General features: G+C 47.6%; 213 protein-coding genes, 2 tRNA genes and 21 pseudogenes (2 of these 236 running past the window's edge). 111 read left to right on the top strand and 125 right to left on the bottom strand.

Annotation, left to right across the window (positions count from 1 at the left end):
- Window positions 1-1061, top strand: a pseudogene (locus tag JCM23214_RS19130) (3-hydroxyacyl-CoA dehydrogenase NAD-binding domain-containing protein); it begins 1074 nt to the left of the window's first position.
- Between the two features lie 54 nt (window positions 1062-1115).
- On the opposite strand, the gene JCM23214_RS04860 reads toward JCM23214_RS19130, so the two are convergent.
- The 4 genes from JCM23214_RS04860 to JCM23214_RS04875 are packed head-to-tail and all read right to left on the bottom strand — an operon-like array spanning window position 1116 to window position 3955.
- The gene (locus JCM23214_RS04860) at window positions 1116-2030 is read right to left on the bottom strand and encodes an acyl-CoA thioesterase (protein ID WP_025897879.1); all 915 of its coding nucleotides are present in this window, start codon (window positions 2028-2030) and stop codon (window positions 1116-1118) included.
- Complete coding sequence (locus JCM23214_RS04865) at window positions 2027-2461, bottom strand: thioesterase family protein (protein WP_084264577.1); 435 nt, start codon at window positions 2459-2461, stop codon at window positions 2027-2029. The genes JCM23214_RS04860 and JCM23214_RS04865 overlap by 4 nt, the downstream gene beginning before the upstream one ends.
- 31 nt (window positions 2462-2492) lie before the next feature.
- On the bottom strand, window positions 2493-3122 hold the full coding sequence (locus JCM23214_RS19135; RefSeq protein ID WP_025897881.1) for a TetR/AcrR family transcriptional regulator: 630 nt from the start codon (window positions 3120-3122) through the stop codon (window positions 2493-2495).
- The gene (locus tag JCM23214_RS04875) at window positions 3122-3955 is read right to left on the bottom strand and encodes a crotonase/enoyl-CoA hydratase family protein (RefSeq protein WP_025897882.1); all 834 of its coding nucleotides are present in this window, start codon (window positions 3953-3955) and stop codon (window positions 3122-3124) included. Before JCM23214_RS04875 ends, JCM23214_RS19135 begins: the two co-directional genes overlap by 1 nt.
- A gap of 133 nt (window positions 3956-4088) precedes the next feature.
- Between JCM23214_RS04875 and JCM23214_RS04880 the strand changes: the two genes are divergently transcribed.
- On the top strand, window positions 4089-4550 hold the full coding sequence (locus tag JCM23214_RS04880; protein ID WP_159104300.1) for an EF-hand domain-containing protein: 462 nt from the start codon (window positions 4089-4091) through the stop codon (window positions 4548-4550).
- 34 nt (window positions 4551-4584) lie between these two features.
- Here JCM23214_RS04880 and JCM23214_RS19140 read toward each other — a convergent pair.
- From JCM23214_RS19140 to JCM23214_RS04905, 5 genes and pseudogenes are all read right to left on the bottom strand, one after another.
- Window positions 4585-5738: pseudogene (locus JCM23214_RS19140) on the bottom strand (acyl-CoA dehydrogenase family protein).
- Entirely contained in the window at window positions 5738-7717 is a 1980-nt protein-coding gene (locus JCM23214_RS04890) for an acetyl/propionyl/methylcrotonyl-CoA carboxylase subunit alpha (protein ID WP_025897884.1), read from the bottom strand. Before JCM23214_RS04890 ends, JCM23214_RS19140 begins: the two are co-directional and overlap by 1 nt.
- Window positions 7718-8882, bottom strand: a pseudogene (locus JCM23214_RS19145) (acyl-CoA dehydrogenase family protein).
- 14 nt (window positions 8883-8896) lie between these two features.
- A complete protein-coding gene (locus tag JCM23214_RS04900) occupies window positions 8897-10519 on the bottom strand; it encodes an acyl-CoA carboxylase subunit beta (protein ID WP_025897885.1) in 1623 nt (540 codons plus the stop codon).
- A gap of 9 nt (window positions 10520-10528) precedes the next feature.
- Window positions 10529-11419 (bottom strand): SDR family oxidoreductase, encoded by an 891-nt coding sequence (locus JCM23214_RS04905; RefSeq protein WP_025897886.1) that lies wholly within the window; start codon window positions 11417-11419, stop codon window positions 10529-10531.
- Between the two features lie 161 nt (window positions 11420-11580).
- Here JCM23214_RS04905 and JCM23214_RS04910 point away from each other — a divergent pair, with 161 nt between their 5' ends.
- Window positions 11581-11913: an SCP2 sterol-binding domain-containing protein gene (locus JCM23214_RS04910; RefSeq protein WP_199899307.1), complete on the top strand. Its 333-nt coding sequence runs from the start codon at window positions 11581-11583 to the stop codon at window positions 11911-11913.
- A gap of 219 nt (window positions 11914-12132) precedes the next feature.
- Complete coding sequence (locus JCM23214_RS04915; RefSeq protein WP_025897889.1) at window positions 12133-12342, top strand: hypothetical protein; 210 nt, start codon at window positions 12133-12135, stop codon at window positions 12340-12342.
- A 51-nt stretch (window positions 12343-12393) separates the two neighbouring features.
- Here JCM23214_RS04915 and JCM23214_RS04920 read toward each other — a convergent pair whose 3' ends face one another.
- From JCM23214_RS04920 to JCM23214_RS04930, 3 genes are all read right to left on the bottom strand, one after another.
- Window positions 12394-12948, bottom strand: coding sequence for a 3'-5' exonuclease (locus JCM23214_RS04920; RefSeq protein ID WP_025897891.1), 555 nt, complete (start codon window positions 12946-12948; stop codon window positions 12394-12396).
- A gap of 75 nt (window positions 12949-13023) precedes the next feature.
- Window positions 13024-14736 carry a long-chain-fatty-acid--CoA ligase gene (locus JCM23214_RS04925; RefSeq protein ID WP_025897893.1) on the bottom strand — a complete coding sequence of 571 codons (1713 nt, stop codon included), beginning with the start codon at window positions 14734-14736 and terminating at the stop codon, window positions 13024-13026.
- A 181-nt stretch (window positions 14737-14917) separates the two neighbouring features.
- On the bottom strand, window positions 14918-15853 hold the full coding sequence (locus JCM23214_RS04930) for a threonine ammonia-lyase (RefSeq protein ID WP_025897895.1): 936 nt from the start codon (window positions 15851-15853) through the stop codon (window positions 14918-14920).
- Window positions 15854-15952: 99 nt separating this feature from the next.
- Between JCM23214_RS04930 and JCM23214_RS04935 the strand changes: the two genes are divergently transcribed.
- On the top strand, window positions 15953-16801 hold the full coding sequence (locus JCM23214_RS04935; protein ID WP_037492592.1) for a crotonase/enoyl-CoA hydratase family protein: 849 nt from the start codon (window positions 15953-15955) through the stop codon (window positions 16799-16801).
- Window positions 16802-16803: 2 nt separating this feature from the next.
- On the opposite strand, the gene JCM23214_RS04940 is transcribed toward JCM23214_RS04935, so the two are convergent.
- Together JCM23214_RS04940 and JCM23214_RS04945 are read right to left on the bottom strand one after the other, a co-directional pair.
- Window positions 16804-17214, bottom strand: coding sequence for a PaaI family thioesterase (locus JCM23214_RS04940; protein ID WP_025897897.1), 411 nt, complete (start codon window positions 17212-17214; stop codon window positions 16804-16806).
- A 116-nt stretch (window positions 17215-17330) separates the two neighbouring features.
- Window positions 17331-17513 (bottom strand): DUF1508 domain-containing protein, encoded by a 183-nt coding sequence (locus JCM23214_RS04945; protein ID WP_025897898.1) that lies wholly within the window; start codon window positions 17511-17513, stop codon window positions 17331-17333.
- Between the two features lie 89 nt (window positions 17514-17602).
- On the opposite strand from JCM23214_RS04945, the gene JCM23214_RS19150 reads away from it, so the two are divergent.
- Entirely contained in the window at window positions 17603-18004 is a 402-nt protein-coding gene (locus JCM23214_RS19150) for a secondary thiamine-phosphate synthase enzyme YjbQ (protein ID WP_199899308.1), read from the top strand.
- A gap of 35 nt (window positions 18005-18039) precedes the next feature.
- Here the strand turns inward: JCM23214_RS19150 and JCM23214_RS04955 are convergent, their stop codons facing one another.
- Window positions 18040-19500, bottom strand: a complete 1461-nt coding sequence (locus tag JCM23214_RS04955; RefSeq protein ID WP_025897899.1) for a M20 family peptidase — start codon at window positions 19498-19500, stop codon at window positions 18040-18042.
- 33 nt (window positions 19501-19533) lie between these two features.
- Complete coding sequence (locus JCM23214_RS04960) at window positions 19534-20961, bottom strand: NAD-dependent succinate-semialdehyde dehydrogenase (protein ID WP_025897900.1); 1428 nt, start codon at window positions 20959-20961, stop codon at window positions 19534-19536.
- A gap of 136 nt (window positions 20962-21097) precedes the next feature.
- Between JCM23214_RS04960 and JCM23214_RS19155 the strand changes: the two genes are divergently transcribed.
- The 5 genes from JCM23214_RS19155 to JCM23214_RS04985 all read left to right on the top strand — a co-directional run bounded on the left by JCM23214_RS19155 (window position 21098) and on the right by JCM23214_RS04985 (window position 26169).
- Complete coding sequence (locus JCM23214_RS19155; RefSeq protein ID WP_148301769.1) at window positions 21098-21676, top strand: cysteine dioxygenase family protein; 579 nt, start codon at window positions 21098-21100, stop codon at window positions 21674-21676.
- Window positions 21676-23280, top strand: a complete 1605-nt coding sequence (locus JCM23214_RS04970) for a rhodanese-like domain-containing protein (protein WP_025897904.1) — start codon at window positions 21676-21678, stop codon at window positions 23278-23280. Before JCM23214_RS19155 ends, JCM23214_RS04970 begins: the two co-directional genes overlap by 1 nt.
- A gap of 103 nt (window positions 23281-23383) precedes the next feature.
- Complete coding sequence (locus tag JCM23214_RS04975; protein WP_025897906.1) at window positions 23384-24580, top strand: acyl-CoA dehydrogenase family protein; 1197 nt, start codon at window positions 23384-23386, stop codon at window positions 24578-24580.
- Window positions 24581-24592: 12 nt separating this feature from the next.
- The gene (locus JCM23214_RS04980) at window positions 24593-25726 is read left to right on the top strand and encodes an acyl-CoA dehydrogenase family protein (protein WP_025897907.1); all 1134 of its coding nucleotides are present in this window, start codon (window positions 24593-24595) and stop codon (window positions 25724-25726) included.
- A 65-nt stretch (window positions 25727-25791) separates the two neighbouring features.
- Entirely contained in the window at window positions 25792-26169 is a 378-nt protein-coding gene (locus tag JCM23214_RS04985) for a DUF423 domain-containing protein (protein WP_025897910.1), read from the top strand.
- Between the two features lie 11 nt (window positions 26170-26180).
- Here JCM23214_RS04985 and JCM23214_RS04990 read toward each other — a convergent pair whose 3' ends face one another.
- Genes JCM23214_RS04990 through JCM23214_RS05005 form a run of 4 tightly spaced genes read right to left on the bottom strand, consistent with a single transcriptional unit; the run spans window position 26181 to window position 28989 of the window.
- Complete coding sequence (locus JCM23214_RS04990) at window positions 26181-26774, bottom strand: thymidine kinase (RefSeq protein WP_025897912.1); 594 nt, start codon at window positions 26772-26774, stop codon at window positions 26181-26183.
- Between the two features lie 6 nt (window positions 26775-26780).
- Window positions 26781-27278: a DUF1643 domain-containing protein gene (locus JCM23214_RS04995; protein WP_025897914.1), complete on the bottom strand. Its 498-nt coding sequence runs from the start codon at window positions 27276-27278 to the stop codon at window positions 26781-26783.
- Complete coding sequence (locus JCM23214_RS05000) at window positions 27278-27991, bottom strand: glutathione S-transferase (protein ID WP_025897915.1); 714 nt, start codon at window positions 27989-27991, stop codon at window positions 27278-27280. The genes JCM23214_RS04995 and JCM23214_RS05000 overlap by 1 nt, the downstream gene beginning before the upstream one ends.
- A gap of 50 nt (window positions 27992-28041) precedes the next feature.
- Window positions 28042-28989, bottom strand: a complete 948-nt coding sequence (locus JCM23214_RS05005) for a hypothetical protein (protein ID WP_025897917.1) — start codon at window positions 28987-28989, stop codon at window positions 28042-28044.
- Window positions 28990-29435: 446 nt separating this feature from the next.
- Here JCM23214_RS05005 and urtA point away from each other — a divergent pair, with 446 nt between their 5' ends.
- From urtA to ureG, 12 genes are all read left to right on the top strand, one after another.
- Window positions 29436-30683: an urea ABC transporter substrate-binding protein gene (urtA, locus tag JCM23214_RS05015; RefSeq protein ID WP_199899413.1), complete on the top strand. Its 1248-nt coding sequence runs from the start codon at window positions 29436-29438 to the stop codon at window positions 30681-30683.
- A gap of 60 nt (window positions 30684-30743) precedes the next feature.
- Window positions 30744-32387 (top strand): urea ABC transporter permease subunit UrtB, encoded by a 1644-nt coding sequence (gene urtB / locus JCM23214_RS05020; protein ID WP_025897920.1) that lies wholly within the window; start codon window positions 30744-30746, stop codon window positions 32385-32387.
- A gap of 88 nt (window positions 32388-32475) precedes the next feature.
- Window positions 32476-33564 (top strand): urea ABC transporter permease subunit UrtC, encoded by a 1089-nt coding sequence (gene urtC, locus JCM23214_RS05025; protein ID WP_051548082.1) that lies wholly within the window; start codon window positions 32476-32478, stop codon window positions 33562-33564.
- On the top strand, window positions 33564-34337 hold the full coding sequence (gene urtD, locus JCM23214_RS05030) for an urea ABC transporter ATP-binding protein UrtD (RefSeq protein WP_234397636.1): 774 nt from the start codon (window positions 33564-33566) through the stop codon (window positions 34335-34337). Before urtC ends, urtD begins: the two co-directional genes overlap by 1 nt.
- A gap of 2 nt (window positions 34338-34339) precedes the next feature.
- Complete coding sequence (gene urtE, locus JCM23214_RS05035; protein ID WP_025897924.1) at window positions 34340-35035, top strand: urea ABC transporter ATP-binding subunit UrtE; 696 nt, start codon at window positions 34340-34342, stop codon at window positions 35033-35035.
- Window positions 35007-35876 carry an urease accessory protein UreD gene (locus JCM23214_RS05040; protein WP_148301770.1) on the top strand — a complete coding sequence of 290 codons (870 nt, stop codon included), beginning with the start codon at window positions 35007-35009 and terminating at the stop codon, window positions 35874-35876. The genes urtE and JCM23214_RS05040 overlap by 29 nt, the downstream gene beginning before the upstream one ends.
- A gap of 12 nt (window positions 35877-35888) precedes the next feature.
- On the top strand, window positions 35889-36191 hold the full coding sequence (locus JCM23214_RS05045) for an urease subunit gamma (protein WP_025897927.1): 303 nt from the start codon (window positions 35889-35891) through the stop codon (window positions 36189-36191).
- Window positions 36192-36199: 8 nt separating this feature from the next.
- Complete coding sequence (locus JCM23214_RS05050; protein WP_025897928.1) at window positions 36200-36514, top strand: urease subunit beta; 315 nt, start codon at window positions 36200-36202, stop codon at window positions 36512-36514.
- 1 nt (window position 36515) lies between these two features.
- Window positions 36516-38228 carry an urease subunit alpha gene (gene ureC / locus JCM23214_RS05055; RefSeq protein ID WP_025897929.1) on the top strand — a complete coding sequence of 571 codons (1713 nt, stop codon included), beginning with the start codon at window positions 36516-36518 and terminating at the stop codon, window positions 38226-38228.
- Between the two features lie 4 nt (window positions 38229-38232).
- Window positions 38233-38751 carry an urease accessory protein UreE gene (gene ureE / locus JCM23214_RS05060; RefSeq protein WP_025897931.1) on the top strand — a complete coding sequence of 173 codons (519 nt, stop codon included), beginning with the start codon at window positions 38233-38235 and terminating at the stop codon, window positions 38749-38751.
- A gap of 1 nt (window position 38752) precedes the next feature.
- On the top strand, window positions 38753-39433 hold the full coding sequence (locus JCM23214_RS05065; protein WP_025897932.1) for an urease accessory protein UreF: 681 nt from the start codon (window positions 38753-38755) through the stop codon (window positions 39431-39433).
- The gene (ureG, locus tag JCM23214_RS05070; RefSeq protein WP_025897933.1) at window positions 39430-40056 is read left to right on the top strand and encodes an urease accessory protein UreG; all 627 of its coding nucleotides are present in this window, start codon (window positions 39430-39432) and stop codon (window positions 40054-40056) included. The genes JCM23214_RS05065 and ureG overlap by 4 nt, the downstream gene beginning before the upstream one ends.
- Here the strand turns inward: ureG and JCM23214_RS23295 are convergent.
- The gene (locus JCM23214_RS23295) at window positions 40025-40402 is read right to left on the bottom strand and encodes a hypothetical protein (protein WP_148301771.1); all 378 of its coding nucleotides are present in this window, start codon (window positions 40400-40402) and stop codon (window positions 40025-40027) included. The two genes, ureG and JCM23214_RS23295, sit on opposite strands and share 32 nt — an antisense overlap.
- Window positions 40403-40412: 10 nt before the next feature.
- On the bottom strand, window positions 40413-41099 hold the full coding sequence (locus JCM23214_RS05075; protein WP_025897935.1) for a fumarylacetoacetate hydrolase family protein: 687 nt from the start codon (window positions 41097-41099) through the stop codon (window positions 40413-40415).
- 141 nt (window positions 41100-41240) lie between these two features.
- Here JCM23214_RS05075 and JCM23214_RS05080 point away from each other — a divergent pair, with 141 nt between their 5' ends.
- Window positions 41241-42125, top strand: coding sequence for an MBL fold metallo-hydrolase (locus JCM23214_RS05080; protein WP_025897936.1), 885 nt, complete (start codon window positions 41241-41243; stop codon window positions 42123-42125).
- Window positions 42126-42190: 65 nt separating this feature from the next.
- Window positions 42191-42820, top strand: a complete 630-nt coding sequence (locus tag JCM23214_RS05085; RefSeq protein ID WP_025897937.1) for a glutathione S-transferase family protein — start codon at window positions 42191-42193, stop codon at window positions 42818-42820.
- Here the strand turns inward: JCM23214_RS05085 and JCM23214_RS05090 are convergent.
- The 4 genes from JCM23214_RS05090 to JCM23214_RS23965 all read right to left on the bottom strand — a co-directional run bounded on the left by JCM23214_RS05090 (window position 42817) and on the right by JCM23214_RS23965 (window position 45806).
- Window positions 42817-43320: a DinB family protein gene (locus JCM23214_RS05090; protein WP_025897939.1), complete on the bottom strand. Its 504-nt coding sequence runs from the start codon at window positions 43318-43320 to the stop codon at window positions 42817-42819. The two genes, JCM23214_RS05085 and JCM23214_RS05090, sit on opposite strands and share 4 nt — an antisense overlap.
- A 9-nt stretch (window positions 43321-43329) precedes the next feature.
- The gene (locus JCM23214_RS05095) at window positions 43330-44517 is read right to left on the bottom strand and encodes a pyridoxal-phosphate-dependent aminotransferase family protein (protein ID WP_025897941.1); all 1188 of its coding nucleotides are present in this window, start codon (window positions 44515-44517) and stop codon (window positions 43330-43332) included.
- A gap of 72 nt (window positions 44518-44589) precedes the next feature.
- A complete protein-coding gene (locus JCM23214_RS23960) occupies window positions 44590-45261 on the bottom strand; it encodes an MFS transporter (protein WP_199899310.1) in 672 nt (223 codons plus the stop codon).
- Entirely contained in the window at window positions 45258-45806 is a 549-nt protein-coding gene (locus JCM23214_RS23965; RefSeq protein ID WP_199899311.1) for an MFS transporter, read from the bottom strand. Before JCM23214_RS23965 ends, JCM23214_RS23960 begins: the two co-directional genes overlap by 4 nt.
- Before the next feature lie 230 nt (window positions 45807-46036).
- Here JCM23214_RS23965 and JCM23214_RS05105 point away from each other — a divergent pair, with 230 nt between their 5' ends.
- From JCM23214_RS05105 to JCM23214_RS05115, 3 genes are all read left to right on the top strand, one after another.
- On the top strand, window positions 46037-46678 hold the full coding sequence (locus JCM23214_RS05105) for a hypothetical protein (protein ID WP_025897943.1): 642 nt from the start codon (window positions 46037-46039) through the stop codon (window positions 46676-46678).
- A gap of 84 nt (window positions 46679-46762) precedes the next feature.
- Window positions 46763-48118, top strand: coding sequence for an MFS transporter (locus tag JCM23214_RS05110; RefSeq protein WP_025897945.1), 1356 nt, complete (start codon window positions 46763-46765; stop codon window positions 48116-48118).
- Window positions 48119-48129: 11 nt separating this feature from the next.
- A complete protein-coding gene (locus tag JCM23214_RS05115; RefSeq protein WP_037492594.1) occupies window positions 48130-48879 on the top strand; it encodes an SDR family oxidoreductase in 750 nt (249 codons plus the stop codon).
- Window positions 48880-48881: 2 nt separating this feature from the next.
- Here JCM23214_RS05115 and JCM23214_RS05120 read toward each other — a convergent pair whose 3' ends face one another.
- On the bottom strand, window positions 48882-49493 hold the full coding sequence (locus tag JCM23214_RS05120) for a TetR/AcrR family transcriptional regulator (protein ID WP_025897948.1): 612 nt from the start codon (window positions 49491-49493) through the stop codon (window positions 48882-48884).
- Window positions 49494-49627: 134 nt separating this feature from the next.
- Between JCM23214_RS05120 and JCM23214_RS19165 the strand changes: the two genes are divergently transcribed.
- Both JCM23214_RS19165 and JCM23214_RS05130 read left to right on the top strand, forming a co-directional pair.
- Complete coding sequence (locus tag JCM23214_RS19165; RefSeq protein ID WP_025897949.1) at window positions 49628-50947, top strand: parallel beta-helix domain-containing protein; 1320 nt, start codon at window positions 49628-49630, stop codon at window positions 50945-50947.
- Window positions 50944-52008: an SO2930 family diheme c-type cytochrome gene (locus JCM23214_RS05130; RefSeq protein ID WP_025897952.1), complete on the top strand. Its 1065-nt coding sequence runs from the start codon at window positions 50944-50946 to the stop codon at window positions 52006-52008. The genes JCM23214_RS19165 and JCM23214_RS05130 overlap by 4 nt, the downstream gene beginning before the upstream one ends.
- Here the strand turns inward: JCM23214_RS05130 and JCM23214_RS05135 are convergent.
- The 3 genes from JCM23214_RS05135 to JCM23214_RS05145 all read right to left on the bottom strand — a co-directional run bounded on the left by JCM23214_RS05135 (window position 52005) and on the right by JCM23214_RS05145 (window position 54993).
- Window positions 52005-52913 carry a TauD/TfdA dioxygenase family protein gene (locus tag JCM23214_RS05135; protein ID WP_025897954.1) on the bottom strand — a complete coding sequence of 303 codons (909 nt, stop codon included), beginning with the start codon at window positions 52911-52913 and terminating at the stop codon, window positions 52005-52007. The two genes, JCM23214_RS05130 and JCM23214_RS05135, sit on opposite strands and share 4 nt — an antisense overlap.
- Window positions 52900-53814 carry a DMT family transporter gene (locus JCM23214_RS05140; protein ID WP_051548029.1) on the bottom strand — a complete coding sequence of 305 codons (915 nt, stop codon included), beginning with the start codon at window positions 53812-53814 and terminating at the stop codon, window positions 52900-52902. The genes JCM23214_RS05135 and JCM23214_RS05140 overlap by 14 nt, the downstream gene beginning before the upstream one ends.
- 159 nt (window positions 53815-53973) lie before the next feature.
- Window positions 53974-54993, bottom strand: a complete 1020-nt coding sequence (locus tag JCM23214_RS05145) for a DUF2804 domain-containing protein (protein ID WP_025897956.1) — start codon at window positions 54991-54993, stop codon at window positions 53974-53976.
- Window positions 54994-55306: 313 nt separating this feature from the next.
- Between JCM23214_RS05145 and phnD the strand changes: the two genes are divergently transcribed.
- From phnD to def, 7 genes are all read left to right on the top strand, one after another.
- The gene (phnD, locus tag JCM23214_RS05150) at window positions 55307-56284 is read left to right on the top strand and encodes a phosphate/phosphite/phosphonate ABC transporter substrate-binding protein (protein WP_025897958.1); all 978 of its coding nucleotides are present in this window, start codon (window positions 55307-55309) and stop codon (window positions 56282-56284) included.
- Between the two features lie 66 nt (window positions 56285-56350).
- A complete protein-coding gene (gene phnC, locus JCM23214_RS05155; protein WP_025897960.1) occupies window positions 56351-57145 on the top strand; it encodes a phosphonate ABC transporter ATP-binding protein in 795 nt (264 codons plus the stop codon).
- Entirely contained in the window at window positions 57142-57957 is an 816-nt protein-coding gene (phnE, locus tag JCM23214_RS05160) for a phosphonate ABC transporter, permease protein PhnE (RefSeq protein ID WP_025897962.1), read from the top strand. The genes phnC and phnE (JCM23214_RS05160) overlap by 4 nt, the downstream gene beginning before the upstream one ends.
- Entirely contained in the window at window positions 57957-58775 is an 819-nt protein-coding gene (phnE, locus tag JCM23214_RS05165) for a phosphonate ABC transporter, permease protein PhnE (protein ID WP_025897964.1), read from the top strand. The genes phnE (JCM23214_RS05160) and phnE (JCM23214_RS05165) overlap by 1 nt, the downstream gene beginning before the upstream one ends.
- The gene (locus JCM23214_RS05170; protein WP_051548030.1) at window positions 58762-59700 is read left to right on the top strand and encodes an HAD-IIA family hydrolase; all 939 of its coding nucleotides are present in this window, start codon (window positions 58762-58764) and stop codon (window positions 59698-59700) included. The genes phnE (JCM23214_RS05165) and JCM23214_RS05170 overlap by 14 nt, the downstream gene beginning before the upstream one ends.
- Window positions 59701-59737: 37 nt before the next feature.
- Window positions 59738-60388 (top strand): MarC family protein, encoded by a 651-nt coding sequence (locus JCM23214_RS05175; protein WP_051548031.1) that lies wholly within the window; start codon window positions 59738-59740, stop codon window positions 60386-60388.
- Window positions 60388-60903, top strand: a complete 516-nt coding sequence (def, locus tag JCM23214_RS23045; RefSeq protein WP_025897967.1) for a peptide deformylase — start codon at window positions 60388-60390, stop codon at window positions 60901-60903. Before JCM23214_RS05175 ends, def begins: the two co-directional genes overlap by 1 nt.
- Here def and JCM23214_RS19170 read toward each other — a convergent pair.
- Together JCM23214_RS19170 and JCM23214_RS19175 are read right to left on the bottom strand one after the other, a co-directional pair.
- A pseudogene (locus JCM23214_RS19170) lies at window positions 60788-62631 on the bottom strand (tryptophan halogenase family protein). The gene def and the pseudogene JCM23214_RS19170 overlap by 116 nt on opposite strands.
- Window positions 62632-62728: 97 nt before the next feature.
- The gene (locus JCM23214_RS19175; protein WP_025897968.1) at window positions 62729-63661 is read right to left on the bottom strand and encodes an alpha/beta hydrolase; all 933 of its coding nucleotides are present in this window, start codon (window positions 63659-63661) and stop codon (window positions 62729-62731) included.
- A 90-nt stretch (window positions 63662-63751) separates the two neighbouring features.
- Between JCM23214_RS19175 and JCM23214_RS05195 the strand changes: the two genes are divergently transcribed.
- Window positions 63752-64192 (top strand): winged helix-turn-helix transcriptional regulator, encoded by a 441-nt coding sequence (locus tag JCM23214_RS05195; RefSeq protein WP_025897971.1) that lies wholly within the window; start codon window positions 63752-63754, stop codon window positions 64190-64192.
- Window positions 64193-64200: 8 nt separating this feature from the next.
- Here the strand turns inward: JCM23214_RS05195 and JCM23214_RS05200 are convergent, their stop codons facing one another.
- The 14 genes and pseudogenes from JCM23214_RS05200 to JCM23214_RS22130 form a co-directional block, all read right to left on the bottom strand.
- Entirely contained in the window at window positions 64201-64938 is a 738-nt protein-coding gene (locus JCM23214_RS05200; RefSeq protein ID WP_025897973.1) for a heme ABC transporter ATP-binding protein, read from the bottom strand.
- The gene (locus JCM23214_RS05205; RefSeq protein WP_199899313.1) at window positions 64938-65981 is read right to left on the bottom strand and encodes a FecCD family ABC transporter permease; all 1044 of its coding nucleotides are present in this window, start codon (window positions 65979-65981) and stop codon (window positions 64938-64940) included. The genes JCM23214_RS05200 and JCM23214_RS05205 overlap by 1 nt, the downstream gene beginning before the upstream one ends.
- The gene (locus tag JCM23214_RS05210) at window positions 65978-66814 is read right to left on the bottom strand and encodes a heme/hemin ABC transporter substrate-binding protein (protein ID WP_025897975.1); all 837 of its coding nucleotides are present in this window, start codon (window positions 66812-66814) and stop codon (window positions 65978-65980) included. Before JCM23214_RS05210 ends, JCM23214_RS05205 begins: the two co-directional genes overlap by 4 nt.
- Complete coding sequence (locus JCM23214_RS05215; RefSeq protein WP_025897976.1) at window positions 66811-67239, bottom strand: ExbD/TolR family protein; 429 nt, start codon at window positions 67237-67239, stop codon at window positions 66811-66813. Before JCM23214_RS05215 ends, JCM23214_RS05210 begins: the two co-directional genes overlap by 4 nt.
- Complete coding sequence (locus JCM23214_RS05220) at window positions 67236-67841, bottom strand: MotA/TolQ/ExbB proton channel family protein (protein ID WP_025897978.1); 606 nt, start codon at window positions 67839-67841, stop codon at window positions 67236-67238. Before JCM23214_RS05220 ends, JCM23214_RS05215 begins: the two co-directional genes overlap by 4 nt.
- Entirely contained in the window at window positions 67831-68901 is a 1071-nt protein-coding gene (locus JCM23214_RS05225; protein ID WP_025897980.1) for a hemin-degrading factor, read from the bottom strand. The genes JCM23214_RS05220 and JCM23214_RS05225 overlap by 11 nt, the downstream gene beginning before the upstream one ends.
- Window positions 68902-68916: 15 nt before the next feature.
- Entirely contained in the window at window positions 68917-69840 is a 924-nt protein-coding gene (locus JCM23214_RS22125; RefSeq protein ID WP_025897981.1) for an energy transducer TonB, read from the bottom strand.
- Window positions 69834-71642 (bottom strand): TonB-dependent hemoglobin/transferrin/lactoferrin family receptor, encoded by a 1809-nt coding sequence (locus tag JCM23214_RS05235; RefSeq protein ID WP_148301772.1) that lies wholly within the window; start codon window positions 71640-71642, stop codon window positions 69834-69836. The genes JCM23214_RS22125 and JCM23214_RS05235 overlap by 7 nt, the downstream gene beginning before the upstream one ends.
- A gap of 2 nt (window positions 71643-71644) precedes the next feature.
- The gene (locus JCM23214_RS05240; RefSeq protein WP_025897984.1) at window positions 71645-71863 is read right to left on the bottom strand and encodes a hypothetical protein; all 219 of its coding nucleotides are present in this window, start codon (window positions 71861-71863) and stop codon (window positions 71645-71647) included.
- Window positions 71864-71947: 84 nt separating this feature from the next.
- A complete protein-coding gene (hemP, locus tag JCM23214_RS26490) occupies window positions 71948-72121 on the bottom strand; it encodes a hemin uptake protein HemP (RefSeq protein ID WP_084264581.1) in 174 nt (57 codons plus the stop codon).
- Between the two features lie 91 nt (window positions 72122-72212).
- On the bottom strand, window positions 72213-72818 hold the full coding sequence (locus tag JCM23214_RS23970; protein ID WP_199899314.1) for a cryptochrome/photolyase family protein: 606 nt from the start codon (window positions 72816-72818) through the stop codon (window positions 72213-72215).
- Entirely contained in the window at window positions 72815-73636 is an 822-nt protein-coding gene (locus JCM23214_RS23975; protein ID WP_199899315.1) for a deoxyribodipyrimidine photo-lyase, read from the bottom strand. Before JCM23214_RS23975 ends, JCM23214_RS23970 begins: the two co-directional genes overlap by 4 nt.
- A 125-nt stretch (window positions 73637-73761) precedes the next feature.
- A pseudogene (gene yghU / locus JCM23214_RS19190) lies at window positions 73762-74639 on the bottom strand (glutathione-dependent disulfide-bond oxidoreductase).
- A 122-nt stretch (window positions 74640-74761) separates the two neighbouring features.
- Window positions 74762-76612: a class I SAM-dependent methyltransferase gene (locus JCM23214_RS22130; protein ID WP_025897985.1), complete on the bottom strand. Its 1851-nt coding sequence runs from the start codon at window positions 76610-76612 to the stop codon at window positions 74762-74764.
- A gap of 248 nt (window positions 76613-76860) precedes the next feature.
- Between JCM23214_RS22130 and JCM23214_RS05260 the strand changes: the two genes are divergently transcribed.
- Window positions 76861-77874, top strand: coding sequence for a TAXI family TRAP transporter solute-binding subunit (locus JCM23214_RS05260; protein WP_199899317.1), 1014 nt, complete (start codon window positions 76861-76863; stop codon window positions 77872-77874).
- 70 nt (window positions 77875-77944) lie between these two features.
- Window positions 77945-79981, top strand: a complete 2037-nt coding sequence (locus tag JCM23214_RS05265; RefSeq protein ID WP_025897987.1) for a TRAP transporter permease — start codon at window positions 77945-77947, stop codon at window positions 79979-79981.
- 40 nt (window positions 79982-80021) lie between these two features.
- Here the strand turns inward: JCM23214_RS05265 and JCM23214_RS25860 are convergent, their stop codons facing one another.
- Both JCM23214_RS25860 and JCM23214_RS25865 read right to left on the bottom strand, forming a co-directional pair.
- Window positions 80022-80348 carry a DUF2189 domain-containing protein gene (locus JCM23214_RS25860; RefSeq protein WP_025897988.1) on the bottom strand — a complete coding sequence of 109 codons (327 nt, stop codon included), beginning with the start codon at window positions 80346-80348 and terminating at the stop codon, window positions 80022-80024.
- A gap of 20 nt (window positions 80349-80368) precedes the next feature.
- Entirely contained in the window at window positions 80369-80878 is a 510-nt protein-coding gene (locus JCM23214_RS25865) for a DUF2189 domain-containing protein (protein WP_025897990.1), read from the bottom strand.
- Window positions 80879-80951: 73 nt separating this feature from the next.
- Here JCM23214_RS25865 and JCM23214_RS05280 point away from each other — a divergent pair, with 73 nt between their 5' ends.
- From JCM23214_RS05280 to JCM23214_RS05295, 4 genes are all read left to right on the top strand, one after another.
- Entirely contained in the window at window positions 80952-81914 is a 963-nt protein-coding gene (locus tag JCM23214_RS05280) for a bile acid:sodium symporter family protein (protein ID WP_267879380.1), read from the top strand.
- Between the two features lie 142 nt (window positions 81915-82056).
- Window positions 82057-82785, top strand: coding sequence for a substrate-binding periplasmic protein (locus JCM23214_RS05285; RefSeq protein ID WP_148301773.1), 729 nt, complete (start codon window positions 82057-82059; stop codon window positions 82783-82785).
- Between the two features lie 127 nt (window positions 82786-82912).
- A complete protein-coding gene (locus JCM23214_RS05290) occupies window positions 82913-83740 on the top strand; it encodes a substrate-binding periplasmic protein (RefSeq protein ID WP_025897994.1) in 828 nt (275 codons plus the stop codon).
- A gap of 229 nt (window positions 83741-83969) precedes the next feature.
- A complete protein-coding gene (locus JCM23214_RS05295) occupies window positions 83970-84185 on the top strand; it encodes a DUF1127 domain-containing protein (RefSeq protein WP_025897995.1) in 216 nt (71 codons plus the stop codon).
- On the opposite strand, the gene JCM23214_RS19205 is transcribed toward JCM23214_RS05295, so the two are convergent.
- Together JCM23214_RS19205 and JCM23214_RS05305 are read right to left on the bottom strand one after the other, a co-directional pair.
- Window positions 84182-85306: a metal-dependent hydrolase gene (locus JCM23214_RS19205; protein ID WP_025897996.1), complete on the bottom strand. Its 1125-nt coding sequence runs from the start codon at window positions 85304-85306 to the stop codon at window positions 84182-84184. The genes JCM23214_RS05295 and JCM23214_RS19205 overlap by 4 nt on opposite strands.
- Before the next feature lie 89 nt (window positions 85307-85395).
- Window positions 85396-86274: a LysR family transcriptional regulator gene (locus JCM23214_RS05305; RefSeq protein ID WP_025897997.1), complete on the bottom strand. Its 879-nt coding sequence runs from the start codon at window positions 86272-86274 to the stop codon at window positions 85396-85398.
- Window positions 86275-86408: 134 nt separating this feature from the next.
- Here JCM23214_RS05305 and JCM23214_RS23055 point away from each other — a divergent pair, with 134 nt between their 5' ends.
- Together JCM23214_RS23055 and JCM23214_RS05315 are read left to right on the top strand one after the other, a co-directional pair.
- On the top strand, window positions 86409-86582 hold the full coding sequence (locus tag JCM23214_RS23055) for a DUF1059 domain-containing protein (RefSeq protein ID WP_084264588.1): 174 nt from the start codon (window positions 86409-86411) through the stop codon (window positions 86580-86582).
- 246 nt (window positions 86583-86828) lie between these two features.
- A complete protein-coding gene (locus JCM23214_RS05315; RefSeq protein ID WP_025897999.1) occupies window positions 86829-87476 on the top strand; it encodes a DUF1826 domain-containing protein in 648 nt (215 codons plus the stop codon).
- A 59-nt stretch (window positions 87477-87535) separates the two neighbouring features.
- Here the strand turns inward: JCM23214_RS05315 and JCM23214_RS05320 are convergent.
- The 16 genes and pseudogenes from JCM23214_RS05320 to JCM23214_RS05405 form a co-directional block, all read right to left on the bottom strand.
- Window positions 87536-87611 (bottom strand) — tRNA-Phe (locus JCM23214_RS05320).
- Between the two features lie 143 nt (window positions 87612-87754).
- Window positions 87755-87934, bottom strand: coding sequence for a DNA gyrase inhibitor YacG (locus JCM23214_RS05325; protein ID WP_025898000.1), 180 nt, complete (start codon window positions 87932-87934; stop codon window positions 87755-87757).
- 12 nt (window positions 87935-87946) lie between these two features.
- The gene (locus tag JCM23214_RS05330; protein WP_025898001.1) at window positions 87947-89344 is read right to left on the bottom strand and encodes a ribonuclease E/G; all 1398 of its coding nucleotides are present in this window, start codon (window positions 89342-89344) and stop codon (window positions 87947-87949) included.
- Window positions 89341-89966 (bottom strand): annotated as a pseudogene (locus JCM23214_RS26495) (Maf family protein). Before JCM23214_RS26495 ends, JCM23214_RS05330 begins: the two are co-directional and overlap by 4 nt.
- A 69-nt stretch (window positions 89967-90035) precedes the next feature.
- Entirely contained in the window at window positions 90036-90254 is a 219-nt protein-coding gene (infA, locus tag JCM23214_RS05340) for a translation initiation factor IF-1 (protein WP_025898002.1), read from the bottom strand.
- Between the two features lie 143 nt (window positions 90255-90397).
- A complete protein-coding gene (locus JCM23214_RS05345) occupies window positions 90398-90847 on the bottom strand; it encodes an arsenate reductase ArsC (RefSeq protein WP_025898004.1) in 450 nt (149 codons plus the stop codon).
- Window positions 90848-90900: 53 nt separating this feature from the next.
- Window positions 90901-91383: a UPF0262 family protein gene (locus JCM23214_RS05350; RefSeq protein WP_025898006.1), complete on the bottom strand. Its 483-nt coding sequence runs from the start codon at window positions 91381-91383 to the stop codon at window positions 90901-90903.
- A 14-nt stretch (window positions 91384-91397) separates the two neighbouring features.
- Window positions 91398-92698: pseudogene (gene hisD, locus JCM23214_RS19215) on the bottom strand (histidinol dehydrogenase).
- A complete protein-coding gene (hisG, locus tag JCM23214_RS05360; protein ID WP_025898007.1) occupies window positions 92688-93350 on the bottom strand; it encodes an ATP phosphoribosyltransferase in 663 nt (220 codons plus the stop codon). The pseudogene hisD and the gene hisG overlap by 11 nt, the downstream one beginning before the upstream one ends.
- Window positions 93351-93421: 71 nt before the next feature.
- Entirely contained in the window at window positions 93422-93865 is a 444-nt protein-coding gene (locus JCM23214_RS05365) for a DUF2948 family protein (RefSeq protein ID WP_025898008.1), read from the bottom strand.
- A gap of 24 nt (window positions 93866-93889) precedes the next feature.
- Window positions 93890-95185, bottom strand: a complete 1296-nt coding sequence (gene murA / locus JCM23214_RS05370) for a UDP-N-acetylglucosamine 1-carboxyvinyltransferase (RefSeq protein WP_025898010.1) — start codon at window positions 95183-95185, stop codon at window positions 93890-93892.
- 122 nt (window positions 95186-95307) lie between these two features.
- The gene (dcd, locus tag JCM23214_RS05375) at window positions 95308-95868 is read right to left on the bottom strand and encodes a dCTP deaminase (RefSeq protein WP_025898012.1); all 561 of its coding nucleotides are present in this window, start codon (window positions 95866-95868) and stop codon (window positions 95308-95310) included.
- A gap of 788 nt (window positions 95869-96656) precedes the next feature.
- Window positions 96657-97136, bottom strand: coding sequence for a PIN domain-containing protein (locus JCM23214_RS05390; RefSeq protein ID WP_025898016.1), 480 nt, complete (start codon window positions 97134-97136; stop codon window positions 96657-96659).
- Window positions 97133-98254 (bottom strand): ImmA/IrrE family metallo-endopeptidase, encoded by a 1122-nt coding sequence (locus JCM23214_RS05395; protein ID WP_025898018.1) that lies wholly within the window; start codon window positions 98252-98254, stop codon window positions 97133-97135. The genes JCM23214_RS05390 and JCM23214_RS05395 overlap by 4 nt, the downstream gene beginning before the upstream one ends.
- Window positions 98251-98841, bottom strand: coding sequence for an HAD family hydrolase (locus tag JCM23214_RS05400; RefSeq protein ID WP_025898019.1), 591 nt, complete (start codon window positions 98839-98841; stop codon window positions 98251-98253). The genes JCM23214_RS05395 and JCM23214_RS05400 overlap by 4 nt, the downstream gene beginning before the upstream one ends.
- Window positions 98838-99902 carry a hypothetical protein gene (locus JCM23214_RS05405; RefSeq protein WP_025898021.1) on the bottom strand — a complete coding sequence of 355 codons (1065 nt, stop codon included), beginning with the start codon at window positions 99900-99902 and terminating at the stop codon, window positions 98838-98840. The genes JCM23214_RS05400 and JCM23214_RS05405 overlap by 4 nt, the downstream gene beginning before the upstream one ends.
- A 531-nt stretch (window positions 99903-100433) precedes the next feature.
- Between JCM23214_RS05405 and JCM23214_RS05410 the strand changes: the two genes are divergently transcribed.
- Window positions 100434-100508, top strand: a tRNA-Thr gene (locus tag JCM23214_RS05410).
- 96 nt (window positions 100509-100604) lie between these two features.
- Entirely contained in the window at window positions 100605-101633 is a 1029-nt protein-coding gene (locus tag JCM23214_RS22145) for a site-specific integrase (protein ID WP_051548035.1), read from the top strand.
- Between the two features lie 442 nt (window positions 101634-102075).
- Here the strand turns inward: JCM23214_RS22145 and JCM23214_RS05420 are convergent, their stop codons facing one another.
- The 4 genes from JCM23214_RS05420 to JCM23214_RS05435 all read right to left on the bottom strand — a co-directional run bounded on the left by JCM23214_RS05420 (window position 102076) and on the right by JCM23214_RS05435 (window position 105580).
- Window positions 102076-102951, bottom strand: a complete 876-nt coding sequence (locus JCM23214_RS05420) for a hypothetical protein (protein ID WP_025898023.1) — start codon at window positions 102949-102951, stop codon at window positions 102076-102078.
- 180 nt (window positions 102952-103131) lie between these two features.
- Complete coding sequence (locus tag JCM23214_RS05425) at window positions 103132-103677, bottom strand: recombinase family protein (protein ID WP_025898025.1); 546 nt, start codon at window positions 103675-103677, stop codon at window positions 103132-103134.
- Window positions 103678-103809: 132 nt separating this feature from the next.
- A complete protein-coding gene (locus JCM23214_RS05430; protein WP_025898026.1) occupies window positions 103810-104274 on the bottom strand; it encodes a hypothetical protein in 465 nt (154 codons plus the stop codon).
- Window positions 104275-104587: 313 nt separating this feature from the next.
- Window positions 104588-105580: an AAA family ATPase gene (locus JCM23214_RS05435; RefSeq protein ID WP_025898027.1), complete on the bottom strand. Its 993-nt coding sequence runs from the start codon at window positions 105578-105580 to the stop codon at window positions 104588-104590.
- Between the two features lie 579 nt (window positions 105581-106159).
- On the opposite strand from JCM23214_RS05435, the gene JCM23214_RS05440 reads away from it, so the two are divergent.
- The gene (locus tag JCM23214_RS05440) at window positions 106160-108454 is read left to right on the top strand and encodes a methyl-accepting chemotaxis protein (protein ID WP_084264590.1); all 2295 of its coding nucleotides are present in this window, start codon (window positions 106160-106162) and stop codon (window positions 108452-108454) included.
- Between the two features lie 23 nt (window positions 108455-108477).
- Here the strand turns inward: JCM23214_RS05440 and JCM23214_RS05445 are convergent, their stop codons facing one another.
- From JCM23214_RS05445 to JCM23214_RS05480, 8 genes and pseudogenes are all read right to left on the bottom strand, one after another.
- Window positions 108478-109248, bottom strand: a complete 771-nt coding sequence (locus JCM23214_RS05445; protein WP_025898029.1) for a hypothetical protein — start codon at window positions 109246-109248, stop codon at window positions 108478-108480.
- Between the two features lie 165 nt (window positions 109249-109413).
- The gene (locus JCM23214_RS05450) at window positions 109414-111174 is read right to left on the bottom strand and encodes an amidohydrolase (RefSeq protein WP_025898030.1); all 1761 of its coding nucleotides are present in this window, start codon (window positions 111172-111174) and stop codon (window positions 109414-109416) included.
- 119 nt (window positions 111175-111293) lie between these two features.
- Window positions 111294-112283, bottom strand: a complete 990-nt coding sequence (locus tag JCM23214_RS05455) for an ABC transporter ATP-binding protein (RefSeq protein ID WP_025898031.1) — start codon at window positions 112281-112283, stop codon at window positions 111294-111296.
- Window positions 112280-113272: an ABC transporter ATP-binding protein gene (locus JCM23214_RS05460; protein ID WP_025898032.1), complete on the bottom strand. Its 993-nt coding sequence runs from the start codon at window positions 113270-113272 to the stop codon at window positions 112280-112282. The genes JCM23214_RS05455 and JCM23214_RS05460 overlap by 4 nt, the downstream gene beginning before the upstream one ends.
- A gap of 2 nt (window positions 113273-113274) precedes the next feature.
- Window positions 113275-114195 (bottom strand): ABC transporter permease, encoded by a 921-nt coding sequence (locus tag JCM23214_RS05465; protein ID WP_025898033.1) that lies wholly within the window; start codon window positions 114193-114195, stop codon window positions 113275-113277.
- A pseudogene (locus JCM23214_RS26500) lies at window positions 114192-115123 on the bottom strand (ABC transporter permease). The gene JCM23214_RS05465 and the pseudogene JCM23214_RS26500 overlap by 4 nt, the downstream one beginning before the upstream one ends.
- Before the next feature lie 114 nt (window positions 115124-115237).
- Window positions 115238-116791 (bottom strand): ABC transporter substrate-binding protein, encoded by a 1554-nt coding sequence (locus tag JCM23214_RS05475; protein ID WP_025898034.1) that lies wholly within the window; start codon window positions 116789-116791, stop codon window positions 115238-115240.
- A 424-nt stretch (window positions 116792-117215) separates the two neighbouring features.
- Entirely contained in the window at window positions 117216-118943 is a 1728-nt protein-coding gene (locus tag JCM23214_RS05480; RefSeq protein WP_025898035.1) for an alkyl sulfatase dimerization domain-containing protein, read from the bottom strand.
- Window positions 118944-119142: 199 nt separating this feature from the next.
- On the opposite strand from JCM23214_RS05480, the gene JCM23214_RS05485 reads away from it, so the two are divergent.
- From JCM23214_RS05485 to JCM23214_RS19255, 9 genes and pseudogenes are all read left to right on the top strand, one after another.
- On the top strand, window positions 119143-119697 hold the full coding sequence (locus tag JCM23214_RS05485) for a hypothetical protein (RefSeq protein WP_025898037.1): 555 nt from the start codon (window positions 119143-119145) through the stop codon (window positions 119695-119697).
- 262 nt (window positions 119698-119959) lie between these two features.
- Window positions 119960-120406, top strand: a complete 447-nt coding sequence (locus tag JCM23214_RS19230; RefSeq protein WP_051548036.1) for a glutathione S-transferase C-terminal domain-containing protein — start codon at window positions 119960-119962, stop codon at window positions 120404-120406.
- A gap of 278 nt (window positions 120407-120684) precedes the next feature.
- Window positions 120685-121671 (top strand): BMP family protein, encoded by a 987-nt coding sequence (locus JCM23214_RS05495; RefSeq protein WP_025898038.1) that lies wholly within the window; start codon window positions 120685-120687, stop codon window positions 121669-121671.
- A 56-nt stretch (window positions 121672-121727) separates the two neighbouring features.
- Complete coding sequence (locus JCM23214_RS05500; protein WP_025898039.1) at window positions 121728-123272, top strand: ABC transporter ATP-binding protein; 1545 nt, start codon at window positions 121728-121730, stop codon at window positions 123270-123272.
- Window positions 123262-124310: pseudogene (locus JCM23214_RS19235) on the top strand (ABC transporter permease). The gene JCM23214_RS05500 and the pseudogene JCM23214_RS19235 overlap by 11 nt, the downstream one beginning before the upstream one ends.
- Window positions 124311-124320: 10 nt before the next feature.
- A pseudogene (locus tag JCM23214_RS26505) lies at window positions 124321-125260 on the top strand (ABC transporter permease).
- A gap of 13 nt (window positions 125261-125273) precedes the next feature.
- Window positions 125274-126546 (top strand): annotated as a pseudogene (locus JCM23214_RS19245) (amidohydrolase family protein).
- 95 nt (window positions 126547-126641) lie between these two features.
- Window positions 126642-128251, top strand: a pseudogene (locus JCM23214_RS25280) (FAD-binding dehydrogenase).
- Window positions 128248-129983, top strand: a pseudogene (locus JCM23214_RS19255) (thiamine pyrophosphate-binding protein). The pseudogenes JCM23214_RS25280 and JCM23214_RS19255 overlap by 4 nt, the downstream one beginning before the upstream one ends.
- Here the strand turns inward: JCM23214_RS19255 and JCM23214_RS19260 are convergent.
- The 4 genes and pseudogenes from JCM23214_RS19260 to JCM23214_RS05545 form a co-directional block, all read right to left on the bottom strand.
- Window positions 129980-130605: pseudogene (locus tag JCM23214_RS19260) on the bottom strand (YbhB/YbcL family Raf kinase inhibitor-like protein). The pseudogenes JCM23214_RS19255 and JCM23214_RS19260 sit on opposite strands and share 4 nt — an antisense overlap.
- Before the next feature lie 31 nt (window positions 130606-130636).
- A complete protein-coding gene (locus tag JCM23214_RS05535; RefSeq protein ID WP_025898040.1) occupies window positions 130637-132187 on the bottom strand; it encodes an acyl-CoA carboxylase subunit beta in 1551 nt (516 codons plus the stop codon).
- Between the two features lie 124 nt (window positions 132188-132311).
- Entirely contained in the window at window positions 132312-132698 is a 387-nt protein-coding gene (flaF, locus tag JCM23214_RS05540; RefSeq protein ID WP_025898041.1) for a flagellar biosynthesis regulator FlaF, read from the bottom strand.
- Between the two features lie 67 nt (window positions 132699-132765).
- Window positions 132766-133923 carry a flagellin N-terminal helical domain-containing protein gene (locus JCM23214_RS05545; RefSeq protein WP_159104301.1) on the bottom strand — a complete coding sequence of 386 codons (1158 nt, stop codon included), beginning with the start codon at window positions 133921-133923 and terminating at the stop codon, window positions 132766-132768.
- Window positions 133924-134341: 418 nt separating this feature from the next.
- On the opposite strand from JCM23214_RS05545, the gene JCM23214_RS05550 reads away from it, so the two are divergent.
- From JCM23214_RS05550 to JCM23214_RS05560, 3 genes are all read left to right on the top strand, one after another.
- On the top strand, window positions 134342-135151 hold the full coding sequence (locus tag JCM23214_RS05550) for a tetratricopeptide repeat protein (RefSeq protein WP_025898043.1): 810 nt from the start codon (window positions 134342-134344) through the stop codon (window positions 135149-135151).
- Complete coding sequence (locus JCM23214_RS05555) at window positions 135112-135660, top strand: sulfotransferase family protein (protein WP_234397674.1); 549 nt, start codon at window positions 135112-135114, stop codon at window positions 135658-135660. The genes JCM23214_RS05550 and JCM23214_RS05555 overlap by 40 nt, the downstream gene beginning before the upstream one ends.
- A gap of 223 nt (window positions 135661-135883) precedes the next feature.
- Window positions 135884-137455: a tetratricopeptide repeat-containing sulfotransferase family protein gene (locus JCM23214_RS05560; protein ID WP_148301774.1), complete on the top strand. Its 1572-nt coding sequence runs from the start codon at window positions 135884-135886 to the stop codon at window positions 137453-137455.
- 7 nt (window positions 137456-137462) lie between these two features.
- Here JCM23214_RS05560 and JCM23214_RS05565 read toward each other — a convergent pair whose 3' ends face one another.
- The 5 genes from JCM23214_RS05565 to JCM23214_RS22150 form a co-directional block, all read right to left on the bottom strand.
- Window positions 137463-139028: a tetratricopeptide repeat-containing sulfotransferase family protein gene (locus tag JCM23214_RS05565; protein WP_025898049.1), complete on the bottom strand. Its 1566-nt coding sequence runs from the start codon at window positions 139026-139028 to the stop codon at window positions 137463-137465.
- 79 nt (window positions 139029-139107) lie between these two features.
- Window positions 139108-139824: a DUF1217 domain-containing protein gene (locus tag JCM23214_RS05570; RefSeq protein WP_159104302.1), complete on the bottom strand. Its 717-nt coding sequence runs from the start codon at window positions 139822-139824 to the stop codon at window positions 139108-139110.
- A 74-nt stretch (window positions 139825-139898) separates the two neighbouring features.
- Window positions 139899-140309, bottom strand: a complete 411-nt coding sequence (locus tag JCM23214_RS05575; protein ID WP_025898053.1) for a flagellar biosynthesis regulator FlaF — start codon at window positions 140307-140309, stop codon at window positions 139899-139901.
- A gap of 93 nt (window positions 140310-140402) precedes the next feature.
- Window positions 140403-141551 (bottom strand): flagellin N-terminal helical domain-containing protein, encoded by a 1149-nt coding sequence (locus JCM23214_RS05580; protein WP_025898054.1) that lies wholly within the window; start codon window positions 141549-141551, stop codon window positions 140403-140405.
- A 314-nt stretch (window positions 141552-141865) separates the two neighbouring features.
- Window positions 141866-142237 carry a flagellar biosynthesis repressor FlbT gene (locus JCM23214_RS22150; protein ID WP_025898055.1) on the bottom strand — a complete coding sequence of 124 codons (372 nt, stop codon included), beginning with the start codon at window positions 142235-142237 and terminating at the stop codon, window positions 141866-141868.
- Between the two features lie 354 nt (window positions 142238-142591).
- Between JCM23214_RS22150 and JCM23214_RS23430 the strand changes: the two genes are divergently transcribed.
- From JCM23214_RS23430 to JCM23214_RS05620, 7 genes are all read left to right on the top strand, one after another.
- Window positions 142592-142729 carry a hypothetical protein gene (locus JCM23214_RS23430; RefSeq protein ID WP_159104303.1) on the top strand — a complete coding sequence of 46 codons (138 nt, stop codon included), beginning with the start codon at window positions 142592-142594 and terminating at the stop codon, window positions 142727-142729.
- Window positions 142730-142827: 98 nt separating this feature from the next.
- Complete coding sequence (locus JCM23214_RS05595; protein WP_025898056.1) at window positions 142828-143070, top strand: hypothetical protein; 243 nt, start codon at window positions 142828-142830, stop codon at window positions 143068-143070.
- A gap of 11 nt (window positions 143071-143081) precedes the next feature.
- Window positions 143082-147365, top strand: a complete 4284-nt coding sequence (locus JCM23214_RS22155) for a calcium-binding protein (RefSeq protein ID WP_025898059.1) — start codon at window positions 143082-143084, stop codon at window positions 147363-147365.
- Window positions 147281-149158, top strand: a complete 1878-nt coding sequence (locus tag JCM23214_RS05605; protein ID WP_148301775.1) for a calcium-binding protein — start codon at window positions 147281-147283, stop codon at window positions 149156-149158. The genes JCM23214_RS22155 and JCM23214_RS05605 overlap by 85 nt, the downstream gene beginning before the upstream one ends.
- Before the next feature lie 32 nt (window positions 149159-149190).
- Window positions 149191-149865 (top strand): Ig-like domain-containing protein, encoded by a 675-nt coding sequence (locus JCM23214_RS05610; RefSeq protein WP_025898061.1) that lies wholly within the window; start codon window positions 149191-149193, stop codon window positions 149863-149865.
- Window positions 149862-150833 carry a M10 family metallopeptidase C-terminal domain-containing protein gene (locus tag JCM23214_RS22160; RefSeq protein WP_025898063.1) on the top strand — a complete coding sequence of 324 codons (972 nt, stop codon included), beginning with the start codon at window positions 149862-149864 and terminating at the stop codon, window positions 150831-150833. Before JCM23214_RS05610 ends, JCM23214_RS22160 begins: the two co-directional genes overlap by 4 nt.
- 131 nt (window positions 150834-150964) lie before the next feature.
- Entirely contained in the window at window positions 150965-151255 is a 291-nt protein-coding gene (locus JCM23214_RS05620; protein ID WP_025898064.1) for a DUF6460 domain-containing protein, read from the top strand.
- A gap of 78 nt (window positions 151256-151333) precedes the next feature.
- Here the strand turns inward: JCM23214_RS05620 and JCM23214_RS19280 are convergent, their stop codons facing one another.
- From JCM23214_RS19280 to JCM23214_RS05645, 5 genes are all read right to left on the bottom strand, one after another.
- Window positions 151334-152353: a 2-oxoacid:ferredoxin oxidoreductase subunit beta gene (locus JCM23214_RS19280; RefSeq protein WP_037492599.1), complete on the bottom strand. Its 1020-nt coding sequence runs from the start codon at window positions 152351-152353 to the stop codon at window positions 151334-151336.
- A gap of 1 nt (window position 152354) precedes the next feature.
- Window positions 152355-154205: a 2-oxoacid:acceptor oxidoreductase subunit alpha gene (locus tag JCM23214_RS05630; RefSeq protein WP_199899333.1), complete on the bottom strand. Its 1851-nt coding sequence runs from the start codon at window positions 154203-154205 to the stop codon at window positions 152355-152357.
- Window positions 154206-154511: 306 nt separating this feature from the next.
- A complete protein-coding gene (locus tag JCM23214_RS05635; RefSeq protein ID WP_025898067.1) occupies window positions 154512-155105 on the bottom strand; it encodes a TetR/AcrR family transcriptional regulator in 594 nt (197 codons plus the stop codon).
- 115 nt (window positions 155106-155220) lie between these two features.
- A complete protein-coding gene (locus JCM23214_RS05640; protein WP_025898069.1) occupies window positions 155221-155952 on the bottom strand; it encodes an AsmA family protein in 732 nt (243 codons plus the stop codon).
- Between the two features lie 79 nt (window positions 155953-156031).
- On the bottom strand, window positions 156032-157108 hold the full coding sequence (locus JCM23214_RS05645) for a TAXI family TRAP transporter solute-binding subunit (protein WP_159104304.1): 1077 nt from the start codon (window positions 157106-157108) through the stop codon (window positions 156032-156034).
- 271 nt (window positions 157109-157379) lie between these two features.
- Here JCM23214_RS05645 and JCM23214_RS05650 point away from each other — a divergent pair, with 271 nt between their 5' ends.
- The 4 genes from JCM23214_RS05650 (at window position 157380) to JCM23214_RS22165 (ending at window position 161400) form a co-directional block, all read left to right on the top strand.
- Window positions 157380-158534 (top strand): acyl-CoA dehydrogenase family protein, encoded by a 1155-nt coding sequence (locus JCM23214_RS05650; RefSeq protein ID WP_025898072.1) that lies wholly within the window; start codon window positions 157380-157382, stop codon window positions 158532-158534.
- Between the two features lie 27 nt (window positions 158535-158561).
- Entirely contained in the window at window positions 158562-159335 is a 774-nt protein-coding gene (locus JCM23214_RS05655; RefSeq protein ID WP_084264594.1) for a class II aldolase/adducin family protein, read from the top strand.
- Between the two features lie 47 nt (window positions 159336-159382).
- Entirely contained in the window at window positions 159383-160393 is a 1011-nt protein-coding gene (locus JCM23214_RS05660; RefSeq protein WP_037492602.1) for a cyclase family protein, read from the top strand.
- Window positions 160394-160509: 116 nt separating this feature from the next.
- A complete protein-coding gene (locus JCM23214_RS22165) occupies window positions 160510-161400 on the top strand; it encodes a NifU family protein (protein ID WP_025898076.1) in 891 nt (296 codons plus the stop codon).
- A gap of 5 nt (window positions 161401-161405) precedes the next feature.
- Here JCM23214_RS22165 and JCM23214_RS05670 read toward each other — a convergent pair whose 3' ends face one another.
- Window positions 161406-161624: a hypothetical protein gene (locus tag JCM23214_RS05670; RefSeq protein WP_025898077.1), complete on the bottom strand. Its 219-nt coding sequence runs from the start codon at window positions 161622-161624 to the stop codon at window positions 161406-161408.
- A gap of 206 nt (window positions 161625-161830) precedes the next feature.
- Here JCM23214_RS05670 and JCM23214_RS05675 point away from each other — a divergent pair, with 206 nt between their 5' ends.
- Window positions 161831-162439: a CDP-alcohol phosphatidyltransferase family protein gene (locus JCM23214_RS05675; RefSeq protein ID WP_025898078.1), complete on the top strand. Its 609-nt coding sequence runs from the start codon at window positions 161831-161833 to the stop codon at window positions 162437-162439.
- 4 nt (window positions 162440-162443) lie between these two features.
- Here the strand turns inward: JCM23214_RS05675 and JCM23214_RS05680 are convergent, their stop codons facing one another.
- The 5 genes from JCM23214_RS05680 to JCM23214_RS22180 are packed head-to-tail and all read right to left on the bottom strand — an operon-like array spanning window position 162444 to window position 166200.
- Entirely contained in the window at window positions 162444-162929 is a 486-nt protein-coding gene (locus JCM23214_RS05680) for a hypothetical protein (RefSeq protein WP_025898079.1), read from the bottom strand.
- Between the two features lie 33 nt (window positions 162930-162962).
- The gene (locus JCM23214_RS05685; RefSeq protein WP_037492603.1) at window positions 162963-163373 is read right to left on the bottom strand and encodes an RNA-binding S4 domain-containing protein; all 411 of its coding nucleotides are present in this window, start codon (window positions 163371-163373) and stop codon (window positions 162963-162965) included.
- Between the two features lie 3 nt (window positions 163374-163376).
- On the bottom strand, window positions 163377-164357 hold the full coding sequence (locus JCM23214_RS22170) for a hypothetical protein (protein ID WP_051548039.1): 981 nt from the start codon (window positions 164355-164357) through the stop codon (window positions 163377-163379).
- Entirely contained in the window at window positions 164339-165514 is a 1176-nt protein-coding gene (locus JCM23214_RS22175; protein WP_148301776.1) for a hypothetical protein, read from the bottom strand. Before JCM23214_RS22175 ends, JCM23214_RS22170 begins: the two co-directional genes overlap by 19 nt.
- Entirely contained in the window at window positions 165478-166200 is a 723-nt protein-coding gene (locus tag JCM23214_RS22180; protein ID WP_084264596.1) for a helicase-related protein, read from the bottom strand. The genes JCM23214_RS22175 and JCM23214_RS22180 overlap by 37 nt, the downstream gene beginning before the upstream one ends.
- Window positions 166201-166580: 380 nt before the next feature.
- On the opposite strand from JCM23214_RS22180, the pseudogene scpA reads away from it, so the two are divergent.
- A pseudogene (gene scpA, locus JCM23214_RS19300) lies at window positions 166581-168727 on the top strand (methylmalonyl-CoA mutase).
- A gap of 61 nt (window positions 168728-168788) precedes the next feature.
- Window positions 168789-169829, top strand: coding sequence for a histone deacetylase family protein (locus tag JCM23214_RS05700; RefSeq protein ID WP_025898081.1), 1041 nt, complete (start codon window positions 168789-168791; stop codon window positions 169827-169829).
- On the opposite strand, the gene cdd is transcribed toward JCM23214_RS05700, so the two are convergent.
- On the bottom strand, window positions 169826-170236 hold the full coding sequence (cdd, locus tag JCM23214_RS05705; RefSeq protein WP_025898082.1) for a cytidine deaminase: 411 nt from the start codon (window positions 170234-170236) through the stop codon (window positions 169826-169828). The genes JCM23214_RS05700 and cdd overlap by 4 nt on opposite strands.
- 32 nt (window positions 170237-170268) lie before the next feature.
- Window positions 170269-171270: a proline racemase family protein gene (locus JCM23214_RS19305; RefSeq protein WP_199899334.1), complete on the bottom strand. Its 1002-nt coding sequence runs from the start codon at window positions 171268-171270 to the stop codon at window positions 170269-170271.
- 100 nt (window positions 171271-171370) lie between these two features.
- Between JCM23214_RS19305 and meaB the strand changes: the two genes are divergently transcribed.
- A complete protein-coding gene (gene meaB / locus JCM23214_RS05715) occupies window positions 171371-172348 on the top strand; it encodes a methylmalonyl Co-A mutase-associated GTPase MeaB (protein ID WP_199899335.1) in 978 nt (325 codons plus the stop codon).
- 141 nt (window positions 172349-172489) lie between these two features.
- The gene (gene rpmB, locus JCM23214_RS05720; protein WP_025898084.1) at window positions 172490-172774 is read left to right on the top strand and encodes a 50S ribosomal protein L28; all 285 of its coding nucleotides are present in this window, start codon (window positions 172490-172492) and stop codon (window positions 172772-172774) included.
- 101 nt (window positions 172775-172875) lie between these two features.
- Here the strand turns inward: rpmB and cobT are convergent, their stop codons facing one another.
- The 4 genes and pseudogenes from cobT to JCM23214_RS26510 all read right to left on the bottom strand — a co-directional run bounded on the left by cobT (window position 172876) and on the right by JCM23214_RS26510 (window position 176789).
- Window positions 172876-174741: a cobaltochelatase subunit CobT gene (cobT, locus tag JCM23214_RS05725; protein WP_037492604.1), complete on the bottom strand. Its 1866-nt coding sequence runs from the start codon at window positions 174739-174741 to the stop codon at window positions 172876-172878.
- Window positions 174742-174745: 4 nt separating this feature from the next.
- A pseudogene (gene cobS, locus JCM23214_RS19310) lies at window positions 174746-175739 on the bottom strand (cobaltochelatase subunit CobS).
- Between the two features lie 42 nt (window positions 175740-175781).
- A complete protein-coding gene (locus JCM23214_RS05735; protein ID WP_025898088.1) occupies window positions 175782-176381 on the bottom strand; it encodes a J domain-containing protein in 600 nt (199 codons plus the stop codon).
- A gap of 106 nt (window positions 176382-176487) precedes the next feature.
- Window positions 176488-176789: pseudogene (locus JCM23214_RS26510) on the bottom strand (helix-turn-helix domain-containing protein).
- A gap of 339 nt (window positions 176790-177128) precedes the next feature.
- On the opposite strand from JCM23214_RS26510, the gene JCM23214_RS25295 reads away from it, so the two are divergent.
- Together JCM23214_RS25295 and JCM23214_RS26515 are read left to right on the top strand one after the other, a co-directional pair.
- On the top strand, window positions 177129-177263 hold the full coding sequence (locus tag JCM23214_RS25295; RefSeq protein WP_234397644.1) for a BolA family protein: 135 nt from the start codon (window positions 177129-177131) through the stop codon (window positions 177261-177263).
- Between the two features lie 2 nt (window positions 177264-177265).
- Window positions 177266-177388: a BolA/IbaG family iron-sulfur metabolism protein gene (locus JCM23214_RS26515; protein WP_199899337.1), complete on the top strand. Its 123-nt coding sequence runs from the start codon at window positions 177266-177268 to the stop codon at window positions 177386-177388.
- Window positions 177389-177408: 20 nt separating this feature from the next.
- Here JCM23214_RS26515 and JCM23214_RS05750 read toward each other — a convergent pair whose 3' ends face one another.
- From JCM23214_RS05750 to JCM23214_RS05765, 5 genes and pseudogenes are all read right to left on the bottom strand, one after another.
- A complete protein-coding gene (locus tag JCM23214_RS05750; protein WP_025898089.1) occupies window positions 177409-178287 on the bottom strand; it encodes an AEC family transporter in 879 nt (292 codons plus the stop codon).
- Window positions 178288-178315: 28 nt separating this feature from the next.
- Window positions 178316-178822 (bottom strand): transporter associated domain-containing protein, encoded by a 507-nt coding sequence (locus tag JCM23214_RS24060; RefSeq protein ID WP_199899338.1) that lies wholly within the window; start codon window positions 178820-178822, stop codon window positions 178316-178318.
- Window positions 178714-179604, bottom strand: a complete 891-nt coding sequence (locus JCM23214_RS24065; RefSeq protein WP_234397675.1) for a CNNM domain-containing protein — start codon at window positions 179602-179604, stop codon at window positions 178714-178716. The genes JCM23214_RS24060 and JCM23214_RS24065 overlap by 109 nt, the downstream gene beginning before the upstream one ends.
- A 24-nt stretch (window positions 179605-179628) precedes the next feature.
- Window positions 179629-180760, bottom strand: a pseudogene (gene aroB / locus JCM23214_RS19330) (3-dehydroquinate synthase).
- 27 nt (window positions 180761-180787) lie between these two features.
- Complete coding sequence (locus tag JCM23214_RS05765; RefSeq protein ID WP_037492607.1) at window positions 180788-181372, bottom strand: shikimate kinase; 585 nt, start codon at window positions 181370-181372, stop codon at window positions 180788-180790.
- A gap of 193 nt (window positions 181373-181565) precedes the next feature.
- On the opposite strand from JCM23214_RS05765, the gene JCM23214_RS24075 reads away from it, so the two are divergent.
- The 5 genes and pseudogenes from JCM23214_RS24075 (at window position 181566) to JCM23214_RS05790 (ending at window position 186572) form a co-directional block, all read left to right on the top strand.
- Entirely contained in the window at window positions 181566-181706 is a 141-nt protein-coding gene (locus tag JCM23214_RS24075) for a hypothetical protein (protein WP_199899342.1), read from the top strand.
- Window positions 181687-183522 carry a hypothetical protein gene (locus JCM23214_RS05775; protein ID WP_025898091.1) on the top strand — a complete coding sequence of 612 codons (1836 nt, stop codon included), beginning with the start codon at window positions 181687-181689 and terminating at the stop codon, window positions 183520-183522. Before JCM23214_RS24075 ends, JCM23214_RS05775 begins: the two co-directional genes overlap by 20 nt.
- Window position 183523: 1 nt before the next feature.
- Window positions 183524-184426 (top strand): site-specific tyrosine recombinase XerD, encoded by a 903-nt coding sequence (xerD, locus tag JCM23214_RS05780; RefSeq protein WP_025898093.1) that lies wholly within the window; start codon window positions 183524-183526, stop codon window positions 184424-184426.
- 93 nt (window positions 184427-184519) lie between these two features.
- Window positions 184520-185505, top strand: a pseudogene (locus tag JCM23214_RS26520) (HpcH/HpaI aldolase/citrate lyase family protein).
- A 107-nt stretch (window positions 185506-185612) separates the two neighbouring features.
- Window positions 185613-186572 (top strand): acetyl-CoA carboxylase carboxyltransferase subunit alpha, encoded by a 960-nt coding sequence (locus tag JCM23214_RS05790; protein ID WP_025898094.1) that lies wholly within the window; start codon window positions 185613-185615, stop codon window positions 186570-186572.
- Between the two features lie 43 nt (window positions 186573-186615).
- On the opposite strand, the gene JCM23214_RS05795 is transcribed toward JCM23214_RS05790, so the two are convergent.
- Entirely contained in the window at window positions 186616-187461 is an 846-nt protein-coding gene (locus JCM23214_RS05795; protein ID WP_025898095.1) for an SDR family NAD(P)-dependent oxidoreductase, read from the bottom strand.
- A 180-nt stretch (window positions 187462-187641) separates the two neighbouring features.
- Between JCM23214_RS05795 and JCM23214_RS22185 the strand changes: the two genes are divergently transcribed.
- Both JCM23214_RS22185 and JCM23214_RS19345 read left to right on the top strand, forming a co-directional pair.
- The gene (locus tag JCM23214_RS22185) at window positions 187642-188862 is read left to right on the top strand and encodes an EAL domain-containing protein (RefSeq protein WP_025898097.1); all 1221 of its coding nucleotides are present in this window, start codon (window positions 187642-187644) and stop codon (window positions 188860-188862) included.
- A gap of 188 nt (window positions 188863-189050) precedes the next feature.
- Window positions 189051-189821, top strand: coding sequence for a TIGR01459 family HAD-type hydrolase (locus tag JCM23214_RS19345; RefSeq protein WP_267879381.1), 771 nt, complete (start codon window positions 189051-189053; stop codon window positions 189819-189821).
- Between the two features lie 55 nt (window positions 189822-189876).
- Here the strand turns inward: JCM23214_RS19345 and JCM23214_RS19350 are convergent, their stop codons facing one another.
- Window positions 189877-190458, bottom strand: a complete 582-nt coding sequence (locus JCM23214_RS19350) for a protein phosphatase CheZ (protein WP_025898098.1) — start codon at window positions 190456-190458, stop codon at window positions 189877-189879.
- Window positions 190459-190525: 67 nt separating this feature from the next.
- Entirely contained in the window at window positions 190526-190912 is a 387-nt protein-coding gene (locus tag JCM23214_RS05815) for a response regulator (protein WP_025898099.1), read from the bottom strand.
- A 270-nt stretch (window positions 190913-191182) separates the two neighbouring features.
- Here JCM23214_RS05815 and JCM23214_RS05820 point away from each other — a divergent pair, with 270 nt between their 5' ends.
- From JCM23214_RS05820 to JCM23214_RS19355, 11 genes are all read left to right on the top strand, one after another.
- On the top strand, window positions 191183-191617 hold the full coding sequence (locus tag JCM23214_RS05820; protein WP_025898101.1) for a MaoC family dehydratase: 435 nt from the start codon (window positions 191183-191185) through the stop codon (window positions 191615-191617).
- Window positions 191618-191634: 17 nt separating this feature from the next.
- Window positions 191635-192627: a bifunctional riboflavin kinase/FAD synthetase gene (locus tag JCM23214_RS05825; RefSeq protein WP_025898102.1), complete on the top strand. Its 993-nt coding sequence runs from the start codon at window positions 191635-191637 to the stop codon at window positions 192625-192627.
- 267 nt (window positions 192628-192894) lie between these two features.
- Complete coding sequence (ileS, locus tag JCM23214_RS05830) at window positions 192895-195717, top strand: isoleucine--tRNA ligase (protein ID WP_025898103.1); 2823 nt, start codon at window positions 192895-192897, stop codon at window positions 195715-195717.
- Between the two features lie 19 nt (window positions 195718-195736).
- Window positions 195737-196198, top strand: a complete 462-nt coding sequence (gene lspA, locus JCM23214_RS05835) for a signal peptidase II (RefSeq protein WP_025898105.1) — start codon at window positions 195737-195739, stop codon at window positions 196196-196198.
- Window positions 196199-196215: 17 nt separating this feature from the next.
- Complete coding sequence (locus tag JCM23214_RS05840; RefSeq protein ID WP_025898107.1) at window positions 196216-196803, top strand: DUF3035 domain-containing protein; 588 nt, start codon at window positions 196216-196218, stop codon at window positions 196801-196803.
- Between the two features lie 125 nt (window positions 196804-196928).
- Window positions 196929-198287, top strand: coding sequence for a M16 family metallopeptidase (locus tag JCM23214_RS05845; RefSeq protein ID WP_037492960.1), 1359 nt, complete (start codon window positions 196929-196931; stop codon window positions 198285-198287).
- Between the two features lie 67 nt (window positions 198288-198354).
- Window positions 198355-199647 (top strand): M16 family metallopeptidase, encoded by a 1293-nt coding sequence (locus tag JCM23214_RS05850; protein WP_199899343.1) that lies wholly within the window; start codon window positions 198355-198357, stop codon window positions 199645-199647.
- Window positions 199648-199724: 77 nt separating this feature from the next.
- Window positions 199725-201008: a phosphoglucose isomerase-related protein gene (locus JCM23214_RS05855; protein ID WP_025898113.1), complete on the top strand. Its 1284-nt coding sequence runs from the start codon at window positions 199725-199727 to the stop codon at window positions 201006-201008.
- Window positions 201005-202870, top strand: a complete 1866-nt coding sequence (gene mutL, locus JCM23214_RS05860) for a DNA mismatch repair endonuclease MutL (RefSeq protein WP_025898114.1) — start codon at window positions 201005-201007, stop codon at window positions 202868-202870. Before JCM23214_RS05855 ends, mutL begins: the two co-directional genes overlap by 4 nt.
- Window positions 202871-204067, top strand: a complete 1197-nt coding sequence (locus tag JCM23214_RS05865) for a BaiN/RdsA family NAD(P)/FAD-dependent oxidoreductase (RefSeq protein ID WP_025898116.1) — start codon at window positions 202871-202873, stop codon at window positions 204065-204067.
- Window positions 204060-204860 (top strand): phytanoyl-CoA dioxygenase family protein, encoded by an 801-nt coding sequence (locus JCM23214_RS19355; RefSeq protein WP_025898118.1) that lies wholly within the window; start codon window positions 204060-204062, stop codon window positions 204858-204860. Before JCM23214_RS05865 ends, JCM23214_RS19355 begins: the two co-directional genes overlap by 8 nt.
- Before the next feature lie 114 nt (window positions 204861-204974).
- On the opposite strand, the gene JCM23214_RS19360 is transcribed toward JCM23214_RS19355, so the two are convergent.
- From JCM23214_RS19360 to JCM23214_RS05885, 3 genes are read right to left on the bottom strand one after another with little or no spacing between them, the layout of a single operon-like run.
- A complete protein-coding gene (locus JCM23214_RS19360) occupies window positions 204975-205433 on the bottom strand; it encodes an RsmD family RNA methyltransferase (RefSeq protein WP_051548044.1) in 459 nt (152 codons plus the stop codon).
- Entirely contained in the window at window positions 205433-206389 is a 957-nt protein-coding gene (locus JCM23214_RS05880; RefSeq protein WP_025898120.1) for a pseudouridine synthase, read from the bottom strand. The genes JCM23214_RS19360 and JCM23214_RS05880 overlap by 1 nt, the downstream gene beginning before the upstream one ends.
- Window positions 206390-207103: a gamma-glutamyl-gamma-aminobutyrate hydrolase family protein gene (locus tag JCM23214_RS05885; RefSeq protein WP_025898121.1), complete on the bottom strand. Its 714-nt coding sequence runs from the start codon at window positions 207101-207103 to the stop codon at window positions 206390-206392.
- Window positions 207104-207215: 112 nt separating this feature from the next.
- Between JCM23214_RS05885 and JCM23214_RS05890 the strand changes: the two genes are divergently transcribed.
- From JCM23214_RS05890 to JCM23214_RS05900, 3 genes are all read left to right on the top strand, one after another.
- Window positions 207216-207674, top strand: a complete 459-nt coding sequence (locus tag JCM23214_RS05890; RefSeq protein ID WP_037492609.1) for a nucleoside deaminase — start codon at window positions 207216-207218, stop codon at window positions 207672-207674.
- 39 nt (window positions 207675-207713) lie between these two features.
- Complete coding sequence (locus tag JCM23214_RS05895) at window positions 207714-208916, top strand: acyl-CoA dehydrogenase family protein (protein WP_025898124.1); 1203 nt, start codon at window positions 207714-207716, stop codon at window positions 208914-208916.
- A 130-nt stretch (window positions 208917-209046) separates the two neighbouring features.
- Window positions 209047-209277: a hypothetical protein gene (locus tag JCM23214_RS05900; RefSeq protein ID WP_025898125.1), complete on the top strand. Its 231-nt coding sequence runs from the start codon at window positions 209047-209049 to the stop codon at window positions 209275-209277.
- A 25-nt stretch (window positions 209278-209302) separates the two neighbouring features.
- On the opposite strand, the pseudogene JCM23214_RS19365 reads toward JCM23214_RS05900, so the two are convergent.
- The 3 genes and pseudogenes from JCM23214_RS19365 to purD all read right to left on the bottom strand — a co-directional run bounded on the left by JCM23214_RS19365 (window position 209303) and on the right by purD (window position 212756).
- A pseudogene (locus tag JCM23214_RS19365) lies at window positions 209303-210359 on the bottom strand (phosphotransferase).
- Between the two features lie 34 nt (window positions 210360-210393).
- The gene (locus JCM23214_RS05910; protein WP_025898126.1) at window positions 210394-211461 is read right to left on the bottom strand and encodes a phosphotransferase family protein; all 1068 of its coding nucleotides are present in this window, start codon (window positions 211459-211461) and stop codon (window positions 210394-210396) included.
- Window positions 211462-211475: 14 nt separating this feature from the next.
- Window positions 211476-212756 carry a phosphoribosylamine--glycine ligase gene (purD, locus tag JCM23214_RS05915; RefSeq protein ID WP_025898127.1) on the bottom strand — a complete coding sequence of 427 codons (1281 nt, stop codon included), beginning with the start codon at window positions 212754-212756 and terminating at the stop codon, window positions 211476-211478.
- A 97-nt stretch (window positions 212757-212853) separates the two neighbouring features.
- Here purD and xseA point away from each other — a divergent pair, with 97 nt between their 5' ends.
- On the top strand, window positions 212854-214284 hold the full coding sequence (gene xseA, locus JCM23214_RS05920; protein WP_025898128.1) for an exodeoxyribonuclease VII large subunit: 1431 nt from the start codon (window positions 212854-212856) through the stop codon (window positions 214282-214284).
- Window positions 214281-215096 (top strand): M23 family metallopeptidase, encoded by an 816-nt coding sequence (locus JCM23214_RS19370; protein WP_037492611.1) that lies wholly within the window; start codon window positions 214281-214283, stop codon window positions 215094-215096. The genes xseA and JCM23214_RS19370 overlap by 4 nt, the downstream gene beginning before the upstream one ends.
- Window positions 215097-215102: 6 nt before the next feature.
- Here the strand turns inward: JCM23214_RS19370 and JCM23214_RS05930 are convergent, their stop codons facing one another.
- The 5 genes and pseudogenes from JCM23214_RS05930 to ubiA all read right to left on the bottom strand — a co-directional run bounded on the left by JCM23214_RS05930 (window position 215103) and on the right by ubiA (window position 220554).
- Window positions 215103-215909: a 3'(2'),5'-bisphosphate nucleotidase CysQ gene (locus tag JCM23214_RS05930; protein WP_025898129.1), complete on the bottom strand. Its 807-nt coding sequence runs from the start codon at window positions 215907-215909 to the stop codon at window positions 215103-215105.
- Complete coding sequence (locus tag JCM23214_RS05935) at window positions 215906-217261, bottom strand: TldD/PmbA family protein (protein ID WP_025898130.1); 1356 nt, start codon at window positions 217259-217261, stop codon at window positions 215906-215908. Before JCM23214_RS05935 ends, JCM23214_RS05930 begins: the two co-directional genes overlap by 4 nt.
- Before the next feature lie 65 nt (window positions 217262-217326).
- A complete protein-coding gene (locus JCM23214_RS05940) occupies window positions 217327-218103 on the bottom strand; it encodes a sulfite exporter TauE/SafE family protein (RefSeq protein ID WP_199899346.1) in 777 nt (258 codons plus the stop codon).
- Window positions 218094-219600 (bottom strand): annotated as a pseudogene (locus tag JCM23214_RS19375) (UbiD family decarboxylase). The gene JCM23214_RS05940 and the pseudogene JCM23214_RS19375 overlap by 10 nt, the downstream one beginning before the upstream one ends.
- A gap of 9 nt (window positions 219601-219609) precedes the next feature.
- On the bottom strand, window positions 219610-220554 hold the full coding sequence (gene ubiA / locus JCM23214_RS05950; protein ID WP_025898132.1) for a 4-hydroxybenzoate octaprenyltransferase: 945 nt from the start codon (window positions 220552-220554) through the stop codon (window positions 219610-219612).
- 91 nt (window positions 220555-220645) lie between these two features.
- Here ubiA and JCM23214_RS05955 point away from each other — a divergent pair, with 91 nt between their 5' ends.
- Both JCM23214_RS05955 and JCM23214_RS05960 read left to right on the top strand, forming a co-directional pair.
- Entirely contained in the window at window positions 220646-221401 is a 756-nt protein-coding gene (locus JCM23214_RS05955) for a 16S rRNA (uracil(1498)-N(3))-methyltransferase (RefSeq protein ID WP_025898134.1), read from the top strand.
- A 138-nt stretch (window positions 221402-221539) separates the two neighbouring features.
- Window positions 221540-222907 (top strand): glutamate--cysteine ligase, encoded by a 1368-nt coding sequence (locus JCM23214_RS05960; RefSeq protein WP_025898136.1) that lies wholly within the window; start codon window positions 221540-221542, stop codon window positions 222905-222907.
- Here JCM23214_RS05960 and JCM23214_RS05965 read toward each other — a convergent pair.
- Window positions 222901-223728: a hypothetical protein gene (locus JCM23214_RS05965; RefSeq protein WP_148301777.1), complete on the bottom strand. Its 828-nt coding sequence runs from the start codon at window positions 223726-223728 to the stop codon at window positions 222901-222903. The two genes, JCM23214_RS05960 and JCM23214_RS05965, sit on opposite strands and share 7 nt — an antisense overlap.
- Window positions 223712-225145 (bottom strand): metalloprotease TldD, encoded by a 1434-nt coding sequence (gene tldD, locus JCM23214_RS05970; RefSeq protein ID WP_025898140.1) that lies wholly within the window; start codon window positions 225143-225145, stop codon window positions 223712-223714. Before tldD ends, JCM23214_RS05965 begins: the two co-directional genes overlap by 17 nt.
- Before the next feature lie 481 nt (window positions 225146-225626).
- Between tldD and coxB the strand changes: the two genes are divergently transcribed.
- The 7 genes from coxB to JCM23214_RS26525 form a co-directional block, all read left to right on the top strand.
- A complete protein-coding gene (coxB, locus tag JCM23214_RS05980; RefSeq protein WP_025898141.1) occupies window positions 225627-226472 on the top strand; it encodes a cytochrome c oxidase subunit II in 846 nt (281 codons plus the stop codon).
- Window positions 226473-226494: 22 nt separating this feature from the next.
- On the top strand, window positions 226495-228099 hold the full coding sequence (gene ctaD, locus JCM23214_RS05985) for a cytochrome c oxidase subunit I (RefSeq protein WP_025898142.1): 1605 nt from the start codon (window positions 226495-226497) through the stop codon (window positions 228097-228099).
- 15 nt (window positions 228100-228114) lie between these two features.
- Window positions 228115-229032, top strand: coding sequence for a heme o synthase (cyoE, locus tag JCM23214_RS05990; RefSeq protein ID WP_025898143.1), 918 nt, complete (start codon window positions 228115-228117; stop codon window positions 229030-229032).
- A complete protein-coding gene (locus JCM23214_RS25875) occupies window positions 229029-229157 on the top strand; it encodes a cytochrome c oxidase system small membrane protein (protein ID WP_267879382.1) in 129 nt (42 codons plus the stop codon). Before cyoE ends, JCM23214_RS25875 begins: the two co-directional genes overlap by 4 nt.
- The gene (locus JCM23214_RS06000) at window positions 229154-229750 is read left to right on the top strand and encodes a cytochrome c oxidase assembly protein (protein ID WP_025898146.1); all 597 of its coding nucleotides are present in this window, start codon (window positions 229154-229156) and stop codon (window positions 229748-229750) included. The genes JCM23214_RS25875 and JCM23214_RS06000 overlap by 4 nt, the downstream gene beginning before the upstream one ends.
- A gap of 61 nt (window positions 229751-229811) precedes the next feature.
- Complete coding sequence (locus tag JCM23214_RS06005) at window positions 229812-230609, top strand: cytochrome c oxidase subunit 3 (protein ID WP_025898147.1); 798 nt, start codon at window positions 229812-229814, stop codon at window positions 230607-230609.
- A gap of 57 nt (window positions 230610-230666) precedes the next feature.
- On the top strand, window positions 230667-230686 hold the 5' end (the start) of the coding sequence (locus tag JCM23214_RS26525) for a DUF983 domain-containing protein (protein ID WP_369405888.1). 322 nt of this gene lie beyond the right edge of the window; the window shows 20 of its 342 coding nt (coding positions 1-20); the start codon lies at window positions 230667-230669; its stop codon lies beyond the right edge, outside the window.

The following is a 230686-nucleotide window of genomic DNA, read 5'->3' on the forward strand; positions in this document are numbered from 1 at the left end:
GAAAAAGCAGTTAAACGGAAACGGATGAGCGCAGAAAAAGCGGCGGATATTTTAGGCTTGATTACGCCAACGACCGATTATGCAAAGCTTGAGGGTGCTGATCTTGTAATTGAAGCGGTTTTTGAAAATCGTGACATAAAGGCTCAGGTGACTGAGAAGTCAGAGGCTGTTATTTCTGACACTGCGATTTTCGCGTCAAATACATCAACATTGCCAATAACAGGCCTTGCTAAAGCAAGTAGTCGGCCAGCCAACTTTATTGGTCTACATTTTTTCTCACCCGTAGACAAAATGCCGTTGGTTGAAATTATATGTGGTAAAGAGACAAGTCAGGAAACATTGGCGCGTTCAATGGATTATGTGAAAGCGATCCGAAAAACTCCGATTGTTGTAAATGATAGTCGTGGTTTCTACACAAGCCGCGTTTTTGGCACCTATGTTAGCGAGGGCATTGCCATGTTGGGTGAAGGGGTCAATCCTGCCCTGATCGATAATGCCGGAAAAATGGCTGGGATGCCGGTAGGGCCACTCGCGTTGGCAGACGAGGTTGCCCTTGACCTCATCCATAAAATTTCAACGCAAACCAGAAAAGACTTAGGTGACAAGTATGTTGCTTCACCAAGTGAACCTGTTGTCCAGAAAATGGTGGAAGAGCTTGGTCGCGTTGGTAAGAGAGAAGGTAAAGGGTTCTATGAATATCCCGAGGAGGGAAAAAACATTTGTGGAAAGAACTTTCCGCGCACTTCCCTCAATTGCCTGAAGAAGAACAACCTGATGTTGATGAAGTGATCAAACGGCTGATGTTTATTCAATCCGTTGAAACTGCGCGCTGTATGGAAGAGGAAGTTGTGTTATCTGCAACGGATGCGGATGTTGGCTCAATCCTGGGCTGGGGATTTTGTCCATCCAAAGGCGGGGCAGTTAGTCAGATCCATACTGTTGGCGTTGAGAATTTTGTTGGTGAATGTGACAGGCTGGCGCAACAGTATGGCGCTCGATTTACGCCACCAAACATGCTTCGTAAAATGGCCGCGAATGGTGAACAGTTTTACGCTGCTTAACTATTAGTGAAGTTTATGAAAAACGCGGCAGTGAATGCCGCGTTTTTTTGTGCGTTATAGCTGATTTTTCAAAAGTTTCTCATCTGGGACCGAAGAATACTCAGGTGGTAACGGTACAGATTTTCGAGCGGTCATATCGAAATAACATCCTATTACCGTCGTGCAATTAACGATTTCATCCGTGTCGCAATTGATCAGGTGATGGCCGAATGCAAAGTTTTTTGGCCTTCGGTCCAAAAGCCCACTTTTCAGGACAAGAGAATCCGCCATGCGGATGGGTCTTAGGAATTCAGTATAATAGTCAAGCGCTGCGGACCCAAGATTACGCTCCCTTTGCATCGCGCGCGTTATGCCAACCGATCCCATAATATGGCTGGCTGCATCGGAAAATCGGGCAATAATGTTGCTGATTTCAATGTTACCAAAGGCATCACATTCCCACACATCCACGGCGCTGCGGCTGGTTTCAAACATATGCTCCATTTTTTTTGCAGCCATAACCACCGATTTTATTGGCGCTGGGCAATATAGGTCCTCATGAGGATCTTCCAATTTTTTGGCTGCTTCCAGAACATCAAGCGGTGTGTTCAGTATTTCCCCGTTATCCAGATCCTGATAGACAAGATTGAATTCACTGACCGATGAAAGCGTATCATCGACCGCATTATACAAGTGAGTAAATGCTTGAATGCTGTCTTCTTTTACCGCACGAACGCCAGATACGCCGTACATTTGTGCGCCAACATGCATTTCCGCCATATACTGAATTCTCAGATCGCGATATTTTAGTGCACGCCGTTCTTCGCGAATGCGCGCTGGAGATAAACCTAGTGCATTTAAAAGATGCGCAAGGGAAGCTGAAGCACGAGAGCTGTAGAACTGCACGTTCATATGCTTCATCTGATCACATTCCCAAGTGTCTACAGTCCCGCGATATCCTGCAATCAGTTTCGAAGATGTGTGGCTCATAGCGATACCTCTTCTTGCAGTTTAAGGGATTGTAATTTCGAAAGAGTTTTTTCATCGAAGGCGACGACTTTGCGCTTTTGCATGTCAAAGTGAAGGGCTGTCACAAGAGACTCGTATGACAATTTTTCAGTTGCACTATTGTAAAGCTTGTGATGGACCGTGATCGATTTTTCTGTAAATCCAGCAATCCCGGAAACCATATGCATTAGGTCGCCTACCAGCAACTCACCTCGAAATCTGTTTTGCTGTTCAACAGCAACCATACCTTTGCTTCTGTTTTTGATATGTTCCGCCGTATAGCCGATTTTTGGGAAAATACTTTGCATGGCGTGACTGATGCAGTTGCCGTAGAATTGTATATTCATGTGACCCATCCGATCACACTTACTGTTCAGTACATGTCCCCGAAAGGTTTCAAAATACCTGTCCATGGAAAGAAGAACTCCCCGTTTTTGATTGTTATTATTGGTTCTGTATCCTTTGTAGCATCACATGAACATAACGGTCGATCATTTCTTTGCTATCTGCCCCAAAAAGGGATAGCCGGCCCGTTTCTTTTAGAATAAGCGCACCAGTGACGTAACTGATTGCATCGAGCGTTTCCTGTTGGGCAAGTTCGGCGGAAGCATTACTGTTCTTGTGCAGGCAATTCGCCAGATAACCAAGAAGTGACATTAATCTCCCGTTCAGCAGTTTGTTTGTTTCCGATGAAAAACCCTGACGCTTTACTTCACCGCTGGAAAACAGGTGCAAACCTAATTGCAGATCGAAGGGATGGGTATCATAATAATTGTAGTAGGCGGTAAAGGCGCTGATTATCTTGTTTTCTCTTCCTACTGCATTGGAGGATGCTTCTTTTACATGATTGGTAAGGTTGAGAAGTGATTTAAACAACAGCTCAGAGTAGATTTCTTCCTTGGACTGGAAATACGCGTATGACGCTCCTGTTGAATAGCCGGCCTCTTTTGCGATTGCGCGCATGGTCGTGCCTTCAAGACCATTTTGCCTGAAAAGGGATGCGGCAGCATTTAATATTTGCTGCCGCTTGTAAGCTTGAAGCTCTTGTTTTCTGCTTTGTTTAGTCTCTTGCATTATCCCAAATTTTGACCGCTATCACGTTCATGGACGGCTTGATGAAAGCCCGCTTCTTCGGCCCGATGTTTAAACCACATTCCTTCTGGGCTGTGACGAGTGATACCATCAAATATCGTTGCTGTCATTTGTGTAGATGCCAATCCCATGTTGTCAAAGGCTTGATTGATCATAAGTTTTTGCATCATCAATTGGTTCTTTGGGACAGATCCAATTCTTTTGGCCAACTCCATCACCCTCTCTTCAAGTTTCTCAGACGGAACGGCATCTACAACAAGGCCCATATCTTTTGCTTCTGTTCCGCTAATTAGATCACCAGTTAGAAGCATTCTTTTCGCTTTTTCTGGTCCAAGTCGATAAACCCACATCGCTGTCGTCGGGCATCCCCAAACCCGTGCAGGTGGATATCCGATTTTTGCGGTATCTTCCATAACGACCAGATCTGCGCAAAGAGCGATATCGCTACCGCCTGCAACGGCATATTTATGCACCTTTGCGATAACCGGTTTGTAGGACCGAAAAATACTCATGAAATCCTGTGTATATCCCATCATCAACTTGTAATCGATCATCGGATCCCATGGCATTTCCTGAATAACTGAATTAGCGCCACTGGTTTCGGCAAAAATCTTCAAATCATAACCGGAACAAAAGCCGTCCCCTGCTCCTTGCAGGATTATGACATGCACTGAATCATCCGCATTAGCTCTTTCTACAGCTTCCCGAAGCTTGCGGGGGGTATCCGGGTGGATAGCATTTAGAGTTTCTGGGCGATTTAAGGTTATTCGTGCGATCCGCTCTTCGGTTTCATAAAGCACAATTTCATCAGTCATCTCGTGTTCCTTTCTATTTTTCACAATTATGTTCATAAAAATGAACGTTGTTCAAATTATATTTAAAGAAAATTTCGACGGATTTTGTTTTTCCCTTCGTTTTAGTCAGGAGTTCATTTTGAAAGGAAACCAAATGAAGAAAATTTTTGTGATATCTGCCTTGGCTGTGGCGATTTCGATCCCTCCTATCGCGCTCGCAACTGCACATATGAATAAAAATGGTGACAAGTGGGTCGAACATTTCTTTAGCGAACACGATAAAGATAACAATGGGCTTATGAGTAAGGAGGAGCTTCCGAAACGCTGGCAAAAATATTTTAAATCCGCAGATCAGAATAAGGATGGTCAGCTTACCCGTTCCGAGGTGTTGGAAGCTCGTAAAGATCGTAAATCAAAGCACTTGATGCGTACGATGCTGGAACTGGATAGCAATAGTGACGGTGCCATAAGCAAATCAGAAATGATGGATTTCATGGACCGGAAGTTTGCGAAACTGGACAGTGATAAAGATGGGCGTCTGACTATGGATGAACTTTCGCGGCTTAAAAATATTCTGCGAAATGATCGGCACCAACGATCTAAAGATAATGGGTAACGTGAAATGGGTCCGCCTCGAGTGGGCCCGGATTTTATATACCTAATTGACGTGACGCTAGATCCCGCATGATTTCTTCTGCTCCGCCGCCGATAGCATTGACCCTAACTTCCCTGTAAAGGCGTTCTGATTTGGATCCCCGCAAATACCCTGCGCCGCCCATTGTTTGAACGCCTTCACGGGCACAATATTCCATGCATTCTGTCGCCTGATTTTTTAACATGCAGATATCGGCCACAGGTTGTTGTCCTGAATGTACCATCAGCGCGATTGATCAAGGTATGCGGTAGCGGCATTAATTCGCTGAGCCATTTGGACAAGTTTATGCCTTACGACCTGTTTCTGACTAAGAGGTTTGCCAAAAACAATTCTTTGTTGCGCATAATCGAGAACCTCATTGTAACAAGCCCGAGAGGCGGCGATACAACCCGCAGCCATCCATAAGCGCTCTGAGTTGAAATTCAGCATAATTGCCTGAAACCCCTGGTTTTCAGTGCCTAGCAAATTTGCGGCAGGAACGCGGCAATTATCAAAATAAAGCGTCGCAGTGTCTGATGCCCACCACCCCATTTTATTAAGCGGGGTTCGCTCAAATCCGGCCGTATCTCTGTCAATGAGTAACAGGGAGATGCCGTTCATTCCAACGTCACCTGTTCGTACTGCAACCGTATATACATCGGCTCGCATTCCCGACGTTATGAAAGTTTTAGTACCATTGACGACGTAGTGATCTTCATAGCGGACTGCTGTGGTTTTCAAATTTGCAACGTCAGAGCCACCATCCGGTTCTGTAATCGCCAAGGCGCTTATTTTATCACCGCTGAGAATGCTAGGGAGGTATCGTTTCTTTTGCTCTTCATTGCCGACATTCTTGATCGGGGGGCTACCAATTGTGTGGCTCATCAGGCTGGCGGAAATACCTCCTGCGCAGACTGCTGCAAGTTCTTCGGCCACAATCAAACTGTAAAACAGATCAACTTCGGTTCCGCCATATCCCTCAGGAAAGCCGATTCCTAATAGCCCCAATTCACCCGCTTTAGTGTACAGGTCTCTTGGAAAGGTTTCAGCTTCATCCCATTCGCTGGCGAACGGTTCTATTTCATCTGCGACGAAGCGTTGAACCATTGCGCGAAACACGTGGTGTTCCTGAGTGTAATGTGGTGGGATATAGCGCTGTAATCCTGGCATTAGTTGGCGTTTTCCTGATCTGGTTCAATTTCAACAAGAATAGTTCGACTGGCGACCTGATCATCCACCTTTGCATGAATTTTCTTAACTACACCACTAACACGGCTTGTTATTTCATGCTCCATTTTCATGGCTTCAAGGGTCGTTATGAGTTGTCCCGGCTTAACTCTCTCACCTTCACTCACTTCAATTGCGAGCAATTTTCCGTTCATGGGGGCGACGACTGCTCCATCCGCCGATTGAGACGCAGCGTTTGCACTTAACAATGTGATGTCAGATGCGCTGAATTGCAGTCCATCAGCGCAAATATGCAAGCAGTTTTCTTCGTGAACAATTTGGCAACTCAAATGCTGTTCCTCTATAGAAATTCTATAGTTAACACCGTCTTCGTTCAGTATTTCTACAATCGAGATATCCGTATCATAATCTATGGCGTAGCGATTGGTGGATAACAGCTCGATTTGAAATTCGTGCGGCTCTTCATCAATTAGCAGTTTCACTTTTGGAGGGGAAATAGGACTGCTACACCAGTTGTTGGTAAGTGAGTTACTCTTAAAGCGCTTTTCATGGAGTGTTAGTGCGGCCGCTAAGATCTTGTGCCTGATTTGAAGTGGCGGTTTTTTCCGGCGTTTCTTAGGAAACTCCTTATCTATGAAGTCGGTAGTTGCAAGTCCTTTTGCAAATGTTTCATTTTTCAAACAGTCGATGAGGAACTGTCGGTTGGTCGTCAAACCAAGGTCAACGGTCTTATTGAGTGAGCGTATTAGCCGTCTTCTGGCATCTTCGCGTGTTTCGCCATATGCGATGACTTTGGCAATCATTGCATCGTAATGGGGGGTGATTTCAAAACCGTCCTTCAAGCCGTGGTCAGTTCTTAATCCTTCGCCTTCACTGGGGATCCATTTGAGCAATTTCCCAACACGTGGAAGGAAGTTTTTATAGGGATCTTCCGCATACAAGCGCGCTTCAATTGCGTGTCCTGATAAATTGATGTTTTCCTGCAGTTCCGGCAGGCGTTCTCCCCTAGCGATGCGCAATTGCCATTCCACTAGATCGTATCCGGTTATCAGTTCCGTAACGGGATGCTCGACTTGCAAGCGGGTGTTCATTTCCAGAAAATAAAATGAACCATCTTCAGCGAGCAGGAACTCAACGGTACCGGCTCCGACATAATTGATTGCCTTGGCCGCGGCAACCGCAGCAGCCCCCATCTTTTCTCTAAGCTCGTCCGAGACAACTGGGGAGGGGGCTTCTTCAATCACTTTCTGGTGGCGCCGCTGAATTGAGCAATCCCTTTCCCCCAAGTGAACGGTATTCCCCTGGCTATCCGCAAAGATCTGAATTTCAATATGGCGTGCATTTACGACCGCTTTTTCAAGTATCAGCTCATCAGAGCCAAAAGCATTTTTTGCCTCGGATCTTGCGCCTTCCAATGCGCGTAATAGCTGGTCGTTATTTTCAACCAAACGCATACCGCGGCCGCCGCCACCTGCAGCAGCCTTAACCATGACAGGAAAGCCAATTTTCGTTGCTGCATCAACAAAACGGCTGTCTGACTGATCCCGTTCCTCATAACCAGGTATGCAGGGCACATTCGCAGCAATCATTCTGCGTTTTGCTTCAGCCTTGTTACCCATAACATCAATGGCGACTGCAGATGGGCCAACAAAAGTAATGTTTGAGTCATTACATTTGCTTGCAAAATCAGCATTTTCTGACAGAAAGCCATATCCCGGATGAATTGCATCTGCTCCGGTTCTGCGCGCAGCTTCGATAATACTTGAAATATTCAAATAACTTTCGGTTACCGCGGCCGGTCCAATGCACACTGCTTCATCCGCCAGTTCAACATGGAGCGCATCCCTATCTGCTTCAGAAAATACCGCGACTGTATCATATCCCATCATTTTGGCGGTTTTGATGATCCGGCACGCGATTTCTCCGCGGTTCGCAATCAGGATTTTTGAAAAGTCACCCATTTATTTCTGATTCCGTTTCTGTTTGGGCAGCGTGTCCATCAACTTGCAAATAATGCCTAACATCACTTCGTCTGCACCTCCGCCGATGGATGCAAGTCTACCATCCGGTAGGATCGAGTTATTGGGGTTTCGTTCATAAAACCCATTCCGCCATAATATTGCAAACAGGCGTCATTGACTTCTCGGGTAAGGCGCCCTGCCTTTAGCTTGGCCATTGAGGCCATCATTGTTACATTTTCGCCGGCGACATAGTCTTCTACAGCTCGATAGGTGAGGGAGCGAAGGCATTCTATCTCGGTTTTCAGCTCTGCAAGCCTGAAATGGATCACCTGATTATCAAGAAGCGGTTTCCCAAAAACCTGTCTCTCGCGGGTATATGAAATTGTATCATCAACAGCCTTATCGAGCTACGCAGGGCATTACCTGCGGCCCATAAACGCTCTTCCTGGAATTGCAGCATCTGGTAGGTAAAGCCTAACCCTTCTTCACCAATAATGTTGCGTTTGGGGACGCGGACATCTTCAAAATAAAGCTGCGCCGTATCAGAGGAACGCATACCCAACTTGTCCAGCTTTTTGGCAACAGTAATTCCAGGCGTATCCATTGGAACAATTATCAAAGACTTGCTACTGTGGATTGGACCATCGCTTGTATTGACGAGCATGCACATAAAATCTGCTTGTGTGCCGTTGGTAATCCACATTTTCTGGCCATTAATGACGTAATCATCGCCATCGCTGCGGGCGTTGGATTTTATGGCTGCCACATCCGAGCCGGCGCTGGGTTCAGAAACACCAATACATGCAACATAGTCGCCTGAAATTGCCGGACGTAAGTAATTCTCCTTTACGTAATCGGAGCCAAAGCGGGCGAGAGCAGGGGTTGCCATGTCTGTTTGTACACCGATTGCCATCGGAACACCGCCACAAGGAATTTCCCCCAATGTTTCAGCCATGGCGAGGCTAAAAGAGTAGTCGAGTCCCATTCCGCCATATTCTTCGGGTTTACAGACCCCCAGGAAACCTTGCGCACCCATTTTTTGGAAAAGCTCTTTTGCCGGAAATATTCCCGCGTCTTCCCATTCATCAACAAATGGTGTGATTTCCTGTTTGATGAACTTGCTTAGGGAATTCATAAACTCGCGATGTTCTTGTTTGTATAGCATTCTTTCCTCCCCAGTTACATGCGTGCGACGCCGAATGTGTTGCTGTTTGTGTTTCGTTTGTCCCCCTCCAATGCAATCGAAAGGCAATAGCTTAAGACTTTCCTCGTGTCTCTGGGGTCGATTAAGCCATCGTCCCAAAGTCGTGCTGTCGCATATAAGGCGGTCGACTCTTTTCTGGTCCGTGCAATGATCCCGGCTTCCATTTTATCGAGAGCTTCTCTGTCAGGTTCTTGTCCCATTCGGCGGAATTTTTCTTCCGTGACAATGGAAAGAACTTTGGCAGCCTGTTCACCGCCCATGACCGCGATCTGGTAGTTTGGCCATGCAAAAATGAATCTCGGGTCAAAGGCCCTTCCGCACATGCCATAATTCCCGGCTCCAAAGCTGGCACCAATCTGTAGGGTGATTTTGGGAACTGTTGCGTTGGTGACAGCTTGAATCATTTTTGATCCATGCTTGACAATCCCAGACTGCTCAGCCTCAGTCCCGACCATAAATCCTGTCGTGTTCTGAAGGAAGATTAACGGGGTTCCGGATTGACAGCAGAGCTGGATGAATTGCGCGGCCTTTGCGGCCCCTTGTGCGTCTATAGGGCCATTGTTTCCAAGGATACCAACCGCTTGTCCTTCAATTTTTGCGTGGCCACAAACAGTGGCACTTCCATAAAGCTCCTTAAAATCAAGAAACTCGGAACCGTCTGTAATACGGGCGATTATCTCTCCGACATCATAGGGTTTCTTATAGTCGGTCGATACGATTCCAAGCAGGTCTTCTGAGCTATACAGGGGGTCTTTATAATCGTGATGTCGAGATTGTTCAGGTCCATTTTCGTTCCATGGAAGGCTTTGCAGAATTTCGCGTGCTATCCTGATGCCGTCTTCATCATTTTCTGCCAGATATTCAGATACCCCTGAAACGGTGGAATGCATATGTGCGCCGCCCAGCTCTTCGTCGGTGGCAATTTCACCAGTGGCCGCTTTTAATAGAGGAGGTCCGGCCAAGAATACTTTTGCGCGCTCTTTGACCATAATTACATAGTCAGAAAGTCCGGGAAGATAAGCTCCTCCGGCGGTGCTGGAGCCATGAACAACAGTGACTTGTGGAATGCCAGCTGCAGATATACGGGCCTGATTGGCAAATCCCATGCCGCCTTTTACGAAAATCTCCGCTTGATAGAGGAGGTTTGCACCTCCAGATTCTACCAAGTTTACAACCGGAAGCTTGTTTTTGAGGACAATTTCCTGTGCACGAAGGGTTTTTTCAAGACCCATCGGGGCTGTAGTTCCCCCTTTGATAGCGCTGTCGGAAACCTTGATCATGCAACGAATACCGCTCACATAACCGATACCAATAATTACGCCCCCCCCGTGAACTTCAGTCTTTCCGTCGTCATCATGCATCCCCAATCCCGCAAGTGTCGCAAGATGCAGAAACGGCGCGCCTTTATCGAGGAGCAGGGACAGTCGCTCACGTGGCAAAAGCTGACCCCGTTTTTCAAATTTTTCTTTCTTGCTGTTTGATGTTTCCCTGATCCGGCTTTCCAGTGCGCGAAACTCTTCTATTTTTTCCAGCATTGCCTTTTTATTGGCTTGAAATAACTCACTTGTTGTGTCGATTTCTGATTTTATGACAGGCATGCCGTACCTCTATTTATTGGAATCCTGTGAACTATCTTCCTGAAAGATTTTTGGAGTGACGGCCAGATGGAAGCCGTTATAAGGCTGACTGTTATTGTGTTCCGGAAGAGGCCAGTGCAATCTGGCGTTTGGTGCGGCCCCATCAACGCGAATGCAGTCTCCTGAAATAAAAGAGGCGGCTTCTGACAACAGGAACACAATGGCGGCGGAGGTTTCTGATTCCGTTCCCATTCGCTTTGCGGGATTATGGCTTGCCAGTTTTTTCAGTTGTTCCTGAAACCATTCCGGATAGGTGTCCATACCTGACGACATGATCCAGCCCGGTGCAACAGCATTGACGCGGACACCAGCCTGTGCCCATTCCACCGCGGCAGTTTCTGTGAAGCTCAGCATTCCTTTTCTGGCTGCCCCGGAATGCCCCATGCCAGGCATTGAAGTCCACATATCAGCAATAATGTTGACAATCGAGCCGCCGCCATTTTCTTTCATCCATTGTGTATAGACTTCGCGCGCGAACAGAAAACCGCCTGTCAGGTTGTTGTTGACTACGGCCTCCCATCCTTTTTTGCTGATACTCTCAAGCGGTGCGGGAAATTGACCGCCAGCGTTATTGACCAAACCATTTATGGAACCGTGAACTTCGAGAATATCACTAACAGTTTGAACAACTTTTTCTTCATCGCGAATGTCACAGGAATGTGTAGTCGCGAAACCGCCGGCATTTGAAATTTCAGTTGCGACCAGATCCAGTTTTTCTTGCGTACGCCCAACCAGTGCGATTTTCGCGCCCAAGGCTACCAGTTCATGTGCTGTGCAACGGCCTATACCGCTACCCCCACCTGTTACAACGATGGTTTGTCCTGCGAACAGGTCCGGCCGAAATATGGATCGGTATCCCATAAAAAAACATGCCTCCCGCTGTTTTTCTTATTTATCTGTCATACATCTTTATTTCTTAATTGACTTGTATGACATCTGTAATTGACTTCATGGTAGGTGACGTTTACGTTAACGTCAAGTGACGAGTTGGCATGTGGACCGAGACGTAAAAGGCAATTCGCATGCCGTATGATTTAGGAAAGGATCTAGCAATGGCGACACTCGAAGAAATCACCGCAGCGATGAAAGAGCGAATTGGTGAGGATTGCGGACTTGATGCAACACTGAAATTTGACTTTAAAGGTGATGGCTTCATTCATGTGGATGCAGAAACAGTTCCAAATGTTGTAACAAATGAAGATGCCGATGCCGATTGTACCATTAAAATCAGCATTGAAAATTTTGAAGCCTTGGCTGGCGGAGATTTGGACCCTACGACAGCTTTCATGATGGGCAAGCTGAAGATTGAAGGCAACATGGGTATTGCCATGAAATTGCAAAGCGTCTTCAATTAACTGATTATCAGTATTGAGCAATGGAACAACTTCTGTTGCTCAAAGTGATAGATTCTTGAATCGCGTACGCGAAATTTCGATATTTTAGCGATATATGGCTTAATTTGGGTATAAAGAGGCCTAATTGACCTCGCTATGAATTTTTTTCTGTACCTTTTGAATTCAAGCTATTAAGAAGAGCGCTTCGAATTTAAACTTGAACCGAACGGAGCTAGTCACATGACAGCGAGATCTGCACGGAATGGCCGTAATCAGGGCGGTAAGAGCCGTAAAAGCGGTGGCGGTGGACGCGGTAACGGCGGAACCAAAAACTGCCGTTCAAACGCTCAGCGCGCTGCCCGTAAAATTACTCTGAAGATGGGGCGTCACGCTTCCCGTCGTCAGTTGAAAAAAGTTCAGGAAGCAACTCGCGCTGCGAACGCTGCCTAAGCTGTTTTTCTTACGAATCTTAAAAAGCTGCATTTTTGGATGCAGCTTTTTTTATGCTCCTTCTTCAAGGGCTGTATATCTCTCGCCGACATGTTCAAAGCCATGGATATGATGCCACCCATCATTTTGGGCGGCGATTACGATATTGGCGCAGGCCCGGCTATCAGACAGCGCATCATGGTGCTCCAGCTCAAGTCCTAGATAGTGGGCAACATTGGGTAGTTTAGTAGGGCGAACATTCCACATTTTACGGGCCAGTTGTACCGTACAGAAAAATTCGGTTTCCGGTGCCTGTACGGCGTACCGCATGCAACAGGCTTGCAGAACCTTCCTGTCAAATCCAGCATTGTGAGCCGCAAGGAAATCCACCCCTTCAAAAAGTGGTTTGATATCTTTCCAGAGATCACCGAAAACAGGTTCCGTTTCTACATGATTGTATGTAAGGCCGTGAATATGGGTGAAATAGAATTCGGGGCTTGGCGGTTTTATAAGCCTCGCAACTTCCTCAACTATTTGTCCATCTTCAACCCGCACCAGACCGATAGCACAGGCGCTGTCAGCACTGTGGTTTGCTGTCTCAAAATCAATTGCCAGAAATATGCTCATAGCCCCAGCATATAAAAAAACACCCGGCGGGTCACCGGGTGTTTTGATTTTTAACAAGAGCGGAAACGTATGTCGCTAGGCACTCGCCTTTTTGCGCGCTTCGTATTTCTGTTTTTCCTCTTCAACCAGCTCTTTTTTGGACAGCTTTCCGACCAGCGTTTTTGGAAGTTCTGGGCGGAACTCTACATCAGTAGGTAATTCATGTTTACCCAGTTTGTCCTTCAGAAACTCGCGGAGTTCTTCCAAGGTGAATTCAGATGCACCCTGTTTGAGTTTGATAAAGGCCTTGGCTGCTTCACCGCGATAATCATCGGGAATGCCGACAACGGTTACTTCTTCAACGCCCGGATGCTCAAAAATGGCTTCCTCAATTATTCGTGGATATACGTTAAAGCCGCCGGATGTAATCATATCCTTTGTGCGGTCCACAATATGCATGTAGCCATCTTCATCGAGATAACCGGTGTCACCGGTCATAAAGAAATCACCGACGAACGACTCGGCAGTTGCTTCTGGCTTGTTCCAATAACCCTTCATGATATTGGGCCCTTTGATGCCAATTTCCCCGATTTCACCAACTGGCATGATTTGACTTCTGTCATCCACGTTGAAAATACGAATTTCAACACCTGGAACAGGTACGCCTGCGGCGCCTGGAACCCGTTTGTCTGTCATGGGTGTCGAGGTGCCTGATGGGGAGGTTTCTGTCATACCCCACCCTTCAAGCAGGCGACAGCCGGTAACTTTCTGAAAATGGTCTTGCACTTCTACAGGTAAGGGAGCGCCACCAGATGCACAGAATTTAAGAGAGCTTAAATCATACTTGGCAACATCCGGATGGTTTGCAATTGCCATATACATGGTTGGCACGCCCGGAAAGACCGTGGGTTTTTTCTTGTCCAGATCTTTCATGACGGCATCCAGTTCAAATTTTGGATGCAGAATAAGTTCACCACCGCCCGCAATTCCAAAGTTCATATTCACGGTCAGCGCATAGATATGGAATAGCGGTAGAACACACAAAGTCCGTTCTTTACCATCCTCGAGTACGGCATCATCACCTTGCTGCATTGCTCTCAGTTGCTGACAGGCGGCAACCAGATTGGTATGGGAAAGCATGGCGCCTTTTGGCAGGCCGGTGGTTCCGCCGGTATATTGAAGCACCGCAATGCGTTCATCCGGATTTTTAACTTCTACAGGCTCAAACTTGCCGTCGTTGGCTAAGAGAGACTTGTAAGTTACATGCTGGTCATTATTGGGAACCTTGGAAATTTCCTTGGATTTAACCAATGGATAAAGGAAATTTTTCGGGAATGGCAATACCTCTTTCAAGTTGCCAACAATAATCTTCTTGAGGCGTGTTTTCCCAAGAAGTTTTGCGATATTGGGATACAGGACTTCAAGATCCAGAGTGACGATAAAGTCGGTCTCACTATCTTCAATTTTGTGTGTAAGCTCACGTTCTGCATCAAGCGGAGAATAGTTTACAACTGTACCTCCTGCTTTCAAGATGGCGAAGAAGCAAACGATGTAGTGAGGAGTATTGGGCAGATACAGGCCGACGTGAACACCTTTTTTAACGCCCAGTTGCTGGAAGCCTTTTGCCGCACGATTGACCTGTTCATCCAGTTCTGAATATGTCATCCGTTTGTCCATGAAATCGATGACATAATTGTTCGGCCATTTTTTTACAGCCTCGTCGAGCAGCGCATAGACTGGCTTCCTGTCAATTTCAATTTCCCACTTCACACCTTTTGGGTATGACTTCTCCCATGAAAAATCAGACATTTCCTACCCCTTTAGAATTGTTTCAAAACCCTGTTATGATTTTGTAATAAAGGTACGTTGAATTGACAAAGATGGTCAAAGGATAATTCTCGGATTTCGGTAGTTTTTTCACCTTATTTCGCTCAAAACCAGCTTGCATCTACGGAAAATCGATTAATTAATGACTTCTGGTCAACTGCACCTATTGAATGCCATCTGTCCCGCTACCACAGATTACGACTCCAATTTTTCCAGCCGAGTCTGTATCAATTTTTGCCGTATGAAGTGCAGCGATTGCTGCCGCTGCGGATAACTCTGTCGCGATACCTGCAGTTTGCCATAACCAGCGGGACGCATCGAGCATTTCATCATCTGACACAAGAATGATGTCATCCACAGTATTTTTGATAATTTCCAAGTTTAATTCCGCAGATCGCCGTGGTGCCAGTGTGGCGGCTTTCGTCGTAATGGCCTCTAATGTAATCAGTTTCCCGGCCTTGATACTATTGTGCAGGGTTGGCGCGCCCTCAGCTTCAATGCCAATGATGCGAATATCAGGTTTGATCAGTTTAGCAGCCTGAGCAATGCCTGAAATTAATCCGCCGCCTCCGATGGCGACAAGCAGTGTGTCTATATCAGGGCACTCTTTCAATATTTCCAACGCGATTGTTCCTTGCCCTGCAATAACTGTTGGATCCGCAAATGGATGAATGTAGGTTTTTCCTTCCTGATCACGGGCGTTGAGCGCAAGGGCGTTTGCATCATCCCAAACGGCTCCCGATACAATGACATCCGGGGTGAGTTTTTGAAGCTTTTGTACCTTTGATTGAGGTGTATTTTCAGGCAGATAAATGCTTGTGGGTGTTTGGGTTAATGCACCGGCATAGGCAACGCCCATACCGTGATTTCCACCTGAAGCGGTTACCAGGCCTTTTTTCAAGTCATCTTCAGACAGGGCCAATACCGTGTTTAGGGCGCCACGCACTTTGAACGAGCCGGAGACTTGTAAATTTTCAAGCTTGAGATGAGCGCGAATACCGTTTTGAAGAGGAAGTTCCATAACCGGTGTTTTATGGATGTAGGGGGCCAGCTTTTTAGCAGCCAGTTCAAACGAAGCAAGATCGGGTACCAAAGACATATATAAAACCTAATTTGACGCATTGCAGACAATACAGTCTATACTGGTGGGAAATTTGAGTGCCACAATAGCAGTAAACCTCTGAACGGATCAATTCTCATGCCCTATCAAACGTTTAATTTTTCAATTGATGATCATATCGCGCATATCCAACTGAACAGGCCAGACAAATTCAACAGCATGGTTTTGGAGTTCTGGCAGGAAATGGTGGATGTTTTCTCGCAAATTGAAGAAGAGCCAACTGTCCGTGTTGTAGTTATTTCATCGACTGGTAAGCATTTTACTGCTGGACTGGATCTGTCGGCCTTTTCTGGTCTCGCTGCGGAAATGCAAGGCGACGTGGAAGCGGGGCGGTTACGCGAACAGATGAAAAATAATGTGCTGGAACTGCAGGAGAGTTTCACTGTTATTGAAAAGTGCCGAGTTCCTGTACTGGTGGCTATTCAGGGCGGATGCATCGGCGGTGGGGTCGATCTGATTAGTGCGGCGGATATGAGATATTGTTCCAAGGATGCTTTCTTTTGTATTCAGGAAATCAACATTGGAATGACAGCAGATGTTGGAACATTACAACGACTGCCACATCTTATTCCATCAGGTCTCGTCAGGGAGCTTGCATATACTGGCCGGCGAATGTTCGCGGATGAAGCCAGAAACGCGGGGCTGGTTAATACAGTATATGACACGGCAGAGGAAATGCTAAAGGCTGTGATGGAAATAGCTGCGCAAATTGTAGCGAAATCACCCTTGGCGGTTCTGGGAACAAAAGAAATGCTGAATTACACACGTGATCACAGCGTTGATGACGCGCTGCGCTATATGGCGGTTTGGCAATCAGGGATGTTCTTTTCCGATGATTTATTTGAGGCTGCCGCCGCAAACATGGAAAAGCGGGACCCAAAGTTCGCGGATCTTCTTCCTCCAAAGAAAATGGTCAGAAGAAAGTAGTCTCAGCGTCCAAAGATTTTCCAGATCCCGTCTGCCGTTAAAATGATGTTATCCTCCACATAGAGTTCGCTCCGCACAAACACGACGGAAAGGCCTTGTCGTGTAATGCTGCTTTTCATCTGTACCCAGTCACCCTCTCGAGCTGCGGCAACAAAATCAAAGTTTAGCGAGATGGTGGCGCAGGGCTTTTTCCCTACCGCACGAAACACTTTATGTCCCATCATCTCATCGGCAAACGCCATCATCATTCCGCCATGCAGAATTTTGTTGGCATTGGTATGCTGGCGAGTGACAAGAAATCCAAAGTCATAATGATCCCCGTCTCGTTTGAAATAAAGAGGACCAATTTTTTCGGGAAATCGATCGGGTGCCTGATAAAGACGGAAACCTTCGGGAATGTTTTGAGCTGTCATCTGATATTCTCATTTTTTGATGACCATACTCTGACTTGTCTTTCTAATGCAACTACTGTCCGGAGGAACAGAGCCCGATTTTAGTCAGGCTCTGAATGTCGTTGCCAAGAATGACTTTATTCTTCGCGATAGCCGTTTCGAATTGCATTGTCGATGCAGTCGCTTTTGTTGTGGTAACCTTCTGTCGATGCGCCCACGATACGACCATTTGGAGCTGTGCGCCGCCAGCGCCATTCAGGTTTGTTGGGATTGTTGTCTCTATAAAATTCCCACTTATCGTCTTTTCCAGTCTTATCCATGATTAAGTCTCCAGTTTGTGCTAACACGATAAGAGACGAACAAAGCTATCTAGATGTGAGGGCAAGCTTGTCCAGCCTTGGGAGACCGAATGAAACAGGTAAGCAAAGAATTAGTCGTACATACACATGGTCGGGAGTTGTTGGAAATTACAACACATATCAATGAATGGTTACGACAAAATTCCCTGCAGGAAGGCATTCTCAATATTTTCATCAAACATACATCTGCATCGCTAACTATTCAGGAAAATGCAGACCCGGATGTACTCGTCGATCTGCTATTTTACTTTGAACAGTTGGTTGAAGATGCTCATCCAGAATTTCGTCACAGGGCGGAAGGTCCTGACGACATGTCTGCTCATATACGATCCGCTTTGACCGATGTGTCGCTAACTATACCTGTCATGAACGGCGCCTTAAACCTTGGGACTTGGCAGGGTGTTTACGTATTTGAACACAGAACCAGCCTCATTCACGGCGGATTGTCATGAGCTTTATAGGTACCTAAGAGTTCGGTGCACAATATTTAATTTCCAGAATTTTCCATAAGCCTGATGTAAAACTGGATGATTTCGGCATAGTTATCGATCAGGATCCGCTCATTTGTCCCGTGAACCCGGCCCAGGTCTTCTTTGCCGAAACGCAGGGGTAGGAATCTGTAGCTGTTTTCTGCCAATTCTTCATAATGTTTGCTGTCGGATCCAGCGAGCATCAGACCTGGAGAGACCAGAACATCCGGGAAAACCTCGTGAATGGTTTTTTTGATTTGCCCATAGCTACTGTTGTTGTGTTCTGAAACTTTCGATGGCTCATTACCCTGCTTGATGCGAATTTCAACTTCCGGGTCATCCACAGCGTTTGTTACATGATCAATAACAGACTGAATACTATCGCCGGGAAGTAGTCTGAAGTTGACGATTGCCGTTGCTTTGGTTGGAAGGACGTTGTCTTTAGTTCCACTGTTAAAGATTGTCGCTGCGGTCGTGGTTCTGACCATCGCGTTTGTCGCACCACCTTTACCAAGCTGGCTTATCAATATCGGGTCTAAAAGCCACCTGTTTGAGATAACTGCCTTAAGTGATAACGGCATGTGCGGGGAAAGCGTATCAAACATGTCGGTCACGGGGCGACGCATCGACGCTGGCAGACGGTGCTGTTCAATTCGTGATACCGCGCGCGCGAGTTTTCCAACAGCGGTTTTGCGCGGTGGCATTGATGAGTGCCCACCATCAGCTGTTGCAACAAGCTCCAGCGTCAAATACCCTTTTTCAGCGAGCGCAATAAAGGCAATCGGATCTTCAATACCAGGCATGATGCCTTGTACGACTACCATTCCTTCATCCAGTGTATAGGCTACCTTCACGCCTTGCTCTTTCAAATGAGAGGCTATCTTGGCGGCGCCATTCTCACCGCCAATTTCTTCATCATGCCCAAATGCAAAATAAATTGTATGCTTGGGTTTTAGCCCACTTTTAAGGTGGTGTTCTGCGGCTTCCAGAATGGCAAAAACCGATACTTTATCATCGAGAGTACCACGCCCCCAAATTGCACCATCGGCAAGTTTTCCAGAGAATGGTGGATATTCCCACTTACTCTCTGTGCCCGGCTCAACAGGGACTACATCCATGTGCCCCATAAATATGGCCGCGGGTAAAGTCGGGTCGCGACCTTCCCATTTATACAGAATACTATAATTGCTAATGCGGGTTTTCGTTAGTTGAGAGGCTACATTTGGATAATGAGCCTCTATATATTCGTGTAGATCCTCAAACTCTTGAGCTGCAACCGGCGCTTCGCGGGAGATGGAGATAGTCTTTATCTGAACTGCTCCAGAAAGTCTTTCTGCCGCAGCCATTTTATCAATTTCCGGGGGAGAGTAAGCAATGTTAGGTGGATCGGCAGGCGTGTTTGTCACTGTATTGTAACCAATGATTCCCACTAGACCCACTAGCAAAAACAGGATTAGTAAAAACAGCTTTTTGATCATTGTGCCTCCCCCGGTGTTGTCGAATTTCGGCGATTATATAGAAAAACCACCGAGTTTGGTTTCAAGGTATTCAGCTATACCTTCATGCCCGCCTTCACGGCCCAAGCCGCTTTCTTTCATCCCGCCAAACGGTGCAGCTGCAGCCGTTGGGTTAATGTCATTTATGCCAATAATGCCAAACTTAAGACCCTCAAACATTCTGAATGCCCGGCCTATGTTAGGGGTATAAACGTACGCTGCAAGCCCGTAATTAGTGTCATTGGCTTTTTCCAGAACTTCGTCCTCATCTTCGAAAGTGAGAACTGGTGCTACAGGCCCAAACGTTTCTTCCCGGTAAATCAGCATGTCTTCACGAATGTCTGCCAATACGGTTGGAGCATAGAAATGTCCACGGTCAAGGCCGTCATCCATTAACCTGTGTCCACCGCAAACAAGCCTTGCGCCTTTGTCGATAGCATCCTTGACTTGTCTTTCAACTTTATCGACGGCCCCAGGACCGACAAGTGGTCCTATGCTAATGCCTTCGTCCATTCCGTTCCCACCGCGCATCCGCTGAACACGATTTTGCAGCGTATCGATAAAGGGTTCCGCGATGGATTTATGGACAAAAATCCTGTTTGGACTGATACAGGCTTGACCCGTGTTAAGAAACTTGACGAGAGAGACGCCTTTTGCGGCATGCTCTGGGTCAGCATCTTCAAATACAATAAATGGTGCGTGCCCGCCTAACTCCATTGAGACGCGTTTCATGTTGGCGGCTGCTTCACGAGCGAGCATTTTGCCTACGCCAGTTGAGCCTGTGAATGTTAGTTTTGCAATTTTTGGGTTAGAGACGAATTCCTCCCCAATGGGTTTTGGATCTTCAGCTGTGACAAGATTTACAACACCAGCAGGGATGCCCGCCTCTTCAAATATCTTGAACATTTCCATTGCGCACAAAGGAGTAGCCTCAGCAGGTTTCAAGACGATCGTGCATCCTGCGGCAAGGGCAGGAGCGATCTTTCGTGTTAGCATGGAAATGGGATAGTTCCAGGGTGTGACTGCACCGACAACCCCAACCGGATGCTGTTGGACGATGAAGCGTTGATCCCCCCGTGGGGCTGGTAGTGTTTCACCATAAATTCTTTTGGCTTCTTCAGCGTACCACAGTAGGAAATCAGCGCCATATTGGACTTCATTTCGGGCTGCCTTTAGTGGTTTTCCTTGCTCACTTGTCATAGTGACAGCCAGATGTTCTTTTTTCTCAATCATTAAATTATAAGCACGATAGAGAAATTGTGAACGCTGGTAGGCTGTCGTTTTTGACCAGCTTTTAAAAGCTTCAGCGGCGGCATCTATCGCCCGAACAACATCGATCCTGCTTCCGTTTGGGACATCACCCAATATGTCTCCGTTTGCCGGATTGGTCACAGAAAAGCGGGTTTTATCGGCAGATTCGCACCATTCACCATTAATATACATATTATAAGCCTGTCTATTAGTTGTTCATTTGTCTACGGCCTTAACGCAAATAGCGTTAGCATGTAAAGTTATTAACAGCTTGCCGATGTACAATTCAATGCTTACACATGATGCTCTGAAGCAAAGAGAGGGAAAAATGGCCGATTCAGTGCGACGGGGAATGTTAATAAAGAAGGCTGTAGATGTCATTCGTTCATCCTTGAATGGGCAGACTGTTTCATTAGAAAAACTGTCTGTCGTTGAAAAACAACTAAATGAACTGGCACAGCACAAAGAGCTATTTACGTTTGAGGACTTTCCGCCTCCGACACAGGATGACCCCCGCACAAGCTGCCTTTACCGCCTCTCAGAGGATGAAGATCATCGATTTGCACTTTATGCAAATGTGGCAAATGGTGAAGTGAACGCACCGCCTCATGATCATACAACATGGGCCGTAATTGTCGGAGTGCATGGGCAGGAAGAAAACAGATTTTATAACAAAACCAATAATGGAGTTGCACAAGTTGGCTCTAAGGTGGTCGAGCTGAATAGTTCGGTTAAACTTCTCGCAGATGATTTGCATAGTATTCATATCAAGGCAGGAGAACCTGTATTGAATTTTCACATGTACGGACTTGCACTTGAGCAACTGCACGCTAGAAACTACTGGAGCGAGGTGAAAGGACAGTGGAAAACCTTTCCGGCGCATACGGATATTCGGGAAGCGCGTTGATGAGTGATAATATTATTGCAGCGCCCGAGCTTTATAACTTGATTAAAAGCGGGGCTGAATTTGCTTTAATTGATGTGCGTGAACAGGGAATTCATGCGCAGGGGCACCCGCTCTTTGCGGCCTCGATACCGTTAAGTCGTATTGAATTGGAAATAGAGCGGCTGGTCCCAAGAAAAGCTGTCCTTGTTGTTTTAATGGATCAAGGAGGGGCAGATAATCTTGCTCAACGAGCGGATCAAATTCTGAAAGATTTTGGATATACCAATGTTGCTCGTTTGGAAAACGGTATTGCGGGCTGGCATGAGGCCGGCTTCGAGTTGTTTTCCGGTATTAATGTTCCCAGTAAAGCATTTGGTGAGTTTGTCGAACATGAGTGCCAAACTCCTCATATCGACGCGACTGAGTTAGCCAGACGGCTGGGAGAAGGGGAGGAAATATCAATTTTTGATAGCCGTCCTTTTGAAGAATATAACCGTATGTGCATTCCCGGTGGAATAGATATGCCCGGTGCCGAGTTGGTCCATAGAATCACAGCCAATGTTAAAAATGAGTCAGTTCCGATTGTCGTAAATTGTGCCGGGCGCACGAGAAGCATTATTGGCGCGCAGTCTTTACGAAACGCTGGAGTTCGTAATGAAATCATGGCGCTTAAAGATGGAACGATGGGATGGTATTTATCTGGTTTTGAAACAGAAAAAGGCGCCGAGCGGATTGCAGCTGTGCCAACTGATGAACAATTAGCGGAACAAACTGGAAATGCGCGTGAGTTTGCTGTCAAGTGTGGCGTAAGATATTTGAAGCCCGCTGAATTTGATAAAATGATGCATGAGAGTGTGGGGAAGACGACCTATCTTCTCGATGTTCGAACCTTGGAAGAGTTCGAACAAGGGCACATTAAAGGGAGTCAGCATGCGCCCGGCGGTCAATTGGTGCAGGCTACAGACGAGTATGTCGCAGTCAGATCTGCAAATCTCATCTTGATAGATGATCGGCAGGTTCGTGCTTGGATGACTGCTTCGTGGTTGCGACAAATGGGATGGACCGACGTATATGTCTTTTCAGAACTGAAGGCCACGGAATTGGAAAAAGGTGTCATGGCCGCTCAATCATTGAAAGAATGGGAAAGCTTGTCTGCGATGGAGCTTGATGCAGTACTCCAGTCTGGAGAGCCTGTTGCAGTTCTGGATTTTTCAACATCGTTACAATATCGCAAGTCACACATTCCGGGAGCGTGCTGGGTAATTCGTTCGCGCATTGAACGTGATTTAATGTTGTTGCCCCCTGTTGGGTTGATAATTGCAACAGCGGAAGATGAGCGAATGGCACATCTTGCTGCACCTGAGATCCGAGAAGCCAGGCCAGAGGTGATAGTTAGAGTTCTTAAAGGAGGAAATCCTGCCTGGCGTCGAGAGGGGCGGACTATAGAAACAGGAGATACCCGTCAACTTAGTCCGGCCGAAGATGTCTGGTACAAACCCTACGATAACAAAGACAAAGTTCGCGAGCGGATGCAGGAATATCTTGAGTGGGAAGTGGGGCTCATCTCGCAAATCAAGCGTGACGCTACGGCAAGCTTCCAAATCATGAAAACATGGGACAAATAGCAGCGTTACTGCCAGCCTACATGCTTGCAATCTTTATTAAGAGCGCATAGCATGTCGACAAATGGATGCAACAGACATCCTGAAGAATAATGGAGAAACCCCAATGGATTTGTCGTTCACAGAAGAAGAATTAGCCTTTCAGGCGGAGGTTCGCGAGTTCCTCGAAAACAACTTACCTGCGGAAGTAAAAGACAGGTATCAGCGTGGCTTGCATTTTGACAAGGAAGGGCAAGTGCGTTGGCAAAAAATCCTGAACGAAAAAGGCTGGATGGCACCTAATTGGCCAAAAGAATATGGTGGTACGGGGTGGACTGCGACCCAGAAGTATATTTTTGCTCAGGAAATGGGCCGGGCTTCGGCACCGCCACCTATGCCGTTTGGCGTAAGTATGGTTGGTCCTGTGATTTATACTTTTGGTAATCAGGAACAAAAAGACTATTATCTTCCCAGAATTCTCAACTCTGATGACTGGTGGTGTCAGGGGTATTCCGAGCCGGGCTCAGGTTCAGATCTGGCCTCTTTGAAGACAAGGGCAGACCGGGATGGCGATGACTATATTGTAAATGGTCAAAAAATCTGGACATCACATGCGCAACACGCAGACATGATTTTTTGTCTGGTCCGGACAGATCAGGATGCTAAAGCTCAGGAAGGTATTTCCTTCCTGCTTATTGATATGAAATCCCCGGGCATTACAGTTCGCCCTATCATTGGCCTTGATAAAGAACATACTTTGAACGAGGTTTTCTTTGACGATGTGCGGGTACCGATTGCCAACAGAGTCGGTGAAGAAAACAAAGGCTGGACATACGCCAAGTTCCTTTTAGGAAATGAACGGACCAGTATTGCCAGAATCGCCCAATCAAAGTTGCGGGTGGAACATTTGCATGAAATCGCAGCAAGTGAGCGTGTAAACGGAGGTCTGTTAAATCAGGATCGGGATTTTATGCGCAAATTGACCCAGATTGAGGTCGATTTGATGGCGCTGGAATATACTGAATTGCGGATGCTCTCAAAAATCGAAAAAGGTGAAAAACTGACAGCAGAGCCCTCCTTGTTGAAAATTAAGGGCTCCGAGATTCAGCAGAGATTGACTGAATTACTCGTGGAATCTTTGGGAATGTATGGTGCGGCTTACGAAAGTCAGGCTGTTCGTGAAGGGCGCAATGATCTGAATTTTGCACCAGATTACGCGCATGGGCCTATGGCTGAACACCTTTATCTTAAAGCTGCCACGATCTATGGTGGTAGCAACGAAATTCAACGAAATATCATTTCCAAAATGGTACTGGGATTATAAGGAAGAAAAACAATGGATTTTGAACTCTCAGAAGAGCAGGTGTTGCTTAAAGACAGCGTGGATCGATTTGTACAGAATAATTACGGTCCGGAAGATCGTCTTAAGCTTTCACAGACGGAATTGGGCTTTAGCCGCGAACACTGGAAACAGATGGCTGAACTTGGTTGGCTGGGTATGGCCTTTTCAGAAGAGGTTGGTGGTTTTGGCGGCGGTGCTGTTGAAGTGATGATTATGATGGAAAGCATGGGCCGCGGTCTTGTGCTTGAGCCGTTTGTTTCAACAGTTTTATTGGGGGGCACTTTAGTCGCTGAGGCTGGTAACAACGAACAGATTGAATCAGTAATACCCTCTGTTATTGAGGGCGAAACAATGTTGGCATTTGCGTATGCTGAGCAACAGGCACGCTTTAACCTCAATGACATTGAAACGACAGCGACCAAGTCAGGGGATAATTACATTCTGAATGGTACGAAGATTGTTGTCTATCATGGAGCAACAGCAGACAAGATTGTTGTTTCTGCTAGAACCAGCGGAAACTCACGTGATGCAGACGGCATTTCTCTGTTCTTGGTAGATAAAGATGCAGCCGGCCTCGATATTCGCGGTTATGCAACTGTTGACGGACAGCGGGCAGCAGATATCCGTTTTGACAATGTGTCAGTACCCTCTTCCGCCTTGCTGGGTGAAGAAGGAAAAGCCGCGCCATTTATCGAACGCGTTGTTGATCGGGCAATTGGTGCGTTGTGTGCGGAAGCTGTTGGTGCAATGTCTGCAGCAAACGAAATTACAAATGAGTATTTAAAAACACGTAGCCAGTTTGGTGTGCCTATCGGAAAATTTCAAGTACTCCAGCACCGTATGGTTGATATGTATATGGAAGCGGAGCAATCAAAATCCATGTCGGATATGGTTGCGATGAAGCTTGACCTTGGACATGATGATGATACGCGTAAAGCCGTATCAGCAGCCAAGGCTCAGATTGGGAAATCAGCAAAGTTTGTTGGTCAGCAGTCTGTGCAGTTGCATGGCGGCATGGGCATGACCGATGAGTATTCAATCGGTCATTACTTTAAGCGCCTGACAACGATTGAAATGCTTTTTGGAAATACAGATTTCCATTTGGATCGTTTTTCAAGCTTGTCTTAAAACTCGTTTGATTTTATCAGAAAGGCCGATGCGAATTGCATCGGCTTTTTTTATGGAGCTTCAGGATGCCGATTAACTGGATTTTTATTGCATGTATTTTAGGTGCGATGGCGGTTATTTCAGGCGCAATAGGTGCCCATATCACAGTGGGGAACGGGGCGGCAAAATCCTTTCACGACACAGCACTTGTATATCACATGTTCAGCGTGGTGCCGTTAATTGCCTGTGGTTATCTTAGCAATCGTTCGGGCGGGCATAACTTCTGGGTGACATTGTCTGCAAGCCTGTGTTTGGTTGGCGCGGTTTTCTTTTGTGGCTCGTTGTATTGGCTCGCATGGACGGGTGAGGGATTGGGTTTTAATATAGCTCCAATTGGTGGGGTTCTGATGATTGCTGGTTGGATCGTGTTGGCAATCGCCAGTGTGAAGACCAGATTGCTGTAAGGGCGCAGTGGTTAGGGCTGCGCCACTCCTTCTATGGTCGCCTGTTTAAAGTGCCGCCGGCATAGAGCAATATATTTATCGTTCCCGCCAATTTCTTTCTGAGCCCCTTCGACTATTGGCTTCCCATCGGCACCTACACGGATGACCATTGTTGCCTTACTTCCGCAATGGCAGATTGTTTTTAGCTCTTTCAGTTCATCAGCCCATGCCAATAGATGCAGACTTCCTTCGAACAGGTTTCCCTGAAAATCAGTTCGCAATCCGTAACATAAAACCGGAATTTTTAACTGGTCGGCGACCTCAGACAATTGCCATACCTGGTCGCGTGAAAGAAACTGGCTTTCATCAACCATCACACAGTCAATTTTTCTGTTTTTTATTGTGTCTTTGGTAAGTTCCAGTAGATCAGTTGTGTCCGAAAACAAATTTGCTTTCGCCTCCAATCCAATGCGCGACGCAATTTTCCCAATACCAAAGCGATCATCAAGTGCCGCGGTCAGTAACAGGGTCTGCATGCCTCGCTCTTCATAATTGAAAGAAGATTGCAGAAGCGTAGTTGATTTACCCGCATTCATGGTCGAATAATAGAAATAGAGTTTGGCCATAAGGTATTACATTTCTGTCCATGGAATAGGTTTGGTCGAGTAGGATACATAAAGAGGATGTCTGGGTTGGTCAAACTTTGTTAGTGCCAAAATATGAGGGGTGATTTTTGCATCTTTCAAAAGTTTTCGGACTTGCATGTCTCTTTCTTGATGTACGCCGTGACTACCCCAGGCGCATACTGTCATATTTGCTTTGCGGGCTGTTTCCAGTAAAATTTCGTCATTTAAAGGGCCAATTGGGTGTTTGGCCTTTTTGAGATCTTTGGGATCCGTCGCGCGAAAAGCAAAAATGTTGATAACTTCTAACGCGCCAAATCCCATTTCCACGGCGCGGCGATGACATCTTTCGACAGTAGGATCGTTTCGCGTTGCGTCAGCGGTTGAAGGATTAAGCATCAAAAAAGCGACCGAAGGGCCGTCTGCCCACCTTCGCCATAATTTGTAGCGATAGGCATTGCATTCACTGAACAGGGCGTCGCTTTCGCCAAAATATTGAGCGTCCATTAGATGTTTGGCCTTACCTCAAGCTCAGGATAATAGACAGGATCTGTTTCCTGTGACCATTGCGGTAATTTTTTCATGATATGCTTGAAGGCATTATGTTCCAGCCAGTATTCCAGCCAGTTTTGCAGTCTTGGGTATGGAGCATTGTCGAACCAGCTGCGATCGCTATTGGCAAATTGGCGGACAAAAGGAAAGATGCCAATATCAGCCATGCACGGGGATTCAGAAAGCAGGAATTGGTTGTTTGCAAGCAGCTTTTCCAGCTTGACGAAAAAGATTTCACCCTCTTCGCGGTAATGTTCTCGAGAATTTTCCAGAAACCGCACATGGTATTTATAGCGATCCAGTGCCGATTTGAAGGGGCCGTCGGTTTCATCCAGAAGATCCGAAATCATAGTGCGCATATCTTCTTGTTCTGGATACAGGTGCATCGGGTCATTTTGTTGCGCAGCCCAAACCATAATATCACGGCTTTCTTCAAGAACGTCACCATTTTCCAGCACCAATACTGGAACAGTGGCTTTTGGGCTGACTTCAAGCATTTCCTGCGGTTTGGACTTTAGGAGAATATCCCTGTGTTCAACTTGTACGCCAGAAAAGTAAATCATCATTCTGGCGCGCATCGCATAAGGGCAACGGCGAAAGGAATACAGAACAGGATGTGACCGGGGTTCGTCAGTCAATGTTGTCTTATTGCTTGGTAGATTAATCATGCTTAACACCTAAGGTATCGCACATAATCTGTAAAGACTAGTCGGTGAGCTTACCAGCGTAAGCGGTTGACGCGACGTAGCATTGCCGCGCGCAACACTTCGTTTTGACGGGCCACCTGATCAATTATCAGGTCATCCTCATCAAGTTCAGAGACTTCCTCTTTTTCAACCCTGTTAATATTCGGCACAGGTGTTGCTGCGACGGATACAGCCATATAGGCACGTGATGCTTCTTTCGCGGACGGCTTGATGTCATCTGAGCCTTCCATCAACTCAGAAGGCTGAGGATGGAAAATATCTTGCGCCTTATCACGAGTAGGGGCAGCAAGAATATTCATTTCTTCGGGTGCGAGATCCGGTGTGAGTAACGTTGGGTCATTGCTCGAAGTTGCTACAGTCTCTTCCGTGGCAATAGAGACTTCCGAGCTGATTTCTTCAGTCGGCAACGTTTCCTCGACAGCATCTGTATCGTCAGGGGCAGTGGCTTCACGTGCGGCCTGTGCTCGCTCGTAAAGTGGCGTCTTTTTAGTTGTCTCCTGGGCGGGGAGAGTTTCTTTTGGATCTACAAAAACAACATTTGAAATATCGGTATCGTCTTCACTCGGTTCCCGATCCCGTTTTTTACTGGCCAGAATCTGTTGCATGCTGGGCGGATCTTTACGCCGTGTAGTATTGTTTAGGTTTTCTGGGGTCCAGGCTTCTCCCACAATTTTTTTGCGTGCAGGCTTCTTTGGGCGGACTTGCTCTGTTTCTGGTGGCTTAACATTCTCAATAGGAGTTGTTTTGAGCCTTTGTTTGGCTTCTTTTGCAGCTTTAATTCCTGCGTTAAAGAAGGGTAGCCTTTTTTCCACATGGGTAACCAAATACAGCATTGCGCCGCTTAAGCGCTTGTTGCGTTTTTTCAGGCGCTGGTTTTCGGCAATAAGGCGCTTCTCCCGGTCAGTCAGGTTTTCCGGTTCCTTATAAAATCCGTTGAGCTTTTTGCTAGCGAAGTTCATATGGCGCGCCAGTGCCCCCCTCGGCACCAAAAATATTGGTTTAGTGTAAACAGTTTTTTAGCGATGCAACCCCCGATCGCGGCAGTAGTCTAATGCAGAAAAATCTTTTAGAAAACACCTGATTTGTCTTTCTTCGCCGCTTTATGCTTGTAAAAACAGCAAGTGCTTAAATTTCGTTTGATTAATTATTGTTCAAAATCGATAGCTGCTTAATTTTTGGGCGGTTATTTTGATGAAGTGGCTGTTTTGCGTGCATTAATGATGCCGGGATATGGTGTGCTTTGTTCGGATATTTTTCATAAAATTGAACATGTTAGCAGCGCATTAAGTAATTTTTTCCGTATTGGCACAGCCTTTGCTCTGTAGGTTGCAGTGCAAAAATAACAGATACGGAGGTGCACATGTTCAAACTCACAAAATATTTAGGGAAACTGTCCGCAGCGACAATGGTTGCGGCCGGTGTGCTGGGTATGTCAGCACCCGCAGCAACTGCCGCTGATGATGTCATCAAGGTCGGTGTTCTTCATTCTCTTTCAGGGACAATGGCAATTTCAGAAACGACCTTGAAAGACTCGGTTCTGATGCTGGTTGATGATCTGAATAAAAAGGGTGGTCTTCTAGGCAAGAAAGTAGAGGCTGTTGTTGTCGATCCCGCTTCAAACTGGCCCTTGTTTGCTGAAAAAGCGCGTGAATTGATCGAAGTTGAAAAGGTTGATGTCGTCTTCGGTTGTTGGACTTCAGTTTCACGCAAATCAGTGCTGCCTGTATTTGAAGAGCTGAACAGTATGCTGTTCTATCCGGTGCAATATGAGGGTGAAGAAAGTTCGCGCAATGTTTTCTACACTGGCGCGGCCCCTAATCAGCAAGCGATTCCAGCTGTAGAGTATCTGATGAGTGAAGATGGCGGTAGCGTCGAGCGTTGGGTGCTCGCAGGAACCGACTATGTGTATCCACGTACAACTAACAAAATTCTTGAAGCGTTTTTGAAATCAAAAGGCGTGAAAGACGAAGATATCATGATCAATTATACTCCTTTCGGTCATTCCGACTGGCAGACAATTGTATCAGATATCAAGAAATTTGGATCAGCGGGCAAAAAGACAGCGGTTGTCTCCACAATTAACGGTGACGCGAATGTGCCATTTTACAAGGAATTGGGTAATCAGGGCATAAATGCATCAGATATTCCAGTAGTGGCGTTTTCTGTGGGCGAAGAGGAACTCGCCGGCCTCGATACAAAGCCATTGGTTGGACATTTGGCCGCATGGAACTACTTCATGAGCGTTGAAACCGCGGAGAATGCAGCATTTATCGAAAAGTGGAAGGCATTCATCGGGGATGAAAAGCGGGTAACCAACGATCCAATGGAAGCCACTTATATCGGCTTTAACATGTGGGTGCAGGCCGTCAAACAGGCTGGAACTACTAATGTAGATGCCGTTCGTCAGGCGATGTACGGCCAAGAAGTCAAGAACCTGACTGGCGGTGTCGCCGTCATGAATACAAATCATCACCTGTCGAAACCTGTTCTTATTGGTGAGATTCAGGAAGATGGAATGATTGAAACAGTTTGGAATACTGACGGTCTTGTGAAGGGTGATGCCTGGAGTAATTATATTCCTGAAAGTGCAAAGCTAACAGCGGACTGGACTTACCCATTCGTATGCGGTGGTTGTGAAAAACCAATGTTTTAAACGGTGAACCGGGTGAGGGATTGCCCTCACCCTATCCTCTTTGCAACTGGAACCATCCCCATGCGTACCCATACTCTAATTGCGAGCGTGTTGCTTTGCTTTTTGGCAATATGTACTCGGCCGACACCTGTGAGCGCCGACTCAGCCGGTGAACTGGTTAGCGGCATCGCGCAAAAAAGTTTTTCAAAAAAGGCGGCTGCGGTCGAAAAATTGGCAAGTTCAGGAAATGAAAATGCCGCTCTAATTTTGAATGCCTTGATGCAGGGTAATCTCTATAGAGTAAAAACTGATAGCACGCGTGTTGTGCTTGTTTTAAGTGAGGAAGGTTCCCTGAAAATATCGGATCCAGTGACCGGAGCAGAGTTTCCCTCGCTCACAAAATCCGATCTTAAAAAAATTCGAATTAACAACAAAGTTCGTTCAGCTATCAAAGCTGGGCTGGGACGGCTGGATCTTACACATATCGACCCGGATCGCCGATTGTCAGCCGCAGCCGCAGTGTTCAAGAGTGGCGATCCGACCATGTTGCCAGTGCTTGAAGAGCTGCTTTCAAAAGAGCAGGATGAACATGTTAAATCAGCATTTAAAATTGCTGTAGCATCACTTCAACTGATCAACGGGCAAGATAAAAAGATACGCTTAAAAGCGGTTGAAACTTTGCAAGATGCTGGCGGACAGGAAGTTAAAGGTCTGTTGTCAAAAGCAGCTTTGCAGCTCGCAACAGAAAAATCGGAAGGTTCGGCAGAGATTGCGAAAGCCGTTGAAAAAGCTTTGGCTTCGGTTGATAGGCAGCTTGCCACCTACGGAATGGTAGAAAATCTGTTTCAGGGACTTTCGTTAGGATCGGTTTTATTGCTGGCAGCTATCGGTTTAGCGATCACTTTCGGTGTCATGGGCGTTATTAATATGGCGCATGGTGAAATGGTGATGATAGGTGCCTATACGACATACGTTATACAGGAAACCTGCAGGCTCTATATGCCGGGTGTTTTGGATTATTCCCTGATTGTTGCTATCCCATTGGCTTTTCTTGTCTCAGGTCTCTTTGGAATTTTGCTGGAGCGATCCGTAATTCGCTTTTTGTATGGCAGACCTCTTGAAACTTTGCTGGCAACCTGGGGAATTAGTCTAATTTTGCAACAATTTGTAAGGACGATTTTCGGGCCAACAAATAAAGAGGTGAGCACTCCTAGCTGGCTCAGTGGTGCCTGGGAGATAACCAGCGGATTATCTGTTACCTACAACCGCTTGGCAATTATCGTATTTGCGCTTCTTGTCCTTTTCTTTTTGATGCTTGTGCTGAAGAAGACTTTGTTTGGGCTTCAGATGAGGGCTGTTACGCAGAACCGCATGATGGCTCGTTCAATGGGGGTTCGAAGCGCGAGCGTTGACGCTTTGACATTTGGTCTCGGCTCTGGTGTTGCGGGTATGGCAGGCGTCGCTCTTAGCCAGATTGATAATGTGAGCCCTAACCTTGGGCAGGCTTACATCATTGACAGCTTTATGGTTGTGGTGTTTGGCGGAGTTGGCAACTTGTGGGGAACGCTTGTCGGCGCTGGATCACTTGGCATCGTCAACAAATTCCTTGAACCCTATTCTGGTGCGGTCCTGGCAAAAATACTGGTTCTTGTCGCCATAATCTTATTCATACAGAAACGACCCCGGGGCCTCTTTGCTCTAAAAGGTCGCTCTGTAGAGGGGTAAATACATGCCTGCTCTCTCTAATAACTCAACAGAAAAAGGTCCGTTTGTGTCTCTATTGGCGGACCTTCCGGGTGGTGGCAAAGCGTTTATGGGGATACTCCTTGCTGCCACCCTTTACATCATCATTGGAAATGTCTGGATCCCCGCAGATAGTTTCTTTCACGTTCCTACTTATATGGTCAGCCTGCTTGGGAAATATGTGTGCTACGCACTATTGGCGCTGAGTGTTGATCTGATTTGGGGCTATTGTGGAATTTTGAGCCTCGGTCATGGTGCGTTTTTCGCACTCGGTGGGTACGCAATGGGAATGTATCTCATGCGCCAAATAGGAGACCGTGGAGTCTATGGAAATCCGGACCTCCCTGATTTTATGGTGTTTTTGAACTGGCAGGAGTTGCCTTGGTACTGGTTCGGATTTGATAGTTTCATTTTCGCAGCCTTAATGGTGATGTTGGTTCCAGGTCTGCTCGCATTTGTATTTGGCTGGTTTGCTTTTCGCTCTCGTGTGACCGGTGTCTACTTTTCGATCATAACACAGGCTATGACCTATGCTTTGCTGCTGGCGTTTTTCCGAAATGATATGGGGTTTGGCGGGAATAACGGGCTGACAGATTTCAAGGACATATTAGGCTTTGATTTGCGAGCAGATGGTACAAAAATCGGCCTGTTCTGTGGATCTGTAATTGCGTTACTCGTGGGATATTTGGTGTGTGTTTACATCACTCAGTCCAAGTTCGGTCGCGTTTTAATCGCTATACGCGATGCGGAAAGTCGGGCCCGTTTCACTGGTTACCGTGTGGAGTTTTATAAACTAACGGTCTTCGTCATATCGGCGGTTTTGGCCGGCATCGCTGGCGCGTTCTATGTCCCGCAGGTTGGTATTATCAATCCATCAGAATTCTCACCTGCAAACTCGATTGAGATTGTCATTTGGGTTGCGGTAGGCGGAAGAGGCACCTTGTGGGGAGCCGTTTTGGGAGCGGTATTGATCAACTGGGGTAAAAGCTACTTTACCGGGGCATTACCAGATGCATGGCTTTATATGCTTGGTGGGTTGTTTGTCTTTTCCACACTAGTTCTTCCCAAGGGAATAGTCGGAACAGTACCGCTATGGGCTGAAAAGATTAAGCGCAGGATAGCTCTTAAAAGTTCTGCTGCAGACACGGGAGTGAAGTGATGGAAATGCAGGTCAGCAAAAAGACGTCTGATGCGATAAGTTCAATTCTGTATCTCGACGGAGTTTCCGTTAGTTTCGATGGATTTAAGGCGTTGAACGATCTTAGCTTTGTGGTTGAGCCGGGTCAGATGCAGGCGATCATTGGACCAAATGGAGCTGGCAAGACAACAATGATGGACGTCATCACCGGCAAAACACGCCCTGATGAGGGTGAAGTGTATTTTCGGGATAATTTCGATTTAACGCAGCTTGATGAAGCTCGAATTGCCAATCTGGGGATTGGGCGTAAATTTCAAAAACCTACCGTTTTCGAAAGTCATACGGTTTTTGACAATCTGGAGCTGTCCTTGAAGGGGGACAAAGGACCGTTTGCGACGTTATTTGCCTCTTTAACGGAAATGGACCGCTCTCGTATTGAGGATGTTCTCGAAACAATAAGGTTGAGCGAGAAGAAAGATTGGCTGGCTGGAGAGTTGTCGCATGGACAGAAGCAATGGCTCGAAATTGGAATGCTGCTGATGCAGGACCCTGAGTTATTGCTGGTCGATGAGCCTGTTGCTGGCATGACAGACGCGGAAACTGTACAGACAGCCGAGTTACTCAGGCTGATTGCGAAAACTCACTCTGTCGTGGTTGTCGAGCATGATATGGAGTTTGTGCGTTCATTGAAATGCAGAGTGACCGTACTGCATGAAGGGCATGTTCTTGCTGAAGGGTCGCTGGACAAGGTCTCAAATGACCCGCAGGTTATCGAAGTATATTTGGGGCGATAGTAATGTTGAATGTAGAAAATATCGATCTCTATTACGGAGCCAGTCAGGCGCTTCGCAATGTCTCGTTACAGGTTAGAAAAGGGGAAGTCACTTCTTTGATGGGGCGTAATGGCGTTGGGAAAACCAGCACCCTTCGCGGTGTAGTTGGTCAGCACCCGATAAGCGCAGGCAGGATCACCTGGGAGGGTGAAGACATCTCGGCTCTTGGGGCCGCGGACAGGGCGCGGCGGGGTATCGCCGTGATTCCCCAAGGCCGGGATATCTTTCCATTGTTGACGGTGGAGGAAAATCTGAAAACAGGATTTGCATGCCTTCCGAGGGCTGAGCGTAAAATTAATGGGGAGATTTTTGAGCTATTCCCCGTTTTGAAAGACATGTTGAGTAGGCGTGGTGGCGATCTCTCAGGTGGTCAACAGCAGCAACTTGCAATCGGGCGGGCATTGGTCACAAAACCGCGTCTCTTGGTGTTGGATGAACCAACTGAGGGGATTCAACCCTCAATAATCAAGGACATTGCGAAGGTTATTTCAACTCTTCGTGACAAAGGAGGGATGGCTATTTTGCTGGTGGAGCAGTATTTTGAATTTGCGCGAGACCTGGCAGATCGGTTTGCGGTGTTGGATCGCGGTGAAATTGTTCTTGAGGGCCTGAAGAAGGACATGAAAGAAAGTGACGTTCGCAAATTTCTTACCGTCTGAGGAAGTCGATACTTTAACTCTTGCGCGATCGTCTGGGAGGGTAGAAGTCGAGTTTGCCCGCGAGGGGTTGGATAACAATCTTAAACATTTGTTTCAGTCGGGTTGTGGCCGCGTCAGATTTCCATCGGTTGATAACGCTCATGCACCTGAGGCGGTCTTGATCAATACTTCAGGTGGCCTGACCGGAGGAGATCACATGAGCTATGATGTTCTTCTAAGAGCGGGGGCAAATCTTACTGTAACAGGACAGGCAGCTGAAAAAATCTATAAATCAGTTGGGCCGGATGTGGTCGTTGATACGCAGATGACTGTTGAAGAGGATGCTTATCTGGAATGGCTGCCACAAGAGACAATACTATTCGACAACGCGCGATTTAACCGCGTGAATAAAGTGGACTTAATTGGGAGCGCAGAATTTTTGGCGGTTGAGGCCACCATTCTTGGACGGCAGGCGCATGGGGAAACCGTGCAGCAGGCCAAACTTGTGGATGGATGGGAGATCCGGCGGAATGGCAAACTCGTATGGTATGATCGATTTCGATTTGACGGGATGATGAGCCGAGAATTTGCTCGTTCTGCGCTCTTGGATGGAGCGCGAGCAATGGCAACCATAGTTATGATGTCGCGTCATAATGCAGACCTCGTAGAGCCATTGCGGGCTGTCGCAAATGAGAAAAAAGGGCGCATTAGTGTGACAAGTCTAGAAAATGGGCCTGTTATAGTCCGGGCGCTGGATGAAAAGCCCCACCGCCTACGACAAAATTTAATCGCACTGATATCGCTTGCGCGGAAAATAATAACTGGCGCGGATCGCCCCATGCCAGCAGTTTGGGAAGTTTGATAGGGAGGCAATATGCAGTTTTCACCGAGAGAAAAAGACAAATTACTAGTGTCTTTGGCGGCCATGGTTGCACGTGGGCGGTTGGAGCGTGGCGTTAAACTGAATTACCCAGAAACCGTGGCATTGATTACCGACTATGTGATTGAGGGCGCACGGGAAGGAAAGTCAGTTGCCACCCTAATGAGCGAAGGGGGCACTGTGGTGACGAAAGATCAGGTAATGGATGGTATTGCGGATATGCTGCATGACGTTCAGGTAGAAGCAACATTTCCGGATGGCACCAAGCTCGTCACCGTTCACAATCCGATTAGATAGGGGGAGCCATGAAACCGGGAGAGGTTATTACTCAGGATGGGTTCATTGAGTTAAACAAGGGTGCGGAAAAGCGGACACTGGTAGTTGCTAACACAGGTGACAGGCCTGTTCAGGTCGGTAGTCATTATCACTTTGCAGAAGTAAATGCAGGTCTTGAATTTGATCGGGAAAAAGCCAGAGGCTTTAGGCTGGACATCGCTTCGGGCACTGCAATTCGATTTGAGCCAGGTCAAAGCAGGGAAGTTAATCTGACAAAAATCGGAGGCGAGCGGCACATATTTGGCTTTAGAGGTGAAGTGATGGGTCCATTGGAGGGGAAATAAAATGGCAGTACAAATCTCACGAAGTGGTTACGCCAACATGTTCGGCCCCACAACTGGCGACAAGGTTCGCCTCGCTGATACTGAGCTCTTCATTGAAGTTGAAAAGGATTTCACGACCTATGGCGAGGAAGTGAAGTTCGGTGGCGGGAAAGTTATCCGTGACGGGATGGGTCAATCACAGGTAACGCGCGCTGCAGGGGCTGTTGACACGGTTATTACCAACGCCTTGATCATTGATCATTGGGGTATTGTTAAAGCGGATGTTGCAATACGGGATGGTAAAATTGCTGCGATTGGCAAGGCTGGAAATCCAGATATCCAGTCTGGGGTAGATATTGTTATTGGACCATCTACTGAAATCATCGCCGGTGAAGGTAAAATTCTTACGGCAGGTGGAATTGATGCCCACATTCATTTTATTTGCCCTCAACAAATCGAAGAAGCGCTGGCGAGTGGCGTGACTACAATGATGGGGGGCGGTACAGGTCCAGCAACAGGTACAAATGCAACAACCTGTACTCCCGGTGCCTTTCACATAGGTCGTATGTTACAGGCAGCCGAAGCTTTCCCCATGAATCTTGGTTTTTTCGGCAAAGGCAATGCCAGTGTTCCGGATGGGTTGATTGAGCAGGTTCAGGCAGGAGCCTGCGGGCTTAAATTGCATGAAGACTGGGGAACAACACCTGCTGCAATTGATTGTTGTCTATCCGTTGCAGATGAAATGGATGTTCAGGTCCTCATTCATACTGACACGCTCAATGAAAGTGGATTTGTTGAAGATACGATTGCAGCTTTCAAGGGAAGGACAATTCATGCGTTTCACACGGAAGGCGCCGGTGGAGGGCATGCGCCCGATATTATCCGCCTTGCCGGAGAAGAAAATGTAATTCCTTCTTCTACGAATCCGACCCGCCCTTTTACTGTAAACACCATTGACGAGCATTTGGATATGTTGATGGTGTGCCATCATCTGGATCCCAATATTCCTGAAGATGTTGCATTCGCCGAAAGTCGTATCCGTAAAGAAACTATTGCTGCCGAAGACATTCTTCACGACATGGGGGCATTTTCCATCATTTCATCGGATAGTCAGGCTATGGGGCGTGTTGGAGAAGTGTTGATCCGAACCTGGCAAACGGCAGATAAAATGAAACGTCAGCGCGGTCGGTTGGTCGAAGAAACGGGTGAAAATGATAACTTTCGCGTTAAACGATATATCGCCAAATATACAATAAATCCGGCGATCGCTCAGGGCATTGATAGATATGTTGGATCCGTAGAGGTTGGTAAGCTGGCGGATTTGACTTTGTGGTCGCCAGCATTTTTTGGTGTGAAGCCAGATTTAATCCTGAAATGTGGAACGATTGCCATGGCTCCCATGGGGGATCCCAATGCATCTATTCCCACCCCTCAGCCTGTTCACTATCGACCTATGTTTGGCTCATTTGGCAAAAGCCTGACCAATAGTTCGGTCACTTTTGTCAGCGAGGCCGCGCTGAATTCTGACATCGCGGGAACATTAGGGTTGGAAAGAGATCTGTTGGCTGTCCGCAATACAAGGGGAGGAATTGGTAAATCCGCAATGATCCATAATGACGCGACCCCGGATCTTGAGGTTGATCCCGAAACTTATATCGTTAAGGCAAACGGTGAAATATTGACCTGTGAGCCTGCAACCGTTGTCCCGATGGCGCAACGATATTTTATGTATTGATGATATGAAAACGGTCACTGAGATTTTACCTGCAGGGCAGAATTACACCGGCGAAATTATTGGTACGGTAACGCTCGATTTTGATAACCGTAGGCGGCGACGTATTCGTTTGACGATGGACGGCGGAGAAGATTTTCTGCTCAATCTGGCTAAAGTTCAGACATTGCGGGATGGCGATATATTACTTTTACCTGATGGCGCTGGCATCGAAGTTAAAGCGGCCCCAGAGGCAGTCGTTGATGTTTATTGTAAGGATACAGCTGCTCTCATCCGTGTCGCATGGCATCTTGGAAACAGGCATCTGCCAACGCAGTTAATGGGGGAAAAAATTCGGATCCGACAGGATCATGTCATTGAAGAAATGTTGGTTATTTTAGGAGCCAAACCAGTTCGCCTGATGGCGCCATTTGATCCAGAAGGTGGTGCATACGGGCATGGTGAGACAGAAAGTCACTCTCATGAGCATGACCATCCGCATAGTCATGGGCATGGTTCCGATGCCTTGAAAAGCGAGAGGGGCTAGTATGAACCTGACTGCCATATATGAGCTTATGTCGTGGATGTCTCCATCATATCCTGTGGGTGCATACACATATAGCCATGGCATCGAGCAAGCCGTAGAAGATGGGCTGATAAATAACGTGAGTGAGCTGCAGGACTGGATTTCAGCTATCTTGGAATATGGAAGTGGTCGGAACGACGGCATTCTGTTTTGTGAAACTTTTCGGGCCGTTCAGGCTACTGATCCTGATCGTCTCTATAAGGTTGCAGAGCTTGCGTACGCCATTCGCCCAACCAAAGAGCTTGAATTGGAAACGACAGCTCAAGGGCGTGCTTTCATGACAATTACTGAAAGGTCTTTTCCGTCTCAGGCTCTCGCTAATTTGAAAGAACAGTGGGCTGGTCCCATTGCCTATCCGGTCGTGGTGGGTGCAGCTGCAGCCGGTCGCGATATGACAATAGAAGTCGCGCTGACCGGCTATATACATGGCTTTGTCAGTAATTTGGTGTCGGCAGCAGTAAGGCTGGTTCCTTTGGGGCAGACTGATGGGCAGTTGGCTATCGCTGCTTTGGAGGAAAAATGTGCAGAGCTTGTACAAGAAGTCCTCTTTTCAACTCTGGATGATTTGGGATCCGCAACCCTTATGGTTGATTGGTGTTCCGCAAGACATGAAACACAGTATACGAGGTTATTTCGATCATGACGTCTTCTTTAAATGGCCCTCTTCGCGTTGGAATTGGCGGCCCGGTTGGATCAGGTAAAACGGCATTGACGGATGCTTTATGCAAGTATTTGCGTGACCATTACAATATTGCCGTCATTACGAATGACATTTACACTCGTGAAGATGCAGAATTCCTAACTCGCTCGGGGGCTTTAAATCCGGAACGTATTGTTGGGGTGGAAACGGGGGGATGCCCGCACACAGCAATTCGTGAAGATGCATCCATTAATCTGGCAGCAGTTGCGGATCTAAATGAAGCTTTTGAGGGGCTTGAGTTGATCCTGATTGAAAGTGGCGGAGACAATCTTGCCGCAACTTTTTCACCTGAGTTGGCAGATATAACCATCTATGTGATTGATGTATCAGCCGGAGATAAAATACCGCGCAAAGGTGGGCCTGGCATAACCCGGTCAGATTTATTGGTTATCAATAAAATTGATCTGGCACCTTTGGTGGGTGCCGATCTGGGGGTTATGGATAGGGATTCCAAAAAAATGCGTGCAGAACGTCCATTTACCTTTACGAATATCAAGGCTGGTGAGGGTGTTGGCACCGTTGCTGATTTCATTATTAAAACCGGCGGGCTCGAGAAGCGGATCTAATTTTTGGGTAATCCTTTTTTGCTGCACTGGCTCGTTGTGTAGTCTGTTTTGATATAGCAGGCACGGTCCATCTTGATGACAAGATTACCGGTGCAGCTTTTAAACCCAATCCAGCTCTCATACTCTTTCTCTTCACCAAATTCACCGGCAGAGAGGTAACTGGTAATATATTCGATCCTTTGTATCTGTTGCCGGTCAATGTTGTTCCGATCCAGATAATCCTCAACACTGGTTTGCAGTCTTCCGCATTAAACACTGAAAGCTCTGATTGGATAGATCCAGCACTGGCTGTCGACAGAGGTGTCAGCATGAGTGGTCCCCACGCGAGCAAACGGATTAGTTTCATTGTTGGCTCCTTAGCGGATAGCGATTGAAATATTTTCAAGTCCGTCAATGCCACCGGTTAAAACGTCACCTTTTTGAATCTGACCGACACCAGCGGGTGTTCCTGTAAAAACTATGTCGCCGGGCTTGATAACAAAGAAATGGGAAAGGTGAGAGACAATTTCAAAGGGATTCCAGATCATGTCAGAAATTTTCGCATCCTGTTTGCGTGACCCGTTCACATCGAGCCAAATCCGGCTACTTTCTAATGCTTGAATGTTAGATGCTGGTGTTATCGGCCCACAAGGAGCAGATTGGTCAAACCCCTTGGACGTGTCCCATGGGCGCCGTTTGTCTTTTGCCTCATTTTGCAGATCCCGACGTGTTAGATCAATTCCCGCTGCATAGCCAAAAATATACTCGGCAGTCTCTTCTGGTTGCAGATCTCTTCCTTCTTTTGCGATAGCAATTACCAATTCCATTTCAAAATGAAAATTTTCTGTCGCTTGTGGATAGGTGACTTCAGTATTGGTCTGTACAATGGTGTTTGCGGGCTTGGAGAAAAAGAACGGAGCTTCGCGCGTTGGATCTCCCCCCATTTCCAAGCTATGTTCAGCGTAATTTCGCCCAACACAATAAATACGCCGTACCGGGTAGAGAGATGTTTGGCCTGTAATTGGTAATGCCGGAGTCGCTTCAGGTTCAAAGGCGTAGTTCATTGACTGTTCTCTCATGAATCTTGGTGATGTCTTTGGATTTCTAGTTACTCGTCATGCATAGCACGAAGCAACTGCTTGTGATCAAAAAAATTCCATCTATGATTGGATTAGAAAATAAAAATAAAAAAAAGGAAGCGCATCATGAATGTCTGGCAAATCGGTAACGTAAAAGTCACAAGGGTTGTTGAAATTGAAATGGTGGGCGGTACGCGTTTCATTTTACCGGATGCAGCACCAGACAAAGTGCTTCCCATAAAATGGCTCTACCCACATTTCATGAATGAAAAGGGTAAGCTGATCATGAGCGTGCATGCTCTTGTTATTGATACAGGTGAAAGGCGGATCATTGTTGATACCTGTATCGGTAATGACAAAGAGCGGGAAATCGCCGGCTGGAACAACCTTCAGACGACCTTCCTAGATGATCTTGAGGCTGCTGGATATGCGCCGGCGGATATTGATACGGTCTTATGTACGCATTTGCATGTTGATCATGTGGGATGGAATACCAGATTGGTTGATGGGAAATGGGTGCCCACTTTTCCCAACGCACGCTATCTATATGCGAAATCAGAGTGGGATCATTGGGCCAGCGGTGACGGTGACAAATACGGAGAAGCTTACGAAGATTCAGTGAAGCCTATATTTGATTTGGGGCTGGCGGATCTAGTGGACTGTAATGAGCAAATTTGTGATGAAGTTTCGCTGGTTCCCACACCTGGCCATACACCAGGTCACGTGAGTGTACGAATAAGCTCTGAAGGTAAAGAGGCCTTTATAACTGGTGATGCGTTGCATCATCCCTGCCAAATGGCCAGACTGGATTGGGCAGCTTCCGCAGATGCAGATCCTGAGCAAGCAAGGCAAACCAGAAGAGACATGCTCTCGTCACTTGCTGATTCCGATACGTTAGTTTTCGGAACGCATTTTGCGACCCCTTCTGCGGGACATGTGGTTAGCGATAGCGATGGAACCTTTCGTTTGGAAGTTTCCCGGCAAAGCGGGGATGATTTTTCAGTGAAATAACGGTTTTATTATGCTACTTCTGAAAACTGGGCGCTGAAGACTATTTTAAAGACAATGAGATCATTATGAAATTATACGATATGTCCGGGCCGCCCAGTCCCCGCCGAGTGCGAGTATTCCTTGCCGAAAAGGGTGTGGAAATTGAGCGTGTCGAAGTCAATATTCGCGAAAAAGCACAGTTTAATCCTGAATTTTCCAAGTTAAATCCACGTCTAACCATTCCAGCTCTGGAGTTGGATGATGGAACTGTGCTGACGGAAAGTGAAGCCATTCAGCGATATATCGAAGAAGTATATCCGGATAAACCCCTGTTTGGTGATACTGCCCAAGAACGGGCCATTATTACAAACTGGCTGAGGATAATAGACATTGATGGGTATTTGGCTGTTGCTGAAGCTATTCGCAACACGGCTCCGAATTTTGAAAATCGGGCGCTTACCGGACCACGCAATATTGCGCAAATTTCTGATCTTGGTAAACGAGGAATAGAGCGCATCGGGTACTTTTTTGAAGATCTGGACGCGCAACTTGCGAAACATACTTATGTGGCCGGCGAAAAATATTCTGTCGCAGATGTAAATGCATTGGTCGCTGTTGATTTCGCCAAAATGGCGAAACAATCGATACCATCAAGCTGTTCTAATCTATTGCGTTGGCATGCTGAAGTATCCGCAAGACCAAGCGCCAGTGCCTAACGGGGATTGTCGCGTTCACGGATGAAATAAATCATATCCAATGATGGCGGTTCCTTGCCCAATTGGCTGAGCATATGATGGCATTGTCCGCGGTGATGCGTTTGGTGATTAAAAATATGTGTCATGATTTCGCTAACGCGATCATGACACGCTATTCCTCCAGTTGTGACGTAATCGAGAAATGAAGACAGAATTTCTTCGTTTTGAGCATTGGCAATACTGATCAGTCGCTCATCGGCTTCTGTTCTCATTTTCACCAACTCATCAAAGTTTGATGCCAGTATTGTGTCCAACCGTGCAGGCTTGGGCCCTTTTTCATCAAGGCGATTCATCCACAGCAGGTCGCCGACCAGAATGTGGTTTAACGTGTTGAAAATTGAGGTAAAGAAACCGTGCACATCTTGATTAAGCTCCGTTTCAGTTAGCTCGGCCACTGACGAATAAAGTGTCTGGTTTGCCCAGCGATTGTAATTTGCAAAATTTATAAAGTGAGATTTCATTTCCACCGTTTATTTTTCCACATGCTCAGACAAATAGCGGATGGCTGCAGCGGTACCGCCATCACCGTGAGGAATTTCAAGTGCTTGCAAACCCATTTCAATCGCACCAAGTGTTCCTAGCAACATAGGGGCGTTTGCGTAACCCATATGAGCGATCCGCATTGCTAAACCGTCTAGCGCACCAATGCCAATGCCGATGACAACACCACATTTCTCGTTACAATATTCTAACAGGGGATCAGGCTTATAGCCTTTGTTAAACAGAATAGTCGTAACACCGGTCGCGCGTTCACTTTCATTTGGAACATTGAATTCAAGAACACCCCCTTCACACCATTTACTGACAGCCGCCCAGCATGCACCAGCAAGTAATTGATGGCGGCGTGACGCTTTTTCGATTGTCTCTTCATTCAGGATTTCGAAGGACTGTTCCAGTGCGAACAATAAATGCTCCGGGGGTGTTCCTGCATATTTTAAATAATGAGCATCACCCATTCGAGCGGTCCAGTCCCAATATGCCGTTTTCAAGTTTGCAGTTTGATGGGCTTCCATCGCTCTTGGGCCCGCAGCGTTGAAGCTTAGCCCTGGCGGTGACATTAATCCCTTCTGAGCTGCGGATACTGCCAGATCCACGCCCCACTCATCCATTTCAAATTCCATTGTTCCAAGTGACGCAATGGTATCAACCATGAATAGAGCAGGGTGGCCTACCTGCTTTATCGCCTCGCCGACTGCTTTAACGTCATTGCAAATGCTAGATGCCGTGTCCACCTGAACCATTAATATGCCCTTGATCTCATGATCAGTGTCTTCGGCCAACCGCCTTTCAACTGCTTTTGGATCTACTGATTTACGCCAGGAACCGGACAGAATTTCTATTTCCAGTCCAAGGCTACGCCCAAACTCACCCCAACCATTTGCAAACAAGCCGCTTTCGAGAACCAGAATTTTATCGCCCCGACTGCATACATTGCTAAGCGCTGCTTCCCAGGCACCATGACCGTTTGCGATATAAATGAATGTGCGACCACTGGTTCTGAAAGTTTGTTGGAGGTTTTCCAAAAGAGCTTCGGTTCGACCCGGAAAATCTTTGCGATGGATATCAATGGCGGGTTGGTGCATAGCACTCAGCACCCGCTCCGGGATATTTGTAGGCCCGGGAATGCTTAAAAATTCACGACCAGTACGCACAGACATGGTGGTTACCTTTTTTTGAGAAGTGTTCGGGTTGACGTTATCGGATGCGCTGCAGGGCTTCAATAAAGAACATCACGAACTGGAATCAATTTTTGCATTGGTAAGATACATGATCATCAGAGAAATCATGCCAAAAGTACTGAAGCCGATCAGTAGTGGTAACACTGTGCCGTTATAGGATTGTGCGACGAGAGTTCCCAGAATGACCGAAATGAAAGTGGACATGGATGTCACAAATGCAGAAGCAACACCGGCAATGTGACCCAGAGGTTCCATAGCTTGAGCATTGATATTGCCAAACAGGATTCCGACACAGAAGAAAATCGACATTAGGAAAAGGACAAGTGACCAGAGCGGGGGATGTCCAGATGTAAAGATTGCGAATGCAAGATAGCTGACGGATAACGTCACAAAAGTCCAAAGGGCTTTCGCTATCAAATTACGCATTCCCAATTTCATCACAAGCGCGGAATTGGCAAATGAGGCGCCTCCGAATGATAAGGCAAGCGTTCCAAAATATAGGGGAAAGAGTTCTCCCACACCGTACTGATCCTGAAATATCTGTTGGGACATCGTCAGGAAACTCAGGAATGCAGCGAATACAAAACCTGATAAAATTGTGTAACCCATAGAAACAGGAGTTTTGATAATTTCAGTTGCGGCTACGGCTAATCTTGCAAAAGAAAAACGAACCCGTTTAGATTTAGGTAGCGTTTCTTTTTGTCTGAAAAGAAACCAGATCATGCAATCAGGCCGAGGGAGAACATCACCCCAAAAATCGAGCGCCAGGTGGCGATCAGTAGAATGCCTTGTCCCAACGCGGGTGCAAGGACTGGCACGAGGATAAAAACAGTCATAACAAGGGACGTAAATCGAGCCATTTCCCGACCGGAATACTGATCGCGGATCAGAGCGATTGACACAACGCGCGGGCCTGCAGCGCCCAAGCCCTGAAGAAAGCGGCCAAGTAGCATGATTTCAAAACTGTCTGCGAATACGGACATCAGACAGCCGATCAGGAAGATCGAAATGCCCAGAAATATTGGTCCCCTTCGACCCAAACTGTCAGAGATAGGGCCATATAACAGCATGCCCACAGCCATGCCGACGAATGTAGCGCCTACGATATATTGCCGTCCGTTGGGATGGAAAACACCAAGATCTTTTTCAATATGAGCGAGGGCTGGAAGCATACTGTCAATGGACAGTGCAATCAGTGAGCTTAAAAGAGCCAGCAGGATGACCTGTTCAATTGGGCCAACAGACGAAGTACGTGATGTAATTGCCAAAGGAAGCTCCATTTGGTGAGGGGGTAGTTCCACCACTTGAACGGGTCAATGTGAACTGAAGTAATCGCAATTTACCATTCAACATCTCGCTGTCCAGTTCCAATGGCGTTAAAATCAATTTTGTTATATAATGATATCGTCGTTCGTTTTTGATTAGCTTGATTGTCAGTATGTACTCTTACGAAAATCCCAGTCCTCGATATCAGCAGCTTGTGGAGTATTATCGCCTCATGCACCTAGAAGGTGTCTGGAGACGCAAAGACGATGACGTTGTTAAATACAGTGCAATGGAAACCTTCCGCGGACGAGGCGTTTTCCGGCATGCAAAAACAATCGCTAAACTTATCAAGGGGACCGGCGCGAAAACGTTGCTGGATTTTGGTAGCGGTAAGGGTGAACAATATACAGATGATGTGTTCCAGAATGGCAAACGGATTGCAGACTCTCTTCATCAGTATTGGAATGTACAGACTATTTCCTGTTATGACCCGGCGCTAACTGTCGATGATAGTATTTTAAACACCAGTTATGATGGTGTAATTGCGACCAACGTACTGGACCTGGTGCCGGAAGAAGATCTGCCATGGCACATTGATATGCTTTTTGACAAGTCAGATCGTTTCGTATTTTGCAATGTGATGGATTACCCCTCAAAGACATTTCTGCCCGATGGGGAAAATGCGCGGGTGACCCGCAAGTCCAGTATTTGGTGGCGTGGGATGTTCGCCGCGGCGAACAGAAAAAAGCCTCAGGTTCGTTACTGTATAGCCTTTTCAAGCCAAAGAACCGATACAGAGGGGCGTCTTGTCAATCGCACTGGCTATTTGCACAACTGTCAGGACTTGCCAATAAATCGCGAAATCGCGGGTTAGTTTTGAAAGACTTGCAAGGGCGGGAAAACCAGCTAATCTGTTGTGTGTAAAAATTAAGAAAAACACTCAGACGGAGCTGCCCGTATGTCAGTAGAAATCCGCTCCATCAGCAGTTTTAACCAGTTTCTAGCGCGCTCTCCTGTTTATTATGGTTGGGTTGTTGTGGCAATAGTGTTTGTCACAATGGGAATTGGGGTAAATGCACGTACGGCATTTTCGCTATTGTATCCCGCAATCATAAATGAATTTCAGTGGGACCGGGCAACAACGGCCGCAACTTTTACAGTTGGCTTCGTATTTGCAGGAGCAATTTCACCGCTGCTTGGTCGGCTTATGGACAAATTCGACTCCCGTTATCTCATATCATTGTCTGCAGTTTGTGTAAGTCTTGGCATGGTTTTGTCAACATACGCTTATGCAGCCTGGCATATATATTTAACACTTGGTCTATTGGTGATTGGGGCCGGCGTGATGATGACCTATGTCGGGCACGCAATGTTTCTACCAACCTGGTTTGAAAAGCATCGGGGGCTCGCAGTCGGTTTGGCATTTTCGGGGGTCGGCGTTGGATCAATAGTGTTAATGCCGGTTATACAGGGGATGATCCTGCAAGAAGGGTGGAGATATGCCTGCTGGTTTATTGCAATTATAATCCTTCTGATCGTATTGCCTCTTAATCTGGTGTTTCAGCGTAAATCTCCCGCTGCCCTCGGTTTGCTGCCTGATGGTGCATCGGTTTCAACGGATGCAAGTCAGCCTGTGTCGTCCGCCTATGACACGGTAGTGGATGAAAATTGGGCTGCAACCGATTGGTCACTCAGAAAAGCCGCTAAAACTGCGGAATTCTGGTGGATCAGTTTAGCAGCGTCCTGCGCATTATATGTGTGGTATGCGGTTCAGGTGCATCAGACAAAATATTTGATTGAGATCGGAATTTCTGAAATAGAGGCGTCTTTCGCACTTGGTTTCGTTGGGTTTGCCGGCGTTGCCGGCCAGATATACCTTGGGCATCTTTCAGACCGGATCGGACGCGAATGGGTTTGGACAATAGCGGTTGCGGGTTTTGCTGCCTGTTATGGTTTCCTGTTGCTTCTTGAAAGTTGGCAACACTCATTTCTTTTATATGCGATGGTGGTGGCGCAAGGGGGGCTGGGCTACGCGATGGCGGCGGTTTTTGGGGCTATGCCAGCGGATCTGTTTCAAGGCCGAAAATATGGAGAAATATTTGGTGTTTTCAGCATGCTTTCGCTCATCGGCGGTGGAATTGGTCCCTGGCTTACAGGGTACTTGTACGATGTCACCGGATCGTACCAAACTGGTTTTCTATTGGCGATTGGTTTAAGTATTCTGTCGGGAATTGCTGTTTGGTTGGCTGCACCGCGTAAAAAGCGACTTGTCGCCGGTCAGGCTGAGAAGCGGCGGCTGCAATTGAAAAAGTAGGGAGAGGCACATTGAATAAAATTGCTATTGTCACCGGCGCCGGGGCTGGGATCGGGCGTGCGGTTGCGCTCAAGCTATTGGCAAATAACTATGAAGTCTATTTAGCCGGACGCACGATAAGCAAACTTGATGAAACTAAATCATTGGCGGGTGAGGCCGGTGAGCGTGCCTATGTTCTGCAGGTCGATGTCGCGAAACCTGATCAGGTAAAAGCAGCCTTTCATAAAATTTATGAAAAGTCAGGCCGTCTGGATTTGCTGTTTAATAATGCGGGTATCGGTGCCGCTCCTGTGCTGTGCGATGATTTACCGGTCGATGACTGGATTAACGTTGTGAATACGAACCTGAACGGATCCTATTTTTGTGCGCGTGAAGCATTCGGAATAATGCGCATGCAATCTCCCCAAGGTGGCCGGATTATCAATAATGGTTCCATATCCGCGACAACTCCGCGGCCTTTTAGTGCGCCCTATACTGCGACAAAACATGCGATTACCGGATTGACCAAATCTTTGTCTCTGGATGGAAGGCCTTACGATATTGCTTGTGGTCAGATTGACATAGGAAATGCGGCAACTGATATGACTGAAGTCATGCAAAAAGGCGTTCCTCAGGCAAATCTTGAACTGAAACCGGAACCCGTTATGCCGGTTGAAAATGTGGCATCTGCTGTTCTTTACATGGATAGTCTAGCGCTGGATGCAAATGTTCAATTTATGACAGTTATGGCAACTAAAATGCCCTTTATCGGGCGGGGATGATGCTAGTCACCTAGAATAGTTGATAGATAAGCGATTGTCATTTTGGGGAGTTCGTCCAGCAACCGCTGGGCTTCTTCGCGTGTGGTTGTTTCGTAAGCGCTTCGGACAACTGCGCTTGTAATGGTTACTATGATGCGAACCGTGTTTCGGGCTTCTGTTTCCGTCAGCCCTCTTTCTCTAAAGGCACCATAACCGGAGAAGAAATCTACAAGCCGATTGACTGAAACCCTATTTATGTCGTTCCACTCCCTTGTCCATGCGAGGGATCTGCTAAGCCTTTTATAGACTTCATCTTCCATCAAAGCATTGATGACGGCATCCTGCACAACTTTCACCACATGTCGCCAATGAGCGTGTGAACTGACGTCTTCAAAAAGAGTTTCAAAGCGTTTGTCATGCTCTGCCATGATCTGTTCTGCTAATGCCAGCAAAACATCATTCTTATCTTCGAAATATTGATAGACAGAGCCAACAGGGACACTTGCTTTACGCGCAATGAGGCTGGTTGTGATATCCGCTATTTCTGTTGTGGAAACAAGTTCCCGAGCCGCCTGAATGATTTGCGTAACACGCTCCTTCGACCGGGATTGAAGCGGTTTCTTACGTTTACTCATAACTCACACAACCTACTGCAAATAAAAATATGAAAAACTTTCATGTTATCGCTTGACGTTAATTGATAAATTGAAAACACTAATATGTCCAACAATTAATTTTGCAGGGGAACTTAGCCATAAGGGGGAGCGATATGGGGATTTGTGCGAATTATGTAAGGAAATTGTTTGGAAGCGTCAGCGGCCGGACAGTAGCCTTATTGGGAGCGTTTCTTGTTGTTATCTTCTACGTGCCGATTGCAATGGCGGAGACGGTCATAAAGGTTGATGCCGGGGCGAATGCTCAAGAAGAGCTGCAGGAAGCGCTTATACTTGTGGAATCTGGGCAGACAATTGAGCTGGGTGAGGGAATTTTTGTGCTCAGTGATGGTCTCTCTCTCGATGTGGATAATGTCACTGTCCGAGGGCAGGGGATGGACAAGACGATTTTGTCTTTTCGCGATCAGAAAGGAGGATCAGAAGGCCTTCTAGTGACTTCGGATCAGGTAATACTTCAGGACTTTGCGGTAGAAGACTCAAAAGGGGACGCGATTAAAAGCAAAGGTGTTGACGGAATTGCAATGATTAATCTGCGTGTGGAGTGGACAGATGGGCCTAAATCCACAAACGGAGCATATGGGCTATATCCGGTTCAATCCAAAAATGTCTTTATTCATGGATGTGTTGCCATTGGTGCGTCTGACGCAGGCATTTATGTGGGCCAAAGTGATCGGATTATTGTCGCTAACAGTCGCGGGGAGTTCAATGTTGCAGGGCTGGAGATTGAAAACAGCTATAACGCTGATGTTTTTGATAATGTGCTGACCAGAAATACGGGTGGTCTTCTGGTTTTTGATCTGCCCAATCTTCCTCAACAAGGCGGGCACAATGTTCGCTTTTTCAGAAATAAATCTTTTAACAATGATACGCCCAATTTTGCGCCAGAAGGTAATATCGTGGGGATCGTCCCGCGTGGCACTGGTATGATCGTAATGGCGAATGAAAATGTGGAAATTTTCGAAAACGAATTTTACGAAAATGACACGATGAATATTGTCGTTGCCAGTTACGTTGATGATTTTGACGATGAAAACTATCAGCCGACACCGCGTAAAATTCATATCCACCATAATAAATTTGGAAAGTCAGGGTTGGATCCGGACACCGGTGAATTTGGTGCGATTGTGCGTGAGACATTGGGAACTCCTGTCCCGGATATTGTTTGGGACGGTGTATTGCCGTTGATGGATTATTTTGTTTTCGGTCAAGACGAAGAGCATAAGCTGGCCATACATGACAATATTCATTTGGATGGTGTGCGCCCTTTCGGAAACGCCAACCTGATCATGCATGTGATTGCTCCTATATTTCACAAAGCTCATTATGATATGTCCCCGTATCAGAAGAGCTATCCTCCACTGCCTCCTGTAGAGGTGATCATCCGCGGTAAAAATGCTATGGAACTGGTTCAGTGAAACGTTTTGTGTTGTTGGTGGTGAGTGCTGTGCTGCTTGTTGGGGGCGGCGACGTTTCAGCGTCTGCGGTAAATGACCAGAAACTTATGGCGAAAAAGCCTGCCAAATTACTGTCAGCTTATGGCCTGTTCAAGGATAAGTCTGCCCGCAACCCGGGTCCGGCACTTCTTCGCTATGAGTTAAACAATCCCCTGTTTACAGATTATGCTGAAAAAATTCGGTATATCTATATTCCGCAATCTGCGGGCCCTGCCAAGCTAACAACTCACGACGAACCTCTTTCCTTTCCGGTGGGGAGTGTGTTGGTAAAAACATTTGCGTATCCTGTTTCTTTCCAACAGAAGAATAGCTCTCTTCGCTTCATTGAAACCCGACTTCTAATTCACAAATCTGATGGCTGGGTTGCCTACCCATATGTCTGGAACGAAGAACAGAATGAGGCTAAGCTGAAAGTAGCAGGAAAAAGATTGCAGATACCTGTTATTTGGGAGGATAGGGCCTCTCAAATAATTGAATATGCAGTACCGAACATGAACCAGTGTAAGGGATGTCATGCTTCTCGTGATAAGCAGATAACACCGATAGGACCAAAAATTCGAAACCTGAACCGTTTGGATGCAGCTGGAATTGAAAACCAGATCAATATATTGAAAAGAAAGGGTTATCTAAGCGTTCAGTTTCCAGAGATTGAGAATTTACCAAAAGTGCCCGACCCATTTGATGAACGAGCGGGCAGTTTGCGCGAGCGGGCTCGCTCCTATCTGGATGGTAATTGCGCTCATTGCCATGCACCAGGTAAGCCTGCTGATACAAGCGGACTTTATCTGAATTATGAAGAAGAGCGGGACGTGCACTGGGGAATTGACAAGCCGCCGGTGGCTGCTGGACGAGGTGCAGGAGGATTAAAGGTTGCCATTAAACCCGGTCAGCCAGATCAATCAATCCTGTATTATCGAATGAATAGTGTTGATCCGGGCATCATGATGCCCGAATTGGGTCGTTCTCTCATCCATCAAGAAGGTTTGAAGTTGATCGAAGAATTTATCAAGTCTCTCGATTAACCAGCGGATAGGACTTTACGAGAGATGTCGGGTTTTGGCTTTGCCGTGCCATATGGCTCGTCACCGGCAATTGTTATCCGATGCAGCTCGCGTCGGTAGCCATCGTAATCGTTAATCGCTAGATGCATGCTACATCTATTATCCCACATGGCGATCGAGTTTTTACGCCAGCGGAACCGGCAGGTAAAAGCTTCATTGAGGGCGTGACGATAAAGCTGGTTTAACAGGTCCTTACTTTCACTTTCACTCATTCCCTTCAGGCGAACCGTATAAACCGGATTAATAAATAACAGCTTGCGGCCAGTTTCAGGGTGAACGCGGACAAGTGGATGCTCAACCTCGTTATGAGCTTCTTCGCTTCTCACAATCTTCATGGCCTTTTTATCTGTATCTCCGAGAATACTTTTTCCAAGCCCATAGGGTCTTCTCGCTGAATGAACGGCAATCAGGGGCTCAATCAGTTTTTTTATGCCATCTGAAAGTGTTTCATAGCCTAAATACATGTTGGCAAAAAGTGTATCCCCACCATAAGGAGGGATGTCGATGCCTCTAAGCAGGGTGGCAAATGGCGGACATTCCTGAAAAGACCAGTCTGAATGCCATTGTCCGCCGAAATTAATGGTTTTGGTCTCAGTAGCCTCTTTGACAACAGCGATCACATTGGGATGCTCGCTCATTGTCTCAACGAAAGGTTCTTTGCCGAATGGGCCAAATTGTTGCGCGAACGAAATATACTCAGCCATATCCAGGTCTTGATCCCGAAAAAATACAACTACATGTTCCAGCAAGGCACGGCGGATTTCCTGAATAGTTTCTGCATCATTTACTTTTAAATCGACCCCCAGAATTTCTGCGCCAATATTTCCGGTGATCGGTGCGACTTCAATATGCTTATAGCTGGACATTGCTCCCCTCCTGTCGGTTTCGTTTTTTGCTATTCTGTAATTCCCTGTGTGAAATATATGTTGTTGAAGCAATAATTATTGCGCCGCCCAGAAGCACGAAGTGATCGACGCCTTCATTAAAGAAAATATATCCAATGATAATCGCCCAGATCAATTGCAGAAACCCAAGCGGTTGAGTGACCGTAAGTGGGGCCGCTTCAATTGCGCGGGTCAGGGTATAGTGACCGGCTGTTGCAAAAAATGCAGTAAGCGTTAGCCACATCATTTCTGTCCAGGTAGGGGTTTCCCATTGGATCAGGGCGCCGGGTAATAGTGCAATAGTACAACCGACTGACAACATGCTTACGATCATCACGGAGTTTTCTTTTGCCGTCAGTTTTTTGGCTATCAGAAATGAAATTGCAAATAGCGGTGTTGCGCATAGTTGGGCGATCTGGCCGGAGTTAATCTCTTGAAATCCGGGCCGTAAAATAATCAGCGTTCCGACAAAACCGATAATAATTCCGATAATTCGCCTTGCCCGCAACGTCTCCCCCAGAAATAGCCCCGCGCCGAGGGCGACGAAAATCGGTGATGCATATCCAATTGCTGTTACCTCTGCTACAGATATACGGGCCATCGCATAAAACCAGAGCATAACGCCAATAGCATGTACTGCTGCTCTGGCTGAATAAAGCCCGAATGTTTGCATCGACATGCGAATGGGCCAGAACCGCCATAAAATCGGAATGGTGAAAACCACAGCAATGGCATAACGAATAAAAGCGGCTTGAACGCTTGGAACTTCTGATCCCAAATAGCGAATGACACTGGTCATGGAGACAAACAGCAATGTCGTCAAAACCATCCAGCAGACGCCTTGCAGGGTTCTGTTTCCCTTAAGCTCGGTGATAAACGGCACAGGTTTTCCTTGTTTTTATTATTGATTTTATGTTCTCTCAATTTTTCCAAAATGTCTACACATTAGAGTGAGAGGATTATGACAAAGGTATAGGTTTCGATTTTTTGTGCGCCGATTGACCAAGAACAGCTACTCAGGAAGGAAGGAGAATTTCACAGGTCAGTACCAGATGGAATATTGCCTTTCGCAAAATCCGGATAGGTTATTTAACTCGATTTTTGTTCCGGTTCGAGTGATCAAGGTTCCTGAAAAAGTTCCGAAAAGTTGGGAAAAATCGAAACCGGTTTGGATCTTATTGTTGAAGGCTTCATACATTCCTTCTGAGGTAAATCTTACGGCTGATCCGCGATCACAGGTTATTTCCCAAGATTTACTCAAATCGTCTTGGTCATAGGAAAATAAAAATAAGCCAAGTTTCTCGGATTTCCCGTTTATCCAGACTATATTTTCGGAAGCACCAGTTTCATTGACACCGTTGGAGACGTTTATGCCGATTAAGGTGCCATCTTCAAGTTGCTCTGTGACGCATGCCCAGTTCCAAAAAGTGTCTCGCCTGAGGAAGCCTGCGGTAAAATCATGATGAGCAGTGGCGGATAACTTCTCAAGGTCATAAGTTTTGCCCTTATAAGTCAAATGTCCGCGAGCAACTATTCCGGCTACCTTTTGACAGTAAGTCCAGCCGTTTGCTCCTGTAGGAGTGCAAAGTCTGAGGGTATCGAAGCGACATTCGGTCTCAGAAAATTTCAGCGACAAGTCTATTCCATCAGGTGAACTAACTTCCAGTTTCTTTGTAAGAGTGGGCTCATCGCATTCAATCAGAACTTTGGCATTTTCCTTTGAAAGTTCTGTTTGCCCATTATCAGGGTTTAAGGATATTTGCCCGTCTGTGGCATCCGATATTCTGAACCCAAATTTGTGAGTTTCTTTGGACAGCCGATCAAAAAGATAGAAAAAGGCAGTCTTGTGATCCTGATTTAATGTCATAGAACAACCTGCAATGAATTGCGGGCAGGTAAATCCCATAAAGTGAAAATGCACAAACTGTCGGTTTATTTCGCTAGGGGAAAGTCGTTTTCGAAACCCATCTCTTAGTGGATAGTCCTGAAAATTGATCGACCCGACCGGTTCTGAATATTTGCCAAATCTAAGCTCGCCTGATTTTGATAATAGCGTTTTCATTTTTTGCTCCGCTCGTCAGGAGTATTAATTGGTATTAGCTGTCCTCTCACGTTCATTTTCTTTCTTATTTCACGAAATGAGGTGCCGACAGTGAATTGTTATTCCGGTTAATGGACTGGCAACAGGTTTTTTAACGTGTGTTTTACAGTCGCTGTAATACCGGTGTAATTGTGACTTAGTATATCATTATCAGCAATTACTGATTGGGTGACGATATTTTACAAAAAAACTTGTAGGAATATACGCCCTGTGTCATGTTTTTTGTCATAAAAATGAAATAAAAGTGAAACAAATCGAAAGATTGGGAGGAACGATGAAACTCAATAAGTTTTTAATGGGTGCAGCTGCCACATTGATGGCGTCCATGTTCTCTACAGGTGCCGTTGCAGCAGAAGACTGCCCTCGTGGTACTTTGGATGAACGCTTCTGTGATCGTGATGGTGACCTGCTGGCGGATACACCAACGGATCCGGCACAACAGCTTGATCCATCAACTTTGGTCTTTGCCTATACACCGGTTGAAGATCCCGCTGTTTACAAAGAAGCGTGGAGCGATTTCCTGACCCATATGGAAAAAGTGACGGGTAAAAAAGTTGTCTTTTTCCCGGTTCAAAGCAACGCAGCACAGATTGAAGCGATGCGCTCCGGCCGGCTGCATATTGCTGGCTTTAATACTGGCTCCAACCCGCTTGCAGTAAACTGTGCTGGTTTTAATCCTTTTACAATTATGGCGTCAGAGGATGGAAGTTTCGGTTACGAAATGGAAATTATCACTTATCCTGGAAGTGGCGTTGAAAAGGTTGAAGATCTGAAAGGCAAAACATTGGCCTTTACCTCACCAACCTCTAATTCAGGCTTCAAAGCGCCTTCTGCAATTCTAAAAGCAGATTTCAATATGGAAGCGAAGAAAGACTTTGAGCCAGCTTTCTCAGGTAAACATGATAACTCAATTTTGGGTGTTGCTAATAAAGACTATGTCGCAGCCTCAATAGCAAATTCGGTTATGCATCGTATGCTGAAACGGGGTGTCATAAAATCCGATCAAGTGAAATCCATTTACAAATCACAGACTTTCCCAACCACCGGCTTTGGTGTTGTTTATAACCTTAAGCCTGAATTGAAAGCGAAAATTGAAGAAGCATTTTTCAGCTTTGAATGGGAAGGAACTTCACTGGAGCGGGAATTCTCCAAGTCAAACGAAGCTCAGTTCTTGAAAATGACATACAAGGAATTCTGGGACGTTATTCGGAAAATCGATTCTGCTAACGGTGTGACATATACTTGTAAATAAGTCCTTATTCATGCCGCGAACTGAACCGTTCGCGGCATTTTTTTATGGCGTCAGGCGTAGGTAGTAATGCTGCAAATTGAAAAACTCACAAAAAGATATCCCACAGGGGATCTGGCACTCAATGCTGTTGATCTGGAAATCCCAAAAGGGCAGGTGATTGCTCTTATCGGTCCCTCTGGGGCGGGTAAAAGTACTTTAATTCGGTGTTTGAACAGGCTGGTTGAACCAACCAGCGGTAAAGTCACATTGAAAGGTCAGGATATTACTGCACTTGGCGCGCGGGGCTTGCGGGCTGCCAGGCGCAAAATGGGCATGATTTTTCAGGAATATGCACTGGTTGAGCGCTTGACCGTGATGGAAAATGTGCTCTCTGGCCGATTGGGTTATGTTGGTTTCTGGCGTAGTTTATTTCGAAAATATCCGCAGTCCGACGTGGATGAGGCCTTCAGACTGCTTGATCGGGTTGGCCTGCTTGCGATGGCAGATAAACGTGCCGATGAACTTTCAGGTGGACAGCGTCAAAGGGTGGGGATTGCCCGGGCACTTATTCAGAATCCTGATTTACTGTTGGTCGATGAGCCAACAGCATCGCTGGACCCTAAAACTTCACGTCAGATCATGCGTCTTATATGTGAGCTCTGTGAGGAGCGGGAGCTGGCAGCCATCATCAACATTCATGATGTGGCTCTGGCAAAAATGTTTGTGCAAAGGGTAATTGGATTGAAACTAGGAGAGCTTCAATTCGACGGCAAGCCAGATGAACTTACAGCGGACGTATTGACGACTATCTACGGTGAAGAAGACTGGGAAGCCACCATTGAAAAAGTGGATGACGAGGACCTTGACGAGGCAGTTGTATGAGTGACGTAACGCTTGATATGCGGCTCGGCACAAAATGGCGGAAACCCCATTTTGTGAAGAACCCCGCTCTTCGCTGGGGACTTATAATTGGTGCGCTGGTTTATTTGGTTTTAGCCGTGAGCTCCATTGAAGTTAATTGGGCTCGGGTCAGCGAGGGTCTAATCAGGGGTTGGAACTTCATCATTGCGTTTGCATCACCCGATTTCACTTCGCGCGGCACTGATATTCAGGAAGGCCTGATTGAAAGCGTAATTATGACAATTACGTCAACGATTGTTGGTATCGCAATTTCCATCCCGATCGGACTGGGTGCTGCGCGAAACATTGCTCCATTACCAATTTATATGATTTGCCGCGGTATTGTGGCTCTGTCGCGGGCGCTAAACGAAATCATAGTTGCCATCCTGATGGTTGCTATTTTTGGTTTTGGTCCCCTCGCCGGTTTTATTACCCTAAGTTTCGCGACCATTGGTTTTCTTGCCAAGCTTATGGCTGAAGATATTGAAGATATGGATAGGGTACAGGCCGAAGCTATTCGATCAACAGGATCTTCATGGCTACAGTGGATTGACTACGGTGTGCTCCCACAGGTTCTTCCTCGGTTGGTGGGCCTTTCCATGTATCGCTTGGATATCAATTTTCGGGAATCTGCGGTCCTGGGGCTGGTGGGAGCCGGAGGTATCGGCGCTACATTAAACACTGCCTTTGATCGTTATGAATTTGATACAGCAGCTGCAATTTTGTTGATTATTATAGTGACGGTGATGTGCCTTGAATATCTGTCAGGTATCATTCGCAGGAAGGTGCAGTGATGCCAATATCTGAAACAAACTCCGGAAAAAAAGTGTGGCAGTTGCGGGATCGCAATCAAACGCTCATTCGATATTTTGGATATCTGGTCACGGTGGCAGTCTTCATGTGGTGCTGGAAACAGATATCTGATTCAACCACATGGTACTTCGTTTGGGATGCACCGCGTATTGCCGCAGACATCGGTTCGCGTGCCATGCCACCGAAATGGGATTATATTTCAGAACTTTGGGTGCCCATTTGGGATACGCTGAATATTGCCACTCTTGGAACCATTCTTGCGTTGGTGATGGCAGTGCCGGTAGCGTTTCTTGCTGCCAGCAATACGACGCCCAGCAAGCTTTTCGTTCGACCAATAGCGTTGATTATTATCGTCTCAACTCGTTCGATCAATTCGCTGATCTGGGCTTTGCTTCTGGTTTCCATTATAGGGCCGGGGGTTGCTGCTGGTTTGATGGCGATTGCAATACGGTCAATTGGATTTTGCGCAAAGTTGCTTTACGAAGCGATTGAGGAAATTGATACCAAGCAGATAGAGGCGATTTCCGCTACGGGTGCTTCACGGTGGCAAGTAATGGTTTACGGCATTGTTCCTCAAATCATGCCTGCTTTTGCCGGGATATCTGTATTTCGTTGGGATATTAATATTCGCGAGTCAACCGTTCTTGGCCTTGTCGGCGCGGGTGGTATTGGTCTACAACTGCAATCCTCTTTAAATGTTCTTGCCTGGCCACAGGTTGCATTGATCCTGTTAGTGATCCTTGTGGCTGTTGTTCTGGGTGAGTGGGTTTCTGCAAAGGTGCGCGGTGCAATCATCTAAATCTTTTGGCGATCTGTTCCCTGTGTTGAATGGGGAACAGGCATTTGATCTGTATGAGCAGGTCAAGAAGGCGCTTCCTGCCGCCACTTTTCCAGACACTTCCCGTCAATGCGCGTCATTGCTTGACGTCACCGACGAAGTTGATGTTTTTGTCTTTGACGCATTCGGTGTATTGAATGTTGGTGAGGTGCCCATCCCGCGGGCGGTTGAACGAATTCAAGACCTGCGTGCTTTAGGAAAACAGGTGTTTGTTCTCACCAATGCCGCCAGTTTTAACCGGGATGAAACGTTTCAAAAATTTGTGAAGCTGGGCTTTGAGTTTTCTCACAACGAATTAATCACAAGCCGCAGAGCAGCGGAACTTGATCTGGCTGAGTTTGGTCCGGAGCATACTTGGGGAGTCGCTTCAACTGACAGTTTTCAAGTGACCGATCTGCAAGCAAAATGCGAGGTTCTGGCGGATGATGCTGAAATCTATGAAAATGTGTCAGCTTTTCTGTTTCTGTCGGTCCAGTCATGGACTGAAAACCGTCAACAGTTGCTTGAAGCCTCTCTTAAGGACAACCCAAGGCCAGTTGTGATCGCCAATCCCGATATTGTGGCGCCACGAGGGGAAACGTTTTCAACGGAGCCAGGATATTTCGGGCATCGATTGATGTCGCTTTATGGTACGGATGTGCATTTCCATGGCAAACCGTTTGCCTCTGTTTTCGAGTTGGTAGAACAAAAAATAGACCTGTCAGAAGTTGATCGAAATAGAATATGTATGGTCGGAGACACCTTGCATACAGATGTGCTAGGAGGTGCTGCGCGAGGTTGGCGAACAGCACTTGTTACCGATCATGGCCTTTTCAAAGGACTGGAACCGGAGAAATATATATCCAAAAGTGGCATTCGGCCGGACTGGATGGTAGGTTCAATATAAAGTCAGCGATTAGATATTTTCAAGTATTGGGGAAGTGATGACACCAGCGATTATCGATGTTGCTCTAACAGCCTTTGTCACCATGTTTGTCATTATTGACCCCATTGGCCTGTTACCGATATTTATCAGCCTGACCAAGGGTACCACTGTCTCGCATCAGCGTAAAATGGCAATCAAAGGCGTCTTGATTGGCGGTGCAACACTTTTGTTTTTTGCACTGTTGGGTGACCGCTTTCTCTCTCTTTTGGGGGTTGGGCTTCCTTCATTTCGAATAGCTGGCGGGGCTATGCTTTTTCTGATGGCCATTGAAATGGTGTTCGACAAAAGAAGCAAACGCCGAGAAAATAGTGCAGAACACATGCGTGAAGAGATAATTGCCGAAAAGCATTTCGATGATATTTCAGTATTTCCGCTATCTGTTCCGTTGATCTCTGGGCCCGGAGCGATTGCATCCATTATGCTGCTGATGAGTGCCAATCGCGATAATCTGGTGCATCAGGGGACAATTCTTGGCGTTCTTGCGGTCGTTTTGTTAATCGTCTTTATTCTCTTCATGCTCGCCCCACGTCTTGAAAAGCTGATGGGTGTGACGTTCACTCAAATTGTCTCTCGCGTGTTGGGGGTAATTTTGGGAGCACTTGCGATCCAATATATTGTTGATGGGATCAAGCTGAGTTTTCTTGTCTAGTGCCCATACTGAACTTGCCACTTGTCATTGCTCCCGACCCGATATTCCGAAAAAAAGCAGAGGTGGTGGATAAAGTTGACGATGAAATTCGCGGGCATATACACGATATGTTCGAAACTCTTTACGCTGCGAACGGTCTTGGGCTTGGGGCCAACATGGTTGGGCTTCTCAAACAGATTATCGTCATTGACTTGAAAGAAAATGGCGTCAGTCAGCCACTTGCTATGGTAAACCCTGAAATTCTCCAATCGTCCGACAGCATGCAGGTTTATAACGAAGCTTCTTTAAGTTTCCCAGGGATCAGTGCCGATATTAAACGGCCCGATCAGATCACTGTGCGCTATCTTGATGAACCGGGAGATGAGCAGACGCTGAAAGCAGACGGTTTCCTTGCGACGGTCATACAACACGAGATGGATTACTTGCAGGGGCGCACCTTTCTCGATCACCTCTCGCGAACCAAGCGGGATACTTTGATGCGAAAATACCTAAAATCGAGGCGGGCGGCCGGTTAATAACTGACCTATAATATGCTTGGCTCTTCGGGGCCGGTAGCTTCACTGTCAGCACGTGGTTTGAAAGAAATACTGGGTTTGAACCTTGATTGCCAAATCCGACAGTCGCCGTACTACCAGGGGGGGTGGAGCTTGGCGGCGGAGTGGACAAAGCGCTCACGTCAATACCGCCAAATATATTCGCTGCCGGACTATCACCACGAAAGTGGGTCAATAGATCATAATGGCGTGGTAATTTGGCTAGAAGCGCTTCCTCTCGTTTTTTAAGTTGCGCCAATCGTTTGATCCAATCTTCCTTGCGAATGAACCTTGCAGCCGGAAACTGGGTGTCTTTGAAATAGTTTTTAGCAAACAGCACTGTTTCAAAACTCATTCGATTAAACAGGAATGTTCGATCAAAAGGTGTCGTCAGTGGCAGGGTATAGCGATATTCTTCAAGCATCTGCGCGAGGCTGTCAGGAATAGGCATTTCTTCGCGTGCGACCCGCCAGTATTCGCTGTCTTTTCGGTTGTTGATGCAATAGTGCAGAATGATAAAGTCACGGATGCTTTCCATCATTTGGCTGGTTGTCTCGTTAAACCTATTCTGCAATGCTTTTGGGTAGCTCTTGTCTGGGAAGTTAAGCATCAAAAGCTTGATTGAATTTTCGATCATGTAAATCGCTGTCGATTCCAGCGGTTCAATGAACCCCGATGATAACCCTATTGCAATACAGTTTTTCTCCCAGCTTTTCTCCATTGCGCCAATTCGAACCGGAATAGCACGTGGCTCTGCGTCCTTACCTGCAGGCCCCAGGTGTGAGATAAACTCAGAGATCGCTTCATCGTCGCTCCGAAAATTGCTGGAAAAGACATAACCTGTACCAATGCGATTGTACAAAGGCACATTCCACACCCAGCCTGCGCCAAGAGCGGTTGAAGTAGTGCAGGGTTCGATAGATTTTAAATCTGTATGTGGGATTTGGACAGCAAGCGCCCGGTTATTTAAAAGATATTTGCTGTAATCTATGCGCTTGACCCCGAGTGCTTCGTTAATGATAACGCCTCGAAATCCGGTACAGTCAATGACCAGTTCTACAGGATAGTCACCGGTGCGCTGTAACGTCAGGCTGCAAATAAACCCTTTTTCATTTTTGTTGACCGCCTCTACGTCATCCAGCACGTGATTAACGCCGCGTTTTATTGAAATTTCGCGAAGAAAACCTGCAAATTTTCCGGCATCCAGATGGTATGCGTAATTGATGTGGCGCTCGTAGTCACCTTGTGACAAATCTTTTGGGCCTTTACGGGCACGAATAGCAGCAACACTTGCTGAAAGCACTTCATCAATTCGCTTCTCTCCGTTTGGACCTCCGTATTTATGAAAATGATAGGCGGGGTTTTGACCACCTAACTGCAAACCATTTCCATCGAACGGATGAATAAATGAAGTCGCGCGACCTTTTTCATCATGTGACCAGTTGGTAAAGCGGACTCCCAATTTGAAAGAAGCATTACAACGCCGAAAGAATTCCCGCTCTGAGATACCTAAACTTCGAAGCAAATCTGGCATACTTGGAACAGTTGCCTCACCAACCCGATGGTGGGGACGTTAGGTGACTCGATGAGTGTTATTTTTGTAGGCTTTTCTTCCTTGTTGAAGTTTAGATATCTGACAAGAAATGCTGCCGTTAGCCAGCCAGCAGTGCCGCCGCCTACAATAGTAATCTCATTAATTTGTGAACCCATAGCCCTACCCCACTGATTGGTTCAATGCAGGCAGGTTATCAACTAAAAGAACATTAGAAAACAAAAATATAAATGAGTGGGCTAAGGGGTATGAGTTTCAAAGAAACTTTAAAGTGGCGTTGATGACGTCGGGGTCGATCAGAATACGGTTATGGCCAAGACCTCTCGTCTTGATGAGTTTCGCGCCGCGCCACTTGGCAAGAATGTTTTCACTCTGATTAAAAGGGACCAGCGGATCTTTTTCATCGTGAAAGAACAGAGCCGGGAGCGTGAAGTTTTTCGCCAGATTGGATCCTTTAACGTCTTCGAAGGGTAAACCGTAGTCTCTAACAACCATTTCTTCGGTTAGCGCGATCACGGGCTTGCTAAAGCCAAGCATGCGACCCATGCCATACAAATGTGCCTTGAGATCTTCGGGCGGCGCCAAATAGACAACTTTTCCAGCTTGCAAGCCTAATGAAAGAGCGAAGCTCGTGGTTGCACACCCATTGGAATGAGCGATAATGCCATGAAGTTGACCCAGATGATCCCCAATTTTTTTAATAGCTCTTGCAAGGTCAGGAAAGGCGGCGCGTTTGCCATCTGCTTGGCCATGTGCAGGCAGGTCGCATATGACAGCTCTGTAACCAGCTTTGGTGAGGGGGGCGATAAAATCAGTCATTTGGCTACCTCTGCCTGACATACCATGAACAAGCAGGATCGTTGGACCGTTTCCAAAACTGTAAAGGGGCAGGCGTTGGCCGTCTGCGAATTCCAGCCAATCCATCTCTCCTTGCTGCAAAACGGTTTTTTGGCTCGGTTTAGCCGCCATGGGCAGGGGGGTGTCAAAAATAACACGATATCGTTTTGCTGCCTTTTTGGGCATAAGCTGCGATTGAAACTTGTTAAAGAGAACAAGCGCTGCCAACGCCAGACCAGGTTTTTTCTTTTTGGAAGGCTTGTTTACACGGTTCGTTGATTTATCAATCACCTCAGGCAGGTCCAGAATTTGGCTGAATTCTTCGGGGGTTATGGGGGCAGTAATGGTCATGGGGCGCTCCAACTCTAGTAAGTTCTAAAAAAGAACTATGTATATTTAAGTTCCCTTTTGGAACTTGTCAATATGTGTTAGGATGTCGCCATGAAGTGGAATGAGCTTGAAAATGAATCCTGCCCGATCGCCAGAGCCCTGTCTGTTATCGGCGATCGCTGGACCTTATTGATAATAAGGGACTGTTTTATGGGGGTTACCCGGTTTGATCAGTTGCAGCGGAATATTGGGATGACCCGTCATGTTCTCGCGGACCGGCTCAAAAAACTTGTGGAGGCTGATGTACTCGAAAAACGCCCTTATCAGGAACGGCCTGTTCGCTATGAATATCTTTTGACACGAAAGGGTGCTTCCTTTTTTCCGGTACTCATGATGTTATTTTCATGGTCAGAAAAACATCTGCCTCATGACCAGGTCGCACCATATGAATTTCTGAATGCCGAAACAGGCCATAAAATTGAACCGGTTCTCTACGATGACAAAACCGGATCAAAGGTAGATGGGCGAAATATCATTCGAAAAGAAAATTGATTGGATGATCAAAGTTTAATCCGTTCGGGTTCGACATCATACAAATTGCTGATGATGTGAGGAGACATAATTTCGCTCGCCAATCCTTCATTAAAAACAGAGCCATTTTGAAGCAGCAGAACACGATCGCAGACCTGACGGGCCAGTTGTAGATCATGAAGAACAACTATGATTGTGTAGTTCTTTTTTATGGTCAAGGCGCGGCAAATATCGAAAAGCATAAACTGGTGTTTTAGGTCCAGCGCTGATGTTGGCTCATCCAGCAGCAAAAGAGCGTTGTCACTCTCCCAAATTTGAGCCAGCACTCTTGCAAGATGGACACGCTGTTGTTCCCCACCGGATAGCGAAGAAATCTGTCGGTCCCTTAATAAATGGGTTTGAGTAAGCTTTAGCGCCGCATCGACGATTTTCTGATCATGTGTTGAATGAAAACTGTCAGGACCATTTCTGCCCATTGAAGCTATTTCGTGGACTTTGAAGGGGAAGTTGAACGTAATTTGCTGGGTAAGGACAGCACGCAATTTTGCGAGTTCTTTTAGTGAATAGTCTTTCAAACGCAGATGATTGAAATAGATGTCACCGGAGGTTGGGGCTTGGAAGCCTGCCAGGCATTTTAACAAAGTTGATTTTCCTGCACCATTGGGACCAAGAATTCCGAGTATTTCTCCAGCTTCTGCCTTAACCGTAATGTTTTGTAAAATTTCGGTTTTGCCGGATTTGAACGAAAGGTTTTGAGCGGAAATCATTACACTTGCCCTTTGCTGTGACGTATCAATAACCAGATAAAAAATGGCCCGCCAACAAGGCTGGTTATAATTCCGACGGGCATTTCAGTCGGAGATAAAGCCGTTCTTGCAATCGTATCTGCCAGTAATAGCAGGGCGCCACCAAATAACGCCGATGCTGGCATTAGGAGGCGGTTATCTGCACCCAGCATAAGGCGGATCAAGTGAGGTACGACCAAGCCTACAAAACCAATAATGCCGCTTACCGATACTGCGGCCCCTACACATAGTGCCGCGCAAATTACGACAATACGTTTAAGCCTATTCACATCAATGCCGGTATAGGTCGCGTTTTCTTCGCCCAGCAATAAAACATTCAACTCCTTCGCTTTACTGGAAAGCAAAAAGACGCAGGGTAGAACCAGTGTGGCTGTTACCAGAACTGGTGTCCACAAAGCTCCCCCCAGACTTCCCATGGTCCAAAAAGAGATTTCTCTTAATTGTTGATCCGTTGATAAGAAGCTCATCAAGCCGGTCCCCGCAAAGGTGAGGGCGTTAATCGCTATCCCGGCCAGCAGCATATGAGTTACCGAAAACACACCTGAAATTCGCGCAAGCCGTAAAATAATCAGTGATGTTACGATGCCTCCTGCAAAAGCGGCAAAGCTCATTGTATAGAGCCCCATGAAACTGATCAGTTGCCCCGCAAAAACAATAACTGTCGCAACACATACTGCTGCTCCTCCCGTAATCCCGATAAGTGTCGGATCGGCAAGCGGGTTTCTAAAAAGGCCTTGCATGGCGGCACCGGACACACCAAGCGCTGCGCCAACTATGATCGCTAATAGAATTCTGGGAAGACGAATATTGAAAAGAACAGATAATTCAAAGTTATCCAGTTTCGCTGATAACAGTTTAACTAGAGGAATTTGTACCGCCCCTTGTGTTGCCGCGACCAGAGAGATCATTATCAGGATAATGGTCAACAGTAAGAGTATGCCTGTATAAGAGATCGTGCGAGGAGAATTATGGCTCAGAGGCGGGCGACGAAGAAGTGAAATCATTTTTGGAATAATTTCCCGTTTAACTCAATCGCTGCATCAGCAGTCCGCGGACCAAAGCCCAATAATAAAAGAGCATCCATCGTAACGATGTTGCGAGCCTTTCCTGCTGGTGTCAGGGCCATTCCTGGCAGCTCTAACAGTTTGTCAGTACCTCCGATTTGCTGCAAAGTTTGTTCTGAAACCAATAGCACGTCTGGGGCAAGGTTGGCGGCCGACTCCGGCGTAAGTGGTTTATAACGAATGAAGTTTTGCGCAACATTTTCACCCCCCGCCAGAGCGATAATGGCATCCGCCGAAGTTTCTCTACCCGCAACCATTGGCGAACTTGCACCATGGTTCATCAAGAACAGAACTCTCGGTGTTTTAGTCTGATTGGATTTGGTCGATGCAAGTTTTTCAAGCTTGTAATCCAGTTGTTTCACCAGTTTGTTTGCGGCATCCGGTACCTTCAAAAGTGTCCCGATTTGCAAAATATTGTCTTTGACATCCGCAATAGTTTTGGCTGCTTTGATTTCATGCAAAGAAACACCGGTGGCTTTTAATTGCTTCAGCACTGTCGGAGGACCTGAATCTTCACTTGCAAGGATCATTGAAGGTTTTAAGGAAAGAATGCCTTCACTGGATAAGGCGCGCATGTATCCCACTTTAGGTAACTGGGCGGCTGCTGCCGGAAAATAGCTTGTCGTATCACTGCCGACCAGTAATTCCCCTTTTTCCAATGCGTATATTGTCTCCGTTACCGATCCGCCAATGGAGATAACACGGTCCTCGGCAACAGCGGGAATGGATAGAAACGATAATGTAGCAACTATCAGGGGAATTAGCTTTTTCATTTGGGGGTATCCGATTTCATCAAAATATTCGCGGTATTTATTCCAAGGGATTGTAGATATGTCAGAACAGGCAAAAGCCGTTCTATTGGAGTGGATTTGTCACCGGCTATGATCAGATTCTGCATCTGATCCTCTTGGCTTCTTATCTTCAGGGTTGACTTCAAGGCATCCAAAGAAGCAAAGGTTTCACCATCCAAAGCATATCCATTGGGCCTTATTTCCAGCACTATCTGATTGTTGGCTGGGCGCGAGACTGTTGCTTCTTTTCCGCCTTCTGGAAGAGTCAGATCCAGTGATCGATAGACTGCTCCCGCCGTCAGAATGAAAAAAACCAGCAAGATAAAGAGTATATCGAGCAAGGTCGTAAGATCTGGCAAGAAACTGACATCGTCGTTGCCCTCAGCCTGCTGGTGCACATTGATCATGAGGCAAGCCTGTCTTCCAGATTGCGGCGAGCGGCGGAGCTTTCATTTATTCTAGTTTGTTCCAGCTCCATTTGAATGGACTGAGAATTCAAGCGAGATGTTAGCGCGTTTGAAAGTAACTGCTTCCATGCTGCAAAAAGGCCAGCACTCACGATTGCAGGTAATGCTACAATTAGCCCCGCGGCTGTTGTCAACAGCGCTTCCCAAAGCCCATCGGCAATGAGGTTGGGAGTGACAGGTCCTTCGGTGACTGCAATTACCTGAAAGGCGGAAATAATCCCCAAAATCGTACCGAGCAAACCTAACAGAGGTGCTATTGCCGCGAGGAGCCTGAGACTGCCTATACCTCGTGAGAATTTTGAGGTTATACGGCTGAGTTCAAGCGATATAATTTCATCACGTAAGTCTTTCGGTGTTTCCCGATGCTGATGCAGGATATGACTGAGCTTTCTGAATTGCTTATGGCTCCCCATTCCGTGAAGTGCGAAGAAGCTGAACCTTTCCAGAATAAGTAACAGAGTAAAAAGAGAGCAGGCCAATAGTGGCCAGCCCATTACACCCAGCTTGTCAAAATCTTCAGGAAGTAACTGCTCAAGCGGCATTCGCTACTCCACCTTCGGGGATCTCTGAAATAATGTCTCGCCACAACTCAAGTTCGCTCTCGCCGGGTTTGCGTTTGCCAAAGAAAGTGGCAATTATTTCACCTTCAGCGTCAAAAACTTCCAGAGCAGTGACAATTCCGTCCTCAGTTGGTTTCCGGGTGACCCAAGAGCTGGCAATTTTACTTTCATCCAGATGAAGGTTGAACATGGGATCCAAGACATTGAACCAGTTGTCAAACTCAACAAGCTTTTTAACGGGCCCGGTATGGATTTGAATGCATCCACGATTTCCGACAAAAACCATGATTTCGCAATTGTAGTCGCGTGCTTTCTCTAATACGGTACGCGCGGCATTTGTGCCGACTTGTTTGGCAAAGTCCTCTCCGATTTTACGAAACCCTTGCTCACGACCAACGCCAAATTTTCGCAGCATTGGGAAAAAATCATGCGTATCTTTGAGGTTTTCCCAAGCGTTTCGAAATCCGTCCCAGTCAATTTCTTCGTCAGGTTTTTCAGCTGCCTTTTCTGCATAGGCTTCAATTTCCATTAACCGGGACTGATCGTCAGATCGAAAATCGTCTACTAGCGAGTCAAAGGCTGATTTTTCTGATTTATTTGTCAGATATATTTTGTGAATAGCAGTTCCTGATTTGTCAAAAAACTGAACGCTGTGGCGTTCGCCTGCTTTGCTTTGCTCGCTAACGGCAAAACAATGGCTCCAGTGTGTCATGAAAAGGCGGAGGTCAATGTCGGGATTTACAAACAGGCCCGTTTTCATCTGCCCATGTGTAAAAAATTTAGGGTTTTCGTAGACACCTTTGCGCTCATGTACGCAGCTTTCATTGCGTGTTAGCGCCATAACCTCACCAAGTTTTTGAATTTCAGTGAGAATTTTTTCAGGCTCATTTCGTAGTCGAATGATCTTTGGGCCAACCCCGCTTGCTAATAGTTCCCCTTCTGATACACCTAATTCAACTGCGGCATTTCGAATACGTAAGTCTGGCTTTTCTGCTTTTAGGTCTGCGTATCTTTGCGCCAGTTCGTTGATTGCGTCGCTCATGTCTTCCTCATTCAATCAATTAATTACAAATCTAACGGGGACTCGAACCCAGCTAGAGACTTTCTGTCCATTTTGTACCAGCGGTTCAAATTCCCACTTCTTCACTGCGGCCAAAGCGGCTTTGTCCAGCAGTCGATACCCCGACGATTGTTCAACCTTTAACTCACCAGGCCTTCCACTGGGCTCCACCAATGCGTTAAGCATTACTGTGCCCTGTTGCCCAAGTTCATAAGCTCTTCGCGGATAGGACGGTGCTACCTGCCGTCGATAATTTGCTTCGTGAACAACTGTTGAAGCGCTATTACCCTTGTTTTTATCCAAGGAATTGGCTTTAAGCGAAGAAGGTGAATTCTCTTGTTGATCTGAATTTGATACCGTTTCAGTCACTGGATTATCTGTTGCTGTTTCTGGTTCAGGTTTATCAGCTATGCGAGTTTCAGCTTTTTGCGTAATGACAGGGGAAGGCTGCGGTAAGCTGGTTTTTTTTCCTAGGCTTCTTGGTTTGGGTACAGGGATCGGATCACGTTTATCCTGTTTGGTAACCTGCGGTATTTGATCTTTGGAATTTGTAAGTGGTTCTGTTTTCTTAACTGTTTCTTTGACAGCTTCAGGAACGGCCAGAACTTCAAGCTGTGCCGTTTCGATTTCTTCAAATTTCGGCAGGTTCCGCGGACTTGTCGCTGACGTCTTTGTGGGTTCAGGGTCGGCAGATATACTGTCACTTTGTGTTGCTGGCGGCGCAGGGGGTGTTCGGGGGCTGCTTTGTGGTGCTGCTAGGGTGCTTAAGGAAATACGAAGCTGTTGGACAACAGGTTTTTCGAATGAAGTCCGGTTGAGCGTAAGATAATTGAACAAAAATAAATGCGCGATGAGCGACAGGGCGATCAGACCGCCCCATCTCACAACTTCGCGAATATCCAAGTCCCGTTCAGCTACCATTTAAGAGTTACCCTTGCACCGAAATTGATGCCTTCTTCTGGTAGGGTCGCGAACCGTTTCGTATAGTATTTGTCGAAGACGTTCTCGATCCCCAAATCCACGGTCAAGTGTTTGAAGTCACCTTCAGTGGGGGCATATCGGTAATAAATGTCATGCACGCCGTACCCTGCAGTACTGTCCTCTCCGGAGCCCACATGATCATTTTCGGTCGCAAAGCGAGACCGCCAGCCAATGGTGGAAGAAATGCTTTCAAACTCGTAACTGAAATCAGTTGTTAAGGTGAGAGGGACATTGTTGGACAAATACTCGCCCGTGTCGTCGTCTTTCGCTTCGACATAGGCCAGTCCTGCTTTGGCCGTAAACTTATTGATTTGATACTCGCCTTCGAGCTCAGCACCCCAGAGAATGGCTTTATCAATATTCAGGTTTTCGGTTGTGCCGCCAAAAATATCAACTTCCTGAGTGATGAAATCTTCTCCGCGGCTATAGTGCCAGGCACCTTTAAATTTTAGCTGGTCATTATTTGCCGCCAGGCCTTCAAATTTGATACCGACACCGAGTTCCAGTGTGGTTACTGTCTCTGGCTTCAAATCCGGATTTGGAACAAAATTATTGTTTGGTATCGGGCCGCCGCCCGGAAAATGCTGCCCGCTCGGGTAAAGCTCCGTCATGTTCGGTGCGCGAAATGCTTGCGCGAGGCTACCAAAAAAGACCAGATCGTCTGTTGGCTTGTAACTCAATGCGAGTTTGGGGGAGATGGCACTTTCATTTTGGCTGTTACCAACGTTGTCTTCGCTGCGATATTGATCAAAGCGGACTGCTGGTATGACAAGGAATGTGCCAACATTTGATGCGAGCTCAATTTCATCCTGAATATACAGGCCCCAGTTCAGAGCTTCGGCATCCGGAACGCCAGGCCTTGTGCCATCGCCAGTGGCGGTGCTGGATCCTTCCTGAACATCCCGGTAGATCTCAAACCCGTATGACAGCGTATGCGAATGGTCATCACTAAGCGCAAAAACGCTTTGATTATCGACCGTTAGGCCCGTCGTGTTCAGTTCCCGCACTTGGACTCGTCCGAGGTTTGCTCCGCTGATATCTTCTTCTTCAGTCTCTGTATCGTTGTAATAGGCGTGAATTTTCAGATTGAGCAGGTCATTATCCGGATTACTAAATTCATACCGGGCGCTGAACTGATGGTCATCAACGACCTTGTTGACTATGGGGTTGGACGAAGATATCCCGCCTGCACCATTGTTGGGCTCCTGCCCATCATTATTCAGCCCCTGATACTGTAATTTGAATGTGTGCCAGTCATTTAACGTATAGCCCAGTTTGAAAAGTCCGGATACGACCTGATCATCAGTTTCCAGATCTTCTCCATCTCCGTCTCGGATATCACCTGATTTACGAAGCGCGAGACTTCCAAGGATATCCAGATTTTCGGTGCGGCCATAGACACTCGCACTTGAAGAGATTTCACCGTTGGCAGAGCGACCACGGAAACCGCCCATCGCGCCAAAATTCTGGCCGGGGCGAAGCAAGTCTGAGGCGTCTTTGGTTTCGAATGCGACAACACCACCAATTCCGCCTCCCCCATAGATGGAGGATGCTGCACCCTTAACAACTTCAACCTGTTTCATCAGGGCGGGATCAAAATAAAACCGTCCATCATGGGCGGATTCGTAATTTTGTCGCCGTCCATCCATCAGCGTAATGATGGCCTCTGCATCAAAGCCTCGAATTGTAACGGTTTGGCCGTTTCTGCGTGGACCATTAATCACATCAACACCCGGTGTCATTTTCAACAAGCCATCGGTGTCATTTGCAAGTGCGTTACCTGCGGCGTCAGCTCGATGGTATTTACCATTGCCGGCACATCAAAGGTGGATTGTTCGCTTCGGGTTGCGTAGACCGTTACAGTATCCAAAGTTTGCTTTGAACTCTGGGCCATTGCAGCGGTGGACAGAACGGTTGTTGTTAAAAGCGCAGCCGTAAAAGGCACGCAAGACAGACTTCGCATGTTAATTCCTGTTGAGTGAATTAAGGCGATTGCTTGCTGCCTGGCGGGCCCAATGATGGGCTGGCTGGGTGGCTTGCTACTAACCTACTTAGTTAAGATTAATTTGCCGTTTCCCGTGAGCTGGAGTTTGTATTCAGACCCATTGTGCAAAATGCATAACTGTCGTGTGCATTCAAACAACTCTTTGCTGTCAATTTGATTATTGACAACAGAGACACTGCGTATGCTCCTGTTTTGATCGACAGTTTGGGTACTCATTCACTCATACTCACAAAATATCAGAAAACAGCCAACGTTTTCGTTTGCTATTAAGAATGATTATCAATTGCGTAAAATTGAGTCAAGTGAATTAGTTGGATTTGGTGGCAGAATATCGATCCAATGCTTTTTGGCGGGAAGTTTTTAAGTCGACCAAGGGTTCAGGATAGGTTTTGCCAATCTCAATGCCTGCGGCTGCCAATATTTCTTTGGGTGCCTCCCAGGGGCGAATGATCCATTTGTTGTCCAGTTTGGCGAGTTCGGGAACCCATTTTCGAATATAAGTGCCATTGGGATCAAACTTGCTTGCTTGCGTGACTGGGTTGAAAATTCTGAAAAAGGGGGCGGCATCAGCGCCTGAGCCCGCTACCCATTGCCAGCTTGCGGAATTATTGGCTTCATCCGCATCAAGCAGGGTGTCGTGAAACCACGCCCTTCCGTCTCGCCAATCGATATTCAGGTTTTTGGTCAAAAAGGATGCGACAATCATTCGTACCCGATTATGCATATAACCGCTCTGCCACAGTTCACGCATCCCTGCGTCCACAATTGGAATGCCAGTCTTGCCTGATTTCCAAGCTTGCAGATGAGCGGAGTTTTTCTTCCATGTAAATTGATCGAAACGGCGCTGGAAATTCTGTGTGGGAAGATCCGGATTGAAATAAAGCAGGTGGTAAGAAAACTCACGCCATATCAATCTTTCAGAAAATGCTCAATCCCCTGATCCGAGCCGGATTTGTCGCTATGTCTTTTTGCTGCATACCACACCTGATGAGGTGAAATTTCTCCAAAATGCAAATGAGGGGAAAGGCATGATGTCGCTTCAAGCTCAGGATAATCGCGCGCCTTTTTGTAGGATATTACCTTGTCTTGCAAAAAATCGTGCAAATTTTCCTGCGCTCCTTTTTCGCCGGGTTTCCAGCCTGTCCCTTTAGCAAGGTCCCAATGTTGCGGTGTAAGGTCAGATGCTTCAAAAGTTTCGAAGTCTTCTATTTTGGCTTTTGTCGCCACAAATTCTGCAGAGGAGGATGATGGATGATTTGGTTCCGCCAGCTTCAGGCATTTTTTATAGAAAGCTGTAAATACCCGATAATCGCTTCCGTCATCCTTTAATACTTTCCAGGGCTCCCACAGTAAAAAAGAGGGTAGTGATTTTACATTCAAACCCGCTTCTTCCAGCACCTGTTTTGTTTTTTTGTCATCGGCGATCTGTTCGGGCTCATACCTTCTGCTCCAGGTGATTTCGTCGCAATCATTCAGTTTCGCAAGCGTCGGTAAAATCTGAGCGGGCTCCCCTTCTACAATGCTTAAAGAGCCATTCAATTGTTCATTCAATGCATGCAGAGACTTCGCGAGCCACCATTTACTCGCGCCCCCCATTTTCTTCCAATCGGGGCCAATTATGTATACGGGAATGACATTGCCGCTGGAGGCCGCGTGCCCAAAGGCGGGATTGCCGGACAGGCGTAAATCCTGACGAAACCAGTGAATAACAGGTGAAGATTTTAAACTCATAACTCAGGTCCGATCTTTCAGTCCGAGTTTTTACGTGAAATGAACTTAGCTGGATCAGATGGCCGGAATATTTTGATAAATTTGGGACGGTGAATTGATAGACTGTTCACCGTCCCCGTAATCACCTAGCTCGAGGCTTGCTCCAGTTTGTCCTGTGTTCTGGTTTCGAAATCGCTTGCATCATGTCGCTCGCGGAGTTGTTCATTGAGTGGCCCAGAAACCCGGTTTACCATTCTACCTCGTTGAACTGCAGGCCGGGCAGCGATCTGTTCAGTCCATCGAACCATGTTTTTGTAGCTCGCGGTATCTAGGAATTCCGCTGCCTCATAGACTTTATTTTGTACCAATGCGCCGTACCATGCCAGATCGCAATATCCGCAATGGTATATTCATCGCCGCACATATATTCGTTATTCGCAAGATGTCGGTCCAACACGTCAAGTTGACGCTTTACCTCCATCGCGAAACGATCAATGGCATATTTGATTTTATGGGGTGCATAGGAGTAAAAGTGACCAAAACCACCGCCAAGATAAGGCGCACTCCCCATTTGCCAGAACAGCCAGGAGAGCATTTCCGGGCGTTTTCCAGAATCGGTGGGAAGGAACGCATTAAATTTTTCTGCCAGATGCAACAGAATGGCACCACTTTCAAAAACACGCACTGGTGTGTCACCGGATCGATCAAGCAGGGCAGGTATTTTTGAGTTTGGATTTACATCTACAAAGCCGCTGCCGAACTGGTCGCCGTCCCCGATTTTAATCAGCCAGGCGTCATATTCAGCGCCGCTATGTCCAGCAGCCAGCAATTCTTCCAGTAAAACGGTAACTTTCACACCATTTGGTGTGGCTAAAGAGTATAGCTGAAGCGGATGCTTCCCAACGGGCAATTCCTTGTCATGGGTCGGGCCAGCGATTGGGCGGTTGATATTGGCAAAGCGCCCACCATTAGATTCTTCCTGTTTCCAAACTTTTGGGGGCGTGTAGGAAGCTGGATCATTCATTCTTTTGTCTCCAAGGGATATATTTGTTGGATTTGCGCTCCTGCGCAAAACTTTGTCACAAGAGCTGTTACAAATTCAACCTTGTTTATAAAAACTATGGCATGGATCACGAAAAACGCTATTCAGCCTTGAACTGGCCGGCACCAAAACTGATACATCCCTCTGAAGAGAAGTGGGTTATGTTCTTCTATCTGTGCCCAATTATCGAGATCGACAGCTTTCGGATCGTTGGGAAAGGCTTTCTTATAATGAGACAAGGGCTCAGGCGATGGAAATTCAAAGCCACAGAAATCTAGCTTCAGACGTGCTAGCATTTCTTTGATTTCTGGCAGGGTGTAGCAAGTTTCTTGTGTGTTGAAGAGGAAATCCCGACATCCAGCTACACTGTAAAAGTCGATATCATTTGTGACGCTTTTTGCAGGATGCGTATCGTCAAGCGTCAGGAGTTTTTGACGAGCTTGACGAATATCGTCAACAGTTATTCTGTCAGGGTCAAGGCCAAGTAATTTGCGAGCTGACGACACATCCTGCCGTGCAATTTTGCTATAAAGAGCAACTTTCATGACACCGCCGGGTTTCAGGAATTGCGTAAGCTGACCCCAAGCTTCTTCGGGTTTCGCCATATGGTGCAGCACACCGCAGCATTCGATCAAATCAAAACAACCAATATCTGAAGGCAGGGCACAAATATCGGCCTGAGCAAACTGCACATTATCAATTGAAAGCTTTTTTGCTTTGAAAATTCCGTAACTCAGTGAAGCACGGCTGAGGTCAATGGCTGTGACAGTACTGTTTTGAATTCGGATAGATGTTCGAAGTGCATGGCGCCCGGTTCCGCAACCGGCCACCAGAATATCGGGAGTGTTGGAAATGGATGAGATGTTGAGGGCAGGAAATAGCCTGTTGATAAGTTTTGGAAGCTCAACAGTATCTGTTGTTCTAAGCCCAAACCATCTGGGATAGGGGCTCTCCTCATATTGATCCTGTACCCGCTTTGACGTTTCATCCTGTACCGGATTTAAGGCTTTTATCTGGTTTTTGATCAGCTGAATTTGAGGATATTCTGATCCAAATTTTTCCAATATTTTCTGGGCATAAGGGAGACTATTCAGTTGTGATCCGCCACCCTCCAGAAGCTCCTTGGCAATCGCTTCGCTCAATGGCTGATACATGGCAGTGTATAGTACCCCCGATAAATCAGTCTGCGATTTCGGGGTATAACCTGTCGTCGGCACAGAGTATTCCCTGAGCTCCATTTGTAGCGCAATGATTGCTTGTGCTTCCAGAACTTCGGCCGTTGCATTCTTACAAGCAGTTTTGCCCAGCAAATCCCGAAGACTAATCAAGGCATGTTCATGAGCAGCCGTAGGCAGAATGAGTCGCGTTAGGATTGTTGCACAAGTAGGCTCAAGCAGCGCCTCGATGATTTGACGTTCTTTTTGCAGAAAATACTGCGGCAAATTTTCGGTGGGAATATTCCCTGTGAAGAAAGTTGCAAGGACTGGATGGCTGGAAAGAAAATCCATCGCAGTAAACAGGGTCCCATCGAAATCAACGGCTGTGCTGTTCAGGCAAATCTGAAGTGCTTCTCGTCCGGGTACTCCCAATTTGGCAGACGAACAATTCGCCAATTGATCGATCAGGAACTGAACACTAGCTGGTGACTGCTGTTGAATTTTTACATATTGAAGAGCGGCACGAATGGCGTCTTTGAACTTTCCGCGCTCCAGCAGTAATCGGCTGTATGCTTGCCAGGCGAGGAAATAATCTGGAGATATCTTTATCGCCGATTTAAATGATTTCTCAGCTGCTGTAAATTTGCGTTCACTTTTGAGGATGAGGGCCAGATTATAGTGTGCGATAGCTGTCTTGGGGTTTGCTTTCAAAACTTTCTGATAGAGCTGCACAGCACCTTTCAAATCCCCAAGCTGCTGCATTCTGGCGGCTTTGCCTAGCTCAACATCTATTTGCACGTTTCTGCCTATTTTTAATTTTCCCTCTATATTGCATACTTAACCGAAACAGGCCGCTATGCAAAGCTTCAAGAGTTGACCAAGAGATTGGGCAAACGATCAGCTCTAAGGTTTGAGGTAAAACAATATGTGTGCAAATAAAGCTTTACTTTTCAGCCTGTTCGTCATTTCATTGGGCAAATAGTAAGACGTAAAAATAACAATTCTAAACCATGACGAACTCTATTGCAGGGGGAAGGATAAGCTCCATGAAGTCATTGATAAATTTAGTGAAATCCGTAGCGGTTGCGGCTGCTGTTGTGGCCGGTGCCACATCACTGGCAAACGCACAGGATATCAAGTTTTTCACAATCGGTACTGGCGGAACAGCCTATACATACTATCCCGTTGGTGGTGTGATCGCAAACGCGATCTCCAAACCACCAGGGTCACGTGAATGTGGGCAAGGTGGTAGCTGCGGTGTTGACGGATTGATTGCATCAGCCGTCTCTTCCCGCGGTTCTGTTGACAATGTAAACGCGATTATTTCTGGCCTGCGTAATTCCGGTTTTGCTCAATCTGACGTAGCCTACTGGGCCTATACCGGCACAGGCACGATGGAAGGCAAAGAGCCAGCCAAGGATTTGCGTACTATTGCGGCTCTGTTTCAGGAGCATATCCACTTGGTCGCATTGGCCGACAGTGGCATCAACTCGGTTGCAGACCTCAAAGGAAAAGTCGTCTCTCTTGATGAGCCAGGTTCAGGTACTTATGTCGACGCAAAGCTGATTTTGGAAGCCAATGGTCTTTCCATCAGTGATGTAACGGCGGAGGCTTTGAAAGGAAACGCGGCTTCTGAGGCTCTTCGTAACGGTAAGATTGATGCTTTCTTTGTTGTCGCTGGTTATCCAACTGGTTCACTTGTAGAACTTGCCTCGGCAGAAAAAATTAAACTTGTTCCGATTTCAGGAGACGGTGCCAAGGCCCTGACAGACAAATATGGCTTCTTTGCTCAAAGTGCGATCCCTGCAGGTACATATGAAGGGGTTGACGCAACAGACACTGTTGCTGTTGGCGCACAATGGTTCACCAGTGCGAAGGAAGATGACGAATTGATCTACAAAATCACGAAAGCTTTGTGGAACAAGGAATCTCGTAAATTGCTGGATGTCGGTCACGCAAAAGGTAAAACCATTACTTTGGAGACTGCGCTCTCCGGCGTGGGTGTTCCATTGCATCCAGGCGCTGAACGTTTCTACAAGGAAGCTGGCCTGATCAAGTAATGTTTCGTGCTAGAGAACCCCGGATGCATCGCATTCGGGGTTCTTTTTGATTTTGTTTGGGGGACGCCTGATGGCTGATAAAGACGCAGCGCCAAAAGAACTCACACCAGAAGAGCTCAGAGAGCTCGAGCGAAAATTTGACCCAGAGACAGCCTATCGGTCATACGGACCGAAAATTGGTATTTTAGTTTCCGCTATTTTGGTCGCAATGTCGGCCTATCACTTTTACGCATCCGGCTTTGGTCTTATTCGTGAGCTTCTCCATCGCGGGATACATCTGTCGTTCGTTTTGGGTCTGGTGTTTTTTTTATATTCTGCTGTACGCACGAAAAATAATGGGAGCCTCCAGACTTCTTGGTTTCGCCCCGGTGGTATCAATCTGGTTGATATTTGTCTCGGTATTCTGGCCGTACTCGCCGCAATTTATTTGCCGTTACTGCCACCAGAAGTGGTTGCTGAACGCGTTGGGAATCCCTCCAGCTCAGATGTGTTCATGGGATCAGCCCTATTATTACTGACGCTTGAAGCTGCGCGGCGCTCTGTTGGACCCACGCTTCCAATTATCGCAATAATTTTTATCTTATTTGCTCTTTATGGCCCTTACGCACCAGGTGCGCTCAAACATGGTGGGACAAGCTGGTTGGGCCTTATAAATCATATCTATATGACTAATCAGGGCATATACGGCATCGCAATCGGTGTGATGGCCCAGTATGTGTTTCTGTTCATTCTGTTTGGCGTGCTCGCGACGCGGATCGGACTGGGGCAATTGTTCATTGATCTGGCAATGGTAATTGCAGGACGATTTTCCGGTGGACCGGCCAAAGTGGCTATTTTTGCCTCCGCATTCATGGGGAGCATATCCGGATCATCTATCGCAAACACAGTGACCACCGGTGCGCTCACCATACCCGCGATGAAACGGGTGGGCTATCCCTCCCGCTTTGCAGCAGCGGTTGAGGCAACGGCATCAACTGGGGGCCAAATTACACCACCGATTATGGGGGCCGCAGCTTTCATAATGGTGGAATATCTTGAAATTCCGCTTCGCGATATTCTGGCGGCCGCCCTTTTTCCAGCTTTAATGCACTATTTCGGCATTTTCATTATGGTGCATCTGGAAGCCAAAAAACTGGGGTTGCGCGGGTTGTCATCAGAAGAACTTCCCAAGCTTTTTCGGGTCTTGAAAGAACACTGGCTGTCAATAACGCCGTTGATCATCCTTGTGTACTTCATTCTTGCTGGCCGGACACCGGATTTTGCCGCGGTTTACGGAATTATTGCCTGTGTTGTTGTCGGGTTTTTAAAACCCAACAACCGTCTCACATTTGTCGATCTTTGGAATGGTCTTTCTATTGGCGCTAAAAATACAATCGCTGTCGGCGCTGCGGCGGCATGCGTTGGCATTATTGTAGGCGTGGTTACATTAACCGGCGTGGGCTTCCGTCTGGGGTATGTTGTCGTTCAAACAGCGACAGATATCGCTGCTGTTTTCGGATCACTATGGCCGTTCAGTTTCTTCGAAGTAACCCAGTGGGCGCTCTTCTTCTCATTAATCCTGATTGCGATTGCCTGTATTTTCATGGGTGCAGGTATCCCCACGACCGCGACTTATATCATTCTGGTTGCCGTGGCCGGACCTGCGCTGGCGCAGCTACAAGTGCAGCCTTTGGTCGCGCACTTCTTTGTCTTTTACTATGGTGTCCTTGCCGATATTACCCCTCCTGTAGCACTCGCCGCTTACGCGGCGTCAGGCATTGCAGGATCCAATCCATTTGCAACAGGCAATACTGCGTTTCGCCTTGGAATTGCCAAAGCCATGGTTCCGTTTGTCTTTGTCTATTCACCGGCTCTGTTGTTAGTGGCGGACGGTTTCACATGGTATGACTTTATCGTCACTCTGAGTGGCACTATGGCAGGCATCAGTTTACTCGGGGTATCTTTCTCTGGTTATTTGATGGCCCCGCTTTCCACGCTGGAACGTTGGTGGATTGGGTTGGTTTCACTCCTATTCATTGCGCCGGGACTGACAACAATGACTATCGGCATATTGCTGGTCGCGCCTGTCGCAATCCTGCAAATCGTGCGGGCTCGGCAAAAATTATAAACTGGAAATAGTGGCGGCAGGAAATAACGTCTGCCGCCTCTTAATCATCTGCGTGATTTTCATTACTTGAAGTAATGACCTGTCGGTAGCCATGCCATGTGGCGTGGCCAATTAGCGGCAATGTAAAGATGAGGCCTATCCCGGCGGTCAACAAACCAATCCCGGTGAAAATCACAATAATTGACGCCCAAAGGATCATGGCGTTTTTGTTTCTAACGACTGCATAAGCGCTGGTTATGAGTGAAGGCAGCAGAACTGAGCCTTTGTCGACCATCATTGGCATTGAAAAAGCCCCAACAAGGAATACGCCAGTCGCGAAGACGGCACCAATCAATACCATAGCTATTGCGAAATGCAGACCCTCCATACTCAGGGCTCTGAGCAGAATTATTTCCCAATCGGCATAATCCCGGGGAAATTCAACGCAAACACGGTGAATGAAATTCTGATCCAGACTTGAAACAAAAAGGCCAGTGCGACGCCAAAGCCAAATATGCCGAGTTTGTTGTGCCGCGCTGCGCTCAATGCGTTTATCAAGCTGCTCTTTCTACCTACAGCGCTATTACGGCTGATTTCATAAAATCCAATTCCGACGGCCGGACCAACAAGTAAAAAGCCGGTGAGCGCGGGTAAAATCAGATAGGGCCAGTCTAAAAAATAAAATCCGAATGAAATTAGAAAGCCCGTCAGAACGAATATGGCTGCATAAGGGATGCTGACAGCAAGATTGTCTTTTAGATCAATCCATCCGGCCCGTAACCAGTTCCAGACATCATCAGTGCCAACTTGCTGGACCAACGCCATTTCTCTGACGAGGAACAATTTATGGGAAGCAGCACTGGACGCTGACGCATTCTGATGTGATTCCAGGGGGTTATTTTCTTGTGCTGCGTTCATACCAGCCTCCTCACTCGGGAATTCATTAATTAACGTATGAGGGTTTGATTAATTAGTAAAGTCAGCAAGTTGGTTGCCAACCCGGTGTTTTCAATTTATCGTTGCTTTGATTGTGTGCTTTGCATCATGCGCGGGGGAATTAATGCAAGAGACCAATATCATTACGCAACTTTTCCTTCCATTGTCTCTCGCCTTCATCATGTTTTCTGTCGGCCTTGAGCTCACGATTGCTGATTTTAAGCGAGTAGTTGTGCAGCCTCGCGACTTTTTGATCGGTGCAATCAGTCAAATTATTCTGCTGCCAACTGTGGCATTCATGTTGTTGAGCTTTTGGCAGATCGATCCGGCGCTTGCAGTGGGGGTGATGATAATTGCGGCCTGCCCGGGTGGGATTACTTCAAATCTGATGACATATCTTGCAAGGGGTGATACGGCTCTGTCGGTGTCACTAACAGCGGTAATAAGCTTGTTAGCGGTTATCACGCTTCCCCTGATCGTAAGTTTCTCCATAACTCATTTTATGGACGCGCAAAACGCACCTGTTCTTTCCATTGGCAATACAATAATTGGGGTGTTTGTAATCACCACAGTACCAGTTGCATTTGGGATGCTGGTCAACCGGTATGCAACCAGTTTTGCGCGGCGGTTCGAAAGAAAAGCACGCATTGTCGCCTCTGTTTTATTTGTTCTCATTGTGGCTGGGGCAATTGCCAGCGAGCGGGAAAATATTGTCGACTATTTCATACAGGCAGGCCCGCTGACGCTGGTGCTGAATGTAGTGATGATGATAGTCGCAGCCTGCCTCGCACGGGTTGCCTCTATGGGGCTTAAACAACGAATTGCCATAACCTTGGAATGTGGCCTTCAAAACGGCACGTTGGCAATATTTGTTGCAGCAACGCTCATTGGTAATACGACCATGACAGTGCCAGGGGGGATTTATAGCTTGATCATGTTCGCAACAGCCTTGATATACCTTTTAATCGTCAAGTCAAAAGCCCAAAAAAGTGAAGATAAGCCCGCGAAGATACGTTAATAAGTTAATAATATTTTTAATATACTATTAACTAATATAGTCTTTGCAATGATACTGAACTGGAAATATGATCACTTGTACATAGTGCCAGTTGAGGAAGTATATTTTAGTGGTAAGTCGTTTTTTTTATAAAGTGCTGAGTTTGACAATTCTGCTCCCCTTCATGGGGATCGGCACTAAAAATGTACTCTCAGCGGAACAGACTGTGCTCTTTGCCTGCAATGAATTCCCTCCCTATAAAATGGAAAATAGCGAAAGCGGATTGCCGGGCTTTGATGTGGAATTCTTACGTGAGTCCTTCAAACAGGTGGGGATTACGCTGCAAATTCAGTATATGCCATGGAAACGGGCGCTGGACGTAGCACGTAAGGGAAAAGTGGATGGTGTCTGCAGTTGCTCTAGCACGAAAGAACGCGCTGAATATATGTACTTTTCAGAACCGCTTGGTAGAGCATCTTCCGGTTTGTTTAGCCTCACCAGTAAAAATTTTGAACTGGTGAATGATCTTGATGAGATTGGTAGCCGGTCTGTTGGTGTTATTAAGGGATATAATCTCATTGAAAAATTGGAAGCAGCTGGTGTTCAAAATGTCTTTGAACTATCGAGCGAACGTCAGGGCCTAAAGATGCTGCTCAAAGGCCGGCTTGATTTTTATTACAGCTACGAGGCACCAACCCGATATTACCTGTCTCAGGATGGGCATTCCGAAAAAGTTCATTATCACGAGCTTTCTTACACCGATTATCACAGTTGCATCAGTAAAGCGTCGGAAGGGTCAGAAGACCTGCTTAAAAGTTTTAACGAAGGCCTTGCAGGATTCGGAAAAGCGGGATCTACGATCAGATTTTGCGAAAATATCGCTGATGAATAATTGGTGATTTTTTTGTGTGAACTTCAGTATTAAGAATAAAGTTTTAATAATTGAAATTTATAATATAGAATATACGCGAAGTTAAGACGCGCAACGCGAGCAAGTCTTGTCAACTCAGGTTAGCAAAATGAATTTTCAGGTGAAGTTTTCGGGGCTACCAATCGTTCTCGCATTCCTTTGCGGGTTTAGTGCTTTGACACAGGCGGAGGATCTTAAGTTAAATCTGGTGACGGGGAATGATTATCTTCCTTTTACAGATGAAAGCCTCCCCGATGGCGGTATGCACACAAAAATTGTTCGCCGCGTTATGGAACTCGAAGGCATTCCTCACAGCATAACATTCTTGCCTTGGAAACGGGGCTACGAGCTTACGTTATCAACAACTTACGATGCCACTTTCCCCTATAGTCTGACCAAAGAGCGGGCAAAGTCATTCGTCTATTCAGACCCGATTTATGCCATATCCAATGTTGGTTTTGTGCGTGAAAATTCCGATTTGCGAAAATCCGAGCTGTCAGAGGTCAAAGGGCGCACGCTTTGCAGTCCTTTAGGATATGCCGTCCCCGGTTGGCTTGGGGATGCAATCAAAAAACAGGAGGTGAAAGTCCTGTCGCCGGTTTCTCTCAAACAATGTTTTCAAATGCTGAAAGAGGGACGGGTTGATTTTGTACATGCAAACCGGGAACAGGGAAGTCTTGATTCAGCAGCTTATACAAAGGGTATGGAACCGTTTCGCATTATGGATGGCAGCTTTTCAGATGTTTTTAATCACCTGATCATTTCGAGAGAACATATGGATGTTGATATGATTATGCGCCGTTTCAATCGCGGGTTAAAGGCGCTTAAAGACAGCGGTGAATATGAGATGATCGTGCAAACTTACCGGCAGGAATTCATCGATAAACATGCGGTCATCACACATAAATATCTGAAAAAGACCAGTACTGTTCAATAATTAACTGGGCGTATCAGCTGCCCTTCTCTCCTCTCAGGGCTGTGCTATGCAGAAATAGCTGATCAGTTTTGCAAAAACGGCATACTAAATTAGCATAATTACTAAATTAGCATAATATGGATTGCGAATTTGAGTTTTGATCCGTATATGAGCTTTGCGCAAAGCAAGCTCTGTTTGCTGCTCTGCCCCTTATTCTGTTTTCAGTATCTGTAACTCAGGGTGAGTTCCCATGACACTCTATTCAAGCAAAATATTTTTAACCCAATCCTCCCCTTCATTCTATGCAGGATCAGGGCTTTGGAAATTCTATCAGAATATCCGCGACTATATTCAGTACCGGAACACAGTGCGTGAGCTTGGCTCCCTCACAGATCGGGAGCTGGATGATATTGGCGTTTCCCGCAGCGACATTCGCGCTATTGCGAAAGGCGAATTTCGCCGTTAATTGACCTCTGCGCTGCTGTGATCACCCGTGTATTTACAGCTCAGCTTTGCCTGCTGTTGAATTTTCGGCTTGGCAGGTAGTAAATTTGCGGCTTCTGCGGGCCTGATTGTGATATGGCCCCGGGTCATATTGGCAAGCCACTCGAAATCCCCTTCCTGTGTGCGAGTTGATGCGACACGCCGCGCCAGATGTCCGGAGCTAAATTTTTCCCTCGCCTGTGCTTGCAGTTCAAACCTGAACACATAGTCGGGTGTCATACCCATGCGCAGGTCCGCTTGCATCAGGCTTCCACCCGGCAAATGGCTCAAGCTGTAAAATCCTTTGGTAAAGGATTGCAGAATGTCATGCGCGGGATAATTCTGCAGCGCATCGCAGGTCAGCTCAAGGGGCCATCGATCATGGCGGTAGAAAAGCTTTTCATCCGCGGATGACACAAGTGGTAGATACAGATTTGTATAGCTTGTGCTTTCAATGGCGATTGCTTTCCAGGCAAATGTCGTTAAGGGGAGGGGGATGACCAGTATCTGCTCAGGCATAATTCCCCGCTTTGCAAATTGGTCTTTCGCCTCTTGTTCCATCCAGCTCTGGGCAAGTATCGACCAGCCCAGATATGCTGTTGATAGGGTGAGAGCTGTGACAACAGCTTTGCCAAAACGGCTTGACCATTTGGGACGGATGAGCGCCCACAGGGTCACCACAAGCAGCGGTAATGTGTATAGCGGATCGATAATAAACATGGATCCAAGCCCAAATGGATAATCCGTAAGGGGCCATAACAATTGCGTGCCATAGATTGTCGTCGCATCCAGCAGGGCATGGGTCACAAGGATCAGCCAGACCGCTGCATAGAAGGGCCATCTTGCAGCTTCTGACCCCCCCAGTAGTTTTCGAAGTCCTTCTGCCAGCAGAGGCGTAATAAGCGTTTGTACAATAATGGAATGGGTCGCAGATCGGTGGCGGACAAAATTTTCCAGTGCGCCGCCATAGTCCCAAAAAACATCCAGATCGGGGAGTGTCCCCAGCACGCCGCCCGCCAGTGCAGTTTTTCGCAAGCCATATTTGGGTCCAAGAACAGCCGCTCCCACGGACGCGCCAAGCACAAACTGAGTAACTGAATCCATTCTCACCCTTTCAAATATGCTGACCCGTATCATATAGACAGCTTGGCGCAAAATACCAGCGAGAGAATTTACCGATTGATGTGCGGCGATCAGGTGGGCCAGCTATGGCGGGCTGCGGCGCGCATAAAAAGGGATGCCGCGGGTGAATGGGTGCGACCCGGCATCCAGGTGAGCATGACATCCCTGCTGACTTTCGGATCAATCAGGGGCCGAGTGAGCAATCCATTCATGGTAATGGAAAATTCCGGCAAAAACGCGAAGCCAAGTTCTGCCAACACCATTCCCTGCACCCAGTCCTCCCTCTCACTTCGAAAAGTGGCGTAAAGTTCAATGTTATGGGCATCGCAAGCCTGCAGAACCATTTCGCGCATTTCGCAGGACAGCCTGTCCACATAGGGCTCCTTGGAAAGGTCTTTCAGTCGGATCGATGATTTATCTTTCAAATGATGGTTGGCGGGAAAGGCGACCACATATTTCTCGCGATAGATTTTTCGCAACCGATAGCGGTTGCTCAGGTCACTGGGGGAGCTCAAGAACGCAAGCTCCAGATTTCCCGCTTCCAGCTCCGCGCTAATGGTTTCAAAACTGTCTTCGCGAAACTCAATTTCAATCTGCGGGTTATCTTTTTTGAAATCCGCCAGGAAACGAGAGAAGGCGAGGGGCCCGATTGTCGTCATGACGCCAATTTTCAGGGGCGCTTTATGAAGCAGTCTAAACTCTTCGGCAGCATATTTAACCGATTGAGAGCGTTGGAAAATATCTTCCATTTTTGGCTTCATGATGCGACCAAACTCTGTCAGCAATACGGATTTACCCTCCCGAAAGAACAGATCATTCTCTAGCTCGTCTTCAAGTTTTTTGATCGTTTTTGTCATCGCTGGTTGAGAGACACAGCACTTTTTCGCCGCCTGTGTGAAGTTCAGGCTATCGCAAACTGCAAGAAAGAATTTAATTTCGCGAAGCTCCATGACGATACCCCCTGCGCATCGGGGCAATATGCAATATTTTTCCATAACCAGCGGTTATCATTCCATTCAATTATAAGATTTTTCTAATTTTATTCAATTTCGTAAAATGGAGCCCCGATGAAGGAGGATCTGTCATGAAGAAAATTGAATGTAATGACCTGTTTGAAGGCTGCGCATTTCGCGCCTCCGCCAGTACCGAAGATGAACTTCTGCAAAAGGTTGCAGCCCATGCGGCCAAAGAACACAACATTCAGGAAATCACTCCTGAAGTTTTGGCAAAGGTAAAATCCTGCATAAAATCCGGATAGCCAATTCTGACCCCGAAAAAGCGCTTTGCGGGGGCGGAGCATTGATCGGATCCACCGCTTAATGTAATCAACCGACCTTCGCAAACGCGCATCAAAGCTTATCTCACGCGCCTGTTCGCCCGCTCAAAATATCCCATGAACAGAATATCCACAGAAATCTGATTGAAGAGATTGTATCTTTCTTATAAATAGTAATGTTATAACATTTTATTTAAAAATTTGTAGAGAAACAACCGAGTCAAGCTTATGAGTGTATATCAGGCAAACAGCTTGCAAGAGCTGGAGCAGTTCTCTCAGCGGACAGATCAGTTGGCGGTCTTGCCGCGGGATGTTCCAGAAAATGCAGATGCTTTTTTTGAAAAACTGATAACAACACCTTTTGGTGTAAATGCAAAGGTGCACAAAAGCACAGCTCTCGATGACATTGCAAAAACCTTGGCTCCCGTCCTGCCCGGCGAGGTCATGGCAGACCCATTTTACCTTTTCTGGCTGGATGATATGGCAGCCATCTGCAAAACATTCTGTGTAATTGAAAATAGCCCGTCCATTGGGTTCTGGCTCGGAACGGAGCGGGGATGCCGGCGCTTTCACGTGGATTATGTTCCCCACAGATTGCTCGTAACCTATGCGGGGGAGGGAACTGAATGGCTGCCCGATGACGGTGCCGATCGCACCGCTTTCGCAAATGGCGCCCCGAACGAAAAAATCGTCAAAAACCCAAAATCACTCAAACACATGAACGTATGGGATATTGCCGTCTTTCGCGGCGGCGCAGGTGGATTGCTTCACCGTACACCAGACTCCGCCCTAAACGCCCCCTCACTTCTCCTCCGCCTCGACAGCGTCTCTTTCTGGGAGAGAGTAACTCTGCGCGAGCAGAGCTTGGCGGGATGATCGAGAAAAATCTTATGCCAGGCAATTGGGGGATGGAAATACTTTATTAGTGAAAAAAGTGGTGCCCAGAGGCGGATTCGAACCACCGACACGCGGATTTTCAGTCCGCTGCTCTACCAACTGAGCTATCTGGGCATCCGGTGCAGGGCTAATGCCTGCGAGGAAGCTGGGTTATAGAAGAAAAAGCGGGGGCTGTCCATACCCCTTGATGCAAAAAAGATAAAAAATTATGGGGCATCCCTTCGGTGCTCAAAATAGCGGCTGTAGCCCGCCTAACTCTAATATTCACCCTCTTCATCATTGGCGGGAATTGTCTCCTCCCCGGGGATGGCATAACTTTCATTCAGCCACTTTCCAAGATCCAGTTGCTGACAACGGGCGGAGCAGAACGGACGGTATTTCGCCTGGGCGGGTTTGCCACATTGAGGGCATTTGCGGTTTTTAATCTGACTGGTCATGATATTCGCACATTAGGGGATTTGCGGTGTAATTTCAAAGTCATATTCTGCAAGGGCTGGCCCTTCGCCGCTGCTCAGGCGCACGCCCAGATACTGTTCCATTTGGACGCCATACGCCGTAAGGAATGGCATGAGCGCCGGTCCCGCTGTCACGGTAAACAAAGCGGATTTATGTCTTTCTTTGTGTCCAGCAAGTGCCCGCAGGAAATCAGTTGCCTGTTTCAGGCTCACCCGCCCATTTGTCTCAGGCATGATCAGCTTTTGGGTGTGGTGCAGGGGACTTCTGGTTCGCTTGCGGGTTAGTTGTAGCAGCCCAAGTTCGGTCATTGAAAAAATGCGCACCCCCGCCGGGTCTGATTGGGTTTCTTTTTCAAATGTCTGGATCAGCTTTGCCACATCATTTTTGCCGTTCATCTGTATGAAATCGATAATGATGATCCCGCTCAAATTTCGGACCCGGATCTGATGAGCGATTTCCCGGGCGGCCTGTTCATTCACCTGCCGGGCCAGTTGCTCGTGCGAGCCGCCTTTGGCCTGCCCGCTATTGACATCAATCACAACCAGAGCTTCGGTTTGTTCGATGGTAATATTAGCGCCAGAATTGAGAGTGATCTGGCGATCTTCCAACCGGCTTAACTCTTCTTCAAATCCGCAATGCGATACAAGACCGACGGGCTTGTTCCAATGGTCAAACCGGGTGCGCGCGCCCACTCCCCAACCCTTTAGTCTGGTCTGAAGATTGGCATCATTACTGATGATTTCCAGCTTTTCGGGCGATAAAGACAGCGCCTGAACAAGCAATTGGGGGGCTGGCCGTACAAGCAGGGTTGGTTTTTTCGCGCTTTTCGCGGCTGACAGAATGCTTTGCCAATGGTCGGCCAGTTGCGCAGCTTCGCTGATTATTTTATCAGCGGGCTCTTTTGCGCCGCGGCTTCTGACAATGGCACGCCCCTTTATCTGTTCAAGGGCGTTTCGCAATTCGTCTGCTTCGGCATTTTTTGCAAATCCTTTTGGAAACTGAACGCCCTCTGCCATGGGTTGAAGGCTGACAAAGGCTCCGTCAAGCGTCACTTTGCTGCTGACTTCGGCTGTTTTGTCGTCTTTGGCATCTTTGATGATTTGCAGGGGCAGATTGGCGCCCTCTGTGATTTTGCTGCGAATGTCCGCATCTGCTGACTGGCTCTTGGCGATACAATTGCGCGATAGTAACAGGCCAGAGGCACCGCCGGCCAGTTCAACAAGGGCGCCGTTGATGGTGTCGGAAAACCGCGCAATGCGGGCGTAGTGAATTTCCCCTACTCTGGAATTCTCGAAAGTCGCTTCAAGCTCGTAATCAAGCAGTCTGTCATTTTCAAGCAGCAGTGTTCGCGTCTCAAACAGGCTTTGTTCGATCAGCAGTTTGACGCTCATGAGTTGTCTGCATCCATAAGTTGGCTATGGGTCCAAACGTTAAAGCTGTTTCCGTTTAGCAGATTGGATACCTCAAATAGCGGAAGGCCGACAATATTGCTGTAAGAGCCTTGTATTTGCCGCACAAACAAACTGCCAAGACCCTGAATGGCGTAGGCGCCCGCTTTTCCCTGCCACTCTCCACTGGCTATATAATTGCGAATGTCAAAAGGGTCGAGATGCTTGAAGGTCACGTGCGAGGTGACGCATTTACTGATTTGCCGCCCATCCGGCGTGATAAGGGAAATACCCGTATGAACCGGTGTTTACGGCCCGACAGCATTTTTAAGTACCGCTTTGCCTCGGTTTCATCTGTGGCCTTGCCCAGATCCCTGCGGCCTATAGCGACGACGGTATCCGCCGCCAGAACAAAGGCCCCGTGATGGCGAGAGGCTGTTACCGCCGCTTTTTCATGGGCGAGTCTGTGCGCCAGATGCCGGGGCAACTCACCTGATTTTGCCATTTCCGCAATATCAGCGGGATCAATGACATCTGGTGTAATACCTATTTGAGAGAGAAGCTCTTTGCGCCGCGGCGAAGCTGACGCCAGAACAAGCTTTTGGGAGTGGGGAGTATCTGTCATTCTTTTGCGTGTTTTTCAGCCCCGTATGACAGGCATGCGGGTGTGAGCGTTCCAACCACTCCGCCAGACTTACTTGAAGCGGAACGTAATGCGGCCTTTTGTCAGGTCGTATGGAGTCATTTCCACTGTGACGCGATCGCCTGCCAGAACACGAATGCGGTGTTTGCGCATTTTGCCGGCTGTATGAGCGAGCACTTCATGATCATTTTCCAGCTTCACGCGAAACATAGCGTTTGGAAGCAGTTCAGTTACAGTACCTTCAAATTCAAGCAGTTCTTCTTTTGCCATAAATAACCTTGCATAGCTGTTAAAACTCGCGTGCAAAATGCGGCCAGTCACACCAAAAAGCAAGCTTTTGTTTAAGAAAACCTGACGAAAAGCTTCATTTGGTCGGCATTTTCGCCGCAATTGCTCCCACAGTATACCATATTTTACACCAAAGGGTGAGGGGCAGTTGAAAAGCGGCTCTTGATTTTCTGGTATAGATCATCGCGGACCTGTCGGTATGCGTTTAGGCGCATCTCGCGGTTACCTTCCACTTCAGATGGATCCGGCGTGATCCAGAACTCCACAGCACAATGCATGGTTCTGGTCATCTCCTCCGCGTGGGATTTAGCAGGTTTTGACAGACAGATGATCAGATCAAATGAGGTGTCTTCCAATTCATCGAAATTTCGGGACAGATGATTTTCCACATCAAGACCAATTTCATCCATCACCTCAATGGCAAAGCCATCAATTTCGGTAGCCTTGACCCCAGCGCTCGTTACATAAATGCGATTGCCATACAGGCTTCGCATGATGGCTTCCGCCATGGGGGAGCGAATACTGTTATGGGTGCAGGCAAACAGGACACTGGTGGGATTTTGAAATTCATCCATATGCGCTCCCCATCCACAGGGTTGCGGCATGATCACTGACAGGGATACTCATGTCAGCCTCTGATATGCAGGACACAGATAAGGGTGAAAAGCCGTCTGGCGGTATCGAAATCCGTTTCGATCTTGCCTTTCAATCTTTCGAGCAACATCTCCGTTCCTTCGTTGTGAAGGCCACGTCTGCCCATATCGATGGCTTCGATTTTTGACGGGCTCGCTGTTTTGATGGCGGAAAAGTAACTTTCGCAGATATGAAAGTAATCCTTGATGATGCGCCGAAAGGAAATGACAGGCAGTGGCAGGCGCAGATATTCCTGCTCGTCATCCTCAGCGCGGATGTCGAAAATCAACCGGTTATCTTCAATCGACAGATGCAGCGAAAATGGTCCCGCATCGGGGTCTTCACACAAGGCAAACTGATTGCGATCCAGAAGGTCATATATGGCGACCTTCTGCTCATGCTCGATATCAGCATTCCGGCGTACAACTGATTTTTCATCCAGTTTGATTTTGACGATTTGCTGATGATCCGCAGTCATTTTTTTGTCCTTGTTTAGCTTTTCATGTTCAGCCGAATGGCAATGGACAGGGCATGTGCTCCAAGCCCCTCGGATTGAGCCAGTTTAACCGCTGGTGGTCCGATCCTGTTGAGTCCATCCGCATTGAGTTTAATCATTGAGGAGCGTTTCATAAAGTCAAGTGTGGAGAGACCTGATGAAAACCGTGCTGTTCTGGCTGTCGGCAGGACATGGTTTGGGCCGGCAATATAATCACCGATGGCCTCTGGTGTATATCTGCCCAGAAAAATAGCGCCTGCATGCCTTATTTGCGCAGCCAGACTGTCCGGATCTTCAATGCACAGCTCCAGATGTTCTGGTGCAATACGGTCAATCAGGCAGGTGCCGCCGACAGATTTTCAATAACGATGATCGCTCCGTAATCATTCCAGCTTGTTGCCGCAATTTCAGTCCGCGGCAGCGATTTCAGGTGATGCTCGACCGCCGCTTCCACTTCTTTTGCATAATCTGCGCTATCCGTAATCAGGATACTTTGGGCGACGGGGTCATGCTCCGCCTGTGACAGCAGGTCAGCTGCAATCCAGGCCGGGTCATTCTGATCATCTGCGACCACCAGAATTTCGGACGGTCCGGCAATCATATCAATGCCGACGGTGCCGAAAACCTGTTTCTTCGCTGTCGCGACATACGCATTGCCCGGGCCGACAATCTTGTCCACCGCTGCGATGCTGTCTGTGCCATAGGCCAGCGCGGCGACGGCCTGCGCCCCGCCAATACGATATATTTCATCCACACCGCATAAATCGGCAGCGGCCAGTACCAATGGATTGATATTGCCATCCGGGGTTGGCACAACCATAACCAGACGACTGGCGCCTGCGACTTTTGCCGGAATGGCATTCATCAAAACGGAAGAGGGATAGGTTGCAAGCCCGCCCGGCACGTAAAGGCCCACATTTTCGATCGGAGTCCAGCGATATCCAAGCTCAATCTGATCCTCATCCACGTAAGAGAGGTCATCAGGACGCTGTTTCTCGTGGTAAGATCTGATCCGGTCCGCAGCTATTTTCAGGGCATCAAGTGTTTCTGGATCGCACGCGTGAACGGCCGCGCTCACCTCGGACGCGCTGACTTTCAGCTCTTCTGCTGTTGACAGAGTTAGCCGATCAAAACGGTTGGTATAGTCGATGACAGCCGCATCACCGCGCGCTCTTACATCGGCGATGATTTCGGCAACAGCCGCATTGACATCCGCATCCGTTTCGCGCTTTTGGCCCAAAAGATCCATAAAGCCGGCTTCAAACGTGGCGTCTTTTTCAAATAACTTATTCACCATCGACAACTTCCCGGAATTTTTCGATCCAGCCGTTCAACTCCACAGACCGTGTTTTAAGTGCTGCCCGGTTCACGACCAGCCTTGACGTGATATCAAGGAGTTTCTCAACCTCCACCAGTCCATTGGCTTTTAGTGTTGCGCCGGAGGATACCAGATCCACAATCCGGCGGCAGAGGCCAAGGCCAGGGGCCAGCTCCATCGCACCGGACAGTTTGATGCATTCTGCCTGAATGCCCTGATCTGCGAAAAACGCTTTGGTCAGGTTAGGGTATTTGGTGGCAATGCGCACATGGCTCCAGCGGGTCGGATCCCGGTCTTCTTCCATGTCAGCGGGTTGCGCCACTGCCAGATAGCAATGGCCGATATCCAGATCTACCGGCGCATAGATTTCGGGATAGTTATGTTCCAGCAATACATCATTGCCGGCCACACCCAATTGCGCAGCACCAAAAGCGACAAAAGTTGCGACATCAAAAGAGCGCACACGGATAATGGAAATATTGGGATGGTTTGTCTTGAAATGGAGCAGGCGGCTTTGTGGATCATCGAAGGCAGGTTCAGGCTCAATGCCGACAGCACGAACCAGCGGCATAACCTCTTTGAGAATGCGACCCTTGGGCAGGGCAATGACCAAATCTTCACTTGTGGGCACTTTATTGCTCCATAAACTTAAGGCTGTCTGGTGTTGACATGCCCTCTTTTAATCTGAATTTTTAAAAAAGGCTAATTTTCCAAATCGTGGGTTGGAATTTTATCTGTCGTCCAGGGCTCTCCAGAGTCTGTGAGGGCGACGTTGATGCATTCCACGGTCAGCTCCAGCTCCCTGTCATCTGCGAATATGAGGGAGATTTGATGCAGTCCCTCTTCGGCTTCCTTGCAATGAATAGACAAAAGCTCCATGCCCAAAGTTGGAATGTCACGGGGAATCCCGCGTGAGCGAATGTTCATGATATCTGCAATGAGCACCCCGCAGCGAATTCTGCTGGCCTCTCGCGGCGTGCGTTCGGATGTTTTTTCCCAGCGCATACGCGATACCGTCAGGGATAGCTGGCGCGCCTTGGCGGCATAACTTATCTCGCCCGGGCTGGTGATCGCCCCTTCAAGAGCGGCTGAAATCACCTGCAGATCATCAACGTCCATCGCATATAATTTAAGCAAATCGGTCACGGGAATTTCTGTCCTATGCTGTATTTATTCACCCTGAATGCGGTCAATCTCCGCACCGCAGGCTGCCAGTTTCTCTTCCAGTCTCTCATACCCGCGATCAAGATGATAGACCCTGTTGATAACCGTCTCCCCACTTGCGGCCAGTCCTGCCAGCACCAAAGAGACGGATGCGCGCAAGTCAGTCGCCATCACTTCGGCGCCGACCAGCTCAGGCACCCCGCGAACCATTGCCGAGCGACCATGCACATTAATGTTGGCGCCAAGACGTGATAGCTCCGGCACATGCATAAATCGATTTTCAAAAATAGTTTCGGTTATCATGGACGCACCGTTTGAGACACACATCAGCGCCATGATCTGCGCCTGCATATCGGTTGGATAACCGGGATAGGGTTGGGTCTGAACATCAACGCCCTGTATGGGGGTTGCAGGATCACGCGTGACAATCAGTCCATTTTCCGTTGGCTCAATTTCCACTCCTGCTTCTTGCAGAACCTCGATAACAGATGCAATCAGGGCAGCGCGTGTGTTGGTCAGCTCAATGCGCCCGCCTGCGATTGCCGCGGCAATTGCATAGGTTCCTGTTTCGATGCGATCTGGCATGACCGAATAGGTGGCACCGTGCAGTTTTTCTTTTCCGGTGATGACCAGACGGTCTGTTCCCTCGCCTTCGATTTGTGCGCCCATGGCCTGCAGCAGGTGAATAAGGTCCGTAATTTCCGGCTCGCGCGCGGCATTTTCCAAAACCGTAATTCCATCCGCAAGGGCCGCCGCCATCAGCAGATCTTCGGTCGCCCCGACAGAGACAGTCTCGAAACGGATTTCAGCACCCTTGAGACCATTTGGGGCTTCCGCGACCATATAGCCCCCTTCGATATGGATATTTGCGCCCATCGCCTCCAACCCGTCAACATGCAGGTTCATGGGGCGAGTGCCGATCGCGCAGCCACCGGGCAGGGAAACCTTCGCCTTGCCAACCCGGGCTAGCAGCGGGCCCAGAACAAGGGCGCCCGCCCGCATCTTGCGAACAATGTTATAAGGTGCTTCGGTATTTGTAATTTGCGCGGCGGTCAGGGAAATTGCCCGCCCGTTCGAGCTCCCCTCTGCTTCGCTATGCCCGTTCAGATGAGCTTTCACACCATGCTGACAGAGCAGATTGATCAAAGTGGAAATGTCTGCCACATGGGGCAGATTGCTGAGCGTGACGGTTTCCTCAGTGAGCAGGCTGGCCACCATCAAGGGCAGGGCCGCATTTTTCGCGCCGCTAATTTCAATTTTTCCATAGAGCGGCTTGCCGCCCCGGATCCGAATGCTATCCATCAAGTTTTTCCCGGCTCACTCATGGCCAATTCAAAAAAATACGAAAGGCAAGGCAGGGCACCCCCGGCCGCCTTACATCTTAAAATACAGTGGCTGACAGAAAATATCAGCAATGCGGCGACTTAAAGGCGCGGCAGTGTAACGCCCTGTTGGCCCATATATTTGCCGGCCCGATCCCGATAAGAGGTCTCGCAAGGCTCGTTGCCTTTGAGGAACAGAAACTGGCAAGCCCCCTCATTGGCGTAGATTTTCGCCGGAAGCGGCGTAGTGTTGGAAAATTCAAGTGTCACATGCCCTTCCCATTCCGGCTCCAGCGGGGTGACATTCACGATAATACCGCAGCGGGCGTAAGTGGATTTGCCCAGGCAGATCACCAGAACATCGCGGGGGATGCGGAAATATTCAACGGTCCGTGCCAGCGCAAACGAATTTGGCGGAATAACGCAGACATCGGTTTTACGATCCACAAAACTGTCATTGGAAAAGGCCTTGGGGTCAACGGTTGCCGAATCGACATTGGTGAAAATCTTGAACTCGTCCGAGACCCGCGCATCATATCCGTAAGAGGACAGGCCATAGGAAATCATGTTCTCCCGTTTCTGGCTTTCCACAAACGGTTCGATCATCCGCTGGTCCGGGTCCTGGGCGGCGGACCTGATCCACTTATCAGACAAAATTGACATTAGGCGTATCTCCGTTAAGCGCACTCAAAAATTTGCGGTATCTTATAGACAAGTCTTTACAAGGCCAAGGCCAAATGGGCGTTTTGCGAACCCAAATTCGCACAAACCCGGGAAGGGGTATCTAGTCTGTCATCCGGTTTTTGTTCTTGATCGCATCGGGGGCCGCTTCGCCGCGGGTGCGCTGCACACCTTTGCGTTTGCGTAAATTCTCCCGCAGCTTTTTCAAGCCGGGCCTGTTTTTCGGCGGCGGCCTTTTCCTTGGCACTGGTCGGGGACGTTGAACGGTTATGGTCACTCATGCGATGCTCTGTCCAGATAAGTTAGGGTCGGCCATTTGTAATATAGCCGGGCCAACTGCGCAATTGCCCAAATACCGGCGCAGACACCGGCAGCACACAACCCACAGGCAGGCCATTCCTCAAGAAACTGACGACTTTCAAAACCAAATTGTACGGATTAAGAATGGAAGATATGAGGATTTTCAATTTCCATTTCAAGGCCGCGGGCAAAATTTTTTTCAGTTTTCCCCCAATCCCCCACATCAAGGCGCTAAAAACCTGATTTTCCGAGCTGGTTCAATCAATCCAATTTTCCCACAGAAACCCTTTGACAAGGCGCAGACCTACTAAATATTACTAATTTTATTCCTGAGATCAGTTTCCAGGATACAAACTCATATTTGCCGGAGTTGTTGTTTTTTACAGATATATGAATTAAGAAACACGCTAAAATATTTGCATTTGTAGACCGATGAGTAAGAGGCGATGCTAAGGTTGACTGCTTGTATATTATTTAAAATCTCTTTGTGTCATTGCGGGAAGAAATGCCCCGGCTTTGATCATTTTTTGATACGCTTCAAAACATTCTTTATCTGTAAGTATCCCCATCTTTGAAAGTTCCATTAAGATCCCAATACTTCCAGATAGTCTATTTTCCCCAAACACTTTTGTAATATAGTTACGTGCCTTTTTGTCATCTGAATATAAAATGCTATTTGTCTTTATCGATCCATATGCAATGCATTCTGCTTCTCCGGACCCGAGGTTCATTTTGGTCTTCAGATTAATATAAGCATCTGCTGGAATTGAATCGTCGTTTAAGTGTTTAAGCGGAATATTCTCGTCATATATATACTGTAAAATGTCGTCATCGCATTCCTGTTGAACACTAGGGCCGATTGCATATATTTGCCCATTAGACAGTGCTGTTTTTATAACTTGTCCGTTAAACAGATTAATTAAAACAGAGGTATCTAAAACTCTAATCAATGAAAGTTGCTCGAGTGAAGTTTTAAAATTTCAGAAATTTTTTCACCCAGCATTTCGGAAACCATTCCTAAAGAACTTTCTCCATCTTCAATAGATTGAATTGATTTTTGCAACAATAAGTCATTTTTGGCATTGAAATCTATTGGTGGGCGCTCTGGTATACCTGCTTCCTTTGCTCTTTTCTCAGGGCTACCATGGTGCTTTATTAGGTATGCGTATAAAGAATTTGCTCCGCCTGCAGGCAATAGGCCCAGTTGTTCACAGCGATAGGCTGCAACTTCAAAGCTTACTCCATAGAAGTAAGACAAATAAATTATCTCAATATCACCTAGATTGTCATTCTTGGTGCTGAGCATGCTGCGAACTTCTTGTAAAACTATCGCTACACCGTGAGTGGGTAATAGCAAATATGAGGCAAAAGCATCAGCAAAAGATTCAGATTTTTGGTTTTTTCCTTGCTGGTTGTGTCCAATACTATCTTCACCATCCCAAAAAGTGATGTTACTACTATAATTGTGATGGCTAACAATATGCCCAAGCTCATGCGCTAGGGTAAAAAGCATTCTTTGTGGAAATCTTTTGCTTAAACAAATAAATGGCCAACCTTTGTATATCCCTGAAGCTCCGTCTATTTTCACGTTATCAACTATAAATAACAGTATTTCAGCTTTTTTGGATAACAAGCTGGGAAGATCGTGAAGCGGTCGATTTATATCGTCTTTGCAGAAATGATGTCTGAATAAATTGGCCAGACGTTCGGCTTCTTCATAGCTTTCTTCAAGTATGCCAAAGGCATTTAACCATTTTGGTTTTTCGGTGTTGCCTAAGATATTTGCCGCCAGAGAGACCTTTCTCGAAATTTTATTCGCTGCAATTTTCTCGTATTGATTTTCCTCTTGAGTTCTGAACAGTAAATCAATGTCTTCAGGATGTTCCCACAAAGAAATGTCTGCTATGGAGATGTTAAGAGCTCCAGCAATAAGCTTTAGTTCTCGCATGCTAGGTGAGTTATCTTCCTTGGTCAGTTCACTCAGACGTGCTGAGCTGATCCCAGTAATCAAGGAGAGTTCCGCTAGATCGAACCCCAAAGCGTCAATTATCTCTGAAAGATGTTTCATTCCCTATTTTCTGCTTTGATTTCTCTCAAGAAATTATCTATTTGTCTAATTTGATCCTCGTTGATTTTTCTCCAACGACCCATGATATCTATCACACGATTGCCTCTTCGTTCAAAAATTTCTTGAAGTAAGGAAATGGTGTGTTGCCTGCTTGATTGTATTTCTGCAGTCGTTTCCATAGCAATTGGATTGCGGCCAACGATAAAATTTTGAATACGAGATCTGAATTTTTCGTCGTCATTTGGGTCGTGCCTGTCCAGTGGATGACGCTCCCCATTTCCCGTCACTATTATGTTTCCGGTTAGAACTCCATTTTCATCTAGACATAAGCGGTTTTCTGGAAATCTTCGGTGTGCTGCAATTGCATCTATTTTTTCATCCACTTCGAAGCCGCCAACGATATATTGCTGTACACCGGTAACAGATCCGCTGACGACATAGATGCGGTCACCTCGAAGAACCAATCGTCTTATATTCGGCATGCAGGCACCTAAACTGGGGTATGGTCTATTCAAAATGGGATCGTTCAGAAACTTTCCTGCAATATTGTCTGTCCCTGTGCCTGAAATATAAATATAGCCTTTCATGATTGAGTGCCTCTAAAAGTGTTGGTTAATTGTTGTAACTGTTCGACGATTGGGTTGCCTAAAATCTTTTCACCATTTTCGGAGAATACAAACCCACATGCGTCGCATTCATGTTCAACATGAGGAGTAAAAGCATTAGCGGTATTTTCGAAGTGAGGGGCATGGCACTTTGGGCAATAAATTGATTTAACTTTTTTAGATAATTCTGGTATTTGGAGTTGCGCCATATATACCCTCATGCATTTTCTGCTAAAAGTCACACCATCAAGTGAAAAGTTTCCAAAAGTTTCATCTATGACGCGGTTACCGTCTTCGTCAAATCCATGAAAGTGGATGCCGCTGAGTTCCGGCCATGGCTGCGTCCAGAATGCAGCCGGATTTGAAGCCCATATCTTAACTCCTCCCTTGAAGTCTGATTGACGCCCACAAAAGATTTCTTTTGATTTTTCTACAGGTCGTTCGAACTCGAGATCGTCAAATACTTTTTTGATTGAAGCAATGGGGTTCCCAATAGAAGGACAAGTGTCGAAAAAATCCCTTCCACAGTATTGGCATTGGTGTTTCGTGTGAAGCGAGACTGAGAATCTACCTTCGTCTAGATGTAGTCTTTTGCAGTGCTTGCAGCAAATACTGGATGGAGTAAAGCCAGCAGCAAGTGTATTAAAGTAAGCAATAGCTGCATCATCAGTTATGGTTTCCCATTGATCTCCAAGTAGGTCTCTTCCAACTTTTAAATCAACCTGCTTGAATGTCGCGTCAATTATTTTCTTTGAATTCTTTTCTTTAGTTTCTCTTGCATGGACGTGGACTCCATATACGGGATTTTGATTGGTCGTATCATATACAGGCTGCAGGGCTCCCCATAATGCAATGCCACCGGGAAGGGTTTCGGGGTCGAGAAATAGTTTTTCAGTTTCGCGGGTTTGAGATGCGTTTGATTTGAGGCATTTTTGTAATGCTTTGCCACCTGGTGCCGTAGCGTTAGCAAAGTGAATTTTGCACCAGTACCTTGGGTTACCATTTCTTTCGGTGGTTACATTTACAATGTGGCAATCTTGCATATTCAACTCATACAACACGCAATATTAGAAATAAAATCCTTATGATCTGTATAATAATTTAATGATTAATAAAACATATTCAACAAGATGTATGTAACTAAAGATTTTTTTATTTGGTATTTATTCTAAGTTTGCGTTTTTTCTGATGTATGCGTTCGGTTGTTCTAAAACTGCCCGATTTGCTGCAGTTGATCTTACTTGCAAGATAAAAGTGTTAAATCCTGATCTTATTTTTTGTAACATTGGAATCAGAGTTGTCTTGGGTTGTTGCTCTGAAATAAGAGGAAATGAGTCGGTGAGAACTTAATGCCTTTGCTTTGGTTAACTAATTCCAGGCAATTGGGCCCTGTACCGACATTTCCTTAATCATGGTGAGGTGTGGAACAAAAAGGCATTCTGTTAATAAGCTGTGTCAGATTTGTGCCACTTTTTTCAAGATATTTACCCTATGTTCCATGATTAGAGTATTTTTAGAAACCCTTTGACAAGGGCGCAAAACCTTATATATTCCGCGCTGTTCTAATCGATTTCGCCGCCGTAGCTCAGTGGTAGAGCACTCCCTTGGTAAGGGAGAGGCCGAGAGTTCAATTCTCTCCGGCGGCACCATTTAAACCCTTGAAAATCATAAAATAATGGATTTAAACTAGATCCACGAGTTTATCTGTTTGAATAATTCGTGGGGATTTTCGTGGGGGAATAATCATGGCTGTATACCTTCCAAAAGGCGCAAAGACCTATGTGATGGACTTTGAGTTATTCGGGCGACGATACAAGCAATCAACAGGTGAGGTCGCCAAGGGCAAGGCGAAAAAAGTCGAGGAAGAATTCAAGGCGGAAATAAAAGCGCGGTACAAGAAGTTCGGTGATGTGCAGGTGCCTACATACTGGGAAGCTACTGAGTATTATCTAAAACTTCGGGAAGCGCCTATAGGGCAAGGAAAAGGTGCGATTGCAAGAGATAGCGCTTACCACACTCGGTTCGTTGAGTATATTGGTGCTAGTACGCCGATCGATAAAATTACAACTCCACATCTGTCAAAGTATGTTGAGCAACGCCTTTCTGGCGATGATACGCGCAGAGGGGTTAAAGTTAGTTCAGTGAAGCGCGAGTTGAGTGTTCTTAAAGCCGTATTAAATAGAGCAATAGATATTTGCCCAGCTTATACTTTGCCCGCTTTCCCCAAACTAAAAGACAATGCTGTACGAGTTCGCTATTTGTCTGATGACGAAGAAACGGCATTGATGGCTGTCTTGCCGAAGTGGTTGAAAGATGTCGTTGTCTTTGCATTACATACTGGAGCAAGGAAGCAAGATATTCTTGATTTCAGATGGCGTGATGTAATTTGGCAAGATGGTAAACCGTCATCAGTACGAATTCCTAAACCTAAGTCAAGAAACCCCTACCGCGTACCAGCGAATAAGACTTTGGTTAGTTTGTTGGAGGGTTTGAGTTCGAGAGAAGATGGGGATTCGTCCCATGTTTTCAGGGCTAGTCATGGCGGACCAATACTAGACCCGACTAGAGCATGGGAAAAGGCAGTAAATGCTGCTGAAATTGAGGATTTTGTATTTCATGACTTAAGGCATACTTTCGCTAGTCGCCTTGTAATGAAAGGTGTTGGTTTTAAGCATGTACAGGAGCTAATGGGCCATTCTAATATACAGATGACACTTAGGTATGCCCACTTAGCTCCTAGTGCACTTGATGACGCTGTGTATGCTTTAGATTAAGCAGTCATAAGCTCTTTTATTCTTTCGCTAATACTCTGCTGAGTAATAGGTGAGTTAAGATAATTGTTCTCTGGTTTGAAAAGCGGTTTGGGTGAAGATCCGCTATAGGGTGTTAAATTTTTAGGACTAATTCGAGTCTGAGCTAAATATGTGAGAAGATCGTCTTTGAGATATCTTGGAGATCGTCCAATATAATGGCGGGGTATCTCAAGACGAGATAATTGTCGAACTGATATACTTAGATACTCAGCTGCTTCTGTTCGTGTTAATATTTCTGTCATTTGTGGCCTTTGGCTTTAGCGCAGATCCACCAATTAGAACATAGAGGTGGAGCCAGAAGGTCTGCAAAGATAAATTCCTCTGGTATTAGGATCACAAATAGAAGAAGCACCTTGGAAGTCGGAAGGGGTAATGTCTAATTTGACGGATTGTGACTTTGTCTTCACGAAATATCGTCGGTCTGTACTTTAAGCTCAGCCAACCAGCGCAGGTAGGACAAACCTTGTGAGACCAATAATACAGTCAACTCTTCAGGTGGTTGCAGTGGTTCGTTGGTGCCGGAAGCGTGGCGAAATTCGTGCACTCCATCTGCCCAGTCGATCAATGCTTCAACCAGTTTCAAGGATGATCTCCTCGTGTTGTGGTTTCTGTTACCTGAGAACAGTTTTTCGATTGCGGGTTTAAGGTTGTTTTGGAGATTGGATTTATTCATTTGAGGGGCTTTTGGGAACATCTGCTTGAAAAGGTTCTCAACAGCTTCAAAGATGTTTTTTATAGCAGTCTTACCATCTAAGGGATTTAACAGTAATGCTCGTTCAGCAGTCTCCACATGCTGGCGTTCTGTTGCAAATTCGGGTGAGTTCAATTTTCGTATAGTAGTTACGCGTACATTTTCAAACTCTTCGTCAAACTTTGGATGAATGCCGCCTTTTTCGTCCAGTATGTACCCAACGTTGCATTCGTCAAAGATGCGTTGAATTTCAGATCTTACATTAGCAATCTTATTATATCTCTTATTTGTTCTCGAGAAGCGATACAATAGCGTAACAATATGAAGTAAATCCACAATTTCTACTGAGTTTGCGACTTCTTCATAAGGGAAATAGCGACCTTCCACTCCGCTGCGTAATACCGGTAAACCCAATTCTGCTTCAACTAGGTTGCCAAACTCCCACGCATCTTCCCGCCGATGTGAAGCTACTTTTTCAAAGAGCTTACTCAAACGAAATCTCATTCGAGGGTTATCTTTAAGAGGCGCGCCTGCTTGTATATAGTTTTGAGCGTACAAGCCACCGATAACAATGTTTTCCTTTGCCAATGATAAGTTCCCCGACTAAGTGTCTCAGTTGGTTATCTGTATCACCTTTAAAGGGTGGTTGTGAAGAGTGCTCGATATGGTGGTGGCTCTACTCTTGCTGCATTAACCGCGCTATCAAGTAATCTCAGAGAGAACTAAAAAAACAGTCTCAGGGGCTCACATATGAACCGCTGTACAAATCTAATCGTTTAGCAACACTCTGTAGACAGACGCCCTGCCGATGCCTAATTCTTTAGCGATCTTTGTAGCCCCCAAGCCTTGCTCTCTTAGCTCTCGCACCCTGTCAGCATCTATAGACGCTTTACGCCCCTTGTAGACGCCCTTCTCCTTCGCCTTGGCTATCCCCTCCATCTGCCTTTCCTTCCTTAAGTTAGTCTCGAACTCACTGAAGACTGACAGCATGTCTAGGAAGCATTTCCCTGCTGATGTGGAGGTATCTATAGGCTGTTCAGTGGCCTTGAGGACTACTCCTTTTTGATTGAGTTCGTAGACTATGTTCTGAAGGTCTCGAACTGATCTAGCGAGCCTATCGACTCTCGTGACCACTAGCACGTCACCCTCCCGGATAAAGTCTAGTAGGTTCTTAAGTTCATCTCTGCCTTGCACAGAAGCACCTGAGACTTTCTCCGTCCTGATTAGCTCACAGCCTGCCGCTAATAGAGCCTCTTCTTGAATAGTTAGATCTTGGTCTACTGTACTTACTCGTGCATACCCGTATATCATCAACCGCCTCATATTGTATTTTTAGGGTCTAGAGATGAGAGTCTAATGCCTCAGAATCCCGTTAACAACCCTAATAATACAACTAACGTGTCTCAGTGAGTCGTATCGTATGGGTATGACCTATTAAGATTGAGCTCAGTTACTCCCAAACTCCATAAAGCTAACATAATACCTATTTATTTCCCATTTGAGCTTGAACGGATCAATGCCACTATCCAAAGGTGCTGCCCAGCATGAAGCATATCCCTCTTTGGGAGGCAGTATTCTATCGCTCTCATAACTATGTGAGTTTGTGAGATTTTTACTATGTCTGGGTTTAGTAGCTTTAAGGTAAAAAGTAATAGATTCTAATGTGCGATATGAGCCGTTTCCGACGAATACTCTTATAGGCCAACGCTTATCTTTACACGCCTCGTTGTCTATCGACACTAATACATCAACTTGAGATTCTGGATATTCTTCTGTCACATACCTAAATGCAAATAGAGCGACCACTACCACAGCCACTAGAAGAAAGCACACCAAAGCTATTTTGGCTACCAGCTTCAATACGCCTCGGATCACCAGCATAACTGCTTCAGCTCGTTCCTCTGGCGTCATCACTCTTCCTTGAATTAATCTCAACACAAATTAACTTATAGGAATATATCTTAAAACTTGTAAAGCGTTCAACTATAAACACTCTATGACTAAGGCCATAGAAAAGAAGGCAAATCTTCAATTACAACCAAATGTCTTTGTAGATGTGCTTGCCGCTCTAAACAGATATCATGGGATAGGAAACATCCTTGAATTTCAAATCCCTGAACACCACAGTTTTCCTAGAGGTTTCCACGTTTCCACCCTAGTAGAGTAAAGAAACATGGAAACTCCTATCTCGAGCTAGCTCTCGAGTCGTTACAAAGAGGATAAACTAGAAGTCGTCAAAGAAGGCTTGGTTATCCTCTCGGACGTCCTTGGCTTCTTCAAAGCATTTCTGCTTCTCCTCACTCGTAAACAACCCTTGCTCATATGCCTTTCTCAGAACCTTGGATACCTCACCTGTACTCCATTTCAGACCTTCACTTACTTCCTTCTGTGAAGCGTATTCCCTTGATCTGATCGCCTCAATAACTTCGTAAACCTTTCCTAGTTGGGGTATCTCATATTCCCACCCAGCTTCACTGAGGGTTACGTTTCTAGTATCCGTTTCACGTGACTTCTTGTTTCGAAACTTATCGAACTCTAGGGTAAAGCTCGTGCCAGCTCCCTCTACTGGTAGAAGTCTGATAGAACAACTGAGAAGCACACTTAGAACCTGAGAACCCCTGAAGCTCGCATCCCCTTTGGTGTTCCCTTTACGAGTATGGTGTACCATGAGAACAGCACAGCCCGTTCTGCTGATCATCCTCATGAGGTGTAAGGTGTCATTCCAAGAGGATGCATCGTTCTCATTATCAACTTGAGCTAATGTGGACAGGTTGTCGAAGATCACCAGTTTAATGCCTTCTTTTCTAATCCTATCCAGAATGACCTCATGATCTTCATCATTTGAAAGTACAGGCCAATCTGTGGAGGTAGATTGGTCTTGGAAGGCTAGGAACGATAGGTTCTGATTGGCGCTGGTTAGGTCAATGCCTGAGATAGTGCTGGAGAGGAGTTTAACCCGTTCCTGCAAATCGAATACGCCCATTTCCCCATCCACGATAAGGACCTTGTGAGGCTCATCGCACTTCCACCCTAAGAACTCTCCACCACCAGCAACGGCTAATCCAAGGGATAAGGCAAACATGGATTTACCAACACCACTAGGAGCATAAACCATGTTAATCTGTTCAGTGGTTAGCCAAGACCCTAGTAAAGGTATAGGTCTGGGAATATCAGCGTTAATCAACTCTTCCATGGTCCTATATTTAAGCTTACTCATTCATACATCTTTCTGTTTGGAACGCCCTTACCCTCCGAAGACAGAAAGGCACTACATTGGGCAAGGGCGCTCGTTGCTCTAGCTGGAGATCAGCCAGCGAGCAGGGATTAAGTTATAGGTTGGTGTGCACCGCTCATTCGCGGTTCTTCTGTCTGTAGGATGTCAAATAAGATTACTAAGGTGGGCTTTGTTCATGCTGAGCTAAAGTTGTCATCCACTAACCATCAGCCCCCCCCCCAGGGGGGAAGTAGTCTAAGACGTTCGAATAAGTTTACAGCCACATAAAATTCCCTGTAGAAATATACCCTATCAATTCGTGGGGATTTTCGTGGGAAATCAGTTCTCATATAGACCTATGTAGTCTTGAGTGGTCCCACGAATAACGCTAGAATGACCCGTTTTTAAGGGGTGTGGTGCCTTTGGTAAGGGAGAGGCCGAGAGTTCAATTCTCTCCGGCGGCACCAGCATTTCAAAACCATCTCATTGTCATAAATAGTTCATTCGTCCGTCATGCGCGGTAAAGCTTTTGCGCGCAGCATCTGATGCGGAGTTACCCCGTAATGAGTTTTCAGGTGATGGATGATGTATCAGCAGCAGATTTTACCGCAGGAAGTTGTATCCCAAGGGTCGGTGTCCGGTGGGTGGGGGCGGCGGTTTCTGTCGGTCTTTACCGCGCGTATCGGGGTGAAGCTGGCGCTCGCGTTTGCGCTCGTGGTGGGTTTTAACGGCTTGAGTACGCTCGTCAGTCTGCAGACAGTCAATGAGTTGCAGGAACAGACGGGCCATGTATCCAAAGAGGCGTTGCCCGCCTTGTTGACAGGAATGAGCGTAAAGGCGGATGTGGCGGCGTTGAACCAGTTGAACATGGTATTAACGGCGGCAAACAGCACCGCCACCCTTGATGAGTTGGAGCCACAGGTTTTTCAGATTTTATCCGCCATGGAGCAGGAGCTTGCCAGCCTTGCAGCGCGGACCCGATCGCAAAAGTCAGCTCACCTATCGGCGCAGCTTGGGCAGTATCGATTGGAACTTGAAAATGTGATCCGCCTGAAGAGGACCCATCTGATGCGCGAGCGGTCATATGCCGAGCTGGAAGCGGGATTGGCCGCGGCTTATGGCGCTCTGTCGCAAGTGGTGCAACCGATTGGCATCAATACGTTATTTGATTTGCAGACGTCGCTGCGCACACTTGCGCAGAGCTCGGATGTGGAGCAGACAGGTATTCGCCTGGCCGATCGGGAAGTGAATGCCATTTCCTACGCATCCACATTGATAGCCTCCGCCAATCTGGTGGTGGCAAATGTCAAGGAACTGGCCCGATTGCAGGAGAAGTCCGCCATTTTCAAGCTGCGCCGGCAAAATAGCCGGGATCTTGGGCGGCTGACGTCTGCGGCGCGTGGGTTTGTGGGGCAGGACGCGGCGGAGAAATTGCGGCCGGTGGTTGCTGAATTTGCTGCCTATTTCGTCCGCAAATCGGATCGCAACCTGTTTGATCAGCGGGCCAAACTGGCAGAGCAGGAACAAACGCTCATTCAGACCAGTGCCAAGAGTGTGGCACTGCTGGCGACCATCAGCGGTGAAATTGATGATCTGGCGGCTGCGCTTGGCAGCAGGACTTTGTCGGGGATTGAAAAATCCAGTCAGCAGGCGCGTCAGGCGGTGAATTTATTGCTGCTGCTTGCGGTGGGAATTGTGGTCGCATCGGTGGTGATCCTCGCTGTCATGGTGCGGCGAAATATTGTGCAGCGGCTGAAAACTCTGGCGGGATATATGCAGCAACTGGCCCGGGGGGAGACGGATTTTCGGGTTTCTGTATCTGGTGTTGATGAAATTGCCCGCATGGCCAGACAGGTTGAGTTCTTCAGGTTGACGGCAGTGGAAAAAGAACGGCTTGCCCGCGCTGCGGCCGAGACGGAGGAGAAGGCCCGAAAAGCTGAGGAGGATCGCCGCGAACAGGATCGCCAGCGAGAAGAAACCCGGCGGCGGCAACTGCGCGAACAGGAACAAAAAGCGCGGGAGGAACGACGGGCTGCATTAAATGAACTGGCATCGACCTTGGAGGAAAATACCAAGCGGGTGCTGGGGGATGTGATTGAGGCCGCGGAGGGAATGCGCCATACCGCGACCGTCGTTGCCGGCTCATCCCGTGATACGCGCGAGCAAAATATGTCAGTAGTTGCTGCCGCTGTGCAAAGCCATTCCAACATGCAGGCGGTGGCCGCTGCAACAGAAGAGCTGGTGGCGTCACTACAGAGTGTGCGCGATTATGTTCGCACCTCCCACGAAGCCTCACTGCAAGCGCAGTCGAGCGCAGCGCAGTCCCATGAGACTGTCGGCAGTCTCGCACATGCGGTGAGTGCCGTGGATGAAAGTGTCTCGCAGATTGAGGAAATTGCCAGTCAGACCCATTTGCTTGCCCTGAATGCGGGAATTGAAGCCAGTCGGGCGGGGGCGGCAGGTCGCGGATTTGCCGTGGTTGCCCAGGAAGTGAAAAAACTGGCGACGCAAACTGCCACTGTGACAGGGGGCATTACCGATAGTATTAAACTTATTCGGCAGGAAACCGGGCACGCGCAGGCATCGTCTTCGGAAATTCTGGAATTGATCGAGGGAATGTCACAGACGGTGACGCAGATATTTGAAACCATTGATGCCCAGACCGAAACGGTTACTGAAATTGCGCGAAATGTCCATGACGCGGCAAATGACGCAGGGCATATCGAACAGGGGGTCGAGACGGTCAATCGCGCGATTGAAAATTCGGAAAGCGAAATTCAGGTCACGCGCCAGAAATCTGAAGAACTGATGGACAAGGCACATAAACTTGAGAGGCAGGTGGCATCCTTCCTCGAAGAGGTGCGCGCAGACGCGTAGTTTTAGGTGCCTCTGTGACAGTGTCACTCAGCAGGTGCGACATTATCAGCTGGTTCTGAGGATCTATAATTGAAGACATCCATATATAATTTTGTGGCCGTACTGACGGCTATCGCTGTGGCTAATGGGATTAAAATGAACCCCTCTATTACCGCTGCTAAAATTACCCGAAACCCTTGATCCAAAAAACCACCTACCAGCCAGGTCAAGAGCATCAGGAGGATACTCCAAACGATTAGAAAGAGAATTGCGACGGCAAATGCTTTAAGAAACGACAGAAACCGTGCCGTTCCTGCATTTAAAAACTGACCTATATTCACTGGTCGATCGAGTGCGATGGCCGGGCAAGCAAAGAAAGCAATTAGCGAAACGGGAATAGCAAAGGCGAAAATTATCAATACAGTGAATGTGACCCCAAATTGTGGGGCTATTAGACTACCAAGGCCAACTGCCGCGGCAGTAATGGCGAGATTGAAAAGGCCGAATTTAAACTCTCTTTTGCCAAACCGAAACGATATTCCGTTAATGTTGCGCTCTTTAGGATTCGCGGTATAGCGATGCCAAGACACTGCAAACATCGCAAAGATAAATGGTTCGATTAAGAATGTTCCGTAATTCGTCAGTTCTTCAGAAAGTATCGCAGATTGATTATAGAGCGAATAAGCCCCATATGCTGTCGAAATAAAAGCGAATAGAAGCACTGGGGCGGCGAGAAGATAAACCTCACGCACATTGTCCAAAACAAATTCAAATGCTTCATAAAGACATTTCGTGACTGTTTTTCCGTTACTCATACTTCCCCCCATCCCAAATTTTTTTGGGAAATATACTACTTGCTATTTTTCAATGCGCAACAATTAAGAGAACCAATTCAGTTTGATGCGTCTTTTGATTGAATTCTAGGACAGGAGAGCCCAATCATGCCACGCTTTTGACTGAAATTGTGTGAGCCCGCTTTCTTAAAAGCCCATAATTTCCAGGAGCGTTTTACCCGCGAGAGAGGCATGTTGCAGGGTGACAGGGGAGGTTGTTACAACGCGTCCCTCTTTCCAAGTTTGCAGAACACGAAGCTGCGCCGCATCAGATGTTTGCAAGCCGGGTGGGTCAAGTGGGGAGTGGTTGAAGAGCGTAAAGTCGGCCGCCTTTCCCGCAGTGATAGAGCCGATCCGATGATCCATTTTCAGCTGCCTTGCTGCGCCCATTGTCATCGCAAACAGAGCATCTTCGCGGCTGATGGCCTGATCCGGGGCAATAGAGCTCTGTCCTGAGCGAGAGAGACGTGTAGCCGCAGTGTTAAGGACCCGCAGCGCATCGACCGGGGTTGCCGGGTGATCCCCGTGCAGGCTGGTCACCAGACCTGCATCCAGAGCTGACTTCACTGGCATGTAGCGGCGGGAGCGATCTTCACCGATCAGGTCCTTTAAGGCGTCCCCATAGTAATAAACATGATCTACAAAAAATCCGGTGGAAAGCCCCAGCTTTTGCGCCTGTTCCAACTGAGAGCGGGTAATCAGTGCATGATGTTCCAGCCGGTGCTGCAATTTCCCTGTCTTTGATCCTGTGGTTAAGCTTTCAAAGATGGCCAGCGCGTCATCAACGGCGCGTTCTCCCTGCACATGCAGGGCGATCTGGTACCCCTGTTCATGAAAGCTGGTCATCAGAGATTTCAGCTCTTCGAAGGTATAGTTCAGTTCCGCGTGATGCGTATGGGGTATTCCAAGCCGTTGGCGGACGAGTCCGCTGTCTTCATAAGGCTCGGCGAAAGCAGCGCCGCCCGTGAAGGGAGACCCATCGAGCCAGAGTTTCACGCCAATCACTGCAAAATCGGTATCGCCGCCAAGTGGATGGGCGCCCATTTGGTCAGGCAACAGATACACAAAGGTACGAACTGGCGCACTTTTTGTTATGGACAGTTTTTTCAATAAGCCAACGGGGTCAGAATGTCGCCCAACTGCGCCCGTCACCCCAATTGTCGTATAGCCCGCGCGGGCATATTTTTGAAGCTGCAGGCTGAGCAGAAGTTCGGTGGCCGCTGCGGGGGCGCTTGGGATCGCTGCGACGACCCGATTGATGGCTTCAACTTCACGCAGGGTGCCTGTTACATGACCGCTGTCATCCCGCATAATACCCTCCGCCTGATCGGATGGATCACGAAGTTTGATGCCAGCGGCCTCATACCCTGCGGAATTCATATAGGCTTCGTGCATCATCTGGGTCAGGATAAGTGCTGGGCGATCCCCAAAGAGGGCATCCAGTTCTGCTAATGTGGGCGGGGTCAAATCAGAAATTGCAACGGGATCCCAGCCGAAGGCAACCAGCCAAGGGGTGAGGGCGAGACCCGATGTCGCTTCTTCGAGAGTTTTTATAATTGCCGCCCGACTGTCATGTGTGAACGCACTGACATCGACGGCTGCGCCCAGAAGTGCTGCAGCGACCGGATGTGTATGTGGCTCGATCAGGCCGGGGGTGAGTGTCTGGTCCTGTAAATCTATTACGGGGATGTCAGTATCGCGGGGCTCGAAATCCTCCAGCGTGCCAACCTGAACAATTGACCCATCACGAACCCATACCGCTGTAGCTCTTGGTAATTTGGGATCCATGGTCAGAATTTGCGCCTGCAGGATAAATTCCTTTAATGCGGGCGCTGGGCGAAAGATGAAGTAGGCTGCAAGGGCGAGCAGGGCCATCGCCAATACGGTGACGGTCAGTATTTTTTTCATTATTCCCCCATAGCCACTGGCGTTCCATCGCCTATAAAAACAACTATAGGGTGCTTGAGGATTAAATTTATGTCAATCCTCAAGTGCGTTATATGGGCAAGGTCAAGGGGGCGCTATTGTTACAGACGACCTTCCTCTACGGCGAAGCAGGCGGTTTGTGTATCGCCATTATCCTTAAGCTTTGGAATTTCCCGCTTGCAACGATCATTTGCGTAAGGGCAGCGTGTATGAAATACGCATCCACTTGGCAGGTCCATCGCCGTTGGCACTTCGCCGCTCATTTTTACATGATTGACGCCACTGCCATCCATTTTCGGTACAGCGCTTAACAATGCCTGTGTGTAGGGGTGGCGAGGGGTAGCAAACAGGTTTTTGGTGTCCGCCAGCTCGCACACTGTCCCCAGATACATGACCGCAACCCGATTTCCAAAATGCTCCACAACCGACAGGTCGTGGGTAATAAACAGATAGGTCAGGTTCCGGCTTTCCTGAGCCTCCATCATCACGTTTAAAACCTGAGCCTGAATGGATACATCCAGTGCAGAAATTGGTTCATCTGCGACTATAAACTCCGGGTCGAGCATAAGGGCCCGCGCGATGCTGATCCGTTGCCGTTGACCGCCGGAGAATTCATGGGGATATCGCTCAAGCCAGGACGGATCATTCCCGACAGAGAGCATTACCTCTTCCACTTTTGCCTCTATTTCCGCACGGCTCATCGTCGGAAAGTGGATTTGAAGGGGTTCCTGCAGGGTCTGGGCAACTGTCATACGCGGGTTTAGGGACGCATAAGGGTTTTGGAACACCATCTGCATTTTTCGTGTGTAAGGTTGACGTTCTCTGGTAGAGAGATTGTCTATGCGATTGCCCTGATATTTAATGTGACCAGCGGTTGGCGGGTTTAATCCGATAACAGCACGGGCAAGGGTCGATTTTCCGCATCCACTTTCACCAACGAGACAAAATGAATCTCCCTTGTTGATGGTCAGGGATACTGAATTTAGGGCTTTCACAAGCGGTTGGGAGGGAGATAGAAAACCTGAACTGCCTCCAAAACGCTGCTCTACATTTTCAATTTCAACAAGAGGGGAATGGGCAAGCTCGCTCATTTGCGCGCCCCCACTGCCGTAAATTCTGGAAGGGTATCAATCTTGGTGCAGGCCGCCTGATGGGCTATTGGTCCCGCCAGCTCAGGCAGGTTTTTACAGCAATTTTCATCAGCAAAATCACAACGGGGGTTAAAGGCACAGCCAACGGGAATGGCGTCCAATGATGGCATGGAGCCGCGGATCTGGTTTAGTCGCGCACCGGGCAGATTTTCCTGTGGCAATGCCTTGATCAAGCCACGGGTATAGGGGTGCTTTGGATTGTTGATGATGTCTTGCGTCTCCCCCTGTTCAACGATACGTCCTGCATACATTACGATCATTTTTTCAGTTACCTGACTTACAACCGCCAGATCATGGGTAATGAGAATAAGGCCCACATTGTTTGTTTTGCACAAATCCAGCATCAGACTCATGATTTCTGCCTGAATTGTCACATCCAGCGCTGTCGTGGGCTCATCTGCGATGATGATGGATGGGTCGGTCAGAAGTGCGATGGCAATTACAACCCGTTGGCGCATTCCACCTGATAACTCATGAGGATAGCTGTCCATTCTCTTCTCAGGTGAGGGGATCATGACATCTCGCAATCTGGCGATCGCAAGCTCTTTTGCTTCCTTGTCAGAAATATCTCTATGAGCTTTCAGACACTCGATCATTTGAGTGCCGATGGTGAGAACCGGGTTAAGCGTCATCATCGGATCCTGAAAGATCATGCTGATGCGATTTCCCCTGATCTGCCGCATTTCATCTGCGGATAATTTGCTCAGATCTCTACCCTCGAAACGGACTTCACCTGCACTGATCCGGCCAGGGCGTGTGAGAAGATTGAGAATGGAAAAAGCAGCAACGGATTTACCAGCACCACTTTCACCAACAATGCCTAAACGCTCTCCTTTCTCGAGGGAGAAACTGACCCCATGCAGGGCTTTGAGTGTTTTTCGGCCCAGTGGGAATTCAACTTGCAGGTCTTTGACTTCTAACAGTGCCATACCTAGTCCTTGTACAGTTTGGGGTTCAACACGTCGCGCAGCCAGTCACCCAGAAGATTGATGCTTAAAATGAGCATAATCAGGACGATACTGGGAATAACGGTGATCCACCATGATCCACTAAATATAAATTCAAAACCACTTGAGATCAGCGATCCAAGTGAGGGTTTGTTGACCGGCATACCTAGCCCCAGAAACGACAAAGCCGCTTCAGAAATGATTGCATTCGCCACCTGTATGGTTGAAATCACCAGAATGGGGGAAAGTGTATTTGGCAGAATATGGCGCAGCATGATGCGTTTGGGTGCCATGCCAATGACCCGGGCGGCGTCAACATACTCTTTATGTTTTTCCGCAAGGACGGAAGCGCGAACCGTTCGGGCATATTGCGGCCATTCTGCAATTCCGATCACCAAAACCAGCATGAAAATGGCCAGTTCGCTATAAAGCTCCGCTCCAAAGGCTGCCTGAAACACAGCAAGTGTTATAATCGCAACCATGAGAGTGGACAGAGATAACTGAATATCAGCCAAACGCATGAAGAAAGCATCAACGCGGCCACCAATGTATCCGCTGAGCAGACCGATGGTCACTCCCAAAAATGCCTGCAGCATGACTGCAAAGATACCAATCACCAGTGAAATACGCATGCCATAAAGTATCGTGCTCAGCAGATCACGACCCTGCGGGTCTGTGCCAAGCAGGAAGCGCTCATCAGTATCACCATCCGTCCATATCGGCGCAAGTTCGCTGTCCATGATATCGATGGTTGTCAGGTCGTAGGGATTATGCGGAGCAATTACAGGGGCCAGCAATGCTGCGAGTATCAGCGTCACAACCAGCGAAAAGCTAACCAGAGCGACTTTGTCTTTTTTAAATCTGTACACAAAGTCAGAGCCCAAAAATACGGCCATTTTATTCATGATTTCTGCCCCACCAGTTTAACCGTGGGATTAACCCAGGTGTAGATCAGGTCCACAATCGTGTTGGTCACTACAAAAATCAGTCCTACGACAATAATGTAGGCAATAATAAGTGGTGTATCCACGCGATTTACGGCTTCGAGAAACAGGAAACCCATACCAGGCCATTGAAAGACACTCTCTGTGAGAATGGTATAGGCGAGCATGGTTCCCACTTGCACGCCACCTACTGTCACAACGGGCAATAACGTGTTTTTAAAAGCATGCAGAAAATATACACGCGCTGGATTTAACCCTTTTGCCCAAGCAAATCTGACATAATCCATCTGCAGGATTTCCATCATTTCTGAGCGGATTAGTCGAATGAACAGGGGCATCATTATGGAGGCCAAAGAAATACTTGGTAATATAAGATGCAAGAGGCCATCAGCGGTGAAAAAACCAGATTCCCAGCCAAGTATATTGGCGGTCTCTCCCCGCCCGTAAGAGGCATCCAGCCGAGTTCTACTGAAAACAGATAAATTGAGAAAATGGCAGTCAGGAAGACGGGAACGGAAATCCCGACGATACTGAAGCCCATAATAAATTTTGCAAACCAGTGTTTGGGTCGAATGGCACAAAAAACGCCAAGCGGCACAGCAAAAACAATAATGATTAAAGTTGCGCCAACAACCAATTCCAATGTTGCCGGAAATTTCGAGGCAATAACTTCTAATGCTGGCTTTTTAAAGAAATAGGAATTTCCGAGGTCGCCCTGAACCGCATTTCCAAGAAAACGGATATATTGTGTTATGAACGGGTCGTTCAGGCCCATTCGATCTCGCATTGCCTGACGTTCTGCTTCTGACACAGACTGGCCAACCAGTTCACGCAGGGGATCCCCCAGATTATCTTGAATGGAAAATCCGATAAGGCTGATTACAAACATCACTAAAGCTGCCTGCAACAGTCGTCGGATTGCGAAGTATATGTAGTCCAACACTCAGATCCTTGATAAAAAAAACTGGCACCCCGAAGGGTGCCAATTCAAGCTGTAGAATAGTTATTTGATGATCAGGTCGCCCAAGTATGGGAAGTTCATGACATTGACGATTGGTTCGATATCAACGCCTTTGCGGGCAGCCCAGGCAAGGTTTTGCCAGTGAAGTGGCACAAAGGCAGCATCGTCATACAGAATCTGTTCTACTTCCTGCAGCACTTTTGCGCGCGCTTCTGGATCTGTCATGCTTTGACTTTTCAGAACCAGCTCATCAACTTTCGCGTTGCTGTAGTTGCCGCTGTTATATTGACCATAACCAGTTTCCGCATTCGGAGTCATTGTCAGAAACTCAGAGAAGTTTGCACTGTCTTCTGTATCTGAATGCCAGCCAATCATCATCAGGTCAGCAGAACGTTTATCAAATTCAGGCCAATACTGTGCTTTTGGCATGGTTTTCAGATCTACCTTGATGTTGATCTTGGAGAGCATGCTTGCAACAGCTTCTGCAATCTTAGCGTCATTTACATAACGGTTGTTCGGAGCCATCATTGTAATAGAGAAACCATTTTCAAGGCCGGCTTCTTTCATGAGTGCTTTGGCTTTGTCCAGATCATAACGAGGAACAAGGTTTTCTTTGTAACCTGCATAACCCTTTGGCCCCTGCTGTCCAGCCGCTGTCGCAAAGCCTTTCATGATTTTCTTCACGATACCTTCGTTATTGATAGCGTGAATAATTGCCTGACGCACACGAACATCTTTAAGGTGCTCAACACGGTTCTGGTTCATCTGGAAGGTGATGATGCGCGTTCCGCCCATCGTTACCAGATTTGTATCGGCATTTTTCTCGATCCGGTCCATATCGGCTGGTGGCACTGGTGCGATAAAGTCCACGTCACCAGAGAGTAGCGCAGCTACCCGAGTTGGGCCTTCCTTAATGGGTGTCATGATGATTTCTGAAACATTGCCGGGTGATTTTGTATCCCAGTAATCAGCAAAACGTTTAAAGACAACTTTCACGCCCTGTTCACGTGATTCAACAACAAATGGTCCTGTGCCAGATGCGTTGGTAGATGCGAAGGCGTCACCATGTTTTACGATCGCGGCTTTTGATTTTCCGTTGGCGTCAAAGCCAGTGTAAAACTTGCTGTCCATTGGGAAAATGTATGTGGCCTGATGCAAGACCAGCGGATATGGTTCCGCCGTTACAAGGTCAACCGTATGTGGGTCGACAACACGCATCGCTTCAAATGGGGCAAACAAGCCTTTGAAGTCGGGGCTTTTCTTGAGGCGATCAAATGTCCAGACAACGTCAAGAGCTGTCATTTCATTGCCAGAATGGAATTTAACGCCTTTACGCAGATTGAAGCGCATTGTTTTTTCATCAACGCGTTCCCAGCTTTCTGCCAGACGGGCTTCAAATCCAAGGTCTTTAGTCCAGCGGACAAGCGGATCAAAAACCATGTGCGAAAATTGTAAAGTGCCGCCAGAAAGCTGTTCATGCGGATCCAGCGATACTGGATCTGCATCGTAAGCCAGCTTAAGCGTTTTCGCCTGAGCTGTTACGGATACAGCAAAGCACAGTGCTGCGGCAGCAGCCACTGTAAATAACTTTTTCATAAATGCCTCCCAAATCTGTTTGGAGTTCCCTGTCGAATTCAAGAGAGTGCGTTTCGGGTGCAAACACTTAAGTACGCTACAAATCGCAACGTGTTTGAAACCTAATTTTACGTAATCTCCCTGTGGATATTGAACAAATTCGCCTCCACGTTAGTCAAGAGCAAACTGGAAAACTGTAAGTTTACAAATGAAATGAGAGCAGAAATATTAAAGAGCAGGTTGTATATGATAACGGTCCGGGTGCTCAGCTTTTCAAATATTATAAAGCAATGATTAAAAATGAAACTATCATGAATTGCTTAATTGTTCGGCAATTAAGCAATTAACTAATGTAGTCCTGCAATTATGCGAATCATGTCCTTAAAACGAGGCTGAATAATATTTTTAGTGACTGTTTCGCGTAAAAAATAGGCACCCTGTTTGTTCAACTCTCAGGCTGAAATAGTTGGAGGAATCCCACGAGATCAAGAAGGCTTCCGTCAACCTGAATGTCATCAGATGCAAATGCAACCGCAGGGTTCCTCACTCTTGCCAGAATTTCTTTCCATACGGTGCTGGTGACGGTTACACGAATGTCTGGTGCCGGGTGCGATTTTGCCCTCACTTCGGCAACGCCGCGTCTCAAGTGGATGTAGTAATTTTTGCCAATGTCGGAAAAGTCGAAACTGACAATCATGTTTCTATCCAAGGCTTCTTCCGCCTTCAAATTTACTGGAAGTGCAGCCATGATATTCTCGATCGGCAGGCTATGGATAATGTCCAGCGGATTATTTTCCGGTTTGAGTTCTGGAATTGTCAGGCTTCCGTTAAGTTCAAGAGCTTGCGTGAGATAATAGTTCCGACCGTTGGCGCTGGGCTGGCTTTCTGCAAGTTTTAACAGTGCTTGGGACTTGATCTGTCTGGCCGTCTCTTCCATTCCCTGCAGATGCGAAAGGTGATCGGAAAGTTCCGAAGCCCATTGGTAATCTTTTGCCTCCAACGCCTCTTGAGCAGCGTCCAGAATTGTCACGTTCCGAGCTGCCAGTTTGCTTAGTCTGCTCGCCCGTTCTGCGGGGGATAGGGGGTGCAGGTCGGTTGCGTTACCACTGAACCAACCCAGATAGCCTGTGAAGACAGATCGTACTGACCAATCAACCATCCCGTAAAATTCCTGCAGATATGGACTGGATGAGAGATGCGGTGGTAATTTAACCTTGCTTACAATTTCATCGGGACCAAGATCCTGATTTATCCACCGGACAGTTTGATCATGAACATATTGGATGGCATCGCGATAATCAGTTAGAATTTCGTAGATTTCATCTGAACCCGCCAGAGGACGCGTGTGGCTTGGGACCAGAAATTCAGGTCTAAGGTCTCGCATCAAATCCAGACTTTTTGACCATTGAAGGACATCACGATAAGAGGTTCCTCTTATCGCATACAGATTGGGGAAAGCTTTATAGAAATTATCGCCGGGCAGAAGCACTTTTTGATCGGGAAGCCATACAAATAGCTGGTCAGGCGTCTCCCCCGGTGCATGGACAAATTCCATGCGGATGCCTTCAATTTCGATAGATTTATGATCGCTGAATGTGTGAGTGGGTCGAGCAAGGCTTATCGCATTTTCGCCATCTACTCGCGCCAGGAAGGGGCCAATTCCGTTATTTATACGACTTCCCTCTGGCAGATAGTTGCCAAACTGGCGCATTGCTCGCGTATAGATGGCTGGTCTGATCACATTGACCACACGATCAATATAATAATTTGTCAGGTCATGCGCGTAGACTTTTGGGGTGTTGCCTTTTGCAAAAACGCCGGATCCGAAAATATGATCGGCGTGATTATGCGTGTATATAATCGCTTTGACTGGCTTGGAAGTGATCTTGTCAAACTCTGCTTTTACGGCGCGTGCAGTTTCATTGCTTTCCATGGTGTCTACAATGATGACGCCGGTCTCTCCCTCGATGAGGATTGAATTTGCAAGGCCGAAACCGACAGCGACATAAACATTGTCAGTGACTTTGATGACTTCAGGAGTGAATTCTTCACTGTGTTGCGAGAGAGCTTCGGGGGCAGGAACTGATATTTTTGTAATGGGCGCTTCGGTATCTTCGCAGGCGCTCAAGGCCATAAACATAAGAAACATTAAAGGTTTAAAGGCAAGTCGCATATCAATCCCCCAATTGATGAACTCTCGTTATGGATGTTATTCATTGTTTAGTATGATCTCATTAATAGAAGGGGGCTGCAATGATAATCTTGTGGGGCAATGGTGATGTCTGCTTCGGGGCTTGTGTAATGCTACCGGCAGGATATGGTGGGCAGATGTTATGAGATGGGCTGGATTTGATTGAGCGGCGGCGGTGGCTATGTACAAGTTTCTGATTGGGTTTTCTTTTCTGATTTCCGCAGTTCTTTTCGGCTGGGAAATGAATCGGTATGCGACTAGCGGAATAGAAATAGCGGCAATTCCGGTGCAAGGAAATGAAGGATCAATTTCCAACCTGTATCTGAAAGGGGAAATGGCGCCGGTTCGTTTGTTGCTTGTGGTTGATTATGAGATAGAGTTACAGCAAGGCAGCAATACTGCTTATGAGTATGAGTTAAGTCTTGCAGCGCAGGGCGAAGCCGTATTTATGCAGGAAAGCGGTGTGCAGATGGATCAGCATTCCGATCAGGGATCCAGTATCGAAGATAAGAATAGCAGCCATATTATTGGCACTTTCTCTCCTTTGCATGATGGGGCCTATGAGGTTGTCTGGTCGTTGAGCCCAAAAGACGCGCAAATTTCTCGGGCTACTGTCAAACTTCGCAGGAATGTGAGTGAATTGAACATTTCCTGGATGCTTGGAGCCGGGTTCTTTTTTATTCTTGGGGGGAGTTTGCTTTTTCTGCGGTCCAGGTTTTCTGGAGGCAGCGAATAGGGGTTGGAGCCGTGCTTGGCGACATTGTGCATACTGTTGATTGAGGGGACCATTAGATTATGACCGCATTTCATCTGTTACTAGGCAACAAACGATATTCATCCTGGTCGCTCAGAGGGTATCTGGCTCTTGCATTTGCCAAAATTGAATTTACCGAAACGGTTATCGCTTTGTTTTCTGAGGGAATGACAGAGAAAATGGCTGAGTTTGCACCCGATGCACCGCGGAAAGTCCCCATGCTCGTGAGCGAAGGTCATGCAATATGGATAGCATGTCAATTTTCGAGTTTGCCACAGAAAACAGTCAAAACGGGCCAATGTGGCCGGAAGAGAAATATGCAAGGGCGCATGCAAGGTCAATTTGCGCGGAAATGCATGCGGGATTCGCTGCACTGCGTGAGTATATTCCAATGAATATGAGCCGACTGGATCCGCCGGCTCCAATACCATCTGATGTTCAAAACGACATTGATCGGATTTTGGAAATCTGGTCGGACTGCCGAAAGAAATATCAGGCAGATGGGCCTTATCTGTTTGGGAAATTGTCTTTGGCAGACGCGGCCTTCGCGCCAGTCGCGGTCCGCTTTCGCAGCCGCTCCGTACCTGTGCCGGAACTTTGCGCCGCCTATATTGATGCAATTTACCAGCAGCCGGATTTTATAAGGTGGAAAATGGATGCGGATAAGGAAACATGGGTTATCGATCAGTAAGTTGCCTCGAAAATGGGCAGTCTGCATCATTTGATGGCATTCATACGATTTGTAATGCTACATATGTTTTCAAATTTCTGAGCTCGTTATCAATGAGTTGGGTTTCGTTTCGATGGGAAGACGGGAGATTACTTGACCAAACGGTCAAGTATTTATAGTCTGTTTTTCTAAATTACGGGCTCGATGTCGTTCTGGCATGAATATTGATAAGAACAGAAGCAATCGTAATTATTTCGTCAGGTATACCCCTGACTTAAACAGGAGAGCTAAAAATGGGGATGAGAAAAATCTTGTCGGCAATGGTTGTTGGCGCGACGATGCTGGCTGGAATGGCCGCTGCACAGGCTGAAAAGCTGAAAGTGGCAGGTATTTATACTGTGCCAGTACAGCAAAAATGGGCCGGGACGCTACACCGGGCATTGGTCAAGGCTGAAGAAGAAGGGAAGATCGATTACGTATTCTCTGAGAAAACGGCCAACACTGATTATGTCCGTGTTATGCGTGAATATGCTGAAGGTGGTGCCAAGCTGATCGTTGGTGAAGCTTTTGGTATTAGTCGTGAAGCCAGAAAAGTGGCTGACGATTATCCTGAAGTCGCCTTCGTTATGGGGGATCCGGGCAAAGAATACGGCTCAAATTTTTCAGTGTTTGACAATTACATTCATGAACCTTGCTATCTGATGGGTATCATTGCGGGCTCAATGACTAAAACCAATAAAATCGGGATGGTGGGGGGCTATCCTATCGGAGAAGTGAACCGACTGTTCCATGCGTTCATGGCGGGGGCCAAATCAGTCAATCCGGATGTGGAATTCAAGGTGTCATTCATCGGCTCCTGGTACGATCCACCAAAAGCTAAAGAGTTTGCGTTCGCGCAGGTCGAAGCAGGTGTTGACGTGTTATACGCTGAGCGTGCAGGTGTCGTTGACGCTGCTCGCGAAAAGGGGATCGTTGCATTTGGTAATGTGAACGACATGAACAAAGAAGAAAACGGCAAAGATGTTGTCGTTGCGTCCGCTCTGTGGCACATGGAAAACGCTTTGAACTATGCAATCGAGCAGGTTAAAGCCGGCACATTCAAGGCAGAGAATTACAAGGAATGGACAATGATGCAAAAAGGCGGTGCATCTCTGTCGCCATTCTATGAATTTGACTCCAAGATTTCTGACGATGTAAAAGCCAAGATCGCTGATTTGACCAAACAAATCAAAGCAGGTGAATTTGTTGTCGAAATTAACGACGAAGAGCCGAAATCCACATTTTGATGTGTAAAGTATTGGAGAGGCGATGAGCCTCTCCTCTTATTTTGTGGGGGAAGTCCTTGAACGACACCGAAATCGTGTTACGGGTCGAGAAGATTACCAAAAAATTTGGGGATCTTGTGGCCAATGATGCCATCAGCTTCACACTGGAGCGGGGCAAAGTTTTGTCATTGCTGGGCGAAAATGGCGCCGGCAAAACGACATTAATGAACATCATTTTTGGCCATTATTCTGCGGATGATGGTTTCATTGAAGTTTTTGGAGAAAAACTGGCAGGAGCCAATCCAGCCGAAGCCATAGCGCTCGGTGTTGGAATGGTACACCAGCATTTTACATTGGCTGATAATCTGACAGTTTTGGAAAATGTAATTTTGGGAACAGAGCCATTGTTCAAGTGGCGGCAGGATATGAAAGCTGGCAGGGCCAGACTTGAACAACTGTCAACTGAATTTGGCTTATACGTTGACCCGGATGCTTCAATCAAATCATTGACCGTCGGTGAAAAACAGCGGGTTGAGATTTTAAAAGCTCTTTACCGCGGTGCCAAAATCCTGATTTTGGATGAGCCAACTGCGGTTCTTACGCCTCAGGAAACCGAACAGTTATTTTCAATTCTCAAGGATATGCTTGCGAAGGGACTCTCGGTGATCTTTATTTCTCATAAACTGGGTGAAGTGATGGCTATTTCTGACGAAATAGTTGTTTTACGCCATGGGAAGCGAGTAGCCAGTTTCCCCGTTGCTGAGGCGTCGAGAGAGATCATTGCCGAAAAAATGGTTGGAGAAGCGGTGCCGAAACCCAAGCGTAGCATCATGGCGAAGGGGGACATGGTGATGCAGTTGAGCGAAGTAGCCGTTCGCGATGAGCATGGGCAGTCAGTTCTAAAAAACATTTCGCTTGCCCTGCATCGGCATCAGATTATTGGAATTGCAGGTGTGTCGGGAAATGGGCAAAAGCCGCTATCTGATCTGATCAGTGGGCTTGTTAAGCCCATCAGCGGTAACCTGACATTGTTCTCCAAACAGGTGGTTGAGTTTGACCCGAATGCGATGGTTGCACTTGGGGTCGGGCGAATACCCGAAGATCGGCACAGTCAGGGTGTTGTCGGTGATTTCTCCCTGGAAGAAAATCTTATCTTGGAAAATTACGAGGAGCCAAGATTTTCAAGGTTCGGCTGGCTTCAGAGTCAGGTAATCACAGAACATGCAAAACGTTTGATCAAGGCGTTTGATGTGCGCGGCGCAAATCCTAAAACTATTGTCCGGGGTCTTTCTGGCGGAAATATGCAAAAGGTTATTCTTTCACGTGTTCTTGATGGTGACCCCCAGATCATTCTGGCAAACCAGCCAACACGTGGACTTGATATTGGCGCTGCGACATTTGTTCATGAACAGTTGTTTGAGGCGCGAAAGAATGGTGCTGGTGTGATCCTCATATCAGAGGATCTGGAAGAATTGCTGGCGGTTTCTGACCAGGTTGCGGTGATGTATCATGGCCAACTGAGTTCACCCATTGATGTGGAGGAAGCAAGCTTGCAACAATTAGGGCTGTTGATGAGCGGTGAAGGCTTTGTCGCTGCACAGGAGGGCGATCATGCAGCTTGAACCAAGACTTCATACCCCACTTTGGATGACAGTTTTAGCGCCGATTATAGCCGTTATTGTTGTCTTGATATTATGTAGTGGCTTGATCATATGGGCGGATGTTCCTGTCATTCCTTCGTACATTGCCTTGTTTAAAGGGGCATTTGGCTCAAAATTTGCCATAGCGGAGACACTTGTCCGGGCAACACCGCTGATTTTGACAGGCCTTGCCGCTGCAGTCGCCTTCAGAGCGAAATTATGGAACATTGGTGGAGAAGGGCAGCTTTACATAGGGGCGCTGGCTGCAACCTATTTTGGGACCGGTTTGATTGAGCTTCCATCCTTTTTGATGATACCGTTTCTGTTTTTGGTAGGGGCGCTCGCTGGCGGCGCGTTGCTGCTTGTGCCGGCTCTTTTGAAAACCCGTCTTAAAGTAGATGAGGTGGTCACGACACTCTTGCTGAACTTCATCATTCTGTTGCTGGCTAACTATTTATTGTTTGGCCCTTGGAAAGATCCGATGGCTATGGGGTGGCCGCAAGGTGCGCCGATAATTGATGAGGGCATTTTGCCAAAACTGATTGAAAAGACCCGTTTGCATGGCGGCTTGATATTTTCGGTTCTGGCGGCGATTTGTGTCTGGATTGTCATGTCAAAGACTAAATGGGGGCTTGAAATAAGGCTGTTGGCCTTAACCAGGAAGCGGCTGCCTTTGCCGGTATTCCCATAAACAAGACTATTATTCGAACAGCGTTGATTTCTGGTGGTCTGGCCGCATGTGCAGGCGTGACTGAGGTTGCTGGTACAAAAGAGTATCTGACGCTGGATATATCCCCGGGGTTTGGGTACACGGGCATCGCGGTTGCCATGCTCGCAGGCTTAAACCTTTGTGTAATCGTTGCCGCTTTATTTATTGCGGGAATTTACAACGGCGCTGACAGTATGAGCAGGGCAATGGATGTATCCAATTATATAGCAGATGTTATTACCGCAGCATCCTTGTTGATGGTCATGCTGGCTGTAATGCTGACCCGGATGCGAATCCGGTTTACGGCTTAAGGGGGACGTTATGGAAATTTTTGAAATGTTCCTCAATATCGGGTTCTGGGCGGCAACCATTCGAATGGCAACGCCCCTTATTTTTGGAACCTTGGTGAATTGATCTGCGAACGGGCGGGTGTCCTCAATCTTGGAATTGAAGGGATTATGACTACCGGTGCAATGGTTGCGTGGATGTGGGTCTATCAGGGTGGCGATTTGTGGAGCGCTGTGTTTGTCGCGGCTTTCTTTGGTATGCTGTTCGGATACCTGCACAGCATATTTTCCGTATATATGGGGCTTTCCCAGCACGTAACTGGCATTGGTATTACGTTGCTTTCGACGTCTCTTAGCTATTATTCGTTTCGACTGCTGCTACCCGGGGTAACAACACCGCCAAAAATCGTACCCTTTGATGTCTATCCGATACCATTGTTATCTGAAATCCCGGTGGTTGGGACCGCTTTTTTCACCCAGTCACCGCTGACCTATCTCGCATTTATCATGGTAGGTGTGGTCGCTTATGTGCTGTACCGCACGCCGGTGGGACTGGCAGTTCGTATGGTTGGGGAAAATCCAATGGCCGTGGAAGTACAGGGGATTGATGTTTACCGGGTACGAACCGGGGCTGTGATGGTTGGTAGTGCCTTCATGCTGTTGGAGGCGCCTTTCTAACCATTTCAGTGTTTGATGCTTTTTATTTCGATATGGTCAATGGACGCGGCTGGATTTGTGTGGCGTTGGTGATTTTCGCTTCCTGGCGCCCAGGAAAGGCGTTGCTCGGAGCTGTATTGTTTGCGGCATTTGACGCAATTCAAATTCGCGTTCAACAATCGAGCGTGAATTTAATTCCTTATCAATTTTTCCTCATGATGCCTTATGTTTTCAGTATTCTTGCATTGGTCATCATGTCGAGAAAAGCCGCTTATCCAAAAGCGTTGCTTGTCCCTTTCAGACGCGGTCAGCGATAGGTTAGAGGTTTAGATGTTAGATTTACTTATTCGCAATGCCAGAATTGTTGGTGCTACAGACCGTTTGCAGGATATCGCCGTAAAAGATGGGCAGATTGTTGATGTCGCGCCCTCAATTTCCGGAGATACCGCCAAAGAGTATGATGCAGACGGATATCTGGTTTCAACTCCCTTTATTGACAGCCATTTTCATATGGATGCGACATTGAGCTATGGCCGGCAAGAGTTAATGAAAGTGGCACGCTGCTCGAAGGGATCGCGTTGTGGGGAGAGCTGAAGCCCCAGCTTGACGCGTCGGATATCAAGCAAAGGCACATGAACTCTGTCGCTGGGCCATAGCTAAAGGTAACCTAGCGATCCGTTCACATGTGGATATTTGTGACCCGGAGTTGCTGGCAGTCGACGCGTTACTTGAAGTCGTCAAAGAAGTGGCGCCCTATCTGGACTTGCAGCTTGTGGCCTTCCCACAAGATGGTTTTTTGAGAGACCCCGGTGCGCGTGAACAGTTAATTCGTGCGCTGGATAAAGGGGTGCATGTGGTTGGCGGTATTCCGCATTTTGAACGCAGTATGGCAGAGGGATCTTTATCTGTTAGCGAACTTTGCAGGCTTGCCGCTGAGCGGGGGCTGCAAGTGGATATGCATTGTGATGAAAGTGATGATCCGCTGTCACGCCATGTTGAAATGCTGGCTCAGGAAACGGTTCGTTTTGGTCTGCAGGGGCGTGTTGCGGGGTCTCATCTGACATCCATGCATTCAATGGATAATTATTATGTGTCCAAATTAATTCCACTGATGCAGGAAGCACAGTTGCATGTGATTGCAAATCCTTTGATTAACATTACTCTTCAAGGTCGCCATGACAGCTACCCAAAACGACGGGGAATGACGCGAGTAAAAGAGTTGGCCGCGGCCGGGTTGAATGTAGCATTTGGCCATGACTGTGTTATGGATCCTTGGTACTCACTTGGCTCCCACGATATGCTTGAAGTTGCTCAAATGGGCTTGCACGTCGCGCAAATGACAGGCCAGGAAGAGATGCGCGAAATGTTTAGGGCTGTCACCTCCAATGCTGCGAAGGCAGTGGGGGTAGAGGGCTATGGCACAGAAGTCGGGTGCAACGCCGATCTTATTGTGCTTCAGGCGCGTGATGAAATTGAAGCGCTAAGATTACGGCCCGTCAGACTTGCCGTATTCAGAAGAGGAAAATTAATAAGCCAAACAGCCAAACAGGTCTCAACCGTAACATTGGATGACGGACCGGTTGAAGTAGATTTCACGCTATAGCCGTATCTTTGTATTCAATTGTAAATTGATAAATTTACATTTGCGGTTTCTGCTTTCATTATAGTACGGGGTGGAAGCAGCGAACAGGCTTGGATATGGCGGAACATTACAATGCCATCATAATAGGTGGGGGGCTGTCAGGAATAATTACGGCGCTTGAGATTGCTGAGGCAGGTTTAAGCTGCCTTATTCTGGACAGGGATGTAGAGGAGAAGTTTGGCGGGCTGGCGAAAGAGAGCTTTGGAGGCATGTTCTTCGTCGACAGTCCCGAACAGCGAAAGGCCAAAATCAAGGATAGCGCTGAACTTGCCCTTGGAGACTGGACGCGATTTGCCAATTTTGATGATGCTGATCATTGGCCTAAAGCGTGGGCGAAAACATATATTGAACGTTGTATTCCCGATATCTACGAAGTCGTAAAAAAACGTGGAATTGAATTTTTTCCGGTAGTCAATTGGGTCGAGCGGGGCATGTATGTACCCGGCAATTCATACCCGCGCTTTCATCTGGTGTGGGGAACCGGTCAGGAATTGGCCAATGTCCATATAACCCACCTGAAGAAACATATTACCTCCGGTCGGGTCAAAGTGCTTTATGAACATCGTGTGGAGGAGTTGTTACGAACGGCCGGCCGTATTAGCGGTGTTCAGGGAGTTATAGAAGAGGGGGGGAGCCGTTTTCTTATGATGCCGATGTCGTGGTTGTCGCAAGCGGGGGCATAAATGGGTGTGACCAGAAGGTCCGCAACCATTGGCAGCCTGCTTGGGGGCAGTCACCCGAGGTAATATTAAACGGTTCACACCAATTTGCGGATGGTCTCCTGCATGATGCTGTGACCCAAGTTGGGGGCAATGTGACACATTTGGAAAAAATGTGGGATTATGCGGCGGGTGTTCACCATCCCAGACCACGTAAACCGCGCCACGGCCTTAGTCTTGTTCCACCTAAATCGGCACTTTGGATGACTGCACAAGGGACCCGTTTCGGGCCAGAACCCCTGGTGTCAGGATATGATACCTGGGAGCTGGTTCGGCGTGTGTGTGAGCAGGAACAGAAATATTCCTGGGCGATTTTGAACAGGAAAATTGCGTTAAAGGAGCTCGCGATTTCCGGTGCCGAGTCCAATCCATCTGTCAGGGATAAGAAGAAATTGAAGTTTCTGAAAACGATCCTGTTTGGGAACCGGGAGCTGGTCGATGACATGGTCGAAAACTGTGTAGATTTTGTCACCGGTTCGACAGTTGAAGAACTGGCCGAGAAAATGAACGCCCTCGAAAACCCTGTGAAAGTGGAGGCTGAAACGCTTTTGCGTGAGATCTCAGCATATGATGCTCAGCTGGATCGGCCGGTAAAATACCGTAATGATGAACAATTGAGGCGTATTGCCCATCTTCGACAATATCGTGGAGACAGGGTTCGTATCGCTAAAGATCAGAAAATTTTGGACCCTAAAGCAATGCCTCTGATCGCCATTCGCCAGTTTATCATCAGCCGAAAAAGCCTTGGGGGTATCCAAACCAATTTGGACGGTCAGGTTTTGGGTGAGGAGGGTTATCCGATCGACGGTCTGTTCGCGGTTGGAGAGGCCGCAGGATTTGGAGGTGGCGGCGTTCACGGGCAGCGGGCGCTTGAGGGAACATTTCTGGGAGGCTGTGTCCTGACTGCACGGTATGCTGCTCAAAAAATTGCGGGAGATTTAGTATGAAGAAAACAGGTGCAGAGCTTGCACGTTTCGCACTGGAACAAATTGGAGTCCGCCATACTTTTGGAATTCCCGGTGTCCATAACACCGAGCTTTATGATCAATTGAATATTTCCAAAAAAATAACCCCTCACCTTGTTACGCATGAGGCAGGTGCTGCCTTTATGGCAGACGCAGTTAGCCGTGTGAGCGATAGTATTGGAACCTTGGTTGTTGTGCCTGCCGCGGGGCTCACCCATGCAGCGAGCGGTATTGGCGAAGCGTTTCTTGATGGTATTCCCATGTTGGTCATTTGCGGCGGTGTTCGTAATGATCTGGAATTCACCTATCAACTGCATCAGATGGATCAGCATAAATTCATGTCGGGCCTGACCAAAAGGACTTTTCTGGTCGAGCGGCATGAGGATGTGATCCCGATGTTGTACGAGGCCTTTGAAGTTGCGAATGGAGGAGAGCCCGGTCCCGTTTTTGTGGAGATCCCTGTCAATATTCAACTGATGACAGGTGACGTAACGTCCATGCCGCCCTACAACCCCGTTGATACCGCTTCAGCATACGATCAGGAGGCTTTGCAAAAGGCTGTCGAACTGCTCAGGTCGGCGAAGAAACCTGCAATTTTTGTAGGTTGGGGGGCGCGTAAAGCCCGTGCAGACCTTGTGAAGCTGGCGGAACTTCTGGATGCACCTGTAGCAACAACGCTGCAAGGTTTATCTGTATTTCCGGCTGATCAACCTCTCCATACCGGTATGGGGTTTGGTCCCTCATCTGTGCCTGCAGCCAGCGAGAGTTTTGATGGATGTGACTGCTTGCTCGCCATCGGTACTCGCTTTAGTGAAATTCCAACCGGTAGCTTTGGTGTAACCGTGCCGGAAAATCTGGTTCATATTGATATTAATCCAGCAGCAATCGGGGCTAATTATCCCGCGAAAGCAGGTCTTTGCGGTGATGCAGAAGTTATTGTAACCGATTTGCTGAAAGAGCTTGGGAATGATGCAGGGCAACAGTTGCGCGATGGAAATGCAGTTCGTCAACTGATCGCGGATAAAAAAGCGGCCTATCAAGCTGAGTGGGCGGCTCATCAATCTGGCGAGAGGGTAAATCCGGTTCATTTATTTGATGGTGTTCGCGAAGCTTTGCCCAGCAATGGTATTGTTGTGTAGATGATGGGAACCATACGTTTCTTGCAGCAGAGCTTATGCCAATTACAAGTGAAGCCGGATTTATTTGCCCGTCTGACTTTAATTGCATGGGATATGCTGTTCCGGCATCAATTGGTGCCAAACTGGCACAACCTGAAAGGGATGTTGTTGCAATAGTCGGGGATGGGGCCTTCACTATGACATGCATGGAGTTGCTGACGGCCAGCCGAAATAATATAGGGGTTGTCGTTTATGTCTTTAATGACGGCGAGTTGTCACAGATTGCTCAAGCACAGGAGTTACCCTACAATCGCAAAACATGCACGATAATGGGCGGTCTTGATATTGCCGGAGTTGCGCAGGCAACGGGTGCTGAATATCTTGAGATCCTGGAAAATGACGCTTGCCCTAATGTAGCTCAGGAGGCCTTGAAAATTGCACGGAGTGGCAGACCGGTAATTGTGAATGTGCTGATAGACTATGCAAAGAAAACGGCGTTTACGAAGGGAACCGTTCAAACTAATTTCAAACGGTTCCCGGTTGGTACCAAAATGCGGTTTCTTGGAAGGGCGATCAGTCGAAAAATAACGGGTTAGGCGGGTACCGCCGGGTTGAGACTATATGTTCCTATGTAAGAGCCTTTGGCTAAAATGTGACCTTCCATAGCGGCCAGAGCTTCAGGCCCACCAAAGTCGCCAGTTAAGCCAAGCGTTTCTATATCCAGAGCGTAGACTGTAAAATGGTAGTGGTGAACAATACTGTCATTCCATGGGGGGCAAGGGCCGTCATAGCCTGCATATTTTCCGCCCATGTCGCATCGCCGGCAAACCAGTCTGTGTAGTTGTTCAGCCCACTTAACCCGTAACTTTTTGTGCCCGGTGATTTGCCTCCTGCTGTAATTTCCTTGCTGTCTTCACCTTCGTCGATCTGGTTTCGCGACGCGTCAATATCCACGAGCACCCAATGATAGAAATCAACGCGCGGTAAATCAGCTGGAACAGTTTTTCCCTCCTGATTAACATCATCGCCAACTGATGGCACATCAGGGTCATGGCATATAATTGCAAAAGATTTTGTACCTGCAGGTGTACCTTCCCATGTGATTTTTGGGTTTATGTTCGTGCTCAACTGGACATGCCCTTCTTCCGCTGGAATACCAAAAGCAAATTTCCCCGGAATAGGACTTCCGTTTTCCCAGCCTTCTATTTTTACGGTCATTTTTGCAGTCATTTAGTTCCTCCAGATATCTTTATGGCCTGTATCCAAATGTTACTGGTCCTTTTAATTCTTCCAGTCCGGGTCGGATCCATTCAATCCAATTACACAAATGTGGTCTCGTTTCACGCGGGTCGATCACGTCATGGACACTAAAGCTCTCTCCGCGTGGTAGGGGTGATTGCTTGGCGGCAAGTTCTGCCTCCAATTCTGTGCGGGTACGCTCAGGGTCGTCTGATTGCTCAATCTGTCTTCTAAAGGCGACCGCTACACCACCCTCAACCGGTAGGGCGCCCATTTCCGCACTCGGCCATGCTATTGTGTAGCTGTTGTCGCTGAAATGGGCTGCAGCTGCAACTCCGAACGCTTTTTTGACAATAATGCTCGCCCACGGCACAACCGAAGATACAGCTGTAGCAACAGCAGAAGTTCCAAAGCGAATAGTGCCGGCCTGTTCTGAATCTGGTCCGATCATGAAGCCGGGCTCGTCGACGAAATTTATAATTGGCAGATGGAAAATATCGCACAGCTCAATAAAGCGCCGAACCTTAATCGCTGCGTTTGCTCCCATTGCTCCCGCGTAGTATTTGCAATCATTCCCGATGACACCAACGGCTTGTCCGTTCATACGCGCGAATGCGGTGATAAGACTAGGTCCGTATGATTTATTCATTTCAAAGAGGAAGCCATTGTCGACGACGTGCTTGATCAATTTCCGCATATTAAAAGGCTGGCGACGATTTTTAGGCACGATGTCGAGTAACTCGTCTGCACAGCGACCAACATCATCTGTGCAAGTGACTACGGGCGGTAATTGCCAGACATTTGTAGGCAGGAAGCTTAGAAACGTTTTGATCTGTTCCAGTGCGTCCACTTCATCCTTGGCGATATTTGTGGCAACTCCGTTCTTGCTATGAATTTTTGCACTTCCCAAATCTTCCTTTGTCAGGTTCTTGTCAAGTGCACGGGAGACTACAGCCGGACCAGCGATTAAAATCTGCGCTGTTTCTTTGGTCATAACCGAGAAATGTGACGCTGCAAATCTAGCGGCTGGAAAGCCTGCAACCGGACCAAGGGCGGCTGATGCAACAGGAGCAACGCTTAAAATTTTGGATATTGGCTGAAATCTGGGGCGTTCATAGACAGGGTTGCCGACCGGACCACTACTTTTCGCGCCAGCGACACTACCACCGCCACCTTCTAAAAGCCTAATGAGTGGGCGTTTATACTGAAGCGCCAATTCTTCGGCATAAATGCTCTTGCGCAATCCCGCCGCGTTCGGAGAGCCACCTTTTACCGTAAAGTCTTCTCCGCCGACGGCAACGGGACGGTTTTCTATTGTGCCAAGGCCCGTCACATAATTTGCAGGGGTAAAATCCAGAAGTTTGCCTTCATCGTCCCTTTCTGCGCCCCCAGCGATTGATCCATGTTCCTGAAAGCTGTTTTTATCAAGCAAGATGTCAATGCGCTCGCGAACGCCAAGACGTCCTTTGGCATGGTGTTTTTCCAATGCTTCCTTGCCGCCCATTGCAAGAGCTTTTGCACGAAGCTTTTCCAGTTCCTGGACTTCTTTTTTCCAGCTCATGATTTCTCTGCCGATCATTTAAATTTGCTGATCAGTTCAGAGTAAACACTCATTGAGTGGATTTCAAAATAAATTCTGGGAGAGCTGACTGAATTGAACAGTCAATAAATATAAGTTGGTTGAGTTAGTCGGTTCGTGCTTCTGTCTGCGGCGCTTCCTGCTGCGCTGTTGGTGATCCCCTTAGGCCTTCCATTATTTGTTTGTTAACCGTAATCAGTGGTTCAAGAGAAGCTTCACCTTTCATGGCGTCAACGCTGTATTTATTCACCCAAATCGCTATGGAGAGAAGCTGAGCCCTGAGTTCCAGGGGAAGCTTGTTTTCCTCGGAAGCGAGGTCCACTTGCAGTGTGAGCCAAAGTTGGCGATTGTCGGCGACTGCCTTCACGACTGCGACTGGACCTTTCGCCTCAGCTTCTTCCAAAGCTCGAGTGAAGATTGCGAATGCCCGATATTCCGTCTGTTTTGGAGTTTCGGTACTCTGATTAGCTTTTTGATATGCTGCTACAGACATTGTTTAACTCTTACTATCCCTGAGTTTGCAAGTTATTCTGAATGAAATTCCTTACAAATCCGTTACCTTACTGGAATAGAGAGAGAATTGACTGCGGCCGCGCATTTGCGATCGAGAGTGACTGAATTCCGAGCTGTTCTTTGGTCTGCAGGGCTTGCAGCTCAGCGCTAGCTTCCGCAAGGTTTGCATCGACAAGAATGCCCAGGCCTTCTTCAAGTTTATCCACAAGCAACTGCGTGAACTCGCTCTGTGTATCAAGGCGATTGGCTGCGGTGCCCAGCGTGGTCATAATCTGACCAACAAGCGTTTCCGCATTATCCAGAACTGCGATGGGGTTGCCGGCAATTGCAGCCGCTGTTGCACCTGTGAGGGTGGTGGCAGCAGCAACGGTTTCACCATGTGCAATTTCGATGACGCCATCTTCTTCAATGGTGACGGCAAATCCTTCCTGGCGCATCACATTTGCGATGATGCCCACCATCTGGTTGTTGGATTGGGTTGCTGTGTCAACGGTAACTGCATGGACGTAAATGCCATTTGCCTCGTCCACGGAAGAGGTAAGTGGTCCACCATCTTCGGTGATTTCGAAGATATGTACGTCACCACTTGCAAGCGTCAGAGTAATCGTATCGTCTTCAGTGACGGAAAACGTATTGTCCAATGTAAGGGTCGCTGCCTGACCGGAAAGGTCAAAGTTTGAAAGTCCAAGTGTCGCTGCGGTTGCATCCTGTGCGGACACTGTTTGGGTGACACCACCAAGTGCTGACAAGACTTCCAGATCCGTTCCTGAACCATCGATCAGGTTTACACCGTTAAATATTGTGGTGTTCACAATGGAAGTGATTTGAGCAACAAGTGCATCTGCTTCTTCTTGCAAGATCGTGACATCAAGGCCATCGTTAAAGGCTTGCGTTACTTTTTTGTTCAAGTCGATAATGACTTCGGAAATCTGAAGCGCGCCAGCATTTGCCATATTGACAGTCGCTTGTCCAAAAGACAAGCCTTCCTGAATTGCTTTCAAGGATCCAACGTCTCCGCGCATACCTTGGGCAATTGTAAAGGTGGACGGATCATCTTTTGCTTCCGCGACTTTTAATCCTGTCTCAATTTGCCGCTGAACTGAATTCAGCGCACTTTGTGTCGTCTCAATGTACGGAGCGCCGCCATTGCCGTTACGTTTGTATTTACTGAAAAAGCCATTTTCTTTCTCCTGTAGCAATTTCAACGAGCAATCATTTGATCGCAAACTCACTCGCCGAATTATTTGCAACAGGTGTGCCAGTTTTTTGGAGCCCTTTAAAACTGCCAAAAAAAGTGGTTATTGCATGGTTTTTCGTAAAATTTTATCTATTGAATTTTGCGTCCAGGTAGGAAAAAACTGCTCAGCTCGGAATCTCTTGCCTCTCTACTGGCTGACCGAGTTTAGTTTGTTCCCTATAATAATATTGCTATGTTCTCTTTCATGTGGTTCGGTGAATTTTACCTGTGTAATTGGATAGATTATGAATAGAAATTTACGACGCAAACAGCTGACGAAAGAGAAAAAAAGAAAGAGCCCAGCGATCCAAAAACTGACCCCCATAAATACGAAACTCGATACAGTTCAGTTTAGGCAGATGTAAGCGGCAGCACAGCGGTCTGCAATGGCTCTGCAGGCGGGAGACTTGGTCGCTGCTGAACATTTCGCCAGCCATTCATTGTCGTTATATCCAAAACATGCAACGGCTCTGGCTATTTTGTCTATGGTCTGCTTTAAACGCAGCAATTTTGAGCAAGCGGCCGAATTTATGAGGCAGTCACTGGATATTTTGCCAGGTGTGGCTGAAAGATGGATGTCATACAGTGTGGCGTTGAAAAATTGCCGCCAAGAAAGCGAAGCTTTAAGCGCGATTAACACCGCTTTGAAGCTGGAGCCCAACTCAAAAATGGCGCTGAACAATAAAGCCACTTTGTTGAATGAATTGGGGAAAGTTGATGAGGCTAAGGCTATTTTAGCACGACTGATCAAGAGTTTTCCTGACTATGGGCGGGCCTATTTTAATTTAGCGTCAATGCACAAGTTTGCGCGTGGAGATGATTTTGGCAATTTGTTCATCAATTTGAACAAAAATATTGTGAAAAATATGAAGCGAAAAGTGGATCAGCGTCATGCGTTTTTCGCACTTGGTAAATATTTTGAAGATCTGAAAGAGTATGCCGAAGCCTTTCAGAATTTTGAAAACGGAAACGGCCTCTCTAATCAAGGAATTAACTACTCGGTTGGCAGTGATTTAGAAAGGATGGAGGGATTAAAGAAAACCTTTTCAAAAGATAGTTTCTGGATATCCAATCTTAAAAAGCCAGCTTTGGATACATCGTTTCCTATTTTTATCGTGGGTATGCCAAGATCGGGACCAGCCTTATTGAGCAGATACTGGCATCAAGCTCAGAGGTTCACGGGGCTGGTGAATTGACTTTGCTCCCGAGATTGAATTCAAAATTTCAGGGTTTGCAGAAGAAGGCATTTACTGGATCTTCTTGGGGCAGCGAAGACACCTGGCAGTTGGAGAGGTCGATCGCTGATTTATCTGAAGAACTGATAAGTACCATGAGACGTATCAGTCCGACTTCTCGTTATGTTACCGACAAATTGCCGACCAATTTCCTGCTCCTCGGACTCAAACATATCTTGGCACCTCAGGCAAAGGTAATTCATGTTACGAGAAATCCAATAGATACTTGTTTTTCCAACTTCAAAAAACAGTATGAAGGTAAACTTTATTTCACTAATTCCCTAGAAAAACTGGGGGAATATTATGTCGGTTATGCTGATCTTATGGAGTACTGGAAGTCAGTTTTGCCCCATGACCGCCTATATGAAGTTAATTATGAAGCATTGATTGCAAAGCCGGAAGAAGAGGCTAAAAACTTGTTTCAATTTTTAGAGTTAGCCTGGGATCCTAGTTATCTAGACTTTTTATAAACAAAACCGAATGGTATTGACAGCAAGCACCAATCAGGTACGCCAACCAATTTATAAATCTTCTATCGGTCAGTATGAGCGCTACAGTGAATTGCTGAACCCCTTGGTGGAAGCGTTAAAACCTGTTTTATGAAATGCTGAACATGGACTGATTGATTGACACTCTGTTAACCATAACCCTCCATAATGTTTAAAACACTCAGATCTTAAGTTGGAGGGTGCCTTGAATAGGGCTTTGAAAAGGAAACAGGCGTTAAAACAGAAAAAAGAAGCCAAAAAACTTGTTTTGTCACCCGCGTCAACAGGTTTGACCAATGAACAACTGGTGCAGCTTAAAAATTTAATGACGTTGGCTGATACTGCTTATGCAATTGGTAAATTCGGTGAAGCTGAGAAGGCGTGTAAACTTGCGCTTGCAATGTACCCTAAATATGCGGACCCATTGCACCTACTGGGCGGAATTGCGCTGCAAATGGATAAGTATTCAGAGGCAGCACTCCTTTTTGAAAAAGCTTTGTCCGTGGCTCCTGATGCTCCGATTACCCTAAATAATTATTCAATCGCGTTAAAATTCTTAAACCGGCACGAAGAAGCATTAGTCGCGATTAATAAGAGCCTGCGCTTGAAACCCAATTACCACGAGGCACTAAACAACAAAGGGAGTGTGCTTACAGTACTTGGTAAAATGGATGAGAGCATGCCTTTCTTTGAGCGGGCTGTAAAAGCCAATCCATTGTTTGGAAAGGCTTACTATAACATCGCGACAGGTCATAAATTTAAAGAAGGTGATAAGTTTTCCAAATTAATGAAATCTGCCGAAGCTAAATTAAGTGAAATGTCAGAAACAGATCAGATGAATATGCATTTTGGTTTGGGAAAATATTATGAGGATATCAAAGATTATAAGGTGGGATTTGGACATTACTTAAAGGGAAATGAAATTAAGCGTAAGTCTATCTCATATAAAGTAGAGTCCGCTGAAGATATGATGCGGAAAATGGAAACTGTTTTCCCGGAAAACGGTAATTGGCAGGAAAGAACTGAAGTCGGGGCGCAGTCAGACTTACCAATATTTGTTCTTGGGGTCCCACGGTCGGGAACCACGCTGACAGAACAGATTTTGGCAAGCCATCCAGAAGTATTCGGTGCGGGAGAATTAAAACTTTTAAGTACTGCTGCTAACGGATTGGCAGTTAATAATTCGGGCTTTTTCCCTACAGAAGAAACAGTATTAAAAAAATTTGAAGCGGAAGTCAGGCGCCGCGGTAATGTGTTTATTGACGAGCTTAGAAAATATGACTCAAAAGCGAAACACATTACTGACAAAATGCCTCAAAATTTCAGGTTTATTGGTTTGATCCATATGTTGATGCCGAACGCCAAAATTATCCATTGTCGTCGGAACCCGATCGATACTTGCCTTTCGAACTTTAGGATATTGTTCGGCGAAAAGATGGAATATACATATAGTTTGCAAGACATGGGGCGTTACTATCTTGCTTATGATCGCCTTATGAAACATTGGGAAAAAGTGCTTCCAGGTCGCTTTCTAACGGTTCAATATGAAGACGTTGTCGCCGATTTGGAGGGACAGGCCCGTCGCATTATTGACCATGTCGGGCTGGAATGGGATGACCGTTGCCTTGATTTTCATAAGACGAAAAGAAACGTGCATACTGCCAGTTCCACGCAAGTTCGTCAGCCCATTTATAACAGTTCAATTGGTCGATATGAACGTTATGGGGAGTTATTGAAACCTTTGCTGGATACACTAGAGCCTGTTCTGGATAACTGATTATGTTCTAAAGCCCAGTGTTTAGTTCTTTCAGGAGCGGTGCAAGCTGCGTTTCATAACGGCGCCAGCCTTCAATGGACGAGGTGTAAATAGGTTGGCGTACCTGATCCGTGCTTGCGGTGCGCACAACCCGTCGTGTTTTATGAAACTCAAGGCACGCATCTTCCCATTCAAGCCCACTATATTCCAGTAATTTTCTGGTTTCAGTTTCTTGATTAGCAATTAAGTTTTCATACTGGATTTCAAATAGGCTTTCGCCCAGTAGATCTCGCCAGTAAGCCATATGCTCAAGATATAAGTTGTAGTATTGGCCAAGCTCTGCCAGATCATATGCAAATTTTTGCTGCCCGACAAAATATCGCTTGAAGATAGACAGGCAGGTATCTTCGGGTGAGCGTTTACAATGAATGAGTTTAGCCTGTGGCAGAATTAATTTTATGAGGCCAGCGTATATAAAATTCCGCGGCATCTTGTCTGTGATAAAGGCTGCTTTAGAACCACTGGCAGGTAAATCCCTGAGATAGCTTTTGCCTAAATCTTTCAGAAATGTTGGCCCTTCCTCAATAAATGCCTGGCGGAAAGTCCGATCTCCCTTTTTGCGGATCATGTGGAAATAGGTCTTCTCAAGTGAGTATAGCTCACCAGCCCCAAATACTTTAGAATGCGAAGATAGGATTTGTTCGACCAATGAAGTTCCCGAACGGGGCATTCCAAATATAAAGATGGGTCTATTATTCGGTTGGCCGTCATTTAAATGGTTTGAGAAATACTCTTCTGAGATTGTCTCGCGAATTTCCTGCAGCTCTGCCGCTGTTTCCGATATGTCATATTTAAAAGTTTCCCGGTGTGCTTTGTTGGCTTGTATGTAAGTTTCAAATGCGGTTTCGTATTCCTTTAAATCTTCCTGTGCTTTGGCAAAAGCGAACAGAACATTTGCTTTGTTTTCTCCGGTATAATCAGTTTTCTCTGCCATTTTCTGCAGCAACACATAATCATCGTCTTTCTCGGTGAATTTTTTTGCTTCAGACAAATTGCGCGCTGCTTTGGTGTAGTCCGGGGCCTCTTTTAAAACCTGTCTGTAGCAGATGATTGCTTTTTCGGTGTCGCCCCCTTCATAGTAGACATTCCCGAGGTTATGTCGGGCTGGATAGAATTTGGGGTCCAGCTTTAACACTTTTTGAAATGTGCTCGCCGCAGATGCAAGGTTACCTGATGCCAGCAGACTGCCGCCAAGATTATTTAGAGCCGATGCATATTTGGGGTCGATCTTGAGCGCTTTTCTAAACGCTTTTTCGGCTAACCGGTTTTCACCGGCCTCTCGGTAAGCGTTTCCTAAATTGTTGTAATACATGGCTTTTTTGGGACCGATTTTGATTGCTTTTTCAATCAATTCAACGGCGATCCGCTGTTTCCCTCTTTGGTGATACAGGGTTCCCAAAAGATTATAGCAGTCAGAGTTTTTGGGAGCTTGAGCCAGTATTTGACGATAAATGGTTTCAGCTTTGTCTAACTGACCCGAAGTATGCAGCTGTACTGCTTGTGTAAGAGCCTGATTAATGGCTGATTGCTGCATTATTGAACTCTACCCTCTGATAATCTGCGATAGTTGTCTTACTGTCGCAATTTATGGTTAGCAAAGGGTTAATAGAATTTCAAACTGACAGGTTTATACCTTGTGGCATGGGACCAACAAATCCACCTGACTGTACCGGTTGAAATAGTGACAGCATCGGGTTTGAGGCGGCATCCGTATTGTTGATTTCTGTAAATATCAGAAACCTTTCGATCATTTTGTCGATTTTCTCGGGATCTTTGAAATCTTCAATATCAATTTGCTTTTCAAGTCGGGCTTTCTGTTGTTCATATTCAAGGGATTGAAAACTCTCTGGCAGGCCAAGGCCAACACGAACCACATGCATCAAAGATTTGTCTGCCAGAATTTGTGAAACTTCCTCCACTCCCCCTGCGACACGCTTGAAATACATCGCCTCGCGTATGCCAGGTGCTGTCTCACCTTCAAATTTTTCAAATTCGTTGGTTTTATACCCATCAAGAATGAGATTTACATTAGCTTCGTTCTGAAAGAAATCAGGATCCAGATTAAGTCCGTACATAGCGTTTGAAAGCTTGGTCCATCTGGGCTCAACCATTTTATTGACCAAGCTGTCGTCATCAGCAGGATCTTCGGTCATCATTTTTTCAACCATCGCATATTTGTCAATTTCACTTTCCAATTGGAAAGCGGATAGAGTGACTTTGAGCAATGTCCGATTTTTCATCAAATCTTCTACGGATTTGATGTTTACGATTTCTTCTTTGAAGGTTTCGATGTCGCGTGCAGTCGTTGGCTGGGATTCAAAGAGTTTCATGTGAGACTCTTTTTGGTCATTGGCCAATTGATACCAAAGGAGTGAACTATTTCCGCTTAACTGCATTTCATCACCTAGATCGAAATTTGTGTTCCCACTTGTTCCTGAGGCTGGTGAACAGGGTCGTTTTTCTGCTTTGCAGCTGAGCGAAGGCCATGCATGATATTTTTGTTCACTGAAATGAGTGGCTCCAGATCAACATTGCCTTTCATCGCAGAAGGCGTAAATCTTTCAACCCACAGTGCCAAAGAAATCAAGCCGGCTTTGGTTTCCGTGTTCAATCCGTTTTCTTCTGAAACGAGATCAGCTTTAAGTGTTAACCATAGCTGTGAATTTCTAAATAAAGAGTTAATGCGGGCGGCTGGTGTGGCGCCGCTGTGGTTGGCTTGTTCCAACTCCCGTGTGATTTCCGCAAAAAGGCGGTATTCTGTCTGGGCAGGTTGTTCGGCCGAAAGGTTGGCCTTTTTGTAAGCTTCAAAATACATCGTAAAATCCAGTCACATAAGATAGGGAAAAACACCAATATGGTGAGAGAAAAGAGACGACCAGTAATCTGGCCGTCTCCTTTATGTGACTGATTAACGGAACAGACCCAGGATAGACTGAGAAGCCGCGTTCGCGATAGACAGGGACTGAATGCCCAACTGTTCTTTTGTCTGTTCTGACTGCAGTTTCGCAGAAACTTCAGCCAGGTTGGCATCAACAAGAATGCCCAGACCTTCTTCAATCTTGTCTGTCAGAACCTGAGTAAACTCAGCCTGACTTTCAAGCCTGTTCGCCGCTGTACCGAGCGTGGTGAGCACACTACCGATTGCGGTTTTCGCGGCATCAACCGCGGCGATACCACCACCGCCGACACCATCTGCTGCTGTAACACCACCTGCAACACCATTTGTTGTTGTAATGGTTTGCCCGGCGGCTATAACATCGACAACACCATCTTCCCCAATATTGACCGTTAGGCCGGCTTCGGTTCGCATTGCGGACGCCAGATTACCGATCATTTCCTGGAATGATTCAGCAGCTGTATCGATCTGAACCCCATGAACATATGTGCCGTTAGCTTCATCCGGAGATGAGGTCAGTGCAGTCGCACCTTCATAGAATTCAAAAATATGTGTTTCACCACCAAAAGCGAATGTCAGGGTGTTACCAGAAGAAATTGACAGTGAGTTATCCAGTGTCAAAGTTGTTTTCTCTGATGACAGATCAAGACCATTGATACCGAGACCTGTAGTTGTTGCGTTCTGTTCAGCAATAGACAGAGTTGCACCACCAAGGCCCGTCAGAACCGTCATGCCAGATGTTGTTCCACCATTGTCAATCAGGTTAATGCCGTTAAATTCTGCGGACGATACGATTGTCGTGATCTGGCTTACCATTTCATCTGCTTCATCTTGCAGGATAGTAACATCCAGACCATCATTTTGGGCCTGAGTGATTTTAGCCTGCATGTCAGTCAACTGATCAGAAACCTGAGTTGCTGCAGCAAGCGCCATGTTCAATGTAGCTGTACCGAAGTTCAGGCCTTCCTGAACAGCTTTCAGTGCGCCAACATCACCACGCATGCCCTGCGCAATCACGAAAGTAGACGGATCGTCAGTTGCACTGCCGATTTTCAAACCAGACTGAATCTGAGACTGAATAGTTGTCAGATTGTTCTGTGTGCTTGAAAGTGACCGCAGTGCGGCCATAGCGTTTGAGTTGGTATTAACTGAAAAAGCCATAATATAATTCCTCTTTCTAAGGTTTGTCGCTTTAGCGACGGACGCGGCTCTTTTGAGCCCCGGTTTGCTTTGAAACCGTGATACCAATATGAGAGGAATTTCCTAACAAGGTCTTAAGAGATATATTGGATTTTATCTAATGTGTCTTTTTTAGTTTTAACTAATTGTTTTTGTTGAATTTATTTTTGTTTATGTGTGTCTAATTTTAGCGCTGAAACAGCTTGATAGGTGGCTAGAATTGCATAAATAAAGCCGAGCAGCGCACAAAAATTAACATCACAAATGCGATTGTCAGGAGCGTGATTCCAAAGAGTTTATTCTTTGATCACTTTTTGCAGGAGTTTTAGACCGTTATAGAAGTTTTTCTCTCCCACAAGGCCGACAACTTCAAAAATCAGCTCACGCAGAGCTTCATCATCCGTGGCGAGAAAGGCCATTTGAGCGGCTTCCTGAAAGTTTTTGTAATGTACCGCATGATTTTGGGGCTCGATATACATCATCTGAACCTGCATATAGACGTTATGCAGTGGTGTCGTCACCTGATCGGGGAGCATGATGTCTCTTTCGCGCATGATCGAAGCGTCGTTTTCCAACGAGAAATGCATCGCTTTTGCGCTCGTATTGGTGATCACTGCCCCATTGACGATAATTTTCTCGCCTGCAGGTATTCTGAATTTCAATGACATCTATGTTGCCCCCAACTTAGCTATGCAGTGAATTGTAACACAAATTTAGCGATTGATTCCATGGACTTGTCAGCCAACCAAACGCAGTTACAGTTTTCAACCTGCAGATGACACTTTATATATATACAAAAATTTTGCAAATCCCCTATCCCCAAAAAGGGCGACAAAAAATTGAATAGAAATTCGATAAAATTGTAAAAAAACTCTATTCGTCACCCAAATGGGGTATGACAGATCTTGGCGAAATCACTAGAGTCCCCCACAATCGTAAAAATATTTGTGCCTATGGTTGCGCATTTTGTTTAAGGGCTGCCGGTCGTTACGGCAGGCAGAATTGGGAATAGGATTAAAATTATGGCTAAGACAGAAAACGGCATCATTAGCGGAAGCTCAGCTGGTACGGTTGTTGAAGTTGAAGGCGGACAGAATATTCTGATTGATGTGACAAGCCTGATCTTGTTGTATTTTCTCAGGAAGGCAGTGATCTGGTAATCACGAACATTTCCGATGGTCAGAAAATCGTCCTGGAAGGCTTCTTCTCTCAGGCTGGCGGCGAACTTCCACCGCAACTGACACTGGCTGATGGTTCCGTGATCTCCGCAGAAGAGGTCACAGGTCTGGTTGAGAATTTTGATCCCGGTCAGGTGGCACCTGCCGCAGGCCCCGGAGCTGGCGCAAATGGCGGCGGCGCAAACTTTAGTGCCTATGGCGACGATGGTATCGGCGAAGGCATTGGAATTTCTGGTCTGCTGGACCAACTGATCTTGGCTTCCCACCCAATGAGCCAATTGAAGATCTGGTCGCGATTCCAGGACAGCCTGAATTACTGCTGAACGAAATTGGCATGGGCACAATGATTCTGGGTCCACGCTATAATGACGATGGCCCAAGTGATATCGTTACCTTTGCCGTCGTGGAAGAAGGCCCAAGCCTTTATCAGAAGCTGGTTGAACTTGATAGTCCAGCAGTTGACTCATTCCTGGAACTGTCAGGCGGTGTCGTTGATTTCGTTGAAATGCGTAACGCGACAGGTGAAACCCAGTCAACAGCAGGAAATGGCCCATCAACAGTGGGTGAAGGTGTAACGACACTTTCCATTATCGGACCGGACGGGGACCCCGTTTCCTTTGATCTGCCCACACTAGAGATTGCACCGGGCGGACAGCTTGTTGTCTTGCAGGCCGTGCAAGAAGGTGAAGAAGACCCGGTTGTTGAGACTCTCTACCTTGTTTTTGATGCCGCTGGAAATATCACAGATTTCGGCTCCATTCCGGGTGTGGGTGACTGGCCGATGGGCGAGGACACAACAGATCCGCTTGGTGTGCTATTGACTTGGTCACTGGGTGGTGATGTCGGGCAAGTTGATACGTTCCTTGCCAATGGCGCGCAGTTTGTACCACCTGCATTGAATGCCGGCTGGACGGGTGTGCCAGAAACGCCTGCTATTTTGGATATTTTTGGCGATAGCGACACATTTAGTGGTCAAATTTCCACTCAGGAAGTGGTGAGTGAGTCAATTTTTGACGCCTACGCGCCGATCACGCTTGACCAGATCGTTGCAGAAGGTCCGCTGGGCGAAGACTTTTTCCATGATATCAATGTGAACAATATTTTCTCTCGCGTTGATAACTTCGATTCCAACACCGCGGGCGATTGGACAACCAATCAGTCACATACAATTGGACTGGTTAATGATGGGTATGATCCTAATCCACAGGACCCATATAACGATGACATGAACCCTGGTCAGCCTGCAGGGCCAATCCCGGGTGTAGATGAAGAAACTGACAATAATGGTCAAAACGTCATCCTTATGGGGGATGGCGAAGACGATTCAGCCTTTATCAACGAAGATGGTGTCGTTGAAGGCGGTCGCGGTCAGGACTTTATCATTGGCGATGAAGGCTCTAACACGCTCGATGGCGGTGCCCACAATGACTTCCTTGATGGCGGTGCTGGTAACGACATGATGTATGGCAATAGTGGCGGTGACGTCATTATTGACGATGAAGGCAATGATATTCTGATCGGTGGTACCGGTACAGATGTCCTCTTCGGTCGCCGTGGCGCTGGCGATGCCATGTATGGTGGCTATGGTAATGGCGGCTTCATCCTAACCAAAGCGTTTGACAGCATGTATGGCGGCTACGGCAACGGTGGCATTACTGAAATCGGCGACGAAGATGGCGCATTTGAACCCGGAACTGGCGATATTCTCGTCGGTGATGAAGCCTTCTTTGATGACATGTATGGTGGTTACGGGAATGATTTCCCAATCCAGCGTCTTGTGACTGTAGACAGCATGTATGGTGGTTACGGCAACGACATTGGTAGCCCGCAGGATTACATGCGCGATATTATTGTTGCAGGTGACGGATCAGACGTCATCTTTGGCGACAATGCAAATCTGTCTGAAGTTAGCGGTCCTAGCACATATGGCCTGTATTTTGGGTTGCTTTTTGAACTCGATGATTTCGGACCGCGTGAATTTAACAACTATCTGCGCAACTACACCGAATATAACTACGGTGGCGCTGACCTGATTTACGGTGGTTGGGGCAATGACTTCATCTTTGGTCAGGGCGGTGATGACCTGATTCTGGCAGGTCATGGAAATGACGTGGCTGCAGGTGGTAGCGGCGATGACAAAATCCGGGGTAATTCCGGTGAAGATACGCTTTACGGTGGTCACGGCGAAGACACCATGTTCGGCGGTAATGACAATGACTTCATGCAAGGCAATGAAGGCAATGACATTATGTACGGCGATAGCGGTTCTGACGACATGTACGGAAATGCTGGTAACGACATCATGTATGGCGGAACCGGGTACGACAGCATGTATGGTAGCTCCGGCAACGACATTATGTATGGAGGCTCCGGCGGCGACTACATGTATGGCGGTAGCGATGAAGACACCATGTATGGTGGCTCAGGCTACGATAACATGTATGGTGGATCTGACGATGATCTGATGTATGGCGGCAGCGCCAGTGATCGTATGTATGGTGAAAGTGGCAATGACGTCATGTATGGCGAAAGTGGCAATGACTCCATGTATGGCGGTACAGGCGATGACAGCATGTATGGTGGTGCCGGCAATGACGACATGTTCGGTCAGGACGGTGCGGACCTGATGTATGGCGGCACAGGCAGCCAGGACACTATGAGCGGTGGCGCCAATAACGATGTCATGTATGGTGACAGCGGCCAGTTCGGTTCAATCGGTGACAATGACATCATGGACGGCGATAGCGGCGATGACATCATGTATGGTGAAGGCGGCGCCGATAGCATGTTGGGCGGAACAGGCAATGACGACATGTTCGGCGGTGATGGCGCAGACACCATGTTCGGTGATGACGGCGGCATTGGCTGGTGGGAAGGTGGCGATGACACCATGCGCGGTGGATCCGGTAATGACACCATGTTCGGTGAAGGCGGCGCAGACACCATGGGTGGTGGTTCAGGCGATGATTACATGGGTGGTGGTTTTGGAAACGACAACATGCAAGGTGGGTCAGGTGCCGACCGTATGAATGGTGATGAAGGCGATGACATCATGTTCGGTGATGACGGCGCCGATAGCATGCAAGGCGGTGTCGGTGATGATTCCATGCTTGGTGATGCTGGTGATGACTTCATGTCGGGTGGTGCCGGAAACGACTATATGGAAGGCGGCGCTGATAATGACACCATGGATGGTGGTGACGCCAATGACGTCATGTTCGGTGACGCTGGTCACGACAGCATGGACGGTGGTGATGGCTCCGACTACATGGAAGGCGGCGATGGCGCTGACACCATGGAAGGTGGAGCTGGCTGGGATAGAATGTTCGGCGGCGACGGTCATGATATCATGTCAGGCGGCACGGGCGGTGATTATATGGAAGGTGGCACCGGCAATGACGATATGCATGGCGGAGAAGGTCGCGACTTCCTGCTTGGCGGCATAGGCGCGGATAGCCTTTTCGGTGATGCCGGTGATGACGAAATGTACGGTGAGGCCGGTGACGATGTCATGAGCGGCGGTGCCGGTAATGACTTTATGTATGGCGGTACTGGTAACGACCAGATGGCTGGCGGTGATGGTAACGACGTCATGTATGGTGGCTCAGGCAGCTCCGATAGCATGTTCGGTGACGCTGGTGACGACATCATGTTTGGCGATAACGGCGACCAAGACAGCAACGGTGACGACGACCATATGTATGGCGGCTCCGGTAACGATTACATGCTTGGCGGCGGCGGTAACGACGCAATGCATGGCGGTACCGGTAACGACACAATGGACGGCTGGACCGGTGATGACCTGATGTATGGTGGTGAAGGCGCAGACACCATGTTTGGTTTTGAAGGTGCCGATACCATGTCAGGTGGCGCTGGTAATGACGAAATGCACGGCGAAGATGGTGACGATCTGATGTATGGCGGTGCAGATAACGACGTCATGTTTGGCGGCAACAATAACGACGAGATTCATGGTGGTACTGGCAACGACTATATAAGCGGTGGCACAGGTGATGATGTCATGGATGGCGGGTCCGGAGCGGATAGCTTGTTTGGTGGCGCCGACGCGGATTCTATGTCCGGCGGAGATGGCAGTGACCTCATGGATGGCGGTACTGGTGCTGATACCATCTTCGGTGATGACGGTGCAGACGTTATGTACGGTCAGTTTGGTGACGACGATATGAGCGGCGGTACCGGTAATGATCTGATGTATGGCGGCGCTGGTAATGACTTAATGTATGGCGGTACCGGCAATGATGAACTGGATGGTGGCTTCGGTGATGATACCATTCATGGTGGTGCCGGTGCTGACTTCATGCTGGGCCATCGTGGCGATGACCTGATGTTCGGCGGCGCTGGAAACGACTTCATGCTTGGTGAAGATGACAATGACACAATGTCTGGTGGTACTGGCGACGACTTTGTGGACGGGGGTGCTGGTGATGACCTGATGCTTGGTGGTGAAGGTGAAGACGTTATGGTTGGCGATAGCGGGGCAGACACCATGTCGGGCGGTACCGGTAAAGATACTTGGTTGGTGAGGCTGGTGACGACGTCATGGACGGTGGTGCTGGCGACGACCGAATGGAAGGTGGCACCGGCAATGACCAGATGACTGGCGGTGATGGCGTAGACACCATGTTTGGTGGTTCAGGCAGCTCCGACACCATGTTTGGTGACGCTGGCGACGACATCATGTTTGGCGACAATGGCGACGAAGACAGCATTGGTGATGACGACCATATGTATGGCGGCGCGGGTAATGACTTCATGCTCGGCGGCGGCGGTAACGACGCAATGTTTGGCGGTACCGGTAACGACGATATGGACGGCTGGACCGGTGATGACGATATGCACGGCGGCGAAGGCGAAGATTTGATGCTTGGCCAGGACGGTGCTGACACCATGTCAGGTGGCGCTGGAAATGACGAAATGCTCGGCGAAAATGACGACGACGTCATGGATGGCGGAACTGGTGACGACTGGATGTATGGCGGTGCCGGTAACGACTATATGGAAGGCGGCGAAGGTGCTGACCTGATGTATGGTGATGATTTCATTGGAAATGGTCCGGTTATCCAGCTCGTCGGTGGTGGCCTGTATGGCGGCGGCCTGTACGGCGGTGAATTGACCTTCGGCAATGACACCATGTTCGGTGGTGACGGTTCTGACATCATGTATGGTGATGGTGGAAGCAATGAGGATTCCGGTGGCGACGACCTGATGTATGGCGGTGCTGGTGATGACCTCATCCTCGGTGAAGGCGGCGACGACACCCTGTTCGGCGGTGAAGGCCACGACTTCATGGAAGGTAACGCTGGCAACGACGTTATGGCCGGTGGCGAAGGTCACGATGACATGCTCGGCGGTGGCGGAAATGACATTATGGACGGCGATACCGGCAATGATGTGATGGATGGCAATTCTGGCCATGACATCATGTCAGGTGGTGCTGGCCATGACAACATGGATGGTGGCGGTGGTGCTGACACCATGACAGGTGGTGCCGGTCGGGATCTCATGTATGGTGGAAGTGGTGCCGATTCCATGGAAGGTGGAAGCAGTCGTGACACCATGTATGGCGGTTCCAACTTTGACACTATGGATGGCGGCCGTGGTCGTGACCTGATGTATGGTGGAAGTGGTGGCGACGACATGAGTGGTGGTCGCGGACATGACACCATGTATGGCGGTTCTGATGATGACACCATGCAAGGCGGTCATGGACATGACGTCATGTATGGTGGTGACGATTACGATGCCATGTATGGTGACGCCGGCAATGACGCTATGTATGGCGGTGAAGAAATTGACACCATGTTCGGTGGTTCTGGTCACGATGTCATGTATGGTGGCTACGACGACGATGACATGTACGGCGATAGTGGCAACGACGTCATGTATGGCGGTGCTGACTGGGATAACATGTCTGGCGGTACTGGTAATGACGCCATGTATGGCGGATCTTCCCGAGACACCATCTCCGGTGGTGACGGTAATGACGTTATGTTCGGTGGCTCAAGTGGTGACGCCATGGATGGTGGCTCCGATGACGACACTATGAGTGGTGGTGACGGTCATGATGACATGGTCGGTGGCGCCGGCAATGACTCAATGGACGGCGATTCTGGCGATGATAATCTGGGCGGAAACCATGGTGATGATACCCTGGATGGCGGTGCTGGCTGGGACAATGTCTATGGTGGTGCCGGAGACGATGTCCTGAGATGGACCTATGGCGAAAATGTCGGTGTATATGATAACTACTACGGTGATGCTGACACGGATACGCTGGAGCTTTACTTCACAGCAGCGGAATTTGCAGCGCATGAAGAGGCGATCGCCAAATTTGCCAATGATGTGGAAGATACTGGTTTTGGCGTGCTAGCATCGGTGGTGGAGTACTGAACGCGGAAGACATTGAATATGTTGCGGTTCACGTGGATGGTGTTGAAGTTCCGGTCTTGATTGACGATGCAATCACGACCGATGAAGATACGGATGTGACCGAGCAGATTACTGCCGATCCAAACGAGCAGGACTTCATTCCAAATGCACAAACCACAACCTTCAATACACCGGGTGCGGTGACACTGACGACACCACTTGGTGGCGGTACAGTGGTCAACTTTGCGCAAGGTGACTGGACAGCAAATGGTGCTGGTGACGTCTGGACACTGGATCTGGTTGACGGCGGCGACAATTACGGTCAGCTGATCGTAGATGCCTCTGATCCGGAAGCGGTGACAGCAACACTGGATATTCCGGATGCTGCAGACTCCGCGTGGGAGCCAATGGACACCGGTGACACTGCAACGATTGTCTTTGACTATTCAGCAGATGTTGAAGGAAGTGAAAGCGCGACGGTTACCATTAATGTGGACGGTGTAAATGATGCACCGGTTGCAGTTGATGACATCGTGATCACAAATACTCGCGAAGACATTGATGTGCCGCATTCAGCCTTGATGGCGAATGACAGTGATATTGATGAGGATGAAGAGCTTGAGATCACTGATGTGACACCAGATGCTTTCATTGACGGTGACTTTGTGACGGTCCCAGGCTCTAACCGGTTGAAAACCCAAGCTTTGAAGATGTTGGCACTGATGTGAATAAATCACATGGAAGCAGTTGGGCAACATACCATAGCTTACCAGGTTGGAACGTTGATTTTGATGCGGCACCTGCTCCGATCGAACTCCAGTTCGGTGGTACGGGCGGTATTCAGGCACAGGATGGGAATAGCAAAATGGAGCTCGATTCCCATAATGAAGGTAAGCGGGATGGAGTGAAGTACACCGCAAGTAATTCCCATGTGTATCAGGATATTCCAACTGCCGAAGGTGAAGAGCTTACATTGAGTTTCTGGTACTCACCGCGGACGACAACCTCGACCAATGATGTTGCAGTTGTGTGGAATGGTGTACAGATTGCGGTTCTGACCGGTGATACACCGGGCTGGCAGGAATTTACCTTCGAAGTGGAAGGGGCCGATGGCTCAACCCGCCTCGAATTCCAGGGACTGCCATCAGAAAACACATTGGGTGGTTATATCGACAACGTTTATGTGGGTGATCGCGACTTCGATTACACCTTGAGCGATGGCGATGAAACAGATACCGCTCACGTGGATGTTCAGTATCAGGTCGGTAACCAGCTTCTGGGCGGTGATGAGAATGAAATTCTGATCTCCGGTGAAGATGGGGATACCCTCATGGGCGGTGAGGGTGATGACACCCTGATCGGCGGTGAAGGCGATGATGTCCTGATCGGCGGCGAAGGCGAAGACGAGTTCTTCTTCTCTGACGCGGCAACTGACGGTGATGATGAAATCGAAGATTTCGTTGAAGGTGAGGACACCATTAATCTGGATGCCCTGTTTGACGAGCTCGGAATTGCAAACGCCGATCGTGCCGGGGATGTAAACCTGACAGCGGATGGTAATAACACAGTTATCACCATTGATGGCGAGACAGACTTCTCCATCACAGTTCGTGACGTTGATCTTGGTGAGACAACCGGCGGCCTGACAGCAGAAGAGCTGGCAGCCAAAGGCATCATCATCAGCGATGAAAGCTAATATCAGTCAGTTAATCTGATAATCAGAAAAGCCCGGCTCAAGCAGCCGGGCTTTTTTTGTCTTTTTGCTGGTATCGGTATTTGGCACCGATTATGATCGCGCAGAAGGTGTTCAGATCGTTAGGGGCGTAAATGTCAAAGAATATTGGATCTACCATTGTCAAATTGCTGCTGGTATCGTTTCTCGTCGGCTGGCTGCTGACGCTGTTTGATGTAACCCCCCTTGAAGTCTTTGAAAATCTGACTGGCACCATTGGCGATATTTATCGGTGGGCCTTCTCCAATATCCGCTGGGCGGCAGAATATATTCTGATCGGTGCTGTCATTGTGATCCCGATCTGGGCGATCGTCGCCGGACTTAATTATGCTCAAGCGAAAAACCGCCAACGCAACCGTAACAAGCAAAACAAAACGGATATCTGATTAACGCGCATCTGCGCAATCACCTGAAAAGCAAAAAAGGCCGGGGTGATTCCGACCTTTTTGAGTAGCAGTTATCGATTAAACCTGCCAGGTATGGCCCTGCCTGAGCAGTGCATCGAGTGACGGACTGGCGTCCTTTTCTTTCTCAACTGCCATCTGTTGGTCTACGCCACCTTCGAATGTGGGGGCCGGATTGCAATAGAGCACGCCAAATGCAGTTGGCATGTCATCGCCTCCCATTTCCGCAAGCATGGTGGCCAAGCCTTTGTTGGTTTCGTCATGCACCAGAATATCATCCTCGGTTACACCATTTTCACCAATGGTCACGACTTCCAGTGTCAGGCTTTTTGTGTTTAGTCGCAGACCTTTATTGCCATCCGCACCAAACAAGAGTGGTTTGCCATGCTCCACATGGATCTGACGCTCTGCGGCAGTATTGCGGGCTAACACATCTTCAAAAACGGCATCATTATAAACAATGCAATTTTGTAATATTTCAACCAGCGAGGTTCCCTGATGCTCATGTGCACGTTTCAAGGTATCTGGCAGGTTCTTTTGAATGTCATATCCGCGCGCCACGAAACGGGCACCAGAGCCCAGTGCAAAAACGCAGGGCTTTAGAGGGCTTTCAACTGAACCGGTTGGTGATGACGGGGTGCGTAGCCCGGTTTCTGAAGTTGGCGAATATTGGCCCTTGGTGAGGCCATAAATTTCGTTATTGCAGAGCAGGATCTGCATATTCACATTTCGTCTCAGCACATGGAGCATGTGATTGCCACCAATGCTGAAGCCGTCACCATCGCCGGTGACCAGCCATACATCCAGCTCAGGGTTTGTGACCTTGATGCCAGTTGCAAAGGCAGGTGCGCGCCCGTGAATGGTATGAAAACCATAAGTTGACATATAGTAAGGAAAGCGGGATGAACAGCCAATACCGGAGACAAATACATAATTCTCTTTTGGCACATCCAGGTCAGGCAATGTTCGTTGCACGGCTTTCAGGATTGCGTAATCGCCACATCCGGGACACCAGCGAACCTCCTGATCAGAGGCGAAATCCGCAGGTTTTAATTTTTCTTTAGGTGCAATTACATTCATTTTAACTCTCCACCGCAGCGTCGATTGCAGCTTCAATCTCGGTGATCTTAAACGGCTGCCCCGTTACTTTTGTCAGGGGTTTTGCGTCAATCAGGTATTGATCGCGCAAAACGGTTTTCAATTGACCATCATTCATTTCCGGCACAATCACCTTCTCGTATCCACGCAAGAGATCCCCTAAATTCGCAGGCAATGGCCACAAGTTACGGATATGTATATGGGCAACTGATTTATTCTCTGCCAATTTGTTGGAAACAGCCCGACTAATCGGACCATAGGTAGATCCCCAGCCAACAACCGCAAGTTTTCCTGTTTCCGGGCCCTGCTCTGGTTTCACAGCAGGAATATCCTTGGCGATGTTGAGGATTTTATCTCGCCGCAGATCCGTCATCCGTTGGTGGTTTGCAGGCTCGTATGAGATATGGCCGGAGCCGTCTTCTTTTTCAATGCCACCGATGCGATGTTCCAATCCAGCGGTACCCGGAATGGCCCATTTACGAGCGAGTGTTTTCTCATCCCGGTCAAAGGGGTGGAAGTTTTCAGCATCTGTCTCGTGCGTTACCTTAAAGCTTTCATAGTCACTCAAGGATGGAATAAGCCAAGGCTCAGCAGCATTCCCGATATAACCATCAGTTAGCAGCATCACAGGTGTCATATATTTGGTTGCCAGTCGGCAGGCTTCGATGGCTGTATCAAAACAGTCGCCCGGCCCATGAGCTGCGAGGACCACAAGCGGTGCGTCCCCATTTCGCCCATAAACTGCCTGATAAAGATCAGACTGCTCTGTCTTGGTCGGCAAACCGGTTGAAGGGCCCGCCCGCTGTGAATTGACAATGATCAACGGTAATTCTGTCGATATGGCAAGGCCTATTGCTTCACCTTTTAGCGCAATTCCGGGACCAGAGGATGAGGTAATGCCAAGAGCACCCGCGTATGAAGCGCCAATCGCTGAACAGATTGCAGCAATTTCATCTTCGGCCTGAAATGTCTTCACGCCAAATTGCTTCATTTTCGCAAGAGAATGCAAAACTGGTGATGCAGGGGTAATCGGGTAGGAGCCGAAAAAGATGTCCAGATCGGCAAGCTCTGCACCAGCGACAAGCCCCCAGGCAAGTGCTTCCGCACCTGTAACTGTCCGATACAAGCCTTTGGTCATTTCAGCAGGCGCAACAGAGAACAGGCCAATGCTATCACCCAGTTCTGCCGCTTCGCCATAAATGTGACCAGCGTTCAGCGCCGCAATATTGGCGTCTGCAATTTCGGGACGTTTCGCAAATTTCGCTTTAAGCCATTCGATTGTGTCTGTCCGGTCGCGTCCGTAAATCCAGTAAACGAGGCCTAGTACCCAGAAGTTTTTACACCGCAAGCCTTCTTTTTGAGATAGGCCAAATTCTTTCACCGATTCCAGAACATTCTTGGAAATGTCAATTTCCAAAAGCTTGTAATCATCTAGCGAGCCATCCTCCAGAGGGTTGGAATCGTAACCAGCTTTTTTGAGATTTCGAGTATTGAATGCACCTGTATCCACAATGATGCTGCCGCCTTTTTTAAGGCGATTGATATTCACTTTCAAAGCCGCCGGGTTTAGGGCAACCAGTACATTGGGGTCATCTCCGTGTGTTTCAATGTGCCGCGCGCCAAAATTGATCTGGAAGGCGGAAACACCAAATGTTGTCCCAACAGGCGCCCGTATCTCGGCAGGGAAGTCAGGGAAAGTCGCCAAGTCATTGCCGGCAAGTGCTGTCGTATCAGTAAATCGGCTACCTGTAATTTGAATGCCGTCACCGGAATCACCTGCGAAACGGATTACGACTGAGGGCAGCGCGGTACGACCATCAGAGTCAGGCGCCATATTCGTGTTCATTTCGTTCAACTTAGCTACTCGCTTCCTAATTCGCGTCTTGTCTTGCACTAAAGACAATCAACATTCAACACATTCTAACAGACAATTATAAGAGAAAATAATGTCTTTGTGTTGTCTTTTCTCACAGTTTCAGGCGCTGTTGGGCACTAATATGATCCTGTGGCTTCAATTTCATCACAAGCAATCCGCAGATAGATATTGTAAGCACTCATATAGTCATCAACAGACGAGCTTCAATATATTTTATATTTTCTCTATGTAAATAAAAAAAATATACAAAAATTATGTGTTAAATTAAGATTTGTCCTTTAGGCCATCACGTAAAAGCCTGACAAAAAACGAGCCAATTTGTTCTGGTGTTTGCCCACCTGGTCTGTACCAGCTAGAAGACCAGTTCAGGGACCCAAGAAGGCTAAGTCTTAACAAGGTGGGGTCGACGTCATCGGGCAATGGCAATGCCTCAATCAAAGAGTTAAAAAGCTCATCATAGCTATCCCGAATTTCGACGAGCCGAATGCGCAGTGCCGGCGCGGTGCGCGAGATGTCGCCGCACAGCAAAATGGAAAAATTGTTCCCGCCGAATAACGTTTCCATATGTGCTGCTGCCGCTCGATCAAGCCTCTCCCAAGGGTCTGTAACGCCATTAATTGCTTCCAGAACAGCTTCTGAAATCAGACGGGTTCCTTCTTCGTATGTGGCGATGATCAGGTCGTCTTTTGACGGAAAATGATAATACATGGAGCCCGCCAGCATCCCCGCTTCACGAGCAATATCTCTCATGGAAGTGGCGTCATACCCACGTTGATTAAACAGATGCGCCGCCGCCGCCATTAGTTCCTGCCGCCGGTTGTCGCTTCGATATGGGCTGTCACCCGAGGATTCGCTCACAATTTTCCCCCAAACAAACGTTTATTGCAGTGTGATTTTATGCATATGGGGGCAGGTTGTCGCAATATAAATCTGGCAAATGTATGAAGACTGACTTGTGTATATATCAGAAGGTTTATTTCAGCAGATTTCTCAGCAGCTTCATGGCGTTTTCAGTTTCATCCAGTGCACCGTTCATTATATTTCGGGCTTGATCTGAAATGGGTAAATCTGTGTTCAGTGCCGCAATGGTTGTTTCTCTTAGAATTTCCAGAATTAAAACATGTGCGAATTCAGCTGATGTCATCCCGCCTTGCCCTTTTCCCAGATTTGTAAGAGAAATCGTTCCCAAAGTTGCCGTTCGGCGAGCTCCGTTAAAATCTGGTGAGTTTACATAGACTGTGCCGTTTTTGATGTGGACCTGATCAAATTGAAATTTTTTCTCTCCGGGCTTGGATTGCGTTCTGTTAAGCGAGTCTTCAATCTGCTTCTTCAGGGTGCGTAAATTATCTGTGCTGTCCTTGATTTCGTAGGTGACTTCCGGGGATTGTAAGATGACAGATTTTACAATAATCACTCCGGAATTCAGGGATTCCGGATCAATCCATAAATCGACCTGCGCAACGTTAAGCGCTGTTCCAACTGAAAAGCCTGCGGGATTGGCAACTTTCACCTCTGAAAGTTTTGCCAGGCCGGAAGTTGTTGAATATTCAGAGCTTGCCACGCTGACTTGAGTTTGGGTTATTGACGTCCCGGCTTGTGCTACAGACTGGGAGATTACCGAACCAATGGATGAATAGATATATGCTATGCCACCAATGAACAGCAGAAGAATGATAGCGATGGCGACTAGAATACCTTTTTTCATTACCACACCTTAAATTTTGAGGTCTCCACCGATCTTTTAGATCGGAGCGTGATTGCAACAAGCGTTTATTACAGCAGTTTTATCGTTCCGCTAAACTGTTTAACTGAAGTTCACGAAATTTCTGCCATTCCACTTGAAATGTTTTGGGGTCAGGGTTCTTGCTTTTGAAGTCAGCGAACGCCTTGATCAGGATATTCTGTCGTCTGATAAGGGCGTCTTGATGAGCCTGTGCCTGATCAGACCAGATACCGATTTCCTGAAAATATTGCACGGCACCACTGTGAAAGGGAATGACCCATTTAAAATTTTGCCAGCTCGTATGCCAACCTTCAGCATTTGGAAGTATTTCGGTGATTGTTTCAAGGTTTTCGGAAATTGTTTTGGTGAGGTGATAGACAGTTTCGTCCTTTTGTGATGATGTGGTCAAAAGTAAGGGGTAAGGATGTGTGACACCCATCCAATTGCCCGATGAAACTGGCTGCAAATAGGGCGCAAAGGATTTCATTCTGCGCCAGGCAATTTTTTGACTGCTGTTAAAGTCTGCCAAAAAGAAAGGCCGCCGCCCTTTTTCCAGATTAGTAAATTTTGGCAAATTCGCCGAAATTACAATCGCATCTATCTGTTTACGTGCAAAGCCTATCATCGCTTCGTCATAGCCGGGGTAGGTCAGCTTTTGGACTTCTTCCCAGTTTAAGCCAGCAAAGCGCAAAAATGCTGTCATGGTGGCATTCAGCTGATTCGCCCCTCGGATCCAGGGTATGCGTTTTCCCCGAAGGTCGGTTAGGGATTTGGCATTTGAATCCTTAGCGATTGCAAGTCCCAGCTTAAAGTCGGAATAGGCGGACATGATCAGTCGCAGCCCGGATGGCCCCCTGTCCGGGCGAGCAAAATCAAACAATCCTTCCTGTGCGAAATAACTTTCCATATCGCAAATACAAAACTCGCGAGCGCCGCTTAGCAGCATTTGTGTCCTTGGTCCGCTATCAGCGACGGGATCGATGGACACTGCAAAGTTTGGTAAAGTGTTTAGCACATCGCTAATTGCACGGGCATGTACATAGCCGTTTGTCAGTACGCCTCCGCTCAGTATCGGTGTATCAATGAGTGGTTTGGCACTTTCATTTGCATGGATGGAAGTGGAAAAGAGTACAGTCAACAGAGTGCATAAAGTTCGCAAGAGGCATTTTTGTGTTCGCACCATCTTCTCAGCCCATCTGCCAGTTATTTGTTAAACCCGGAAATAATGTTATCCCCAATTGACTAAGCTTTTTTGGTCCGAAAGTAAATCATCCACAGATTGCGATTTTGAACTTTAGCGTGATTTTTGAATGAGACGGGTTTCATTTTGGTCTTATTGAAAATAGAATACAGTCACAATCAAGGTCTGACAGGCATGGGCCTAACGAACAATAAAAAAGGAAAATTTAATGGCACTTGATAACGAGACATTCGGTCAAGTTAAAGACACAGTAACCCGATTTGTCCGCGAACGTCTTATCCCCGCTGAGGATACTGTCGAGCAGACTAACGACGTCCCGGAAGACATCATTCAGGATATGCGTGAGCTGGGGCTGTTTGGCCTTTCTATTCCCGAGGAATATGGAGGACTTGGCCTGAGCATGTTGCAGGAATGTGAAATCATCCATGAGCTTTGCAAAGCGTCCTTGTCTTTCAGGTCTGTAATCGGGACAACCGTTGGCATTGGCAGCCAGGGTCTGGTTATGACAGGGACGAAAGAACAGAAAGAACAATATCTGCCACGTCTCGCAACAGGCGAAATAAGTTCATCTTTCTGCCTGACTGAGCCCGATGCGGGCTCAGATGCTGCATCATTGCGCACGACAGCGATCAAAGATGGCGACCACTATGTGCTGAACGGAACAAAGCGTTATATTACCAACGCTTTGCGCGCAGGCATGCTTACTGTCATGGCCCGCACGGACCCCAACAAAAAAGGTGCCAGCGGTGTTTCAGCTTTTCTTGTCGATCCCTCTATTGAAGGCGTTCATATCTCCAAAGCTGACGAGAAAATGGGTCAGCGAGGCACAAAGACAAGTGACGTAATCTTTGAAAATGCACGCGTTCCTGCTTCCGCTCTACTGGGCGGTGAAGAAGGGCAGGGATTTTATACTGCAATGAAGGTTCTGGACCGGGGCCGCTTGCATTTGAGTTCTGTTGCAACGGGTATTTCCGAACGTATTATCGAAGAAGCCCTGAATTATGCTGCGGAACGTAAGCAGTTTGGAAGTCCCATTGGTGAATTTCAGTTGGTACAGGCCATGCTCGCAGATAGTCAGGCTGAATTATATGCAGGCACATCCATGACACGTGACGCAGCAACGAAATTTGATGCTGGTGATGAGATTTCGATGCTGGCAGCCTGCTGCAAAATGTTCACAACCGAGGCGGCAGGTAGAATTGCTGATAGGGCAGTGCAGATTCATGGCGGCGCAGGCTATATGTCTGAATACAAGGTTGAGCGCTTCTATCGAGATGTCCGCCTGTTACGACTGTATGAAGGCACCACACAGATCCAGCAATTGGTTATTGGCAAGAATATGCTAAAGTCAGTTCAAGGGTAAAAGCAAAAATAAATGAAAGGATAGGTTATGGGTGTAGATTTGATTGCTGACATGGTTCCGAGCCTCAAGGGGAAAGTCTCGGATGAGGAGTGGCAAACCAGAGTTGACTTGGCTGCCTGTTACCAGCTTGTGGCGCATTACGGAATGTCGGACCTGATCTTCACCCACATTTCCGCACGGATACCGGGGACAGAAGATCAGTTTCTGATCAATCCGTACGGCTTGTTTTTTGACGAAATTTCCGCATCCAGCCTTGTCAAGGTCGATATCGACGGCAAAGTTCTGGATGAGACAAATTTTAAAATTAATCCGGCAGGCTATACTATTCACAGTGCAGTACATGGTGCGCGCCATGATGTCGCCTGTGTCTTGCATACGCATACGCGCGCTGGCATGGGTGTTTCCGCACAGAAACAGGGCTTGCTTCCAATCAGCCAGCATTCGCTGATGTTTTATAACCGGCTGGCCTACCATGGATATGAGGGAATTGCCCTCAATCTGGATGAGCGTGAGAGACTTGTGCGGGATCTGGACGACAATATCGCAATGATCCTTCGAAATCATGGGTTGTTGACTGTTGGCAGTACAGTCTCCGAAGCTTTCCGCCGCATTTATTACCTTGAAAAATCCTGTCAGGCGCAAATTGATGCTCTCGCAGGAGGTGCAGAGATTATTATTCCGCCCAAAGAGGTTTGCGAAACGGCGGTTTCTCAATTTACAGATTTAAGCGACAGAAACACGCTTGAATGGGATGGTTTGTTAAGAATTCTGGATCGCAAGGGCAGCAATTTCCGTCATTAACACCACCTTCTGATCTCGCACAATTAAAAATAATAAAAGGAGTGAGTATGAAGCGTTGGAAAAATCGCCCTGAAGGGTCAAATTGGGGGGAATTTGGAGAGGACGACCAAATTGGTCGTCTGAACCTCATTACGCCTGAGAAAATAAAAGTAGCGGCTCAGGAAATTCAGTCAGGGGAGCGGTTTTGCCTGAGCCTCCCGCTCGATCTGCCTGGGGGCAACCTTTTGAATGCAGGTCGCCATCCACCAAAGTTGCAACCGACACTGCGCGGTGAACTCCCTAACAGTAATTATCGGTTATCCGCTGATTTCGAGCAGTTCAGGGATGTAATTAGTGATGATGCCGTTTTCCTTCATTTACAGTACTCTTCACAATGGGACGGGCTTTCTCATGTCGGGCATGAGTTTGATGCTGATGGGGACGGGGTTGCTGAGGCGGTCTATTATAATGGGTATCGAGCTGATCAACATATCGGAACTTCGGCCCATAACGGTGAAATGAAAGCATCTGCGCTTGGCATTGAAAAAATGGCCGAGGCAGGTGTGCAGGGCCGTGGTGTTCTGGTTGATTTGGAAGGGGAATTTGGCAGGGATGCCGTCTCCGTGGGCTATGATGATTTAATGCGCACGCTTGATGCGCAGAAAATATCAGTCGAAGAAGGGGATATGCTCTGCCTGCATACGGGATTTGCCCAGATGTTGGTGGAAATGAATGGCCAGCCGGATAAAGACAGGCTGCATAATTCCTGTGCCACGTTAAATGGCCGGGACGAGAAGTTGCTGAACTGGATCACAGATACAGGACTGTCCGTAATCATTGCCGATAATTATGCGGTGGAAACATATCCTGCAAAGACCGGAGGGGACTGTTGCGCGGCTTTGCCATTGCATGAACACTGCCTGTTCAAATTGGGAATACATTTGGGTGAGCTCTGGCATCTGACGCCTTTGCGAAACTGGTTGAAAGAACATGACAGATATCGGTTCTTTTTAACTGCACCGCCTCTTCGCCTTCCGGGCGCAGTAGGATCTCCTGCCAATCCGGTTGCGACTGTGTAACTCAAGACTTGCATGTCACGCCTCATTCGCTATCTAGTGGATATGGCTTGTCTTCGACTGGTATATTTGATAGCAGACAGGTTTGGTATCCTTGTGCCTATTGGAGTTAATGCGTAATGTTTATTCAGACTTTGCCATCTGCGGACGAAAACAAGATGCAATTTATGCCCGGCCGTCAGGTCATTCAAAAGGGTGTTGTTGCTTTTGACGATCCGGATGAGGGGCGGGAAAAGTCCCCGTTGGCGGCCCGGTTGTTCGATATTCCGGGTGTAAAGTCTGTTGAATTTGCACAAGACAGCATAACCATCACGAAAGCGGGACCCGAAGAAAAGGGGCCGCTTTGGATACAGCTAAAGCCTATGGTTCTTGCGGCTATCATGGATCATTATATGACAGGGATGCCGGTTTTGAATGCCACTTCGCAGTCACAGACCGCTGATGCTGGTTATTCGGAAGAAGATCTGAAGATTGTCAACTCCATCAAGGAGCTGGTGAGTGAGCGTATTCGCCCGCAACTTCTGGATGATGGAGGTGACATTGCCTTCAAATCCTATGATCCGAGTGAAGCAACTGTAACGCTTGAAATGGATAGCAGCGGATTATCCACACCGGCATTTGGAACGCAGATCAAAATCGAAAATACCTTGAAGCATTATGTGCCTGAAATCACGCGCGTGCGATTTGATCGGATGGTACAGCAAGATGATGCGGTAGAGGCGGAGCGTCCGGGCCTTCAGACGGAAGAGGCGCAAACGATCCGGACGTTACTCGAAACACGGATAAATCCTGCAATTGCTGCCCATGGCGGATATATTACTCTTATCGATATCCAGCAGGAGACCGCCTATGTTGAAATGGCGGGCGGATGTCAGGGCTGCGGAATGGCCGATGCAACGCTCAAGCAGGGTGTAGAGGTAGAAATCAAACGTGCGGTGCCAGCCATTGAACGGGTGTTGGATGTAACGGATCATGCCGGCGGAACCAACCCGTATTATGTGGGATATTAACGGACTTATTCTCCGTCCATTAATTCTATTGCCTTGATCACAAATCCGTGCCCCGCGCGCCATTTTCTGTTGGCTTTGCTCCAGGCCTCTTCAATGGTGCTGGCTTCAATCTCAAAATAATGCGTGTTAGCCCAGTCATCTGAAAGGTCTTTATGGTGCTCACCATTTTTGATGAGGTTCAAAACATCTTCGTTATAAACGGCGGCTTCAAACAATTTATTCATATGACTACTACTTCTGTTGTTCTTTGCCGGAGTGTAATCCCCGAACAGTTAATAGAAACTTATCACTATAGTTAATTTTCAGCATTCGATATTCAGAGATCACAGGCAGGTTTGCTGCTCGCGAAGTCGTCATTTACGTTTCGGGAAATTCACTGATAGAGTGGGTATCAGTTTGGGCCTTCCGCCGTTGGAGTAAAGTTCGAAAAATGTTTGATGCTGTTTTAAGGCATATTGTAGACCCACCGCTGAACAAAATGGGAAGCCTGGTCGCAAAGACAGGTGTTTCCGCCAATATGGTGACCGTTGTCGGTTTCGTAATCGGCATGCTTGCTATTCCGTTCATTGCAGCAGAATACTATGCGGCGGCCTTAATTCTGATTTTGCTAAATCGGCTTTTTGATGGCTTGGATGGGGCGGTTGCCCGTCAGTCACTCTTGTCTGATTTCGGTGGTTATCTGGACATCATCTGTGATTTTATCTTTTATTCGGGAATTGTATTTGCGTTTGCGCTCGCAAGGCCGGAAAACGCGGTGGTCGCCGCGTTTTTGATTTTCAGCTTTATGGGCACTGCCGCCACGTTTCTTGCCTATGCAATAATGGCGGAAAAATACCAAATTACAACGGATATACGAGGCATAAAGTCCCTCTATTACCTCGGCGGCCTCGCTGAAGGGGGAGAGACCATTCTTGCATTTGTGCTTTTCTGTTTGCTGCCGGATTACTTTGTGGAAATTGCGATTGTGTTCGGCTTGATGTGCTGGATTACAACCGCAACCCGAATTTACGCTGCCTATGTAACTTTTGCTAAAAAATGAGCTTTCATTTAGCTCGGCTTGCCCAGCTTTGCAGGTCTGCTTCCAGCACTTTTAATGCATCTTTGCTCAGGCTTTCTAACCATAACCGAAAACCGCGTTTTAAATCTTCCGCTTTTAAATCTTCGTCAAAAGCACTGAAGAGCAATTCTTTGAACTCTTCGATGCTCTCGCATTCAAACTCATTGTTTTTGGGATCGAAATTTTTAAGTTTTTCAAGGGCTTCAGGTAAGCTGTTTGCAGCGTAATAGGGGATTTCTTCTTCAAGCATGAAGCCTCCCCATTCCAGCCACCACGCTTCGCTATCAGTTTCCCCCAGATCCCACGCGTAGGAGACTTCTGCTTCAATTTCCTTTGCAGCATCTCGCGCAGCAGCTTCCAGATCACGGGCATTGCTGGTAACGCTCAAGCGGATCGGGGCAACCTTGAAGTATCCAACCTCGCCTTCATCCCATGCCGTAATAAATTTTTCCAGTTCACTTATTTTACTCATCATACAGTCCTGTATCGTGCATCCATCGTGCGATTAAAGATCGTCACTTTGGCGTAATTTATCAAGTGCTCTGCGATCCGCTTTCGTCGGTCGCCCTGCACCGGGAGTTCTCTCAAATACTTTTGATTTGGTTGAGTGCTTTTTCGTGTCCTGCGTCTCCGACTTTGGTGCCAGATCTTCGTACAACGCCTGCGCTTCAGGGGCAGGTCCACGACGCTTGCCAATATTCTTTATACGAACAACTCGAATGTCTTTTGCTTGCTGAAAGGTGAGGACATCACCTGCTTTGACAGTGGCACTCGCTTTTGTGATGAGGACGCTGTTTAATCTGACTTTGCGTCCTTGAACCATTTTTGCGGCAATACTGCGGCTTTTAAAAAAGCGCGCGAACCACAACCAGCGATCAACGCGAATTGTGGCTCCAGTATCAATGGTGTTGTCCATCAGCTACTTCGTTTTAAGGTTTTTCAAAACAGCAAAGGGCGAGTTGGGATCAAATGCAGGTTCTTTTTTGGGCTTGGCCGCTCGGCCGGATTTGCCCTCTGAATTCTTGTTATTGGCTTTTGCACCCTTATGTTTTCCAGCGCTGTTTTTTGGTCCTGCTTTTCGCTTTTTGAAGGAGGCCTTTTGATAGGTTACCTCATCGCCTTCACCTTTTGCGATATAGCCAAGTTGGTCAAGGATAAGCGCGAACTGTTCTTTAGTGGTACCCACCAGCGACAGCATCTCATGTGTCGGTTTGAAGGGTAGGTTTCTGGGAAGATCTTTCTTGCTTTTGGCATCCGCGGTTTTATCGCTCGCGGCCGTATCTTTGGATGCAGTGTCTGCTTCCTGCACTTCGCTTGCTTCTGCCGCTGTATCTGCAGGCGTATTTTCGCTAGCTTGCGGGGCTTCAGCTTCCGTTGCTTCTTCCGCTTCTTTTGGCGTTGGGGCCGGCATTTCAGACGGACTTGCGGATGTTTCTTCTTTGTCTGTCAAATTATCCGAAGCAGGTGCCGTTTGTTGGGTTTCATCCGCATTGTTTTCAGCTGTCGCATTGTTTTCCGCTGCCGCTGGATCGGTTTGTTTAACCGTTTCGGTTTCCAGCAAACCTCGTGATGCCCGTCGCAGCAAACCTGCCAAACGGTCGAGCATGTCCAGACGAACAGCCAGATTTTTAAACAATGCATAACCTGCGGTCAGGTAATATTCACGAGGCAGGCGCTCTGTAACTTCATAGGAAACCCGGCCCGGTGGCGGCGGGGCTGGTATCGTGTCACGCTCTTCATGAATTGCCCATAACAGGCAACGAAGCTGAGTTGGATCCGGCTTCAACAGAAGTGGCATAAAGACATGTTCGTAGCCAACTCTGAGCCCGCCAAATTTCAAGCGGCCAAAATCCTTCTTGTCCAAGGAACGAATCTGGTCGTTCAGTTTATAACGAGGCATTGCGCCCAGCGCTTCACTGACTGATACGCAATCCCGCGGGTGACACCTGTCAGGGGCAGGTCCGCCAGTTTGACCAAGGGGGCAAGACGCGTGGCGATTTCGTGACTGACCCAGTCGTTCAATCTTTTAGCTGCTGCCTCCATTGGCGCGCCATTAAGTTGTTCACTGGCTAGAAGGTTCACTTTGGGTTTAAGCACAGAATCGCCTTTTGATAGGCGGCCCACAGTCATCTCATTCCACAGGATTTCACCTGTTTCACTTAACGAGAAAGCGTCATCAGAAGATTGGGCCAGTTGTTGTGCACGTGAAGTGATTTCTTTCACAACGGCCTTGTTACCGATACTTTTAAGCGTACGTGCGTCATTACTGCCTGTAGAGAGGTCAGATGTAAAACGCAGACCTTTCAATGTGCCAATGAAATGCCCTTCGACCAGCACATCACCATTTTCGTTAATTTCAGCTTCCAATTGACTTCTGTCTTTCAGTTTTCGCACCAGCACAGCGGTGCGTCTATCCACAAATCTTTGCGTCAGACGCTCATGCAGGGCATCTGACAGGTTATCTTCTATTCTACGCGCGACCTCTTGCCAATGCTTATAATCGCTGACCCAGTCTTGCACATGGGAAATATAAGTCCAAGTGCGTGTATGGGCAATGCGTGTTGCAAGTGTGTCAATATCTCCGTCGGTTCGCTTCAGTTTTTCCAGATGACCCGCAATCCAGTCAGTTGGCAGCTTGCCCGAAGGGTTTTGCAAATTAATAAATATTTGTTTCAGTAATCTGACATGAACATCATGCATCGTTTTGCGAAAATCTGGAACCTGACATACCTGCCATAACTGACGAACACCGGCGCTACCTTGCGAATGTTTTTTTATATCGGGATCTTTGGCAAGGGTTAGGAGGGACTTATGATCGCTGGCTTCACGGGGTGATATCAAGCCCTTGGTTGGAGATGCTTTCTCCAGGCTCCGTAATAAATCACGAACTGTATGAAAATCCAGCGATCTGTTTCGCCAACGGATATGCTTCAGCGAGTCAAATGTGTGACTTTCGATGCGCTCAATCAGTTCTTCATCAAGGGGCTGGACGTTTGCGGTCACACCAAAACTGCCAGAATTCATGTGCCGTCCCGCCCGGCCTGCGATCTGTGCCATCTCAGTGGCATCGAGCTGCGTGTCATCGCGCCATCAAATTTATAGGTACTGGCAAATGCAACATGGTCGATATCCATGTTGAGGCCCATACCTATCGCGTCTGTCGCAACTAAATAGTCCACATCGCCTGATTGATACAATTCAACCTGAGCATTTCTGGTGCGCGGAGAAAGACTTCCCATAACGACAGCCGCCCCGCCCCTTTGGCGCCTCACCAACTCTGCCAGTGCATACACGTCATTGGTTGAGAAGGTCACGATTGCACTGCGCGACGGCAAGCGTGATATTTTTTTGGACCCTTTGTAGGTTAGCTCGGAGAATCGCTCTCGTTGCATGAATTTGGCGCGTGGGACCAGCTTCTGTATCCAGCCACGTATAATATTGGATCCCATGAACATGGTTTCGCGCGTGCCACGGGCGTGAAGCAGGCGGTCCGTGAATATATGCCCACGTTCCGGATCGGCCGCCAGTTGTATCTCATCAACTGCGAGAAATTCGAAACTGCGATTAACGGGCATGGCTTCAACGGTGCAAACGAAATAGGATGCCCGTTGCGGAGTGATCTTTTCTTCGCCTGTTACCAAGGCGACATTTGCAGCTCCCTTGATTGCGACAATCTTGTCATAAACCTCTCGTGCCAATAGGCGCAGTGGCAACCCGATGACACCGTCACTGTGGGCCATCATACGTTCCACCGCTAGATGCGTCTTGCCCGTATTTGTGGGGCCAAGCACAGCTGTTACGGGGCTGAAGTCGCTATGTGGAGTTTTCTGTGAAATGGTGACGTCACACTTGATTGTTACTGGGAATACTCTTGGAAGTTCACTCCAGACTGTGTGATAGCAATTTTTTACCCATCCGCAAAGCTGTGCGCTCTGAAAAAGGTAAATAAAATTGATTTCCCTTCTTAACCAAACGATTGTTAGCTTTATAAAGGTTTTTGGCGTATAATCTGCTCAAATAATTGACAGCAGGGCGCTTTACATCGTGTGTCTTCGGCTACCAAGAAATTGACAAGCCGGTGTGCTGCAGTGCAGTATTGCGCCAAAAACGAGGAAGTTGAGATATGAGCGAGTTTCCAAAACCCAGCCTGGATGCGTGGAAAGAAGTTGCTGCAAAGGAACTTCGTGGGCGGTCACTGGAAGACCTGACATGGAATACGCCTGAAGGTATTGCAGTAAAACCCTTGTATACAGCTGATGATGTTAAGGATTTACCGCTAGAAGAAGAGTTGCCAGGCTTCGCGCCGTTTAAGCGGGGGGTGAGGGCAACTATGTATGCGAACCGGCCTTGGACCATTCGTCAATATGCCGGATTTTCAACCGCTGAAGAATCAAATGCTTTTTATCGGCGTAATCTGGCTGCAGGTCAGAAAGGATTGTCAGTAGCATTCGATCTGGCAACACACCGTGGATATGACAGTGACCACCCAAGGGTTGTTGGTGATGTTGGTAAGGCAGGTGTGGCGATTGATTCTGTCGAGGATATGAAAATACTTTTCGATAGTATTCCACTTGATGAAATGTCCGTATCTATGACCATGAATGGTGCGGTGTTGCCTATTTTGGCTAATTACATTGTCGCCGCAGAAGAGCAGGGTGTGAGCCCGGATAAACTGTCCGGTACGATCCAGAATGATATTCTTAAAGAATTTATGGTTCGCAATACCTACATCTATCCTCCTGCACCAAGCATGCGGATCATTGGCGATATCATCGGATATACGTCCAAAAACATGCCACGCTTTAATTCCATCTCGATTTCCGGCTATCACATGCAGGAAGCGGGCGCTACACAGGTACAGGAATTGGCATTCACGATCGCAGATGGTCTTGAATATGCTCGGGCTGCAATGGCTTCTGGTCTGGAAATTGATGATTTCGCACCGCGACTTTCATTTTTCTTTGCCATCGGCATGAATTTTTTCATGGAAGTTGCCAAATTGCGAGCTGCTCGTGTTCTTTGGGCGCGCGTGATGAAGCAGTTTAATCCTAAAAAAGAGCAGTCTCTGATGCTCCGCACCCATTGCCAGACATCCGGGGTGAGCCTGACAGAGCAGGACCCATATAATAATGTCATCAGAACCGCCTATGAAGCGATGGCTGCCGCTTTGGGTGGCACACAAAGCTTGCATACCAATGCGTTGGACGAGGCGATAGCACTACCGACAGATTTCTCCGCACGGATTGCCCGTAACACTCAGCTTATTCTGGCAGAGGAGACAGGCGTTCCCAATGTAATCGATCCGCTTGGTGGCAGTTACTATGTTGAAAGTTTGACCAACTCCCTGATTGAAGAGGCATGGGCTCTTATTCAGGAAGTTGAAGAACTGGGTGGCATGACCAAAGCCGTTGAAAGTGGGATGCCGAAACTGCAGATTGAAGAATCTGCTGCCAGAAAACAGGCGCGCATCGATCGCGGCGAAGAAACGATTGTTGGTGTCAATAAATACGCGCTTGAAAAAGATGATAGCAATATCGAAATTCTGGACGTTGATAATACAGAAGTGTTGCGCCAACAGGTCGCACGCCTTGAAAAAATTCGCAGCACTCGAGATGAAGCGGCCTGTCAGGCGGCACTGGACGCACTCACTGAAGGGGCCGCAGGCTCTGCCAATCTTTTGGAATTGAGCGTCAATGCTGCCCGCGCACGTGCCACAGTTGGGAGATATCTGACGCTATGGAAAAAGTCTTCACAAGACACCGTGCCGAGATTAGGTCCATTTCAGGTGTTTATGGTTCGGCATATGAGGGCGATGCCGGATTTGAGCAGATTCAGAAGGATATTGAAACCTTCACACAGGAGCAGGGACGTCGTCCCAGAATGCTGGTTGTCAAGCTTGGGCAGGATGGCCACGATCGCGGAGCCAAGGTGATTGCGACTGCTTTTGCGGATATCGGCTTTGACGTGGATGTTGGACCATTGTTCCAGACACCTGCTGAAGCTGCCAAAGACGCGATCGAAAGCGACGTGCATGTAATTGGTATATCCTCACAAGCTGCAGGGCACAAAACACTGGTGCCGCAAATCATTGAGGAGCTGAAAGCACAGGGAGCGGACGATATTCTGGTTGTTTGCGGTGGTGTTATTCCAGCGCAGGATTATGACGCTCTGTATTCCGCTGGAGTGTCCGCCATTTATGGCCCCGGTACTAACATTCCGGCTGCGGCAGCAGAAGTTCTGGAATTGATTCGCAAACAACAGGCTGCTTGACGAAAGAGATCATTTCCTGCCCTTATAGTAAAAACACTCTCGACCATATACGAGGCAGGAAATGAAAATCGTCTTTAGCCCGGAACATGCCCGGCATCATCCGAAAACCTATATGAAAGCAGGCAGTTTTCACGAGCCACAGGAAGTGCCTGGGCGAGCTGAAGCGTTATATGCCGGCCTTTCAGAAAATGGTCATGAAATTGTGGAAGCCGTTGATTTCGGTCCCAAGCCGAGAGCAGCTGTGCATTCACCAGGATATCTGTATTTTCTGGAAACCATCCATCAGCGCTGGACAGAGGCTGGGATGGGAAATGAAGAAGTCCTGCCCAATATCCATCCGGGCCGATATATGCCAAACCTGCCAGAGGGGATTGTTGGTGAAGTTGGCTATTACACTACAGATATGTCTGCCCCGATCGGCTCGGAAACGTGGCATGCCAGCGTTGCTTCATCAAACGTTGCCTTGACTGCAACTGAACTTGTCTTGGATCAGTTGCCAGAAGCCGGGGTTGCTTATGCTTTGTGCCGGCCACCAGGGCATCACGCTTACAAAGATCAGGCGGGCGGGTTCTGTTTTCTGAATAATGTTGCAATTGCGGCCCAACACGCGCTGGGTTCCTTGCAACGGGTTGCCATTTTGGATGTGGATGTACATCACGGCAATGGGACGCAGGGAATTTTTTATCACCGAGATGACGTTTACACGATTTCTCTGCATTGTGATCCAAAGGATTATTATCCATTCTTTTCCGGTTATGCACATGAGCGCGGTGAAGGTCAGGGGGAGGGCTACAATCTTAATCTGCCCATTGAGAAGGATAGCGGTGATGCCGTATTTCTTGAAAAACTGAAGCAGGCCAAATCAGTATTGGAAGCTTATCAGCCTGACATGCTTTTTGTTGCACTGGGCCTTGATGCATTTGAAGGGGACCCGCTGGATGGACTGCGGGTCACGACCGAAGGGTTTGGCCGTATTGGCGCCAGTATCGCAGAACTGGGCTTTCCAACCGTACTTGTGCAGGAAGGGGGCTATAACCGCGATTATCTGGGAGCGAACATAGCCAGTTTCATTGGTGAATTTGAAGAGCGCTTTGGCAGTTAATAGTTGTCGAAACCATCTGGCAGCAGGTCTTTTACCGTGGTGGTAATGATGTTTCCATTATCACCATGGTAATGCACTTTGGTGTCACTTGTGGAAAATTCTGCCAGCACCTGCCGGCAGGCTCCACAAGGGGAGCAGTGAATTGTCACCCCTTCCGAATTGAAGTTGCTGACAAAGATTTCCTTGATTTTAAAGTCGGGTCCGAGTTCCGATACCGCCTTGCCCACCGCATTGCGTTCAGCGCAGACTGTCAGGCCTGACGATATGTTTTCCACGTTGCAGCCGTTAAACTGCTGGCCTTCGGTTGTTACAATAACAGCGCCAACAGAAAAGCCCGAATAGGGGGCGTGTGCATTTTTGGCAACGGCGTCAGCCTTGTCCTTCAGCATTCGCAAATTTGGCTCCATGTTCTGATCCCCCAGTTTCCTCGGTTGTTATTTCAGTAAAAATCCACCAGCGAGCAGATCATCCTCTTCATATATGAACTCACTGGATCCACAATAGTGGGCCCTTCCACCAACCTCAACTGTAACCGCAGGATAGGGGCCCACCTTAGTTGTCTGATGATTTTGCCGCTAAAGACTGCGTCAGTTAGGCTTTCAAACTGGTGCGTTTCACCGATTTTGGAAAGCTTTTTCGCAGCATTTAGCGCTAATCGAGCTGTAACGCCAGATCCTGTCGGGCTGCGGTCAACCTGCCCGTCTGCAAATACACACACATTGCGGCTGGGATTGCTTTCATTGCCAACGTGACCGTCAGTAAAAATAATGCCATACAGGTAGCCTAAATCCGCCTCTTCAGGATGTTCGATAGTGAGCTGTTCCTGTATCGCCTGTGAAAGTTCGGATGCTGTGCTGATCATTTGCTGAACTGAACTCGTGTGCAGGTCAATACCCAAGGATGAAGCGTCAAGGATCCCATAAAAGGCACCGCCATATGCGATGTCCAAACTGACAGGTCCAAACTCCGTCGTATTAACAATCTGATCCAAACGATAGGCAAAGGCGGGAACACTTTCAAAACGCACCGAGCCTGTTTTTTCCTCGCTCACCTCCACATGTGCCTGCACAAGGCCGCAGGGGCATTGAATGTTGATTTGCTGCACAGCATCCCCTGTTCTCTCCACCAATCCGTAGTCGATGGCATACCGACCAAGAGCAATGATGGCATGTCCGCACATGGTGCTATAGCCCTCGTTATGCATGAATATCACGCCAAAGTCGGCTTCCGGGTGATCTGCAGGAACGATTAGGGCGCCATACATGTCCTTATGACCACGGGGTTCAAACATCAAAAAACGACGATAGTGATCCGCCTCATCACGCAAATATCGCCGAGTGGCAAGAAGGTCTCCACTGTATAGATTTTCTATACCCTCAGTTACGATTCGGAGGGGCTCGCCGCCTGTGTGCATTTCAACAGTTTTGATGGATTGCTTCATCTGTGTTTCTCACTCTTTTCTCGGGAAAGCCCGATATTGGCTTGACGATGGCCTGCTATTTTTTCATACCCAAGGTATGACAAAAATAACAACAAGCAATATGCCGAATATTTCTGAAATCGCGGAGCGAATTCTGAAGGGGGACAGACGACGGCTGGCCCGCGCCATTACACTGGCGGAATCCATTCGCGGTGACCATCAGGAAGCGGCCCAGGAATTACTCAATAAATTAATGCCCCATACCGGAAAGTCAGTGCGGATCGGCATTTCCGGAACTCCGGGTGTTGGCAAATCAACATTTATTGAAGCTTTCGGGAAGTTTCTGACCGGCCTTGGGAAAAAGGTGGCGGTGCTCACTATTGATCCATCCTCAAAACGCACCGGAGGTTCCATTTTGGGCGATAAAACGCGAATGGAAGAGCTCTCTCGTGATCCCAATGCCTTTATTCGCCCATCACCGTCCGGCGGTTCACTCGGCGGGGTCGCTCGACGAACACGGGAAGTTATGCTCCTTTGTGAGGCTGCCGGGTTCGATGTCATTCTTGTTGAAACCGTAGGGGTTGGCCAAAGTGAAACAACGGTTGCAGACATGGTGGATCTGTTCATGCTGCTATTGGCGCCAGCGGGCGGAGATGAGTTGCAGGGCATCAAGCGAGGTGTCATGGAGCTCGCTGATATTATCGTAATTAACAAGGCGGATGGTGAACTGGTTCCTGTCGCGAAACGGGCCGCATCGGAATATCGCGGTGCTGTCGGGCTTATGCGTCCAAAGAGTAAAAATTGGACACCCAAGGTTCTCATGACCTCGGCCCTACAGAAAACCGGTATTGAAGAGCTGTGGCAGACGATAGAGGAATATACCAAAGCCAGAACCGTGGATGATGAGCTGGAATTGCAGCGTGCCAGTCAGGCGATTGCCTGGATGTGGTCTGAAATAGATGAATCACTGATGAATCATTTGAAAAAAGACGACAGGCTTTCGACAAAGCTGGCATCATTGGAGCGGGATGTTGAGCAGGGAAAAGTCAATCCAACCGCCGCTGCAAGGGAGGTTTTGGGCATTTTTCTGGGTAAATAACCTGCTTTGGAAAATTCCGACCCTTGATTGGAACTTTTTTGGTCGAATAGACTTGACGGATGCTGCCCTATTCCTTAAAAGCCGTCTTCACGACCGGCTGTGACGCCGGTATTTTGTTTTATTATTCTAATGAGGTGCGCTATGGCCCGTCGTTGTGAATTGACAGGTAAAGGTGTTCAGGCCGGCAACAATGTCAGCCATGCCCACAATAAATCTCGTCGTCGTTTTTTGCCTAACGTGCAGGACGTGCGTTTGATGTCAGAAGCCCTCGGCCGCTCCTTCAATCTGAAAGTGTCTGCGGCTGCTCTTCGCTCAGTTGAGCATAACGGAGGTCTTGACAACTTTTTGCTGAAAGCTCGTGACGAGAATCTGTCATTGCAGGCTCGTCGTGTTAAGCGCGAAGTCAAGAGAGCCGCTGCCGCATAAAGTTGCGAGCGTGCTAGCTAAAAAATAAGCGAGTGAGCTAAACAGCCACTCGCTTTTTTTATGGTTTTACCGGAACCGGTTTAAGTCGATCTAACTAAAAATTACCACTTGTCCGCGGATTTGCGTGTGGGGCGTTTTTCGTCAAACAGATCTGCCAGTTGTTCCATCATCACGCCGCCAAGCTGTTCAGCATCAATGATGGTTACGGCCTGTTGGTAATAACGCGTTACATCATGACCAATACCGATGGCGATCAGCTCCACAGGGGAGCGATTTTCGATCCAGCTAATGACATCACGCAAATGTTTGTCCAGATAATTGCCCGGGTTTACGGACAGGGTGCTATCATCGACCGGTGCGCCATCAGAGATAACCATCAGGATACGACGCTGCTCTGGCCTGCCAAGTAGGCGATTATGTGCCCACAGGAGACCTTCGCCGTCGATATTTTCCTTTAATAATCCCTCTTTCAGCATAAGGCCCAGCGATTGCCGTGACCGGCGATAGGGATGATCGGCGGGCTTGTATATGATGTGGCGCAGATCATTTAGCCGACCTGGATTGGCGCTCTTACCCTCTTCAAGCCATTTCTCACGAGATTGGCCACCCTTCCATGCTCGCGTCGTGAAGCCAAGGATCTCTACCTTCACGGCGCAACGCTCAAGAGTTCGTGCCAGAATATCCGCAGAAATTGCAGCAATTGATATTGGGCGACCGCGCATGGATCCGGAATTATCAATCAGCAAGGTCACAACAGTATCGCGAAACTCTATATCATCTTCCTGCTTGAAAGACAGAGGCAGCAACGGATCTGCAACGACGCGAGAGAGGCGCGCTGCATCCAGAATTCCCTCTTCAAGGTCAAATGACCAAGTTCGGTTCTGTTGCGCTTGCAACTTGCGCTGCAGGCGGTTAGCCAAGCGGCTGACAAGGCTATGCATACTGTCAAGTTGTTGGTCCAACTGCTGACGCAAGCGGCTTAGCTCTTCAGCCTCAGCCAGATCGTTGGCTTCGACTATTTCATCGAATTCCGTTGTGAAAGGCTTATAGGCAGGGCCTTCAAGAAAGTTTCTGAAGTCATCAGGATAGGATGCTTTTCGCTCTTTACCGGCTTCATCACCAGAGCTTGCCGCGTCCTGTTCAATGGATTCGCTGGCTTCAGTTTCAGAGCTGTCCTCACCGGACCCTTCCTGTGCAGACGCTTCCTCTGCTGCGCTGGCGTCCTGCGCTTCATCTTCGCCCTCAGCACCGCTGCTTTCAGCTTCTGGCTCCTGCTCACCATCTTCCCCGTCATTTTCGGAGTCGTCCTGAGTATCGGTTCCATCGGCATCATCAAACAGGTCCAGATCTTTCAAAAGCTGGCGGGTGGCTTTTGCAAAATCTTCCTGATTTGTTGCGGCTTCAATCAGAGCGTCGAAGTCGTCACCGCCTTTGGTTTCAAGCTCTTTCCGCCAAAGGTCGACCATATTTGCCGCACTGGCGGGTGACGGTGTGCCTGTCAGTTTTTCGCGGATCAGCAGACCCAGTACCTCTGAAATAGGGGCATCAGCCTTATCGTATACGCGATCAAAGCCCATGTCCTTGCAGTGTTGGTCCAATTGGCGATACAGGTTGTCTGCCACACCCTGCATCCGATTGGCGCCAAGGCTTTCCACGCGGGCCTGTTCAATAGCGTCAAACACTGATTTGGCGTCGCTGCCCTGCGGAACCATGCGGCTGTGAACGCTATCATCGTGATATCGTTTTCGAAGAGCAAGGCTGTCTGATTGTCCGCGGATTTTGTGAATATCTTCAACCGGCAAGTCTCTTGCCGGATTAGATAGGCGCGCTCGTTCGCCGCTTATTCCGGGTTGATCTGGGCCATAGGTGACTGTGAGCTCCTTCTCTTGCGAGATGGCTCTCATGGTGGAGGTAACCGCACGCTTGAACTGATCGCTTGCGCTTTCCTTGTTCTTTGACAGTGACACCGATTTACACCGTAATGTTTGCCGCAGATTCGGGAAGTTCTACACCAAAGCTGCGCTGGTAATATTCAGCAACAACAGGGCGTTCCATTTCATCACATTTATTTAGGAAGGTGACGCGAAATGCAAAGGCCACATCACCAAAAATTTCTGCATTTTCAGCCCAAGTGATAACTGACCTGGGCTCATGACCGTTGAAATGTCGCCACCAATAAATCCGGATCGCGTCAAATCGGCACAAGCGATCATATTCTGAATAGTTCTGCGACCATCTTCAGTATCGTAGCTTGGCAATTTGGACAGGACGATCTTTGTCTCCGCCTCTTCGGGCAGGTAATTCAGCGTTGTTACAATGTTCCAGCGGTCCATCTGCCCCTGATTGAGTTGCTGGGTGCCGTGATACAGGCCAGTGGTGTCGCCAAGACCGACAGTGTTTGTCGTTGCAAAGAGACGAAAGGCCGGATGCGGGCGAATGACCCGGTTCTGATCGAGAAGTGTAAGCTTTCCTTCAACCTCCAGAACGCGCTGAATAACAAACATAACGTCAGGGCGTCCCGCGTCATATTCGTCGAAAACAATCGCAGTCGGTGATTGCAGCGCCCACGGCAGGATACCCTCGCGAAACTCGGTGACCTGCTTTCCATCGCGCAGGACAATTGCGTCCTTGCCAACAAGGTCAATTCTAGACACATGGCTGTCGAGGTTAATCCTTACACAAGGCCAGTTCAGTCGCGCGGCAACCTGTTCGATATGAGTTGATTTACCTGTTCCATGATATCCCTGAACCATAACACGGCGGTTAAAAGCAAAGCTGCAAGGATTGCCATGGTGGTGTCATGATCAAAAACATAGGTTGGATCCAAATCCGGAACCAGTTCCGTCGCTTGACTGAAGGCAGGTACCTCAAGGTCGGAATCCAGTCCAAAAACTTCACGGACTGAAATCTTTGTGTCAGGCATATTAATTTCCGGTGCCCCACCGGCGAGTTCTAATGGCGTCATGATTGTCCCGTATACTAACGTGTTCTTATATTTATGGTGCTTTTAACCCGGAGTGCAAGACAGAAGGTGAGTGTAGGCCTGATTGATGTTTTTTAATATTTCTTCGGCCTGCTTATCTCCCCCCCGGATATCTGGGTGAAATTTCTTTGCGAGTTCATTTCGACGTTTTTTGATCTCACTGATGCTACATCCTGGTTTCAAGTTCAATGTGGCTAGGGCTTGCTTATGGGCTTCATCGATAAAGCTGGCGTCTTTGCCGGTTTGAGACTTGCGTGAATTTTTCTTGGAAAATTTTCCAAATTCACCGTCTTTCTGGAATTCAAAAGGATCGTCGTAGCGAAAGTCAGCCTTTGGCCTACCGGTGCGAGCACCCAGTTGCCAAGTTGGGCGATGCCCGGTTATGTCTTCGTCCTTGTATTTCAGGACTTCGTCATCCGACATGCCATCGAAAAAGTTCCACTTCTTGTTGAACTCTCGAATATGTTTCAGACAAAACCACTGATAGTCATCGGGAGAGCCACGGTCGAGCATGCGCGATTTAGGGGCCTTGTATTCCCCGACCTCCTCACAGCTTTCATGTGCACAACCTCTATGGGTGCCCGATTGGCCATCTTCGATATCTGACAGTCGTCCTTTTCTCATGCCATATTCTATCGCTTTTTACGGAAGCGTGGCAAGGCTCTCGGTGCGATGACGAGAAGAAAATTAGCTGGTATCTTCCCCTTCAGTTTACGTCCCGAAGTCAGGTTTAGTCGTTTGCCGTTTCCGCAAGTGTGCGGGCCAGATGACTTAACGCATCCTGATGACGTTCATTTACGATGTTTGAAAAGTTACGTGCCATTTCGAGACACATTCTCTGTCGTGGAGAGATTTCTTCAGATTTGGTTTCTGAAAGACCCTCAAAAAAATAGTTTATTGGAACATTTAGAGCGGCAGCAATGCTGTAAAGTCGGCCCGCGGAAATCCGGTTTATGCCTCGTTCATACTTATGGGCTTGTTGATAGGTGACCCCGATTAGCTCGCCATTTCCTGTTGTGTGTAGCCCATCATGATGCGACGTTCACGGATTCTATCGCCCACATGCTTATCTATTTGACGAATGTGGAGGTTTTCATTTACGGGCGTGTCTGTGTCGGGTAGTTTCGCCACATTCTTGCGTACATTTGTATAAACAGTCATGGTAATCTCCAACAAGGTGGGTGGACATCAATACCTTTACTACGCTCTACATATGATTAAGTTAATATACGTTAGTATTAATTATTTATCACTGCAACTTATATTTTTTATTGGTTGATGATTTATGACCTCAAGTTGCAATCGAAAACTGAAAAATGATGTTTGAATCTCAACTAGGGATTCATTTGTAATTGGAATATAAGAGAGAAAATGCGTGCAGCCGAAAAAATTAAGGATAAACTCGTTATTGAATTCGCTCCTGAAGCGATAGAGGTAATAGACGAGTCTCATTTACACGCAGGACATGCGGGCGCCCAGGTGGGGGAGAAAGCCATTTTAAAGTAAAAATGGTTTCTGAAAAATTTTCCGGATTGTCGCGTGTTTCTATGCAACGTCTTGTACATCAAGCACTTAGCGAAGAATTGAAGAGCCATATCCATGCGTTGTCACTGGATTTGAAGGCTCCGTAGCGGATCATTTTTCCTGCTATTTACGGCAACACATATAACAAAAGTAGTGGCATGGTCGCAAATGAGAGCGCCGTGGAAATCAGGATTGAGCCCGCAATTTCACCTGGTGCGCGATTATATCGAAGCGAAAACAGATAATTGAAAACCGCAACTGGCATGGTGCATTCGATAATAATCACACCTCTTGCCGCGCCTTCCTGGCCAAATAGAGTAGCTAGGCTTACGCCTACAGCAAAGCCCATCAGCAGTCTGATGACAGACATTTGGGTGGCAACCTTCAAATGCTGAACAGACAGGTTTGCAAGGCTAACCCCCAATGCCATCAGCATGAGCGGAATTGTGAACCCCCCTAACAAATCAGTGGTATCTACCAGCCATTTGGGCAGGGGAACTTCAGCTGTCTGAACGGCAAGTGCGATTAGTACGGCGTATAGCAGGGGAGTTTTAAGGAGTTGGGTGACAGATGTGGAGCCTGAAGATAGCCAGACCCCAAGGGTAAATTGCAAAATCGCATATGTGGCAAAAAAGGCGAGTGAGAGGGCGAGACCTTCTTCGCCAAAGGCGAACAGGCAAAGAGGAACGCCCATATTGCCAGTATTGGGGAACATCAATGCGGGAAGAAAGTCTCTGTATTCAAGCTTCATCACTTTCAGAATGATAAAGCCCAAAACCATAAAGGTCAGAAGCGACACAAGCGCTATGAAGCCAAATTCCAGAAATTTCGAAAGACCGCTTTCCAATTGCACCAGTGTGCTGAATATCAACATAGGTGCACCGATATTGGTGACCAGTCCGGTGACGGTTTCCATGTGAAAATCGCGGCCCCGTTTGGCCCATATGAAGCCGAGGCCAGCGCAAATAAACACCGGCGCAATGATATTGAACAGTATTTCGTACATAAATTATTCCGAGTGCCTAAATGACGTGTCAGGCTTCATCTTCTGTTTCCAGGCGGGTAATCTTCAGTTCCGTAACCTGATTTCTCTCTTTTTTCAAGATATCAAACTGGAAGCCGAAGAAGGTAAAGGCCTGCCCTTCATCGGGGATAATTTTTGCTTCGCTAATTACGAGGCCAGCAATCGTTGCTGCTTCCTCGTCAGGTAGGGACCAGTTACATTTTCTGTTGAGGTCGCGAATAGTAACGGTTCCTTTTGTAATCACCTGATCTTCTTCGATGATTTCAACACCAGCAAGGTCGATATCATGCTCATCGGATATCTCACCGACAATTTCTTCCAGAATATCTTCGAGCGTTACCAGCCCCATCAGGGCGCCATATTCATCAACAACCAGGGCAAAATGTGCGTGTCGCTCCAAAAAAGCATTTAGCTGGTTTCTGAGTGTCGTTGTTTCCGGAACGAAATAGGGATCGGATGCAATTTGATCGATCGTGAGGTTCGAATAGTCGCCATGCAGGGGAATAACAGCCCGCAACAGATCCTTTGCGTGGATGACACCAACAATATTTTCAGGATCATCCCGCCATAAGGCAGGCGTGTGTAAGGGCTTTTTAAAACCTGTTCGATAATTTCGGATATTGGCTTGTTTCCATCAACAGTTTCGACATTTTTGCGATGGATCATAATTTCTGACAGATCAACTTCATCCATATCCAGAATGGTATCGAGCATGTATTTTTCATGCATGATAATGCCGGCATCTTCGGAATGCAGATCGATGGCGCCTCTGAGCTCATCCTGCGCCGCATCCGAGAGTACATCCGGGTCTTCGTCCTGTTGCTTGACGCCAAATATTCTAAGGGTCGCATCCACGACAGCATTCACCCCCATCACCATTGGTGCCAGAAGAAACACAATGGGGGTGAGTACCGGTGCGACAAATCTGGCGACCTGTATGGGGCGGCGCAAAGCGTAGGTTTTTGGGAGTACCTCTGAAAATATCAGAATAAGTGCGGTCATGATCAGTGTCGCGTAAGCAACACCAACGTCACCGAAAAGCGTGATCAACAAGCTGGTCGCAAGTGCTGATGCCAAGATGTTGACCAGATTATTTCCAAGCAATATTGCGCTAATAAGCTTGGTTTTTTTGTCCCGTAATCTGTTTACCGTGCCGGCACGATGGTCGCCCGCCTGCTCCATCTGGTGCAAACGTGCGCGTGATGCACCCGTAAGCGCTGTTTCAGACCCTGAAAAGAAACCGGAAAAAGCCAGCAGGCACACGATGCCTGACAGCGTTAAAATAAATTCTAGGTCCATTTCTGGCACGGTTGTTCCTCGATATTAGCTTTGAGTGAATTTCTGAAGTGATAAAAGAATATCAGATTTCTCTACATCCTGTGTGATAAATGCGTCGCCTATGGCTTTCATCAAAATGAAGGTCAGCTTACCCTGATCAACTTTCTTGTCCTGATACATATGGGCATAGAGTGACTCAGCTTTCCACTGAACGCCTGAAATTTCGGGCAGCTGGCTTAGAAGCCCCGTTTTCTTATAATGATTTTCAACCCTGCCAATGTCCTGTCTATCAAGGAGCCCAAGACGTTCAGAGAGTTCCATCGCCATTAGCATTCCGACGGCAACGGCTTCACCATGCACTAACTCCCCCCTGTAACCCGCTTCAGCTTCGAGGGCGTGACCGAATGTATGGCCAAGGTTCAAAAGCCCTTACTCCTTTTTCGTGCTCGTCCTTCGTTACGATGTCAGCTTTTGCCTGAACGCTGCGTCTGACAGCTTCAATTCGGGCATTTGTATCTCCCTCTACAAGTGCTTCGCCGTTTGCTTCCAGCCACTCAAAGAAGTCGAAATCGCCCAGCAGCGCATATTTAACGACTTCCGCGTAACCTGCTAGCAAATCCCGTTTTGGCAGGGTTTCAAGGCTTGATACATCCGCGAGTACGAGGGCAGGCTGATTAAAGGCCCCGACCAAATTCTTTCCATGGCGTGTGTTGATACCTGTTTTCCCGCCAACAGAGCTGTCCACTTGCGATAGAAGAGTTGTCGGGATCTGAATGAAGCGGATACCCCGTTTATAGGTGGCGGCTACAAATCCGGTCAGATCCCCAATGACACCGCCGCCCAGTGCAATGAGGGTTTCATCTCTTCCAAACTGATGGGTGAGCAGGAGGTCTATGAGTTCTTCATAGTGTTTGAAACTTTTGGTCTGCTCACCTGCAGGGACGGCGAAGACAACAGCTTCCAATCCAGCTTTTTCCAATGAAGACTGAAGAGAGGTTAAATGAATTTGTCCGACTCTCTCATCGGTAATAATGGCGACGCGTGGCTTTTGGATATGATCCTTGATCAACTCACCCGCGCGGCTGATGAGCTGCTCGCCAATGAGGATATCGTAAGACCTGTCGCCAAGCGGGACCGTTACTTTCTGATCTGATGTCAGAGAATTTGAAGATGTCATTTCAAAGCAGCTTTATATGTGATCATTTCAGGATTGGATGGCGGCTTTGGTATCCGTATGGGATTGCAACGCCTTAACAATTCGTTGAACAACATGCTCGTGAGGGCCATCGTTGCTATCCACTACGATATCCGCTTCACTGTAGACAGGGTATCTTTTTGTCATCAGGTCATTGAGTATTTGCCGAGGATCACCTGTTTTTAACAGAGGGCGGGTATTTCGTTTAAGGCACCTCTTAAGCAGGGTTTCCAGATCGGCTCTTAACCAGACCGAACAGGCTCGCTCGCGTATAAGGCTGCGGGTTTCGTCATCCATATAGGCGCCGCCTCCGGTCGCCAGAACATGTTGCGGTCCATCCAGCAGGCGCGCAATTACTTTACGCTCGCCGTCGCGAAAGGCGTCCTCTCCATGACGTTCAAAAAATTCAGGAACTGTCAGGTTGGAGGCAGTTTCAATCTCTGTATCGGCGTCTTTGAAGGGCAAGTCCAAATATGTGGCCAAGCGACGTCCGACCGAGCTTTTTCCAGCGCCCATCAATCCCACAAGTACAATTGTTCTATCGCCAATTCCAGGCATCACAGATATGCCCGGAGCGTTACCACCAAGTGTCATTCTCTTACTTTTCAATTCTCTAACAGCCGGCTAGACCGTATCCACCAGTTAGGCAGTTGCAGATTAACTTCAAGGCTGCTAGTTCTTGTAGCCAAATTTATGCCATAATCGCAGCTTAGCAAAACAAATAGCAAGGATATTTAAGCTAAATATCCACTGAATTCCGTTCGTATCAGGGGTGTGACAGGAAAATATGTCTAAATTTTCGCTCTTTCTTCTCTTTTTGATTGCAGCAATCGTTGTGGGAGGAGGCGTTTTTCTCTCTGCCTGGGATATTCCTGCACCTACAGTTCCGGTCGAAAGGGTGATCCCCAATGATCAGTTCCCTAAATAAGCTGCTAACCGCCGGCCTCCTTTTTCCCGTCATTCTTTCGCTTGAAGTAGTTGCGCAGGAAAAGCCTCGATCTCTGGTCCCGTCATTTATTGAAAGCCAGTCAGACCAGCCGTTGCAGACAAAAACTCCTGATAATGCTGTTCCCGCCGAAAAGCGTGAACCAGCTACCGATTTATTCAAAACGCCAGCGAAAGAAAACACGGGAGATCTGCAGATCCAATCATTAGGGGCGCTCCATCCAGCATCGATTGATGTTCATCAGGATGTGAGTGACGCACTGGGAGGGAATCTTTGGGATGGACTTCAAGGTGAGCTGGTTCTGGATTTGCTCGAGAAAATTGAGGCGCCTGTTCAATCCCCCTCGCTCATGAACATTTACACCCGGCTTCTTTTTAGCGGATCAACCATTCCCGATGCATCTGCCGTCGGCGACAGAATCCTGAAGCTGCGGATAAACAGACTTGTTGAGAATGGTTTTTTCAATGCGGCCGCACGATATTTTGATCGCTTGCCATCCACGGCATATGATGACGAGTTGCGTGCGTTGAAAGCACGCTTGATGCTGCTCGATGGGCGGGAGAAAGCAGCATGTGATGACGGTGAGATAACCAGAGTGCAAAGTGTTGTAGGATTTTGGGCCAAATTGGATGTTTTCTGCCGCCTGACCAAAGGCGAATATGTCAAGGCGGAGTTGGGAGCAGCACTTTATGAGGAAAGTGGTAACAATGACCCCCTTTTTCAAACGCTTGTGGCGGTTTTAATTGGGAGCCCGATTGAATTACCGGAAAACAATCAGCCATTGGATGCGGTTCATTTTGCACTGTTAAAACTGGTCGGCGGTGATTTTCCAGACTGGGCGTTACGCTCTGCCACACCTGCTGTTGTAGCAGCGCTGGCAAGACAGGTTTCCAAGGTTAAAGCCGGGGGAGCTGAGTTGCTATTGCATGAACTTTCCTATGGTAGAGACGTAGAGTTAGAGCAGATGCTGGCAATTTCAGATCGACCAGTCAGCAGAGTGCCAGTGCCGCCCAAGAGCAAGGACGAACCCTCATCACAAGAGCCGCTTGATGCTAAACCTGATTATGCGGAGATTCTAAAGGTAATAGCCCAAAGTCCATTGGCTGAAGACAAGGCAAATGGTTTGTTGTCCTTGTGGACCGCCGCTGCGAATGCCGGCGATTATTTTGCCGTATCGCGATTGTCACTAAGTATTCTGGAAGCGTTGCCAGTGGGTCCGTACGGACAGGAATTCAATCGTCACGCTATCGGAATTCTGCTGTTGAATGATCGGAGTGATCTTTCCAGACAATGGGAGAGGATTGCACGCAGAGCGGCTATTCAAGGAACGCCAGAAGAACGACTGGCGGCCAGAAAAGACATCTTGCGTCTGGATACCATCATTTTGCTTGCCGGGATTGACGGCATTGCCCGCTGGAATGCTGCGAGTTTTGAAAATTGGCTTCGGTTGATGGAAGGTGATCAGTCTATCGGCCGCAAAGGCACTTTTTTACTGACAATCATGGAGGTTCTTGGGTATTCCGTAAGTGAAGCTGACTGGGACAGGCTGCTTTCCGTCGCTCATAAAAATGCGCTTTCATACAGTAATCATGCTTTTGAAAATGCACTGATCATGGCGGCAACAAAAAGGCAGAAAGGTAAAACGATTGCGCTTAGTCTGCTGGCCACTGGTACTGTGGATATGACAGAGGTCTCTTTGACCACATTGCGGGCAGTCACGACAGCGTTAATTGCGATTGGCAGGGAGGCTGATGCCCGTAAACTGGCGTTGGAGGCAGCAATATTGATGGATCTATAGGATGCAAGCCCATCTGGTGGAAAATTTTCTGGAAATGCTGGTGCTGGAGCGGAATGCCGCGGTTAATACATGTGAAGCCTATCGGCGCGATCTGCAAGAGTTTACCGAATTTCTGACACGCAAAAAATCAGATTTAAAAACCGCCACCCACCGTGATGTTGCCGATTTTATTCAATCTCTTGATGCAACGGGGTTAAGTAGTGCAACGCAGGCTCGCCGGTTAAGTGCATTGAAGCAATTTTATTCATTTTTGCTGCAGGAAGGTGTGCGGTCTGACGATCCGGCAATGAATGTAGACGCGCCAAAGGCTTCTAAACGCTTGCCAAAATATCTTTCACTCGAAGAGGTCGATGCGCTGCTTGCTTCTGCAGAAGGCGATGAGCCCGAGCAAATCAGGTTATATGCGCTACTTAATTTATTATACGCAACCGGCCTGCGCGTAAGTGAGTTGGTATCGTTGAAATATCCGCCAATGGGTAAAGATGATAATTTTCTGATCATCATAGGCAAAGGTAACAAAGAAAGGCTTGTTCCCGTCAATCAGGCCGCAAAGACAGCGCTGGCAAACTATTTGAAAATCCGCGAGTGCTTTATGGGAAAAGAGAGCCATTCGAAATGGGTATTTCCGTCCAGTTCGAAAGAGGGTCATTTGACCCGGCAACGCTTTGGTCAGTTATTGAAAGACATGGCGATCAAGGCGGGTATTTCGCCGTCACGCGTCTCACCTCATGTATTGCGTCATGCATTTGCCAGCCATCTGCTGGCGAACGGAGCGGATTTACGGTCATTACAAAAAATGCTGGGGCACGCAGATATTTCAACAACGCAGATTTATACTCACGTGCTGTCAGAACGAATGATTAATCTTGTCAAACAGCATCACCCTCTCGCAGATGCAAAATAGGTTACGCAAAACTTGACTCTTTTTCGCAATTGCAGCAATTTTCTTTCACAATAATAAGAACAATTGTCATATATGAAAAAGTGAGATCCTGAAATGAGCTTTACAATCCCTGAATTGTGCCCATCACGCCTGAACCGTTGTGAACTGGCTGTTCCCGGCTCCAGCCCTAAGTTCTTTGAAAAAGCAGCAAAATCGGATGCAGATGCTATTTTTCTGGATCTTGAAGATGCTGTTGCTCCTAGTGATAAAGAGCAAGCGCGGAAAAATATTATCGAGGCACTTAACGATATTGACTGGGGTGATAAGGTCATGTCCGTGCGCATAAATGGCCTTGATACCCATTATATGTACCGGGATGTGGTGGATATCCTTGAAAACGCTGGCGAGCGTCTGGATTTGATCATGATACCAAAAGTAGGTACAGCCGCGGATATTTACGCACTGGACATGCTCGCAACGCAAATTGAGACAGCGAAAGGCAGAAAGAAAAAAATCGGTTTTGAGCTGATTATCGAGACTGCGCTGGGTATGCAGAATATTCACGAAATCGCGGCGGCAAGTAAACGTAACGAAAGCTTCATTTCGGCGTTGCTGATTATGCAGCGTCAACCAAAGCGCGCACAACTTCAATTGGAGGTCCAAATCCTTTGTATGGTGTTTTGACGGACCCTGCCGAAGATGGAAGCCGCGATTATCATTGGGGAGATATGTGGCATTACGCAATCGCCCGAATGGTGGTTGCCGCACGCGCAAATGGTCTTCGTGCCATCGATGGCCCTTTTGGCGATTTTTCTGATCCGGACGGATATAGAGCTCATGGCAATCGAGCTGCTATTTTGGGCTGTGAAGGGAAATGGGCTATTCATCCGAGCCAGATCCCACTGGCAAATGAGATTTTCACACCCGATGAAAAAGAAGTTGCCAAGGCACGCCGTATTCTTGAAGCAATGGAAAAAGCCCAGCAAGAAGGATCAGGGGCGGTTGCTCTTGACGGTGGACTGATCGATATTGCGTCGATCAAACAGGCGGAAGCGCTGGTGAAACAGGCTGATATCATTGCAGCCCGGTCCAATTCATAACAATTGAATGACCTGTAATGGGTGATGTAAGCGGAAAGCCTTGTTGACGAGAGCTTTCCGCCTATTTATTACTCACAGTCCAAGCTAACTGTGAGTGAGTTTTACGAATGGATAATTTTCTGGATTTTGAAAAGCCTATTGCTGACCTAGAAGGAAAGATCAGAGATCTGGAAGGGTTGGACAGCGGCAGTGACATTGAAATCAATGAAGATGTTGCCAAACTGCGCCAGAAAGCTTCCCAGCTTTTGAAAACCACTTACAGTAAATTGACACCCTGGCAAAAAACTCAGGTTGCCCGTCATGTTGATCGTCCAAAGCTTCATCAGATCATAAATCAGCTCATCGATGATTTCTGCGAAATGGCAGGCGATCGTGCATTTGCTGATGATCACGCTATCGTTGGTGGCATGGGGCGTTTCCGGGGACAAACCGTCATGGTGATTGGAACTGAAAAAGGCCATGATCTTGAAACCCGGTTAAAGCACAACTTTGGAATGGCCAGACCTGAAGGGTATCGAAAAGCGCAGCGGCTAATGAAGCTTGCGGATCAGTTTGGTATTCCGGTTCTGACATTTGTTGATACATCAGGCGCTTATCCCGGCATTGGTGCAGAAGAGCGCGGTCAAGCGGAAGCAATTGCCCGTTCCATTCAGGTGAGCATGGATTTGCGGGTTCCGTTTATTGCCAGCATTGTCGGTGAAGGTGGTTCTGGCGGTGCCGTTGCCCTGGCGACAGCAAATCGGGTTTTGATGTTTGAAAACGCCGTCTATTCCGTTATCTCACCCGAAGGCTGCGCGGCAATTCTTTGGAAAACTCGCGATAAAGCGCAGGATGCAGCGACCGCCATGAAAATTACGGCGCAGGATTTGAAAGAGCTTGGGGTGATTGACAAAATAGTTCCTGAACCACTGGGCGGTGCCCAACGGGATATTCACGGGGCGATTAATACACTGGGCGACGCTGTTGAAGCTGAATTGAATGCGTTGAAAAATAAAGAGCCCGGTGAATTGAAAGAAGAACGCCGCAGGAAGTTCCTCGCCATGGGGCGGCTTGAAGGAATGGAATAGCGCGTATAGTTTGAATTTAGAAAGGGGCCAGATGGCCCCTTTTTTATGTATTGGTCTTTGCTTTAAAGGCCTGAACCATGCCATTAACCGACTGCTGATGCGCACTCCAGTGGCGACCGCCAATCATTCCTCCGTCAACCACAAGATCAGCAGCGTTGATGAAGCTGGCTTCGTCCGATGCGAAAAATAGCGCAGCATTTGCAATATCTTCTGGCAGGCCTGCCCTTGGGATCGGTTGCGCTTTGGACAGTAATTCACCAGCTACGCTGGAAGTTGCTTCCGCTTCTGCGCCAGTTAGTCCGAGAGCTTTTCCAAAGATGCCGGTTGCGGTTGCCCCTGGTGATATTGAGTTTACTCTGATGTTACTTTCGCCGAGTTCCATAGCGGCGCTTCGGGTTAATTGTAAAACAGCAGATTTAGCTGCACTGTAGACCATTGATGTGGAATAACCTGCAAGATGACCCGCGATACTTGCGTTGTTAATGATGCTTCCAAAACCCTGTTTTTTCATTACAGGAGCAACATGTTTAATGCCGAGCAGAACGCCACCCAGTAGCACCCGGATCGCTTCTATTGCTTTTTCATAATCCACAGTTTCGATGCTACCCACAGGAGCAGGGCCGCCTGCGTTATTAAAAAGCACATCGATTTTGCCAAATTTGCTGGCAGTTTCGGAAATGAGCGCCTTTACATCCGCTTCAACTGCCACATCCGTTTGAATAAAATGAGCGTTCGGCCCCAGCGAACTGGCAATTTTCTCTCCGTCGCCTTTGCGTCTACCTGCAAATACAACGGTTGCGCCCTCTTTAATAAATAATTCGACTGATTTTAGTCCGATCCCGCTGGTTCCGCCTGTAATAATGGCAACCTTGCTGTCCAGTCTTCCCATCTTATTTCCCCGTTTAAATTTTGTTATTTAGTTGGTTTGTTTTACAATTCGTTGTTAGGTTAATAAATATAACAGGTTGTTGCCTATTAAAATCGGATCAGGGCGTTACTCACCACTGTGCTGAGGTCTGAGTAGCGTTGAATCTTTTGAGGCAGTGAGTGGAACAAAGGGGCTGTTGGTGTGTTATATCATTTGGTGATTGTTGCGGCTTATGTGATGACAGCAATTGTCATCGGCAGACAGCTTCCTTCATTTGTTCCCGATATTGCACCATTGACCGGGTATTGGATTGGCGGATGCTTTTTCCTGATCTGTGCGCTAGCACATGAATTTATCATGCGTCGTGTTGAACGCATGGAAATGCAAAAAGAACTTCGCACCATCAAGCGCGACCTGTCTGCTGCAGAGGGTGGCCTTGAAAGGTTTGAGGGAATATTAGGCGGTCTTGCCGGCGATGATCAGAACATGGATGGCTTCGCTTCGGAAATGAAGATGCTTAGAAAGCTTCTTAATCAGCTCACTTTAGAGATGAATAAGGGGCAAGAAGGCGCAACATCTGCATCGAAAACCAACGGAGCAACACCACCGACGGCGAAGGAACGCCCGGTTCTGGTTGCATCGCCAGAGGTAGAAGATGAAGAGCAAACTGCACAGAAACGGAGTGAAATTCTTGAAATAGTGCGTTCAGGTTTACAGGAAAACCGGGTTGATTTGTATTTACAGCCCATTGTTCGACTTCCCCAGCGGCGGGCAAAATTCTACGAAGCCTTTTCACGAATTCGCGGACCACAAGGAGAAATCATCACGCCTCGTCAGTATTTGGCGATTGCTGAAGAAGCGGGTCTTGTCGGGACCATTGACAATCTGCTTCTTATTCGCTGCGTTCAGTTGATCCGCCGTGTTCGTCAGAAAAGTACGGATGTCGGATTTTTTGTGAACGTGTCCGCAAGAACCATGCGCGATGCCTCGTTCTTCCATCAGTTTGTTGAATTTTTGGACCGAAATAGCGATCTCAATGAAAATCTGATCCTTGAATTTGCACAGGAAGATATTGATTCTGCGACTGATCAGGTTCGTGACGGGCTGAAGATGCTGGCTGATATGGGGTTCGTGTTTTCGATGGATCAGGTCATTCGCCTTGATATGGATTTTGGTCAATTGGCCAAAGACAACTTCAAATACCTCAAGGTTTCCGCGTCAGATCTGTTGCCAGGCGGGTATGGATTGCCCATGAATATCCACCCGGAGGATCTGCATGAAGCCCTTGCGAGAGCAGAGGTTGAGTTGATAGCATCCCAAGTGGAAGACGAGGACACAGTCATTGGGCTTTTGGATGCTGATGTGAGCTTTGGGCAAGGTTATCTATTCGGTGTGCCCAAACCCCCTCCTGCAGCAAACTAGGGGCAACTCTTGACGTTGCTGTCAATTGCACCTATCCCTGCCAAATATCGTACTAAGATTGCCAAGAAAGTAGAATAAGTAATGTCTTTTCGGATTATCCCGGGTTTGTCGGAAGTGGCAGAAAATTATGACGCCTTTATCCTTGATCTTTGGGGCGTCGTCCATAATGGCCTGGAGCCTATCCGGGCGTGTTGGAATGTATGGAAAAGTTACGCTCAAACGGCTGTCAGATTCTTCTGCTTTCCAATGCGCCGCGAACTCATAACTTCGTGGAAGGGTTTTTGGAAAATATCGGGGTTGAACGGGATGCATATGACCTGATTCTAACCTCGGGGGATATGACCCGAATAGTGCTTGAAGATAAGCGATTTGATTTCCTAAAAGGAGATAACAAAAGCTTCTATCAGTTCGGGGCAGAGCGGGATAAAGGCTTGGAAGACGGCCTCGATTACAGCAAGGTTACAGAGCTTTCAAAAGCAGACTTTCTTATTTGCACGGGTCTTGCTGATGATGAAACCGAAACTCCAGAAAGCTATCGCGAATTATTGCAGGAAGCCGCAAAATATAATCTGCCAATGATTTGCGCCAATCCTGATCTGACCGTTATGCGCGGAGAAAACATGCATTACTGCGCCGGTGCACTCGCGCAATTGTATGAATCGCTAGGCGGGCAGGTTGAGTTATTCGGAAAGCCGTATCCTTGGGCATACAAGATGGCGATGGAGAAACTGCAAATTAGTGATCCTCAAAAAATACTGGCGGTTGGTGACAGTATGCGTACCGATATTAAAGGGGCCACCGGCGCAGGTATTGATTGCATTTTAGTGAGCGGTGGGATTCACGCCGAAGAGTGGGGACTTCGAGATGGGGATATCCCGTCAACTGAGCAGGTGGAATTGCAGGTTGAGCAGCATGGGGTTTGCCCGACTTTTGTGACGGGTCACATGAAGTGGAATTAAAAAAGCCGCTAATTTCACTTAGCGGCTTTTGGGAAGAATTTATCGAAAACAAAGATCAGTTGAACAGTGCGTCAATGTCATCCTGATCTACAGACTGCTGTCCTTCAATATCGGACTGTTTTTTCTGTTTTCCAGGCGAGTTTTCGTCGGCAGGAGCTGCTGATGAACTCTCGTCATTCGCGGACGAATCAGCGAACATGTCATCCACATAATCCTGATCAACACCTTCACCAGCAAGAGCAGGGCCGTTTAGAAGAGCGGCTTCTTCATCTTCCGGGTCTGCCGCTTCAACAGCAGCCTCGCTGTTTTCGTCATGCCCCCAAGCTGCAGTGAGCTTATCTAGATAAGTCTCGATATACTCCAGGGTAGAGACAACCTTGCTAATGCGTTGGCCCGTAATATCCTGAAAGGAGCAGGCCTCAAAAATATCCATGCAGGCGTCGTTTACCACATTGGCTTCCGTCACACGCGCATCCATAATTTTTTCGGCAGCTTCCATTATCTGATTGGTCGCAGATTCTGTTGCTTCCACAATCGCGTCCAGCTCCTTGCCCGCTCTTGGCAATTTATCCCGCTTCAGATCTTTCGGTCTGATTTGAGAGATTTCAGAACGCGCTGAGACAATAAAATTTACCAAATCACGCAGTCTGCATGCAGAGTGCTAAGCTCTTCACGAAGTGCAATGACTTCTTGCTCGGCATTCATTAGAAGTCGCCCAGCACAGCCGCCATTTTTGTCTTAAGTGTCGCTGCGTTAAATGGTTTTACGATATAGTTATTCACACCCGCTTTCTTTGCGGCGATAACGTTATCGGTTTTAGACTCGGCGGTAATCATAATAAATGGTGTTGCTTTGAGTGCTTCGTCAGCGCGCACTTCCTGCAGCAGCTGATAACCAGTCATCGGCTCCATATTCCAGTCAGAAATCACAAGACCGTATTTGGCTGTGCGCATTTTTGCGAGCGCCATGGATCCGTCAGTCGCCTCGTCTACATTATCAAAACCCAACTGCTTAAGCAGATTGCGAATAATCCGCAGCATTGTTTTGTAATCGTCAATGATCAGGATCGGCATATTCATGTCGACGGCCATAGAAGTACCCTCTTTATAAAGTCTATTTTCTACTATTTTGATGAAGTGCAGCGCTCAGGAAGCGTTGCTTTCACGATCAAACATTACGAATGGAACCTAAAAAAATGGTTAATGGATCAGGCAAAAAAGCCAGTTTTCGTTAAATTTGTCGAAAGCATTGGGCATGTTTGGTGAAAATGTGCCTCTTTACGCTATTTAAAACTCACAAGTTCTTGCAGCCCTCTCCTGTTGGGCACTATATTGCAATGCAAAATTATAAATGAGGGCGGAATGAGCGAATTTGAAAAACTGCACGGCTATTTTCTGGAAGATTTGAGCGTGGGCATGAGTGAAATGTTCGCCAAAACAGTAACCGAAGCAGATATTCTTATGTTTGCCGGTGTTTCCGGCGATACCAATCCGGTCCATTTAAATGCGGATTTCGCTGCGCAGACAATGTTCAAGGAACGCATCGCACATGGTATGCTCTCAGCCAGTTTTCTATCAACGGTTTTTGGCACCAAGTTGCCGGGGCCAGGTGCGATATACATGAACCAGTCCCTCAATTTTAAAGCTCCGGTTTGTATTGGGGATACTGTCGTCGCCCGTGTTGAACTGACAGAGATAAACGGTCGCCGTGTCACTTTTGACTGTAAATGTACGATTGGGGATACCGTAGTGTTGGATGGCGAGGCAACCTTGATGGTTGCCAAGAGGCCCAAATAGGCGCCGGAGCGGATTAGATGGAAATTCTCAAGACTTATTCAGACGTTCCTGAACAGTATAAGGGGTGTGTTCTTGCAATCGGAAATTTCGATGGCGTGCATCTGGGGCATCAGGCCGTTATTGGCGAAGCACAGAAGATTGCCAGTGAGTTGGAGGCTCCCTCCGGTGTCTTGACATTTGAGCCTCATCCAAGGGAATTTTTCGCCCCGCAGACACCTCCTTTTCGCTTGTCGACCCTTGAAACCCGGGCTGCACATCTCAACTGGCTCGGCGTCGATGTGATGGCGGCTCTTGCTTTCGATCTGGACTTTTCGCGAAAGACGGCCGAAGAGTTTGTATTTGACGTTCTCGTGAAAGGATTTGCGGTTCGCCACGTGGTTGTTGGCTACGATTTTATTTTCGGTCACAAGCGGCAGGGAACGACGGTTATTCTTGCCGAACTCGGGCGTAAGTTTGGCTTCGGTGTTACGGTGGTAGAGCCCGTTGGAGAAGAAACGACAATCTATTCCTCAACCGCAATTCGCACCCTTTTGGCAGAAGGAAACCCTTCAAAAGCGGCCAGTTTACTGGGTCATTGGTGGGAAGTGGAAGGGGAAGTCATCAAAGGTGATCAACGGGGCCGCACAATAGGATTTCCAACAGCCAACATACCGATTACGCATTACCATCCACCAAAATTGGGTGTCTATGCCGTGCGTGTAGGCCGCATGGGCGAAGGCGGTACGACTTCGTGGATTGATGGCGTGGCAAATTATGGCAAGCGACCGACATTTGATAAGAAGGATATCTTGCTTGAGGTTCATTTGCTTGATTTCGAGGGTGATCTTTATGGGGAGACGATCCGGATTGCTTTTGTGGACTTCATTCGCGACGAGTTGAAGTTTTCCGGGATTGACCAGCTGCAAGAGCAGATTGAAATGGATGCAAGAAAAGCGCGGCAGCTTCTATCCGAGCCAGAAAATAGACAAGATAAGTACGCAGATAAGAAGCTGAAACGAAAAAGAGCCTGATTTTGAGTAAAATAACAGCGGTTTCGGTAAACAGGCCTCTCGACACCTTATTAATGTCTTGATAAAACAGCGATATGAATTTTCACTGGTATTCTCAAATCCGCGCGCCGAAAATTGGCGGCGCCATCAGTCGAATTAGCAGCCCGGCCTGAAACGAGTAAGGCCGGGAAAACTGTCAGCGTGCGTTTCGCGGCAGGTATAAGAGAATGACCAAGTTCAGGTCTGATTAGATTACTTTTCGATAACTGTTAGGATCAGTTCGCCACCATGAGCACTGACTATAAATCAACTTTATTTTTGCCAACCACCAGTTTTCCAATGAAAGCCGGGCTTCCCAACAAAGAGCCGGGATTGCTTGAGCGCTGGGAGAAAATGAACCTGTTTGGAAAATTGCGCGAGCAATCAAAGGGACGGGAGCAATTTGTTCTGCATGATGGACCGCCTTATGCAAACGGCCATCTGCACATCGGGCATGCGTTTAATAAAATTCTGAAAGACGTCATTAACCGTAGCCAGCAAATGACAGGAAAAAATGCGCATTATGTTCCGGGCTGGGATTGTCACGGTTTGCCGATTGAGTGGAAGATCGAAGAGAAATATCGCAAAGCCGGTAAAAACAAGGATGAAGTTCCGATTAACGAATTCCGGCAAGAATGTCGTGAGTTTGCTGCCCACTGGATTGATGTGCAGCGTGAGGAATTCAAGCGCCTTGGCGTGATGGGCGATTGGGAGAACCCCTATCTGACAATGAGCTTCGATGCAGAAGCACAGATTGTCAAAGAGCTTCTCAAATTTGCGATGAACGGCGGGCTATATCGCGGCTCAAAGCCGGTTATGTGGTCGCCTGTTGAAAAAACAGCATTGGCAGAGGCGGAGATCGAATATCATGACCACACATCCACAACGATCTATGTCCGTTTTCCGGTAAAATTTGGCGGTGCGCCATTTGAAGGCGGAAGCATTGTAATCTGGACAACAACTCCCTGGACAATGCCGGGCAACAGGGCAATCGCATATGGAAATGAAATTTCCTATGTCGGCGTTGAGGTCAAGGCGGTGAGTGAAACTTCCCTGGCCAAAGTCGGTGAAAAGCTATTTGTTGCAGCTGAACTGCTTGAGGAGCTGAAACAGGTTTGCGGCATTGAAGAAGTTGAAGGCTTCTGGCAGGGCGTGGGGGCAGACCTTAAGGGGGTCACCTGTAGCCATCCGTTTGCTGGTCAGGGCTATGAATTTGACGTGCCGCTTCTTGATGGTGATCATGTTACCGTGGATGCTGGTACCGGCTTTGTTCATACGGCTCCCGGACATGGTCAGGAAGACTATGAAGTGGGTCTGAAATACAATCTTGAAATTCCACAAACCGTTGATGAGGATGGTACATTTTATAAACATGTCCCGATTTTTTCCGGAGAACATGTCTATAAATGTAATGAGCATGTTGCGGACGAGCTGGAGGCTGCGGGTGCGCTTCTTAAGCGCGGCAAAATCAAGCATTCCTACCCGCATTCCTGGCGATCAAAGGCTCCTTTGATTTTCAGAAATACGAGCCAGTGGTTCATTTCAATGGAGACAAATTCGCTACGCCAAAAGGCGCTAAAGGCGATTGATGAGACAAACTGGTATCCGAAAACGGGTCACCGCCGTCTTTACAGCATGGTTGAAAACCGCCCCGATTGGGTGCTGTCACGGCAGCGGGCTTGGGGGGTTCCCATAACTGTTTTTGTGAATAAGGAAAGTGGTGAGATTCTCCGGGATCCAGACGTAAACGCGCGGATCGAGAAGATTACGGAAGAAGAAGGATCTGATGCTTGGTTTGCATCCGATGCATCCCGTTTTCTTGGAAACAAGCACAATCCTGAAGACTATGAGATGATCAAGGATATTCTGGATGTGTGGTTTGACAGTGGCAGTACACATGCCTTTACCCTTGAAAACCGCCCTGAGATGAAGTGGCCCGCTGATCTGTATCTGGAGGGAACAGATCAGCATCGCGGGTGGTTCCATTCTTCCTTGCTTGAGTCTTGTGGAACAAGGGGGCGTGCACCGTATGAGGGTGTGCTAACGCACGGATTTGTTCTGGATGGAAAAGGCCGCAAGATGTCCAAATCGATGGGTAACATCGTGCCGCCAGAAAAAATCATCAAACAGAATGGCGCAGACATTCTGCGGCTATGGACGATTGCGTCTGATTATACGGATGATATGCGCATCGGCGACGAAATCATTCGTGGGCAGGTCGACAGTTATCGGCGCCTGCGCAACACTCTGCGCTTTGTGTTAGGTAATCTCGCCAATTGGGATGAGAGTGAGCGGCTCGAAATAGACGAGATGCCTGAATTGGAGCAATGGGTATTGCATCGGATTTCTGTATTGGACCAGCAGGTTCGTAAAAATGTTGCGAACTATGAGTTTAGCAGAATGTTTAGTGCAATTCATAACTTCTGCACGCTTGAGCTTTCTGCCTTCTACTTCGATATTCGCAAAGATGTCTTGTATTGTGATGGCGTAAATGACACGCGGCGGCGTGCGGCACGAACTGTCCTTGACCATCTGTTTCATTGTCTGACGTCCTGGTTGGCACCAATCCTTGTCTTTACTGCCGAGGAAACATGGCTTTCCCGTTTCCCCGGAGACGATAGCTCAGTGCATTTGAACCAGTTCCCAACAATTCCAGCCAATTGGCAGAACGCGGAACTGGACGCCAAATGGTCAAAAGTGAGGGCATTTCGTAGGGTGGTGACTGGTGCACTTGAAATCGAGCGCCGGGAAAAGCGTATCGGATCCAGCCTGCAGGCGGCGCCTATTGTGTATGTTAGTGCTGAGTTTGAAGAAGTGCTTAACGGGTTGCCGCTCGATGATATTTGTATCACGTCGGGACTGGTGTTGAGCCGCGATGCGTCACCAGAAAACGCATTCACGTTGGAAGATGTCAGTGGTGTTGCTGTCGTATCCCAACTGGCTGAGGGCAATAAATGTGAGCGCTGCTGGAAAATACTCGACGAAGTTGGGACGCATGAGACGCATACTGACTTATGTATCCGCTGCGCAGATGTGGTTGATGGCATGGATATAGAGGTGGCAGCTTCGTGAGTAAGCCGACAAGGTTAGGTTGATACTGGCGTTCGTTGCATTGGTCATCGATCAGGTATTTAAGCTCTACATGGTAGAGGTTATGGCCGATTATCCTTTCGGGATTGAGGTGACGTCATTTTTCCGACTTGTGATGGTGTGGAACAGTGGCGTCAGCTTTGGCATGTTCGCGGGAGGGGCGACGACGCGTTGGATACTGATTGGTGTCTCGTCTCTCGTTTCACTAGCACTGTTCGTCTGGCTGTTGAAGGCTTCTCGGAAGTTTTTGGCCACGGGTTTAGGGCTAGTGCTTGGCGGTGCCATTGGGAATATTGTGGATCGCATTCATTATGGAAGGGTTGCCGATTTCTTTGATTTTGACCTGATTTTCATGCGGTGGCCTGCTTTCAATATTGCGGATATGGCAATTGTTGGTGGCGTGCTTATATTGATGGTCGACAGCTTGTTTTTTGACGAAAAATCGTCTAAGACTGATAGCTAACTGAAAAGGGTGGGAATATGGCGCTTCGAGCTAAAATCACTACTGTATTAACGCTCTCTGCACTGGCGCTGTCTGTTGCAGGCTGCGATAGCACGCGTCAAGCGTTGGGTATCGACGGAAAGAAGGCACCAGATGAATTCGCTGTGCTGACGAAAGCACCGCTTATCATTCCACCAGATTTCACCTTGCGCCCACCTGCGCCGGGACAAAAAAGCCCTCGGGATGAGTTGGCTCGTTCGTCCGCGCGCTCTGCATTGTTCGGGCAGACGTCTCCTGGTGTAATAACTCAAGAAGAAGCAGCGAAAGCAGGCACTTCTGCAGGGGAGCTCGCATTGCTCAGGCAAGCGGATGCTGTCGATGCAGATAACTCTATTCGCGAAATTGTGAATGCTGAAACAAATGCGCTTCAGGAAGATGATAAATCCTTGATCGAGCGGGTCATGTTCTGGCAGAAGCAGCCAGCTTATGGGGATGTGGTAGATCCTACCAAAGAGCAAAAACGTATTCAGGAAAATGCGGCGCTAGGTAATTCCGCGAGTGATGGCGGGGAAACACCGATCATTGAACGCAGAAAGAAAGCGTTGCTGGAAGGCATCTTTGACTAAGTTGCCGATATAATCTGTTTCAGGCGTGTAACTTTTAAGTGCACGCCTTTTTTGTTTTTTCGTCCAGAAACACTTGCAAATTGGCGGAGCGCTTCTTTTATAAAAAGAAACAGACCGGGGATATCATGAACAGATCACAAAGTGCAGGCTTCATTCTCTCACTCATTCTTGTATTTGGATGTTTCTCTTACTCACTTAGCGCAGCAGAAGAAATTCCGACACTGTTTAATCCAAAGACCACCATGCTGGAAAACGGCATGCAGGTGGTAGTGATAGAGGATCATCGCGCCCCAATTGTTACGCATATGGTTTGGTATAAAGTAGGTGCCGCGGATGAGCCCGCCGGTAAATCGGGTATTGCCCACTTCCTGGAACATCTCATGTTCAAGGGAACCGCAAAAATAGGTTCAGGTGAATTTTCCCGAATTGTTGCTGAAAATGGTGGGCAGGATAACGCCTTTACCTCTCAAGATTATACAGCTTATTTTCAGAATGCCAGTGCAGATAAACTTCCGCTTTTGATGGAGTTGGAGGCGGATCGGATGCAGGGACTGCTTCTGGACGACGATGCCGTGGGTGCAGAATTGCAAGTTGTACTCGAAGAACGCTCTCAGCGAACTGATAACAATCCAAGTGGATTGTTTCGCGAGCAGTGGATCGCAGCCCAATATTTGGCTCATCCCTACGGGACTCCCGTTATCGGGTGGCGTAATGAAATCGAAAAACTGACAACACAGGACGCTATCGATTGGTATAAGACCTATTATGCTCCAAATAATGCAATATTGGTTGTTGCGGGGGATGTAGAGGCTGAAACCGTTTTCCAGTTGGCTCGTAAATATTATGGCCCTCAAAAACCGATGGAGATCCCTCCGCGTATCAGAGTGCAAGAGCCACCGCAGCTCGCAAAACGGGTCGTGGAAATGAGAGACGAGCGTGTTCGCGAACCAAGTTGGCGACAATCATTTCTTGCGCCATCAGCAAGAACAGCTGATGTGAAGGAGGTTCGAGCGCTTGAAGTCCTTAATGAAATCCTGAGTGGAGGTCCAACCAGTCGGCTCTATTCAGCGTTGGTACGCGATCAGAAAGTAGCAGCGGGGGCTGGTTCTTATTATGACGCAACTTCTTACGATCCCTCTATCTTTGTTGTTTATGGAACACCTGCTAGCGACGCTACAATTGACCAAGTAGAAGCGGGTATATGGGAAATCCTTCAGGATATTTTAAATAATGGTGTTGGGGATGACGAGTTACAGTCAGCGAAAAACAGATTGTTGGCTAGCGCGATTTACGCTCGTGATAGTGTAAGTGGGGCGGCAAATATTTTTGGCGCGGCACTGACCAGTGGCGAGAAAATTGAAAATATTGTCAATTGGCCAAGGCAGATTACTGAAGTGACGAAAGAAGAGATCAATAGGGCGGCTCGCAAATTATTTGATGAGAAATCCTCTGTTGTAGGAAAATTACTGCCGGAGGAGAAATAAGCATGAGCAAATTTTTATTCTCAGGCCGTAATTGCTCGCCAACTGTTTGTTCCTCTTGATATTAGCATTGCCCTCACATGCCCTGTCGCTGGAGATAAAAGAAATACAGACCCCAGGGGGAATAAAGGCATGGTTTGTTGAGGAAAAAACCATTCCAATTCTGAACATGGAAGTCATATGGAAGGGGGGCGGCAGTGCTGTAGCCAAGGAGAAGTCTGGGCTTGCAAGACTGATGGCGGCAACACTTGATGAAGGTGCTGGTGATCTTGACAGTAAGGCTTTCCAAAAAAAGCTTTCTGATTTGTCTGTCTCGCTTTCCTTCGACGCTGGAAAAGATACGTTTCGTGGTAGTTTGAAAACTCTTTCAAAGAATGCGGAGCAAGCTTTTGAGCTCTTCGGACTTGCAGTAAATGCACCTCGCTTTGATGAAGAGGCTGTCGAGAGGATTAAAGGGCAGCTGCTTGTTGGGTTAAATCGGCAACTTTCCGATCCAAATGATCTTGCAGGTGATGCTTGGTTCGAGCTGGCTTTTTCAGGGCATCCATATGCAATTCCCACAGAAGGAACACTGGAAACAGTTCCAAATTTAACTCCTGCTGATTTGAAGTCGTTTCAGAAAAATCAGCTCGCCAGAGATAATATGGTTATTGCGGTGATTGGAGATATTTCCGAGGCGGATTTGGTGCAGTATCTTGATGCTGCATTTGCTTCATTGCCTGCAAAAGCAAGTCTGCCAAAAGTTGAGCGGGTTAAAAAACTTGGCGGACCTGCCAATAAAATTATCCCCATGGATATTCCGCAAAGCGTAATTGTCTTTGGCGGAGACGGGGTCTTGAGAGACGACCCTGATTACTATGCGGCTTATGTACTTAACTACATTCTTGGCGGTGGTGGCTTTGAATCCCGTTTGTACAGAGAGATCAGGGAAAAAAGGGGGTTAGTGTACTCGGTATATAGCTACCTCTCTCCCTTCGAAGAGGCCGGCGTTCACTTGGGCGGTCTTGGGACCGGTGAGAAGACAACCATAGAGGCCATTGAGCTCATTCGCAGTGAACTGACAAAAATAAGGCAAAATGGCGTAACGGAGAGGGAGCTCGAAGCTGCCAAAAAATATTTGAATGGTTCGTTTGCTTTGAGATTGTCGTCAAATGCGCGTATTGCCGGAATAATGGCAAGCATGCAATTTAGTAATTTATCAATGGACTATCTTGATGAGCGCTCTGCACTTATTAACGCGGTTTCTCTTGAAGATATCAAACGAGTGGCCAAAAGACTGATGGATCCAGACAGATTACTGCTGACTATTGTTGGAAAGGGCGAAAACCAAGCAGAATGGGAAGAGGCCCTTAAAAATTTTTAGGTAGTTTTCGTAGCATTTGGTAGCTTAGGCAGACGGTATCAAGTTCGCGCACATTATAGAAACCTTGGACAGATTGCATGAGCTACAAACAGACCTTTGAAAATTGCTTTTCGTTAAACGGCGGAGGCATGCAGGATTGGGTGCGAACTGCATTCATGAAATCACTTGCGCAGACAGAAACAGTTGTGTCGTCGCTACAAATGCTCAAGGAAAAAGGGCGATTGCCGCTGCTAAATCTTCCGTTTCAAACGGATGACCTACAGAGGCTCTCACAGCACAGATTTGTAAAGGACAAAAGCTTTAATCGATTTGTTGTGGTGGGAATTGGTGGATCGTCGCTTGGCGGACAGGTGCTTGTCAATTTACGAGATCGCGATGATGAGCCGTATTTGACCTTTTGGGATACGCTCGATTATCACGTTATGAAACCCTTTTTGCGTGGCAAGAGGTTGAAATCAACGCGCTTTCTGTTGATTTCAAAATCAGGTACGACACCTGAAATTATGGCTCAGACACTCATGGTAATTGAAGCGCTCAATAAGGATGGGGGCGCAGAAGCTGTTGCAAATCAATGTATTGCCATATGTGAGCCCGGAGATAATCCGCTTGGGTATATTGCTGATAAATGGGGGATTGAGCGATTGGATCATGATCCTGATATTGGAGGGCGATATTCGGGTCTTTCACTGGTAGGGGCGCTGCCTGCGTTAATTGCGGGCATTGACATGTGGGCGGTGAGAGAAGGTGCGCGCCAAGTTTTAGAAGATACGCTGCAAAACCCGGAATCTGATCCGCGGGTGTCTGCGGCCATGACACATGCGCTGTCTGAGATCAGCGGTGCGAAAATGAATGTGTTAATGCCTTATTCCAAGCAGTTGGAGCCATTTACTCATTGGTATCGGCAGCTATGGGCAGAAAGTATTGGCAAGGAAGGACGCGGCACGACACCTGTCAATGCCCTCGGCCCCATTGATCAGCATAGCCAATTGCAACTATGGCTGGATGGACCAAATGACAAATATTTCACGCTCATCATTAATCGGGAAGTCGATAAAAGCCCCCTTATGGATGTTGAAATTGCAGACAGCATACCAGCGCTTGATTATCTGAAAGGGCATAAAATCAGCGATGTTGTGCAAGCAGAAGCTCATGCGACGGCCAAAACTCTGGCTGATCGGGGGAAGTATTTACGATGTATCTATATCGATAAACTTGATGAGAAAACAATTGGTGCATTATTGATGCATTTTATGCTGGAAACAATTATTACCTGTCATCTGATTGGCGTTAATCCGTTCGATCAGCCTGCTGTTGAGCAGGGGAAAAAACTGACGAAAATGTATCTAAAGGGTGAGGAATGACACTCCGGAAACTGCCGGACAATATTGTCAACCAGATTGCAGCAGGCGAGGTTGTTGAACGGCCTGCATCCGCGGTTAAGGAATTGGTGGAAAATGCAATTGACGCCGGAGCCGATCGAATTGACGTATTGATGCGTACAGGTGGTCGTTCTTTGATATCGATCAAGGATAACGGCAAAGGAATGACACCTGAAGAGTTGGAGCTTTGTTTTGAGCGTCATGCGACATCCAAGCTCCCGGACGAAGATTTGGTAAATATCCAGCATCTCGGGTTTCGGGGGGAGGCTATTCCTTCAATCGCTTCTGTCAGCAGAATGAGTATCACGACCAGAACTGCGGATGCTGATAACGCCTGGAAACTGTCGGTGGAGGGAGGGCGAAAAGGTTCGGTGGAACCTGCAGCCATGTCGACGGGAACTCATGTTGAGGTGCGCGATATTTTTTATGCAACGCCGGCTCGCTTGAAGTTTTTAAAGTCTGAGCGCGCGGAGTTTGGTGCAGCGCTGGACGTAATACGCCGACTTGCGATGGCCTATCCGTCAATTGCATTTTCACTTTCTGATGAAAAGCGAACCGCGCTCAAAGTATCTGCAGCGCAAGGAGATTTGTTTGAGGCGTGGTTGGATCGCCTTGGCGCAATCATGGGGCGCGAGTTTTCAGAGAATGCTTTAAAAATTGATGCTGAGAGAAATGGAGTTGTGCTGACAGGCTATGCGGGTGTTCCAACGTTTAACCGTGGAAACGCAAATATGCAGTTTATGTTTGTAAATGGCAGGCCTGTTAAAGATAAAACCTTCACGGGAGCCATCCGCGCTGCATATATGGATTTGCTTGCTCGTAACCGTCATGCGCTCCTCGCTCTTTTTCTGGAGTTGCCTCCTGATCAGGTGGATGTGAACGTGCATCCTGCAAAGGCGGAAGTTCGTTTCCGGGATTCTGCTGGTGTCAGGGGATTGATAATTGGCGCTTTGCGCAACGCTCTTGCGGCGAACGGACATCGAGCTTCGTCTACGGTAGGACATCAAGCGTTGGGTGCATTTCGCACTGAAAACAATCCTGCGTTTGAGCAGCTTAATCTGCAGAGCAGACCCTCAAGACCTGTCGGTATGGGGAATTGGGCGGAAGTTCGTCCAAATAGCAACACACAGTCCCATTTAGCGGAAGAGACAAGCGCCTATCAGGCACCACTTTCGCCAGCGCAGAACACGGAGCCGATGGCACCATCAGCGCGGGATTATGGTGCCGAGCAATCTGCACAAGCCAGTGAAGGGGATTTTCAGACTTATCCGCTCGGGGCCGCACGCGGGCAGCTTCATGAAACCTATATTGTCGCTCAAACAAAGAATGGTATGGTGCTCGTCGACCAACACGCTGCTCATGAAAGATTGGTAATGGAGCGGATGAAAAAGGCTTATAGCCAACGATCTGTTGGGCGGCAGATGCTTTTGCTTCCGGATGTCATCGAAATTGACGAGGCGGCGGCTGAACGCGTGTGTGAGCGGGCGGAAGAGCTTGCGGAAATGGGGCTGGTGATTGAACCCTTCGGTCCGGGCGCGATCGTGGTCAGGGAAACTCCGGCCTTACTTGGCACATGCAATGTCAAAGGCTTAATACAGGATCTAGCTGACGATTTGGCAGAGTTTGATACCGCCCTTGCCTTGAAAGATCGACTGGATGATGTGTTTGCGACGATGGCATGCCATGGGTCGGTTCGCGCTGGACGGCGGTTGTCCATTGATGAAATGAATGCATTGCTGCGAGAGATGGAAGTCACACCGCATTCGGGTCAATGCAATCATGGAAGACCTACCTATGTGGAGTTGCAACTATCTGATATTGAAAAGCTTTTTGGGCGCCGATAGATGTCTGATTTTACTGATGCGGAGTATGATGTAGTCGTTATTGGTGCCGGAGCTGCAGGGCTGATGTGCGCTATCGAAGCCGCCAAACGAAAACGCTCGGTCTTGCTGCTGGAGCAAGCAGACAAGGTTGGCAAAAAAATTCTTATTTCCGGCGGTGGGCGCTGTAATTTCACCAATCTTTTCGCTGCTCCTGACCGCTATTTGTCTGACAATCGCCATTTTTGTAAATCCGCGTTAAGAGCATACACCCAGTCAGATTTTATTGAATTGGTCAGGCGATATGGCATCGCCTATCACGAGAAAAAACTCGGACAGCTTTTCTGCGATGAAAGCTCACAAAATATAATCGATCTCCTCCTCAGTGAAGCTGAGAAGGCTGGGGTCAGACTTCATTGTGATCGCGCTGTGAAGAGCGTAAAAGCTTCTGAAAAATCGGGGTTTGTCGTGAATGCAGGACCTGAAGCTGTGACCTCAAATGCGGTCGTTGTCGCAACCGGAGGATTATCAATCCCGAAACTGGGGGCAAATGATTTTGCCTACCGCCTTGCCAGACAATTTGACCTGAAGGTGACGCAAACTCGCCCGGGTCTTGTCCCGTTTACATTTGACGCACCTGATTTGGAGCGTTTCGCAGGTTTGACTGGTATTTCTGCCGATGTCGTCGCCAAAATTGGGAAAACAAGCTTTCGCGAGAATGTGCTTTTCACTCATCGCGGGGTCAGCGGGCCTGCGATTTTACAAATTTCCTCTTTCTGGAAAGAAGGGGATGTGGTGCATCTGGATTTCCTGCCGGATGAAGATGTGTTGGGGCTATTACAGGCTGCGCGCAAGGAAAATCCAAAAGGCCGTGTTCGAAAAATTCTTTCCCAATATCTTGCCAATCGACTGGTTGAAAAGCTTTTGGAGAAAATTGAACCCATTCCGGAGCTTGGAAACTGTTCTGATAAGTTGCTTCGAAAAGTAGATAGCGCGATCAAGCAGGTCATTATCAAGCCAAATGGCACAGAGGGATATCGCAAAGCTGAAGTAACTGTCGGAGGGGTCTGTACCTCCGAGATCAGTTCAAAAACCATGGAAGCTAAGAAAGTTTCCGGGCTTTATTTTATTGGTGAAGCTGTTGATGTGACCGGTTTTTTAGGTGGATATAACTTCCAGTGGGCCTGGTCTTCTGGTTTTGTCGCGGGGCAGAATGTCTAGGACGGCCCCAGAGGATTGGTTAAAAATTTGTCCTCATTTGACAATAGGCACGCCCTTTGGCGATCCGTGTTTGTCTTTTGATGAAAATGAGCTCGAACAGATTGCCGCAGGCCTTCATCAGCGGGGCTATTTTTCTGTGCCCGGGCGATTTGAGCGTCAAGAGATCGCCCCAATATTGAATGGCATGCGGTGTTTGAAAGATCACTCAATCCCACCAGTCTATATTTACCTCTATGATCAACCCTGGTTTTTGTTCGAAAAGCTCAAAACACTGCTGAGTTATATCTTGGGAGAGCAGTATGCGTTGCTTCCTAATTTCTGGGCGTGGCATCTGACATCTGCAGGAGAACAAGGATGGCCAATCCATCGGGATTGCGATGCGCAGACTGTGTTTGATATGGGTGAAGATCGCCTGCTTATGAGTTTATCTCTCTGGATTCCTCTCACTGATGTTGATGAGCAGAATGGCTGTATGCACGTCGTTGAATATCCAAAAGAGAAAGCTTTGCAAAAAGCCGGCATTGAAGCAGAGGACATGTTGAAAGCAGCGACCGCATTGCCTGCCCCCGCAGGATCGGTGCTTGGGTGGCCGCAGGATGTATTGCATTTTGGCGGGACGTATACAGAACAGGCACAAAATGAGCGGGCCAGTCTGTCTTTCGAATTTCAGAATACCGCTTTCGACCCCCTAGCCACACCGTTGCTGGATACTTCGTCCCCTCCACCTTTTGAACAGCGGCTTGAGTTATTGTCGCTGCAGATCGAAAAATACAAACATATAAATCAAGGGTGAGTTAAGCGATTGCCTTATGCAGAAAAATCAGTTTAGCAGCTCCGTATTTACGAGGTTGCATCTGATTCAGACCGGCTATTTGAGGAAGGGTTTCCTTGGCTGCTAATTCGACGACTACGATGGTGTGATCTGAAATCCAGCCATTTTCGAACAGTGCCTGCAGGTAGGTGCAGCCAAATCCTGTTGGTATGGCGGGTCCATCAAGATGAGATCTACTGGTGCGGCTGCCATTCCGGGTGAGATGGCACTTCTGTTCAGAATGCTCGCCTTTTGCTGGGCCCCGATCAAGGCAACATTCGATTTTATTAACTTCAGGCTATCCGGGTGATTATCCATGAAAGTTGCATGCGTTGCACCGCGAGAGAGCGCTTCAATCCCCAGAGCACCAGTGCCCGCGAAAACATCAAGGACCTTCATCCCAATTGGTGCAGGGCCATTGGATGTCCGATAGTCTGAGCTATGAGCCAATATATTGAATAGGGCTTCACGCGTTCGATCCGCTGTAGGGCGTATCCGCTTGTCATCGGGAAGCTGCAGGCGCTTACCTTTATTCTGCCCTCCAACGATGCGCATTAGCGGCGTCCAGCTTTAAAGTTTTTGGTCCGGCTGTTGTTTTTTTTGCCTGCTGGTGCCCCACCTTTGGTGTTGGATTTGGAAGGGGCGCTTTTCCCGGCAGCTTTTCCTGATGGTTTGATCGAACCTGAGCGAGCCTGCTTGGGTTGACGAGTGGCTTTATCCTTTCCCTGCAAGCTCGGTTTGCGGCTTTTGGGTGGTGCAGGTTTGGCGGGTTCTTCAAATTTTTCCACGCCCATCTGATCCCGGAGGATTTTGGATTTTACTTCGTCAACTGCTCCTTCTTCCAATTCACCAAGCTGCAGTGGACCGTAGGACACGCGAATGAGCCTGAGGACCGGGTATCCCAGGTGGTCCATAACTTTACGGACCTCGCGGTTCTTGCCTTCACGAATGGAGATTGTAAGCCAAGAGTTTGCGCCTTTTGTGCTATCCAGAACAGCTTCGATGGACCCGTAGCGAATTCCTTCGATTGTGACGCCCGCGGCTAATTTCTGTAGTTCATGCTCTTTTGGATGGCCATGAACTCGTACACGGTACTTGCGCTTCCAACCCGTTGCAGGCAATTCAAGGCGTCTAGCCAGCTCCCCATCGTTGGTGAGCAGGAGCAAACCTTCAGAATTAAGGTCAAGGCGTCCTACGGATATTACACGAGGCATATCTTCAGGCAGCTTGTCAAAAACCGTATCGCGACCCTTTTCGTCTCGATGGCTTGTGACAAGACCTGCGGGTTTGTGATATCGCCAAAGACGAGGGCGCTCTTTTTCCGGAAGCGGGTTCCCATCAACTATAATTTTGTCAGTGTCATCAACCGTTACAGCGGGGGATGTCAAAATTTTTCCGTTGAGTGATACGCGACCTTCTTCGATCCAGCGTTCTGCGTCGCGGCGCGAACACAAGCCTGCTCGGGCAATTCGTTTCGCAATGCGTTCTTTTTTGGATGTCTCTTCAGTCATTTATACAGAAGACTCCTTAATAAAGGCGTCGAAAATTTTGCGATCCCCTTGAGAAATTAAATACTCTGGGTGCCATTGTACACCCAAACAGAACCTGTATCTGCTATCTTCGATACCTTCTATTACACCATCAGGCGCAATCGCATTTACGGTAATATTTTCCGAAATGTCTTTCGCCGCTTGATGATGCGCACTGTTAACTGGAAGTGTATCTTCCTGGACGATCTGATGCAAAAGTGTGCCCGGTGTTACAGCAACTGTATGTCCGGCTTCGGTTCTTGGATTGGGTTGCTCATGCGGCAAAGCATTTTCAACTTCATCCGGGATGTGTTGAATCAGTGTTCCGCCCAAAATTACATGTAGCAACTGCTGCCCACCGCAAATACCTAACACTGGTTTGTTCTTTTCCAGCATTGCGATCGTTACAGATTTTTCGAATTGGGTACGCCGATCTTTCGTTATGACCGTATCATGTCGCGATGTCGCTCCAAACATAGCCGGGTCAACATCAAATGCCCCACCGGTGACAACCAGTCCATCAATTACATCAGCGTAAGTGCCAGCAAGATCAGGTTCATGGGGAAGGGGCATTGGTATGCCGCCACTTTGTGTGATGACATCTGCATAGTTCTGGCGCAGGGCATACCAAGGCATGTTGGAATAACCACCAGGGTTTTCAGAATCGAGGGTGATGCCAATAATCGGTTTTTTCATGCTTTCTTTTAAGCCTCCTCCAGTTTCAACTCAATAGAAGAAGCGATTTGTCCAAAATAATTCTGCCAAGCTTACATCTTGACGTAAGTTCTTTGTCGGGTCACTTTGCGTCATGGATTTTGAACTGACAAATTACATGGAAGAGGCGCTGCATACCGCCGAACTGTCCGCCAGACGCGGTGAAGTTCCTGTCGGGGCAGTTGTAGTGGATAACAAAACCGGTCGAATTGTTGCAAAGACAGGCAACCAGATGATTGGCAGATTTGATCCAACAGCACATGCAGAGATGCTGGCCATTCGGGCCGCTGCGGGAATGGTGGGTAGTCAGCGTCTGGTTGATTGCGATATGTATGTAACACTGGAGCCGTGCCCAATGTGTGCTTCGGCAATCTCACTTGCACGTATCCGTCGCCTGTATTTTGGGGCTTTTGATCCCAAAGGAGGCGGTGTGGAGCATGGTCCCAGAATTTTTGACCAATCAACATGTCATCATAAACCTGAAATTTATGGTGGCATTGGTGAGGCACAAGCAGGTAGACTGCTAAAGGAATTCTTTGCGTCACGACGCTAGAAAAAATCGAAAAAAGAAAAACAATAAAAGGGGAGTCTTATGAATTTCGAATATTCAGACAAAGTGAAAGATTTGCAGGCACGTGTGCAGGCATTTATGGACGAACATGTTTACCCTGCCGAAGAAATTTTTGAAGAGCAGGTTAATGAAGGTGATCGTTGGCAACCAACAGCAATTGTTGAAGAGTTGAAAGAGAAGGCTAAAGCCGCGGGTCTTTGGAATCTGTTTTTGCCGGAAAGTGACCGCGGGGCCGGGCTCACAAACCTGGAATATGCACCGCTTTGCGAAATCATGGGCCGTGTACATTTTGCGCCTGAAGTTTTCAACTGTTCCGCTCCTGATACAGGTAATATGGAAGTCTTTGAACGCTATGCGAACGAAGAGCTGAAAAAGAAATGGCTGGAGCCATTGCTGGCCGGTGAAATTCGGTCTGCATTTGCTATGACAGAACCACGGGTCGCCTCATCTGATGCGACGAATATCGAAAGTGATATCAAGCGTGACGGCGATGAATATGTCATCAATGGCAGAAAATGGTGGACTTCCGGTGCGATGGATCCGCGTTGTAAAGTTCTCATTTTTATGGGTAAAACTGACAAGACAGCCCCTACACACAAACAGCAATCAATGATTGTTGTTCCGATGGAAACACCGGGTATTACAATCCGCCGGTTCCTGCCTGTCTTTGGGTATGATCATGCGCCACATGGGCATGCGGAAGTTGATTTCGAAAATGTGCGCGTACCTGCGGATCATATCCTTCTCGGTGAAGGGCGTGGTTTTGAAATTGCACAAGGACGGCTTGGCCCGGGACGTATTCACCATTGCATGAGGCTGATCGGTGTAGCAGAGCGTGCGTTGGAAAAAATGTGTAATCGGGTTGAAAATCGGGTTGCGTTTGGCAAAAAAGTTTCAGAGCAGACCGTAACATTGGAGCGCATTGCAGAATCGCGCGCGATGATCGAACAGGCTCGCCTACTTACTCTTAAGGCCGCGTACATGATGGATACGGTTGGCAATAAAGAAGCTAAGGCTGAGATTGCAATGATCAAGGTGGTAGCACCGAACATGGCTTGTAAAGTCATCGATTGGGCTATTCAGGCGCATGGCGGTGGTGGCGTTACCAGCGATTTTGGTCTGGCCGCTGCGTATGCCGGAGCCCGCACACTGCGTCTTGCTGATGGTCCTGATGAAGTTCATCGTAACCAGATCGCACGTCTTGAGCTGAAAAAATATCGCTAGGCAGCGCATAAAGAAGTCAAAATTGAACTTTAGATTAAGCCCCGGCAATAAACCGGGGCTTTTTCTTTGCATCTGCCGGGTGGCTCTTATATACAATCGCTACTTCGGCGTTGTTTAACTAGGTGATAGAATGTTCAAGACAGCAGGTTGGATCGTGGCAGCATTAGTTCTGGTTGCGATTGGCTTCCAATATAAATATGAAAGTCTTGATCCATGTGAATGGCTTACACAGGAAATGGCGCTATCTACCGGTTTACCCAGTATTCAGGGGCTTGGGGCTGCAGCCGATACCGTAATGAGCAAAGGTGAGTGTTTGCAAAACTGGATGGACCTGCGTGTAAAGGACGCAGAGAGCAAATGAGCCGGATTTCTCCGGCTCTTGTCTTTTAGATTTTCTTTTCTGCTTTGAGAATATTCTTTGCGCCCAAATCAGCTAGCATTCGGGCGAATGCCCCATATGTTTTTGCTTTGTCGGAGCTAGCATTCCCATCTAGACCGCGTTTGTAGACACCTTGAACAATCGCGGCCAAACGGAAAAAAGAAAACGCGATGTAAAAATGCCAGTTTTCAATTCCGTCACGTCCAGTGCGCTTGCAATATGCATCAATATACGCCTGCTCTGATGGTATTCCGCTTTCTGCATAGTTTGTATTTACCAGTCCACCTGAGACGGGATGCATAAAGTGATAGGTCATGCAGTTGTAGGCAAGATCAGCCAAAGGATGTCCAAGTACATAACTCCCAGTCAAGAACAGCGACAACCTCAGGCTTGGTTGGGTGAATAATCATGTTTTCCAGACGATAGTCACCGTGGCATATGGTATTTTCCAGATGCTTGGGCATATTTTCCGGGAGCCATTCGATGAGTTTTTCCATCGTTGGCACTTCTTCCGTTTCCGAAGCTCTGTATTGCTTGGTCCAACGTCCGATTTGGCGTTCAAAATAGTTGCCCTGCTTACCAAAATCAGAGAGTCCGGCGGCTTCAATATTGACGTTATGCATTTTAGCCAATGTGTCATTCATGGCATCGTAAATGGCCGCTCGTTCATCAGCTTCCATACCCGGAAGTTCAGGCTTTCGCAAGATGCGCCCTTCCACCTTTTCCATAATGTAGAAAGGTGTTCCGATGATGTCATCGTCTTCACAGAGTGTATATGTCTTGGCAACCGGTACGTCAGTATCCTGCAAGGCGGACATGATCCGATACTCGCGATCAACCGCGTGGGCGGACGGCAAAAGGACCCCAGGTGGTTTTTTGCGCATCACATATTCCTGATCCGGAGTATGTAATAAAAATGTGGGGTTGGATTGGCCGCCTTCAAACTGGCTGACGGTGAGCGGACCCTTAAATCCGTCTACATTTTCCTGCATATATTGATACAGGTTGCTTTCGTTAAATACATGCGCCGGTCTTACCGGAGTCACTTCCGAATTGTCTGACATAATGCTACCCGTTTTTGTTATTTTCGCTATTGGGTTATCTGTTTAGGATTAACTCTACCTGCTGCCAACCTTTCTTGGCAAGAGGCTTGGCTTTTTTACCCATATCAACCGCGTGTTGACTGCTGGCAGTGCCGTCTACAACACGCCCCATAATCCCTTGTAAAATAGCAGCGAGGCGAAACATGTTGTATGCCATATAATAATCCCAATGGGGAATTTCGCTGCGGCCAGTGCGGCTGCAATATAATTGCACATATTCTTCTTCTGCCGGGATTCCCAAGGACTTGAGGTCAAGCCCATAAAGTCCGCGAAAGAGTTCTGGCTCAAGTCGCCAAGTCATACAGTGATAAGAGAAATCAGCGAGTGGGTGACCAAGGGTGGAAAGTTCCCAGTCCAGTATCGCAATTACTTTTTTGGTGTCGCGGTCTATGATTGTGTTATCCAGTCGATAGTCACCATGGACAATGGATGTCTCATCACCTGCAGGAATGTTTTTAGGGAGCCATTCCATGAGTTTGTTCATTTCTGGAATGGTTTCGGTTTCAGAAGCTTTATACTGTTTGGTCCATCGATTTATCTGACGGGCCAGATAATCTGTGGGTTTTCCAAAGTCTTCCAGACCGGCTGCTTTATAATCTACTTGATGTAACCGCGCGATTGAAGCATTCATGGAGTCAAATGCCGCTGCACGCTGATCGTTTGTAAAGTGAGGCAAAGCCGGATCCCACTCGATATCCCCATCGACGAAATCCATTACATAAAACATGGTCCCGATGACTGTCTCATCTTCACACAGGCACCATGTTTTCGGTACCGGTACTCCGCTTCCGCTTAAACCAGAGAGGACTTTATACTCGCGATCCACCGCATGGGCGGAGGGAAGTAATTTTCCAGGCGGTTTCTTTCGAAGGACATATTTTTTGTGCGGTGTGATCAGGAAGTAGCTAGGGTTGGATTGCCCTCCTTTGAACTGACGTACTTCCAAGGGGCCAGAAAAACCCTCGATATTTTTTTCCAGATAATTTTTGAGTGCAGTTTCATCAAGCTTGTGTGTTTCCTGCACTTCCATCGTTCCGGAAAACTGTGCCGAACTGTCAGTCATAGGTTCCTCTTTCTTTATTTTTGTTTTTCCCGTTCTATGGCTCTCCAGCCGATATCAGAGCGGCAGAAACCATCTGGCCACTCAATGTCTTTTATAGCGGCATAGGCTTTGCCAGCAGCATCCGTAACAGTAGATCCAAGCGATGTGATGCCCAATACCCGGCCGCCGGTTGCGAGAATTTTTTCACCATCTCGCTTGGTGCCCGCATGCAGAACGTAAACATCGTCGTGAGTGGCAGCCTTGTCCAGGCCCTTAATTTCGGTATTCTTTTTGTAAGATGAAGGATACCCATTTGCAGCCATCACAACCACCATTGCAACGTCATCTGCCCAGTCCAATGTGATATCACTCAACTGGCCGTTTGTTGTTGCCAGCAATGCAGGTAGTAAGTCACTTTTTAAACGCGCCATCAGAACCTGAGCTTCTGGATCACCAAAACGGACGTTGTATTCTATGAGTTTGGGGCCCTCAGCGGTAATCATCAGGCCGGCATACAAGACACCTGTGTATGGACACCCTTGCTCCGCCATCGCTTTGACCGTCGGTCTAATAATACGTTCAAGGGTCAGTTCAACCATCTCGTCAGTCATCACTGGAGCGGGTGAATAGGCCCCCATACCCCCTGTATTGGGGCCTGTGTCACCATCCCCAACCCGCTTGTGATCCTGCGCGGTTGCAAGCGGCAGTATATGCGTGCCATCTGTCAGTACAAAAAAGCTGGCTTCTTCGCCTTGCATAAATTCTTCAATTACAATTTCCGCACCAGCATTCCCAAACATTCCGCCCAGTATCTCATCGACCGCTTTCTCAGCATCTGCCATCGATTGGGCAATAATCACGCCTTTGCCCGCTGCAATACCATCAGCCTTGATGACGATAGGAGTGGATTGTGTTTTTAAATATTCTTTGGCTTTACCGGCGTCAGAAAAACGCTCATATGTGGCGGTCGGAATGTTATAGTCGCGGCACAGGTCCTTCATAAACCCTTTCGATCCTTCCAGCGCTGCCGCTGATTTGCGGGGGCCGAAGGCCGCAATCCCTGCGGCAGTCAGATCATCGACAAGACCTGCAACGAGGGGTGCTTCGGGTCCGACAACAACGAAGGAAATATCGTTGCTATTGCAGAATTCGATCACGGTATCAGAATCGTCAGTATTCAGTGAAATACATTGTGCGAATTCAGCGATCCCCCCATTACCGGGTGCACAGAATAGAGTGCCAATTTGAGAAGACTTGCCAAGCGCCCAGCAAAGGGCATGTTCACGGCCACCAGAGCCAATTACCAGTACATTCATTTTATGACGCGCTATTTTTCTAAAATCCTAGTCTCGACATGAGCGAATAAGTTTGTAGCATAAGAGTCAGGCGATAAAAACAGGGTATAAGCAGGTCGTGTCAGAATTTACCAGTACGGGCAGTAATGCTCATGAATTTACTGTTTCGGAACTAAGTGGCGCTTTGAAGCGAACAGTTGAGGATCAGTTTGGGCATGTTCGTGTAAGGGCGGAAATTTCGGGGTTGAAGCAGGCTGATTCAGGGCATGTATATTTGACCCTGAAAGACGACAAAGCTGTTTTGGATGGCGTTATGTGGCGCGGGTCTGCTGCGAAACTATCCTTCAGGCCTGAGGATGGTCTTGAGGTTGTTTGCACAGGTAAATTGACGACCTATCCCGGTCGCTCAAAGTATCAGATCGTCATTGACAGTATGGCGCCAGCAGGTGTTGGCGCGTTGATGGCGTTGCTGGAGGAGCGTAAAAAGAAACTGGCAGCGGAAGGCCTTTTCGCGCAGGAGAGAAAAAAACCGCTCCCCTATATGCCAAAAGTGATTGGTGTTGTGACCTCGCCAACAGGTGCGGTCATTCGTGATATTCTGCACAGGCTTCGGGATCGATTTCCAACTCACGTGCTTTTGTGGCCGGTTTTGGTGCAGGGTGAAACCGCGGCCAGTCAGATTGCCGGTGCCATTCGCGGTTTCAATGCGATCGAAGGGGAGGGAGATGTTCCGCGTCCCGATTTGATCATTGTCGCAAGAGGTGGCGGCAGTCTTGAGGATTTATGGGCGTTCAATGAAGAAGAAGTGGTTCGTGCGGCGGCTGAGAGCAGCATTCCTTTGATTTCCGCAGTGGGTCACGAGACGGATACCACTTTAATTGACTATGTTTCGGATCAACGGGCGCCAACTCCGACAGCGGCGGCAGAAATGGCGGTCCCTGTCCGATCAGAACTATTGGCCTACACTGATGACTTGGACAGGCGTGTTCGCCGCGGTCTGCTTCGGTTAATTGAAGACAAGAGAGACAGGCTTAGAAATCTGGCAAGGGGGTTAAGAGACCCTCAATCCATGCTGCAGGACAAAATCATGCATCTGGATCATCTGGACAATCGACTGCAAAGCAGCATGAGAAATCAGCTTACATCTCGTCAGCAAGCTTTCGCTGGCCTGTCAGGCCTTTTACGCCCTGAGTTGCTCAGTCGCGGTATCACGCAAAATCTGGAGCGCATAGATAGTTTCAGCGGGCGAATGCTGAGGGCGGTTAGTGTCATAAATTCAAGAGCGAATGATCGCCTTCAATCAAATGCCCGGTTATTGGAAAGCCTTTCTTTTAAGAAAGTGCTCTCGCGTGGCTACAGTATTATCAAGGATGAAAAGGGCCGAGTGATCAAGAGTGCGAGTGAGGCCAGTGAAGGCTTGTCTGCCATTGCCGAGTTTTCAGATGGTAACAGGCATTTGCTATTCACAGACAAAACCGTAGCAGCAGAGAAGCCTAAAAGGGCTTCGAAGCCGAAAAGATCCGAGCCTGATCAGGGTACTTTATTATGAGGAAGTTATTATACCTGATCACGTTGTTGTCCTTTTGGGCTGTCGCAAGTCCGCTTGCACGTGAGCTTACTTTGAATGGTGATTTTGTTCAGGGTGGCCTTGTCGTTGGAAAAACTTTGCCGGGCACTCAAATATGGTTGGATGATAGACCAGTCCGTGTGGGTGAAGAGGGTCAGTTTGTTTTTGGTTTTGGCCGCGATTTTAATTCCAAAGCAGTTCTGAAGGTCAGGTTTCGGGACGGGCGTGAAATTCTCAAACCGTTGAAAATTGAAAAGCGACAGTATCAGGTAGAGCGAATAGACGGGCTCCCTCCGTCCAAGGTCACACCCAGTGACAAGTTTTTAGCCCGAATTCGTGCGGAGAATGCGGAAATTGCCAAAATTAGAAGCATTGATACAAACGAAAACTGGTTTGCCTCAGGTTGGGTGCTGCCGGTTGAGGGGCGAATAAGTGGTGTGTTTGGAAGCCAGCGGGTATTAAACGGAATCCCAAAGCGACCTCACTATGGGCTTGATATTGCGGCACCCACAGGCACGAAAGTTATCGCTTCAACTGACGGTCTCATCCGAATGGCGGAAGCAGATTTATACTACACAGGCGGCACCATAATGATTGATCATGGATTTGGATTGGTGTCGGTATATTCTCATCTGTCCAAATTGTATGTGAAAGCAGGGCAATTTGTGAAACAGGGTGAGGCCATTGGCGAGGTTGGCTCTACAGGGCGCTCAAGTGGGCCCCATCTGGATTGGCGATTAAACTGGTTTAAGGAAAGGCTTGATCCGGAGCTACTGCTAAAACAGTCAAACTAGGGCAGGTTATTTGCGTTTGTGAACCGGGATAAAGTCAGCGAGCAATGTCATCAAAGGCGGATGTAATGAAGCGCCGCAGGAGATTACCGTATCATGGAGCGGTCGTTCCTGATTATATATCAGCTTTTCCCCCTTTGTCGTAGTTGTGATGCCGCCAGCTTCAGATAAAATGAGATCTGCGGCGGCTATATCCCAGTCACTTTTGGCCGAAAGTGAAAGAGACGCATCAAAAGCCTTATTGGCAACCACGGCTATGCGATAGGCAATTGAGTTCAAATGGTCAAATTCAGCGCCCGGGACTTCGTTTAACCATTTGTGCCATTCAAAAGCCTTACGACTTGCAAGCAACTTAATACGGGTCAGATCGGTTTTGGTTCCGCATTCAAGTTTACGGCCATTTAGGCGGGAGCCTTGTCCTTCTACCGCCTCGAAAAATTCGTCAGTGACGGGGTTGAAGAGGGCGGCAACAACGGGTTTACCCTCTTCGACAAGAGCTGCGGATATCGTAAATTCAGGCTTTCCCGCGATGAATGATCGGGTTCCATCGATTGGATCAACTATCCACACGCGGCTTTTCGTCAGCCGATCTTTATCGTCGGCGGTTTCCTCGGATAGCCAACCATAATCCGGGTGGGCGGTCAATAAATGCTCTTTAAGGAAAGCATCAATTTCAAGATCAGCTTCACTAACCGGATCGCCGGGATTTTTATCCCAGCTTTTTACCTCGCCATGAAAATATTTCAGGGCTATTTTCCCGGCTGCGCGCACTGAAAATTTCAGCTCCTGCAGTTCGGTCGCAAATCGGTGTGTCACGTACCTGCCACCATCATACCTTCAACGCGCAAGCTTGGGGCGTTTGTTCCGAACTTAAACTCCAGATCGTCCGCTGGTGTCATGTTCAAGTACATGTCCTTCAGATTTCCTGCCACGGTTAGTTCCGATACTGGAAAAGCGATTTCTCCGTTTTCAATCCAGAAGCCGGATGCCCCGCGGCTGTAATCGCCGGTCACACCGTTGACACCGAAGCCGATGAGGCTGGTAATGTAAAGGCCTGACTTGATATCAGCGATCAAGTCCTTAAGGGGTAAATCTCCTGCCTGCATATACAGATTGGTTGTGCTTGACCCTGGAGGGGAAGATGTCCCTCTTGTGGCACGGCCATTACTCTTAAGGCCAAGTTGTTTTGCCGACGCGGTATTTAATATCCAGCTTGTCAGGTGGCCATCTTGAATGAGATCAATTCGGTCGTTTCTTACGCCTTCGCCGTCAAACGCCTTGGATGCAATGCCACGTATGCGGTGAGGATCATCAGTAATATTAATGCCTTTTGCAAATACAGGCTTATCCATATGGTCTTTCAGAAAGCTGGTTCCGCGAGCCACGGCCGCACCGGAAATTGCCCCTGCGAAATGCCCAAGAAGACTTCCTGAAACACGAGTGCTGTAGACCACAGGAACATGTGCAGAAGGCATTTTACGTGAGTTCAGGTTGGCAACCGCTCGTTCACCAGCACTTCTGCCAACTTCTTCAGGGGATTTTAAATCACTGAAATGTCTCTTGCTGTCATAGTCATAGTCACGTTCCATCGACGTGCCCTCACCGGCGATGACAGAGACACCAACTGAGTAGCTGGAACCTGAATATGTTCCTCTAAACCCATTGGAGGAGGCGAGAGCTACTGATGTATGTCCGAAAGAAGCAGAAGCTCCTTCCGAGTTTGTAATGCCATCTACCGAGCGTGCAGCCTCTTCCGCTGCGGCTGCGCTTTTCGCAAGCTCTTCGGTTGACCGCAGAGTGCCGTCATAGAGGTCAAGTTCTGGAATGTCGGTTGCGAGAAGTTCTGGATCCGCTAATGAGCAATACGGATCTTCAGGCATATTTTTAGCCATTGCAATTGCCCGCTCTACAAGCTCATCGAGAAGTTCCTCTTTGCTATCATTTGAGGAGACAAATGCTTGCTGTTTGCCAATGAGAACACGTAGGCCAAGATCATGCGCCTGCGAGCTTTCCACTTCTTCGATTTCGCCCAGCCTATAGGAAATACTGGTAGAAGATCCTTGAATACGAACAGCATCCACGCCATCGGCACCGCTTGCCAAAGCTTTGGCGACGAGATCTTCCAGAATATTCAGTGAGTTTTGTTCGTTGGCTTTATGATCAGACATTTTTTTCCAGATTCGAAAGATTTTAGACTTACATATAAGGTAAGGACTGACATGTTTAAATGAAATCAGAAAATTTGTAAAAATCCGTTACGGCCATCCCAAAGTAATTTAAGGCCTGTGGCAAATAACAGAACATAAGCAATGCGGTAAAAAAGCTCTTTGGGTACCAGGTGATGAAGTTTGACCCCAAGCCAAATTCCAATTGGTGCAAGAGGTGCGAGCACAAGAGATGTCGAAAGATTTTCCAAGGAAAATTGACCTAGATAGGTGTAGGGAATCAATTTTACGTAATTGACGACAAAGAAAAACCAGACCGATGTACCAACGAACAAAGTTTTGTTGATCTTTTGCGGCAGCATATAAAATTGAAGGGGCGGACCTCCGGCATGTGCAACGAAACTTGTAAAGCCGGAAAGACTACCCCAAAAAGTTCCTCTGCTGACACTTGGGCCTTGATCTGTTTTTGCCGGCCTGAGCTTTAACCAATGGTTTAATGTAAAGAGGACAGCAATTAGGCCAATCAGCAGGCGAATATAGTCGTCGTTTAGATATGAAAAACTGAACGCACCGATAATGATGCCAATTACGGCACCGGGTAATATACATAACAGGTTTCGCCAGTGGGCCGTTTTGCGATAGGCGATCAGTCCCATTATGTCCATTGTACATAGAATGGGCAGTACAATTGCAGCTGCCTGAGTTGGCGAAATGACTAGGGTCATCAGTGGAACACCAATCATACCAAGGGAGCCTGCGAACCCGCCTTTGGAGATACCGACAATCAACATTGCAGGTATTGCAGCAACATAAAAAAACGGGTCGCCTATAAAATTCATTTCCATATGGGTTTACCGCTGCCGGGTAACCCCAGTTTTTCCCAGCTTTCAGTAATTTTGTTGACGACTTCTTCGCTCATTTGGATTTTTTCACCCCATTCCCGGTGGGTTTCAGGGGGCATTTTATTTGTTGCATCCAATGCGAGCTTCCCGCCTAATCCGGATTCTGGGGATGCAAAATCCAGATAATCTATCGGCGTATTTTCAATTTTTGTGATGTCGCGAACAGGATCCATCCGTGTCGATACCGCCCACATGACATCTTTCCAGTCTCTAGCATCTATGTCGTCATCCACGATAATCAGAAACTTCGTATACATGAACTGGCGCAAAAATGACCATGCTCCCATCATTACGCGTTTAGCATGCCCCGGGTACGCCTTTTTCATCGATATGACAGCAATCCTGTAGCTGCACCCTTCGGGAGGGAGCCAAAAATCAACGATTTCCGGGAACTGTTGCTGAAGTAGAGGAATAAACACCTCGTTTAAAGCTTCGCCGAGGACACTGCTCATCGGGCGGCCGACCGGTGAATGTTGACAGATAGACCGGGTTTTTACGCATTGTTATTGCGGTAACTGTAAAAACCGGAAAGGGTTCAACCGAGTTATAGTAACCCGTGTGATCGCCATACGGTCCTTCATCTTCGTAATCGTCAAGCGAGACATATCCTTCAAGAATAATCTCGGCAGTGGCGGGAACTTTCAGAGGAACCGTTTTACAATCAACCAGTTCCACCTTTTCCCCCCGTAAAAGGCCAGCGAACTGGTATTCAGACAATGTATCGGGAACTGGTGTCACCGCTGCCAAAATTGTTCCGGGATCTGCGCCAATAACAGCGGCGACAGGCAGTGGTTCGGTTTTTTCTTTTTTCCATCGTTGAAAATGCTGGGCTCCACCGCGATGTTTGAGCCATCGCATGATTGTTCTGTTCTTACCCAGTTTCTGCATTCGGTAGATGCCAAGATTAAAATTATCGGCTTTTTCATTGCCCGGCCCTTTTGTCACGACCAAAGGCCAGGTGATCAATGGGGCCGGCTCCCCGGGCCAGCAAGTTTGAATGGGTAAATTATTCAAGTCGATTTGATCACCAGTTAGTACCACCTCCTGACAAGGGGCGCCGCGAACGGTTTTGGGTCGCATTGACATCGCATTTTTAAGCACTGGTAGCATACCAAGTGCTTCTCGAATACTGGCAGGTGGCTCAGGTTGCCTCAGAAATGCAAGCGTTTCTCCTACTTCCCGTAGTTCTTCAGGTTTGCGTTGCATACCCATAGCGACACGATCAACTGTCCCAAACAAATTGACAAGAACCGGCATTTTTGCGGGTTCGCCATGCTCGTTAATCGGATTTTCAAAAAGAACTGCCGGTCCTTGTTCCGCGAGTAATCTTGTCTGAATTTCTGTCATTTCAAGGTCGGTTGAAACTGGTTCGCTCACACGCACCAATTTGCCTTCCTTTTCCAGCAGGGCCATGAAATCTCTTAACGATGCATAAGGCATTTCGTATCCTTAGAAAGAGGGGTTGAACTTACCGGCTACAATAGCGAATAGGACGATAGCGCCAAATATCTTGTTGGATTTGAAGAGCAAGAGACAGCGGTCTCCATCATCAATATCCAGTGTTCTTATTTGCCAGATTAAATGCGCCGCTGCAGCCGCCATAAGTGTGTAAAAGAGGATGCTGAGTTTAAGTAGAACTCCACATAGAATAATGGCGGCAATCGTGAGTGTGTAGAATGCGGTCAACCAAGAAGCAGTTTTCTGACCAAACTTTAACGCAGTAGATTTGACACCAATCAGAGCGTCATCTTCCTTATCCTGATGCGCATAAATTGTGTCATAACCCAATGTCCAGAATATGCCACCGATATAGAGAATGACTGAAATAAGTCCGACCTCCCCTTTGACGGCAGCCCAACCAAGCCAAGCACCATAGTTAAAGGCAAGGCCAAGAAAGAACTGAGGCCAGTATGTGAAGCGCTTTGCAAAAGGATAAATGACGACAAAAACGAGGCTGAATAAACCGACAAAAACTGCGAAGCTATTGAATTGTAAAAGAATTATAAGGCCTAGAAAGCATTGAAATGCTAGCCATATGAAGGCTTGCTTGACCGTAACCTGTCCACTTGGTATCGGGCGCTTGCGTGTGCGTTCAACTTTCCCATCAATATCCCGATCGGCCAAATCGTTGATCGTGCACCCTGCACCGCGCATAACAAGCGCGCCAAGTGCAAAAAGAATAAATAGGATAGGGTCGGGATATTGTCCGGGCGCTGTCGCCAGTGCAAGAGCCCACCAGCAGGGATAGAGGAGCAACCATGTTCCTATTGGGCGATCCAGTCTGGATAGCTTGAAATAGGGTTGGACGTTTTCAGGAGCGTATTTGTCTACCCAGTTCTGTCGGCTGGCGTCTGCAATAATTCGATCTTTATCCTGCTCATTGGAATTTTGCATATTCAGTTTATTACCCTTATGTCTGTGCCTAGGGTTTACCCGAATGCCGACATGACATCAATTGGGATTGAGCATAAAAGGAATTATGAAGATGGCGCAAAAGGAATATTCCGTTCGATTATACGTGGATGCAGGGTTGTCTCAGGATCAGGGCGTTGTTCTCGAGAAAGCTCAGTCCCATTATATTGGCACGGTAATGCGTCGAAAGCCGGGTGATAAAGTTCTGCTTTTTAACGGCCGTGACGGTGAGTGGCTCGGTGAAATTCAGGAAATTAAGAAAAACCATTCCCTGATCAGGCCAGTGGAGAGAACGCGAATACAGAAAAATGGTGCTGACATTGAATTGTGGTTTGCGCCCGTCAAGAAAACACAGACGGCACTGATAATTCAAAAAGCGACTGAGTTGGGTGTGTCTTGTCTGGTCCCGGTTCAGACGATGCGAACGCAGGCTGATCGATTGCGTGAGGATAAAATGTACCTGCAGGCCGTCGAAGCGGCGGAGCAATGCGAGAGATTAAGTGTTCCGAAAATTAAAGAGCTCACCAAACTCGATAAGGTATTGGCGTCACGAGAAGCAGATCGGGAGTTGATTTTCTGTCATGAAAGACGCGATTTGTCGGACCCTGTGGAAGTTTTGGAAGGAGTGGCGCCAAGCAATAAGGTTGCTATTCTCGTGGGTCCAGAAGGAGGCTTTACCGAAGAGGAACGAGAAAAAATTGCAAGCTGTGATGGGACGCACATTTTAGGTATGGGCCCCCGAATCTTGCGAGCAGAAACGGCGGTAGTGTCAGCTTTGACACTGTTTCAGGCACTTTGTGGTGATTGGCGCAGGGAATTAAGCGAATAGGTTACCGACGCGAAACAGATTTACTTGCATAATGAAAAGCGGATTAAGACTTGATGCTTCAGGTCCGATCTATTAATTGAAAGAAAAAGTCGGCGGGTGGGCGCTCAACCGACACTGAGCATAAAGAGGAAACCAAATATGTCCGGACCTGCCACTGGCAAAGCGACTCCCATTACCAGTAAAAGTCAACTGATTGAATTCGCACAAAGTGGGTGCAAGCCAAAGAAGGACTGGCGAATTGGAACCGAACATGAAAAATTTGGGTTCGATCTGAAAACGCTGCAGCCTCTTCCCTATGAGGGGCCAAACGGAATCAAGGCCATGCTCGAAGGTCTTCAAAGATTCGGCTGGGAGCCTCAGTATGAGGCAGGTAATGTTATCGCGCTTTCCATGAATGGTTACTCAGTTAGCCTGGAGCCGGGCGGGCAACTAGAGCTGTCTGGTGCGGCTCTTGAAAATCTGCATCAGACTTGCAGTGAAGTGCATACTCATCTGGCGCAGGTGCGTGAAGTTGGCGATGAAATCGGTGTCGGGTTTCTAGGACTTGGTTTCAGTCCGAAATGGACGCGCGAAGAAACACCTATGATGCCCAAAGGTCGCTATAATATTATGAAGGCCTATATGCCCCAAAAAGGTTCCCATGGGCTGGACATGATGTTTCGCTCCTGCACAGTTCAGGTGAATTTGGATTACGCCAGCGAAGCTGACATGATAAAAAAGTTCCGAACCAGCTTGGCTTTGCAACCACTTGCGACCGCATTATTTGCAAATTCACCATTTACGGAAGGCAAGCCGAACGGTCATTTGAGCCATCGGAGTTTCATTTGGACAGATACGGATCCTGATCGAACAGGGATGCTACCCTGGGTGTTCGAGGAAGGCTTTTCTTTCGAAAGATATGTTGATTATGCGCTAGATGTGCCGATGTATTTTGTCTATCGGGACGGAAAATACATTGATGTTTCCGGTAAATCATTCAGGGATTTCATGGATGGAAAACTACCGGGATTGGAGGGGGAAATCCCTAATCTTGTGGATTGGGATAATCATTTAACGACGTTATTTCCAGAAGTCCGTATGAAACGCTTTTTGGAAATGCGGGGCGCTGATGGCGGGCCGTGGCGGCGACTTTGTGCTCTTCCTGCATTTTGGGTTGGGCTTCTTTATGATGAAACTGCGCTGGATGCGGCTTGGGATCTCGTAAAAAACTGGAGCAATGAAGAGCGTCAGCAAATGCGTGAAGATGTCGTCGTTCATGCGCTTGCCACAAGGGTACCCGGTGGCCGCGATATGCGGGATTTGGCTCGTGAGGTTCTGAAAATTGCAAGCGCTGGGTTAAACGCTAGAAAAAGGCTGGATAGTTTTGGTGAGGATGAAGAGCATTTTCTAAATGCCCTCAAGAATATTGTCGAAAACGGCGTAACACCTGCCGAAGAGCTTCTGGCCAAATTCAACGGGGAATGGGCCGGAAATATTGATCAGGTATTTCGTGAATACGCTTACTGATCAACTGCGGCTTGAAGAAGCTGATTGAGCAGTTTCGGAGCTTCATCAGGTGTTTGCGCGATTGTTTTCAGCTGCTTAGCAATTTTCGAGTAGCTTTCATTGTTTGTTGCGTGGCCTCTGCGTCGACCCAGCTCTTCACGTAAAAGACCTGAAATCCGCTGGATTGCATTTGAATCCTTTACCTTGATCGGGTCAATCAGTAACTCTAAATACTTGTTGAGCGGAGGGGAGGGGGAAAGCCTACCAGTGCTTTCATCTCCTATGCGCTTCATGTAGCTGACGAGGGCATTTAGCTCAAATTCCGTTGGCTTAGGACCGCCGAATTCTGCTGTTATTACGTGTTCTGTAAATTCTGTTATTGTGTTTTTGGGGGCGATTGTCCCAAAAGGCCCAAGTTTTCGCAGATTTTGGAGGCTCGGGATTGTAACGGGGTTAAATTTTCCATCTTCAGCGCCTTCAAACCAGAACCTGTTCGTCAAATCAACCTGCCCGGCTTCTTTGGACAGTTCAGGGATGAAAAATTGCGGATTGCGGTTTCCAGCCGGATGGCAGCTATTGCATGAGAGGCCCATGCGAATTGACTTCTCCCCAAGTAAGGAAGGGGAGTTAAACAGTAGTTTCCCCAGTAATTCTGTTGGGGATAAAGGCTTGCTACCGATTAAAAACTCTGGCGTTTCTCGTTCCGGGTTTATTCGACTGCCCGGTGAAAGCCAGCTGGCCGGATCGGATTGAGCTGTTGATATGAACAGAAATGGGAAAAGGCTTGCAGCAATTGTGATGCGTATTCCTTTTCCATGATAACGCTTAGCTGGCCGTACCACCAACAGTGAGCCCGCCCAGCAGCATGGTTGGCTGGCCAACACCAACTGGCACGCTTTGTCCGCCTTTGCCGCAAGTGCCAATACCACTATCCAGCGCCATATCATTGCCGACAGCTTTTACTTTTTTCAAAGCTTCGCTTCCGGTTCCGATCAGTGTTGCGCCTTTGACCGGTGAAGTCAGCTTTCCATTTTCCACCAAATAGGCCTCAGTGCAGGAGAACACGAATTTCCCGGAGGTTATATCTACTTGCCCGCCTCCAAAATTGATCGCATACAACCCCTTCTTAACGGATGAGAGAATTTCTTCCGGGTCTTCTGTGCCGTTTGTCATATATGTGTTGGTCATCCTAGGCATGGGCTGGTGAGCAAAGCTTTCGCGGCGCCCATTACCGGTTGGCTCCACGCCCATGAGGCGGGCATTTTGCCGATCCTGCATATATCCTACAAGAATTCCATCTTCGATAAGTGTTGTACAGGAACTCGCGGTTCCTTCATCATCCACGCTCAGTGATCCTCGACGATCCGGAATTGTGCCATCATCCACGACAGTGACACCGGGAGCTGCCACACGCTCCCCGATGAGGCCAGAGAATACAGACGTTTTTTTGCGATTGAAGTCACCTTCAAGGCCATGCCCCACCGCTTCATGGAGGATAATGCCGGGCCAGCCTGGTCCAACAATGACATCCATTTCACCCGCAGGCGCATCTACGCTATCAAGATTGACAACAGCCTGTCTGAGGGCTTCATCGACAGCGGATTTCCAAGTCTCTTCTTTTAAATAGAAATCATAACCAGTGCGCCCCCCTGTTCCGTGGCTTCCGTTTTCACGACGCCCGTTTTGCTCGACCACAACGGATACATTCAATCTCACAAGTGGGCGAATGTCACCGGCACGCGCACCGCCCGCGCGAATAACCTCAATCGCCTGCCAGGAGCCACTAAGTGACGCAGAAACCTGAACCACGCGACTGTCCTTGCTTCGGGCGTATGCATCAATTGCTTCAAGCGTTCTAACTTTGGCGTCAAATGGGATTTCAGCTAAGGGGTTATCATCTCTGTAAAGGGCCCGGTTCGCGCCAGCCGGTGGCAATGCAATTGTACCGCTTTTCCCCGCGGTTACAGCTTTCACTGTGTTGGCGGCTTGCTGAATTGCTCTTTCACTAAGTTCAGATGCATGAGCGAAACCAGTGGCTTCACCTGATACGCTTCGAAGGCCAAATCCCTGTGTTGTGTCAAAACTCGCGCTCTTCAATCTTCCGTCATCAAAACTGAAACCTTCCGATTGGCGGTATTCCAAAAAGAGTTCACCGTCATCGGCACCAGATAAAGCATCATTCACAAGTCTTTCAGCACTACTCCTGTCCATTTCTGTATTTTCAAAGAACAGTTTGTTTGCGGTATTAATATCAGTCACTTAACGCTCCGGTTAGATGGATTGAACTCTGCGATTTGTTTTCTTCGATCTTCAGAAATATGTGACTTCGACGGACAAATGTCGAGAGTGAGGTTGCAAATTATCCATGATTCAATCGAATGATTTGGTCTCTGTGATGCGACAAAATGACACATCTTGACAGTTTGGGCCCGAAACAATTCATTCCATTTTCTTCTAATGTTACTTGCACATTTAGCTTAAGTTATTGTTTTTTAACGGTTTTAATTAGATTTCAGAAGGGCGTCGCTGCAACCATTTCTGACAGATTGTTTTTATTTCAACGCAGGCTCTTGTTCTTTTAGTATTCCATAGTGTAATTTCCGCACCAAATTGATCTGAATCATTTTTGATTTGCACGATCCATCTGGTCTTGAGCGCAATTTAATGCGAAAATTTAGACGGATTATTTTTGTGTGAATTGTCAAATAGACAAAAAAGCTATTAGAGACGGGAACTAATGATGGCTATTGTAAAAAATATTGTCGGTCTTATTGCTGCGATCGCAGTAACTGCGGCGACAATGGGGGTTGCGGTTGCAGCCCAGGGACAGGCAGAACCATGGCAATTTGGGTTTCAGGATGCTTTTTCTCCTGTTGCTCATGAAATGCATGCTTTTCATAATCTTCTGCTGGTGATTATTACCGCAATTTCACTATTTGTTTTGGCGCTTCTGATTTACGTCGTGGTTCGCTTTAATAGGAAAGCTAACCCAAATCCATCAAAGACGTCTCACAACACGCTGATCGAGTTTGTCTGGACAGTTGTTCCGGTTCTTATTCTGATCGGCATTGCGATCCCGTCTTTCAGCCTGCTCTACTATGGAGACAAGGTAGAAAAGGCAGACATGACCATTAAGGCAATCGGCTATCAATGGTATTGGGGCTACGAATATACTGATCATGAAGGGCTCGCATTCGATGCAGTTATGCTTGAAGAAGATCAGTTGAAGGAAGGTCAGCCCAGACTTTTGGCGACAGACAATACAATTGTTCTTCCCGTGGACACGAATATTCGTCTTTTGGTGACAGCAGAAGATGTTCTGCACGCGTGGGCGATGCCAGCGTTTGGTGTGAAAATTGACGCTGTGCCGGGCCGTATTAATGAAACATGGATGAGAATAGAAAAAGAGGGCATGTATTACGGTCAATGCTCTGAGCTTTGCGGCGCACGCCATGGCTTCATGCCGATTATGGTGAAGGCTGTCAGCAAGGAAGACTATGCAAAATGGCTGGTAAAGGCCAAAGAAGAATTTGCTGGAATTGCACCTGCGACCACTGTTGCATCTGCAGCATCAGTTACACAATAATCGGCTAGAGAGAGGCAAGAAAATGGCTTACACTGCAGCAGCCGCTCACGACGATCATACCCCTAAAGGGTGGAAGCGTTGGGTATACTCAACAAACCATAAAGATATTGGTACCATGTATCTGATTTTCGCGATTATCGCGGGAATTATTGGTGGTGCGATGTCTGTTTACATGCGTGCAGAATTGCACATGCCTGGTGATCAGTTTTTGGATGGTAATTTCCATTTCTTTAACGTGCTGGTGACCGGACATGGTCTGATCATGGTCTTTTTCATGGTTATGCCGGCGGTGATCGGCGGATTTGGTAACTGGATCGTGCCGCTAATGATTGGCGCGCCGGACATGGCTTTCCCGAGGATGAATAATATTTCATTCTGGCTGTTGCCACCTGCTTTGGGATTATTGCTGATTTCTATCTTTGTTGAAGGGCCTGCCGGTGCAAATGGTGTTGGCGGTGGCTGGACAATTTATCCGCCGCTATCTTCAACTGTTGGGCAGCCAGGAATGGCCGTTGATTTTGCGATCTTCAGTCTGCATATCGCGGGTGCCTCCTCTATTTTGGGTGCGATCAACTTTATCACTACAATTTTCAACATGCGTGCGCCTGGCATGACAATGCATAAAATGCCATTGTTTGTCTGGTCCGTTCTGGTAACTGCGTTTTTGCTTCTTTTGTCACTGCCTGTACTGGCTGGCGCGATTACCATGCTGCTAACCGACCGTAACTTCGGCACAAGCTTCTTCGCACCAGAAGGGGGCGGAGATCCGATCCTGTTCCAGCATCTGTTCTGGTTCTTTGGGCATCCTGAAGTGTATATTATGATTTTGCCGGGCTTCGGCATTATCAGCCAGATTATTTCAACCTTCAGCCGTAAGCCTGTATTCGGATATCTGGGAATGGCTTACGCGATGGTTGCTATTGGCGGGGTTGGCTTCATCGTATGGGCCCATCACATGTATACTGTCGGTATGGACGTGAATACACGTGCTTATTTCTTAGGTGCAACTCTGGTTATTGCGGTGCCAACCGGGGTGAAGATTTTCTCCTGGATTGCGACCATGTGGGGCGGCTCTATCGAGTTTAAAGCTCCAATGATTTGGGCACTTGGATTTATCTTCCTCTTCACTGTTGGTGGTGTAACCGGTGTTGTGTTGGCAAATGCCGGACTGGATGTAATCCTTCACGATACTTATTATGTTGTTGCTCACTTCCATTACGTGCTTAGCCTTGGCGCTGTGTTTGCGATCTTCGCAGGCTTTTACTACTGGTTTGGCAAGATGACTGGCTACACATACTCAGAGTTTCTCGCTAAGCTTCACTTCACGGTGACATTTATTGGTGTGAACCTGATCTTCTTCCCAATGCATTTCCTCGGACTTGCGGGTATGCCACGTCGTATCCCGGATTATCCAGATGCATATGCAGGATTTAACGCAATTGCTTCAATTGGCTCCTACATTTCTGCATTTGGTGTGCTGATCTTCATCTACACCGTCGTACATGCTTTCATGCGCGGCCAGAAAGCAGCAGACAATCCTTGGGGTGAAGGTGCAACTACACTCGAGTGGACACTGTCTTCTCCTCCTCCATTCCATCAGTTCAATGAACTGCCGGTTGTTAAATAAGTAACGGAGTAACTTGTGTCTGACACAAGCATTATACAGGATAACGCAGCCCGGACTGTCTATCAGACAGCCCGGGCCAGCGACTATTTTGCGCTTCTGAAGCCGCGGGTGATGTCACTCGTGGTTTTTACGGGGCTTGTCGGTCTCGTCGTGGCGCCAGGTGATTTACATCCTGTTTTGGCATTTACCGCTTTATTGTGTATTGCCGTTGGCGCTGGAGCGTCCGGGGCAATCAATATGTGGTATGACGCCGATATTGATCAGATTATGGAACGTACCCAAAATCGGCCTATTCCAGCAGGTAAGGTTACGGCTGGTGAGGCTCTGGGTATTGGTGTGGCTCTGTCTGTTGCCTCTGTTGTGTTGATGGGGTTGGCAGTGAACCTGGTTGCTGCAGCGCTGCTGGCGCTGACTATCGGGTTTTACATCTTTATTTATACAATGTGGCTGAAACGCCGGACGCCGCAGAATATTGTGATCGGTGGTGCAGCAGGTGCCTTTCCTCCGATGATTGGCTGGGCGGCTGTAACAGGCTCTGTCAGTATTGAAAGTCTGGTGCTTTTTGCGGTCATTTTCTTTTGGACACCTCCCCATTTTTGGGCTTTGTCTTTGTGGCGTGATATTGATTATGCGAACGCAGGGGTTCCAATGTTGCCGGTTGTTTCCGGGCGGGAAGCAACACGCCGGCAAATCGTGTTTTACAGCATACTGTTATTGCCGATAGGTGTGTCCCCATATCTTCTGGGGTTTGCGGGACCTGTTTATGGAGTAGGCTCTGCTCTTCTGGGCGCGATTTTCCTCTTCGGTGCTTTTAAAGTCTGGTTCAAGAAAGACGAGAAAAGTGCTAAGCAGCTTTTTGCTTTCTCATTGCTGTATCTATTCCTGATTTTTGCCCTTCTCCTGGGAGAAGCAATAGTGATGGGAATTGTATGATGGACAAAGACGAAGAAAAGAAACGTATGCGGACCAGAAACCTTGTCGTTGGCGGGATACTGGCTGCAATTGTCATTCTGTTTTACCTGATTACACTCGCGAAACTGAATGTAGGTGTTGTATGAGCACTTCAGATCGTAAATCAAAGAGGCTTGCTTGGACGCTTTGCGGCGTTGCGGTTGCTATGGTCGGCTTGGCCTATGCATCGGTCCCTTTATATGATCTGTTTTGCCGCGTAACCGGTTACGGGGGAACAACGCAAGTCGCTAGCGAGGAATCGGATGTGATTCTGGATCGCAAGATGACGATAGATTTCGACGCCAATACGGCGCGCGATATGGCTTGGGAGTTCAAGCCTGTAAAACGTAAAATGGAGTTGCAGGTGGGGCAGACGGCGATTGCTTTTTATGAAGCATATAACCCGACAGATAAACCCATTACTGGAACTGCTACCTTTAATGTCTCACCACAAAAGGTGGGTCAGTATTTTAACAAGATCGAGTGTTTTTGTTTCACAGAACAGACATTAATGCCTGGTCAAAAAATTGACATGCCGGTGACATTTTATGTTGATCCTGCGATCGACGAAGATGTAAATGCCGAGGAAGTCACAACTATTACGCTGTCATACACTTTTTTCGTCGCTGACAAAGAAGAGGAAAGTGATGCTGTGGATGAAACGGCCGCTGTGGGTATAACTACTTCAACGGTTAATTAAACAAGTATAGTCAATATTTTAAACGAACCGGGAAAAACCGGTAAGATTGCAGGAGTTAAAAATGGCAGATGCTCACGCTAAACAGCATGATTATCACCTTGTAGATCCCAGCCCGTGGCCAGCACTTGCGTCCGTTTCGGCGTTTGTTGCAGCCATTGGTGCAGTATTGTTGATGCATCAGGGGAACTATGCTGTTTTCACCATTGGGATGGTTCTATTGTGCTACACAGCATATGTCTGGTGGCGTGATGTTGTAAAAGAAGGTGAACATCAAGGGCATCACACCCCGATCGTTCAGTTGGGCTTGCGATATGGTATGATCATGTTTATCGCGTCCGAAGTTATGTTCTTTGTTGCCTGGTTCTGGGCGTATTTTAACGCAGCGCTATTTCCAACAGAAGCTGTTGGTGCCGTCTGGCCACCAGAAGGCATCGAGGTGTTTGATCCATGGCACCTGCCATTTGTGAATACACTTATCCTCTTGACTTCCGGTACGACTGTTACCTGGGCTCATCACGCACTGCAACACGGTGATCGTAAGGGACTTGTGCAGGGTCTTGTTCTCACAGTGCTTCTGGGACTGGTCTTTTCAGTGGTACAGGGATATGAATATTCCCATGCTGCTTTCGCATTTGATGATGGCATCTATGCTTCCACATTCTACATGGCAACCGGTTTTCATGGTGCCCATGTTATCATTGGAACTATTTTCCTGATTGTCTGCCTGCTTCGTGCAATGAAAGGCCACTTTACGCAAACACACCATTTCGGTTTTGAAGCGGCTGCATGGTACTGGCATTTTGTTGACGTCGTTTGGTTGTTCCTGTTCGTTGCCATCTACTGGTGGGGCGCAGCATAAGGATAACGGTGGTATCGATTGACCTTTGTAGCCAATCGTAAATATTCCCCTTTCCTTTTGGGCATCTCCTGCAAGTG

This window comes from Sneathiella glossodoripedis JCM 23214 (genome assembly GCF_000616095.1).
Taxonomy (GTDB): Bacteria; Pseudomonadota; Alphaproteobacteria; order Sneathiellales; family Sneathiellaceae; genus Sneathiella; species Sneathiella glossodoripedis.

Bases quoted from the DNA above. Each gene is read 5' to 3' on its own strand.
- JCM23214_RS04860 (WP_025897879.1), bottom strand. From the start codon at position 2,030: ATGAGCCACACATCTTCGAAACTGATTGCAGGATATCGCGGGACTGTA.
- JCM23214_RS04865 (WP_084264577.1), bottom strand. From the start codon at position 2,461: ATGGACAGGTATTTTGAAACCTTTCGGGGACATGTACTGAACAGTAAG.
- JCM23214_RS19135 (WP_025897881.1), bottom strand. From the start codon at position 3,122: ATGCAAGAGACTAAACAAAGCAGAAAACAAGAGCTTCAAGCTTACAAG.
- JCM23214_RS04875 (WP_025897882.1), bottom strand. From the start codon at position 3,955: ATGACTGATGAAATTGTGCTTTATGAAACCGAAGAGCGGATCGCACGA.
- JCM23214_RS04880 (WP_159104300.1), top strand. From the start codon at position 4,089: ATGAAGAAAATTTTTGTGATATCTGCCTTGGCTGTGGCGATTTCGATC.
- JCM23214_RS04890 (WP_025897884.1), bottom strand. From the start codon at position 7,717: ATGGGTGACTTTTCAAAAATCCTGATTGCGAACCGCGGAGAAATCGCG.
- JCM23214_RS04900 (WP_025897885.1), bottom strand. From the start codon at position 10,519: ATGCCTGTCATAAAATCAGAAATCGACACAACAAGTGAGTTATTTCAA.
- JCM23214_RS04905 (WP_025897886.1), bottom strand. From the start codon at position 11,419: ATGGGATACCGATCCATATTTCGGCCGGACCTGTTCGCAGGACAAACC.
- JCM23214_RS04910 (WP_199899307.1), top strand. From the start codon at position 11,581: ATGCCGTATGATTTAGGAAAGGATCTAGCAATGGCGACACTCGAAGAA.
- JCM23214_RS04915 (WP_025897889.1), top strand. From the start codon at position 12,133: ATGACAGCGAGATCTGCACGGAATGGCCGTAATCAGGGCGGTAAGAGC.
- JCM23214_RS04920 (WP_025897891.1), bottom strand. From the start codon at position 12,948: ATGAGCATATTTCTGGCAATTGATTTTGAGACAGCAAACCACAGTGCT.
- JCM23214_RS04925 (WP_025897893.1), bottom strand. From the start codon at position 14,736: ATGTCTGATTTTTCATGGGAGAAGTCATACCCAAAAGGTGTGAAGTGG.
- JCM23214_RS04930 (WP_025897895.1), bottom strand. From the start codon at position 15,853: ATGTCTTTGGTACCCGATCTTGCTTCGTTTGAACTGGCTGCTAAAAAG.
- JCM23214_RS04935 (WP_037492592.1), top strand. From the start codon at position 15,953: ATGCCCTATCAAACGTTTAATTTTTCAATTGATGATCATATCGCGCAT.
- JCM23214_RS04940 (WP_025897897.1), bottom strand. From the start codon at position 17,214: ATGACAGCTCAAAACATTCCCGAAGGTTTCCGTCTTTATCAGGCACCC.
- JCM23214_RS04945 (WP_025897898.1), bottom strand. From the start codon at position 17,513: ATGGATAAGACTGGAAAAGACGATAAGTGGGAATTTTATAGAGACAAC.
- JCM23214_RS19150 (WP_199899308.1), top strand. From the start codon at position 17,603: ATGAAACAGGTAAGCAAAGAATTAGTCGTACATACACATGGTCGGGAG.
- JCM23214_RS04955 (WP_025897899.1), bottom strand. From the start codon at position 19,500: ATGATCAAAAAGCTGTTTTTACTAATCCTGTTTTTGCTAGTGGGTCTA.
- JCM23214_RS04960 (WP_025897900.1), bottom strand. From the start codon at position 20,961: ATGTATATTAATGGTGAATGGTGCGAATCTGCCGATAAAACCCGCTTT.
- JCM23214_RS19155 (WP_148301769.1), top strand. From the start codon at position 21,098: ATGGCCGATTCAGTGCGACGGGGAATGTTAATAAAGAAGGCTGTAGAT.
- JCM23214_RS04970 (WP_025897904.1), top strand. From the start codon at position 21,676: ATGAGTGATAATATTATTGCAGCGCCCGAGCTTTATAACTTGATTAAA.
- JCM23214_RS04975 (WP_025897906.1), top strand. From the start codon at position 23,384: ATGGATTTGTCGTTCACAGAAGAAGAATTAGCCTTTCAGGCGGAGGTT.
- JCM23214_RS04980 (WP_025897907.1), top strand. From the start codon at position 24,593: ATGGATTTTGAACTCTCAGAAGAGCAGGTGTTGCTTAAAGACAGCGTG.
- JCM23214_RS04985 (WP_025897910.1), top strand. From the start codon at position 25,792: ATGCCGATTAACTGGATTTTTATTGCATGTATTTTAGGTGCGATGGCG.
- JCM23214_RS04990 (WP_025897912.1), bottom strand. From the start codon at position 26,774: ATGGCCAAACTCTATTTCTATTATTCGACCATGAATGCGGGTAAATCA.
- JCM23214_RS04995 (WP_025897914.1), bottom strand. From the start codon at position 27,278: ATGGACGCTCAATATTTTGGCGAAAGCGACGCCCTGTTCAGTGAATGC.
- JCM23214_RS05000 (WP_025897915.1), bottom strand. From the start codon at position 27,991: ATGATTAATCTACCAAGCAATAAGACAACATTGACTGACGAACCCCGG.
- JCM23214_RS05005 (WP_025897917.1), bottom strand. From the start codon at position 28,989: ATGAACTTCGCTAGCAAAAAGCTCAACGGATTTTATAAGGAACCGGAA.
- urtA (WP_199899413.1), top strand. From the start codon at position 29,436: ATGGTTGCGGCCGGTGTGCTGGGTATGTCAGCACCCGCAGCAACTGCC.
- urtB (WP_025897920.1), top strand. From the start codon at position 30,744: ATGCGTACCCATACTCTAATTGCGAGCGTGTTGCTTTGCTTTTTGGCA.
- urtC (WP_051548082.1), top strand. From the start codon at position 32,476: ATGGGGATACTCCTTGCTGCCACCCTTTACATCATCATTGGAAATGTC.
- urtD (WP_234397636.1), top strand. From the start codon at position 33,564: ATGGAAATGCAGGTCAGCAAAAAGACGTCTGATGCGATAAGTTCAATT.
- urtE (WP_025897924.1), top strand. From the start codon at position 34,340: ATGTTGAATGTAGAAAATATCGATCTCTATTACGGAGCCAGTCAGGCG.
- JCM23214_RS05045 (WP_025897927.1), top strand. From the start codon at position 35,889: ATGCAGTTTTCACCGAGAGAAAAAGACAAATTACTAGTGTCTTTGGCG.
- JCM23214_RS05050 (WP_025897928.1), top strand. From the start codon at position 36,200: ATGAAACCGGGAGAGGTTATTACTCAGGATGGGTTCATTGAGTTAAAC.
- ureC (WP_025897929.1), top strand. From the start codon at position 36,516: ATGGCAGTACAAATCTCACGAAGTGGTTACGCCAACATGTTCGGCCCC.
- ureE (WP_025897931.1), top strand. From the start codon at position 38,233: ATGAAAACGGTCACTGAGATTTTACCTGCAGGGCAGAATTACACCGGC.
- JCM23214_RS05065 (WP_025897932.1), top strand. From the start codon at position 38,753: ATGAACCTGACTGCCATATATGAGCTTATGTCGTGGATGTCTCCATCA.
- ureG (WP_025897933.1), top strand. From the start codon at position 39,430: ATGACGTCTTCTTTAAATGGCCCTCTTCGCGTTGGAATTGGCGGCCCG.
- JCM23214_RS23295 (WP_148301771.1), bottom strand. From the start codon at position 40,402: ATGAAACTAATCCGTTTGCTCGCGTGGGGACCACTCATGCTGACACCT.
- JCM23214_RS05075 (WP_025897935.1), bottom strand. From the start codon at position 41,099: ATGAACTACGCCTTTGAACCTGAAGCGACTCCGGCATTACCAATTACA.
- JCM23214_RS05080 (WP_025897936.1), top strand. From the start codon at position 41,241: ATGAATGTCTGGCAAATCGGTAACGTAAAAGTCACAAGGGTTGTTGAA.
- JCM23214_RS05085 (WP_025897937.1), top strand. From the start codon at position 42,191: ATGAAATTATACGATATGTCCGGGCCGCCCAGTCCCCGCCGAGTGCGA.
- JCM23214_RS05090 (WP_025897939.1), bottom strand. From the start codon at position 43,320: ATGAAATCTCACTTTATAAATTTTGCAAATTACAATCGCTGGGCAAAC.
- JCM23214_RS05095 (WP_025897941.1), bottom strand. From the start codon at position 44,517: ATGTCTGTGCGTACTGGTCGTGAATTTTTAAGCATTCCCGGGCCTACA.
- JCM23214_RS23960 (WP_199899310.1), bottom strand. From the start codon at position 45,261: ATGATCTGGTTTCTTTTCAGACAAAAAGAAACGCTACCTAAATCTAAA.
- JCM23214_RS05105 (WP_025897943.1), top strand. From the start codon at position 46,037: ATGCACCTAGAAGGTGTCTGGAGACGCAAAGACGATGACGTTGTTAAA.
- JCM23214_RS05110 (WP_025897945.1), top strand. From the start codon at position 46,763: ATGTCAGTAGAAATCCGCTCCATCAGCAGTTTTAACCAGTTTCTAGCG.
- JCM23214_RS05120 (WP_025897948.1), bottom strand. From the start codon at position 49,493: ATGAGTAAACGTAAGAAACCGCTTCAATCCCGGTCGAAGGAGCGTGTT.
- JCM23214_RS19165 (WP_025897949.1), top strand. From the start codon at position 49,628: ATGGGGATTTGTGCGAATTATGTAAGGAAATTGTTTGGAAGCGTCAGC.
- JCM23214_RS05135 (WP_025897954.1), bottom strand. From the start codon at position 52,913: ATGTCCAGCTATAAGCATATTGAAGTCGCACCGATCACCGGAAATATT.
- JCM23214_RS05145 (WP_025897956.1), bottom strand. From the start codon at position 54,993: ATGAAAACGCTATTATCAAAATCAGGCGAGCTTAGATTTGGCAAATAT.
- phnD (WP_025897958.1), top strand. From the start codon at position 55,307: ATGAAACTCAATAAGTTTTTAATGGGTGCAGCTGCCACATTGATGGCG.
- phnC (WP_025897960.1), top strand. From the start codon at position 56,351: ATGCTGCAAATTGAAAAACTCACAAAAAGATATCCCACAGGGGATCTG.
- phnE (WP_025897962.1), top strand. From the start codon at position 57,142: ATGAGTGACGTAACGCTTGATATGCGGCTCGGCACAAAATGGCGGAAA.
- phnE (WP_025897964.1), top strand. From the start codon at position 57,957: ATGCCAATATCTGAAACAAACTCCGGAAAAAAAGTGTGGCAGTTGCGG.
- JCM23214_RS05175 (WP_051548031.1), top strand. From the start codon at position 59,738: ATGACACCAGCGATTATCGATGTTGCTCTAACAGCCTTTGTCACCATG.
- JCM23214_RS19175 (WP_025897968.1), bottom strand. From the start codon at position 63,661: ATGACCATTACTGCCCCCATAACCCCCGAAGAATTCAGCCAAATTCTG.
- JCM23214_RS05195 (WP_025897971.1), top strand. From the start codon at position 63,752: ATGAAGTGGAATGAGCTTGAAAATGAATCCTGCCCGATCGCCAGAGCC.
- JCM23214_RS05200 (WP_025897973.1), bottom strand. From the start codon at position 64,938: ATGATTTCCGCTCAAAACCTTTCGTTCAAATCCGGCAAAACCGAAATT.
- JCM23214_RS05205 (WP_199899313.1), bottom strand. From the start codon at position 65,981: ATGATTTCACTTCTTCGTCGCCCGCCTCTGAGCCATAATTCTCCTCGC.
- JCM23214_RS05210 (WP_025897975.1), bottom strand. From the start codon at position 66,814: ATGAAAAAGCTAATTCCCCTGATAGTTGCTACATTATCGTTTCTATCC.
- JCM23214_RS05215 (WP_025897976.1), bottom strand. From the start codon at position 67,239: ATGATCAATGTGCACCAGCAGGCTGAGGGCAACGACGATGTCAGTTTC.
- JCM23214_RS05220 (WP_025897978.1), bottom strand. From the start codon at position 67,841: ATGCCGCTTGAGCAGTTACTTCCTGAAGATTTTGACAAGCTGGGTGTA.
- JCM23214_RS05225 (WP_025897980.1), bottom strand. From the start codon at position 68,901: ATGAGCGACGCAATCAACGAACTGGCGCAAAGATACGCAGACCTAAAA.
- JCM23214_RS22125 (WP_025897981.1), bottom strand. From the start codon at position 69,840: ATGGTAGCTGAACGGGACTTGGATATTCGCGAAGTTGTGAGATGGGGC.
- JCM23214_RS05235 (WP_148301772.1), bottom strand. From the start codon at position 71,642: ATGACACCGGGTGTTGATGTGATTAATGGTCCACGCAGAAACGGCCAA.
- JCM23214_RS05240 (WP_025897984.1), bottom strand. From the start codon at position 71,863: ATGCGAAGTCTGTCTTGCGTGCCTTTTACGGCTGCGCTTTTAACAACA.
- hemP (WP_084264581.1), bottom strand. From the start codon at position 72,121: ATGAGTACCCAAACTGTCGATCAAAACAGGAGCATACGCAGTGTCTCT.
- JCM23214_RS23975 (WP_199899315.1), bottom strand. From the start codon at position 73,636: ATGAGTTTAAAATCTTCACCTGTTATTCACTGGTTTCGTCAGGATTTA.
- JCM23214_RS05260 (WP_199899317.1), top strand. From the start codon at position 76,861: ATGAAGTCATTGATAAATTTAGTGAAATCCGTAGCGGTTGCGGCTGCT.
- JCM23214_RS05265 (WP_025897987.1), top strand. From the start codon at position 77,945: ATGGCTGATAAAGACGCAGCGCCAAAAGAACTCACACCAGAAGAGCTC.
- JCM23214_RS25860 (WP_025897988.1), bottom strand. From the start codon at position 80,348: ATGGAGGGTCTGCATTTCGCAATAGCTATGGTATTGATTGGTGCCGTC.
- JCM23214_RS25865 (WP_025897990.1), bottom strand. From the start codon at position 80,878: ATGAACGCAGCACAAGAAAATAACCCCCTGGAATCACATCAGAATGCG.
- JCM23214_RS05290 (WP_025897994.1), top strand. From the start codon at position 82,913: ATGAATTTTCAGGTGAAGTTTTCGGGGCTACCAATCGTTCTCGCATTC.
- JCM23214_RS05295 (WP_025897995.1), top strand. From the start codon at position 83,970: ATGACACTCTATTCAAGCAAAATATTTTTAACCCAATCCTCCCCTTCA.
- JCM23214_RS19205 (WP_025897996.1), bottom strand. From the start codon at position 85,306: ATGGATTCAGTTACTCAGTTTGTGCTTGGCGCGTCCGTGGGAGCGGCT.
- JCM23214_RS05305 (WP_025897997.1), bottom strand. From the start codon at position 86,274: ATGGAGCTTCGCGAAATTAAATTCTTTCTTGCAGTTTGCGATAGCCTG.
- JCM23214_RS23055 (WP_084264588.1), top strand. From the start codon at position 86,409: ATGAAGAAAATTGAATGTAATGACCTGTTTGAAGGCTGCGCATTTCGC.
- JCM23214_RS05315 (WP_025897999.1), top strand. From the start codon at position 86,829: ATGAGTGTATATCAGGCAAACAGCTTGCAAGAGCTGGAGCAGTTCTCT.
- JCM23214_RS05325 (WP_025898000.1), bottom strand. From the start codon at position 87,934: ATGACCAGTCAGATTAAAAACCGCAAATGCCCTCAATGTGGCAAACCC.
- JCM23214_RS05330 (WP_025898001.1), bottom strand. From the start codon at position 89,344: ATGAGCGTCAAACTGCTGATCGAACAAAGCCTGTTTGAGACGCGAACA.
- infA (WP_025898002.1), bottom strand. From the start codon at position 90,254: ATGGCAAAAGAAGAACTGCTTGAATTTGAAGGTACTGTAACTGAACTG.
- JCM23214_RS05345 (WP_025898004.1), bottom strand. From the start codon at position 90,847: ATGGATGAATTTCAAAATCCCACCAGTGTCCTGTTTGCCTGCACCCAT.
- JCM23214_RS05350 (WP_025898006.1), bottom strand. From the start codon at position 91,383: ATGACTGCGGATCATCAGCAAATCGTCAAAATCAAACTGGATGAAAAA.
- murA (WP_025898010.1), bottom strand. From the start codon at position 95,185: ATGGATAGCATTCGGATCCGGGGCGGCAAGCCGCTCTATGGAAAAATT.
- dcd (WP_025898012.1), bottom strand. From the start codon at position 95,868: ATGTCAATTTTGTCTGATAAGTGGATCAGGTCCGCCGCCCAGGACCCG.
- JCM23214_RS05395 (WP_025898018.1), bottom strand. From the start codon at position 98,254: ATGAAACATCTTTCAGAGATAATTGACGCTTTGGGGTTCGATCTAGCG.
- JCM23214_RS05400 (WP_025898019.1), bottom strand. From the start codon at position 98,841: ATGAAAGGCTATATTTATATTTCAGGCACAGGGACAGACAATATTGCA.
- JCM23214_RS05405 (WP_025898021.1), bottom strand. From the start codon at position 99,902: ATGCAAGATTGCCACATTGTAAATGTAACCACCGAAAGAAATGGTAAC.
- JCM23214_RS22145 (WP_051548035.1), top strand. From the start codon at position 100,605: ATGGCTGTATACCTTCCAAAAGGCGCAAAGACCTATGTGATGGACTTT.
- JCM23214_RS05430 (WP_025898026.1), bottom strand. From the start codon at position 104,274: ATGACGCCAGAGGAACGAGCTGAAGCAGTTATGCTGGTGATCCGAGGC.
- JCM23214_RS05435 (WP_025898027.1), bottom strand. From the start codon at position 105,580: ATGAGTAAGCTTAAATATAGGACCATGGAAGAGTTGATTAACGCTGAT.
- JCM23214_RS05440 (WP_084264590.1), top strand. From the start codon at position 106,160: ATGATGTATCAGCAGCAGATTTTACCGCAGGAAGTTGTATCCCAAGGG.
- JCM23214_RS05445 (WP_025898029.1), bottom strand. From the start codon at position 109,248: ATGAGTAACGGAAAAACAGTCACGAAATGTCTTTATGAAGCATTTGAA.
- JCM23214_RS05450 (WP_025898030.1), bottom strand. From the start codon at position 111,174: ATGAAAAAAATACTGACCGTCACCGTATTGGCGATGGCCCTGCTCGCC.
- JCM23214_RS05455 (WP_025898031.1), bottom strand. From the start codon at position 112,283: ATGAGCGAGCTTGCCCATTCCCCTCTTGTTGAAATTGAAAATGTAGAG.
- JCM23214_RS05460 (WP_025898032.1), bottom strand. From the start codon at position 113,272: ATGGCACTGTTAGAAGTCAAAGACCTGCAAGTTGAATTCCCACTGGGC.
- JCM23214_RS05465 (WP_025898033.1), bottom strand. From the start codon at position 114,195: ATGAATAAAATGGCCGTATTTTTGGGCTCTGACTTTGTGTACAGATTT.
- JCM23214_RS05475 (WP_025898034.1), bottom strand. From the start codon at position 116,791: ATGAAAAAGTTATTTACAGTGGCTGCTGCCGCAGCACTGTGCTTTGCT.
- JCM23214_RS05480 (WP_025898035.1), bottom strand. From the start codon at position 118,943: ATGCGACTTGCCTTTAAACCTTTAATGTTTCTTATGTTTATGGCCTTG.
- JCM23214_RS05485 (WP_025898037.1), top strand. From the start codon at position 119,143: ATGTACAAGTTTCTGATTGGGTTTTCTTTTCTGATTTCCGCAGTTCTT.
- JCM23214_RS19230 (WP_051548036.1), top strand. From the start codon at position 119,960: ATGGATAGCATGTCAATTTTCGAGTTTGCCACAGAAAACAGTCAAAAC.
- JCM23214_RS05495 (WP_025898038.1), top strand. From the start codon at position 120,685: ATGAGAAAAATCTTGTCGGCAATGGTTGTTGGCGCGACGATGCTGGCT.
- JCM23214_RS05535 (WP_025898040.1), bottom strand. From the start codon at position 132,187: ATGAGCTGGAAAAAAGAAGTCCAGGAACTGGAAAAGCTTCGTGCAAAA.
- flaF (WP_025898041.1), bottom strand. From the start codon at position 132,698: ATGTCTGTAGCAGCATATCAAAAAGCTAATCAGAGTACCGAAACTCCA.
- JCM23214_RS05550 (WP_025898043.1), top strand. From the start codon at position 134,342: ATGGCTCTGCAGGCGGGAGACTTGGTCGCTGCTGAACATTTCGCCAGC.
- JCM23214_RS05565 (WP_025898049.1), bottom strand. From the start codon at position 139,028: ATGCAGCAATCAGCCATTAATCAGGCTCTTACACAAGCAGTACAGCTG.
- JCM23214_RS05570 (WP_159104302.1), bottom strand. From the start codon at position 139,824: ATGAAACTCTTTGAATCCCAGCCAACGACTGCACGCGACATCGAAACC.
- JCM23214_RS05575 (WP_025898053.1), bottom strand. From the start codon at position 140,309: ATGTATTTTGAAGCTTACAAAAAGGCCAACCTTTCGGCCGAACAACCT.
- JCM23214_RS05580 (WP_025898054.1), bottom strand. From the start codon at position 141,551: ATGGCTTTTTCAGTTAATACCAACTCAAACGCTATGGCCGCACTGCGG.
- JCM23214_RS22150 (WP_025898055.1), bottom strand. From the start codon at position 142,237: ATGTCATTGAAATTCAGAATACCTGCAGGCGAGAAAATTATCGTCAAT.
- JCM23214_RS23430 (WP_159104303.1), top strand. From the start codon at position 142,592: ATGGCTAAGACAGAAAACGGCATCATTAGCGGAAGCTCAGCTGGTACG.
- JCM23214_RS22155 (WP_025898059.1), top strand. From the start codon at position 143,082: ATGGGCACAATGATTCTGGGTCCACGCTATAATGACGATGGCCCAAGT.
- JCM23214_RS05620 (WP_025898064.1), top strand. From the start codon at position 150,965: ATGTCAAAGAATATTGGATCTACCATTGTCAAATTGCTGCTGGTATCG.
- JCM23214_RS19280 (WP_037492599.1), bottom strand. From the start codon at position 152,353: ATGAATGTAATTGCACCTAAAGAAAAATTAAAACCTGCGGATTTCGCC.
- JCM23214_RS05630 (WP_199899333.1), bottom strand. From the start codon at position 154,205: ATGGCGCCTGACTCTGATGGTCGTACCGCGCTGCCCTCAGTCGTAATC.
- JCM23214_RS05640 (WP_025898069.1), bottom strand. From the start codon at position 155,952: ATGAAAAAAGGTATTCTAGTCGCCATCGCTATCATTCTTCTGCTGTTC.
- JCM23214_RS05650 (WP_025898072.1), top strand. From the start codon at position 157,380: ATGGCACTTGATAACGAGACATTCGGTCAAGTTAAAGACACAGTAACC.
- JCM23214_RS05655 (WP_084264594.1), top strand. From the start codon at position 158,562: ATGGGTGTAGATTTGATTGCTGACATGGTTCCGAGCCTCAAGGGGAAA.
- JCM23214_RS05660 (WP_037492602.1), top strand. From the start codon at position 159,383: ATGAAGCGTTGGAAAAATCGCCCTGAAGGGTCAAATTGGGGGGAATTT.
- JCM23214_RS22165 (WP_025898076.1), top strand. From the start codon at position 160,510: ATGTTTATTCAGACTTTGCCATCTGCGGACGAAAACAAGATGCAATTT.
- JCM23214_RS05670 (WP_025898077.1), bottom strand. From the start codon at position 161,624: ATGAATAAATTGTTTGAAGCCGCCGTTTATAACGAAGATGTTTTGAAC.
- JCM23214_RS05675 (WP_025898078.1), top strand. From the start codon at position 161,831: ATGTTTGATGCTGTTTTAAGGCATATTGTAGACCCACCGCTGAACAAA.
- JCM23214_RS05680 (WP_025898079.1), bottom strand. From the start codon at position 162,929: ATGAGTAAAATAAGTGAACTGGAAAAATTTATTACGGCATGGGATGAA.
- JCM23214_RS05685 (WP_037492603.1), bottom strand. From the start codon at position 163,373: ATGGACAACACCATTGATACTGGAGCCACAATTCGCGTTGATCGCTGG.
- JCM23214_RS22170 (WP_051548039.1), bottom strand. From the start codon at position 164,357: ATGCCTCGTTATAAACTGAACGACCAGATTCGTTCCTTGGACAAGAAG.
- JCM23214_RS22175 (WP_148301776.1), bottom strand. From the start codon at position 165,514: ATGGCACAGATCGCAGGCCGGGCGGGACGGCACATGAATTCTGGCAGT.
- JCM23214_RS22180 (WP_084264596.1), bottom strand. From the start codon at position 166,200: ATGATGGCCCACAGTGACGGTGTCATCGGGTTGCCACTGCGCCTATTG.
- JCM23214_RS05700 (WP_025898081.1), top strand. From the start codon at position 168,789: ATGAAAATCGTCTTTAGCCCGGAACATGCCCGGCATCATCCGAAAACC.
- cdd (WP_025898082.1), bottom strand. From the start codon at position 170,236: ATGGAGCCAAATTTGCGAATGCTGAAGGACAAGGCTGACGCCGTTGCC.
- JCM23214_RS19305 (WP_199899334.1), bottom strand. From the start codon at position 171,270: ATGAAGCAATCCATCAAAACTGTTGAAATGCACACAGGCGGCGAGCCC.
- meaB (WP_199899335.1), top strand. From the start codon at position 171,371: ATGCCGAATATTTCTGAAATCGCGGAGCGAATTCTGAAGGGGGACAGA.
- rpmB (WP_025898084.1), top strand. From the start codon at position 172,490: ATGGCCCGTCGTTGTGAATTGACAGGTAAAGGTGTTCAGGCCGGCAAC.
- JCM23214_RS05735 (WP_025898088.1), bottom strand. From the start codon at position 176,381: ATGAGAAAAGGACGACTGTCAGATATCGAAGATGGCCAATCGGGCACC.
- JCM23214_RS25295 (WP_234397644.1), top strand. From the start codon at position 177,129: ATGCGTGCAGCCGAAAAAATTAAGGATAAACTCGTTATTGAATTCGCT.
- JCM23214_RS26515 (WP_199899337.1), top strand. From the start codon at position 177,266: ATGGTTTCTGAAAAATTTTCCGGATTGTCGCGTGTTTCTATGCAACGT.
- JCM23214_RS05750 (WP_025898089.1), bottom strand. From the start codon at position 178,287: ATGTACGAAATACTGTTCAATATCATTGCGCCGGTGTTTATTTGCGCT.
- JCM23214_RS24065 (WP_234397675.1), bottom strand. From the start codon at position 179,604: ATGGACCTAGAATTTATTTTAACGCTGTCAGGCATCGTGTGCCTGCTG.
- JCM23214_RS05765 (WP_037492607.1), bottom strand. From the start codon at position 181,372: ATGACACTTGGTGGTAACGCTCCGGGCATATCTGTGATGCCTGGAATT.
- JCM23214_RS24075 (WP_199899342.1), top strand. From the start codon at position 181,566: ATGTCTAAATTTTCGCTCTTTCTTCTCTTTTTGATTGCAGCAATCGTT.
- JCM23214_RS05775 (WP_025898091.1), top strand. From the start codon at position 181,687: ATGATCAGTTCCCTAAATAAGCTGCTAACCGCCGGCCTCCTTTTTCCC.
- xerD (WP_025898093.1), top strand. From the start codon at position 183,524: ATGCAAGCCCATCTGGTGGAAAATTTTCTGGAAATGCTGGTGCTGGAG.
- JCM23214_RS05790 (WP_025898094.1), top strand. From the start codon at position 185,613: ATGGATAATTTTCTGGATTTTGAAAAGCCTATTGCTGACCTAGAAGGA.
- JCM23214_RS05795 (WP_025898095.1), bottom strand. From the start codon at position 187,461: ATGGGAAGACTGGACAGCAAGGTTGCCATTATTACAGGCGGAACCAGC.
- JCM23214_RS05815 (WP_025898099.1), bottom strand. From the start codon at position 190,912: ATGGCCGTCGACATGAATATGCCGATCCTGATCATTGACGATTACAAA.
- JCM23214_RS05820 (WP_025898101.1), top strand. From the start codon at position 191,183: ATGAGCGAATTTGAAAAACTGCACGGCTATTTTCTGGAAGATTTGAGC.
- JCM23214_RS05825 (WP_025898102.1), top strand. From the start codon at position 191,635: ATGGAAATTCTCAAGACTTATTCAGACGTTCCTGAACAGTATAAGGGG.
- ileS (WP_025898103.1), top strand. From the start codon at position 192,895: ATGAGCACTGACTATAAATCAACTTTATTTTTGCCAACCACCAGTTTT.
- JCM23214_RS05840 (WP_025898107.1), top strand. From the start codon at position 196,216: ATGGCGCTTCGAGCTAAAATCACTACTGTATTAACGCTCTCTGCACTG.
- JCM23214_RS05845 (WP_037492960.1), top strand. From the start codon at position 196,929: ATGAACAGATCACAAAGTGCAGGCTTCATTCTCTCACTCATTCTTGTA.
- JCM23214_RS05855 (WP_025898113.1), top strand. From the start codon at position 199,725: ATGAGCTACAAACAGACCTTTGAAAATTGCTTTTCGTTAAACGGCGGA.
- mutL (WP_025898114.1), top strand. From the start codon at position 201,005: ATGACACTCCGGAAACTGCCGGACAATATTGTCAACCAGATTGCAGCA.
- JCM23214_RS05865 (WP_025898116.1), top strand. From the start codon at position 202,871: ATGTCTGATTTTACTGATGCGGAGTATGATGTAGTCGTTATTGGTGCC.
- JCM23214_RS19355 (WP_025898118.1), top strand. From the start codon at position 204,060: ATGTCTAGGACGGCCCCAGAGGATTGGTTAAAAATTTGTCCTCATTTG.
- JCM23214_RS19360 (WP_051548044.1), bottom strand. From the start codon at position 205,433: ATGCGCATCGTTGGAGGGCAGAATAAAGGTAAGCGCCTGCAGCTTCCC.
- JCM23214_RS05880 (WP_025898120.1), bottom strand. From the start codon at position 206,389: ATGACTGAAGAGACATCCAAAAAAGAACGCATTGCGAAACGAATTGCC.
- JCM23214_RS05885 (WP_025898121.1), bottom strand. From the start codon at position 207,103: ATGAAAAAACCGATTATTGGCATCACCCTCGATTCTGAAAACCCTGGT.
- JCM23214_RS05890 (WP_037492609.1), top strand. From the start codon at position 207,216: ATGGATTTTGAACTGACAAATTACATGGAAGAGGCGCTGCATACCGCC.
- JCM23214_RS05895 (WP_025898124.1), top strand. From the start codon at position 207,714: ATGAATTTCGAATATTCAGACAAAGTGAAAGATTTGCAGGCACGTGTG.
- JCM23214_RS05900 (WP_025898125.1), top strand. From the start codon at position 209,047: ATGTTCAAGACAGCAGGTTGGATCGTGGCAGCATTAGTTCTGGTTGCG.
- JCM23214_RS05910 (WP_025898126.1), bottom strand. From the start codon at position 211,461: ATGACTGACAGTTCGGCACAGTTTTCCGGAACGATGGAAGTGCAGGAA.
- purD (WP_025898127.1), bottom strand. From the start codon at position 212,756: ATGAATGTACTGGTAATTGGCTCTGGTGGCCGTGAACATGCCCTTTGC.
- JCM23214_RS19370 (WP_037492611.1), top strand. From the start codon at position 214,281: ATGAGGAAGTTATTATACCTGATCACGTTGTTGTCCTTTTGGGCTGTC.
- JCM23214_RS05935 (WP_025898130.1), bottom strand. From the start codon at position 217,261: ATGTCTGATCATAAAGCCAACGAACAAAACTCACTGAATATTCTGGAA.
- JCM23214_RS05940 (WP_199899346.1), bottom strand. From the start codon at position 218,103: ATGGAAATGAATTTTATAGGCGACCCGTTTTTTTATGTTGCTGCAATA.
- ubiA (WP_025898132.1), bottom strand. From the start codon at position 220,554: ATGCAAAATTCCAATGAGCAGGATAAAGATCGAATTATTGCAGACGCC.
- JCM23214_RS05955 (WP_025898134.1), top strand. From the start codon at position 220,646: ATGGCGCAAAAGGAATATTCCGTTCGATTATACGTGGATGCAGGGTTG.
- JCM23214_RS05960 (WP_025898136.1), top strand. From the start codon at position 221,540: ATGTCCGGACCTGCCACTGGCAAAGCGACTCCCATTACCAGTAAAAGT.
- coxB (WP_025898141.1), top strand. From the start codon at position 225,627: ATGGCTATTGTAAAAAATATTGTCGGTCTTATTGCTGCGATCGCAGTA.
- ctaD (WP_025898142.1), top strand. From the start codon at position 226,495: ATGGCTTACACTGCAGCAGCCGCTCACGACGATCATACCCCTAAAGGG.
- JCM23214_RS25875 (WP_267879382.1), top strand. From the start codon at position 229,029: ATGATGGACAAAGACGAAGAAAAGAAACGTATGCGGACCAGAAACCTT.
- JCM23214_RS06000 (WP_025898146.1), top strand. From the start codon at position 229,154: ATGAGCACTTCAGATCGTAAATCAAAGAGGCTTGCTTGGACGCTTTGC.
- JCM23214_RS06005 (WP_025898147.1), top strand. From the start codon at position 229,812: ATGGCAGATGCTCACGCTAAACAGCATGATTATCACCTTGTAGATCCC.